The sequence below is a fragment of the Glutamicibacter sp. NPDC090743 genome (assembly GCF_044769125.1).
Taxonomy (GTDB): Bacteria; Actinomycetota; Actinomycetes; order Actinomycetales; family Micrococcaceae; genus Glutamicibacter.
In genome coordinates, this window is sequence record NZ_JBIVXE010000002.1 from 393,413 (window position 1) to 623,516 (window position 230,104).

209 protein-coding genes, 4 tRNA genes and 3 riboswitches (2 of these 216 cut by a window edge) are annotated in these 230,104 nt (G+C 61.4%); of the genes, 90 read left to right on the forward strand and 123 right to left on the reverse strand.

Annotation, left to right across the window (positions count from 1 at the left end; translation table 11 throughout):
• Positions 1–198 carry the 5' portion of a DUF1801 domain-containing protein gene (locus ACIQTS_RS05285; RefSeq protein WP_402471853.1) on the reverse strand. 144 nt of this gene lie to the left of the window's left edge, so 198 of the gene's 342 nt are visible here — the first part of the coding sequence; it begins with the start codon at positions 196–198; its stop codon lies off the left edge, out of view.
• Between the two features lie 253 nt (positions 199–451).
• Here ACIQTS_RS05285 and ACIQTS_RS05290 point away from each other — a divergent pair, with 253 nt between their 5' ends.
• Positions 452–952 (forward strand): hypothetical protein, encoded by a 501-nt coding sequence (locus ACIQTS_RS05290; protein WP_400289832.1) that lies wholly within the window; start codon positions 452–454, stop codon positions 950–952.
• Between the two features lie 151 nt (positions 953–1,103).
• On the forward strand, positions 1,104–2,663 hold the full coding sequence (locus ACIQTS_RS05295; protein WP_402471856.1) for a DUF222 domain-containing protein: 1,560 nt from the start codon (positions 1,104–1,106) through the stop codon (positions 2,661–2,663).
• A 258-nt stretch (positions 2,664–2,921) separates the two neighbouring features.
• On the opposite strand, the gene ACIQTS_RS05300 is transcribed toward ACIQTS_RS05295, so the two are convergent.
• The 6 genes from ACIQTS_RS05300 to benA form a co-directional block, all read right to left on the reverse strand.
• Positions 2,922–5,606, reverse strand: coding sequence for a LuxR C-terminal-related transcriptional regulator (locus tag ACIQTS_RS05300; protein ID WP_402472146.1), 2,685 nt, complete (start codon positions 5,604–5,606; stop codon positions 2,922–2,924).
• 48 nt (positions 5,607–5,654) lie between these two features.
• The gene (locus ACIQTS_RS05305; RefSeq protein WP_402471859.1) at positions 5,655–6,989 is read right to left on the reverse strand and encodes an MFS transporter; all 1,335 of its coding nucleotides are present in this window, start codon (positions 6,987–6,989) and stop codon (positions 5,655–5,657) included.
• 178 nt (positions 6,990–7,167) lie between these two features.
• Positions 7,168–7,974: a 1,6-dihydroxycyclohexa-2,4-diene-1-carboxylate dehydrogenase gene (locus ACIQTS_RS05310; protein ID WP_286134080.1), complete on the reverse strand. Its 807-nt coding sequence runs from the start codon at positions 7,972–7,974 to the stop codon at positions 7,168–7,170.
• Positions 7,971–9,506, reverse strand: coding sequence for a benzoate 1,2-dioxygenase electron transfer component BenC (benC, locus tag ACIQTS_RS05315; protein ID WP_332594569.1), 1,536 nt, complete (start codon positions 9,504–9,506; stop codon positions 7,971–7,973). Before benC ends, ACIQTS_RS05310 begins: the two co-directional genes overlap by 4 nt.
• Before the next feature lie 78 nt (positions 9,507–9,584).
• Positions 9,585–10,115 (reverse strand): benzoate 1,2-dioxygenase small subunit, encoded by a 531-nt coding sequence (benB, locus tag ACIQTS_RS05320; RefSeq protein WP_105656489.1) that lies wholly within the window; start codon positions 10,113–10,115, stop codon positions 9,585–9,587.
• A gap of 19 nt (positions 10,116–10,134) precedes the next feature.
• Entirely contained in the window at positions 10,135–11,493 is a 1,359-nt protein-coding gene (benA, locus tag ACIQTS_RS05325) for a benzoate 1,2-dioxygenase large subunit (RefSeq protein ID WP_400289825.1), read from the reverse strand.
• A 237-nt stretch (positions 11,494–11,730) separates the two neighbouring features.
• Here benA and ACIQTS_RS05330 point away from each other — a divergent pair, with 237 nt between their 5' ends.
• Positions 11,731–13,149 (forward strand): MFS transporter, encoded by a 1,419-nt coding sequence (locus ACIQTS_RS05330; protein WP_402471862.1) that lies wholly within the window; start codon positions 11,731–11,733, stop codon positions 13,147–13,149.
• The gene (locus ACIQTS_RS05335; RefSeq protein WP_402471864.1) at positions 13,118–13,543 is read left to right on the forward strand and encodes a DUF1801 domain-containing protein; all 426 of its coding nucleotides are present in this window, start codon (positions 13,118–13,120) and stop codon (positions 13,541–13,543) included. The genes ACIQTS_RS05330 and ACIQTS_RS05335 overlap by 32 nt, the downstream gene beginning before the upstream one ends.
• Positions 13,544–13,567: 24 nt before the next feature.
• On the opposite strand, the gene ACIQTS_RS05340 is transcribed toward ACIQTS_RS05335, so the two are convergent.
• Entirely contained in the window at positions 13,568–14,005 is a 438-nt protein-coding gene (locus ACIQTS_RS05340; protein WP_400289823.1) for a hypothetical protein, read from the reverse strand.
• An 88-nt stretch (positions 14,006–14,093) separates the two neighbouring features.
• The gene (locus ACIQTS_RS05345) at positions 14,094–15,203 is read right to left on the reverse strand and encodes a hypothetical protein (protein ID WP_402471866.1); all 1,110 of its coding nucleotides are present in this window, start codon (positions 15,201–15,203) and stop codon (positions 14,094–14,096) included.
• 403 nt (positions 15,204–15,606) lie between these two features.
• On the opposite strand from ACIQTS_RS05345, the gene ACIQTS_RS05350 reads away from it, so the two are divergent.
• From ACIQTS_RS05350 to ACIQTS_RS05365, 4 genes are all read left to right on the forward strand, one after another.
• Positions 15,607–16,383: an electron transfer flavoprotein subunit beta/FixA family protein gene (locus ACIQTS_RS05350; protein WP_402471869.1), complete on the forward strand. Its 777-nt coding sequence runs from the start codon at positions 15,607–15,609 to the stop codon at positions 16,381–16,383.
• A 14-nt stretch (positions 16,384–16,397) separates the two neighbouring features.
• The gene (locus tag ACIQTS_RS05355) at positions 16,398–17,378 is read left to right on the forward strand and encodes an electron transfer flavoprotein subunit alpha/FixB family protein (RefSeq protein WP_400289819.1); all 981 of its coding nucleotides are present in this window, start codon (positions 16,398–16,400) and stop codon (positions 17,376–17,378) included.
• 5 nt (positions 17,379–17,383) lie between these two features.
• Positions 17,384–19,201: a cytochrome b/b6 domain-containing protein gene (locus ACIQTS_RS05360; RefSeq protein ID WP_402471872.1), complete on the forward strand. Its 1,818-nt coding sequence runs from the start codon at positions 17,384–17,386 to the stop codon at positions 19,199–19,201.
• 102 nt (positions 19,202–19,303) lie between these two features.
• Positions 19,304–19,960: a class I SAM-dependent methyltransferase gene (locus ACIQTS_RS05365; RefSeq protein WP_402471874.1), complete on the forward strand. Its 657-nt coding sequence runs from the start codon at positions 19,304–19,306 to the stop codon at positions 19,958–19,960.
• A 65-nt stretch (positions 19,961–20,025) separates the two neighbouring features.
• Here ACIQTS_RS05365 and ACIQTS_RS05370 read toward each other — a convergent pair whose 3' ends face one another.
• From ACIQTS_RS05370 to ACIQTS_RS05390, 5 genes are read right to left on the reverse strand one after another with little or no spacing between them, the layout of a single operon-like run.
• Complete coding sequence (locus ACIQTS_RS05370) at positions 20,026–21,510, reverse strand: rhamnulokinase family protein (RefSeq protein WP_402471877.1); 1,485 nt, start codon at positions 21,508–21,510, stop codon at positions 20,026–20,028.
• Positions 21,507–23,558 carry a bifunctional aldolase/short-chain dehydrogenase gene (locus tag ACIQTS_RS05375; RefSeq protein ID WP_402472148.1) on the reverse strand — a complete coding sequence of 684 codons (2,052 nt, stop codon included), beginning with the start codon at positions 23,556–23,558 and terminating at the stop codon, positions 21,507–21,509. The genes ACIQTS_RS05370 and ACIQTS_RS05375 overlap by 4 nt, the downstream gene beginning before the upstream one ends.
• 47 nt (positions 23,559–23,605) lie before the next feature.
• Complete coding sequence (locus tag ACIQTS_RS05380; protein WP_402471879.1) at positions 23,606–24,913, reverse strand: MFS transporter; 1,308 nt, start codon at positions 24,911–24,913, stop codon at positions 23,606–23,608.
• Between the two features lie 2 nt (positions 24,914–24,915).
• Positions 24,916–26,088 carry an L-rhamnose isomerase gene (rhaI, locus tag ACIQTS_RS05385; RefSeq protein WP_402471881.1) on the reverse strand — a complete coding sequence of 391 codons (1,173 nt, stop codon included), beginning with the start codon at positions 26,086–26,088 and terminating at the stop codon, positions 24,916–24,918.
• A 33-nt stretch (positions 26,089–26,121) separates the two neighbouring features.
• Positions 26,122–26,469: an L-rhamnose mutarotase gene (locus ACIQTS_RS05390; protein ID WP_105656501.1), complete on the reverse strand. Its 348-nt coding sequence runs from the start codon at positions 26,467–26,469 to the stop codon at positions 26,122–26,124.
• A gap of 252 nt (positions 26,470–26,721) precedes the next feature.
• On the opposite strand from ACIQTS_RS05390, the gene ACIQTS_RS05395 reads away from it, so the two are divergent.
• Positions 26,722–27,744: a LacI family DNA-binding transcriptional regulator gene (locus ACIQTS_RS05395; protein WP_402471884.1), complete on the forward strand. Its 1,023-nt coding sequence runs from the start codon at positions 26,722–26,724 to the stop codon at positions 27,742–27,744.
• 98 nt (positions 27,745–27,842) lie between these two features.
• Complete coding sequence (locus tag ACIQTS_RS05400; RefSeq protein WP_166650735.1) at positions 27,843–27,995, forward strand: hypothetical protein; 153 nt, start codon at positions 27,843–27,845, stop codon at positions 27,993–27,995.
• 99 nt (positions 27,996–28,094) lie between these two features.
• Here ACIQTS_RS05400 and ACIQTS_RS05405 read toward each other — a convergent pair whose 3' ends face one another.
• Entirely contained in the window at positions 28,095–29,879 is a 1,785-nt protein-coding gene (locus ACIQTS_RS05405) for a plasmid pRiA4b ORF-3 family protein (RefSeq protein WP_402471887.1), read from the reverse strand.
• Between the two features lie 213 nt (positions 29,880–30,092).
• Here ACIQTS_RS05405 and ACIQTS_RS05410 point away from each other — a divergent pair, with 213 nt between their 5' ends.
• The gene (locus tag ACIQTS_RS05410; protein WP_402471890.1) at positions 30,093–30,791 is read left to right on the forward strand and encodes a maleylpyruvate isomerase family mycothiol-dependent enzyme; all 699 of its coding nucleotides are present in this window, start codon (positions 30,093–30,095) and stop codon (positions 30,789–30,791) included.
• A gap of 93 nt (positions 30,792–30,884) precedes the next feature.
• Entirely contained in the window at positions 30,885–31,940 is a 1,056-nt protein-coding gene (locus ACIQTS_RS05415) for a CobW family GTP-binding protein (protein ID WP_402471892.1), read from the forward strand.
• Between the two features lie 459 nt (positions 31,941–32,399).
• Here ACIQTS_RS05415 and ACIQTS_RS05420 read toward each other — a convergent pair whose 3' ends face one another.
• The 4 genes from ACIQTS_RS05420 to ACIQTS_RS05435 all read right to left on the reverse strand — a co-directional run bounded on the left by ACIQTS_RS05420 (position 32,400) and on the right by ACIQTS_RS05435 (position 37,593).
• The gene (locus ACIQTS_RS05420) at positions 32,400–33,236 is read right to left on the reverse strand and encodes a bifunctional allantoicase/(S)-ureidoglycine aminohydrolase (protein WP_105656506.1); all 837 of its coding nucleotides are present in this window, start codon (positions 33,234–33,236) and stop codon (positions 32,400–32,402) included.
• A 10-nt stretch (positions 33,237–33,246) separates the two neighbouring features.
• On the reverse strand, positions 33,247–34,500 hold the full coding sequence (locus tag ACIQTS_RS05425) for a DUF6986 family protein (RefSeq protein WP_402471894.1): 1,254 nt from the start codon (positions 34,498–34,500) through the stop codon (positions 33,247–33,249).
• Entirely contained in the window at positions 34,497–36,128 is a 1,632-nt protein-coding gene (gene aceB, locus ACIQTS_RS05430; RefSeq protein WP_400289798.1) for a malate synthase A, read from the reverse strand. Before aceB ends, ACIQTS_RS05425 begins: the two co-directional genes overlap by 4 nt.
• A gap of 79 nt (positions 36,129–36,207) precedes the next feature.
• Positions 36,208–37,593 (reverse strand): NAD-dependent malic enzyme, encoded by a 1,386-nt coding sequence (locus tag ACIQTS_RS05435; protein WP_388024780.1) that lies wholly within the window; start codon positions 37,591–37,593, stop codon positions 36,208–36,210.
• Between the two features lie 218 nt (positions 37,594–37,811).
• Between ACIQTS_RS05435 and ACIQTS_RS05440 the strand changes: the two genes are divergently transcribed.
• A complete protein-coding gene (locus tag ACIQTS_RS05440; protein WP_400289794.1) occupies positions 37,812–38,585 on the forward strand; it encodes an IclR family transcriptional regulator in 774 nt (257 codons plus the stop codon).
• Between the two features lie 127 nt (positions 38,586–38,712).
• On the opposite strand, the gene ACIQTS_RS05445 is transcribed toward ACIQTS_RS05440, so the two are convergent.
• On the reverse strand, positions 38,713–40,566 hold the full coding sequence (locus ACIQTS_RS05445; protein WP_133833865.1) for an ABC transporter ATP-binding protein: 1,854 nt from the start codon (positions 40,564–40,566) through the stop codon (positions 38,713–38,715).
• A 444-nt stretch (positions 40,567–41,010) separates the two neighbouring features.
• Between ACIQTS_RS05445 and ACIQTS_RS05450 the strand changes: the two genes are divergently transcribed.
• Positions 41,011–42,528, forward strand: a complete 1,518-nt coding sequence (locus tag ACIQTS_RS05450) for a cation:dicarboxylate symporter family transporter (protein ID WP_105656512.1) — start codon at positions 41,011–41,013, stop codon at positions 42,526–42,528.
• A gap of 136 nt (positions 42,529–42,664) precedes the next feature.
• Here ACIQTS_RS05450 and ACIQTS_RS05455 read toward each other — a convergent pair whose 3' ends face one another.
• Positions 42,665–43,435, reverse strand: coding sequence for an SDR family NAD(P)-dependent oxidoreductase (locus ACIQTS_RS05455; protein WP_402471899.1), 771 nt, complete (start codon positions 43,433–43,435; stop codon positions 42,665–42,667).
• Positions 43,436–43,524: 89 nt separating this feature from the next.
• On the opposite strand from ACIQTS_RS05455, the gene ACIQTS_RS05460 reads away from it, so the two are divergent.
• Positions 43,525–44,112 carry a TetR family transcriptional regulator gene (locus ACIQTS_RS05460; protein WP_402471901.1) on the forward strand — a complete coding sequence of 196 codons (588 nt, stop codon included), beginning with the start codon at positions 43,525–43,527 and terminating at the stop codon, positions 44,110–44,112.
• Between the two features lie 13 nt (positions 44,113–44,125).
• Here ACIQTS_RS05460 and ACIQTS_RS05465 read toward each other — a convergent pair whose 3' ends face one another.
• A complete protein-coding gene (locus ACIQTS_RS05465; RefSeq protein WP_181148784.1) occupies positions 44,126–44,722 on the reverse strand; it encodes a TetR family transcriptional regulator in 597 nt (198 codons plus the stop codon).
• A 193-nt stretch (positions 44,723–44,915) separates the two neighbouring features.
• Here ACIQTS_RS05465 and ACIQTS_RS05470 point away from each other — a divergent pair, with 193 nt between their 5' ends.
• Complete coding sequence (locus ACIQTS_RS05470; protein WP_402471903.1) at positions 44,916–45,944, forward strand: aldo/keto reductase; 1,029 nt, start codon at positions 44,916–44,918, stop codon at positions 45,942–45,944.
• 75 nt (positions 45,945–46,019) lie between these two features.
• Positions 46,020–46,814, forward strand: a complete 795-nt coding sequence (locus tag ACIQTS_RS05475; RefSeq protein WP_402471905.1) for a carbon-nitrogen hydrolase family protein — start codon at positions 46,020–46,022, stop codon at positions 46,812–46,814.
• A gap of 403 nt (positions 46,815–47,217) precedes the next feature.
• On the opposite strand, the gene ACIQTS_RS05480 is transcribed toward ACIQTS_RS05475, so the two are convergent.
• Both ACIQTS_RS05480 and ACIQTS_RS05485 read right to left on the reverse strand, forming a co-directional pair.
• Positions 47,218–48,579, reverse strand: a complete 1,362-nt coding sequence (locus ACIQTS_RS05480) for an APC family permease (RefSeq protein WP_365945704.1) — start codon at positions 48,577–48,579, stop codon at positions 47,218–47,220.
• Between the two features lie 345 nt (positions 48,580–48,924).
• Positions 48,925–49,590: a TetR family transcriptional regulator gene (locus ACIQTS_RS05485; protein WP_402471908.1), complete on the reverse strand. Its 666-nt coding sequence runs from the start codon at positions 49,588–49,590 to the stop codon at positions 48,925–48,927.
• A 110-nt stretch (positions 49,591–49,700) separates the two neighbouring features.
• Here ACIQTS_RS05485 and ACIQTS_RS05490 point away from each other — a divergent pair, with 110 nt between their 5' ends.
• Both ACIQTS_RS05490 and ACIQTS_RS05495 read left to right on the forward strand, forming a co-directional pair.
• A complete protein-coding gene (locus ACIQTS_RS05490) occupies positions 49,701–51,344 on the forward strand; it encodes an amidohydrolase (protein WP_402471910.1) in 1,644 nt (547 codons plus the stop codon).
• Between the two features lie 106 nt (positions 51,345–51,450).
• The gene (locus tag ACIQTS_RS05495) at positions 51,451–52,479 is read left to right on the forward strand and encodes a Gfo/Idh/MocA family protein (protein ID WP_402471913.1); all 1,029 of its coding nucleotides are present in this window, start codon (positions 51,451–51,453) and stop codon (positions 52,477–52,479) included.
• A gap of 33 nt (positions 52,480–52,512) precedes the next feature.
• Here ACIQTS_RS05495 and galE read toward each other — a convergent pair whose 3' ends face one another.
• From galE to ACIQTS_RS05550, 11 genes are all read right to left on the reverse strand, one after another.
• Entirely contained in the window at positions 52,513–53,475 is a 963-nt protein-coding gene (gene galE, locus ACIQTS_RS05500) for a UDP-glucose 4-epimerase GalE (protein ID WP_402471915.1), read from the reverse strand.
• Complete coding sequence (gene galK / locus ACIQTS_RS05505; protein ID WP_402471918.1) at positions 53,472–54,668, reverse strand: galactokinase; 1,197 nt, start codon at positions 54,666–54,668, stop codon at positions 53,472–53,474. The genes galE and galK overlap by 4 nt, the downstream gene beginning before the upstream one ends.
• Positions 54,665–55,774 (reverse strand): galactose-1-phosphate uridylyltransferase, encoded by a 1,110-nt coding sequence (galT, locus tag ACIQTS_RS05510; RefSeq protein ID WP_332594576.1) that lies wholly within the window; start codon positions 55,772–55,774, stop codon positions 54,665–54,667. Before galT ends, galK begins: the two co-directional genes overlap by 4 nt.
• 55 nt (positions 55,775–55,829) lie before the next feature.
• Positions 55,830–56,774: an aldose 1-epimerase family protein gene (locus ACIQTS_RS05515; protein ID WP_402471920.1), complete on the reverse strand. Its 945-nt coding sequence runs from the start codon at positions 56,772–56,774 to the stop codon at positions 55,830–55,832.
• Between the two features lie 94 nt (positions 56,775–56,868).
• Positions 56,869–58,050 (reverse strand): multiple monosaccharide ABC transporter permease, encoded by a 1,182-nt coding sequence (gene mmsB, locus ACIQTS_RS05520; protein WP_105656523.1) that lies wholly within the window; start codon positions 58,048–58,050, stop codon positions 56,869–56,871.
• Positions 58,047–59,585 carry a multiple monosaccharide ABC transporter ATP-binding protein gene (gene mmsA / locus ACIQTS_RS05525; RefSeq protein ID WP_105656524.1) on the reverse strand — a complete coding sequence of 513 codons (1,539 nt, stop codon included), beginning with the start codon at positions 59,583–59,585 and terminating at the stop codon, positions 58,047–58,049. Before mmsA ends, mmsB begins: the two co-directional genes overlap by 4 nt.
• Before the next feature lie 93 nt (positions 59,586–59,678).
• Entirely contained in the window at positions 59,679–60,848 is a 1,170-nt protein-coding gene (chvE, locus tag ACIQTS_RS05530) for a multiple monosaccharide ABC transporter substrate-binding protein (RefSeq protein WP_332502731.1), read from the reverse strand.
• A gap of 175 nt (positions 60,849–61,023) precedes the next feature.
• Positions 61,024–62,535 (reverse strand): L-arabinose isomerase, encoded by a 1,512-nt coding sequence (gene araA / locus ACIQTS_RS05535; RefSeq protein ID WP_402471924.1) that lies wholly within the window; start codon positions 62,533–62,535, stop codon positions 61,024–61,026.
• 7 nt (positions 62,536–62,542) lie between these two features.
• The gene (locus ACIQTS_RS05540) at positions 62,543–63,259 is read right to left on the reverse strand and encodes an L-ribulose-5-phosphate 4-epimerase (protein ID WP_402471926.1); all 717 of its coding nucleotides are present in this window, start codon (positions 63,257–63,259) and stop codon (positions 62,543–62,545) included.
• 35 nt (positions 63,260–63,294) lie between these two features.
• Positions 63,295–64,908 carry a xylulokinase gene (locus ACIQTS_RS05545; RefSeq protein ID WP_402471929.1) on the reverse strand — a complete coding sequence of 538 codons (1,614 nt, stop codon included), beginning with the start codon at positions 64,906–64,908 and terminating at the stop codon, positions 63,295–63,297.
• Positions 64,909–65,069: 161 nt separating this feature from the next.
• Positions 65,070–66,131, reverse strand: a complete 1,062-nt coding sequence (locus ACIQTS_RS05550; protein ID WP_402471931.1) for a substrate-binding domain-containing protein — start codon at positions 66,129–66,131, stop codon at positions 65,070–65,072.
• Positions 66,132–66,438: 307 nt separating this feature from the next.
• On the opposite strand from ACIQTS_RS05550, the gene ACIQTS_RS05555 reads away from it, so the two are divergent.
• Both ACIQTS_RS05555 and ACIQTS_RS05560 read left to right on the forward strand, forming a co-directional pair.
• On the forward strand, positions 66,439–67,323 hold the full coding sequence (locus ACIQTS_RS05555; protein ID WP_105662249.1) for a sugar phosphate isomerase/epimerase: 885 nt from the start codon (positions 66,439–66,441) through the stop codon (positions 67,321–67,323).
• 28 nt (positions 67,324–67,351) lie between these two features.
• Positions 67,352–68,353: a Gfo/Idh/MocA family oxidoreductase gene (locus ACIQTS_RS05560; protein ID WP_105656531.1), complete on the forward strand. Its 1,002-nt coding sequence runs from the start codon at positions 67,352–67,354 to the stop codon at positions 68,351–68,353.
• 69 nt (positions 68,354–68,422) lie between these two features.
• On the opposite strand, the gene ACIQTS_RS05565 is transcribed toward ACIQTS_RS05560, so the two are convergent.
• The 5 genes from ACIQTS_RS05565 to ACIQTS_RS05585 all read right to left on the reverse strand — a co-directional run bounded on the left by ACIQTS_RS05565 (position 68,423) and on the right by ACIQTS_RS05585 (position 73,908).
• Positions 68,423–69,316: an ATP-binding cassette domain-containing protein gene (locus ACIQTS_RS05565; RefSeq protein ID WP_105656532.1), complete on the reverse strand. Its 894-nt coding sequence runs from the start codon at positions 69,314–69,316 to the stop codon at positions 68,423–68,425.
• Positions 69,317–69,335: 19 nt separating this feature from the next.
• Entirely contained in the window at positions 69,336–70,400 is a 1,065-nt protein-coding gene (locus ACIQTS_RS05570; protein ID WP_402471935.1) for an ABC transporter permease, read from the reverse strand.
• 75 nt (positions 70,401–70,475) lie between these two features.
• On the reverse strand, positions 70,476–71,471 hold the full coding sequence (locus tag ACIQTS_RS05575; RefSeq protein WP_105662246.1) for a substrate-binding domain-containing protein: 996 nt from the start codon (positions 71,469–71,471) through the stop codon (positions 70,476–70,478).
• A 209-nt stretch (positions 71,472–71,680) separates the two neighbouring features.
• Positions 71,681–72,694, reverse strand: coding sequence for a LacI family DNA-binding transcriptional regulator (locus ACIQTS_RS05580; protein ID WP_402471938.1), 1,014 nt, complete (start codon positions 72,692–72,694; stop codon positions 71,681–71,683).
• Positions 72,695–72,699: 5 nt separating this feature from the next.
• A complete protein-coding gene (locus ACIQTS_RS05585) occupies positions 72,700–73,908 on the reverse strand; it encodes a Gfo/Idh/MocA family protein (protein ID WP_402471941.1) in 1,209 nt (402 codons plus the stop codon).
• Between the two features lie 359 nt (positions 73,909–74,267).
• On the opposite strand from ACIQTS_RS05585, the gene ACIQTS_RS05590 reads away from it, so the two are divergent.
• Both ACIQTS_RS05590 and iolB read left to right on the forward strand, forming a co-directional pair.
• Positions 74,268–75,008 (forward strand): GntR family transcriptional regulator, encoded by a 741-nt coding sequence (locus tag ACIQTS_RS05590; RefSeq protein WP_332486354.1) that lies wholly within the window; start codon positions 74,268–74,270, stop codon positions 75,006–75,008.
• A gap of 33 nt (positions 75,009–75,041) precedes the next feature.
• The gene (iolB, locus tag ACIQTS_RS05595) at positions 75,042–75,944 is read left to right on the forward strand and encodes a 5-deoxy-glucuronate isomerase (protein WP_402471944.1); all 903 of its coding nucleotides are present in this window, start codon (positions 75,042–75,044) and stop codon (positions 75,942–75,944) included.
• A gap of 92 nt (positions 75,945–76,036) precedes the next feature.
• Here iolB and ACIQTS_RS05600 read toward each other — a convergent pair whose 3' ends face one another.
• Both ACIQTS_RS05600 and ACIQTS_RS05605 read right to left on the reverse strand, forming a co-directional pair.
• Positions 76,037–76,831 (reverse strand): TIM barrel protein, encoded by a 795-nt coding sequence (locus ACIQTS_RS05600; RefSeq protein WP_402471946.1) that lies wholly within the window; start codon positions 76,829–76,831, stop codon positions 76,037–76,039.
• Positions 76,828–77,919 carry a Gfo/Idh/MocA family oxidoreductase gene (locus ACIQTS_RS05605; protein WP_402471949.1) on the reverse strand — a complete coding sequence of 364 codons (1,092 nt, stop codon included), beginning with the start codon at positions 77,917–77,919 and terminating at the stop codon, positions 76,828–76,830. The genes ACIQTS_RS05600 and ACIQTS_RS05605 overlap by 4 nt, the downstream gene beginning before the upstream one ends.
• Before the next feature lie 96 nt (positions 77,920–78,015).
• Here ACIQTS_RS05605 and ACIQTS_RS05610 point away from each other — a divergent pair, with 96 nt between their 5' ends.
• Complete coding sequence (locus ACIQTS_RS05610) at positions 78,016–79,005, forward strand: LacI family DNA-binding transcriptional regulator (RefSeq protein ID WP_402471952.1); 990 nt, start codon at positions 78,016–78,018, stop codon at positions 79,003–79,005.
• A gap of 64 nt (positions 79,006–79,069) precedes the next feature.
• Here ACIQTS_RS05610 and ACIQTS_RS05615 read toward each other — a convergent pair whose 3' ends face one another.
• The 8 genes from ACIQTS_RS05615 to iolC form a co-directional block, all read right to left on the reverse strand.
• Positions 79,070–80,560: a sugar porter family MFS transporter gene (locus ACIQTS_RS05615; RefSeq protein ID WP_402471954.1), complete on the reverse strand. Its 1,491-nt coding sequence runs from the start codon at positions 80,558–80,560 to the stop codon at positions 79,070–79,072.
• A gap of 414 nt (positions 80,561–80,974) precedes the next feature.
• A complete protein-coding gene (locus ACIQTS_RS05620; RefSeq protein ID WP_402471957.1) occupies positions 80,975–81,859 on the reverse strand; it encodes a sugar phosphate isomerase/epimerase family protein in 885 nt (294 codons plus the stop codon).
• A gap of 7 nt (positions 81,860–81,866) precedes the next feature.
• Positions 81,867–82,880 carry a Gfo/Idh/MocA family protein gene (locus ACIQTS_RS05625; protein ID WP_402471959.1) on the reverse strand — a complete coding sequence of 338 codons (1,014 nt, stop codon included), beginning with the start codon at positions 82,878–82,880 and terminating at the stop codon, positions 81,867–81,869.
• A gap of 40 nt (positions 82,881–82,920) precedes the next feature.
• Positions 82,921–83,841 (reverse strand): sugar phosphate isomerase/epimerase family protein, encoded by a 921-nt coding sequence (locus tag ACIQTS_RS05630; protein ID WP_402471961.1) that lies wholly within the window; start codon positions 83,839–83,841, stop codon positions 82,921–82,923.
• Positions 83,842–83,871: 30 nt separating this feature from the next.
• Entirely contained in the window at positions 83,872–85,386 is a 1,515-nt protein-coding gene (locus ACIQTS_RS05635) for a CoA-acylating methylmalonate-semialdehyde dehydrogenase (protein WP_402471964.1), read from the reverse strand.
• A gap of 44 nt (positions 85,387–85,430) precedes the next feature.
• Positions 85,431–87,362 carry a 3D-(3,5/4)-trihydroxycyclohexane-1,2-dione acylhydrolase (decyclizing) gene (gene iolD / locus ACIQTS_RS05640; RefSeq protein ID WP_402472150.1) on the reverse strand — a complete coding sequence of 644 codons (1,932 nt, stop codon included), beginning with the start codon at positions 87,360–87,362 and terminating at the stop codon, positions 85,431–85,433.
• Between the two features lie 30 nt (positions 87,363–87,392).
• Positions 87,393–88,322 (reverse strand): deoxyribose-phosphate aldolase, encoded by a 930-nt coding sequence (locus tag ACIQTS_RS05645; protein WP_402471966.1) that lies wholly within the window; start codon positions 88,320–88,322, stop codon positions 87,393–87,395.
• A 2-nt stretch (positions 88,323–88,324) separates the two neighbouring features.
• Positions 88,325–89,317: a 5-dehydro-2-deoxygluconokinase gene (gene iolC, locus ACIQTS_RS05650; RefSeq protein ID WP_332486336.1), complete on the reverse strand. Its 993-nt coding sequence runs from the start codon at positions 89,315–89,317 to the stop codon at positions 88,325–88,327.
• A 338-nt stretch (positions 89,318–89,655) separates the two neighbouring features.
• Here iolC and ACIQTS_RS05655 point away from each other — a divergent pair, with 338 nt between their 5' ends.
• The 3 genes from ACIQTS_RS05655 (at position 89,656) to ACIQTS_RS05665 (ending at position 92,967) form a co-directional block, all read left to right on the forward strand.
• A complete protein-coding gene (locus ACIQTS_RS05655) occupies positions 89,656–90,663 on the forward strand; it encodes a LacI family DNA-binding transcriptional regulator (protein WP_105662237.1) in 1,008 nt (335 codons plus the stop codon).
• 118 nt (positions 90,664–90,781) lie between these two features.
• Entirely contained in the window at positions 90,782–91,954 is a 1,173-nt protein-coding gene (locus tag ACIQTS_RS05660) for a Gfo/Idh/MocA family protein (RefSeq protein ID WP_400289770.1), read from the forward strand.
• Entirely contained in the window at positions 91,951–92,967 is a 1,017-nt protein-coding gene (locus ACIQTS_RS05665) for a sugar phosphate isomerase/epimerase family protein (protein WP_402471969.1), read from the forward strand. The genes ACIQTS_RS05660 and ACIQTS_RS05665 overlap by 4 nt, the downstream gene beginning before the upstream one ends.
• A gap of 88 nt (positions 92,968–93,055) precedes the next feature.
• Here ACIQTS_RS05665 and ACIQTS_RS05670 read toward each other — a convergent pair whose 3' ends face one another.
• The 7 genes from ACIQTS_RS05670 to uraD all read right to left on the reverse strand — a co-directional run bounded on the left by ACIQTS_RS05670 (position 93,056) and on the right by uraD (position 99,840).
• Positions 93,056–93,661, reverse strand: a complete 606-nt coding sequence (locus ACIQTS_RS05670; protein ID WP_402471971.1) for a malonic semialdehyde reductase — start codon at positions 93,659–93,661, stop codon at positions 93,056–93,058.
• Between the two features lie 185 nt (positions 93,662–93,846).
• A complete protein-coding gene (locus tag ACIQTS_RS05675) occupies positions 93,847–95,058 on the reverse strand; it encodes an MFS transporter (protein ID WP_400289765.1) in 1,212 nt (403 codons plus the stop codon).
• A 67-nt stretch (positions 95,059–95,125) separates the two neighbouring features.
• Positions 95,126–96,088 carry an ROK family protein gene (locus ACIQTS_RS05680; protein WP_402471973.1) on the reverse strand — a complete coding sequence of 321 codons (963 nt, stop codon included), beginning with the start codon at positions 96,086–96,088 and terminating at the stop codon, positions 95,126–95,128.
• A gap of 295 nt (positions 96,089–96,383) precedes the next feature.
• The gene (locus ACIQTS_RS05685; RefSeq protein ID WP_105656556.1) at positions 96,384–97,919 is read right to left on the reverse strand and encodes a nucleobase:cation symporter-2 family protein; all 1,536 of its coding nucleotides are present in this window, start codon (positions 97,917–97,919) and stop codon (positions 96,384–96,386) included.
• A 75-nt stretch (positions 97,920–97,994) separates the two neighbouring features.
• Positions 97,995–98,918 carry a factor-independent urate hydroxylase gene (gene pucL / locus ACIQTS_RS05690; protein ID WP_402471976.1) on the reverse strand — a complete coding sequence of 308 codons (924 nt, stop codon included), beginning with the start codon at positions 98,916–98,918 and terminating at the stop codon, positions 97,995–97,997.
• A gap of 4 nt (positions 98,919–98,922) precedes the next feature.
• Positions 98,923–99,279, reverse strand: a complete 357-nt coding sequence (uraH, locus tag ACIQTS_RS05695; protein ID WP_402471979.1) for a hydroxyisourate hydrolase — start codon at positions 99,277–99,279, stop codon at positions 98,923–98,925.
• Positions 99,280–99,345: 66 nt separating this feature from the next.
• Positions 99,346–99,840, reverse strand: a complete 495-nt coding sequence (uraD, locus tag ACIQTS_RS05700; protein WP_105656559.1) for a 2-oxo-4-hydroxy-4-carboxy-5-ureidoimidazoline decarboxylase — start codon at positions 99,838–99,840, stop codon at positions 99,346–99,348.
• A gap of 322 nt (positions 99,841–100,162) precedes the next feature.
• Between uraD and ACIQTS_RS05705 the strand changes: the two genes are divergently transcribed.
• Complete coding sequence (locus ACIQTS_RS05705) at positions 100,163–100,357, forward strand: hypothetical protein (protein ID WP_133833838.1); 195 nt, start codon at positions 100,163–100,165, stop codon at positions 100,355–100,357.
• A gap of 97 nt (positions 100,358–100,454) precedes the next feature.
• Here ACIQTS_RS05705 and ACIQTS_RS05710 read toward each other — a convergent pair whose 3' ends face one another.
• Complete coding sequence (locus tag ACIQTS_RS05710) at positions 100,455–101,108, reverse strand: TetR/AcrR family transcriptional regulator (RefSeq protein WP_166650753.1); 654 nt, start codon at positions 101,106–101,108, stop codon at positions 100,455–100,457.
• Between the two features lie 174 nt (positions 101,109–101,282).
• Here ACIQTS_RS05710 and ACIQTS_RS05715 point away from each other — a divergent pair, with 174 nt between their 5' ends.
• Positions 101,283–103,556, forward strand: coding sequence for an ABC transporter permease (locus ACIQTS_RS05715; protein ID WP_402471984.1), 2,274 nt, complete (start codon positions 101,283–101,285; stop codon positions 103,554–103,556).
• Positions 103,557–103,623: 67 nt separating this feature from the next.
• Here ACIQTS_RS05715 and ACIQTS_RS05720 read toward each other — a convergent pair whose 3' ends face one another.
• Positions 103,624–103,959, reverse strand: a complete 336-nt coding sequence (locus ACIQTS_RS05720) for a LuxR family transcriptional regulator (protein ID WP_400289755.1) — start codon at positions 103,957–103,959, stop codon at positions 103,624–103,626.
• 106 nt (positions 103,960–104,065) lie between these two features.
• Positions 104,066–105,082 (reverse strand): AEC family transporter, encoded by a 1,017-nt coding sequence (locus ACIQTS_RS05725; protein WP_400289753.1) that lies wholly within the window; start codon positions 105,080–105,082, stop codon positions 104,066–104,068.
• Positions 105,083–105,281: 199 nt separating this feature from the next.
• Between ACIQTS_RS05725 and ACIQTS_RS05730 the strand changes: the two genes are divergently transcribed.
• Positions 105,282–106,046: an SDR family oxidoreductase gene (locus ACIQTS_RS05730; protein WP_332731079.1), complete on the forward strand. Its 765-nt coding sequence runs from the start codon at positions 105,282–105,284 to the stop codon at positions 106,044–106,046.
• Between the two features lie 231 nt (positions 106,047–106,277).
• On the opposite strand, the gene ACIQTS_RS05735 is transcribed toward ACIQTS_RS05730, so the two are convergent.
• From ACIQTS_RS05735 to ACIQTS_RS05745, 3 genes are all read right to left on the reverse strand, one after another.
• Entirely contained in the window at positions 106,278–106,718 is a 441-nt protein-coding gene (locus tag ACIQTS_RS05735) for an SRPBCC domain-containing protein (RefSeq protein ID WP_166650752.1), read from the reverse strand.
• A 57-nt stretch (positions 106,719–106,775) separates the two neighbouring features.
• The gene (locus ACIQTS_RS05740; RefSeq protein WP_332594590.1) at positions 106,776–107,033 is read right to left on the reverse strand and encodes a hypothetical protein; all 258 of its coding nucleotides are present in this window, start codon (positions 107,031–107,033) and stop codon (positions 106,776–106,778) included.
• Between the two features lie 86 nt (positions 107,034–107,119).
• Positions 107,120–107,581, reverse strand: a complete 462-nt coding sequence (locus ACIQTS_RS05745; protein ID WP_105656568.1) for a MarR family winged helix-turn-helix transcriptional regulator — start codon at positions 107,579–107,581, stop codon at positions 107,120–107,122.
• Positions 107,582–107,750: 169 nt separating this feature from the next.
• Between ACIQTS_RS05745 and ACIQTS_RS05750 the strand changes: the two genes are divergently transcribed.
• Positions 107,751–108,752 (forward strand): pirin family protein, encoded by a 1,002-nt coding sequence (locus ACIQTS_RS05750; protein ID WP_105656569.1) that lies wholly within the window; start codon positions 107,751–107,753, stop codon positions 108,750–108,752.
• A 17-nt stretch (positions 108,753–108,769) separates the two neighbouring features.
• A complete protein-coding gene (locus tag ACIQTS_RS05755) occupies positions 108,770–109,102 on the forward strand; it encodes a GNAT family N-acetyltransferase (RefSeq protein ID WP_402471989.1) in 333 nt (110 codons plus the stop codon).
• Positions 109,103–109,112: 10 nt separating this feature from the next.
• Here the strand turns inward: ACIQTS_RS05755 and ACIQTS_RS05760 are convergent, their stop codons facing one another.
• The 5 genes from ACIQTS_RS05760 to ACIQTS_RS05780 form a co-directional block, all read right to left on the reverse strand.
• Complete coding sequence (locus tag ACIQTS_RS05760) at positions 109,113–109,301, reverse strand: hypothetical protein (RefSeq protein WP_105656632.1); 189 nt, start codon at positions 109,299–109,301, stop codon at positions 109,113–109,115.
• A 13-nt stretch (positions 109,302–109,314) separates the two neighbouring features.
• Positions 109,315–110,697 carry an MFS transporter gene (locus ACIQTS_RS05765; RefSeq protein ID WP_402471992.1) on the reverse strand — a complete coding sequence of 461 codons (1,383 nt, stop codon included), beginning with the start codon at positions 110,695–110,697 and terminating at the stop codon, positions 109,315–109,317.
• A gap of 23 nt (positions 110,698–110,720) precedes the next feature.
• Positions 110,721–111,458: a ZIP family metal transporter gene (locus ACIQTS_RS05770; RefSeq protein ID WP_402471995.1), complete on the reverse strand. Its 738-nt coding sequence runs from the start codon at positions 111,456–111,458 to the stop codon at positions 110,721–110,723.
• Positions 111,459–111,518: 60 nt separating this feature from the next.
• The gene (dnaB, locus tag ACIQTS_RS05775) at positions 111,519–112,874 is read right to left on the reverse strand and encodes a replicative DNA helicase (protein ID WP_105656572.1); all 1,356 of its coding nucleotides are present in this window, start codon (positions 112,872–112,874) and stop codon (positions 111,519–111,521) included.
• Positions 112,875–113,942: 1,068 nt separating this feature from the next.
• Positions 113,943–114,443 (reverse strand): flavin reductase family protein, encoded by a 501-nt coding sequence (locus ACIQTS_RS05780; protein ID WP_105656581.1) that lies wholly within the window; start codon positions 114,441–114,443, stop codon positions 113,943–113,945.
• Between the two features lie 94 nt (positions 114,444–114,537).
• A riboswitch (SAM riboswitch) is annotated at positions 114,538–114,654 on the reverse strand.
• Positions 114,655–115,030: 376 nt separating this feature from the next.
• On the opposite strand from ACIQTS_RS05780, the gene ACIQTS_RS05785 reads away from it, so the two are divergent.
• From ACIQTS_RS05785 to ACIQTS_RS05800, 4 genes are all read left to right on the forward strand, one after another.
• Positions 115,031–116,638 carry a long-chain-fatty-acid--CoA ligase gene (locus ACIQTS_RS05785; RefSeq protein WP_400289743.1) on the forward strand — a complete coding sequence of 536 codons (1,608 nt, stop codon included), beginning with the start codon at positions 115,031–115,033 and terminating at the stop codon, positions 116,636–116,638.
• Positions 116,639–116,653: 15 nt separating this feature from the next.
• Complete coding sequence (locus tag ACIQTS_RS05790) at positions 116,654–117,070, forward strand: PaaI family thioesterase (RefSeq protein ID WP_402471998.1); 417 nt, start codon at positions 116,654–116,656, stop codon at positions 117,068–117,070.
• An 876-nt stretch (positions 117,071–117,946) separates the two neighbouring features.
• Positions 117,947–118,537, forward strand: coding sequence for a dihydrofolate reductase family protein (locus tag ACIQTS_RS05795; RefSeq protein WP_402472000.1), 591 nt, complete (start codon positions 117,947–117,949; stop codon positions 118,535–118,537).
• 7 nt (positions 118,538–118,544) lie between these two features.
• A complete protein-coding gene (locus tag ACIQTS_RS05800) occupies positions 118,545–119,609 on the forward strand; it encodes a PQQ-dependent sugar dehydrogenase (RefSeq protein ID WP_402472003.1) in 1,065 nt (354 codons plus the stop codon).
• Here ACIQTS_RS05800 and ACIQTS_RS05805 read toward each other — a convergent pair.
• Together ACIQTS_RS05805 and ACIQTS_RS05810 are read right to left on the reverse strand one after the other, a co-directional pair.
• A complete protein-coding gene (locus tag ACIQTS_RS05805) occupies positions 119,606–121,123 on the reverse strand; it encodes an acetyl-CoA hydrolase/transferase family protein (RefSeq protein ID WP_402472005.1) in 1,518 nt (505 codons plus the stop codon). The two genes, ACIQTS_RS05800 and ACIQTS_RS05805, sit on opposite strands and share 4 nt — an antisense overlap.
• 203 nt (positions 121,124–121,326) lie before the next feature.
• Positions 121,327–121,632 carry a helix-turn-helix domain-containing protein gene (locus ACIQTS_RS05810; RefSeq protein ID WP_105656585.1) on the reverse strand — a complete coding sequence of 102 codons (306 nt, stop codon included), beginning with the start codon at positions 121,630–121,632 and terminating at the stop codon, positions 121,327–121,329.
• Positions 121,633–121,873: 241 nt separating this feature from the next.
• Here ACIQTS_RS05810 and ACIQTS_RS05815 point away from each other — a divergent pair, with 241 nt between their 5' ends.
• Positions 121,874–122,176, forward strand: a complete 303-nt coding sequence (locus tag ACIQTS_RS05815; protein WP_105656586.1) for a PadR family transcriptional regulator — start codon at positions 121,874–121,876, stop codon at positions 122,174–122,176.
• 9 nt (positions 122,177–122,185) lie between these two features.
• A complete protein-coding gene (locus ACIQTS_RS05820; protein WP_332726987.1) occupies positions 122,186–122,572 on the forward strand; it encodes a hypothetical protein in 387 nt (128 codons plus the stop codon).
• Between the two features lie 175 nt (positions 122,573–122,747).
• On the opposite strand, the gene rplI is transcribed toward ACIQTS_RS05820, so the two are convergent.
• The 8 genes from rplI to ACIQTS_RS05860 form a co-directional block, all read right to left on the reverse strand.
• Positions 122,748–123,206, reverse strand: coding sequence for a 50S ribosomal protein L9 (gene rplI, locus ACIQTS_RS05825; RefSeq protein WP_105656588.1), 459 nt, complete (start codon positions 123,204–123,206; stop codon positions 122,748–122,750).
• A 17-nt stretch (positions 123,207–123,223) separates the two neighbouring features.
• Positions 123,224–123,463 (reverse strand): 30S ribosomal protein S18, encoded by a 240-nt coding sequence (rpsR, locus tag ACIQTS_RS05830; protein WP_013350683.1) that lies wholly within the window; start codon positions 123,461–123,463, stop codon positions 123,224–123,226.
• 61 nt (positions 123,464–123,524) lie between these two features.
• Entirely contained in the window at positions 123,525–124,094 is a 570-nt protein-coding gene (locus ACIQTS_RS05835) for a single-stranded DNA-binding protein (protein ID WP_013350684.1), read from the reverse strand.
• Positions 124,095–124,149: 55 nt separating this feature from the next.
• Complete coding sequence (rpsF, locus tag ACIQTS_RS05840; protein ID WP_060703203.1) at positions 124,150–124,446, reverse strand: 30S ribosomal protein S6; 297 nt, start codon at positions 124,444–124,446, stop codon at positions 124,150–124,152.
• 170 nt (positions 124,447–124,616) lie between these two features.
• Positions 124,617–126,707 (reverse strand): acyltransferase family protein, encoded by a 2,091-nt coding sequence (locus tag ACIQTS_RS05845; RefSeq protein WP_402472010.1) that lies wholly within the window; start codon positions 126,705–126,707, stop codon positions 124,617–124,619.
• 116 nt (positions 126,708–126,823) lie between these two features.
• Positions 126,824–127,315, reverse strand: coding sequence for a helix-turn-helix domain-containing protein (locus tag ACIQTS_RS05850; RefSeq protein WP_105662213.1), 492 nt, complete (start codon positions 127,313–127,315; stop codon positions 126,824–126,826).
• Positions 127,316–127,455: 140 nt separating this feature from the next.
• Positions 127,456–128,007: an LURP-one-related/scramblase family protein gene (locus tag ACIQTS_RS05855; protein ID WP_402472013.1), complete on the reverse strand. Its 552-nt coding sequence runs from the start codon at positions 128,005–128,007 to the stop codon at positions 127,456–127,458.
• 94 nt (positions 128,008–128,101) lie between these two features.
• Entirely contained in the window at positions 128,102–129,382 is a 1,281-nt protein-coding gene (locus ACIQTS_RS05860) for a M18 family aminopeptidase (RefSeq protein WP_402472015.1), read from the reverse strand.
• 240 nt (positions 129,383–129,622) lie between these two features.
• Between ACIQTS_RS05860 and ACIQTS_RS05865 the strand changes: the two genes are divergently transcribed.
• Positions 129,623–130,009, forward strand: a complete 387-nt coding sequence (locus tag ACIQTS_RS05865) for a lipopolysaccharide assembly LapA domain-containing protein (RefSeq protein ID WP_133833776.1) — start codon at positions 129,623–129,625, stop codon at positions 130,007–130,009.
• 71 nt (positions 130,010–130,080) lie between these two features.
• Here ACIQTS_RS05865 and ACIQTS_RS05870 read toward each other — a convergent pair whose 3' ends face one another.
• The 7 genes from ACIQTS_RS05870 to ACIQTS_RS05900 form a co-directional block, all read right to left on the reverse strand.
• Complete coding sequence (locus ACIQTS_RS05870; RefSeq protein ID WP_105656594.1) at positions 130,081–130,824, reverse strand: response regulator transcription factor; 744 nt, start codon at positions 130,822–130,824, stop codon at positions 130,081–130,083.
• Positions 130,782–132,077, reverse strand: a complete 1,296-nt coding sequence (locus ACIQTS_RS05875; protein WP_105656595.1) for a sensor histidine kinase — start codon at positions 132,075–132,077, stop codon at positions 130,782–130,784. Before ACIQTS_RS05875 ends, ACIQTS_RS05870 begins: the two co-directional genes overlap by 43 nt.
• Positions 132,078–132,111: 34 nt before the next feature.
• Positions 132,112–132,954, reverse strand: a complete 843-nt coding sequence (locus ACIQTS_RS05880; protein WP_133833775.1) for an ABC transporter permease — start codon at positions 132,952–132,954, stop codon at positions 132,112–132,114.
• Between the two features lie 4 nt (positions 132,955–132,958).
• Complete coding sequence (locus ACIQTS_RS05885; protein WP_133833774.1) at positions 132,959–133,885, reverse strand: ABC transporter ATP-binding protein; 927 nt, start codon at positions 133,883–133,885, stop codon at positions 132,959–132,961.
• A 138-nt stretch (positions 133,886–134,023) separates the two neighbouring features.
• Positions 134,024–135,049, reverse strand: a complete 1,026-nt coding sequence (locus ACIQTS_RS05890; protein ID WP_359189206.1) for a YdcF family protein — start codon at positions 135,047–135,049, stop codon at positions 134,024–134,026.
• Positions 135,050–135,055: 6 nt separating this feature from the next.
• Positions 135,056–136,489 carry a phytoene desaturase family protein gene (locus ACIQTS_RS05895; RefSeq protein ID WP_400289724.1) on the reverse strand — a complete coding sequence of 478 codons (1,434 nt, stop codon included), beginning with the start codon at positions 136,487–136,489 and terminating at the stop codon, positions 135,056–135,058.
• Entirely contained in the window at positions 136,486–137,949 is a 1,464-nt protein-coding gene (locus tag ACIQTS_RS05900) for a glycosyltransferase family 87 protein (protein WP_133833771.1), read from the reverse strand. The genes ACIQTS_RS05895 and ACIQTS_RS05900 overlap by 4 nt, the downstream gene beginning before the upstream one ends.
• 240 nt (positions 137,950–138,189) lie before the next feature.
• Between ACIQTS_RS05900 and ACIQTS_RS05905 the strand changes: the two genes are divergently transcribed.
• The 7 genes from ACIQTS_RS05905 (at position 138,190) to ACIQTS_RS05935 (ending at position 146,349) form a co-directional block, all read left to right on the forward strand.
• Positions 138,190–139,374: a cytidylyltransferase domain-containing protein gene (locus ACIQTS_RS05905; RefSeq protein ID WP_400289722.1), complete on the forward strand. Its 1,185-nt coding sequence runs from the start codon at positions 138,190–138,192 to the stop codon at positions 139,372–139,374.
• A 12-nt stretch (positions 139,375–139,386) separates the two neighbouring features.
• A complete protein-coding gene (locus tag ACIQTS_RS05910; RefSeq protein WP_105656602.1) occupies positions 139,387–140,280 on the forward strand; it encodes an N-acetylneuraminate synthase family protein in 894 nt (297 codons plus the stop codon).
• An 87-nt stretch (positions 140,281–140,367) separates the two neighbouring features.
• Positions 140,368–141,363 carry a glycosyltransferase family 2 protein gene (locus tag ACIQTS_RS05915; protein WP_105656603.1) on the forward strand — a complete coding sequence of 332 codons (996 nt, stop codon included), beginning with the start codon at positions 140,368–140,370 and terminating at the stop codon, positions 141,361–141,363.
• Positions 141,360–142,703 (forward strand): polysialyltransferase family glycosyltransferase, encoded by a 1,344-nt coding sequence (locus ACIQTS_RS05920; RefSeq protein WP_105656604.1) that lies wholly within the window; start codon positions 141,360–141,362, stop codon positions 142,701–142,703. Before ACIQTS_RS05915 ends, ACIQTS_RS05920 begins: the two co-directional genes overlap by 4 nt.
• Positions 142,700–143,725 carry a hypothetical protein gene (locus ACIQTS_RS05925; RefSeq protein ID WP_105656605.1) on the forward strand — a complete coding sequence of 342 codons (1,026 nt, stop codon included), beginning with the start codon at positions 142,700–142,702 and terminating at the stop codon, positions 143,723–143,725. Before ACIQTS_RS05920 ends, ACIQTS_RS05925 begins: the two co-directional genes overlap by 4 nt.
• Positions 143,726–143,733: 8 nt before the next feature.
• The gene (locus tag ACIQTS_RS05930; protein ID WP_402472025.1) at positions 143,734–144,966 is read left to right on the forward strand and encodes a DUF6716 putative glycosyltransferase; all 1,233 of its coding nucleotides are present in this window, start codon (positions 143,734–143,736) and stop codon (positions 144,964–144,966) included.
• A gap of 297 nt (positions 144,967–145,263) precedes the next feature.
• The gene (locus tag ACIQTS_RS05935) at positions 145,264–146,349 is read left to right on the forward strand and encodes an inositol-3-phosphate synthase (protein ID WP_105656607.1); all 1,086 of its coding nucleotides are present in this window, start codon (positions 145,264–145,266) and stop codon (positions 146,347–146,349) included.
• A gap of 188 nt (positions 146,350–146,537) precedes the next feature.
• Here the strand turns inward: ACIQTS_RS05935 and ACIQTS_RS05940 are convergent, their stop codons facing one another.
• Entirely contained in the window at positions 146,538–146,660 is a 123-nt protein-coding gene (locus ACIQTS_RS05940) for a hypothetical protein (protein WP_255209577.1), read from the reverse strand.
• Positions 146,661–147,243: 583 nt separating this feature from the next.
• Positions 147,244–148,695 (reverse strand): CCA tRNA nucleotidyltransferase, encoded by a 1,452-nt coding sequence (locus tag ACIQTS_RS05945; protein WP_402472029.1) that lies wholly within the window; start codon positions 148,693–148,695, stop codon positions 147,244–147,246.
• A gap of 124 nt (positions 148,696–148,819) precedes the next feature.
• Here ACIQTS_RS05945 and ACIQTS_RS05950 point away from each other — a divergent pair, with 124 nt between their 5' ends.
• The 5 genes from ACIQTS_RS05950 to trxA all read left to right on the forward strand — a co-directional run bounded on the left by ACIQTS_RS05950 (position 148,820) and on the right by trxA (position 154,231).
• Positions 148,820–149,359, forward strand: coding sequence for an NUDIX domain-containing protein (locus tag ACIQTS_RS05950; protein ID WP_105656609.1), 540 nt, complete (start codon positions 148,820–148,822; stop codon positions 149,357–149,359).
• A 37-nt stretch (positions 149,360–149,396) separates the two neighbouring features.
• Positions 149,397–151,100 carry a murein biosynthesis integral membrane protein MurJ gene (gene murJ / locus ACIQTS_RS05955; RefSeq protein WP_402472032.1) on the forward strand — a complete coding sequence of 568 codons (1,704 nt, stop codon included), beginning with the start codon at positions 149,397–149,399 and terminating at the stop codon, positions 151,098–151,100.
• Positions 151,101–151,226: 126 nt separating this feature from the next.
• Positions 151,227–152,813 carry a hypothetical protein gene (locus ACIQTS_RS05960; protein ID WP_400289716.1) on the forward strand — a complete coding sequence of 529 codons (1,587 nt, stop codon included), beginning with the start codon at positions 151,227–151,229 and terminating at the stop codon, positions 152,811–152,813.
• 100 nt (positions 152,814–152,913) lie between these two features.
• Entirely contained in the window at positions 152,914–153,879 is a 966-nt protein-coding gene (trxB, locus tag ACIQTS_RS05965; RefSeq protein WP_400289714.1) for a thioredoxin-disulfide reductase, read from the forward strand.
• Between the two features lie 28 nt (positions 153,880–153,907).
• A complete protein-coding gene (trxA, locus tag ACIQTS_RS05970; protein ID WP_105656613.1) occupies positions 153,908–154,231 on the forward strand; it encodes a thioredoxin in 324 nt (107 codons plus the stop codon).
• Positions 154,232–154,343: 112 nt separating this feature from the next.
• Here trxA and ACIQTS_RS05975 read toward each other — a convergent pair whose 3' ends face one another.
• From ACIQTS_RS05975 to rpmH, 10 genes are all read right to left on the reverse strand, one after another.
• The gene (locus ACIQTS_RS05975) at positions 154,344–154,556 is read right to left on the reverse strand and encodes a hypothetical protein (protein ID WP_400289712.1); all 213 of its coding nucleotides are present in this window, start codon (positions 154,554–154,556) and stop codon (positions 154,344–154,346) included.
• A 3,445-nt stretch (positions 154,557–158,001) separates the two neighbouring features.
• Complete coding sequence (locus ACIQTS_RS05980) at positions 158,002–158,349, reverse strand: ATP-binding protein (RefSeq protein ID WP_402472036.1); 348 nt, start codon at positions 158,347–158,349, stop codon at positions 158,002–158,004.
• 2,206 nt (positions 158,350–160,555) lie between these two features.
• On the reverse strand, positions 160,556–161,749 hold the full coding sequence (locus tag ACIQTS_RS05985; RefSeq protein ID WP_400289706.1) for a ParB/RepB/Spo0J family partition protein: 1,194 nt from the start codon (positions 161,747–161,749) through the stop codon (positions 160,556–160,558).
• A 198-nt stretch (positions 161,750–161,947) separates the two neighbouring features.
• Positions 161,948–162,871 carry a ParA family protein gene (locus ACIQTS_RS05990; protein WP_105658699.1) on the reverse strand — a complete coding sequence of 308 codons (924 nt, stop codon included), beginning with the start codon at positions 162,869–162,871 and terminating at the stop codon, positions 161,948–161,950.
• A 177-nt stretch (positions 162,872–163,048) separates the two neighbouring features.
• On the reverse strand, positions 163,049–163,690 hold the full coding sequence (rsmG, locus tag ACIQTS_RS05995; protein ID WP_402472040.1) for a 16S rRNA (guanine(527)-N(7))-methyltransferase RsmG: 642 nt from the start codon (positions 163,688–163,690) through the stop codon (positions 163,049–163,051).
• A 46-nt stretch (positions 163,691–163,736) separates the two neighbouring features.
• Positions 163,737–164,264, reverse strand: a complete 528-nt coding sequence (locus ACIQTS_RS06000; protein ID WP_133833763.1) for a R3H domain-containing nucleic acid-binding protein — start codon at positions 164,262–164,264, stop codon at positions 163,737–163,739.
• A gap of 2 nt (positions 164,265–164,266) precedes the next feature.
• The gene (gene yidC, locus ACIQTS_RS06005; RefSeq protein ID WP_400289703.1) at positions 164,267–165,241 is read right to left on the reverse strand and encodes a membrane protein insertase YidC; all 975 of its coding nucleotides are present in this window, start codon (positions 165,239–165,241) and stop codon (positions 164,267–164,269) included.
• Positions 165,241–165,618: a membrane protein insertion efficiency factor YidD gene (yidD, locus tag ACIQTS_RS06010; protein ID WP_105662201.1), complete on the reverse strand. Its 378-nt coding sequence runs from the start codon at positions 165,616–165,618 to the stop codon at positions 165,241–165,243. The genes yidC and yidD overlap by 1 nt, the downstream gene beginning before the upstream one ends.
• Positions 165,618–165,971 carry a ribonuclease P protein component gene (rnpA, locus tag ACIQTS_RS06015; RefSeq protein WP_105658694.1) on the reverse strand — a complete coding sequence of 118 codons (354 nt, stop codon included), beginning with the start codon at positions 165,969–165,971 and terminating at the stop codon, positions 165,618–165,620. Before rnpA ends, yidD begins: the two co-directional genes overlap by 1 nt.
• A 64-nt stretch (positions 165,972–166,035) precedes the next feature.
• On the reverse strand, positions 166,036–166,173 hold the full coding sequence (gene rpmH / locus ACIQTS_RS06020; protein ID WP_075972541.1) for a 50S ribosomal protein L34: 138 nt from the start codon (positions 166,171–166,173) through the stop codon (positions 166,036–166,038).
• 516 nt (positions 166,174–166,689) lie between these two features.
• Here rpmH and dnaA point away from each other — a divergent pair.
• From dnaA to ACIQTS_RS06075, 11 genes are all read left to right on the forward strand, one after another.
• The gene (gene dnaA / locus ACIQTS_RS06025; protein ID WP_105658693.1) at positions 166,690–168,126 is read left to right on the forward strand and encodes a chromosomal replication initiator protein DnaA; all 1,437 of its coding nucleotides are present in this window, start codon (positions 166,690–166,692) and stop codon (positions 168,124–168,126) included.
• Positions 168,127–168,592: 466 nt separating this feature from the next.
• On the forward strand, positions 168,593–169,720 hold the full coding sequence (gene dnaN / locus ACIQTS_RS06030) for a DNA polymerase III subunit beta (RefSeq protein WP_105658692.1): 1,128 nt from the start codon (positions 168,593–168,595) through the stop codon (positions 169,718–169,720).
• Positions 169,721–169,778: 58 nt separating this feature from the next.
• A complete protein-coding gene (gene recF, locus ACIQTS_RS06035; RefSeq protein ID WP_400289700.1) occupies positions 169,779–170,942 on the forward strand; it encodes a DNA replication/repair protein RecF in 1,164 nt (387 codons plus the stop codon).
• Positions 170,935–171,492 carry a DUF721 domain-containing protein gene (locus ACIQTS_RS06040; protein WP_400289698.1) on the forward strand — a complete coding sequence of 186 codons (558 nt, stop codon included), beginning with the start codon at positions 170,935–170,937 and terminating at the stop codon, positions 171,490–171,492. Before recF ends, ACIQTS_RS06040 begins: the two co-directional genes overlap by 8 nt.
• A gap of 343 nt (positions 171,493–171,835) precedes the next feature.
• A complete protein-coding gene (gene gyrB / locus ACIQTS_RS06045) occupies positions 171,836–173,839 on the forward strand; it encodes a DNA topoisomerase (ATP-hydrolyzing) subunit B (RefSeq protein ID WP_400290080.1) in 2,004 nt (667 codons plus the stop codon).
• 58 nt (positions 173,840–173,897) lie between these two features.
• Entirely contained in the window at positions 173,898–176,525 is a 2,628-nt protein-coding gene (gene gyrA / locus ACIQTS_RS06050; RefSeq protein ID WP_400289696.1) for a DNA gyrase subunit A, read from the forward strand.
• Positions 176,522–177,130, forward strand: coding sequence for a DUF3566 domain-containing protein (locus ACIQTS_RS06055; protein ID WP_133833758.1), 609 nt, complete (start codon positions 176,522–176,524; stop codon positions 177,128–177,130). Before gyrA ends, ACIQTS_RS06055 begins: the two co-directional genes overlap by 4 nt.
• A 122-nt stretch (positions 177,131–177,252) precedes the next feature.
• A tRNA-Ile gene (locus ACIQTS_RS06060) sits at positions 177,253–177,326 on the forward strand.
• A 31-nt stretch (positions 177,327–177,357) separates the two neighbouring features.
• A complete protein-coding gene (locus ACIQTS_RS06065) occupies positions 177,358–177,477 on the forward strand; it encodes a DLW-39 family protein (RefSeq protein WP_219844366.1) in 120 nt (39 codons plus the stop codon).
• A 7-nt stretch (positions 177,478–177,484) separates the two neighbouring features.
• A tRNA-Ala gene (locus tag ACIQTS_RS06070) sits at positions 177,485–177,557 on the forward strand.
• Between the two features lie 95 nt (positions 177,558–177,652).
• Positions 177,653–177,725 (forward strand) — tRNA-Ala (locus tag ACIQTS_RS06075).
• Between the two features lie 67 nt (positions 177,726–177,792).
• Here ACIQTS_RS06075 and ACIQTS_RS06080 read toward each other — a convergent pair.
• Complete coding sequence (locus ACIQTS_RS06080; protein ID WP_286134352.1) at positions 177,793–178,935, reverse strand: glycosyltransferase family 1 protein; 1,143 nt, start codon at positions 178,933–178,935, stop codon at positions 177,793–177,795.
• Positions 178,936–179,044: 109 nt separating this feature from the next.
• On the opposite strand from ACIQTS_RS06080, the gene ACIQTS_RS06085 reads away from it, so the two are divergent.
• Entirely contained in the window at positions 179,045–180,016 is a 972-nt protein-coding gene (locus ACIQTS_RS06085) for a bile acid:sodium symporter family protein (protein ID WP_400289694.1), read from the forward strand.
• Positions 180,017–180,145: 129 nt separating this feature from the next.
• The gene (locus tag ACIQTS_RS06090; protein ID WP_105658702.1) at positions 180,146–181,012 is read left to right on the forward strand and encodes a DMT family transporter; all 867 of its coding nucleotides are present in this window, start codon (positions 180,146–180,148) and stop codon (positions 181,010–181,012) included.
• Positions 181,013–181,018: 6 nt separating this feature from the next.
• Here ACIQTS_RS06090 and ACIQTS_RS06095 read toward each other — a convergent pair whose 3' ends face one another.
• The gene (locus tag ACIQTS_RS06095) at positions 181,019–181,225 is read right to left on the reverse strand and encodes a hypothetical protein (protein ID WP_105658684.1); all 207 of its coding nucleotides are present in this window, start codon (positions 181,223–181,225) and stop codon (positions 181,019–181,021) included.
• Positions 181,226–181,396: 171 nt separating this feature from the next.
• Here ACIQTS_RS06095 and ACIQTS_RS06100 point away from each other — a divergent pair, with 171 nt between their 5' ends.
• Positions 181,397–181,942: a peptidylprolyl isomerase gene (locus ACIQTS_RS06100; RefSeq protein ID WP_105658683.1), complete on the forward strand. Its 546-nt coding sequence runs from the start codon at positions 181,397–181,399 to the stop codon at positions 181,940–181,942.
• 237 nt (positions 181,943–182,179) lie between these two features.
• On the forward strand, positions 182,180–182,899 hold the full coding sequence (locus tag ACIQTS_RS06105; RefSeq protein ID WP_332594768.1) for a rhomboid family intramembrane serine protease: 720 nt from the start codon (positions 182,180–182,182) through the stop codon (positions 182,897–182,899).
• A gap of 481 nt (positions 182,900–183,380) precedes the next feature.
• Here ACIQTS_RS06105 and ACIQTS_RS06110 read toward each other — a convergent pair whose 3' ends face one another.
• Positions 183,381–183,998 carry a LysE/ArgO family amino acid transporter gene (locus tag ACIQTS_RS06110; RefSeq protein ID WP_402472053.1) on the reverse strand — a complete coding sequence of 206 codons (618 nt, stop codon included), beginning with the start codon at positions 183,996–183,998 and terminating at the stop codon, positions 183,381–183,383.
• 76 nt (positions 183,999–184,074) lie between these two features.
• Between ACIQTS_RS06110 and ACIQTS_RS06115 the strand changes: the two genes are divergently transcribed.
• A complete protein-coding gene (locus ACIQTS_RS06115) occupies positions 184,075–184,953 on the forward strand; it encodes an ArgP/LysG family DNA-binding transcriptional regulator (RefSeq protein WP_402472055.1) in 879 nt (292 codons plus the stop codon).
• A gap of 5 nt (positions 184,954–184,958) precedes the next feature.
• Positions 184,959–185,024, forward strand: a riboswitch (guanidine-III (ykkC-III) riboswitch).
• An 11-nt stretch (positions 185,025–185,035) separates the two neighbouring features.
• Positions 185,036–185,353 (forward strand): multidrug efflux SMR transporter, encoded by a 318-nt coding sequence (locus ACIQTS_RS06120; RefSeq protein ID WP_105658679.1) that lies wholly within the window; start codon positions 185,036–185,038, stop codon positions 185,351–185,353.
• 60 nt (positions 185,354–185,413) lie between these two features.
• Here ACIQTS_RS06120 and ACIQTS_RS06125 read toward each other — a convergent pair whose 3' ends face one another.
• Positions 185,414–185,671: a cell division protein CrgA gene (locus tag ACIQTS_RS06125; protein ID WP_105658678.1), complete on the reverse strand. Its 258-nt coding sequence runs from the start codon at positions 185,669–185,671 to the stop codon at positions 185,414–185,416.
• Between the two features lie 221 nt (positions 185,672–185,892).
• Here ACIQTS_RS06125 and ACIQTS_RS06130 point away from each other — a divergent pair, with 221 nt between their 5' ends.
• Genes ACIQTS_RS06130 through ACIQTS_RS06140 form a run of 3 tightly spaced genes read left to right on the forward strand, consistent with a single transcriptional unit; the run spans position 185,893 to position 187,486 of the window.
• Positions 185,893–186,666, forward strand: coding sequence for a class E sortase (locus ACIQTS_RS06130; protein ID WP_402472058.1), 774 nt, complete (start codon positions 185,893–185,895; stop codon positions 186,664–186,666).
• Positions 186,667–186,674: 8 nt separating this feature from the next.
• Complete coding sequence (locus tag ACIQTS_RS06135) at positions 186,675–186,845, forward strand: hypothetical protein (RefSeq protein ID WP_013347422.1); 171 nt, start codon at positions 186,675–186,677, stop codon at positions 186,843–186,845.
• Positions 186,842–187,486 (forward strand): aminodeoxychorismate/anthranilate synthase component II, encoded by a 645-nt coding sequence (locus ACIQTS_RS06140; protein ID WP_105658676.1) that lies wholly within the window; start codon positions 186,842–186,844, stop codon positions 187,484–187,486. Before ACIQTS_RS06135 ends, ACIQTS_RS06140 begins: the two co-directional genes overlap by 4 nt.
• A 9-nt stretch (positions 187,487–187,495) precedes the next feature.
• On the opposite strand, the gene pknB is transcribed toward ACIQTS_RS06140, so the two are convergent.
• Genes pknB through ACIQTS_RS06175 form a run of 7 tightly spaced genes read right to left on the reverse strand, consistent with a single transcriptional unit; the run spans position 187,496 to position 196,754 of the window.
• Positions 187,496–189,415 (reverse strand): Stk1 family PASTA domain-containing Ser/Thr kinase, encoded by a 1,920-nt coding sequence (gene pknB, locus ACIQTS_RS06145; protein WP_402472063.1) that lies wholly within the window; start codon positions 189,413–189,415, stop codon positions 187,496–187,498.
• On the reverse strand, positions 189,412–191,217 hold the full coding sequence (locus tag ACIQTS_RS06150; RefSeq protein ID WP_402472065.1) for a protein kinase: 1,806 nt from the start codon (positions 191,215–191,217) through the stop codon (positions 189,412–189,414). The genes pknB and ACIQTS_RS06150 overlap by 4 nt, the downstream gene beginning before the upstream one ends.
• Positions 191,214–192,674 carry a penicillin-binding transpeptidase domain-containing protein gene (locus ACIQTS_RS06155; protein WP_402472067.1) on the reverse strand — a complete coding sequence of 487 codons (1,461 nt, stop codon included), beginning with the start codon at positions 192,672–192,674 and terminating at the stop codon, positions 191,214–191,216. Before ACIQTS_RS06155 ends, ACIQTS_RS06150 begins: the two co-directional genes overlap by 4 nt.
• On the reverse strand, positions 192,671–194,068 hold the full coding sequence (locus ACIQTS_RS06160; RefSeq protein WP_400289682.1) for an FtsW/RodA/SpoVE family cell cycle protein: 1,398 nt from the start codon (positions 194,066–194,068) through the stop codon (positions 192,671–192,673). The genes ACIQTS_RS06155 and ACIQTS_RS06160 overlap by 4 nt, the downstream gene beginning before the upstream one ends.
• The gene (locus ACIQTS_RS06165) at positions 194,065–195,459 is read right to left on the reverse strand and encodes a PP2C family protein-serine/threonine phosphatase (RefSeq protein ID WP_402472071.1); all 1,395 of its coding nucleotides are present in this window, start codon (positions 195,457–195,459) and stop codon (positions 194,065–194,067) included. The genes ACIQTS_RS06160 and ACIQTS_RS06165 overlap by 4 nt, the downstream gene beginning before the upstream one ends.
• A gap of 3 nt (positions 195,460–195,462) precedes the next feature.
• Entirely contained in the window at positions 195,463–195,942 is a 480-nt protein-coding gene (locus ACIQTS_RS06170) for an FHA domain-containing protein (RefSeq protein WP_105658670.1), read from the reverse strand.
• Positions 195,939–196,754, reverse strand: coding sequence for a DUF3662 and FHA domain-containing protein (locus ACIQTS_RS06175; protein WP_181148929.1), 816 nt, complete (start codon positions 196,752–196,754; stop codon positions 195,939–195,941). The genes ACIQTS_RS06170 and ACIQTS_RS06175 overlap by 4 nt, the downstream gene beginning before the upstream one ends.
• Before the next feature lie 283 nt (positions 196,755–197,037).
• On the opposite strand from ACIQTS_RS06175, the gene ACIQTS_RS06180 reads away from it, so the two are divergent.
• Positions 197,038–197,121 (forward strand) — tRNA-Leu (locus tag ACIQTS_RS06180).
• Between the two features lie 84 nt (positions 197,122–197,205).
• Here the strand turns inward: ACIQTS_RS06180 and ACIQTS_RS06185 are convergent.
• Positions 197,206–197,661 carry a DUF523 domain-containing protein gene (locus ACIQTS_RS06185; RefSeq protein WP_402472074.1) on the reverse strand — a complete coding sequence of 152 codons (456 nt, stop codon included), beginning with the start codon at positions 197,659–197,661 and terminating at the stop codon, positions 197,206–197,208.
• A gap of 78 nt (positions 197,662–197,739) precedes the next feature.
• On the opposite strand from ACIQTS_RS06185, the gene ACIQTS_RS06190 reads away from it, so the two are divergent.
• The gene (locus tag ACIQTS_RS06190; protein ID WP_105658667.1) at positions 197,740–198,276 is read left to right on the forward strand and encodes a YdeI/OmpD-associated family protein; all 537 of its coding nucleotides are present in this window, start codon (positions 197,740–197,742) and stop codon (positions 198,274–198,276) included.
• Here ACIQTS_RS06190 and ACIQTS_RS06195 read toward each other — a convergent pair.
• Both ACIQTS_RS06195 and ACIQTS_RS06200 read right to left on the reverse strand, forming a co-directional pair.
• Complete coding sequence (locus ACIQTS_RS06195; RefSeq protein ID WP_402472077.1) at positions 198,265–198,426, reverse strand: hypothetical protein; 162 nt, start codon at positions 198,424–198,426, stop codon at positions 198,265–198,267. The two genes, ACIQTS_RS06190 and ACIQTS_RS06195, sit on opposite strands and share 12 nt — an antisense overlap.
• 9 nt (positions 198,427–198,435) lie before the next feature.
• Positions 198,436–199,485, reverse strand: a complete 1,050-nt coding sequence (locus ACIQTS_RS06200; RefSeq protein ID WP_402472080.1) for a LacI family DNA-binding transcriptional regulator — start codon at positions 199,483–199,485, stop codon at positions 198,436–198,438.
• 150 nt (positions 199,486–199,635) lie between these two features.
• Here ACIQTS_RS06200 and ACIQTS_RS06205 point away from each other — a divergent pair, with 150 nt between their 5' ends.
• The 9 genes from ACIQTS_RS06205 (at position 199,636) to ACIQTS_RS06245 (ending at position 206,615) form a co-directional block, all read left to right on the forward strand.
• A complete protein-coding gene (locus ACIQTS_RS06205) occupies positions 199,636–200,607 on the forward strand; it encodes a nucleoside hydrolase (protein ID WP_402472082.1) in 972 nt (323 codons plus the stop codon).
• 87 nt (positions 200,608–200,694) lie between these two features.
• A complete protein-coding gene (locus ACIQTS_RS06210) occupies positions 200,695–201,393 on the forward strand; it encodes a dienelactone hydrolase family protein (protein WP_402472084.1) in 699 nt (232 codons plus the stop codon).
• Between the two features lie 54 nt (positions 201,394–201,447).
• On the forward strand, positions 201,448–201,879 hold the full coding sequence (locus tag ACIQTS_RS06215) for a universal stress protein (RefSeq protein ID WP_038992696.1): 432 nt from the start codon (positions 201,448–201,450) through the stop codon (positions 201,877–201,879).
• Positions 201,880–201,967: 88 nt separating this feature from the next.
• The gene (locus ACIQTS_RS06220; RefSeq protein ID WP_133833742.1) at positions 201,968–202,684 is read left to right on the forward strand and encodes a LysR family transcriptional regulator substrate-binding protein; all 717 of its coding nucleotides are present in this window, start codon (positions 201,968–201,970) and stop codon (positions 202,682–202,684) included.
• 42 nt (positions 202,685–202,726) lie between these two features.
• The gene (locus ACIQTS_RS06225) at positions 202,727–203,515 is read left to right on the forward strand and encodes an enoyl-CoA hydratase/isomerase family protein (RefSeq protein ID WP_105662190.1); all 789 of its coding nucleotides are present in this window, start codon (positions 202,727–202,729) and stop codon (positions 203,513–203,515) included.
• Between the two features lie 14 nt (positions 203,516–203,529).
• The gene (locus tag ACIQTS_RS06230; protein ID WP_332594766.1) at positions 203,530–204,195 is read left to right on the forward strand and encodes an alpha/beta hydrolase; all 666 of its coding nucleotides are present in this window, start codon (positions 203,530–203,532) and stop codon (positions 204,193–204,195) included.
• Positions 204,196–204,204: 9 nt separating this feature from the next.
• Positions 204,205–205,104, forward strand: a complete 900-nt coding sequence (locus ACIQTS_RS06235) for a PfkB family carbohydrate kinase (protein ID WP_133833739.1) — start codon at positions 204,205–204,207, stop codon at positions 205,102–205,104.
• Positions 205,105–205,899 carry an HAD family hydrolase gene (locus ACIQTS_RS06240; protein WP_402472088.1) on the forward strand — a complete coding sequence of 265 codons (795 nt, stop codon included), beginning with the start codon at positions 205,105–205,107 and terminating at the stop codon, positions 205,897–205,899.
• Positions 205,896–206,615, forward strand: coding sequence for a glycerophosphodiester phosphodiesterase family protein (locus ACIQTS_RS06245; protein WP_332594765.1), 720 nt, complete (start codon positions 205,896–205,898; stop codon positions 206,613–206,615). Before ACIQTS_RS06240 ends, ACIQTS_RS06245 begins: the two co-directional genes overlap by 4 nt.
• Before the next feature lie 9 nt (positions 206,616–206,624).
• On the opposite strand, the gene ACIQTS_RS06250 is transcribed toward ACIQTS_RS06245, so the two are convergent.
• On the reverse strand, positions 206,625–207,602 hold the full coding sequence (locus ACIQTS_RS06250) for a hypothetical protein (protein ID WP_332486985.1): 978 nt from the start codon (positions 207,600–207,602) through the stop codon (positions 206,625–206,627).
• 92 nt (positions 207,603–207,694) lie between these two features.
• Here ACIQTS_RS06250 and ACIQTS_RS06255 point away from each other — a divergent pair, with 92 nt between their 5' ends.
• Positions 207,695–210,877, forward strand: a complete 3,183-nt coding sequence (locus tag ACIQTS_RS06255; RefSeq protein WP_402472090.1) for an HAD-IA family hydrolase — start codon at positions 207,695–207,697, stop codon at positions 210,875–210,877.
• An 82-nt stretch (positions 210,878–210,959) separates the two neighbouring features.
• On the opposite strand, the gene ACIQTS_RS06260 is transcribed toward ACIQTS_RS06255, so the two are convergent.
• The 7 genes from ACIQTS_RS06260 to ACIQTS_RS06290 form a co-directional block, all read right to left on the reverse strand.
• Complete coding sequence (locus ACIQTS_RS06260) at positions 210,960–212,366, reverse strand: sugar porter family MFS transporter (protein WP_105662185.1); 1,407 nt, start codon at positions 212,364–212,366, stop codon at positions 210,960–210,962.
• 215 nt (positions 212,367–212,581) lie between these two features.
• The gene (locus ACIQTS_RS06265) at positions 212,582–213,865 is read right to left on the reverse strand and encodes a uracil-xanthine permease family protein (RefSeq protein ID WP_105658654.1); all 1,284 of its coding nucleotides are present in this window, start codon (positions 213,863–213,865) and stop codon (positions 212,582–212,584) included.
• A gap of 27 nt (positions 213,866–213,892) precedes the next feature.
• Positions 213,893–215,317, reverse strand: coding sequence for a bifunctional hydroxymethylpyrimidine kinase/phosphomethylpyrimidine kinase (gene thiD / locus ACIQTS_RS06270; RefSeq protein ID WP_105658653.1), 1,425 nt, complete (start codon positions 215,315–215,317; stop codon positions 213,893–213,895).
• Positions 215,314–215,955 carry a thiamine phosphate synthase gene (gene thiE / locus ACIQTS_RS06275; RefSeq protein WP_402472093.1) on the reverse strand — a complete coding sequence of 214 codons (642 nt, stop codon included), beginning with the start codon at positions 215,953–215,955 and terminating at the stop codon, positions 215,314–215,316. The genes thiD and thiE overlap by 4 nt, the downstream gene beginning before the upstream one ends.
• The gene (gene thiM, locus ACIQTS_RS06280; protein ID WP_402472096.1) at positions 215,948–216,742 is read right to left on the reverse strand and encodes a hydroxyethylthiazole kinase; all 795 of its coding nucleotides are present in this window, start codon (positions 216,740–216,742) and stop codon (positions 215,948–215,950) included. The genes thiE and thiM overlap by 8 nt, the downstream gene beginning before the upstream one ends.
• Positions 216,732–216,826: riboswitch (TPP riboswitch) on the reverse strand. Its footprint overlaps the gene before it by 11 nt.
• Positions 216,827–216,860: 34 nt before the next feature.
• Positions 216,861–217,229 (reverse strand): GntR family transcriptional regulator, encoded by a 369-nt coding sequence (locus ACIQTS_RS06285; RefSeq protein WP_193058079.1) that lies wholly within the window; start codon positions 217,227–217,229, stop codon positions 216,861–216,863.
• Positions 217,226–218,563, reverse strand: a complete 1,338-nt coding sequence (locus tag ACIQTS_RS06290) for a hypothetical protein (protein ID WP_402472099.1) — start codon at positions 218,561–218,563, stop codon at positions 217,226–217,228. The genes ACIQTS_RS06285 and ACIQTS_RS06290 overlap by 4 nt, the downstream gene beginning before the upstream one ends.
• Between ACIQTS_RS06290 and ACIQTS_RS06295 the strand changes: the two genes are divergently transcribed.
• The 3 genes from ACIQTS_RS06295 to ACIQTS_RS06305 all read left to right on the forward strand — a co-directional run bounded on the left by ACIQTS_RS06295 (position 218,550) and on the right by ACIQTS_RS06305 (position 221,806).
• Positions 218,550–218,780 carry a hypothetical protein gene (locus ACIQTS_RS06295; RefSeq protein ID WP_041648259.1) on the forward strand — a complete coding sequence of 77 codons (231 nt, stop codon included), beginning with the start codon at positions 218,550–218,552 and terminating at the stop codon, positions 218,778–218,780. The two genes, ACIQTS_RS06290 and ACIQTS_RS06295, sit on opposite strands and share 14 nt — an antisense overlap.
• Before the next feature lie 64 nt (positions 218,781–218,844).
• The gene (locus ACIQTS_RS06300; RefSeq protein ID WP_105658648.1) at positions 218,845–220,278 is read left to right on the forward strand and encodes an aldehyde dehydrogenase family protein; all 1,434 of its coding nucleotides are present in this window, start codon (positions 218,845–218,847) and stop codon (positions 220,276–220,278) included.
• A 79-nt stretch (positions 220,279–220,357) separates the two neighbouring features.
• The gene (locus ACIQTS_RS06305) at positions 220,358–221,806 is read left to right on the forward strand and encodes an amino acid permease (RefSeq protein WP_105658647.1); all 1,449 of its coding nucleotides are present in this window, start codon (positions 220,358–220,360) and stop codon (positions 221,804–221,806) included.
• Here the strand turns inward: ACIQTS_RS06305 and pgm are convergent.
• Complete coding sequence (gene pgm, locus ACIQTS_RS06310) at positions 221,803–223,401, reverse strand: phosphoglucomutase (alpha-D-glucose-1,6-bisphosphate-dependent) (protein ID WP_402472103.1); 1,599 nt, start codon at positions 223,399–223,401, stop codon at positions 221,803–221,805. The genes ACIQTS_RS06305 and pgm overlap by 4 nt on opposite strands.
• Positions 223,402–223,457: 56 nt before the next feature.
• Between pgm and ACIQTS_RS06315 the strand changes: the two genes are divergently transcribed.
• Entirely contained in the window at positions 223,458–223,796 is a 339-nt protein-coding gene (locus ACIQTS_RS06315) for a DUF4190 domain-containing protein (protein WP_105658645.1), read from the forward strand.
• Between the two features lie 63 nt (positions 223,797–223,859).
• Here ACIQTS_RS06315 and ACIQTS_RS06320 read toward each other — a convergent pair whose 3' ends face one another.
• On the reverse strand, positions 223,860–225,317 hold the full coding sequence (locus ACIQTS_RS06320) for a peptide MFS transporter (RefSeq protein WP_105658644.1): 1,458 nt from the start codon (positions 225,315–225,317) through the stop codon (positions 223,860–223,862).
• Positions 225,318–225,369: 52 nt separating this feature from the next.
• Positions 225,370–226,716: an amidase gene (locus ACIQTS_RS06325; protein WP_402472106.1), complete on the reverse strand. Its 1,347-nt coding sequence runs from the start codon at positions 226,714–226,716 to the stop codon at positions 225,370–225,372.
• A gap of 67 nt (positions 226,717–226,783) precedes the next feature.
• Here ACIQTS_RS06325 and ACIQTS_RS06330 point away from each other — a divergent pair, with 67 nt between their 5' ends.
• Both ACIQTS_RS06330 and pheA read left to right on the forward strand, forming a co-directional pair.
• On the forward strand, positions 226,784–227,110 hold the full coding sequence (locus tag ACIQTS_RS06330) for a rhodanese-like domain-containing protein (protein ID WP_105658642.1): 327 nt from the start codon (positions 226,784–226,786) through the stop codon (positions 227,108–227,110).
• Positions 227,107–228,030: a prephenate dehydratase gene (pheA, locus tag ACIQTS_RS06335; RefSeq protein ID WP_402472108.1), complete on the forward strand. Its 924-nt coding sequence runs from the start codon at positions 227,107–227,109 to the stop codon at positions 228,028–228,030. Before ACIQTS_RS06330 ends, pheA begins: the two co-directional genes overlap by 4 nt.
• A gap of 65 nt (positions 228,031–228,095) precedes the next feature.
• Here the strand turns inward: pheA and ACIQTS_RS06340 are convergent, their stop codons facing one another.
• Entirely contained in the window at positions 228,096–229,142 is a 1,047-nt protein-coding gene (locus tag ACIQTS_RS06340) for a diacylglycerol kinase family protein (protein ID WP_105658640.1), read from the reverse strand.
• A 38-nt stretch (positions 229,143–229,180) separates the two neighbouring features.
• Here ACIQTS_RS06340 and serS point away from each other — a divergent pair, with 38 nt between their 5' ends.
• A protein-coding gene (gene serS, locus ACIQTS_RS06345; RefSeq protein ID WP_105658639.1) for a serine--tRNA ligase crosses the window boundary here: on the forward strand, positions 229,181–230,104 show its 5' portion. It continues 354 nt past the right edge of the window; only the first 924 of its 1,278 coding nucleotides appear in the window; its start codon is at positions 229,181–229,183; its stop codon lies off the right edge, out of view.

A 230,104-nucleotide genomic window follows, 5' to 3' on the forward strand; every position in this document is an offset into this window, starting at 1 on the left:
GTCCTTGTCAGGCTTGATGTAGCAGACGTCTTTGCCATCCCGGACGTAAAACGGAAGTCCCCAGCGGACGATCGGCTCCAGCGATGGTGCGCTCTGCATGATTATGGCGTGAAGCCGTTCGGCAATCTCGCGATAGGGTGCTGGAGCTGTGCTGAGCTTGGCCAGAACTGCGGCGTCGCCTTTTTTGGTGAAGATCATCCCTAGTCTCCTTCTAACGGTTGGCGCTGCGTTGCGGCGCTGGGTGGTATCGCTCGCGCGATCGCTTTGGGCTCCCGATCGGCACATAATGCACCTTACCGACTAAGGGCATCTGCTTCACGGATTCTTGCACTGGAATACAGACAGCTGGCATCAGGACAGCTTGATCGTGCAAGGACGTAGCACGGACGTCCAGCTCATACGCTTATTGGTTATCCCACCGAGTTGACTAGCGCACTGTTAGGCTACTGACATGCGTAAACTTCTAGCTATCTCCGGGTTCGCCATGATCGTGGCTTACGCGGCTTACGGCTCACTGCTCATGAACAATTGGGCCGTGACCGCAGCAAGTGGGCTTCCCCTCGATGAAACCATTTCCGAGATGGCCTCAATGGACCAGAATTACGACTCGCTTGGAGGGTGGGTCTTCGCAGCCATTGGATCCGCTCTCGCCATCTCCTGGCTCGTTCCGGTAGTTTCCGCCGGACGCAAGCTGCCCGCCTGGGCGGCTATCGGCGCATGGAGCCTGATCATTGCCTTAGGCGCACCGGCTTATTTCTTCGCTTCTTTCGCCAATATGAACTCGGTGGGCGACACCTTTGCCGATTGGAACGCCGATGCCGCCGCGGATCTAGACGCACCCCTGTACATGGCCAGCGTCCTCGCCTTTGCCATACTCGCAGCCATGGCAGCCCGTGGCATCCGAACTGCCTTCACCCGTCCGCCGCGCCCCCTGCATCCAACTAGCAACTAGCAACTAGCACGGCACCCATTACTACCTTCCCTGGTCTAGCGATTTTCGCGCCGGAATCACGCTTAATCGCATTCGCATAAACTTTCTAGAACTTATCCACAATTGGTTTCGAACCAGAAGATACTGTCGATAATCTGCGCGAACGTTAACTATGACTATTCCCGCATATCTAGACGATCACGACGATGAACATCGCCTTCCACTGCGCCCGCCGGGCACCCGCATGGAGTCGCACAGAGCGTCAGCACTCGACGCCCATCGCGAGCACCAGTTGTTCTTCGGACCCATCAAGCAGGTTGCTGACGAACTATTCAATGCGGGCCCCGTGGATGGGCCCGGAGACGCATTGGAACGCCTGAAGAAACTCCAACGCCTGATGAGCAGCGTTGAAGCCGCTATCTGCGTTTTGCTGGCAGACGGAGTCGAGCAGGTCAGCGCGTCCTTCAATGACCTGATTGCCACCGAGCATGCCCACACCCCAGACGAAGAAGCCGAAGCCAGCAAGAGTGCCGAATACTATGGCATAGACCGTGGCAGCGAGCAGGTCATCAACTCCAATTTCGTAGCTGAGTCAGCTGTCGCATTGCGCGAATCCGTCCGTAAAGTCAGCAAACGGATGTTCCATGCCAAGGGCTTGCGTCACGCCTGCAAAGCCACCCTTGCCGCGCTCGCTGCAGGTGAGATTACCGTTAAGGCCGCCCACGACATCGTCAAATACTCGCAAGACCTTTCCCCGGAGCAGGTCGGCCGCATGGAGGAAAACTTGCTGCCTCTGGCAAGAACAGCCTGCGACGAAACCGTCTACCAGCGGGCCCGTCGCTTTCACGACCGGATGAATCCCAATTCGGCAGAGAACCGGCAGAAGAACGCATTCGCAGCCCGTAATCTCAAGGTGTGGAATGAGGAGAATGGCATGGCTACCTTGCAGCTGCATCACCGAGCTGATGTCATCCATTCGATTCGCAACTCGATAAAGCAGGCAGCCGCCCAGATCACTGATTCCAAGGATCTGCGCACGCAAACGCAGGTTGAAGCCGATGTGCTTGCGGACGTGTATCTGCATGGCTGGCCCGGAATGGAAGGCATGCCGCTGAAGCCACGGGTTGCCATCACGATCCCAGCCATTGAAATGCTCGTGAATCCCGCTCGCGCCCTCGCTGATTTGGAAGGTTACGGGCCGATCCCAATCGGCGTAGCGTTGGAAATCGCCGCGGATGCTCCGTCGTTCCAGCGCGTTCTGACCGACCCATGGACGGGAGCCGCAATTGATGTGGAGCCCAAGAAATATCGGCCTTCCCAGGGGTTGCGCGATTTGCTGCGTTACCGCGACCAGCATTGCGGTTTCCCTGGTTGCCGCCGCCTGCCCGATCGTTCGGAAATTGATCACATCGAAGCGTATGGACAGGGCGGCCACACTACCCGGCAGAACACCCATCTCTTGTGCAAGCAGCATCAGATGTACAAGCACGCGCTTGGCTGGAAGGTCTTCGCTTGCCCGGATGGCTCCAAGACGTGGGTATCTCCGCACGGGCTGCGGTCAATCACGGTTCCCGAGAGCGTGGACAACGTGGAGAAATTTGATCATGTCAACGATCGTTGTCCTCAACGTCCCCAGGAGGCTGCGGCCTGCGAGGTGCAATTGACCCCCGAAGTGCGACGAGTACTGGGGCTCGGCCAAGATGAGGGCCTGCCCGGAACCGGAACCAGTTAGTGCCAGTACCTGATTTGGATTTCGAGTGATAAATTTTTTCAGTCACTAGCACCACCACACCACCCATACTTCGTAGGAGCAACGGCTTTGAGTCCGGTTGCAATGCTGGCCGCGGCCTGAATCAAGAATCCCGGCCGCGTTCGCTTCAAGCGATTCGTGCTGAATGAAAAAAATCTACAGTCACAGCGCGCAGGTCAACTCGAACTCCGCATGGTTTTGCTGCCCTCGGGAATGAAAATTTTTCTCAGTCGGAAGGCACTATCCCTCAAGGTCGAAACGCGCCAGCGCAGCAAGCTCAGTACGGTTTGAGACCGCCAGCTTCGTGTAGATCTTGGTCAGGTGGTATTGCACTGTCTTGGTGCCTATATACAGCTCTTCAGCGACACGTCGATTGCTTGCACCTTCGCAAACCAGCTTGGCCACGGCTTGTTCCTGCGCCGTCAGCGTCGACCAGTCAGCACTCTCCCTGCGCAGCATCCCGGTTCCGCTTGCCTGGAGCTCACGAGTGCAGCGGTCGATGTACACGGATGCATCGAAGTGCGTGAAAATCGCCAGCGCACGGGTCAACGGCGCAACGCATTCGGCTCGCTTGCCGGCTCGGCGCAGGCATTGCCCGTAGTAGAAATCAATTTTTGCCCGGTGGTAGACCGACCCGATGCCTTCCAAACGGCGGATGGCATCTTCAAAGGCCAAACGGGCTGCGTCGATATCACCGCGGGCTGCCAGCAAGGTGCCTTGCACGCTCAGGAATCGAGCGGCTCCGCTCTGGTGGCCTGAAGCGAGAGCACTCTCCAGCAACGGCTGTACGAATTTCTCTGCTTCATCCAGGCGTTCGCAACGGATTAGCGCCATGGCGTATGTATCCTGCCAGGTCCAGAAACCTGCTTGGTCGATGCCCTGCGTACGGTCCAGCCGAAGCAATGGTTCCAGCGTCCGCACAACCTCTTCATGGTTTGCCTGCGCCCGGGCAATCTCGGCCCGCGCCATCCGGTAAGGCATCTCCATAATGGCATAGCTGCCGGTGCGTGCCCACGACTTGCGAAGGTGCAGATCCGCCTGCTCCCAATTGCCGCGCAATGCGTGAATCTGCACCGCCGTCAGCTGGATCAGCGGACGCAGGATCTGGATTTCAGAACGCTCCTGCAGGGACTGCGCGGATCGAACCGTCTCCAGCGCTTGGTCCCAGTCGCCCATGAGGAATTCAGCGCGCGCCGACCAGGCTTTGGCCCACAGCGAGATGCGCAGGGAACCATCGCTGAAGTCCGTGGAGCTGGCTGCGGAGAGCTCGTGCCGGGCTAGCTCCACGCGATCGGTCGCGAGGTAGACCCAGCCCAGTGACATTTCTGCGCGCTGGCGCTGTGCTCCTGCCGGAAGGGTGGCCAGCAGGTCCATCAAGACCTGCTCCCCCTCATCAGGCCGGCCCATCATCGCCAGGCCGAGCCCTTGGATGGCTGCATTCTCAATGGCCAGCGGGCTGCCCACCTGGGCAAGGCGCAGCGATTGCTCAGCCCAGTCAATGATCTTCTGCCCCTTCAAACGGCACAGCGAATCGAGGACTTGGCGTTGGGCGATCGCGGCCATCACATCGTTGTCCTGATGCTGGACCGCGTTCTGCCAGGCACTGGACAGCCAGCGCTGCGCGGTGTTGGCGCGGCCTTGCAGGATCGAGATGTATCCGGAAAGCACGTCCCGTTCCGGACTGCTTTCCAAACTCGAAAGCTGATGCGCGAAGGTTTGCGCCCGCGGCAGCTCGCCGGCGGCGACAATCGCATCCACTGCGTTGAGCAGCAGGGAGTCGCGGCGCATCGGTTCCGGGGACAAGTGCATGGCCCTGAAGTACGCGGTAGCGGCCGAAGACCACTCGCCCCGCTTGCCTTGGGACCGCGCGTAGTCTTGCAGTTCCATCGACAAGCTGCCATCGGGCAGGATGCTCGCATCGGCCCGATGGCCCAGCTTGGCCCCCTGGTCCTCGACGATGTCCGCGGCACAAGCATGCAACCGGATGCGGGTGCTCAGCGGGATCTGATGGTAGACAGCCATTTGGGTCAATGCGTTCTCGAACCCGAGCCGCACCTTCCCGCTATGGCCGTGGGTTTGCGCCAGCGAGGAGTCGAGAATCTGCTGGATCGGCAGCAGCGGATCATCCTCGCCCACCAGCTTGGCGATATTGTCGATCCGGGCCTGCGCGCCGAGCACCGCAGCCGCTTCCAGCAGCGCCCGCGCCCGCGGTTCCAACCCCTCCAATAGCTCGATGACGTGCAACGACAGGGCGCGAGGGGCAGGCGGCCAGCGGTCGAACTGCTCCCAGCTGTGCTCCGGATTCTCCTGGGCCAGCTCGATGACCACCTGCAGGTTGCCCTCGGTGTAGTCCACCAGCTGCTCGACGGCCATGGGCGGCAGGTCGATCCCCGTCCTGGCGCAGATGATCTCGCGCGCATGCGTTGGATCGGGCACTTGAAGCTGCAGGATCTGCAATTGGCTGTCGGCCAGGAATTCACGGGTTTCCGGTGAAAGCCTGGCCAGGTTCTGGTCGCGCATCACCAGCACGATGAGTACCGGTTCATTGCACAAGCGCCGCCATGCGTAGTGCAGCGCCTGGAAGCTGAGGTCATCGACCCATTGCGCATTTTCCAGCACCAGCACACGGGGTTGCGGCGCCTCCCTGCGCAGGTATTCCAGCAAGGCCTCGCCCAGCGCCCCGGCCGAGCCTGCGTGGCTGCGTTGCAGCAACGGGCCCAAGGCGGCTCCGGGCTGCGCGGTTTCCCAGCGCGAGGCGGTCACCAGCTGCACCGATTGGCTGGCCAACCGGGTTAGCAGCGCCTTGATGATGGTGCTCTTGCCGCTGCCGCGCGGACCCTTCAGCACGGCCAGGGTACTGCCAGTTTGCTGGACTTCGCGGGAAAGGCCGATGAGCGCATCCTGGCCCTGCTGGGCACTGAGCATGGCGTTCACCAGCCTTCCTGCGTCGCCGCGTTGCGTTTCGATGTGCTGCTACTTCCCTGCTCCCGCGGCAGCCAGCTCTTCTTGCGCGCTGCGCTGCGCGGCCGAACGGGTCCTCGGGACGCAGGTGGTGACCAGCGTTCCAACGATAGCAACTGCGGCGAAGACATAGAATGCGGTTCCCGGGGAAACTCCCGCCGAAAGCAGCAGTCCGCCCAGCAGCGGGCCGAAGATCCCGCCCAGCCTGCCGAATCCGGCGCACCAGGCCACCCCGGCCCCGCGGGCGGCACTGTGGTAGTAGTTCGACACAAATCCGTAGATCAGCACCTGCGTGCCGATGGTTCCCACACCTGCCACTGCCACCAGGGACAGCAGCAAGCCCAGCGGGAGCTTGAGGGTCAGCAGCACCATTGCCAGCGCGGCCAGGAAGAAGGTCAGCGCCACGACCTGCTTGGGGCCGACGCGGTCGGCGGCCACCGAAGCCAGCAGCCCGCCGAAGACCGCGGCGAGGTTCAGCACCAGCAAGAAGAGCAGCGAATGGGACTTGCCGTAGCCTGCCTGCTGCATGATTTCCGGCATCCAGGTGTTCAGCCCATAGGTCAGCAGCAGTCCGGCGAAGCTCATCATGCCCAGCAGTGCGGTAGGCAGCGCGTAGCGCCTGGTGGCCAGCGCGGCGAAGCCGACACGTTCGGCCTTCAGCTGCCCGGCATCGGCGTCGCTGGGAAGTTCCAGCAGCATTCCGGTGCGCGCAGCCACCTCACGGGCTTCGGCCACGCGGCCGCGGGAGAGCAGCCACTGCGGGGATTCGGGCAGCTTGAACCAGGCCATCGGCAGCAGGAACAGCAGCGGCAGCGCGCCGATGAGGAACAGCCCGCGCCAGCCGATCACGTCGCTGAGCACCATGGCCAGCAGCGAGGCGAGCACGCCTCCGGCCGGCACGCCCGAGTAGACGATCGCGTTGTAGTAGTTGCGGCGGTTCTTCGGGGCGAACTCGGCCACCACCGCGCCAGCGGTGGCCACGATCGCGCCCACGCCCATGCCGGTGAGGAAGCGCAGGATGCCGAACCACAGGGTGTAGGAGGCCAGCGCGGTCAGTCCCATGCCGACGGAGAACCAGATGATGCCGGTGATCATCGCCTTGCGCCGGCCGATGTAGTCGCCGATCGCGCCGGTGGACAGCGCACCGACCATCACGCCGAGCAGCGCGTAGCTGCCCAGCAATCCGGCGGCGGCTTCATCGAGCTGGCCGAGCTGGCTGGGGTCCGCCAGCAGCGTGGAGACGATGGTTCCGAAAACCACCAGGTCGTAGCCGTCGAAGATCAGGGCGATGGCGGCGATCACCACCACCCAGCGCACGGCGCCATTGGCGGCGTTGCTGGATGTCATTGGGCTGGTATTCACGTGTTTTTCCGTTCGTTTGCGGTGACCGGGGAACCTCGTTGTTCCCCGGAAAATACGTGCCCGGCGCTGGAAGCACGGCCGGGATGGTGCTGGATGGAACAAACGGCCCGTGATCACGAGCCGTTTGTTCCATGGTGGTGCGTTTGCGGTGCCGGGACTGCCGCTAGCCGAGGTCTCCTCCGGCCACCGCGAGGGTGGAACCGGTGATGTAGGAGGCCTCATCCGAGGCCAGGAACACGATGGGCGCCGACTGCTCGTCCAAGGTGCCGTAGCGCTTGAGCAAGGTGGAGTCCACGGTCTGGTCCACGATGGCCTGGTACCAGGCTTTTTCCTGCTCGCCGGTGGGCGCCGGCCCGCGCTTGACTACCCGCTCAGGGGCTTCGGTGCCGCCCGGCGCGGTGGCGACCACGCGGATGCCCAACTCGGCGCCCTCCATGGCCAGCGCCGAGGTGATGGCCTTGACCCCGCCCTTGGCCGCCGCGTACGGGACGCGGTTCATGCCGCGGGTGGCGACCGAGGAGACGTTCACGATGGTTCCGGATCGGGCCTGGACCATTTCCTCGAAGACCGCACGGCACATCCACAAGGTCGGGAACAGCGATCGCCGGATTTCCTTTTCGATCTCCTCGGGCGCGTAGTGCTCGTAGGGCTTGGCCCAAATGGTTCCTCCCACGTTGTTGACCAGCACGTCGATGCGTCCGAACTGGTCCTTCGCGGCGGTGACCGCAGCCAGCGCGCCCTCGTAGGTTTCCAGGTCGGCGGTCACGCTCAGCGCGGTGGCGCCGTCGGCGCGCAGGGCCCCGGCCACCTCGTGGATCAGCGCCGCGCGGTCCACGAGCACCATTTCCCCGCCCTCGGCGGCGATGCGCCGGGCCACGGACCAGCCGATGCCCTGGGCGGCGCCGGTGACCATGACGACCTTGCCGGCAAAGCGGCCCGGATGGAAGGACTCGGGCAGCCCGGCGCTCACTGGGCCGCTGCCTTGGAAGCGGCGGCCATGGTGGCCTTGGCGTGCTGGTTGTGCGCGGTGATCGCTGCGCGGGCAGCGGCGATGTCCTGCTTCTCGAAAGCGGCGACGATGCCCAGGTGGTCGGCGTCCACGGCCCCGTCGATCCAGTGCTCCTGGCGCAGCACGGCGGCCATCAGCGCCGGCACGTCCAGGCGGCGGTAGGCCTGCAGCAGGTGCTCGTTGCCCACGGCCTTGAACAGGAATTCGTGGAAGGCGTCATTGGTGACGGTGAATTCCTCGGCGTTGATGAACTTCTCGCCGTCCAGGGTCTTGCCGGCCAGTTCGGCCAGGACCTTGAATTCGCCCAGCTGGCCCTCGGCCAGCTTGCCCATGGTCAGCTCGACGACGGCCAGTTCCAAGGCCATGCGCGCATCGAACTGGGCCTCGAAGCTGGCGTGCTCCTCGCCGATTTCGTAGCCCTGGTCGGCGGCGGCTTGCGCGGCGGGGGCCTCGGCAGCCGGGGCGGCAGGCTCGGCGTCCGGAACGACGGCCAGCGCGAACTTCTCGTAGTAGAAATTCTGCGGCTTGAGGCCTTCGGCTTCCAGGTGGCGGCGCACGCCCTCCACCATCGGAGGCGGGCCGCAAAGGTAGATATCCACGTCGCCCTCGGCCAGGTGCTGCGGCTCGAAGTGGTTGGTGACGTAGCCCTTCTTCTGTGAAGCGCTGTCCGGGTCACCCACCACGGTGTCGAAGCTGAAGCCCGCGATGCGCTGGGTGTAGTCCTGCAGCACATCGAGTTCGACCAGGTCGATGTCGGTGTTCACGCCGTAGATCAGGTGCACCGGGTGCGGGTTGTCCATGCCGGCCAGCTTCTCCAGGATGGCCAGCAGCGGGGCCAGGCCGGTGCCGCCGGCGAGCAGCAGCGATTGGCGCTTGGGTTCGCGCAGGAAGAAGCTGCCCATCGGGCCGGTGAAGGTGATGCGGTCGCCCACCTGCGCGGTATCGCGCATGTAGGTGGACATCAGACCGCCGTCGGTGATGCGGATCAGGAAGGAGACGATGTCCACTTCCGGGCCCGAGCTGAAGGAGTAGGAACGGGTTTGCCCACCGGAGCCGGGGACCTCGATGTTCACGTACTGGCCCGGCAGGAAGGAGAGGTCTTCGCGCTTGTCCACCTCGAGGCTGAAGGCGTAGGTGGTTTCGGAGATGCGGCGGATCTCGCTCAGCGTGGACTCGAAGGAGGTGGCCGAGGTCTTGGCGACATCCGAGGTGGTCGGGATCTGCAGCACGAGGTCGGATTCGGGGACCATCTGGCAGGGCAAGCAGTATCCGGCCTCTGCCTCGTCGTCGGTCAAGGCTTCTTCGATGTAGTCGCCGCCGTCGTACTTGCCCGACTCGCAGAAGGCCTTGCAGGTGCCGCAGGCGCCGTCGCGGCAGTCCAGCGGGATGTTGATGCGGGCTTTGTAGGAGGCATCGGCGACGGTTTCGTTCGCGCCGACCTTGATGAAGCGGGTGATTCCGTCTTCAAAGGCGAGGGCTACCTGGTGGGACATGGCATGCTCATTTCACAGGATTCGGGGATGGGCGATTCGGCGGGGCCTGCACTGGCCCCGCCGCCCAATGGGTGTCGCTTAAATGTGGTAGATGTCCACGACGTGGTGGATGTAGTCGTTCTTCAGGACGACCTTCTTCGCGGTGATCACCGGCGCGGTGCCGGAGTAGTCGATCGTGTAGAACGAGGTGCCGAAGTAGGTGTCCACGTTCTGGTAGCGGTAGTACAGGGTGAACCAGTTGAAGCGGATGTCCACCTTGTCGCCGTCCACGGCAACGATCTCCACGTTGGTGATGTTGTGCCCGGTGCGCGGCTCGGGCAGCGAGGTGGCCGAGGAGCGGTCGGTCTTGATGCGGAAGACGCGGTCTTCCAGGCCGCCGCGGTTGGCGTAGTAGATCAGCGAGATCTCGCGCTGCGGGTCTTCGGTCAGCTGCTCGTCATCGGCCCAGGCCGGCATCCAGAAGGTGGCTTCCGGGTGGTAGCAGTCCAGCCAGCGGTCGAAGTCCCGGTCATCGAGGAAGCGGGCTTCCTGGTAGAGGAACTGCGCGATATCCGCGGTGGTGACTGCGCCGTTGGAAGTCGGCGCCTCGGTCAGTGCGATGGTGCTCATCTGTCTTGTCCCTTCGGCCTTAGTTCTGTGCTTCGCGTTCGTTATCCACGGCTTGGCGCATGGTCTGCAGCCAGTAGCCGTGCTGGATCGGGTACAGGCCCTCGTCCTCGGTGCGCGCTCCGGAGGAGATGGGCTTGAGGCCCACCTTGTCCGCGTTCTCATCCGGGCCGGTGATCTGGTGGACCTGGCCGCGCGAGAGGTCATTCCACTGCGCCGAGGTGGCCAGGTAGGTCTTCTGGCAGGAGCGGAATTCTTCCAGGTCATCCGGGGTGGCCATGCCCGAGGCGTTGAAGAAGTCCTCGTACTGGCGGATGCGGGCCGCGCGCGCGGTGTCCGATTCGCCCACCGGGGCGAAGCAGTAGATGGTCACCTCGGTCTTGTCCACGGAGATCGGCCGGAAGACGCGGATCTGCGAGCCGAACTGGTCCATCAGGTACACGTTCGGGTACAGGCACAGGTTGCGCGAAATGCCGATCATCCAGTCGGCCTTGGCTTCGCCGAACTTGGCGACCAGCTCGTCGCGCTTCTCGGCCAGCGGGCGGTTGGCCGGGTCCAGCCATTCGGTCCACAGCAGCAGGTGGCCGTGCTCGAAGGAGTAGTAACCGCCCTTCTGCTTGTCCCAGCCGCCGGCGTCCATGGTCTTGGTGTCGTTGGAGGATTCGCCGTTGGCGCGGCGGGCCTGGGTGGCGGCGTAGTTCCAGTGGGTGGCCGAGACGTGGTAGCCGTCGGCGCCGTTCTCCGCCTGCAGCTTCCAGTTGCCGTCATAGGTGTAGGTCGAGGCGCCGCGCAGCACTTCCAGGCCTTCTTCGGACTGGTCAACCATCATGTCGATGATCTTCGTGGCCTCGCCCAGGTGCTCTTCCAGCGGCAGGACATCGGCGTTCAGCGAGCCGAAGAGGAAACCGCGGTAGTTCTCGAAACGGGCGACCTTGGTCAAATCGTGGGAGCCGTCCTTGTTGAACTGCTCCGGGTAGCCAGCTCCCCGCGAATCCTTGACCTTGAGCAGCTTGCCGGAGTTGTTGAAGGTCCAGCCGTGGAACGGGCAGGTGAAGGTGGTGCGGTTATCGGTCTTGCGCCGGCAGAGCATGGCTCCGCGGTGGCTGCAGGCGTTGATCAGCGCATTGAGTTCGCCCTGCTTGTTGCGCGAGATGATGATGGGCTGGCGGCCGATGTTGGTGGTGTAGTAGTCGCCGATGTTCGGGATCTGGGACTCGTGGGCCAGGTACACCCAGTTGCCTTCCCAGATGTGCTTCATTTCCATCTCGAAAATCTCTTCGTCGGTGAAGATATTTCGGTTGGCGCGGAACTCTCCGGTTTCCGGGCTGTCAACCAGCGCGTTATCCAGCAGGCTGGATACCTCGTTCAGGGTCTCGGTCATGGCGTGGTGTGCTCCGTCCATTCAATGCTCGTTTAAAGGGGAAACCGCTGCAGCCGGTTTGCATGGATTCAACCTTGGCAGAAAGTGCGGGCGGTCACACTAGGGTTATGCCTAGGCTTGGGCTAGGCATCTGACCACTATGTTTTCGATCGTCTGAATTCACACCTGTTGCCTATCAATGCATCGGCGTATTCTTTTGCTACGACCACCAGCCACTTTTTCGAAGCAGGCTTGCCCATGCGCGATGAAGGACCCCCTGATCTCCCGCCGGCCCACGGCCAGAACCCCGAAGTTCCGCCGCAGGGCCAGCGCTCTTTCATGCACATACTGGTCAACACCGCCGTCGCGAACCTCACCACCAGCTACCTGTGGTTCGCGCTGACCTTCTGGGTGTACCTGGAGACCGAGAACGTCATGGCCACCGGCATCATCGGCGGCGCATTCATGCTGCTGATCTCCGTGTTCTCCATGGTTTTCGGGACGATCGTGGACAACCACCGCAAGAAATCGGTCTTCGTCTTCTCCGCGATGATCACCGCTGTGGCCTTTTCCCTGGCTGGGCTGATCTACCTCTGGCTGCCCACGAAGGACATCCTGGATATCGGCGGATGGCAGTTCTGGATCTTCTGCCTGGTCATCCTGTTCGGCGCGATCGTGGAGCAGATGCGGGGCATCGCGCTGTCCACGACGGTCACCTTGCTGATCCCGGTCGAGCGCCATGCCAATGCCAACGGGCTGGTGGGCACGGTGCAGGGCATCGCCTTCATCATCACCAGCGTGTTCTCCGGGCTGTCCATCGGACTGCTGGGGATGGGATGGACGCTGGCCATTGCCATCGTGATGGTCGTGGTCACGATGCTGCACCTTTTGGGCATCTCCATCCCGGAGGAGGAACCGGAAAAGGAGGAGGGGCGGACCAAGACCAGCGACCTGCGCCTGGGCTTCACTACAGTGATGGCCGTCCCTGGCCTATTCGCGCTGATCATCTTCTCGATGTTCAACAACTTCATCGGCGGCACCTACATGGCGCTGATGGATCCCTACGGGCTGACCATCATGCCGGTCGAAGCCTGGGGCATCACCTTCGGGCTGGCATCCACCGGCTTCATCATCGGCGGCTTGGCCATCGCCAAGTTCGGCCTGGGGGCCAACCCGATCCGCACCATGCTCCTGCTGGTTGCCGTCATGGGATTCCTCGGCGCGATCTTCACCATCCGCGAATGGACGTGGCTCTATGTGCTGGGCATCTGGCTCTACATGATGCTGATCCCGGCGGTGGAAGCCTCGGAGCAAACGGTGATCCAGAAGGTGGTCACCTTCCGCCGCCAGGGCCGGGTGTTCGGCTTCGCCCAGATGATGGAAGCCGCCGCGGCGCCGATTACCGCTTTCCTGATCGCGCCGATTGCCCAGTACCTGGTCATCCCCTTCATGCGCTCGCCAGCGGGCGACGACCGATTCGGCTGGCTGGTGGGGCAAGGCCAGGCCCGCGGCATCGCCTTGATATTCTTGGCCGGCGGGCTGATCATGATTGTGGTGGCGCTGCTGGCCATGGGCACCAGCCAGTACCGCAAGCTGTCGACAATTTTCCAGGCCGAATCACCTGGAGCACCCGAGGAGGCATCACTTGCCAACAAGTCAGAAGACCCTTCCAACTGAGGCCAGTGTGGAGGAATTCATTGAGGCGGCAACCCCGGCCAAGCGCCGGGTTGACGGCCACGAACTGGACGGAATCTTCCGCGAAGCTACCGGCGAGCAGCCGGTGATGTGGGGGCCGAGCATGGTGGGCTACGGAAGCTACACCTATATCTCCCCTGCCAATGCGCGCACCACGGGCATCTGGCCTAAGACCGGTTTCTCGCCGCGCAAGGCCCAGCTCTCGCTGTACGGGCTGAAGGACCTTCCCGAGGGCGCCCAGCTCTTGCCGCAGCTGGGCAAATACACCGAGGGAGCCGGTTGCGTGTACGTGAAGAAGCTGGAGGACATCGACCTGGAGGTGCTGCGGAAACTGATCTCCATCGCTGCCTCGCGGCAGGACGACCAAGCTCGATAGTCTCCAAGGGCTTCGCCCCGCCGCCTAGTTCGCCACGGCGGCCAGCCGGGCTTTCCTGAAACGCCTGAAAATTGCCCGCCCGCCTGCAACTGCTCCCAGCGCAATTGCCACCGCACCCGAGAATAGCGAGACGGCCATGGGAAGCTGCGGGCTGGCGGAATCCGGGAAAGCGTCAAAGAGCAGTAGCGTCCAGAAAAGGCCGGGAACCACCCCGGCGGCCAGGGCGCTGAAGCTGAACACCAGAGCGTGCAGCCAGTGCTCGGTTGCGCTTCCCAGCCATGCCATCACGCCGGCAACTGCCAGCCATGGAAGCAGCGGGAACGCCAAGGGCACCCACAGGTCGGGTTCGGACCACCATGGGGCATCCGCGATCAGCGGATCCACGATCAGCAGCAGCACCGCAAAGAGGATCCCGCTGGCTGCAGCCAGCCAGCTCATTGGCCAACTGATTTTCTTGCCCATTAGCGATTGCCTGCTTGCTACTAGCGAATATCTTCCTAGGTTGGATGATACCCGCAGACTGGTGCCTCTGCGGGTATCATCCCCTGCCTTATTCGGCTTCTTCGAAGAAGGCCTCGACCTCTGAGATGCCGGCGGAGATGACCGGAACCAGGCGCTCGTCGATGCTGTAGCGCTCGCCGTCCTTGGAAATCAGACCGTAGCCGACCAAGGAATCCATGGCGATGCGGGCTTCTGGAAGCACGGCATCGTAGATCTTCGGACCGCAGTTGCGGCGCAGGCCCTCCAAGTCCCCTTCGCGGCCGGTGGATGCGGTGACCAGCAGGTTACGCAGCACCAGGTAATGGGCTTCATCCCGCAAGGTGACATCGAAGGTCGGGTTCAGGTGCGCCTGGACGCAGCCGACAGCCATCTCGAAGAGCAGCTGCGCGCTGCCCGCTTCCTCGCCGGCAACCAGCAATTCGTAGGCGTCCGGATCCGTGCGCAACACCGATCCTTCCGACTCCACGACGGACATCCGGCCGGCGCTCCAGATGTAGTTGAAGGCTAGTGGCGCCGGGCCTTCCGGGTCGAAGGTTTCGGCGTCCAGGCCAACGGCAGTCAATACCTTGGCGCGCGGCGCTTCGGCTGCTGCACTGAAGTCCTCCATGTCCACGCCTTCGGCCACTGCCTGGGCATAGGCCTTGACCTGGCTGAACAGCTTGGTTTCGCGCAGCAATCCGCATAGCTCCGCGTCGCCCTCGGCAAAACCGTTGAGCGTATCTTCCAGCATCTCGCGCAGGGCTTCGAGGTTCTCCGCAGGACCCTGCCAGAGCATGCGCTGCTCGATGAAGCTGAAGTACTCCAGCCATGTGGTGAAGATCGGCTCCGGAGCCAAGGATTCCGGCAGGTTGCCCAGGTGCTCGGCCAAGGTCTCGCCGAAGACATCGATGTCCAGGTCGAACAGGTTCGAGCTGCGGGCGTTCTCGGCGTACTGGCCTGCGATCTGCCCGATGACGTCCAGCTGCATGCCCGCTGCCTGCGCCGCCTGCTCAGGCGAGAAGGCAGGAACCTGCTGCGCTACCCAAGTTGTGTAGTCATGGCGAAGCGCATTGATCTGCTGTTCAGCCTGGATCAGGAACACGCTGCGACCGCGTGCTGCCGCCTTGGCAGGATTTCCTGCGCCCGAGTTCTTCTTGCCTTGACGCTTTTTGCTGGCCATGAGCCGTCCTTTGGTTCCGAAATTGGTCTCTGGTTAAAGCCTACGGTGCCCGCCCGAAGCCGGGCGAATAGCGCGATGCGGCTCACCTGCATGGAAGCGTGCCCGGGTGACCCCGCCGGACCGTGGACCTTTGGTGTTCAAGGTGCTCACTTGCTGTTTTCTTGTCCACTTTCATTGACCAATGGCGCTGAATCCGACAAGATGAACAGCAAAGACAGACGTAGCCTGCGACACAATGCTTTCAGCTCTGCAGAAAATCTGCGCCGTGGCCTATTAATGAACTTGGATTTCCTAGTAGTTTCGGCGGGGGGCCGCTTCAGTGGTCCGCGAAGCCCCGGATCATTGGTGATTTCCAGCCATCGGATGTCCTGGCAGATGCTACTGCGATAAGAGGGAGAAAATAATGAAGATCGCGGTTTTGATCAAAGAAGTCCCAGATACCGGAGAGGACCGCCGGCTGGATCTGGAGACCGGCCTGGCCGACCGTGCCGCTTCAGAAGTGGTGCTCGATGAAATCGGCGAGCGGACCTTGGAAGTTGCGCTGAAGCATGCTGATGCGAACCCTGGAACTGAAATCACCGTGCTGACCATGGGCCCGGATTCAGCTCAGGCCACCCTGCGCAAGGGCTTGGCCATGGGCGCTGCCAGCGCCGTGCATATCAGCGACGAGGAGCTTCTCGGCGCCGATCTGGTCCTCACCGCGCAGGTCCTGGCGGCGGCTTTGCGCCGAGGCAGCTACGATCTGGTCCTCACCGGCAACATGTCCACCGACGGCTCCGCGGGCATGCTCCCGGTCATGCTGGCCGAGCTGCTTGATCTTCCGGCGGCGACCTCGTTGTCCTCGGTAGAAATTGCCGACGGCGCGATCAGCGGATTGCGCGAGCTGGATGGCGCTGCCGCCCAGATCAGCGCTCCATTGCCAGCGGTCGCTTCGATCACCGAGGCATTGCCAGATGCCCGCTTCCCGAATTTCAAGGGCATCATGGCCGCGAAGAAGAAACCGGTCGAGTCCCTGTCCCTGGCCGATTTGGGCGTCGAGTCCCTGCCTGCGGATACTGCGCGTTCCATCATGGTTTCGGTGGCTCAGCGCCCGCCCCGCACCGCCGGAACTGTCATTGCCGATGACGGCGATGCCGGTAACGCAGTGGCCGAATTCCTCGTCAAGAACAACCTGGTGTGAGCGGAAAGAAAACCATGACTTCCTTTGCTTCTGATTCAATTCTTGTTTTCCTCGAGACCACGGCCACTGGAACGCTGGCCAAGAACCACGCGGAACTGCTCGGCGCCGCCTCTGCCGTGGGCACCCCGGTAGCGCTTGTCGCCGCTCCGGCCGGATCCCTTGATTCACTGGCGGCGCAAGCCAGCGAGTCTGGCGCCGCGCAGGTACTCACCGCCGCCGTCGACTCTCCAGTGCTGACCGCGCCGATGGCTGACGCGCTGCAGCAGGCCTTCGGGCAAATCCAGCCACAAGCCGTGCTGCTGGGGCATACCCTGGCTTCGCGCGAAGTGGCCGCACGCTTCGCGGTGCGCCACCGCTTGGCGCTGAGCGTCGATGCGCTCGGTGTTTCGCGTGATGACCAGGGAATCATCGCAGCCCACTCGATCTACGGCGGCGCGTATTCGACCCACAGCGCCCCGACCTTCGGCGCGCCGGTGATCACCGTGCGCGTGGGCAGCATCGAAGAGCGTGCCCAGGCCCAACCGGCGAGCGCGATCCCGCTGGAAGTAGCCGCCAGCGGCAAGCCGGAGGTCGAGGTCAAGGAACTGAGAACGGCCGAAACGGCATCCACCCGTCCCGAGCTGCGTTCCGCGGCACGCGTGGTCTCCGGTGGCCGCGGGTTGGGCAGCGCGGAGCAGTTCGACCTGGTGCACCAGCTGGCCGATGCCTTGGGCGCTGCCGTGGGCGCGTCGCGTGCGGCGGTGGATGCCGGATACGTCGAGCATGCCGCCCAGGTGGGCCAGACCGGCGTGGCAGTTTCTCCCCAGCTGTACGTGGCACTGGGCATTTCCGGAGCCATCCAGCACAAGGCGGGCATGCAGACCGCCAAGACCATCGTCGCCATCAACAAGGATGCCGATGCGCCGATCTTCGAGATCGCCGACTTCGGCGTGGTGGGGGATGTCTTCAAGGTCGTGCCCCAGCTGATTTCCGCCTTGGAAGCACGCAAGGCCTGATCGCCATGAACGCACCAAATCAATCCATCCGCCAGGGGCTGCCGCGCGTCGCCGGCGGCGATCCCTGGCCGCCAGCCGAGCTGTTCGCTCCCGCTGCAGGCGCCGCGGTCCCGACTGAGACTATTGTGGTCGAGGCTGCTGCTGAACCCGTTCTCGAGCAGCCCGTTGGCCCGTCCGTTTCTGCGGAACCAACGCCTGGTCAAGCATCTGCTAGTTCCGCAGCCAGCGCACCGGCCGCGGAACCTGTTGCAGATCAGGGCGCGGTTGCCGGGCTTCTTCGCCAGGGCCTGCCACGGGTTGCCGGCGGCGGGCCGTGGCCGCCTGCGGGAACGCCGGTCGCCGCGAACGCTCCAGCCGCATCGCAGAACGCTTCCGCTGCACCAGCACCCGAGCCGGTTGCCGAGCTAGTTGGCGAACCGGTTGCCGAACCGGTAGCTGAATCAGCGCCGGCGGCCCCCGAACCAGTTGCCACCGCGGGTACCGCCCCGGCCGCAGCGGTTTCCAGTGCCGGGGCACCAGCAGTTCGCCGTGGCCTGCCGCGCACCGCCGGTGCAGAACCGTGGCCGCCAAGTTCATTCGTGGCAGCTCCCGTTGTTGCCGCAGCTCCAGCGGCTCCAGCGCCTGCGCTCCCGCCGGCACCGGTTGCGGAAGCTGCCCAGGCCCAGGCCGCACCGGCCATCCCGCCGAGGGCAGAGGCAGCACCCGCGGATCCGGTGGGCCAGGCATCCGGCGCCGCGCTGGTCTCGGAGCCTGCGGCCGCCGAGGTGCAGGCTGCTCCTGCCCGTACCCGCATGGGTGCGCAGGAACCTGCCGCGCCAGCAGCCGCGGCAAGTAACGCGTCGACCGCCGGGCGCGCGAGCAAGCCGGCACCCCAGGCAGCGGCGAAGAGCAAGAAAGAAGCGGCCAAGCATGGCCCGCTGACGACCAAGCAGTGGGTGCTGGCTGGAATCCTTGGCGCATTCTGCGCCTTGGGCATCGCCACTGCCGTGGTGCTCGTTGCCCGCGGCATTGCCGGCATCGATGCCGTGGAGTCATTCATGGAACGCTACCCGGGTGAGTACCACCTGCCGGACTCGGCACCTCTCGGGTTCCCTGGCTGGCTGGCATGGAACCACTTCTTCAACTTCTTCCTGATGGTCCTGATCATCCGTTCTGGCATGCTGGTCAGGCACCAGAAGAAGCCGCCTGCCTATTGGTCGTCGAAGCGCAGCCCGAAGGTGAGCATCAACCTCTGGCTGCATCAGTGTCTTGACCTGCTGTGGATCATCAATGGCCTGGTGTTCCTCTTGCTGCTGTTCGCCACAGGCCACTGGATGCGCATCGTCCCGACGTCGTGGGAGGTCTTCCCCAACGCGATTTCGGCGGCCTTGCAGTACCTGACGCTGGATTGGCCCACCGAAAACGGCTGGGTGAATTACAACTCGCTGCAGCAGCTGGCCTACTTCACCACCGTGTTCATCGCGGCCCCGGTGGCGGCGATCACCGGCTTCCGGCTCAGCGCCTTCTGGCCGAAGAACATGCCAGCACTGACCGCGAAGTACCCGATCGAGGTTGCCCGCGCGCTGCACTTCCCAACCATGCTGTACTTCGCTGTGTTCATCCTCGTGCACGTGATCCTGGTGTTCTCCACCGGGGCGCTGCGCAACCTGAACCACATGTACGCGGCCCAGGGTTCCACGGATCCAGCCGCGTACGCGGATAACTGGGCCGGACTGCTCTTCTTCGCGCTCTCGCTGCTCGTAATCGCCGGCGCCTGGCTGGCCTGCCGGCCAATGATCCTCGCATCCATAGCCCGGCTCTTCGGCAAGGTCAGTGCAAGGTAGGAGCAGCGATTCTTGCCTCTGGCGCAAAACTGATCGCGCATGGGGTCGATCGTCAGTAGGGTCGATAACAACGGCCTTACTGACGAATGGGGAACAACGAAAATGAGCCACCACCACGAACACCACACCAAAGAACATGATGATGTCGCCTTCTGGGAGAACCACTACGGCCAGTCCGAGCGGGTCTGGTCAGGCAAGGTCAACCAGGTCATCGAGAACCTTGTCGCCCCGCTGGCCCCCGGCACGTCGCTGGATATCGGTTGCGGGGAGGGAGGCGATGCGCTGTGGCTGGCCACCCACGGCTGGAAGGCTACCGGAGTCGACATCTCGCCCACCGCGGTGAAGCGCGCGCAGGAAGAAGCCGCCAAGCACGGCCTGGACGCGGGGCAGACCCGCTTCATCGCCTCGGATCTGGCTGCGTGGAATACCGGGGAAACCTTCGACCTGGTGACCTTGAGCTTCTTCCAGGCACCCTTTGAATTCCCTCGCACCGGCTTCCTGCGCAAGGCAGCGACCCTGGTCGCACCCGGCGGCCACCTGCTGGCCCTGTCCCATGCATCGATGCCGTCCTTCGCCAGCAAGCCCGATCACCAGATGCCAGTGTTCCCCAGCCCCGAAGAAGAACTGGAAGCTTTGGCTCTGGATCCGGCGCAGTGGGAGGTGCTGTGCGCCGAGGTCCGCGAACGCACCATCATCGGTCCCGATGGCAATCCGGCGACCCTGGAGGATGCCGTGGTATTCGTGCAGCGCAAGGTGTAAAAAGTTCGACCCTCCAGCCCCATCGGGCTGGAGGGTCGACGACGGCCTAGATATCCCACACGGATCTAGGCCAGCTTCAGGGCCTGCGACGGGGCGTAGGCGCCTAGCGGCACCGAGTCGCGCACCACGTCGCGCAGGTTCAATGCATCACCGCCCGCAGGCATAGCCGCCTGCAACTGCACGAGCACGTTGCCCAGGGCGGTGCATTCCACGGGTCCGGAAATGACCGGCACGCGCGCATGGTCTGCAGTGCGCTGGCACAGCAGCTGGCCTTGCGAGCCGCCCCCGACAATATGGATGTTCTCCAGCTCGAATCCTCCCAACCGCGCGGCTTCTGCAGCTTGGCGGGCGAAACTCTGAGCCAGCGACTCGACGACCACCCTGATCACTTCGGCAGGTGAGCACGGGCGCTGCCCGCCGGCGGCTTCCACCGCATCGCAGATGCGCTGGGCCATCTGGCCAGGAGCCAGGAACCGCTCGCTTTGAGGATCGATCAGCACCTGGGGAACAGGCAATTCCGCGGCCTCGGCAAGGAGCTGCTCCAAGCTGGTTTCTTCCCTTCCGGCGGCTTCCGCGTCGTCGTTCCATTGGCGGATCGACTCGCTGAGCAGAAAGGTTCCGGCGACGTTCTTCAGGAACCGGACACTGGAATCCAGCCCCAGCTCGTTGGTGAATCCCGCTTGATGCGCTTGCTCGGTGAGTACCGGGCGGTCCAGCTCCACACCAACCAATCCCCACGTTCCGCAAGAGATATAGGCGGATCGCCCGCTGGAGAGCGGGGTCGCGACCACTGCGCTGGCCGTGTCATGGGAAGCGACCGCTACTACCTGGACTTCGTGGCTGGCTCCGAATTCCGCAGCCAGCTCGGGCAGCAGTGCGCCCACCGGCTGGCCAGGGTGCACTAGCTGCGCGAGCTTTCCCGAAAGCCCCAGTTCAGCAACCAGATCCTCGTCCCATGTACCGGTGCTGTGGTTCAGCAACCCGGTAGTGGAAGCGTTCGTCCACTCGCTGCGCCGCTGCCCTGTGAGCATCCAGTTGAAATAGTCGGGAACCAGCAGCAGCTCCTCGGCGTCCGCCAACCGGTTTTCCAACTTCTCGGCTTGCAGCTGGTACACGGTGTTGAACGGAAGGAATTGCAGCCCATTGCGTGCAAACAACTCGCGCCGGCTGAATTTCTGTTCCAGCGCAGCAACCGCGCGCTCATTGCGCGGATCCCGGTAATGCCGCACTTCTCCCAGGCGCTTGCCGTCCTTGAGCAACGCATAGTCCACCGCCCAGGAGTCCACCCCGATGCTGGCGATATCCCCGCGCTGCGCGAAAGCCAGCGAGAGGCCGTGGCGAATTTGCGCCCAGAGCTCATCGATATCCCAGGCCAGCGCTTCTTGCCGCGCCCCTGGTTCCAGGCTCGACAGCGGAACCGGTCCGTTGGCGAAACGGTGGACGGCAGTGAGCTGGAGCTTTCCGTCCACCATCTGGCCGATCATGACACGTCCGCTGGTGGCGCCGAGGTCGATAGCTGCGACCGGCGCGCTCTCTGCTTGCTTGCTCATCGCAGGAAGGCTGCCGCCACTCCGGAATCCACCGGAATGTGCAATCCGGTGGTCCGGGTCAGTTCCGGCCCGGTCAGCACGAACACGGCATCGGCAATGTTCTCCGGGATGACCTCGCGCTTCAGGATCGTGCGGTTTGCGTAGAACTGCCCCAGGTCCTCCTCTGCCACGCCATAGGTCGCCGCACGCTGGGCACCCCAGCCGGAGGCGAAGATCCCGGAGCCGCGCACTACGCCATCGGGGTTGATGCCGTTAACGCGCACGCCATGCTCGCCCAATTCCACGGCCAGCAAGCGCACCTGATGCGCCTGGTCGGCCTTCGTGGCCGAGTAGGCAATATTGTTCGGACCTGCGAAGACCGAGTTCTTGGAGGAAATATAGATGATATCGCCGCCGAGCTTCTGCTCGATCAGCACCTTGGCCGCGGCCTTGGAAACCAGGAACGATCCCTTGGCCATCACATCATGCTGCAGGTCCCAGTCGGCCTCGGTGGTTTCCAGCAAGGGCTTCGAAAGCGAGAGGCCCGCGTTGTTCACCACCAGGTCCAATCCGCCAAATGCCAGCACCGCCTCATCGATAGCACGTTGCACGGCGTGCGCATCGGCCACGTTGGCGGCGACGCCAACGGCCACATCTGCGGTGCCCAGTTCGGCCGCGGCGGCCTGCGCCTTGTCCAGATCCAGGTCTGCGATGACCACGCAGGCTCCCTCGGCTGCCAGCCGCTGAGCCACGGCCTTGCCGATGCCCGACGCGGCACCGGTGACCAGGGCGATGCGCCCGGCATGGGATTTGGGCTTGGGCATGCGCTGCAGCTTGGCTTCCTCCAGCGCCCAGTATTCAATGCGGAACTTCTCGGCATCGGAAATCGGCGTATAGCTGGAGACCGCTTCGGCGCCGCGCATGACGTTGATGGCATTCAGGTAGAACTCGCCAGCGACCCGTGCGGTCTGCTTATTCGCCCCATAGGAGAACATGCCGACGCCCGGGACCAGCACGATCAGCGGGTCGGCCCCGCGCATCGCCGGGGAGTCCAGGTCCTTGTGGGCCTCGTAGTAGGCCTGGTAGTCAGCACGGTACTGCGCATGCAGTTCTTCCAGGCGAGCGATCTGCTCCGATACGCCTGCGGTAGCGGGAAGATCCAGCACCATCGGCTTGATCTTGGTGCGCAGGAAGTGGTCCGGGCAGCTGGTGCCCAGGGCCGCCAGCTGCGCCAGCTTCTGGCGCGAGAGGAAATCCAGGACTCGCTGGTCATCGCTGAAGTGCCCCACCATGGGCTTATCGGTGCTGGCCAGGCCGCGGATGCTCGGGGCCAATGCGGCGGCGCGGGTCCGGCGTCCCTCCTCGTCCAGCGGCTCGAATCCTGGAACCACAGGACCGAAGGGCTCCGGTGCACCGTGCTCGTCAAGGTAGGCAGCGGCGGTGTCGATGATCCACAGCGAGTTGGCCTCGGATTTCTGGGAGGTATCGCCCCAGGCGGTGATGCCATGGCCGCCGAGGATGCAGCCCACGGCCTGCGGATTGGCGTCCTTGATCGCGGCAATATCCAGTCCCAGCTGGAAGCCGGGGCGGCGCCACTCAACCCAAGCCACCTTGTCGCCGAAGATCCTTGCGGTCAGCTCCCGGCCGTCCTTGGCAGTGGCAATGGCAATGCCGGAGTCCGGGTGCAAGTGGTCGACGTGGTTTGCGTTGACCAGCCCATGCATTGCGGTATCAATGGATGGCGCGGCGCCTCCCTTGCCGTGCAGGCAGTAATCGAAGGCCGCGACCATCTCGTCTTCGCGCTCCACGCCCGGGTAGGCGTCCACCAGCGAGCGCATGCGGTCCAGGCGCAGGGTCGACAGCCCCTTTTCGGTCAACGTGCCGAGGTCCCCGCCCGATCCCTTGACCCAGAGCAGCTCAATTTGCTCACCGGTGACCGGGTCTTTCGCGGTGCCCTTGGCCGAGGTGTTTCCACCGGCGTAGTTGGTGTTCTTCTTGTCTGCACCCAACCGGTTGGATCGTTGAATCAGTTCCTGTGCGGTGGTGCGTGTCGCGATGGTGTTGCTCATGGTGTTCTTGTCTTCCGACTCGTTAGTGTGCATGGGGGCAGTGGTTCTCAGGCGTCGACTTTGGTGGCCCTGGTTTCATATCCATAGCGCTCCAGTTCGATCTCTTCCAGCGACTTGCCTCGCGTTTCCGGCGCCCAAATGGTGCCGATCAGCAACGCGACGACCAGCAGGCCGATGATCAGCAGGCCAAGCTTTTCCAAGCCCAGGTTGGTGAGCAGTACCGGGAACACCAACGAGAGCAGTCCGACAAGCACCCGGGCAAGCATGAACAGCACGCCCTGTGCACTGGCGCGGTAGCGCGTGGCGAAGAGCTCCGCGGTCCATAGCCCGTAGAAAGCCTGCGCGCCGATGCCCGCCGAGATGCCCCAGGCCACTGCGTAGAACAGCAGGGAGAAGGCACCTGGAGGAGCGAAGATCAGCATGGTCCAGGCCGCAACACCCAGCAGGGCGCCGCCGAAGTAGAGCCAACGCCGCGAGACCTGGTCTCCGTATTTCATGAATCCGAAATAGGTTGCGGCGGCGGTCAGCACCCAGACCAGGACTTGGAGCAGGTTCTGCTGGGTAGCGGATTCAACGCCAGCGGCAGCATAGACGCGAGGCTGGAAAATGCCGGCCTGCCCTGCCACGGTATTCCATAGCCCATAGACGCCGAGCAGGAAGAAGAGCGCGCTCCAGTTGCGGCGGTCGGCCAGCAGCCCGCGCATGCCGGAGAAGAACGAGGCTTTCACGCCAGCTGCCGTTTCCGCGGCGCGTTGCTCCTTCCACCTCCTGGACTCGGGCAATCCGCGGCGGACCCACCAAGTGACAGCGGCGATCAGGAAAAGATGGAAGAAGATTGCCCGGGAGCCGTTCACGCCCCAAGGCTCAACCAGGATCGCCAGCGCGAAGCCGATGGCTGGGCCAATCGACCACGCCAGCTGAGCGGTGCCCACGTGCGCAGCACGCGATTCCTGCGGAGCCTCCTCGGCAATGTAGGTCCAGGAAGCTGGAACGCCTGCGCCCACGGCAATGCCCATGAGGACCACGCCGATGATCAGCAGGCTCGTACCGGAGGAGAAGGTGATCATCAGGGCGCCGACCATGAACACGATCAGGTCGTAGGTATAGATGAACTTGCGGCCCAGACGGTCGCAGAGCGGTCCGCCGATCAGTGCACCCAGGGCCGCGCCGAACGCGTTGGCCGACACGGCAGCGATGACACCGACCAGCGCGTCGTCGAATCCGAACGCGCCCTGCCACAGGCTGAGGCTGGTGGCCAGCGCAATGATGGCTCCGGCTTCTATGTAATTGCTCATGGCTACGGCAATGGTGGCTTTCCACCCGGAGATGCCGCGCTTCTTTGCTGCGGTGCTCATGATCAGGCTCCCCATCCTGCTTGCACGCCACCAGCGCGCGATGCTTCGATTCGGCTCTGGTAATCGGAGGTGCGGAAGGCCTGCAGCGGATCGGCTGGCAGGCCGCGCGTTGCGCGCCATGCTTCCAGGTCGGCCCGCACGTCGGTGTAGAAGGCATCCATGAAGATCTCGTTGGCGGCCAGGACATCACCGGAAATCTGTGCTTCAGTCAGCGCTACGCGGTCGATCAGCAACGCCCGGGCCGTCATTTCCTGCACATTCTGGACGCTTCTGATCTGGCCCAGGATCTTGTTCTCCACGTTGTGGCACTGATCGAGCATGAAGGCCACAGGCGTGTCCTGGTCCAGTCCGCCACCGCGGATCACCTCGGCCATGATGCGGAACAGCTGATACGGGTCTGCCGAGCCAACGATCAAGTCGTCATCCGCGTAGAAGCGGGAATTGAAGTCGAAGGATCCGAGCTTGCCAAGCCGCAGCAGCTGCATCACGATGAACTCGATATTGGTGCCTGGCGCATGGTGCCCGGTGTCCAGGCAAACCATGGCCCGATCCCCCAAGGCCGCAACCTGGGCATAGGACGTTCCCCAGTCGGGCACGTCGGTGTGGTAGAAGGACGGTTCGAAGAACTTGTACTCCAGCACCAGGCGCTGGTCTCCGGAAAGCCGCGCATATATTTCGGCCAGCGAATCGCCTAGCCGGTCCTGGCGCCCGCGCATATCCGCTTGGCCTGGATAGTTCGAGCCCTCTGCCAGCCAGATTTTCAGGTCCTGGCTTCCGGTGGCATCCATTACGTCGATGCATTCGAGGTGGTGGTCGATTGCCTTGCGGCGGATCTTCGGATCCTCATGGGTCAAGGCGCCGAACTTGTAGTCGTCATCCTGGAAGGTATTCGAATTGATGGTTCCGAGGCTGACGCCCAGGCCTTCTGCATGCTCGCGCAGCACGGTGAAGTCCTCGACCTTGTCCCACGGAATGTGCAGGGCCACCGAGGGAGCCAGTCCGGTCAATCGGTTGACTTCAGCCGCATCGGCGATTTTTTCGAAGGGATCGCGCGGGGTCCCGGGGGTCGAATAGACCTTGAAGCGGGTGCCCGAGTTTCCATAGGCCCAGGAAGGGACTTCGATGGCAAGGCGGTCAAGGATTTGCAGGTGCTCAGGGCTCAGCTTCGAGCTCATGGAACTCTCCATTTCTAGTAATTCTGCGGGCTTCTACTGCTGGGATGCGGCAAGTGCGGCCAGCTGGTTTTCGAGATTGAAGACCTCGCGCAGGCGCGGCGCTTGCTGATCTGGCCGGCCGCCCAGGCTGAGGAAGAATCGGCTCATTTCCGCTTCCCACGCTGCGGTGCGCGGGTCGGAGTCCAAGGCGGCCTGGGCAGCGCTGTCGTCATCGGTTTCGTAATAGCCGATCAGCAACCCGTCCTCGCGCAGAAAGAGTGAGTAGTTGCGACGCCCGGCTTCTTCGATGGCTTGGAGCATCTGCGGCCACACTTCCCGGTGGCGCGACACATACTCGTCGATCAGGTCGGGATTGACCTGCAATTGAAAGCAAACTCGCATCGTACTACTCTTCCGGACCGCTGGAACTGGGTGGGCAAAACTGTGCGATCCGATTCGTTTTGCACAAAAATGAATCGTTTCAATCGCTTCGAAATTCGAGTGTAGAGCAGGTCACACTTGAATTGCAAGCGGTTGGTCGAGCGAATGCCGCATTCTTTTGAATCCTTTCAAAAAGCTGTCGGGATTCCAGTTCCCATCCGTGCGCCAGTTATACTCGCAGAAGAACAACTCACCGAAGAACAGGAAAGCTCTGTGGCCGTCAGCGTCAAGGAAGTTGCCGCCGAGGCGGGCGTTTCCGTAGGCACCGTCTCCAACGTGCTCAACCGGCCCCAGGTTGTTTCCGAACACACCGTTTCCAAGGTCACCGCAGCCATCGAGAAGCTCGGCTTTGTCCGCAACGATGCGGCCAGGCAACTGCGTGCCGGCCGCAGCCGGAGTTTCGGGCTCGTCGTCCTCGATGCACGCAACCCGTTCTTCATGGACGTCACCCAGGGCGCCCAGCATCGCGCCCTGGACAACGGCTACACCGTGCTGATGGGAGCCAGCGACAATTCCCTGAGCACCGAACAGCAACTGCTGGATCTCTTCGAAGAGCAACGCGTCGCCGGAGTACTCATCTCCCCCTTGCACAGCGACTTGAGCCGGCTCTGGCGGATCCGCGAAGCGGGCACGCCAGTGGTGCTGGTGGACCGCGGAAGTGGCGACCGCAGCTTTTCATCGGTCTCCGTGGACGATGTGGAAGGCGGAAGAATTGCCGTACGGCACCTGCTGGACATTGGCAGAAAGCGGATCACCTTCGTCGGCGGACCGCAGAGCATCGAACAGGTCCAGCACCGTTTAACGGGGGCCCAATCGGTATTGGCGCAAGCCCCGGATGCCGTGCTGGAGCACATGCCTACCAAGAACCTGACTGTGCTGGAAGGACGGGCAGCCGGAGAGCGTATTCTTGCCATGGATCCTGCACAGCGCCCCGACGGGATCTTTGCGGCCAACGACCTGCTCGCGTTCGGCATCCTGCAGGCCCTGGTGATGTCCGGGGAACTCAGCGTTCCCGAGGATATTGCTCTGGTGGGATACGACAATATCGACTTCGCCGAGTCGGCCGTCATCCCGATTACCACCGTGCGCCAGCCAGCAGAAGAAATCGGGCGAACCGCTGTTGACGTCTTGCTGCGCGAAGCAGAAGCGGGCGACCAAGCGGTCCGCGAGCAATTCGTTTTCACTCCCAAGCTCGTTATCCGTGCATCGACTGTGGCCCCGAGCCAAGCGCGCTGACGATTACCTTAGGGGTTCCTGAAAAGCGGGTTCTGCAGCTTCTGATGCCCGCCGGTTCTTGCTAGGTTGGCATTCCAAGCAACGAGAGGGATGGATTTATGAGCGAGAACAACCCTGAAGCCCGACTGCACAAGGCAGAGGCCGAAGAGCCCGATACCATTTCCGACCCTGCTTTGAATGATGAAGTTGGCCAGGACTGGACCGATGAAGGCGGAGCGACACCGCATGGAGCCGCGCTAGACGACGACTAGGCCAGAGGGCCAACCAGCCGAAAACCAAAAATGCCCGTGGGTTGCCAAGCTTGAAAGCTTGGCAACCCACCGGCATGTTCCCTGGCTTGAATCAGCCGCCTAGAACTCGAACTCCAGGTGGGCATTGACTTCGTCCTTGTTGAAATACGCCGGATCGATCTCGTATTCCTCTTCGTAACCGAAGTTCGAAAGCCAGTCTTGCACTTCCTCGTACTCCGGGTCCGTCGGATCATCGAGAATATCCAGCTTGGCTTCCCAGCCACCGATCCCGCCGCTGTCCTCCATCGGAGCCATGCGCCGGCCGCCGGTGCATCGCGGCAGCTGGCCGCCATCGGCATCCAGGATCTTCTCGACGTCGATGCGCACTTCCCAATTGTCCCCGAAGTCGTACAGGTAATCCAGGCGGTCTTTTTCCTTCTGCAGCAACGAGGAAACCAGGGTTTCCGCTTCGTTTTTCTGGTAGTCCATGTCGTCAATCTCTGGACCATATGAAGTGCCGCCGAAGCCACCCTCGTAGAAGCTGTGCAGATGCCCGTCGTACCAGTCGAAGCTCGCTTGGATGATGTCGTGCAGGTCGCCAAGGTTCAGGTCCACGGGCACCAGCACGCGACGCCAGATCGGCGGCTTGGCGTCCCTGAGGGTCAGCTTCAGCTGCAGCACCTTGCCGGTATACGGCGTTTCGCGCTTCAGGCGTTTCGGCTCGTCATCGTCCGGGCCGAACATCGCGTCGAGATCGGTGTCGTCGAATTCATCCTCATCGAGCAGGTCCTGTTCAACGTCGGTAATCGCCAGGCGGACGATGGTGGGCACCGAGTACGCTTCACCGTCTTCGATAAGGCCAAGTACGCGCAGTTCATGCATGCGCACATGCGCGGTTTCCCATACCTTTGGCGACCATTGATCATCTCGCGGGTCAGCCACGCGATGCGGGTTGCCTTCGATTCCCTCGACGATCCAGAACGCTGCCAGCCCCCAGGCTTCAAGGCTGGCTTCATCACCGTCTTCCGGCTTTTCCAGCAACGAGTCCAGGCAGGCCTGGATGAAGTAGAAGTTCGGCTCGAAGGAGTCGGCATCTTCATGCTGCATGATGTCTTCGTACGTCACGCCGCGCTCCGGCTTGCCCTGTTCGGGCAGCTTGATGGCGCTGACCGATTCCAGTGCCGAGAGCACGACCGCAACCATCAGGCCCCTGCGCGATTCATGGACTTCCGGAGGCAACTGGTCGGCGAGCGCTATTGCGGCCGTTTCCATGAATTCAGGCGCCGGCAAGCTGGCCCACAGATTCTTGCCCTCGGTGAGGGTCCAAGCCAAGAAGGCACGACCCAGCTTGCTGATCGGCATGGCGGCGATTTCAGCCAGGGCCGCTTGAGAGGCCTCGTCAGATGCCATGATCTCGTCAATTTCATCGTTTTCATCGATGCCGTCATCACCGGCGAATGGATCCTGGGCTTCCAGCGACTTCCGGAACCACTCCAGGCTTTCGGCCTCGCGCTCCCACAGACCGGCATCGCGCAAGAACTCGACGTAATCCACCCAGGCCATATAGATCATGGTTCCCAGCCCATTATCGGCGGCATCGGGATTCTCGGCCTCTTCGAATTCAATCATCGAGCTGAGCACTGCCAGCAGTTTGGGCGGATCAAAATCGGTGACCTTGTCCAGGCCCACGACTTCGGCGTAGATGCCCAGGGTTTCGCGCACTGCGGCAAGGACCATCAGGGCCAGTTCTGGGTCATCGCGGTTCTCGGAGAACCAGCGTACGAACTGCGGCGTGAGCGCGTCCAGGCCGCGCCCCACCTTCACCCGGTCCAGGGAGACCACGCCCTCTTGCAGGCGTGCCGGATGCCCCTGCTTGGGCTTCTGCTTCTTCTTTTTCTTCGCCATCGGACTGCTTTCCTGGTCGTTTGCTTCTCCCCCTAGGCTACGTGGCTGCTGGTTCCTGAAGAAGCATGCCTGGCACGTGTTCTGCTGGACAGCTTCCTGCCGTCGCAGCCAGGCACCGCCGGTGCCCACACGGCGCGGATATGAATCGAGTCGCTTTCGATATCTATGGCGTAACCCGTACTGCTGGAGCGCCCGCGTTGGTAGGGTGACTTCATGATCAATACTGCTCGTTTGCACTCGGACATGTCACGGCTCAACCGCGAAACCGCGATGATGTCGGCCACGATCGAAACCCTGTCCACCGAAGAAATGGCCGCTGCCTCGCTGTGCGAAGGCTGGAGCCGGGCGCAGGTCATTGCGCATTTGGCCTCCAACGGCCGGAGCCTGGTCAAGCTCATCGACTGGGCCACCAGCGGAGAACCGCAGGAGCTCTACGCCTCGCGCGAGGCCCGCGACGCGGAGATCGACGAGCTGGCGGCCCTGCCGCGCGAGGAACTGGTCAAGAAGTTCCAGGACGCCGCCGCATACTTCGCCGAGCAGTGCGAACGGCTCAGCGGCGAACTGGCCGTGGAAGAGGTGGACCTTCACGGCAAGATCATTCCGGCGACCTCCATCGTGGCCCTGCGCATCTCAGAGGTGGTCATCCACCACCATGATCTGGATACCGCGTGGACCATCGAGGAAGCCGATCCGGATTCCCAGGAGAACGCCGTCGAGGCCGCCGTGCGGACTATGCGCGTGAAGAACGCTCCGGGCATGACGCTGGTGACCGAAGAGGGCGACGAATGGGTCATCGGCGATGGCGCGCTGAAGGTGCGCTCGGACCGCGAAGGCTTGATCGAATGGCTGGCCCGCGGCCAGGCCCGGCATATCGAGGCCGATGGCCCGATTCCGGTTTTGCCTTCCTGGTAACCATCTTCTGGCAGGCGTGTCAGCACGCGGCAACGGTTGGCCCAGCAAGGAGAATGGATTCGGCCCGCTTGTCGAAGTGAAAAGGAGCCGGCATTGATCCCTGTCATCGTGCTCACCGGATATCTGGGTGCAGGCAAGACCAGCCTGCTCAACCGCTTGCTGACCCGCCCGGGTACCCGCGTCGGGGTCATCATCAACGACATCGGCAAGGTCAACGTGGATACCGGGCTGATCACCGGCCAGATCGATGCGGCCGAATCCATTGCCGGCGGCTGCGTTTGCTGCCTGTCCGATAGCAGCGGCCTGGACGAGCTGCTGGAGAAGCTGGGCCAGCCGAAGCTGCGCCTGGATGCCATCATCGTGGAGGCCAGCGGCGCGGCCGACCCGCTGAACGTGGATCGGCTGCTGCGTTTCGGCAAGGCCCACGGGGTACGCTTCGGCGGCATCATCGACGTGATCGACGCGGTGGAGCATGAGCACACCGTGGATACCGCGGCGATGGCCCCGGCCCGCTTCAGCGCCACCAGCATGGCGGTGGTCAACAAGCTGGACCGCATTGCCCCGGAACACCGCGACGCGGTCCTGGCCAGGATCAGCGGACGGATCCGCGAAATCAACCCGCACGTGGCCATCATCCCGGCGTCGCACGCCGCCATAGACCCCGAGCTGGTCTTCGACATCGCCCTGAACGAAGACCCGATCGACGAGTTGCCGTTGGCGGCTGCCTCCCGCCCGCACCACGACCACGAGCATGCTCCGCACGCCAACGCGGTGACGGTGCGCTGCCCCGAAGCGGCGGATCCGGGTGCCCTCTTGGACCTGCTGGAGCACCCGCCTGCTGCGGCCTACCGGCTCAAGGGGCATGTAAAACTGCGCACCGATCGCGGCACGCAGCGCTTCCTGGTCAATATGGTGGGCCGGCAGATCCATTTCGCGAAAGCAGCGGCCCACAGCGATCCGGCCGATGACGCGCTGGTCGCCGTGGGAATGAACTTGGACGAGGAAGCGGTTGGCGCGGCATTAGCGGCCGCCTTGGAACCAGCACGACTTGATCCTTCGCCGGGAAATCTCACCCGTTTGGAACGACGGTTGATTTTGAGCAGCGATGCAGCAGATGCTCCGGCCAAGGTTGACGCTGAAGAGTTCTAGCTGCTGCGGCACTGATGCCTGCGAGTTGGCAACGAGGGCATCCGCTGCCCCGTCTCGACCTGCAACATCGAGCCGCGTTCGCATCCAGTTCGCGCCCGGTGCATAGGGGCACGTCCCAAACAGGCCAAGCCTTCGGAAATAACTCAAGTGCTGCCCGCGACTCCAGTGATGAGTCCCAATTCCAACCCGTCCAACGTTGGACGATTCCGTGCTCCCCGCGATTGCCGGGATGACGCCCGGTATTGCCGATGGTTTCGATGAGCGGTTCCAAGTGATCCTTGGATCTTCACGAAACAGCCCCGGGTCGCCAAAACCGAAGGCCGCATCCCGCGCGACCCTGCCGTCAGCCCACCATGTCCGAGCAAAAGAAACATCACTGGAACATGAAATGGACACGGTGCGCCGATGGCCGGCGGGTCAGCGCGGGGTGCGGCCCCGGCAGTCTCTGGAAATGAACGCTTACAACGCGATCTGGCGGTTCTGGTCCTTGTAGAGCAGGTAGCGGAAGTTCTCCGGGCCGCCGGCGTAGCAAGCCTGCGGGCAGAAGGCGCGCAGCGACATGTAGTCCCCGGCCTCGACCTCGACCCAGTCGCCATTCATCCGGTACACGCCCTTGCCTTCCAGCACGTACAGGCCGTGTTCCATGACATGGGTTTCGGCGAACGGGATGGATGCGCCCGGTTCGAAGGTCACGATATTCACGCCGAAATCGAAGGCCACGTCGTTGGGGTCGAGCATGCGGGTGGTGCGCCATTTGCCGTCGGTGCCCGGCATCGGGCCAGGTTCGATATCGCGCTCATTGCCCACCACGGGAGCCGGTGCGGCGACGCCTTCAAGCACTTCGTAGCGCTTGCGCAGCCAGTGGAAGCTGGTGGTCTCGGTGCCGTCATTGCGGGCGGACCAGGTAGCGCCGGCTGGCAGGTAGGCGAAGCCGCCGTCCACCAGCACATGCTCGGTGCCCTCGATGAGAAGGGTCAGCTGCCCGGTGAGCACGAAGATGAATCCCTGCACCTGGGCCTGCGGCTCCGGCTTGGTGGCGCCGCCGCCCGGGGCAACTTCCACGATGGCTTGGGAGAAGGTGGTGGCCCCGCCGGCGACCGGGCGGTTGAGCACCCAGGCACGGGTGTTGGTCCACTCGGGGAAGACGCTGGTGACGATGTCGCGCAGCACGCCCTTGGGGATCACGGTATAGGCCTCGGTGACGATGGCCCGGTCGGTGAGCAGATCGCTCTGCGGCGGGTGGCCGCCGAAGTCCGAGTAGTACGACGAGGAGTTCTGGATGGCTGGAACAGTCATGGTGTTGTCCTTAGGCGTGGGAGCGGTTCAAGGCGATCGCCTCGAGTTCGGGCAGGGTGATCTGGGCTAGTTCGGTGACCTCGTCGGCGCTCACCGCACCGCAGGCCACCCCGCGGTGGATGTAGCGGGCCAGGGCCCGTGCGGTGGCCGGCTCGTCCATGATGGCCGAGTTGATCTGGTGGACGTAGTTGCGCAACCGGGTTCCGGCTGCCTGCAGTCCTTCGCGGAAGAAGGCGAAGGTGGCCAGGTAGCGGGTGACCAGCTGGTTCTCGTGCATGTCCCAGCCCTGGTAGATGCCGCGGGACAGGTGGCGGGAGACCAGGCGGGCGTGCAGTTCCCAGGCGGCCGCAATGTTCTCCGGGTCGCCGGCCGGGATGATGTTGGTGGAGCCGTCGGACAGTTCCACCCCGGTGCCGGCCACGGCCACCTGCATGACGTCCTTGGCGAAGTCCGCTACCGGGTGCTCCATGGACTGGTATCCGGCGGCCACGCCCAGCGACGCGGAGTAGTCGTAGGTGCCGTAGTGCAGCGAGGATACCCGGCCCTTGCCCGAGGCGATCAGCTGGGCCACCGGATGGGTTCCGTTGGCGGCCAGGATGACCTGCGGGGTTTCCACCTGCACTTCGAAGCGGATGCGTCCGGCTTCCAGCCCGTGGGCTTCTTCCAGCTTCTCGGCCAGGTAGACCATGGACTCGACCTGGGCCACGGTGGTCACCTTGGGCAGGGTCAGGCGCAAGCCCTCGGGCAGCGGACCGTTGGCCAGAAGCCGGGTGATGAACAAATCCAGGGTGCGGATCCCGCGTGCCCGGGTGGGTGCTTCAAAGCATTTGAAGCGGATGCCGATGCAGGCCGGGGCCTTGCCGGCGGCCACCGCGGCGGATACCGAGTCGGCCGCGGCAAGCACTGCGGCGTCCTCCTCGGCATCCGTGCGGTTGCCGTAGCCGTCCTCGAAATCGAGGCGCAGATCTTCGATGGGTTCGCTTGCCAGCTTCGCGCCAACCAGTTCCGCCAAGCGCTCTGGTTCGGCCAGCTTGAGCTTGGCCGCCAAGGCGGATAGGCCAATCAGCCCTCCGGCAGTGGCTACTGCATTGTGGCCCCAACGTTCTGGGAGGTCCGCGGTGTACTTGTCCCCGGGGACGTACACGGTATGGATCGGCTGGCGGGCTCCGGTATCCCCCGGGTAGGAGGTTTCCAGCAGCCGGTCGGTGGCGGCCAGCTTTGCTTCTACGCTGGCAAGCGTGGACTCATCGAAGGTGTTGCTCATGGCTTGGTCACGTATTCCTTTTCCAAGAGTTCGTAGGCTGGGGTGGTGAGGAAGTCCGCGAAATCCTCGTCCTTGCCGCTGGTCAGTTTCGCGATCAGTTCCGCTGCCGGCTGGTAGTAGGCGTTGAAGTGCTCTTCATTGTCGACCTCCGCGCGCAGGCGTTCAACCTCTTCGGCGAGAATGCCAGCAACCAGTTCGGCGGTGATGGTGTTGCCGGTGTCGGCGGCGACCACCTGGTTGCGGATCTGCTGCCAGATCTGCGAGCGCGAGATCTCCGCGGTGGCGGCGTCTTCCATCAGGTTGTGGATGGCGACCGCGCCGTTGCCCGAGAGCCACACGGCCACGTAGTTCACTGCCACGTAGAGGTTGGCGCGCACGCCGGCCTCGGTGACATCGCCAGGAGCGCTGGCCACGTCCAGCAGCTGGGCCGCGGTGACCTCGACTTCCGGGCGCTGGCGGTCGATCTGGTTCGGCTTCTCGCCGAGCTTCGCGTCGAAAATCTCCTTGCACAGCTCAACCAGGTCCGGGTGGGCGACCCAGGAGCCGTCGAATCCGTCGTTGGCCTCGCGGGACTTGTCCTCGCGGACCTTGTCGAAGGCGGCGGCGGTAACTTCTGGTTCGCGGCGGTTCGGGATGAACGCGGCCATGCCGCCCATGGCGAAGGCCCCGCGCTTGTGGCAGGTCTTGACCAGCAGCTCGGTGTAGGCGCGCATCATCGGCGCGGTCATCGATACGGCCGAGCGGTCGGGCATGATGAACGCTTCGCCGGCTTCGCGGAAGGTCTTGATGATGGAGAACAGGTAGTCCCAGCGGCCCGCGTTCAGGCCAGAGGCGTGCTCGCGCAATTCGTAGAGGAATTCCTCCATCTGGAAGGCGGCCGGGATGGTCTCGATGAGCATGGTGGCGCGCACGGTGCCGTGGGCGATGCCCAGCTCGGCCTGGGCGAAGGTGAAGACCTCGTTCCACAGGCGCGATTCCAGGTAGTGCTCCATCTTCGGCAGGTAGTAGAACGGGCCCTGTCCCGATTCGGCGAGCACCTTGGCATTGTGGAAGAAGTGCAGGCCGAAGTCGACCAGTGCACCGACCGCCGGCTTGCCGTCGATGAGCACATTGTTCTCCGGCAGGTGCCAGCCGCGGGGGCGGACCACCACGACCGCGCGCGGGGCGTCGGTGCGCAGCGCGTAGGACTTGCCGGTTTTCGCATCGGTGAAGGCCAAGGTGCCCCGGGCGGCGGCCGAGAGATTGGAGATCGCATCGATGACATTGAACCAGCTCGGAGTGGAAGCATCTTCCAGGTCGGCCAGCCAGACCTTGGCGCCGGAGTTCAGCGCGTTGATGGCCATCTTGGCCGGGGAGGCCGGGCCGGTGATCTCCACGCGGCGGTCGCGCAGCGCCTCTGGGGCTTCGGCGACCTTCCAGTCGCCAGTGCGCACGGATTCGGTCTGCGGATCGAAGTCGATGGACTTGGCATCGGAGAACTGCTGGCGGCGCACGCCGCGTGCGGCCAGCAGCTGATCGCGGGTGCCGGCGAACTTCTGGTGCAGCTTCTCGATGAAGGCCAGCGCTTCGCCCGAGAGGATCTGCTGGGCATCGGCGGCGTCGGGGATGCTGGTGATTTCAATACTCATGGGTTGTTCCTTAACCTCTTGTGCTCTGTTCCAATGAAGGGTGCGTTGACATGCACCCTAGGGTCTTGCTGCGCAGCGCCTACTTGGCGGCGGCTGCGTCCTGCACTGCCATGGCCACATCGGAGGCGACCTGTGGGTCGAACACCGACGGGATGATGAATCCGGGGTTCAGCTCTGATTCGCTGACCCGCGCGGCAATGGCGTCCGCGGCGGCCAGGAGCATGGCGTCGGTGATCTCGGTGACGCCTGCATCCAGCAGCCCGCGGAAGAAACCTGGGAATGCCAGGACGTTGTTGATCTGGTTGGGGAAGTCGCTGCGCCCGGTGGCGACCACCGCCGCGTGGCGGCCGGCCAGTTCCGGGTCCACCTCGGGATCCGGGTTGGCCATGGCGAAGACGATGGCGCGTTCGTTCATGGCGGCGATATCGGCTTCGTCCAGCACGTTCGGGGCCGAGACGCCGATGAAGACATCCGCGCCGGCGATGGCCTCCTTCAGGGTGCCGGTGAAGTTCTGCGGATTGGTGTTTTCCGCCAGCCAGGTGCGGTGCGCATCGGCGTAGGCTTCGTTGCGGGTGATCGCGCCACTGCGTCCGCAGGCGATGATGTTCTGTGCGCCGCGGGCCATGAGCAGCTGGATGATCGCGTTGCCGGCCGCGCCGACCCCGGAGACCACGATGCGCAGGTCCTCGATCTTCTTGTCCACGACCTTCACCGCGTTGAGCAGCGCGGCCAGGGTGACAATTGCGGTGCCGTGCTGGTCGTCGTGGAAGACCGGGATGTCCAGTTCTTCGCGCAGCCGGGCCTCGATTTCGAAGCAGCGCGGGGCGGCGATGTCTTCGAGGTTCACCCCGCCGTAGACCGGTGCCAGGGCCTTGACGATCATGATGATCTCCTCAGTGTCCTGGGTGTCCAGGCAGACCGGCCAGGCATCGACATCGGCGAACTGCTTGAACAGCGCCGCCTTGCCTTCCATGACCGGCAGGGCCGCAGCCGGGCCGATATTGCCCAGCCCCAGCACGGCCGAGCCGTCGGTGACCACGGCGATGGTGTTGCGCTTGACCGTCAGGTTGCGGGCATCGGCAGGGTTCTCGGCGATGGCCATGCAGACGCGGGCGACACCCGGGGTGTAGGCGCGGGAGAGGTCATCGCGGTTGCGCAGGGCGACCTTGGGGGTCACCGAGAGCTTGCCGCCAAGGTGCATCAGGAAGGTGCGGTCCGAGACGTTGCGCACGCTCACGCCATCGAGGCTATCCAGCGCCGCGCGCACGGTCTCGCCGTGGGCCACGTCGGTGGTGTTGCAGGAAACGTCCACCACCATGTGGGTGTGGTTGGACTCGGTGACATCCAGGGCCGTGATGTGCGCGCCAGCCGAACCGACCGCGCCGGCCAGCTCGCTGGTCGCGGTAATCGACGCAGGTGTCTGGACGCGAAGCGTGAGTGAATATCCCGGGCTTGGTGCTGCCATTTGATCCTCCTGTAAAAAGTTTCCGTATAGTGGATACTATTATCCTCAAAATGAAAATGCAAGAGTGTTTTGTGGCGCCCAGCACGATTTTTTGCCGAGTTAATATCGGATCGTGGAAGAAAAGCCTGATTCTGCGCTATTCTTGGGACTAGGATTTCGCATCGTAGAAGTAATGCGCAGCCCTCTTCCGAAAACCAGTGCCTTTATTAGGAGCAAAGATGACGCAGACTTCCAGCAAGTCCACCACCGGCGGAGTCCAGTCCGTCGAACGTGCTTTCGAGCTCCTGGAAGTCATCGCCCGTGCCGGCGGCGAAGCGGCGCTCAGCGAGCTTGCCGCCGATACTCCCCTGCCATTGCCGACCATCCACCGCCTGCTGCGCACCCTGGTCGGCGTAGGCTACGTGCGCCAGCTGCCCAACCGCCGCTATTCACTGGGCCCGCGGCTGATCCGGCTGGGCGAAGTAGCCAACCGCCAGCTGGGCGCCTTGGCCTCCCCTGCGCTGAAGGATCTGGTCGCGAAGCTGGGCGAATCGGCGAATATCGCGGTGCTCGACGGAGACATGGTCACCTACATCGCCCAGGTGCAGTCAGCCCACTCGATGCGCATGATCACCGAAGTCGGACGCCGCGCCATGCTGCACAATTCCGGGGTCGGCAAGGCCGTGCTCTCGGTGCTGGATGACGAGCGCGTGCAGCGTTTGGTCTCGCAGGCGGGCATGCCCCCGAAGACCGCGAACACCATCACCACCCTGGGCAAGCTGTTCACCGATGTCGAGGCCACCCGCGAACGCGGCTACGCCATCGACGAGGAAGAGCAGGAACTAGGGGTTCGCTGCATCGCCGTGCCAGTACCGGGCGCGCCAACGCCGATGGCCATCTCGGTTTCCGGGCCGGTGACCCGCGTTGACGAGGCCTTCATCGACAGCGCAGTGCCGGTATTGCTGGAGGCGGCCCGCGAGCTGGGACGCCAGCTGGTGGCCGCGGCGGACTAGCCGCGCTTGGCGATTCCGGCACGCAAGCAAAGATGCCCGCCTGGGCGGTCGATGGCACCGACCGCCCAGGCGGGCATCTCAGTTCGCGCTGGTGCCGGAACACCTATGGAGCCGGCGAACAGGCGTGCTACTGCGCGAACTGGGTTTCGTGCAGCTCGCTATAGCGCCCGCCGAAGGCCAGCAGCTCGCTGTGGGTTCCGCGCTCGACGATGCGCCCGCCCTCCACGACCAGGATCTGGTCCGCCGAGCGGATGGTCGACAGGCGGTGGGCAATGATCAGCGCCGTGCGGTCTGCCAGCGCCTCGCCCAGCGCCGCCTGCACCGCCGCTTCATTCGACGAGTCCAGGGCCGCCGTCGCCTCATCCAGGATGACTACCTGGGGTGCTGCCAGCAGCAGACGGGCAATGGTCATGCGCTGGCGTTCGCCACCGGAAAGCCGGTAGCCCCGCTCGCCCACCACGGTATCCAGGCCATCGGGCAAGGAAGCGATCACCGGCTTCAGCCGGGCGCGCTCCAGCGCCTCCCAGATCTGCTTTTCGGTCGCTTCGGGCCGGGCCAGCGTCAGGTTGGAGCGGATGCTCTCGTGGAAGAGGTGCCCGTCCTGGGTCACCATGGACACCGTCGAACGCAGCGAATCGAGCTCAAGCTGGCGGATATCCTCGCCGGCCAGTTCAACACTGCCCGAATCCACGTCGTACAGGCGCGCCAGGAGCGAGGCGATGGTGGACTTGCCCGCACCCGAGGAGCCCACCAGCGCGTAGGTTTGGCCCGCGGGGATCTCGAAGTCGATATCGTGCAGGACCTCTTCGCCGCCGCGGGTGTCCAGGATGGCGACTTCTTCCAGCGAAGCCAGCGAGACCTTGTCGGCGCTCGGGTAGGAGAAGCTCACGTGGTTGAATCTCACCGGCACCGCCCCGGCCTCAAGTCGGCGGGCGTTCGGGGCATCGGCAATCAGCGGCTCCAAGTCCAGCACCTCGAAGACGCGGTCGAAGCTGACCAGCGCGCTGGTGATTTCCACGCGCGCGTTGGCCAGTGCGGTCAGCGGCGTGTAGAGGCGGGTGAGCAGCATGCCCAGGACCACCACGTCGCCGGCGGCCAGATCACCGCGCACCGCGTACATGCCGCCCAGACCGTAGACCAGGGCGAGGGCCAGGGCCGCAACCAGGGTCAGCGCGGCGACGAAGTAGAACTGGCGCATGGCCATCTTGACGCCGATATCCCGCACCTTGCCGGCACGCAGCGCGAACTGCTCGGACTCGTCCTTGGGACGGCCGAAAAGCTTGATCAAGGTGGCGCCGGGGGCGGAGAAGCGCTCGGTCATCTGGTTGCCCATGGTCGCGTTCAGGTCCGCGGATTCACGGCGCAGCAGGGCCACGGACCTGCCGAAATGGCGGGCGGGCAAGAGGAAAATCGGCAGCAGCACCAGAGCGATCAGCGTGACCTGCCACGAGGTGGTGAACATGACCGCAGCGGTGAGCACCAGCGCCACGGTATTGGAGACCAGCCCGGAAAGGGTTCCGGCGAAGGCGGATTGCGCGCCGATGACATCGTTGTTCAAGCGGCTGACCAGCGCACCGGTCCTGGTGCGCGAGAAGAATGCCACCGGCATTTTCTGCACATGGTCGAAGACCGCGGTGCGCAGGTCATAGATGATGCCCTCGCCCAAGCGCGAGGAGAACCAGCGGACCACTACGGACACCACCGCATCCAGGATCGCGATCCCCGCCATGACCAGAGCCAAGTTGATGATCGTCCGCACCCCGGATTGCGCGACGACTTCGTCGACCACCCGTCCGGCGAGCACCGGGGTGATCACGGCCAGGACGGCGGCGAAGATGGAGAAGACGACGAAGACCAGCAGCCGGGACTTGTAGCTGGCTGCGAACTTCAGCACTCGCTTAGGCGTGGTTGGAGCGTAGGCCTTGCCCTTGTCTCCTGACAGCTTCCATAGCGAATGCCAGGCGGCGCTTTCCATGCTCATAAGTGAGTGCTCTCAATCCTGCTGGAAGTAATCGGTGGGTTCCACCTTTGTCCATGATCCCAGTAAGCCATCCGCGACTTCCAGGTAGGGTCAGCTTACGGCGGCCAGCCCGGGCGACACAGCCCGATTGCCCGACGCGCAATAACCGGGATCCCTGCATCAAGAACAGCGGTACCCCCGGGTTCATTCCTCGCCGGCCCCGCGCGGCACAGCACGAGCCCCCGATGGCGCGTGACACGCCCAACGCTGCCGCCATCGGCACAGCGGTACTCGGAGCTAGATAAATGCCTATCAAACACGGATTAATTCCATAATCCAGAAGGAATCCATTCCGCATAACGAAATTATCTTTTTTCATTGCGGAATATTGTGACGTGCCTTACAGTTGACACCATCCAAGCCACGGGCACATACCTCGGAGCGAGTCCATCCTCAGGAGCAGCCATGAAAATCAAATCCGCAGACGACTTCCGGGTCGCTGAGCCAACCCCCAAGAAACCTTTCTACACTTCCCTGTTCTTCCAGCTTGGCGTCGCAATCGTCGCCGGCGTCTTGATCGGCCACTTCCTGCCGAAGGTCGGATCCGAGTTGCGCCCGCTGGGCGACGGATTCATCATGCTGATCAAGATGATCATCGCCCCGCTGATCTTCCTGGTGATTGTCACCGGCATTGCGGCGGTGGGCGATGTCAAGGCAGTGGGACGCGTTGGCGTCAAGGCATTGGTCTACTTCACCTGCGCCACACTCTTCGCCCTGGTCTTCGGCCTGATCATTGCCAACCTCTTCCAGCCAGGCGCCGGGTTGAACATCGACCCGTCATCCCTCGACGCCGGGGCCATCGAAGAGAAATCCGGAGAGGCCAAGGGGGCCGCCGACTTCATCCTGGGAATCATCCCGGTCAGCGTCATCGGCGCCTTCGCGGATAATAACTTGCTGCAGGTGTTGTTCTTCTCGGTCTTCTTCGGCGCAGCCATCGTGGTGGTCGGCCAGGAACGCTGCGCACCACTGCTCGCGGTGTTCGAGAACGTCCTGGAGCTGATCTTCAAGGTCATGAGCTGGGTCATGCGGGTCGCACCCCTGGGTGCCTTCGGCGCCATGGGCTTCATCATCGGCCAATACGGCATCGAGACACTGGGCACCTATGCGAAATTGATTCTCGCCTGCTACGCCGCGGCCCTGCTGTTCATCGGCATCCTCTTCCTGATCGCCTGGGGATTTGCCCGGGTTCCGCTGTGGCAATTCATCAAGTACACCCGCGAGGAATTCCTGCTGGCCCTGGGCACCGCATCAACCGAGTCGGTGATGCCTCGCATCATGACCAAGCTGACCAACGCCGGATGCTCCCGCGCCACCACCGGCTTGGTGGTCCCGACCGGATATTCCTTCAACCTCGACGGTGCGGCCATCTACTTGTCCATCTCGCTGCTGTTCCTGGCCCAGGCGTTCGGCCACAATCTCAGCTTTGGCCAGCAGCTTGCCGCCCTGGGCATCCTGCTGCTGACTTCCAAGGGCATGGCCGGCGTCCCTGGATCCTCGTTCTTGGCCCTATCGGCGACGGCAGCCGCCCTGGGCATCTTCCCGGTGGCCGGCGTGGCCCTGTTGCTGGGCGCGGACCGCATCATGGATTCGATGCGCGTTGCCGTGAACCTGCTGGGCAACTGCGTGGCCACCTTCGTGGTCGCCAAATGGGAAGGGCAGTTCGACCGCGAGGCAATGAAGCGCGCCTTCGCCGGGGAAATCACCAATGAGGACTCGGCCCGCATGCTCGGACGCGATGAGGAATGGGAAGCCATGGAGGCCGAACGCGTAGCCAACGGCGGCCAGCCTTCACCGAAGTTCGGCGGTGGCCCCACCCCGGAGGCCCTGCTCAAGTTCGATATGAGCCCGGCAACCGAAGCCGAAGCAGCTGCGGCCACGCAAAAAAGCTACCCCGATGAGGAACGCGCAGAAGCGCGCAGCTGAGTCAGGCGGTTGCCGCACGGAAAACTGCGGGGACCTTGAGAGCTAATCGGCCGGGGTGCACTGGAGCTTTCCAGTGCACCCCGGCCGATGGCCGTTCCACCTGCTGGCAGGGAAACTCGTCTCCAGGCAGGCCTTGCTAGATGGCGCTCCAGCCGGTATCCGAAGCCAGGACCACGCCGTTGATGTTGGTGCTGTCCTCGCTGAGCAGGAAGGTGATCGAGGCGGCGAGCTGGCTTGCGGTAGCCATGCCCGGGATGATGCCCATCAGCGGAGGGATTACCTGCTGGGCGAATTCGGAGGCCATTGGAGCCTCGATATTGGTCTGCACTGCACCCGGTGCCACTGCGTTGAAACGCAGCCCCTTCTTGCCGTACATGACAGCCGAGTTCTTGGTCATGCCGATGACCGCGTGCTTCGAGGCGGTGTATGCGACGCCGGCGGCCGAGCCGCGCAGGCCAGCTTCCGAAGCCACATTGACCACGTTGCCCTGGCCGGCCTCGAGCATCAGCGGGACCACCGAACGGGTCAGCTTCAGAACGGAATTGACGTTCACATTCATGACCCGTTCCCAGGTCGAGTCCTCGATCTCGTGGATCGGCTCGAACTTGTCCATAATGCCGGCGACGTTGGCCAGCGCATCGATCCGCCCTTCGCCAGCTGCCACTACCTGGTCCACTACCACTTGGTCGGTGATGTCGCCGGCCACGACGGCAAAGTCCAGATCCGGGTTCTCGGCAACAAGCTCATCGAGCCGTTCGCGGCTGATGTCCGCGGCGATCACCTTGCCGCCTTCCTTGGCCACGCGCAGCGCGGTGGCCTTGCCGATGCCCGAACCGGCGCCAGTGACCACCACTGTCTTGCCGGCAAAACGTTCTGCGGTGACCTTTTCCTGCCATGCGTTTTCCATGCCCATAACCGTTCCTTCTGGTTGCCGATGAATTGGTAGTTTCATATTATGACACACTGTGTCTTAACTCAATGGGCCATAATTGGGATATGCCTGACACCCAAGATTCCGTTGCCACGCACCTGCCTGGGCGCCCGCAGTCCATTGATCCCGACTCCGTGGCCCGCACCGCCCTGGCGCTCTTTGCCAAGCATGGCTATGGCGAAGTTTCGATGGCGCAAATTGCCGAAGAAGCGGGAATCGGACGCAAGAGCCTCTATCGCTATTTCGCTTCCAAGGCTGATTTGGTGTGGGGCGGCCTGCTGGAAGCTTCGGCCATTTCAGACGGCGCCTTCGCCTCGGCGAAGCAGGAGGGCCACGACCTGGTGGGTGCCATGCACGCTGCTGCGGTGGCAGCTTTCGATTCGCTGCCGGATCCGGAGGTCACGCGAGGACGCTTGCGGCTTATCGCGGACCAGCCCGAGCTCCTGGCCCAGGCGTCGATGCGGATGGGCAAGGACAACGAGCGGGTGCTGCGGCATTTCTCGGAAGGCGGGGTCAGCGCGCAGGCGGCGCCCTATCTGGCGCTGGCATTCGGCACGGTGACTTTTGCAGCATGGATCAGCTGGGCGCAATCTGCTGACCCCAGCCCGGAACCGTACTTGGCCGAGGCGATCAAGGTGCTTCGCTTGCCGTAGCCTGTAGCGGTTGCTAGCGCTTCTCCGCCCAGTTGTCATCGATCATGGCGGCGAAGTCGAAGGCTTCGTCGAGGATCTCGCGAAGTGTACTGCCCGCCGTCCCAACCCAACGGGTCAGTGCATGGTCGTAAAGGGCCAGACCCAGCAACGCGGCGGTTTCAGCCAGCCGCTGGTTCGCGCAAAACGGCGACAGCGCCTGGGCCAGCGCTACCTGCTGCTCTCGCCGGGATTCCTGCCAGCTGGCCCGGAGCGCAGGGGTGCTCCTGACCAGCTCAATGCGGCCCTGCATCGCCACCGGATCCTGCTCAGCGAATACTACTGCCGATTCAAAGCTGCGGCGCAAAAGCTCCAGCAAGCTCTCGCCCGGATGCGAAGACATGGAGCTGGCCATGTCGGAGAAGTGCGCGGTCATGGAACGCAACGCAGTAACTACCGCGTCCTCTTTTGACGAGAAGTACCGGAAGAACGTGGCACGGGATATTCCGATTGCCTGGGCTGCCTGCTGGGCGGTGACGTTCTCCATGCCGCGTTCGGCGAACACGGCATAAACCTGTTCCGCCAACTCGACTTTCATCTTTTCGCGCACTCGATCGCGAACCACGCTTCCCATGGCAAGAATTTTACTCTGAGATTCAAGGGCAGAAGTGAGACACAGTCTCTTGATGCTGGTCATTGCCACTTTAGCTACGGTGTGTCGTTTCGCTCGCGGTTCACGGAACTCAATAAATCACGGAACATGATGACCGCTGAATCCTGCTTCGCTAGGCTCAAGAAGAGAGAAACTGACTACTCGAAGGACCACCATGGCACAGCAGATCGCAAACAGCATCGACCTCGGCCAGGGGTTGGAAGCCACCTCGCAGGGTTTTGGTTGCATGTCCCTGAGCGGGCCCTACGGATCGGCCGACGATGCCGAATCCCTGCGCACCTTGAACCATGTTCTTGATCGCGGCGTCACGTTCCTGGATACCGCAAACATCTACGGCGAAGGGCACAACGAAACCCTGCTCTCGCAGGTGCTCAAAACCCGTCGCGGCGAAGTCACCCTGGCAACCAAGGCGGGCATCGTGCGTCCGAAGAATCCGGGAGACCCACGCGCTAATGGCGACCCGGACTTCATCAAGAAATGCATGGATGCGAGCCTGCAGCGGCTGGGCGTAGACCACGTTGACCTGTACTACTACCACCGGGTGGATTCCCGGGTGCCAATCGAGGAGACTGTCGGAGCCTACAAGGAGCTAGTCGAAGCAGGGAAGGCCCGGCACATCGGCTTGTCCGAAGTGACTTCCGAGGAGCTGCGCCGAGCCCACAAGGTGCATCCAATTTCCGCGATCCAGATGGAGTACTCGATTTTCAGCCGGGACATCGAAAGATGGCTCTTGCCAGCCGCCAGTGAACTCGGCGTGGCCCTGGTGACCTACGCGTCGCTGGGTCGCGGGTACTTCACCGGGGAAGTTGATTCCCTGCAGCAGCTTGAAGCCAACGACATCCGCCATAACTTCCCGCGCTTCGAAGCGGCCCGCATGCAGCACAACCATCCATTGCGGCAAGTCATCGCGGAGGTGGCCCAGCGCGAAGGTGTTTCAACCGCCCAGGTGTCACTGGCGTGGGTTTATGAAAAAGCACGCGCATTCAATGTGGCCGTCTCCCCGATTCCGGGGACCCGCTTCAGCGCGCACTTCGAGGATAATCTGGGGGCGCTGGATGTCCGCTTGTCCCTGGAATCAATGTCGCAGCTGGATGCCTTGGCTGCCCAGGTGGACGGTGAGCGCCAAAAGGACGTGATGTCGGTGTCCAAGGGCCGTGAAGAGGTGCAGATGGCCCGGATGTAGCTTCGCTGATCGCTACTGCGTAGAGTCGTGAAGGTAGCGCATAGCCAGCAGCTGGCAGCAGGAAAGGACTATCCCATGAGAATCGCTTTGGCGCAGGTTCTGAGCACCGCTGATCCGCAGCGCAATCTGGTAACAGTGCGCGATCATGCGCGCCGGGCAAAGGAAGCCGGCGCCACGCTGGTGGTCTTCCCCGAGGCCATGCAGGTTTCCTTCGGCCACGATCTCGCCAAGTACGCGCAACCCCTGGATGGGCCCTGGGCTACACTGATCCGCCAGCAGGCACGGGATATAGGCATCACCATTGCCGTGGGCATGTTCACCCCTGGGGAAGGCGGCCGGGTACGCAACACCTTGCTGGTCGCCGGTGAAGGCGTAGATACCCACTATGACAAGATCCACCTCTACGATGCCTTCGGCTATGCCGAGTCGGACTCGGTGACGCCCGGAACTTCTCCGGTGCAGTTCGAGCACGAGGGAACGACGATCGGCTTGGCCACCTGCTACGACTTGCGGTTCCCGCGCTTGTTCACCCGCCATGCGAAGGCTGGTGCAGCGGTCAACATCGTCAGCGCTTCGTGGGGCCAGGGCGAGAGCAAGGCCGAGCAGTGGACCACCCTTGCGCAGGCCCGCGCCTTGGACGCGACGACGTTCGTGGTGGCAGTGGACCAGGCTGATCCTGAAAGCATTGGACGCAAGATCACCGGTACCGCGCCTTTGGGCGTCGGGCACTCGGTGGTGGTTGATCCGCTAGGACGCATTATTGCCCGGGCCGGTGCGGAACCCGAGCTGCTGGTAGTCGATCTGGATCTCAGCCAGGTCGAGGCCGCTCGCAAGCAGCTGCCGGTGCTGGCCAACGCGGTCGACCTGTAGCCAAACGGTTGGCTCAGCCGTTGAGGCTTGCCAGCCAGCCCATCGCTGGCGCCGGCGGCGAGGATGGGATCCCGGATAGCACTGCGCGCTTCCAGCAGGACCCTTGAGGGGATGTGCTCGCCCAATCCGAGTTTCCGCCCGTGCGCTTTTCGATGCCAGGGATATCCCGCTGGATCTAGTCGCGAATTCAGCGAAAGCGCGGCAGAAGCGTAGCGGTGTTGCGGTCGCCGGATGAATCGCCAGCACTACTCGCAGCCCGCCTGCCGGCCTGCCCATCGTGGCCCGAACGCCGCCCTTGGCGGTGACGAGGATGCACACTGATTCACCGAGGATGCCCTGGGGCCGCATACCGCTATCCCCCGGATGCTAATGAACGGTGAACGGGTTTTTCACAGCAGCGGTACTATTCGGCAAGATCCAGCATCGGTGCTTTGCGCTTGAATCCGCCAGTCACGTAGGCGAGATACACCAGGCCCAGCCCGATCCAGGCCAAACCGATCACCAGCGAGAGACCGCTGAGGCTTGTCCATAGCCAAATTGTCAGGGCCAGGCCAATCAACGGCAGCACCAAGTAGTTGATCGTAGCCCCCATTCCGCGCTGGCGGTGGGCTAAGAAGAAGTACTTGATTACGGCGAGGTTCACTGCAGAGAAGGCGACAAGGGCGCCGAAGCTGATCATCGCGGAGACGATTTCCAGGCTCGCGAACAGGGCGGTCAGCGAAATCAGTGAAACGATGATGATTACGAACGTCGGGGTCTTGAAACGGGGGTGCAGGTACCCGAAGACCCGTCGGGGAAGCACGCCGTCGCGTCCCATGCTGTAGAGGATTCGCGACACCGATGCCTGCGAGACAAGCGCCGATCCCATTGCGCCGCAGATGAATCCAGCGGTGAAGAAGATAGAGAGGAATTGGCCGCCCGCTGTGAAGACCACATCAATGGAGGCCGAATCCGCGTTCGCGAATTCATGGCTCGGGTAAACCAGATGCGAGACGTAGGCCAGGGCCACGAATAGGAAGCCGCAGATCAAAGTCGTCAGCAAGATGGCGCGCGGCAAATCGCGCTTCGGATTGCGGGCTTCCTCGGCGAATGTCGTGATCGAGTCGAAGCCGAGGAAGGAGAGGCAGAGGATCGCAGCGCCCGCGGCCAGTGGAGCGAATCCGCCCGCCTCCCCGGAACCGCGCAATGGGGCAAAGAGGTCAACGGTGGCCTGCCCGCGGAGGTAGGCAATGGAGAAGCCGACGAACAGGATGATGAACAGGAACTGGAAGCCGATAATCACGATGTTCGTTCTGGCCACAGAGACAATGCCGATGACATTAAGGACTGTCACCAGCACCATCCCAGCCAACATGAAGGCCCAGGGCGGAATCACCGGGAAGAACTCGTTGAGGTAGATCCCCAAGAGCAGATAGTTGATCATGGGCAGGAAGAGGTAATCAAGCAGGAGCGCCCAGCCGGCCATGAAACCGATATTCGACCCGAAAGAGCGCTGGGTGTAAACGTAGGCAGATCCGCCTACCGGGAAAGCCTGCGACATCAAGCCGTACGATCGTGCCGTGAAAAGCATCGCGACCAAGGTGATCGCGTAGGCTACCGGAAGCCGGCCACCGGTAATTTCGGTGACAATGCCGTAGGTGCTGAAGATGGTCAGCGGCACCATGTACACCATGCCGAAAAGCACCAGGTTAGGCAGTCCGAGCACCCTGTTCATCTGCGCGGGCGCTTCCGCTGCGCTTCGCACGCCTTGCTGTACCTGCTTCATCGCGGCTCCTTCTGTGCAATTGCCCCGTCGCCACTCCATGACGAGTCGGACGTTCCAGGGCGTCCGTACTCACTGCCCCAAATAATGAATATCGTTCACTTAATGTAGTGACATGGCTCACCGATAACAAGGGGGACCTACCCTCAAGGCGCTGTTTCCGGCAGGTAAACCGGGTCGAATATTGGCCGCGGAACCCACACGGGCAAGGCTGATCACCTGCATGACTTGGAGCTTGTTGATGAAGGCAAGCGGTGGGGGCCTCCCGCTTCAGGAGGGCCGGCGGATCAAAATAAATTTATATTATTAATTTCGGGGAAACATCCGTCTGCAGAAATCAGCACGTCGCTAGGACTGGGAGACTTCCCGCTCGACCGCGGAAATGATCGCCCGGAGCCCGAACTCAAATGATTGGTAGCTGACGCTGGTACGAGCCTGCCGCGCATAGGCCTCTCCCAATTCCATCACTTCGCCGTGGCTGCTGCGCACAGTTCCCCGGTCGTCTGCAGGCACGGTGGCAACATGAGCCCCCGGGGCGACGATATCCAAGGCAGCCCCGACAATCAGCGACTCGATCGCCACCATGACCATGAGAATGCGAGGCACGGCCACACCGGCCCGGCGCAGGATACGCCCCATTTCCTCATAGATGACACCGGATTCCGATTCCTCGGAAATGGGCGTGGCGACAATCAGTTCCACTGCCGCGGGAACGCGGAGCAGCGCTTCGCGAAAGAGCACTGCGAAATGGAACAGCGCTTCGGTCCACGGCAAATCGGCCAGCATGTTCCGCTCAATGGATCTCACCATGTCGCGGCGCATCAGGTTCACCAGGTGCTGGCGGTTGTCCACGTGGTTGTAGAGCGCAGGCGTGCGCACGCCCAGGGAGCGCGCCAGGCGCCCCATGGAGAACTCCACCGGACCGATTTCTTCGAGCAGGGCAAAGGCCGCATCGACAATGCCCTGCTGGGTCAGGATCGGCGTGGCCGGCCGGCCGGCGACTCTTTGCGACATGCGAACCATCCTCGTTGTGGGTTAATCCGCTTCCATCCAACCATGGACAGCTGACTCAGCTCCGTTTAGACTCAAAAATAATTAATGCCATTAATTTGAGGAGTCGAACGATGACCGGTCCGCAGACGGTGCTTTATGCTAGGACCATCTACACGCTGGCCCAAGAACACCCTGCCAGCGCTTTGGGGATCACCGATGGCCGCATCTCGCATGTGGGCACCAAGGAGCAGGCCCAAGGGTGGATCGCAGACGGAACCGCGGTCATCGACTACGGCGAAGCCGCGATTACCCCGGGGCTCGTCGATGCGCACATTCATCCGGTCTTCGGGCAGTCAGTGGCCCGAGGCGTCTTCCTCGGCGACGCCAGGACACTCGATGAGGCCAAACGGCTCATCGCAGGGCATGCGCAGGCCGGTGCGCCCGGCGATGTGGTACTCGGCCATGGCCTGAACGTGGCGATCTTCGGCACCGCGGAGCCCAGCGGGCAGTTCCTCGACGAAGCCGCCCCGGGGCGGCCCAGCTACGCCACCTGCTTCGATGCGCATTCAGCCGTGGCCTCTTCGGCCATGCTCCAGCTAGCAGACATCGACGGCAGTGAGAGTTTCGCCGACGGCTCCAGCGTCGTAGTGGACTCCGATGGCCGACCCACCGGCTTCCTCCGGGAATTCGAGGCCATGGCACTAGCCGAAAAGGTCCTGCCGGTGCTGGGCATCGACGACAAGGTGGAAGCAGTCTACCGGCTGCTGCGGGACATGGCGGCCAGCGGGCTGACCGGCGGGGAAATGCTGGATCTGGCCGATCCTGATTCATTGGAGATTTTCCGGCGCCTGGAGCTGCGCGGCGAATTGCCGATCAAGCTGCGCATCGCCCCGTGGATCATGGCCAGCGATCCGGCAGAAACCCTCGACCAGGTCATCGCGCTGCAGGGAGAACGCGGACGCCGCTGGCAGGTGCGCGGCGCCAAGCTGATGATCGACGGGACGGTGGACAACGGCACCGCCTGGCTCTACGAGCCGGACATCGAAGGCGAATCCACCGAATCCCTCTACCGGGATCCAAGCCGCTATGTGGCCAATCTGCGCGCCCTTGCGCAGGCCGGCGTGACAACCACGACCCATGCCATCGGCGACCAGGGCATCGGCTTCGTCATTTCCGCCATTGCATCGCTGCCCTACAATGGGCTGCGCCACCGGATCGAGCATCTGGAAGAACTCAACGACGAGGATTTCTCCCGGCTTAAGGCTTCCGGGGCCACCATCAGCATGCAGCCCACGCATTGCACACATTTCGTCCGCGCCGACGGATCGGATGCCTGGTCCCGGAGGCTTGGCCAGCATCGCGCCAGCTTCGCCTACCGCCTGCGTGATGTCAAGGATGCCGGCATGGTGCTCGCGCTGGGCTCCGACTGGCCCATCGCTCCTTTCGACCCGCGGCTGATCATGGCAGACGCGCAGACCCGCAGGCGCACCGAAGTGCCCGGCAGCGACAGCGTGCAGCCACGCCATCGCCTGTCGGCTCGCGAAGCCCTGGAAGGCTACACCGTGAACGTCTACGAAAGCACCGGGTCCACTGGCGGCCGCTTGGAAGCCGGGATGCCCGCGGACCTGACGATCTTCGCTGCAGATCCGCTGGCCGCAGCCCCCGAGGAGCTTTGCACCCTGGAGGTGCTTGGCACCTATGTCGATGGCAAGCTGGTGGATTTGGGAGCCGGTCTTGGGGCGGCCGACGCGGAGCCGGCGAGCGCGCGCCGGTAGTGGGCAAGCGCCTGCTGCCACGTTGCTGGGATAGCTCTTCCACTCGGACAAATGTCCACATAGGGTAGAAGTAGCCATCTGACTTTACCTGCCATCGGAGCCTTCAGTGCCACTCGCCTTACCCGAATCCACGCTGCCCCATCCCTCCTCGGCTCCTGCGCTGAATTGGGGCATCCTCGGGCCGGGGTGGATCGCTTCGCAGTTTGCCGCATCGCTGAACGATTTGACCGCCAGCCGGCTCGCAGCAGTCGGCTCGCGCACCTTGGCCCGATCCGAGCAGTTCGCACGCACCTACGGAGACACCGGGACCCGGGCCTTCGGCTCCTATGCCGAGGTGCTCGAGGACCCTGGGGTGGATGTCGTCTACATCGCCGTCCCGCACAGCGGCCACGCAGAACTTGCGCTCGAGGCGATCGCGGCGGGCAAGCATGTCCTGGTGGAGAAGCCAATGAGCCTGGACGCCGGGCAAACTTCCCGGATCATCGAGGCGGCCAAGGCTGCCGGAGTTTTCGCCATGGAAGCCATGTGGTCACGATTCCTGCCCATCGGCAATGTGGTTGCACAGGTCGTCAAGTCCGGCATCCTGGGGCAGATCATCACCGTCCAGGCTGATTTCGGCGCCAAGTTCGAGGTCGACTACGACTCGCGCATCTACGACCCGGCGCTCGGCGGCGGGGCCCTGCTGGATGTCGGCGTCTACCCTATTGCCTTTAGCGCCATGGTCTCCCCTGCCAAGCAGCTCCTGCACGCTTCGGGACGGATGGCCAAAACCGGGGTTGACGCTACCTTCACCGCGGTGCTTTCCAATGAAGACGGTTCCACGGCAACGGTCTTCAGCAGCATCGAAACCGATTCGCCGCAGGGCGCATGGATTGCCGGCACGCAGGGCACCTTGGAACTCCAGCGCCCGATTTGCTGCGGTTCCGGGCTGGTGCTGCGCAGTGCCGACGGCAAGATCGCCGACAGCCGCGAGTTCACGGAAACCTCGCCTACTGCCGGTTTGGGCTGGGAAGCGGCCCACGTGGCCCAGTGCATTGCCCAGGGCCTGGCCGAATCCCCGGTCATGCCGCTGGCTGAATCGCTGGCGATTGCGCAGACCATGGATCAGATCGCGGCCACGCTGCGCACCAGCTAGTTTCCCAGGCCGCTGCGCTTCAGCTTGGTGCGGTCAGCCGCGCTGGGCCGAGGCCTTCCAGGCGCTGTGGACCATCTGCTGCAGGCTATGGCGCATCTGCCAATCAAGGTCGCGGGCGGCCAGCTTCCCGTCGGCGACAATGCGCGCCGGGTCGCCCGGGCGGCGCGCTTCTTCCACCGCGGTGAAACCGATGCCGGTGGCCTTCGCTACCGCATCCATGATCTGGCGCACCGAGACGCCATCGCCGGAGCCCAAATTGTAGACCGGCTCCAATACCTCGCCGGCTTCCAGTTTCCTGGCCGCCTCCACGTGCGCCAGCGCCAGGTCGGCGACGTGCACGTAGTCGCGCACGCAGGTGCCGTCCTCGGTGTCGTAGTCGGTGCCGAAGATCTTCGGCGTCTTTCCGGCATTCAGCGCCTGGAACACCAGCGGGAACAGGTTGTGCGGGCTGGCATCGTAGAGTTCTTCGCTGCCCGAGCCGACCACGTTGAAGTAGCGCAGCGAGGTGTGCTTCAGCCCGGTAGCCACCGCCTGGTCGCGGATCAGCCATTCCCCCACGAGCTTGCTCTGTCCGTACGGGGATTCGGGGAAGGTGCCGGTGGATTCGGTCACCACATCTTCGTCCGGGGTGCCGTAGACGGCTGCCGAGGAGGAGAAGACCATGTTGTGCACGCGGGAGGCCGCCATGGCTTCGAGCAGGTGCGCGGTGCCGGTGACATTCTGCTCGAAGGCCAGCAGCGGGTGCTTCACCGATTCGCCGGCATACTTGTAGCCGGCCAGGTGGATGACCCCGGTGACCTCGTGGCGCTTCATGATTTCCACGAGCTTTTCGGTCTGCAGGATGTTCAGCTGGTAGAACGGCACCTGTTCGGGAACGAAGCCGTGCACCCCGCTGGACATCGAGTCCACGACGACCGGCTCAAGGCCTGCCGCGGACAGCGAACGCACCACGTGGGATCCGATATATCCGGCTCCGCCGGTCACTAGCCAACTCATGCCCGGCCTGCTCCTTCGTCTGCAATTACGGTGAAAATGGCCGGCTCGACATAGCCGGCCTGGTCAAAGGCTTCGCGGACGGCCTGGCTGACCGGTTCGATCTGCTCGCGCTTGATCAGGGCAATGGCGCTGCCGCCAAAACCGCCACCGGTCATCCGAGCTCCGATCGCTCCGGCCGCCATGGCCGCTTCCACGGCCGCGTCCAGTTCCTCGCTGGAAATCTCGTAGTCGTCGCGCATGGATTCGTGCGACTGGCAGAGCAGCTTGCCCACCGCGGGCAGGTCGCCTTCGCGTAGCGCCAGGACGGTATCCAGGACGCGGCGGTTCTCGGTCACGATGTGCTTGGCGCGGCGCTTGGCTACCGGGTCCCCGATGGCCTCCAGTTCTTCGACGCTGTGCACCTCGCGCAGCGATGCTACCTCCAGCACCGCGGCGGCCTGCTCGCAGCTGGTGCGGCGGGCGGCGTAGCCGCCATCCACGTGCGAATGCTCTACGCGGGTGTCCATGACCAGGACCACCGCGTCATGCTGCGCCAGCGGCAGCGGCACGGATTGGGATTCCATCGAACGGCAATCCAGGAACAGCGCATGCTGGGCATGGGACATCAGCGAGGCGCTCTGGTCCATGATCCCGGTCGGAGCACCCACGAATTCGTTCTCGGCACGCTGGGTCAGCTGGGCCATCTGCACCTTGGACAGGCCCAGGCCGTAGAGATCGTCCAGCGCCACGATGGTCGCCACTTCCAGGGCATGCGAAGAGGACAAGCCCGAGCCCACCGGGACATCGGAGTCCAGCATCAGCTCCAGCCCGCCAATCTGCACGCCATCGAGCTGGCTCAGCGCCCACAGCACGGCGGCCGGGTAGGCGGCCCAGCCGGGCACCGCGCGGGGCACCAGCTCATCGAGGGTAATGGAGGTGACCGGCGGTTCGCCGCCCGCCCCGTAGGTGGAGGCGAAATCCAGCACCTGGCTGCCCGGCTCCAGCTGCGACTTGCGGCGCACGGCCACCAGCGCGTTCTTGTCGATGGCGAAGGGCAGCACATAGCCCATGTTGTAGTCGGTGTGCTCGCCGATCAGGTTCACCCGTCCCGGGGCCCGCCAGATGCCTTCCGGGTGGTGGCCGTAGGCCTTGGTGAACTTCTCGCGCAGGGCGTTGACGCGCGCCGCGGTTTCCTTCGTTCCACTGCGGCTCATGGCATGACCTCGCGCAGCCGTGCCGCAGTCTGCTCGGCCGGGACGTCGTTGATGAAGGCGCCCATGGCAGCTTCCGATCCGGCCAGGAACTTCAATTTGTCAGCGGCCCGGCGCGGGCTGGTCAGCTGCAGGTGCAGCCGTGAGGCCTTGCGGGCCCCGGGCTCCAGCGGAGCCTGGTGCCAGGCGGCGATGTACGGGGTGGGCGTCGGGTACAGCGCGTCGAATCCGCGCAGCAGGTCCCGGTACATCACGGCCAGCTCGGCTTTTTCGTCCGCATTGAGCGCGGCGAAGTCCGGCACGTGGCGGTGCGGCACCAGGTGCGCTTCCAGCGGCCAGCGGGCCGCGTAGGGCACGAACACGGAGAAGTGCTCGCCCTCGGCGACCATGCGCGTGCCCTCCTTGCGCTCGAAGTCCAGGATGTCACCCATCAGGGTGCGCCCGGTTTTCTCCAGGTGCGCGATGCCCTGGCCGGCCATCTTGGCGGCGGTTGGCGCGAGGTACGGGTAGGCGTAGATCTGCCCATGCGGGTGGTGCAGGGTCACGCCGATATCCTGGCCGCGGTTCTCGAACACGAACACCTGCGCAATGCCCTCCATGGCGGACAGGGCGGCGGTGCGCTGCGCCCAGGCCTCGATGACGGTGCGCGCCCGGGTATCATCCAGCGATGCGAAGGAACCGGTGTGCTCGGGGGTGAACACCACGACCTCGCAGCGCCCGTAGGCCGGGGCCGGCTGCTGCACCGGTGCGGCCGCCGGAATCCGGCCCAGCGCCGGGCCCAGGGACGGGAAGCGGTTCTCGAAAACCACCACGTTGAAGTCCTCGGCAGGGATTTCGCTCTGCCGCCCGTGGACGCTGGGGCACAGCGGGCATTCTTCCTTGGGCGGGAGGTAGGTGCGCGACTGGCGGTGGGCCGCTACGGCCACCCAGTCCCCGGTCAGCCGGTCGTAGCGCAGTTCGCCAGGCTCCCCGCGCGGATCCAGCGGCCGGGTGTCGGCCACCGGTTCGGGCACGGCGGCATTGGCGTCGGCGAAGAAGATCGCCTCGCGGCCATCGGCCAGGTGATGGACCCGGTGGGTCGGTTCATGTGCTGCGGAGCCCTGCGGCATTGCAATCTCTCCAGTTGACTCGTGGTGGTTCCAAAGGTGGGTGGCGCCTGGGGTGCTAGCGCGGCTGGACCGGGCCGATCAGCCAGCTGGCTTCGTGGCTGGCGCCCGGTGCCAGGGCGATGACGTCCTGGCCGGAGTTGTAGCCGCCCGGCGGGCAGGTCATCGGCTCAATGGCCAGGCCGGTGCGGTCCAGGGCCGGATCATCGCGGTCGGCGGTGTGTATCTGGACCCACGGGCAGGCTTCGTCCCAGGTGATGTGCGATCCGACGCCCCCGGCGTCGGTGATCTCCGCGCGGAAAGAACCGTCCGCGCGGGCAGCCAGGCCAGTGTAGGCATGGTCGATGAAGAGCTCCCCGATGGGCTTCGGGGTGCGGAAATCCAGCTCGGTGCCGGCGGCCTGAACCGTGTCGCGCGGCAGCAGGCGCGAGCCTTCGGTCAGCTGCACCTTGCCAGCTGGCAGGGTGAAGGTCCATTCATCCGCCTTCTTGCCCGGGGCGACCAGGTAGGCGTGCGAACCCCAGCCGAAGGGCGCGGTGCCCGTCCCGAGGTTGGTGGCGGCAGCGACGGTGCGCAGCCCGCCGGCCTCCAGCCGGTAGCCGATCACCAGCTGCACCTCGTACGGATAGCCGGCGCTCGGGGCGATGACGGTGCGCAGCTGGGCGAAGTCGGCACGGTGCTCGATGATCTCGAAGCCGGTATCGATCACCAGGCCGTGCAGGGCATGGCCGCGCTCCGGCTCGGTGATCGGCAGCTGCAGCTCTTGGCCTTCCCAGCTGTAGGCCCCGTCGATCACCCGGTTGGGCCACGGGGCCAGGATGGCGCCCGCGAAAACCGGGCGCGGCCCGTGCGGGTCGAAAGCGCGCACCAGCGGGCGGGAGCCGTACTGGAGGGAAACCAGGGTGGCGCCCACCGTGGCCACTTGCGCGGTAAAGCCATGGGCTTGCAGCGTCAGCACCGTTCCATTGGCGGTGTCCTTCAGGGGCAGTGCGAGGCGGTCCATGTCTTCTTCCTTCTTGCTGGGCCATCAAAAACGTCGGGCACGCATGGGCCCTCCCGCAATCGCGTGCGGGAGGGCCCATGGCACCAACGGCAGGCTAGTTGCCAGCGCCCGCGCGGCGCTTGTTGTAGATGTCGAAGGCGACTGCCAGAAGCAGCACAACGCCCTTGACGATCTGCTGGGTGGAGGCGCCCACGCCCATCAGCTGCATGCCGTTGGAGAGCACCGCCATCACCAGGCCGCCGACGATCGCGCCGGTCACCCGGCCCACGCCGCCGGTGGTCGAAGCGCCGCCGATGAAGCAGGCCGCAATGGCGTCCAGCTCGAACATGTTGCCGGCACCCGGCTGGGCGCCGTTGGAACGCGAAGAGAAGACCACGCCGGCCACGCCCGAAAGCAGGCCCATGTTGATGAAGATCCACATGTTGATCTTCTTCACGTTCACGCCCGAAAGCTTCGCGGCGGACAGGTTGCCGCCGATGGCGTAGACGTGGCGGCCGAAAACGGTCTTGGTGGTCAGCACGTGGTAGCCCAGGATCAGGGCAGCCAGGATGATCAGCACGATCGGCATGCCGCGGCTGGTGGCGATCTGCCAGAAGAACCAGAGGATGATGATGCCCGAGATGATGTTCTTGGCCAGGAACATGGCCATGGATTCAACGCTCTGGCCGTACTTGGCGCGTCCAGCGCGGTTGCGCCACTGCGAAACGAACAGTCCGGCCACGGCGATCACGCCGATGATCACGGTGAACAGGTCGAATCCGTTGCCGCCCAGCAGCCCGTTGAGGAAGCCGCCGGCGATCTGGCCGTATTCGCCGGGGAACGGCGAGAGCGACACGTTGCTCAGCACTTCGTAGGTCAGGCCGCGGAAGAGCAGCATGCCGGCCAGGGTCACGATGAACGCGGGAATGCCCACGTACGCCACCCAGAAGCCCTGCCACAGGCCGCACAGGGCGCCCACGGCGATGCCGGCGAGCATGCCGACCCACCAGGGCAGATCCCCCTTGATGACAATGACCGCGGAGACCGCACCGGTCAGCGCCACGAGGGAGCCGACCGACAGGTCGATGTGCCCGGCGACGATCACCAGGATCATGCCCAGGGCGAGGATCAGCACGTAGGAGTACTGCAAGATGATGTTGGTGATGTTGATCGGGCTGAGCAGCAGCCCGTTGGTCAGGATGGTGAACAGCACCACGATGAGCACGAAGGCAATGTAAATGCCCGAGGTGCGCAGGTTCTTGGTGAAGATATCCTTCAGCTCGCTTGTGATGGTCATCGGGTGCTTTCCTTCTCGATGGTCATGAGTTCCATGAGGCGTTCCTGGGTGGCTTCGCTGCTGGGCAGCTGGCCGGTCATTCGGCCGTAGGCCAGGGTGTAGATGCGGTCGCAGATGCCCAAGAGCTCTGGCAGTTCGGAGGAGATCACCAGCACGGCCTTGCCGGCAGCCGCCAGCTCGTTGATGATGGTGTAGATCTCGTATTTGGCGCCGACGTCGATGCCGCGGGTGGGCTCGTCGAGGATCAGCAGCTCGGGTGCGGTGTGCAGCCATTTGCCCAGCACGACCTTCTGCTGGTTGCCGCCCGAGAGGTTCCCGACCTTCGCCATCACGTTCGGGGTCTTGATGCGCATGGACTTGCGATAGTGCTCGGCAATCTGGATCTCCTTGTTGCCGTCCACGAAGCCCTTGGAGGAGATCTTGTCCAGGCCGGCCGCGGTGGTGTTCACGCGGATGTCCTCGATCAGGTTCAGCCCGAACTTCTTGCGGTCCTCGGAAACGTAGGCGATGCCGGCCTTGATGGCCTTGCCCACGGTGGAGGTGTCCACCGGCTTGCCGTCCATCTTGACCGTGCCGGTGATGTTCCGGCCATAGCTGTGGCCGAAGATGCTCATCGCCAATTCGGTGCGCCCGGCGCCCATCAGTCCTGCAATGCCGACGATTTCGCCGGCGCGGACCTCCAGGTTGGCGCCTTCCACCACGGTGCGGTCCTGCTGGACCGGGTGCTGGACCGACCAGTCCTGGACCTCGAAGACCACGTCGCCGATCTGCGGTACGCGTTCCGGGTAGCGGGAGGACAGTTCGCGGCCCACCATGCCTCGGATGATGCGGTTCTGGTTGGACTCGGGATCGGCCATGTCCAGCGCCTCGATGGACTGGCCATCGCGGATGATCGTGGTGGTGTTGGCAATGTCCTCGATCTCGCCGAGCTTGTGCGAAATGATGATCGAGGTGATGCCCTGTTCGCGCAGTCCGCGCAGCAGGTTCAGCAGGTGCTCGGAGTCGTCGTCATTCAGCGCGGCGGTCGGTTCGTCAAGGATCAGCAGCTTGACGTTCTTGCTCAGCGCCTTGGCGATTTCCACCAGCTGCTGCTTGCCCACGCCCAGCTGGCCTACCGGGGTGACCGGCAGTTCGTCCAGGCCCACGCGGGCCAGCAGGTCCGCGGCGCGGTGGTTGGTCTCGTTCCAGTCGATGAAGCCTCCGCGCGCGGTTTCGTTGCCGAGGAAGATGTTCTCGGCCACCGACAGGTACGGCACCAGCGCCAGCTCCTGGTGGATGATCACGATGCCCTGGGCTTCGGAGTCCTTGATGTTCGAGGCCTTGAGCTCTTCGCCTTCGAAAATGATCTGGCCCTCGTAGCTGCCGTGCGGGTAGACCCCGGAGAGCACCTTCATGAGGGTGGATTTTCCGGCGCCGTTCTCTCCGCAGATAGCGTGGATTTCGCCCTTGCTAACCGAAAGGTTGACGCCGTCCAGCGCCTTGACTCCGGGAAAAGTCTTGGTGATGTCCTGCATGTGCAGGATCGTGGTGTCCATAGTGCAGACGTCCTTGGTGTGTGCTGTGAGCGGTGCATCCGGTGGGCGGGAGGGCGGCTTGCCCTCCCGCCCACCGGATTGCGGCCTGGGAGACTACTTGGTCTGGCCGGCCTTGACTTCCTCGGCCGTGTAGTACTCGGAGTCGACCAGCAGGGAGGTGATGTTGTCCTTGACGACGATGTCCGAATCCAGCAGGTAGGAAGGAACAACCTTCTTGCCGTTGTCGTAGGTTTCGGTGTCATTGGCTTCCGGCTCGCCGCCGCCTGCGTAGGACTTCACTGCCTCGACAGCCTGGGTAGCCAGCTTGCGGGTGTCCTTGAAGATGGTTGCGTACTGCACGCCATCGTCGATCAGCTTCACCGAAGCGATTTCTGCATCCTGGCCCGAGATGATCGGCAGGCCGGCCTCGATGGTCTTGCCGTAGCCGGCGTTGGACAGTGCGGTGATGATGCCGCGGGAGATGCCGTCGAATGGCGAGAGGATGCCGTCGATCTTGGTCTTGCCGCCCTGGTAGTGGGCGGTGATCAGGTCTTCCATGCGCGACTGGGCTTCTTCCTGGCTCCAGCGCAGGGTAGCTGCCTGCTCGATCTTGGTCTGCCCGGACTTGACCGTCAGGGTGCCGTCATCCAGGTAGGGCTTGAGGGTATCCATGGCGCCCTTCCAGAAGAAGTGCGCGTTGTTGTCGTCGATCGAACCGGCGAAGAGCTCGACGTTGAACTTGCCCTCCTTGCTGGTGCGCTTGCCTTCCTCATCGGCCAGGCCCATGCCGGTCAGCAGCGAGGTTGCCTGCTGGACGCCGACGTTGTAGTTGTCGAAGGTGACGTAGAAGTCGACGTTCTCGGTGCCGTTGATCAAGCGGTCGTAGGAGATGATCGGGATGTCCTGGTCCGCTGCGGCCTGCAGCTGGGTGGACAGCGCGGTGCCGTCGATGGAGGCGACTACCAGGATGTCGCTGCCCTTGGTGATCATCTGGTCGATCTGCTGCTGCTGGGTGGGGATGTCGTCATTCGCGAACTGCAGGTCGACTTCGAAGCCAGCGGCTTCCAGCTGGGACTTGACGGCTTCGCCGTCGGCAATCCAGCGCTCGGAAGTCTCGGTTGGCATTGCCACGCCCACCTGGATGTCCTCAGGTGCAGTCGACTCGCCTTCGCCGGCTCCTGCTCCGCCGCCAGCGCCACCGCCGCTGCACGCTGCCAATGCGCCGACCAGTGCCAGCGATCCCATGGTCGCCGCGGCCTTGCGGGTCCAATTATTCCATGCCATCTTTTCCTCCTTGAAAGGTTGCCATATCTGCGAGTGAGACTGGACTCACACTATGTTAGCGCTAACACAGTGATTTCAGCCACCCTCTATGTAAATAAATTAAGATTCCTTACTCATTGGTAATGCACGCCCCGCAACGGGGCGCGCATTACCTGGGCAGGTGTCCTTCGAACCGCTAGAAACCCTGCGCCAAGCGGTAGTAGCTCTGGTTCACGCGAATCTGCTGCGCGAAGTTCCGGCGGGTGGTTTCCTCATCGATAACCAGCAGCTCGGTGCCTGCGATTTCGGCGAAGATCTCGAAAGCCTCGATCCCCGCGGCCGTGGACATCACCGTGTGGTGCGCACCGCCGGCAGCCAGCCAGGACTCGGCGGAAATATTGAAGTCCGGCCGCGGGCTCCACACCGCGCGCGCCACCGGCAGGTTCGGCAGGTCCGCCGGCGGGGTGACCACATCCACCACATTGGCAGTCAGGCGGAAGCGCTCGCGCATATCGGCCATGGACACGACCACCGCACCTTCGGCAACGTCCGCATTGAAGACCATGCGCACCGGATCCTCGCGGCCGCCGATGCCCAGCGGGTGGATTTCAACCCGCGGCTTGGAGGTGGTCAGCGACGGGCAGACCTCGAGCATGTGGGCGCCGAGGATCAGCTCCTTGCCGGGAGTCAGGTCGTAGGTGTAGTCCTCCATCAGCGAGGCGCCGCCCGGCAGGCCCTCGCCCATGACCTTGGCGGCACGCACCAGTACCGCGGTCTTCCAGTCGCCTTCGGCGCCGAAGCCGTAGCCCTTGCCCATCAGGCGCTGCACAGCCAGGCCCGGCAGCTGCTTGAGCCCGCCCAGGTCCTCGAAGTTGGTCGTGAACGCCATGGCGCCGGCCTTGGACAGGAAGGCTTCCAGCGCAATTTCCTGGGATGCGGCATAACGCAGCGACTCGTGGCGGGCACCGCCGGCGCGCAGTTCGGGCACGACGTCGTATTCGCGCTCGTACTCGGCGACCAGCGCATCGATGTCGGCCTCGTCCACGGCCTGGACCGCTTCGACCAGGTCGTTGACGGCCCAGGTGTTCACCGAGACGCCGAAGCGGATCTCCGCCTCGGTCTTGTCCCCCTCGGTCACCGCGACGTTGCGCATGTTGTCGCCGAAGCGGACCAGGTTCAGGTTTTGCACGGCGTTGAAGCCGGCAGCGCCGCGGATCCAGGTGCCCACGCGGCGGGATACGGCCGGGTTGGAGACATGGCCGACCACGGTGGTGCGGGCCGCGCCCAGGCGGGTGGCCAGATAGGCGTACTCGCGGTCGCCGTGGGCGGCCTGGTTCAGGTTCATGAAGTCGAAGTCGATCGAATCCCAGGGCAGTTCGACATTGGCCTGGGTGTGGAGGTGCAGCAGCGGCTTCTGCAGGGCCTTCAAGCCGTTGATCCACATCTTGGCCGGGCTGAAGGTGTGCATCCAGGTGATGACGCCCAGCACCTTGTCATCCGAGTTTGCTTCCAGCATTGCGCGGCGGATCGATTCGGAGTCCTTCAGGACCGGCTTCCACACGATCCTTGCCGGAACGTCAGCGGACGCATCCAGCGCTTGCGCGACCTCGGTGGACTGCTGCGCCACCTGGCGCAGCGTCTCTTCGCCGTACAGGTCCTGGCTGCCGGTGAAGAACCAGATTTCTTGGGTGTTATATGCCTTGGCCATGATGTCCTTACTGTCCGTAGACGTTCTGGTAGCGCTCGTAGAGCGAGTCGATATGCTTCTGGTCGATCGCGACCGAGTTGCCCAGCTGGCGCGAGATGTGCACGGTTCGCGCCACTTCCTCGCACATCACCGCGGCTTTGACTGCGGCCTTGGCGTCCTTTCCGATAGTGAAAGGACCGTGGTTGCGCATCAGCACGGCCGGGCTGCGGGACTCGCTCAGCGTGGACACGATGCCGCGGCCAATCGAATCATCGCCAATGATGGCGAAGGGGCCTACCGGGATCGGGCCGCCGAATTCGTCGGCCATCATGGTCAGCACGCAGGGAATTTCCTCGCCGCGCGCCGCCCATGCGGTGGCGTAGGTGGAGTGGGTATGCACCACGCCGCCCACCTGCGGCATGTGCTCGTAGGTGTAGGCATGGGCCGCGGTGTCCGAGGACGGGGCGCGGGTGCCATCGAGCAGCTTGCCGTCCAAGGTGCAGACCACCATGGACTGCACGGTCAGCTCGTCGTAGGCGACGCCCGATGGCTTGATCACGAACAGGTCCGCGGAGCCGTCGGCGATTTCCGGGTGGCGCACGCGCTGCGACACGTTGCCGGCAGTCCAGACCACCAGCTCATAGCGCGGCAATTCGGCGTGCAGGTCGGCAACAATCTGGCGGACCGTGGCCACCTCGTCCTGCATTGACTGCGGGTAATCCGCCAGGATTCGTGGTTGATTCATCGGTTTCTCTTTTCGTCCGAAACTGTGTGCGATGCCTAGATGGCGGTAATGGCGGTGCGCTGAATGGCCAGGCCGGCTTCATAGGTTTCCAGGTAGGCCTCGAAGCCGGCACGGTCATCGGCCTGCGGCTCCGCGAGGCTCAAAGCGGCACCGGCGAAGACTTCGGAATCCAGGAATTCAGGCAGGGACTGCTGCAGGCCATCGAGGACTCGGCGCCGGTACGCTGCCAGGACGGCGATGCCCCATGCACCTCCGTGTCCGGCGCTGTCCCCGACAAGGACGGGAGTGTTGATCGCAGCGGCCAGCAGCCGTTGGGCCACCCCGGCGGTGCGGAAGATGCCGCCATGGGCAAACATCTGCTTGACCTCGACGCCTTCGGCGGCCAGCACGCGCAGTCCGAGGCTCAGCGTGGCGAACATGGCGTACACCTGAACGCGCACGAAGTTGGGCAGGTTCAGCGTGGAGTCCGGGGTGCGCAGGATGGCTGGGCGGCCTTCGGCAAGACCCGCTACCGGTTCGCCGGAAAGATTGTTGTAGGCCAGGAGCCCCGCACCATCGGCAGCACCCTGAAGGGCCGAACGCAGCAGGGTTTCGAAGACCGCGTTGTCGTCGGCGTCGCTGCCCAGCGCCCGGGCGAACTGCCCGAAGACCTGGGCCCAGGCGGCAAATTCGCTGGCGCCGTTATTGCAGTGGACCATGGCTACCGGATGCCCATCGGGCGTGGTGACCACGTCGATTTCGTGGTGCACTTCCTTCAGCGGCGCGTCGAGGACCACCATCGCGAAAATGGAGGTTCCGGCGGAGATGTTGCCGGTGCGCTGGGCTACCGAATTGGTGGCCACCATGCCGGTTCCGGCGTCTCCTTCCGGTGGGCACAGCGGGCTGCCAGGCTGGAGCTGGCCGGTGGGGTCCAGGAGCAAGGCCCCGGCTTCGCTTAGCGTGCCGGCATCTGCACCGGCGGGCAGTGCCGCTGGCAGCATTGAGGAAAGTCCTGCGGTCGCGCCATGCTGGGCAGCCACCGCGTCAAAGGCGGAAAGCATCCGTGCATCGTAGCTGCCGGTGGCTGAATCGATGGGGAACATTCCCGCGGCATCGCCCACGCCAAGCACAAAATTTCCGGTGAGAAGCTCATGCACGAATCCGGCCAGCGTGTTCAGGCGGGAAACTTTCGACACGTGCTCTTCGCCGTTGAGCAGCGCTTGGAAGTAGTGCGCTACGGACCAGCGCTGCGGGATATTGAAGTCCAGTTCCTCGCTGAGCATCGCGGCCGCTTCAGCCGTGGAGGTGTTGCGCCAGGTGCGGAAGGGAACCAGCAGTTCCCGGTCGGCGTCGAAGGCGAGGTAGCCATGCATCATCGCGGAGATTCCAACGGCTCCCAGCTGCGTTGGGCGTACTCCGTGGCGCTCTTGGGCATCTGCCAGCACCTGGGCCATGCAGTCCTGCAGGCCGGCGACGATGGCTTCGCGGGAGTAGGTCCAGTTCCTGTTTTCGTACTGGTTCTCCCAGGCGTGGCTGCCGCTGGCAAGCTGCTGGTGGCCGGGGCCGATCAGGCTGGCTTTGATATTCGTTGAACCGAACTCGATGCCCAGCACGGCTTCGCCGTTGCTGATGATCTCGCGGGCGGTTGGCCCGTTGAGCTGTGTTGCCATGAAATCTCCGTTCGCACAGCTCGGTGAGCAGCGCCATAGCCATCGTTTCCTGCTCCACTCGCGAAAAATGCGCCGGCAGAACAAAACCTCGATCCAATGTTAGCGCTAACAATTTGTGATCCGCAATACCGGATCCCGGACTCGGGGAATGAAGCGCTTGGCTAGCGGGAGTTGGGCGGTGCGGTACTCGCCCGGATGACCAGCGTTGGCGCAATCACTTTCGGGACCCTGTCAGCCGTGGCGCCTTCCAGCAATTCCATCAGCGCAGCATGGCCGACATCGTGGAAAGGCTGGCGAACCGTGGTCAGGGAAGGAATCAGGAAATTGGAGATTTGCAGGTCGTCGAAACCAATAACCGAAACGTCATTGGGCACTTCCAGCCCGGCTTCCCAGAAAGCACGCAGAACACCGGTGGCAAGGTAATCATTCGCTGCGAATACTGCCGTAACTTCTCCGGCGCGTATCGGGTCAACCAGACGCTGGCCTGCCTCATAGCCGCTCTGGGCCTGCCAGGATTCAGCTGGCACCTCAACAATCGGTGCCTTGGCTTCCAGCATTTTTTCCCGCCAGCCGATCTGCCGTTCGGTGGCGTCGAACCAGCCGGTCGGCCCGGACACGTGGACGATCTTGCGGTGCCCCAGGGCCAGAAGATGACCAGTGGCCAAGCGCGCGCCTTCACGCTGGTCGATGTACACGTAATGCGCCGGATCCGCGTCGGGAACCTCGGTGCGAGCGGCCACGACCACCACTGGAATCGTCAGGGCAGCATCATCCAGGGCATCGATCACCTTTTCGAAGGGCGCAACCATCACCACGCCATCAACGCCCTGGTCCACCAGGTGGCTGAGGGCTTCGCTCGCGCTGTGCGCGTCATAGCGATCCAGTGCGGTAACGGTCACGAAATATCCCTGCGCACGGGCAGCGGCCTCGATGGCCAGCACGGTGGATTGCGGTCCGAAGAATTCGCTGCCGATCGTCAGAATGCCGATAGTGCTCGAATGCGATGTGGCCAGTGCACGCGCGGCTCGGTTGCGGCGATAACCCAGCTGCCGGATGGCATCCAGCACCTGATCGCGGGTTCCCGCCCTGACGTTTGGATGATCGTTGAGCACGCGGGAAACCGTCTGATGGGACACCCCGGCCAGGGCCGCCACATCCGCCATCGACGGGGGCCGGTTTCCTGGGCGCCCTTCACCGGGCTGAGCAATGTTCACAACGGTCATTATTGCAAACACCTTCGAAACAGCCACTGTCGCGGGCGAATATCCAGTCAATCAGCGAGCCGGATTACTGTATTCCCTTGAAGGTATATAACGCACTTTCGCCTTGAACCATTGAGAAACCGGTGATGAACAGACGTATCCTGCACTCGCAGACCAGCCTAGCGGCGGCTCGGAAAAAACTCATGGAGAATATGCCCGGGCGTATTACTTTCCGGGGAGCAGTGGGCATATGATCTTGGAAGCACCTTTGTACTGACAACTGTACATTTCGTTTCCACGCATGCATTCCACACGCCAAGGAGGACCAATGGCAAAACTGTCCATGAATGTCACAACAAGTTTCTACGGGAATGTTGCCACCGACATTGCAACGGCACGGTCGGCCGGATTCGGCGGCATCGAGCTGCAAAGCCCGAAACTCTATCGCTATCTTGATGCCGGCTTTTCTGTGCACACGCTTCCAGAAATGCTCACGGGCCTTGAAGTGACAGGAATCGGCGCAGTCCTTGACCTTGAACGCCAAGGCACCGCACGGGATGACATGCTCCGGGAAGTCAGGCGGATGGCCGAAATCGCCACAGTGGTCGGCGCACCGATCCTGCAAATGTGCACCGGGCCAGTGGACTGGAATGTGGTCAAGGATTTCAAGTCCGGAAAACTCGCAGCATCTGATGATCGCTACCGCGGGACACTCGGCCTCTCGGAACCGGAGGCCATGGCCATTGCCGCCGATAATGTATCTGCTGCCGCCGGGATCGCCGCAGAGCACGGGCTGGAGATCTACTTGGAACCGCTGGCTTGGTCGAATATCAATCGGTGTCGACAAGCCCTGGAAATTATTGAGCGTTGCGGTCGCGAGAACGTCGGCATCGCCTTGGACACCTGGCATTTCTGGACCGTCGGGGACACCTTGGAAGAAGTGGCCGCGTTGCCCAAGGAACTGATCAAGGCGGCCCATATTTCCGACGGGTTGGATCTGGATCGGCGCCATGAGGTTCCGGCCCAGGACGTGCACCGCAATGTCGTCATCGGCGGTGGCGCCATCCCATTGCAGCAGTGGGTGGACGCGATCAAGTCCACCGGCTATGACGGCTGGTGGGTTTCCGAGATGTTCTCTGACCGCGCCAATGAGCACGACTTCCACAAGGTTGCCAGCACCATGCGCAATCTTCTGGACATCATGGTCTCCTGACTTCAACCAACTTCACGAGGTGCCTTCAATGCAAAGATTCGCCCTGATCGGCGCCGGCTTCATCGGCTCGGTGCATGCACACAACTTGGCCGCACACCCGGAGATCGACTTTAAACTGGTCTACGACATTGACCCTCAGCGAGCTGCTGCTCTGGCCTCGCGACATGGCGCCAAGGCAGCAGCAACGCTCGACCAGATTTTCGGCAATGACGGCTTGGACGCAGTGTTCATCGCGTCATCAACGGATTCCCACGCCCAGAACCTCCGCCTTGCAGCCGATGCGCGCCTGGCGGCTCTCGTCGAAAAGCCAATCGACCTCGACTTGGAAACGGCAAAGGCGACGGTAGCCTACGTTGAACGTTCAGGAATCAAGGCCATGGTCAATTTCAACCGGCGCTTCGATCGCGCTCACGCAGAGCTCAAGGAGCTCGTGCACTCCGGGCGAATCGGCGATCTGGCTTTGCTCCAGTTGACTTCGCGTGGCCCAGCATTGCCACCACTGGATTACCTGAAAAATTCTGGCGGCCAGTTCCGCGATCAGGCCGTGCACTTCTATGATTTGGCACGCTGGATATCAGGCCAGGATCCCCTGCAGGTGCACGCCTTCGGCTCGGCCCTGTCCGCCCCGGAGATTGCGGAATTTGGCGATGTGGACACTTCGATCAGTTCGCTGCAGTTCCCTAGTGGAGCGATGGCCCAAATAGATTGTGTGCGCCATACGAATTACGGCTATGACGAACGCATCGAAGCGCTGGGGTCTGAAGCCATGGCCGCATCTGAACGGCAACCCTCGGGGCACGTCAGCCTGTTCCAGGGGCAGCACGCGCAATCCCACGGGCTGCACGGCAACTGGTTCGACAGGGTCCAGCCAACCTATGCCGCCAGCTTGGGAGCCTTCGTTCAGGCACTGGACGAAGACCGGGAAGTACCTGTCACGTTGCGTGAGGGGCTCAAATCCCAGGCCATCGCCCAGGCCGCGGTGCGTTCCATCGCTACTGGCCATAGTGAAATGATTGACTACTCGCTCTAAGCACTGGGACAGCTAAGGCCTGGGCTTCTTCACCATCGCGAAGAAGCCCAGGCCTTAGCTGCGGTTGGGTCAGGCTGTTGCTTGAGAGTTCGCGCCCGCCTCTGCCTCTGCCAGCTCTTCATCATGTCCACCAAGCTGTTCAAGCTCATGAGCCAGTTCAGCGAGTTCAGCGCCACCGGCCATCTGGGCGGTCAGCTCTTCGACGGTGATTTCCGACTTCGAGTAGTACCCGATGGAGCGGCCGCGTTTCAGCAACAGGAACGAGTCCCCTACCGGATACGCGTGATGCGGGTTGTGCGTAATGAAGATGACACCCAACCCGCGGTCGCGCGCCTGGAGGATGTAGCGCAGCACCACGCCGGACTGCTTGACGCCCAAGGCGGCGGTGGGCTCATCGAGGATCAGGACCTTGGCTCCGAAATATACCGCGCGAGCGATGGCTACGCACTGGCGTTCACCGCCGGACAGCTGGCCGATCGGCTGCTCGACGTCACGCAGATCAATGCCCATGTCGGAGAGCTCCTGCTTGGTGATGTCCTTCATTTTCTGCACATCAAGCTTCTTGAACGGCCCAACCCCGGTGGTCAGTTCCGAGCCGAGGAAGAAGTTGCGCCAGATCGGCATCAAAGGAACGACCGCCAGGTCCTGGTACACCGCGGCGATGCCGGCATCCAGTGCGACGCGGGGACTCTTGAGCTTGATGGCCGAGCCATGCAAACTGAACTCTCCTTCATCGTGCTGGTGCAAGCCGGCGATGATCTTGATCAGCGTGGACTTGCCGGCGCCGTTATCCCCGAGAACGCAGGTGACCTTGCCCGGATCCACCACCATGTCGACACCGCGCAGGGCGATGATGCTTCCGTAGTGCTTGCCAACTCCCTTGAGGGTCAGCAGGTTGTCGCTGATCTTGGGCTCGAGCTTCTCGAGCAGGTCTTCGGTCTTCTTATTCTTGCGAGTCTTCATGATTTTTGTCCTTGGCTTCCTACTTGCTGGATTCCGCACGCTTTTTCACCACGATGTTGACCACCGTAGCCAAGAGCAGCATCAGGCCAAGGAAGAACTTGAACCAGTCCGGATTCCATTCCGCGTACACGATGCCCTTGTTCGCCATGCCGAAAATGAACGCCCCTATAGCGCCGCCAATGGCTGAACCGTAACCGCCGGTGAGCAGGCAGCCGCCGATGACCGCGGCAATGATGTAGAGGAATTCATTGCCGATGCCTTCGCCGGACTGCACCGAGTCAAAGGCGAAGAGGTTGTGCATGCCCAGCACCCAGCCGCAGAATCCAACGGCCATGAAGAGTCCGATCTTGGTGCGGACCACTGGAACGCCGACGGCGCGAGCGGCCTTCTCATCCCCGCCTACGGCGAAGATCCAGTTCCCGATCTTGGTTCGGAGCAAGATCCAGGAAGCGATGATCACCATGGTGATCCAGATGAACACGGTGATCTTGACGTCGATCCCGGCGATATTGACTGAAGAGGCAAAGACCGCCTTTGCGCTCTGGAATCCTTCAATATCCGCAATAGATGGAGAGGACACCGAGCCGCCAATGGCTCGCGTCAGGCCCAGATTCAGGCCGGTGAGCATCAAGAAACTGGCCAGCGTCACGATGAAGGATGGCAGCTTGGTCTTGATCAGGATGATTCCGTTGATGAAACCGATCAGCAGCGAGACGACCAGGGCCAAGGCAATGCCGACCCAGACGTTGAGACCGAAGTACCAGGAGATCATCGATGCACTGAGCGCCGAAGAAATGACGGCCACACCGGTGGATAGGTCGAACTCGCCACCGATCATCAGCAGTGACACGCCAACGGCCATGATGCCGATGGTCGAAGCCCCATAGAGGACGGTGGCCAAGGATGCGGGAGCCAGGAAGACCGGAGCGACGACGGCGAAGAATACGAAGAGGGCGATGGCGCCCACGAGAGCACCGATCTCCGGACGGCCCAGAAGGATAGACAATGCGCTTTTCTTGCCGACGCGCTCGTCCAGAGCCGGAGATTTTCTCTTTTGAGAGGGTGAAGCTGTTATAGATGACATGGGATTTCCTCCGTGTCCAGGCTGCGCGCCGGATCGCCGCTACCGGCAGATCAGGCGCGCGCCGAGGGGATGTGGCTAGCGGACGCCTTCTTGGGCGAAACTGGTAATTTGCTCAGCGACGGCTTTGTCTACAACAGCCGGGCCGGTCAACGTCGCCTGTCCACCGCCAATGGTGAAGCCGCCACGGTTGTTCTGCCACAGCGCATCAACTGCCATGTAGCCCTGCAACCAAGGCTGCTGGTCAACGGTGAACATCACATTGCCCTTGGTGATTTCTTCAACCAACTGCGAGTTCATGTCGAAGGAAGCTACCTCGACCTCGGACTTTGCCGTGGCTTTTGCCTTGAGCAGTGTCATCGTGATGGGTGCGCCTAGGCCGATGATCGCGTCGGCTTGCTTATCGGCTTGGAGCTTTGCGGTTGCCGTTGATTCAACCTGGGTCATGTCGGTGCCCTGCACGTAGAGTATTTCGGTGTCTGGGACGATTTTCTTCACGCCGGCGCAACGTGCTTCAAGCCCAACGTGCCCCTGTTCCTGGATGACGCATATCGGCTTCTTGATTCCCGCCTCCTTCAGCTTTTCGCCAGCGGCCTGGCCTGCAAGCTGCTCATTGGAACCGAAGTGGGCAAATGCTCCGAGATCCTTGAATCGGGCTTCACCGGCATTCAAGCTGACAATGGGGATCCCGGCATCGGCAGCCTTGCCTAGCGCTCCAGCCATGGCGTCGGGCTTGGCCAGGGTCACGGCGATGCCGTCGACGCCCTGGTCAATAGCCTGCTCGATCAGCTGGGACTGGCGTCCGCCATCAGGATCACTCAGATACTGGAGTTCTACGTTGTCCTTGGCCGAAGCTTCTTCGGCGCCCTTTCTAAGAATGTCCCAGAAGGTATCTCCTGGAGCCGCGTGGGTGATGACCGCGATTTTGATGCGGTCAGTAGCCGCCACCGCACCGCCACCGGCATTGCTTTCCGGTTCCGGTGCACGCCCGCCAGTGGACGAGCAAGCCGCCAGCCCCAATGCTGGAATGATGGCGAGCGTGATTGCGAGTTTGCGCCAAATTGGCTTTCCCATATTCGTTTCCCCTTCAGGAATCCCCGGCGCACCCCGATTGTCCCCTGGGGCGGGCCGCCTTAACAAGATGTTCCGTGACTTGAATCACAAGATGCCTAAAGTGTGCGTGACGAAAAGCGATCCGTCAAGACTTTGTTAAGACATAAGGATGTGAAGACGAGTAATTTGCCGACCTCGACAAGCACGGCGAAACGCCGCTTTCACAGGATTCAACGGTGCAGCTGCGACGAGGAGCGCACGATAAGCCGCGGTGGAATCATCAACTGACGTGCAAATTTTCCTTCCGGATTCCGCATCAATTGGAGCAGCAGCCGCACGCTGCTGCGACCGAGATCTTCCAAATCCGAGCCGATGCTGGTCAGCGAAATTCTTCCCAGCGACGATAGGGAAATATTGTCGTAGCCAGTCACCGCCGCAGACACGCCAGCCTCATCCAGAGCCTGCAGCGCCCCAATGGCGGAAAGATCATTGAAACAAGCCAGCGATTCAGGCCGTGCCCCCGAGGCCAGCAACCGCGCTACGGCTTCATGCCCGGCCTGAATCGTTGGCCCGGCTTCCACCACCTGTACATGCTGGCGCAAGCCATGGCGCAGCATCGCCCGATGATAGGCAGCTTCGCGCATCGCAGAAACCGGACCAGCGCCACCGGCTATATGGGTAATCCACGCATTTCCGCAATCGACCAAGTGGTCAATCACCATGCCGAAGCCCTGCTCATCATCAACCGAAACCGCGCCAGCGCTTGATTGGGCCTGGCGCCCCCCGCCAACAAATACCGCGGGAGTCTCACCCAAGGCGGCTTCGAAACTGACGGCGTCATCGGCTGATCCAACGACGAGAATTCCACTGACCCGCAAATCGCGCAAGGTCTGCAATTCCGCGGGCCCAACGCCCTGCCCGTCATGAATCGCGGCCGCACTGAACAGCACGTCAAGCCCTGCTGCTTGCAACTGTTCGCGAACCACTTCCGCGACGCTCAGAACCCAGGGATTATGCAGTTCCCCCAAGACGACGCCAATGGCATGCCGGTTCGCGGCCGAAAGCGAGCGCGCTGCCAGGTTGAGCTGATAGCCCAACTCGCGGATGGAGTCCTCGACCAGCGAACGCCGCATCGAACTGACCTTGCTAGGATCCGAGAGCACCAGGGAGACCAAGGATTTTGAGACCCCGGCATGCTTGGCGACGTCCCGGATCGTGGGGCGGCGGCGCGACGAGTCAGGCATGGCGGTCAGTATTGCACACTCGCAGCGCGCACCGGCTCATCCAGCGCCTGCCACGTGCCGCTTGCGGCAGATGCTTCGGCCGCTTCGACCACTGCGGCTGCCGCCACCGCATCGGCGATGGTGGAGTTCGTTTTCTCGCCACCGGCGACAGCCAGCAGGAACTTCTTGGCCTCGATGGTCTTGAGGTCGTCAAAGCCCATCGCGTTCCCTGGGCCTGGCTGGAACCGGGAGTATTCGCCATGCTTTGGCGAGCCGATCACCGTCGTGAATCCCTGTTCTTCGTTGTCTCGACCGAGCACGACTTCCAGTTCATTCATGCGTTCAAAATCCCACTTGACCGAACCTTCCGTGCCGTAGATTTCCAGCCGGTAACCGCACTGCGGTCCCACAGCCACCCGGGATGCCTCGATAGTTCCGATCGCGCGGTCCGCCACGCCTTCTGGGCTGAAACGCACCAACGCTGCGGCGTAATCCTCATTCTCGACTTCACCTTGCTCACCGCCTTCGATCAGGTCGAAGTGCGTGCCCTGGCCCATGGATAGTTTCGGCCGGGACGGGATCATGACATTGGTGGATGCGGAAATGCCCTGGATGGGGCCAACAACATGGCTGCATAGATCAGCTGCATGGCTGAACAGGTCAGCAAGCACCCCGCTGCCGGCCAGCTCCCGGTTGCAGCGCCACGACAGAGCGGCCCGGGGGTCTGCCGCATATCCGGCAAGGAAGCTGGCGCGGACATTCGTGATGGATCCCAGCCGGCCTTCTTGCACCAGCTGGCGGGCGCGTGCGATAGCTGGCGCATGCCGGTAGTTGAACCCGACCGAGGTGACCACGCCATTGCGGATGGCGGCTTGCTCGATAGCCTGCGTTTCGGCCAGGCTTCGGCCGGCGGGCTTTTCGATCCAGAAGTGCTTGCCGGCCTCTGCTGCGGCGATCGCCATGTCGGCGTGCAGGAAATTCGGAGCGCAAATCGAGACGACATCCACCTCGGGATCGGCTAGCACCTGGTGGTAGTCCAGTGTTCCGCGCTCGAAGCCCAGTGTTGAGATCGCGAAGTCGACTCGCGACTGCTCGGTGTCCGCGGCTATGACCAGTCTTGGCTTGATGCCCAGCTCTGGATAAGCATAGGGCACCGAACTGTAGGCGCGAGCGTGCAGCTTGCCCATCCAACCCACCGAGATCAGCCCCACGCCGATGCTGCGCTGTTCATTCATGATTTTCTCCTGCCTGCGGCGTTTAACGCCGTAATTCCCTGTGGCCGCCGCGGCTCGCCTCAAGTCTTGGACCGTTCCAAAAAACCATATGTGCCACTCGAATCCTCGGGCAATGGAATCTGCCGAATTTCTTATCAGGACAATTGGACAATCCAACCTGTTGTCCAATTCCCCATGTCGAACCTTATTTCGAACTCAAACCCCGCGGTTGGCAACGCCGCTGGGATCGCCAACTTGCGTGGAGAATGCTTTGGAATGAATGGATTTCCAGCCAAAGGATGCCCAAATCATGAACTTTCATATATAGTTTGTCCTGTCAAAGCGACATATCATGACAAAGTCGCCGGCAAGGAGCAACTGTGAGCACACCACTGAGCATCAAGATCGACCGATCTTCGCCCATTCCCCTTTACCACCAGGTAGCGCAAGGCATCGAAGGCGCGATCCGCGACGGTTCGCTGGCCTCGGGCACTCGACTGGAAAATGAAATCGAGCTGGCCCAGCGGCTGCGGCTTTCACGGCCCACCATTCGCAAGGCCATGGATGACCTAGTCCAGTCCGGCCTGCTGGTGCGCAAGCGCGGTGTGGGAACGCAGGTTGTATCCAGCCAGATCCGCCGGCATCTTGAGCTGTCCAGCCTGAATGACGACCTTGAGCGCGCCGGGAAGAAGCCTTCTACCACCCTGCTCAGCTTCGAGCACATTCCTGCTCCGCCGGAGATCCAGGATCTGCTTTCGCTGCCCAAGGACGTCTCTGTCTACCACTTCACTCGGCTGCGTTCTGCCGGAGGCAGCCCGCTGGCCCTCATGGAGAACTGGGTTCGCGACGACATTGTCGAGCTGGACGAAAAGTCCTTGCAGGCCCATGGCCTCTACGAGCTCCTGCGCGAAGCAGGGGTGAACTTCCGCCTAGCCCAGCAGCGCATCGGGGCCACGACTGCAGATGAAGCCCAGGCCAAGACCTTGGACGCAGCGGCCGGTTCGGCCCTGGTGACCATGCAGCGCACCGCGGTGGATGACACTGGGCGCAACGTGGAAACCGGCTCCCATGTTTATCGAGCAGACGCCTACAGTTTTGAAATGACCTTGGTGCAACGCTAGGCACCTGTCCCCTGCCGTCGAAAGGATCGACTGATGACCGATTGGATTTACCCTGCAGGTTCGGCCGCTAACGGAGAATGGAGCATCTCGCTCGGTGCCCATGACTCAGCCGTTTCCATAGACGGCTGGGCACACACCGGTCTCAAGGTAGCCGAGCTGGCCCCTGGCCAAACAGTTGAACTGGAGGCCTGCGGCGAAGAGCGGATCGTGGTCCCGCTCAGCGGCGAATCATTCACTGTCGCCGTGGCAGGAACCGAACACGTTCTCAGGGGTCGCGAATCAGTCTTTGCTGGACCTGCTGATGTCCTCTACACCGGCATCAACACGGCGTTGTCCATCAGCTCCGCCAAGGGGGGCCGGGTCGCCGTGGCACTAGCCCCGGCCAAGCAGTCCTACCCAACCCGGATGATCAGGGCAGAAGAGACCCCTGTGGAGCTGCGCGGCGCAGGAAACTGCTCCCGCCAGGTCCACAACTTCGGCACCCCGGCCGCCCTGGAAGCGGACCGATTCATCGTCTGCGAAGTCATCACTCCGGCGGGCAATTGGTCTTCCTATCCTCCGCATAAGCATGATCAGGAGAAGGAAGGCGAAACCAGCCTCGAGGAAATCTATTACTTCGAGACGCAGCTAGCCCAGGGCATGCCCGCCGAAGCGGCAAGCGATCCCATCGGCTACGCGCGCGTTTATGCCTCGGATGAACGCCCCATCGACGTTAATGCCGAAGTCCGCACCGGGGACGTTGTCCTGGTCCCCTACGGCTGGCATGGCCCGGCCATGGCCGGGCCGGGATACGACCTCTACTACCTGAACGTCATGGCCGGCCCGGGGCGGGTGCGCGATTGGCTGATCAGCGATGATCCCCACCACGGCTGGATCCGCCAGACTTGGGATTCGCAGAGCATGGATTCGCGCTTGCCTTTCGGCGCTGGCGCGTAGCTTCTCGGAACGCACGCCAAGTGGCGGCAGCAGGTTTTCCTGCTGCCGCCACTGGGCTTTAGACTCTCATTCCGATGCTCGGTGCATGATGGCTAGCGCGCCACGGGCTTGGACAGCGGTGAAAACGCCTGGGCAAAGGCCGCGATGGCTCCTTTGGAATCTGCGCTGGCGTAGGCCTCCATGCCGATCGGGCCAGAATAACCCAGCTCGGCCAGCACACGGGCGACGGCCAGATAGTTGATCTCCCCGGTGCCCGGCTCGCACCGTCCGGGTACGTCTGCGACCTGGATTTCCCCAATGTGCGGAAGCGCCGAGCGCACCAGTTCGATGAGGTTCCCCTCGCCAATTTGGGCGTGGTACAGGTCCAGCATCATCTTCACGTTCGGGTGCCCGACGGCCTTGACCAGGGACATCGTGTCCTTGGCGCGTCCCAGCGGGATTCCAGGGTGATCCAGGATCGTGTTCAGGTTCTCCAGCATGAAGGTGACCTGGTGCTCTTCGCCGATGCGGCCCAGTGCTTCCAGCGTTCGCGCTGCGGTGAGCCACATCGCTCCGGTAGCCCGGAATTGCGGGCTGGCCGCCTGCCCGTCAACGAGCTGGGCCGGATGCACAACTAGCCGGTGGATGCCCAGCTGCTGGGTTGCCGGGATCAATTCCTTGGCGGTGCGAACAACTTCTGCCGCGCTGTCCGGATCGCAGAGGCTGCCTGCGCTGTAGCCTGTCATGGAGCCGAAACGGGCGCCGGTGGCCGCCAATGCCGGCAGGTCCTTGCCCCGGATATCCCAGAGTTCTATTTCAAAGCCGGCCTCGTCCAGGCGCTTCACCCGCTCGATCAGCGGAAGGTCCAGGAAGACCATTTCGGCACAGACCGCCAGTTGCCCGTTCATGGGTTCACCGCAAGGCGGGTGGCGGATTCCAACTTGACCGGCAGCCCGGATTCTGCGGATTCCAAGGCCGCCAGTGCGATGCGCAGGGCTGCGCGGGCGTCGGCGCCGGTGGGGACCGCCAGGGCCGCATCAGCCGTATCCTCGCGCAAGCCCCGGATCTTGCGGGCGAAGACCGAGAGCTGCTCGCGGTAGGCCTGGGCGAATAGCTCGATGTTCAACCGTTCGGTTGGCGCATGCGCTCCCTGGCTGTCGAAGCTGGCCGCGGCCAGCTGCACCGGATTGCCTGCCTGCACCATGCCCTTTGAACCGAAGACTTCTCCGCGCACGTCATAGCCGTAGCTGGCCGAGAAGTTCGCCTCGGCCACGGCGATTGCCCCATTGGAGTAGCGCAGGCTCACCACGGCGGTATCCAGCAAACCGGAGCCCCGGTGCTCAGGGGCCACCAGCGCATCGGACATGACGTGGACTTCCACTGCTTCGGCTCCCGGGTTCAACCAGTTCAGGGTGTCAAAATCGTGGATCAGGGTTTCAGTGAAAATGACGTGGGAACGGATCTTTGCCGCGTTGGGCAGGCCGCCGGCCACTTCTGGATCCCGGGTCAGCGAGCGCAGCAGTTGCGGGGTGCCGATAACTCCGGAATGCACCTGTTCCGCCACAACGGCGAAGTCCCGGGAGAAGCGCCGGTTGAAACCGATCTGCAGCAGCACCCCGGAAGCCTCCACGGCGTCAAGCGCGGCATCCAAGTCCGACAACGCGTGCGCTGCCGGCTTTTCGCAGAAGATGTGCTTTCCTGCTGCGGCGGCTTGGGCGATCAAGCCGGCATGGAAGCTCGAAGGCGCCCCGATAACCACGGCATCCACGCTGTCGTCGGCCAGCACGTCGGCAATGTCCTCGGTGTAGTTCGGGCAACCCAGCTCAGCGGCCAGTTCAGCGGCCCGGCCCGGCGCCGGGTCCGCTATGACATGCAATTGCGCATCTGGCAGATGCTGCGCCACGGTGCGGGCGTGGAATGCGCCGATCCACCCGGTACCGATAACGGCCAGGCGCAGCGGCTTTACTGAAGTTTCTGGCAGGGTCTGGTAAGCCATGAGGTCTCTCCTAGAACGTTCTAGATTTAGTGTTCAGGAAAATCATGGCACACTGGATAGCAACTGTCTATAACGTTCTAGAAGAAAGTTCCGCCCATGCCGACACCCCCTGCAAAACGCCCCACACTGGCCGACGTCGCCCGCGCCTCAGGGGTCTCGGTAGCGCTGGCCTCGATTGTCATGCGCGGTGCCGAGGGTGCCAGCGAGGAGTCCCGGTCCCGAGTCAAGCAGGCGGCCGCGGAGTTGGGTTACCGCCCGGATTCGCGCGCGCGGTCTCTGCGCAGCAGCCGCAGCCGGACCATCGGGCTGGCCCTGGCGCTGGGAGAACCGTTGCATGCGGAGTTGGCCGATGCCCTGTACGAGCAGGCAGACCAGAACGGCTTCGAGATCATCCTGGGCGCTACCGGCAAGCACCGCGATGAACGCCGAGTGCTCAATACGCTGATCGATGCGGGAGTCGAAGCGGTGATCGGCCTGTTCCCGGAACTTCCGCCGGCTCAACTGGTCCACGCCTCCAAGCAGCTTCCCATAATCAGCCTGCTGCGCACGATTGACGGCATCCCCTCCGTCATTACCAACGAGGCTGCCGGCGTTGAACAAGCCGTCAGCCATGTGGCCCAGCTCGGCCACACCCGGCTGCTGCATCTGGATGGCGGATCTGCCATCGCGGCGCAACAGCGGCGCGATGCCTTTGCCGAATCCGCCGCCCGCGCCAACGCGCACGGCCAAGTGCTCCCAGCTGGCCCCGATGACGCCACCGCTTTCACGGTCCTGCGCGAATACCTGGCAGCAACTGCCCCAGCCGAACGCGCCACAGCGGTACTGGCCTTCAATGACCGTGCGGCACTCGGCGCCCGCCAAGCAATCGACCTTGCCGGCCTGCATGTTCCCGAACAGATCTGCCTAGTCGGCTATGACGACAGTGTATTCGCCAGGCTGGCGCACGCCGATCTGACCAGCGTTCGGCAAGACGTCGCGGCACTGGCCCAAGCCGCCATGCACGCGGCCCTGAACGCCCCGGGCGCTTCCAGCACCCATGCCCCGCAGCTGGTGGTGCGAGGCAGCACGGCAAGGCCCCGGGCATAGCAGCGAGCCCAGCCCCTTGCCATGTGGCGGGGCTGGGCTCGCCAGCTCAGGGATGCGCCGGGATTCAGGCGTTGACCGCAGGCTTGACGTGGTAGATCGCTCCGGTGGAAACGTCCTCTTCCAGCGCTTCCAGCGAGCGTCCACGGGTTTCAGGCACCTGCGTGGCTACGAAGAACAGTGCCAGCACACCGATGCCAGCGAAGATGAAGAAGGACCCGGTAATCCCGATCCCGGAGACCAGCGATGGGAAGAACAGTGCCAGCACGCCGTTGGTCGTCCAGCCGAAGAACACCGAGATGCCAATGCCCAGTCCGCGCATATGCAGCGGGAAGATTTCAGCCAGCCATACCCAGACGGCCACGTTCAGGAATGTCTGCATGGACATCACGAAGGCAACCACCAGGATCAGGATCACCACTGGCCGGATCGGGCTGCCAACTGGCAGCAGCATGCCCGCGATAGCCACCAGCAGGTGGCAGGTGGTGGTCAGCGACAGGCCAATCAGGAACGTCTTGCGGCGGTCCATGCGGTCCATGTTGCGCAGGGCGATAATTCCGCCAATGACAGCAACCACGCCAAAGGCGATATTCGCCAGTACTGCCTGCTGCTCTGACATCCCGGATTCTTCCAGCACGCGCGTGCCGTAGTACATGATCGAGTTGATGCCCGTGAGCTGCTGAGTCATTGAAACGCCGATGCCGATGCCGATGATGCGCATCAGCCATTTGTTCTTCAGCACCGCTTTGATGCCCACCGGCTTGTTAGCCAGCTTTTCCTCGTCGGCGACAATCTCGATCTCGTGGACTTCGGCCAGTGCGCGTTCAGGCGAGCGCACGGTCTTGAGCACCCGCAACGCCTCGGCATAGCGGCGCTTTTCCACGAGCCAGCGAGGGGATTCAGGCATGCGCAGCATGCCGAAGAACAACGCCAACGCCGGCAAGGCGCAAATCGCGAACATGATACGCCAGATGCCATCCACGGTCCCGCCCAGAACGGTTCCAATGATCGCGTTCATGACGAAGGCGGCCAGCTGGCCCGTGACGATGGCCAACTCATTGCGGCCGGTGATCGAGCCGCGAATTTCATACGGTGCCAGTTCGGCCAGGTATACCGGTACGACCGTAGATGCGCCGCCGACGGCCAATCCGAGCATGATGCGTCCGGCAATCAGCACGCTGTAGCCAAAGGGCGAGAACGTTCCCAGTTCCGGTCCAGCAGGCGAAAAGACAACCAGCAGGCTTCCCGCGAAGAAGAGGACTGCCAGCATGATGATGGTTTTCCGCCGGCCCCACACGTCAGCGATCTGCCCACCGACCAGTGCGCCAATTGCGGCGGCGAAGACCAGCGAGCTGATCACCACGCCAATCTGCAGGAGATTCAGGCCCAGCTCGGCGGCCATCGGGCCTTCAGCACCGTTGGCAACACCTGTGTCATAGCCGAAAAGCAGACCGCCGAAACAGGCAACGATGGAGATTAAACCGAGACGTTTTGCATGGGGGCCCGGACTAAGGGGCGGCAGACTCGACTCTGCAGAAGCACTCTGCGCACTGGACATGGGGACTCCTTTGGATTGCCCGGGTGGAAGCGTGGCTGGCCTGCGGCCATCCATCGGATCAACTGCGATCCGGCTTCCTCCACTCGGTGCCGCGGGGGCCATTGAGCATTATTCCGGCCCCGTCGATAATTGAAAGTGATGGGCTTCACAGCCCTTATGTAAGGACAATACGTCATCAGTGTTTTCTGGGCAAGCATTCTTGGACATTTTGTCCTGGTAGATACTGCTTTTTGGACTGCCGCAGCCTCCCGATCCGCCACTTCCCGGGACCATGCCCACAGATCATCACGGCATTTTGCGGCTCTTGCTGGATCCGCCTTCTGCGCAGGAGGCCCCCGGGCAGGATGACGAAAGCCGAACCCTTGCGGGTTCGGCTTTCGTCATGTTGCAGTTCGGCTCGGGATGCCGGTTTGGCTAAGCGTGCACGGCACGGGCAGCGTCAACGCGGCTGCGCATCTGCTCTAGCTGGTATTTGGCGACTGCCACGGCGTTCTCATTCTCAGCAAAAACGCTGGAGACCATCACGCTGTCCTGGCGGTCGGCAAATCCGTTGGCCACGAGGCCGGAGAAGAATTCGTCCCAGTTCACGTCGCCATCGCCAAGCTTCAGATGCTGGTGCACGCGCACCGCATTGCCCGGCGGGTTGGTGATGTAGCGCAACCCGTGCGAGGCATGATGGTTCATGGTGTCCGCCACGTGCACCACGCGCAGCCGCTCTCCCACTGCCTTCATGATATCCAGCGGCTTGTCCTTCATGTGGAAGGAATGCGAAGCAACGTAGACGAAGGACAGATTCGGCGAGTTCACCCCGCGGATCACCCGCCAAGCGGCCAGGCCTTCTTCGACAAAATCATCCGGATGCGGGTCAATGGCCACATTGATGCCCTCGCGCTCAATGATTGGCACGAGCTCTTCCATGGAGCGGTAGAACGCCGCCTCGGACTCCTCGGCGCGTTCCGGCCGCCCGGAGAATTCAGTGTTCATCTGGTTCACGCCGAGATCCACGGCAATCTGGATGGCGCGCTTCCAGTAGCGCACCGCGGCCTGGCGCAAATTCTCATCGGGCGAGGCCCAGCGCAGTACCGGCAGCACCGAAGCGATCTCCACCCCGGAAGCCCGGCAGCGGGACGCGAGCTGCGCGACCAGGTCATCGTCGGCCTTGGGGTGGGTGAAGAACGGAATCATATCCGCATGCGGTGTCAGCTGGATGCTGTCATAGCCCAGCTCCGCTGCCAGTTCCGGGAACTGGAGCAGCGAATGGGTGGAATGGAACGGGGTCGGGTCCAGTGCGTATTTCATGATGCCCTTAGCTGTAGAGATCCGGCTTGCTGTTCAGCTTGACTGCCACCTTTTCGCCGGTGCGCTGGGCTTCGACTCCCGCCTCGCAGCAGGCCGCGGTGGCGTAGCCGTCCCAGGCGCTGGGCCCGCCCAATTCGCCTCGCAGCGCGGCGTCCACCCATGACTGGATTTCGGTATCGTAGGCGGCGCCGAAACGCTCCTCGAAGCCCGGGGTGACCTTGCCGCCCCACTGCCCGGCGGTACGCACATACGGTCCAGCGTCATTGCCGATGGACACGATGCCCTCCTCGAAGGAAGCCTGGGTCGCCACCTCATAGCCGAACTTCGCGTTGACGTAGATCTCCACGTCGGCGAGCACTCCAGTCGAGGTTTCCAGCAGCACGTGCTGGGGGTCGTGCTGGCCGTTGGGAGCATTGCGGGTGGCTTTGCCCAAGCGCACCTGCACCGAGGTGATCTCGTCACCGGTGAAGTAGCGGATGGCGTCGAATTCGTGGACCACCGAGTCGTTGATCAGCATCTCATTGGTGAAGCCCTCCGGGGTGGAGGGGTTGCGGTGCTGGTGGTGCAGCACCAGCAATTCACCCAGGCTCTCGTCCTCGATCAGCTGGCGCAGGTGCCGGTACTCGGCGTCGAAGCGCCGCATGAAGCCCACTTGGATGCGCTTGCGGCCCAGCTTGGCCTCGGCCTCGACGATCTCCCAGGAGGAAGCGGCATCGGGGGTCAGCGGCTTTTCGCACAGCACCGGAATATCTGCCTCGAGCACCGCCAGCAATGCATCGTGGTGCAGGAAGCCGGGGGTCGCCAGCAGTACCGCGTTGACCTCGCCGTCGGCGAGCGCCGCGGACAGGTCGGCGTAGCCCTTGGCACCTGGGATCCCGTCGATGGCCGCAGCGACCCGGTCGGTGTCGATATCGACAACGGCCGCGACTTCGGCTCCGGAAATACGGTGGTGGATCCGCTGTATGTGGTCGGCGCCCATGCGCCCGGCTCCAACGACGGCGACGCGCAGGTTATCTGGCACGATATGTCCTTTCAAGAATTTTTGGCTAGGTGGGGATTGCTTAGACGCGGCTGCGCGAGCCGCAGCTGAGCAGGTAGTCGCGGGTGCGGGTGGCGATGGGCAGCGGCACCGAGAAGTCGGCCACCGGGTACATGTCCTGTTCGACAATTCCGAAAATCGGACGGCCCAGCTTCTCCACTTCCTTCAAGACCTCGTTGAGGTCAGGCAACCCGGAAGGCGGTTCGCACATCACCCCGGCCAAGTTGGCCGCGGCCCAGGTCATGTCCTGTGCGCGGACCGTGGCCAGGATGTCCGGGTTGATCTGCTTCAGGTGCAGGTACCCGATGCGCTCCGGGAAGCGGCGGATCAAATCCACGCTGGAAGCTCCACCGTATTCGGCATGTCCGGTATCCAGGCACAGGGTGGTGAATTGCGGGTCGGTGAGCTCAAGGAACTTCTCGATGTCGCCCTGGCCGCAGACATGGGAGTCGGCATGGGAATGGAACTGCTGCTTGAGGCCGAATTCCTCCTGCAGGATCCTTCCCAGCCGGTCATGGCCCTTGGCCAGCGAATCCCAGGCCGAACCGTCCAGGGTGCCCGATTCGATGGCCTGGCCGGTGACGTCGTCGCGCCACATGGCAGGGATCACCACAATATGCTCGCCTCCCATGGCGGCGGTCAGCTCGGCCACCTTGCGGGCTGGTTCCCAGGCTTCTTCCCAGGCGCTGGCGCTGCCGTCGATGCCGCGGTGGAAGGCGGTGAAGACGGTGCCGGCGCAGACGTTCAGGTCGCGGGCGGCCAGCTCGTCGGCCAGCTGCGCGGGGTCGGTGGGCAGGTACCCGTAGGGACCAAGTTCGATGGTCTTGTAGCCGGCTTCAGCCACTTCGTCGAGGAAGCGCTGCCAGGGTGTCTGCTGGGGATCATCGGCAAACCAGACTCCCCAGGAGTCGGGGGCAGTCCCAATGGTGATGTTCTGTGCCATGGTGCGTACCTTATCTTCTGTTCAAGGTGCCTAGTTGGAGGGGAAGTTGAAGGTGGCGACCGTGCCCTGAGCCGGCTCCGGCCAGCGCTGCGTGATGGCCTTGCCCCGGGTGTAGAAGCGCACGCCGTCGGGGCCGTAGATGTGGTGCTCGCCGAACAGCGAGTCCTTCCAGCCTCCGAAGGAGTGCCAGGCAACCGGCACCGGCAGCGGCACGTTGACCCCGACCATGCCTACCTGGATGCGGCGGGTGTAGGTGCGGGCGTGGGCACCGGAGGAAGTGAAGATGGCCGTGCCGTTGCCGTAGGGGTTCGCGTTGACCACTTCGATGGCTTCTTCCAGGCTGTCTACGCGCAGCACCACCAGCACCGGGCCGAAGATCTCCTCGGTGTAGGCGCTCATCTCGCGGCTGACCTTGTCGATGATGGTCGGGCCGACAAAGAACCCGTTCTCGTGGTCCTTGACCACCAGGTCGCGGCCGTCGATGACCAGCGCGGCGCCAGCTTCCTGCGCCTCGCCAACGATCTTCTGCAGGCGGGACTTCGAGGCCGGGGTGATCACCGGTCCCATATCCGCCGTCTCATCGAAGCCGTTCGAGACGTTGACGTTGCGGGCATGCTCGGCGAGCTTGTCCACCAGGCCATCGGCGGCATCGCCCACGGCGACGGCCACGGAGATGGCCATGCAGCGCTGGCCCGCGGAGCCGAAAGCGGCTGCGTTGATGTGGTCGGCGGCCAAGTCCATATCGGCATCGGGCATGATCACCGCGTGGTTCTTCGCTCCGCCCAGGGCCTGCACGCGCTTGCCGTGCTTGGTGGCGGTTTCGTGCACGTACTTGGCGATCGGAGTGGAACCGACAAAGGAGATGCCATCCACATCCGGGTGGGTGAGCAGCCCGTCCACGGTTTCCTTGCCGCCGTGCAGCACCTGGAAAACGCCGTCGGGCAGGCCGGCTTCCTTGAACAGCTCGGCGATCAGCAAGGCGGCCGAAGGGTCGCGCTCAGAAGGCTTGAGGATGAAGGCGTTGCCGGTGGCAATGGCCACCGGTGCCATCCACAGCGGCACCATCACCGGAAAGTTGAACGGGGTGATGCCGGCGACCACGCCCAGCGGCTGGCGGAAGGAGAACACGTCGATGCCGGTGGAGACCTGGTCAGAGTATTCGCCCTTCAGCGACTGGGAGATGCCGCAGGCATACTCCACCACTTCGATGCCGCGGCTGATCTCGCCGGCGGCGTCGGAGAGGACCTTGCCGTGCTCGGAGGTGACGATGCGGGCCAGCTCGCCGGTGTGCTCGGTGAGCAGCTGCTGGAAGCGGAAGAGGATCTTGCTGCGCTTGGCGATCGATACTTCGCCCCAGGTTTCGGAGGCGGCCTTGGCCACGGCCACAGCCTGCTGCAGGTCCTCGCCGCTGGCCAGGTGCAGCTGGCCGGTGATTTCTCCGGTTGCCGGGTTGTAGACCGGCTGGGTGGCGGTGCCGGTGCCGGCGCTGGGCTTGCCGTTGATGTAGTGCAGGATTTCGGTGACTTCGGTAGCGGTAGCAGTCATGGGTTCACGTCTTTCGGTATTCGAGTTGGTCTGGTGCGGTGCGCCTAGCCCAGCAGGGGCTTCTGGCGGGATTTGTGCTCGGCGTAGGTCTTGCGGGCCTGGGTGGTGGAGTCCAGCTCGGCGACCTCGCTGACCGGCACATCCCACCAGGACTCGCTGGAGGGAGCATCGGCGTAGAGGTCGGATTCGATGTGGATCAGGATCGGCCCCGAACCCTCGGGCGCGGCCTTGGCCTGGGCGATGGCCGCCGAGAGCTCATCGATGGCTTGGGGCCCGGGCTCGATCCGGATGACCTTCACGCCCAGCGACTCGGCGTTGGCAGCCAGGTCCACTGGCAAGGTCGCACCATCATCGAAGCTGTGGCGCTGGGCATCGAGCGTGCGGTACTTGGTGCCAAAACGCTGGGAGCCCAGTGATTCGGACAGGGCTCCGATGGAGGCGTAGCCATGGTTCTGTATCAGCACGGTGATCAGCTTCAGGCCTTCGGCCACGGCGGTGACCAGCTCAGTGTGCATCATCAGGTAGGAGCCGTCACCCACCATCACCACGACGTCGCGGGACTCTTCGGAGCCTCGCGCGGTTTCAGCAAGGGCGGCGCGCTTGATGCCCAGCCCGCCGGCGATCTCGTATCCCATGCAGGAGAAGCCGTATTCCACGTGGTAGCCGAACGGGTCGGAGACCCGCCACATCTTGTGCAGGTCCCCAGGCAGCGAGCCGGCGGCGCAGACCACCACATCGCGCGGATCCATGGCCTGGTTCACCGCTCCGATGATGGCGTTCTGGCTGACCAGCGGGCTCAGCCGCTCGGCGAAGGCCGCATCAACGGTCGCGTCCCAGCGCTGCTTCTCGGTGGCGGCCTGGACTTCCAGGGCCCCCTCGACCCGGTACCCGGTCAGCGCCTCGCGCAGCGCGATCAGCGCTTTGCGGGCATCGGCGACCACCGGCAGCACGGTGCCGTGCTTGTAGGCGTCCAGCGCGGCGACGTTGATGTTCACGAACTTCACGTCCGGGTTCTGGAATGCGGTGCGGCTGGCGGTGGTGAAGTCCTCATAGCGGGTGCCGATGCCGATGACCAGATCCGCCTGCTCGGCCAGCGCATTGGCCGCGGTGGTGCCGGTGGAGCCAATGGCGCCCAGGGAGTACTTGGAATCCCACGGCAGCACGCCCACCCCGGCCTGGGTATTGCCCACGGGAATGCCGGTGGCTTCGCAGAAGGCGGCCAGCTCCTCGGTGGCGTAGGCATACAGCACGCCGCCGCCTGCGACGATCAATGGGCGCTTGGCTTTGCGGATCATCGCCGCGGCGGCCGCGATGTCCTCGGATTCCGGTGCCGGGCGGCGGATCTTCCACTCGCGCTCGGCAAAGAGCTCTTCCGGGAAGTCGAAGGCCTCGGCCTGCACGTCCTGCGGCAAGGAGATGGTCACCGCTCCGGTTTCGGCGGGGTCGGTGAGCACCCGCAACCCGTGGTGCAAGGCACTGGCCAGCTGCTCGGGTCGCGTGACCCGGTCGAAGTACTTGGACAGCGGGCGGAAGGCGTCGTTGACGGTGATGTCGTAGCCGTGCGGCATTTCCAGCTGCTGGAGCACCGGGTCCGCGGCGCGGGTGGCGAAGGTGTCCGAAGGCAGCAGCAGCACCGGCAGGCGGTTGGCGGTGGCCAGCGCCGCACCGGTGAGCAAGTTGGAGGACCCGGGGCCGATGGAGGTGGAGACCGCGTAGGTGGCGCGCCGGCGGGTGTGCCGCGCGTAGGCGACGGCCTGGTGCGACTGGGCCTGCTCATTGCGGCCCTGGTAGTACGGCATGAGGCTCGGGTCCTTGGCCTGCCACTGCTTCAGCGCCTGGCCCACCCCGGCAACATTCCCGTGGCCGAAAATCCCGAACATGCCCGGAATCAGCCGTTCGCGGTAGTGCGTGCCGCCGATGGAATCCACCGTGTACTGGCGGCCCAGGAATTCCACGACCGCCTGGGCAACGGTCATTGTGCGTGTAGTCATCGAGCTTCGTCCTTCTCAGCTGCGTACGGTTGCGGTGGTGTCCAGTAGCGATGCGGCGGTTGCCACGGCGGCGGCCACATCCCCGTCCTCGGGATACAGCAGGGTCCGGCCTACGGTCAGCCCCTGCACCGAAGGCAGGGCCAGCGCCGCCTGCCACGAGGCGAAGACCTCGTCGGGACTGCCCGATGGATCCCCGCCGAGCAGGACCGTGGGCAGGGTGGTCGCGGCCATGACCCGTTCCATCTCCTGGACCACGGGAATCTTCAGCCAGGTGTAGGCGCTGGTTTCGCCCAGTCCCGAGGCGATGCCCATGGACTTGATCACTGCCTCCGGGCGCAGGTCGTTGACTACCTTGCCCTCGGCCCGCTTGGAGATGAACGGCTCGACCATCGCCACCAGCTGGTGCCGGGCCAGATCCGACACGGCGTCGGCGGTAGCGGCCAGGGTTTTCACGGTGTCCCGATCCTCGTAGCTGATCCGGGTGAGCATCTTGCCGCCGTCGGCGCCCAGGGCAGCCAGGGCGGCCGCGCTGTGCCCGGTAAAGCGGTCGTCGATCTCGTTGACCAAGCCGGTGAGCCCGCCGCGGTTCATCGATCCGAAGACCAGCTTGCCTTCCAGCGCGCCCAGCAGCAGCAGGTCATCGAGGATATCGGGCGAGGCCAGCACCCCGTCGCAGGCGGGGTTCTGCAAGGCAATCTGCAGTCGGTCCAGCAGCTGGCGGCGGTCGGCCATGGCCGTGGCGCGCTTGCCCACGGACAGGGCGCCGCGGGCCGGGTGGTCGGCGGCGATGATGAAGTTCTGCCGTCCCAGCACCGGGCCGGCGTGCTTCCGGCGCAGCGAAGCGGCGCGCTGCACCGAGGCCGGGTCTTCCAGCCGCTGGCGGGTGATGGATTCGTAGCGGCGCGGGTCTTCCCGGTCCACTGGCAGCTCTGATGCCTGTTTCATATCTAGACCAGGTCTTTCTGGGAGTCGGGTACGGTGCGGCCGCGCTCGGCCAGCAGGGCATTGACTTCTTCCGGGTCCGGCATGGCGTCGGAGCAGGCAACCTTCGAGGCCACAATGGCTCCGGCGGCATTGGCGTAGTCAAGCACCTGTTCCAGCGGCCAGCCGGAGAGCAGTCCGTGGCAGAAGGCGCCGCCGAAGGAATCTCCGGCACCCAGTCCGTTAGCGGTCTGCACCGGGACCGGCGCGGAAACCACGCGCTCGGTGCGGGTTTTGGCCATGACCCCTTCGGGGCCGAGCTTGACCACGGCAATCTGCACACCGGCCTCCAGCAGGCGGTCGGCCTGCTCATCCGGGGTGCCTTCGCCGACGGCTACCGAGCATTCGGTGTCGTTGCCGATGGCCACGGTGGCCGATGGCAGGGCACGCGATACCTGTTCGCGAGCCTGTTCCACGGTGTCCCAGAACATCGGGCGGTAGTCCAAATCCAGAATGGTGAACTGACCCTGGGCCAGGGAATCTGCTGGGCGGGCGGCATAGGCCGCCAATTGCGCGGTGCGCGAAGGTTCGCGGCTCAAGCCGGTGACGGTGCTCCAGAAGATCCTGGAGTCCTTGACGGCTTGGAGGTCGATGTCGCTGCTGTCGATGTTCCAGTCCGGCGCCATCGGGAAGCGTCCGTAGAAGTACAGCGGGAAGTCGTCCGGCGGCATGATGGCGCAGAAGGTGACCGGCGTCTGCAACGTGGCGTCGCGGGCTACCTGGGTGCGGTCCACGCCGAAGCGGTCCAATTCGCGTTCCAGGAATGTGCCGAAGTCGTCGTCGCCGATTTTGGTGATCACACCGGCTGCTCGGCCGTGCCGGGCGGCCGCCACGGCGACGTTGGTGGCGGAGCCGCCGAGGTACTTGCTGAATGTGTTCACATCCGCGAGGGAAACGCCGATGTCATTCGGATACACGTCGACGCTGATGCGTCCGAGGGTGAGTACGTCGTAAGTCACGCAGATCGACGTCCTTTCGAGTCAGAAGTTCAGGGATCGGCCAACTGCCGAAGATGTGAACGGTGCCACAAGAAATACTTTGCACCATGAATTCGGCACTGTCAAAGGTTTGTACTGACATATTTACAACATGAGTAACATGGTGTGGACAAATCCGCGGAATTCCGGGGTATTCCATCTGTTTCGGACGTTGAAAATAAAAAAATTTCCACATGCCATGTCTTGGCTTCATGGCGTGGCCCGCGAAGTTCGACGCGTCGAAACCGTCCCGCACGGCCGTGCGCTCGAGCAAAACGCTAGGCTCTTAACGAGAACAACCGACACCCCCAGGAGGAACTGTGGCCGCAGCACGCCGTCGAGCGACCATCTACGACGTTGCCCAGGCCGCAGGTGTTTCCAAGTCGCTGGTGTCCCTGGTGCTGCGCGGCTCCCCCAGCGTCTCGGAAGCACGTCGCGCGGCAGTACTGGCCGCCATCAAGGAACTGGATTACCGCCCCAGCCAGGCCGCCACGGCACTTGCCGGCGGCACGAGCCAGACAGTCGGCGTAGTCATCGACGACTACACCAACGTCTGGTTCGTGGAACTTCTTCGCGGGCTCCAAGAAGGACTGGCCAGCGCAGGATTGCGCATCGCAGTTTCCGACCGGGCACTCAACACCCACGTCGAGTCGGACCCGCTCGATGGATTCCTCAGCACCCGGGTAGAGGCTTTGGTACTGGCCACCGAACCGACTCCTGCCATGCGCTTTTCAGCGCAGGTTCCGGTCATTGTGGCCGGCAATCGCGCCACCCAGGTTCGCGGCGCGGACATTTCTTCCAGTGACGACAGGCTCGGGGCACGCCAAGCCATCGAGTACCTGGTTTCGCTGGGCCACCGGAATATTGGCCACATCGCCGGTGGCGGCGGAGCCTCGATGCTGCGCCTGGCCGGGTACCAGGAGGCAATGAAGGCCGCGGGACTCGAAGAGCGCATCGTTTCGGTCAGCGAACTGACCACCGAAGACACCGGCTACCAGTGCGCACGGCAGCTTTTGGGCGAAGCCCCGGAAACAACGGCCATCTTGGCCGGCAACGACTCAATGGCCATGGGAGCCATGGCAGCCGCCCGGGAAGCCGGCCTGTCGACACCTGGGGATTTGTCAATCATCGGCTACGACAACTCGCCGCTCTCCGGCACCCACCTGCTGCGCCTGACAACCGTGGATAGCCGCAACCACGAGCTTGGATTGCACGTGGCCCAGCAGGTGCTCTCCCGGCTCGCCAATCCCGAACGCGAAGCCCAGCGCGTGCTGATGGAGCCGTCGCTCATCGAGCGCGGCACCTGCGCGGCACCACGCCGGCCCTGATTCCCTCCGGTTCCAAACCTTCTCCTGCAGACCCCTTGACCGCGATCTGAAATAGGTTCTAGACTCTTTTGGAGCGCTCCAAAATATTCCATGAACAGCTTTCATCCAGGAGAATTCCATGACAAAAACCATCGGCATTGCCGTCATTGGCGCCGGCATGGCCGGGCTGTCCCACATCGCTGGGTACCGCACAGCACCCACCCTCTACAGCTCCGACTTGCCGCCGCTTCGCTACGTTGCCGTGGCTGATGTGAACACCGAGCTCGCGGCCAAGGTCGCCAAGCGCTACGGCTACGAAAAGGCGCTCGGCTCCTGGCAAGAGGTGGCCGCAGATCCAGATATCGACGTGGTCTCGGTAGTTATTGCCAACCGTTTCCACCGTGAAGCCGTCGAGGGCCTGCTGGCTGCCGGCAAGCACGTTTTGTGCGAAAAGCCGCTGGCTGACACCCTTCAAGAAGCTGAAGCGATGGCCACCGCGGCCCGCAACGCCGACTCCGTGGCCCGCGTTGGCTTCACCTTCCGCCGCACCCCGGGCATCGCCACGATCCAGAACCTGATCGCCGATGGCACCCTGGGCAAGGTGCTGCATTTCTCCGGACGCTACTGGACCGACTACGGCCACAACCCGCAGGCCCCGATGAGCTGGCGCTTCAAGGGCCAGCCAGGCTCGGGCGCACTGGCCGATGTGGGAAGCCACCTGGCCTACGTTGCCGAATTCCTGGCCGGCGAGATTCTTTCGGTCAGCGGCGGCCAGCTGAGCACCAGCATCACCGAACGCTTCCTGCCAGCCGGCGCCGTCACCGGCCACGATCTCGTGGAACTGAGCGACACGTCCGAGCCGGTAGAAAACGACGACTACGCGGCGTTCAACGTACAGTTAGCCGGGGCCGCAGGCAGCCTGGAAGTTTCCCGCGTGGCAGCCGGCCACCCCAATACGCTGACCTTCGAGGTCTTTTGCGAGAAGGGCGCCGCACGCTTCAGCCAGCTGCGTCCAGCGGAAATCGAAATCATGCTCACCGAGGGGCCTTCGGCAACCAATGGCTACCGCACGGTGAATCTCGGCTCGGAACACGCCTACCTCAGTGGCGGACTGCCCATGGATGCGCCAGGTGTCGGCTTCGGCCAGAATGATGCCTTCGGTTACCAGGCGCGCGCCTTCCTCGACGAGGTCTGCGGCCTGGGCAATGCACTTCCCATCAACGCAACATTCGACGAGGGCGTGCACAATATGCAGGTCCTCCAGGCGGTCGTGCAGTCCGCTGCCAATGACGGAAAGAAGGTTTCACTGTGAAACTCGGAGTCTACAACGCAATCCTCCACAACCGCCCGCTGGCCGAAGCCCTGGAGGTCATTGCCGCCCAGGGACTGACCGGCATCGAGTTGAATACCGGTGGCTTCTTGCCCCCAGTGCACGTGCCGAACATCGATGAAATCCTGGAATCGGACATCGCTCGCGATGCTTTCCTCGCCCAATTCGAAGGCACCGGCGTGGAAATCTATGGGCTGAACTGCAACGGCAACCCGTTGCACCCCAATCGCGAAATCGGCCAGAAGCACGCCGAGGACATTCGCCGCTCCATCAAGCTGGCCGCGCGCCTAGGCCAGACCCGCGTGGTCACCATGTCCGGTCTGCCCGCTGGAGACCCCAATGCTTCGACCCCGAATTGGGTAGTCAATGCCTGGAATTCGGCAGCTCTGGACCAGCTGGACTATCAATTCGGGATTGCCGCGGAATTCTGGAAAGAAATCGATGAGCTGGCTGTCGAACACGGAGTCAAGGTCGCTCTGGAGCTGCACCCGCAGAACCTGGTCTTCAACCCTGCAAGCTTTCGAGAGCTGTTGAAGCGGGCCGGTACCAGCAACATCGGAGTTGAACTGGATGCTTCGCACCTCTTCTGGCAGCAGATGGATCCGGTGGCCGTTGTCCGCGACCTGGGCCCATGGGTCTTCCACGCAGCAGCCAAGGATGTGCGCGTCAATCCGAATGCGGCCATCCAGGGCGTATTGGATAACAGCTTCCGCAAACTGGGCGAAGACGAACCACGCACCAACCTCGGCGGGGATGAATGGGCGAACGAGTGGCCGAAGAATTCAGCCTGGGACTTCGTGGCTTTGGGCAAGGGACATGGCGCCGCATTCTGGACCGAGTTCTTGCGCGCATTGCACGAGGTGGATCCGGAAATGATGGTGAACATCGAACACGAGGACACCGAGCTAGGTGCCGTTGAGGGCCTGGAAGTCGCCGCCAAGGTACTCATTGAGGCCGACGCAGCCCTGCAAGCTTCATTGGCCGCAACCTCCTAGGATCCTCCCGCTGGCGTGCAGAAGCCCGGAATTCACCGTGTGAATTCCGGGCTTCTGGCGCATGCCGTTTTCGAAGTACTCGATGCACCTAGACGGTGCGGACAACTGCTTCGTAGTCGAAGCGTGCTTTTGGCGAGCCGATCTCGCTCTCGGCTGGCTGGCCGATATTCACGACCAGGAAGCTCTTCTGCTCGCCTTCCGGGAAGAACGATGCGTCGATGGCGGAGAAGTCCGCGCCGGTCATTGGACCTACCGCGAAGCCCAAGCTGCGCGCGGCGAGCATGAAGTAGCCTGCCTGCAGGTGTGCGTTGTTGTTGCCGGTGGATGCGGTGAAGTCCGCATCAGCATCGTACATGGCCTTGGGCGCGTTGTAGCCGGGCAGGAAGTTGTCCCACTGTTCGTGCCATGCCGTGTCATAGCTGAGGATCGCTACCAGCGGAGCTGCTGCGGTCTTGGCTTTATTGCCGTTGGAGAGCGCGTCGACCAGGGTGGCGCGGGCTTCGTCCGACCGCACGTAGGTGACGCGCAGCGGCTGGGAATTGAACGCGGTTGGACCGAACTTGGCCAGTTCGTAGATTTCCTGGGCCTGCTCCTCGGTAACCTCTCCGGTGAACGCGTTAGCGGTGCGTGCCTCGCCAAAAATGGCGTTGAGCGTTGCTGTGTCGGCCTGGATTTCCTGGGATGCAACTGTCATTGATTGCCTTTCAGATCTGTCCGAGGCCACTGGTTCGGGCCATTGCCGGATACGGTTTTCCTCTATCAATGCCCAACGAGGATCGACTGCACCTCATTCCGGCAAACCACGTGTTCTCTGCCACACGCAGACCGGGGCCCACTGGAGCTCGGCTGTGTTGCCAGCAATGCCCGCCGCACGCAGGCCTAGGGTCCGGCAGGGATTCGCGAGTTTGCAGAATCGTCCCAGCGGCGATGAAGCCTGGCGCACCCGATTGCGCACAGTGCGATGATTGCGCCGAAGCAGGTCACTGCCATCGATTCGCCGCTAATCTGCCCTACCCAGCCCAGCCCCAGCGCCCCAAGTGCGGTCAGGGCGTAGCCCAGTACCCAGAAGGCGGAGCTGGCGCTGCCTCGATGCCGCAGCTCGATGCGCCGCAGTACGATGCCCAGTCCCACCGGGAACAGCGCACCATGGCTCAGTCCAGCAACCACTAGGCCAACCAGGTACACCGTGACCGCCAGGCCCCCGCCCAACCTCGGGGCAATAGCTATCAGCACCGCGCCCACCGCCAGCCCGGCATAGCCCAGCTGCACTTTTTCGCTGACCAGCTTCCCGCCCGCTTTCTGTCCCACGGCAGTGGCGGCGAAAATCAGCGAACCGATGAGCCCCAGCAGGCGCAGGTCGGTAATCCCAAAGGCACGGACCACCAGGATGGACGTCATGGCTGTACAGCCGCCCATGACCGCAAAACCCAGGGTCATCAGTCCGCCCACGCAGAAGTCCCGTCGTGCCAAACGCGGCACCAGCGGAAGGCTGAGTTTCCACCCGCCCCGGCGGTGCGCAACACTGTCGGGGATCATGGTCAGCAGCACGATGCACAGGCCCGAAAGCACCGCGTGCACGCTGAAAGCGATCATGGGGGTAGCCGGGAAGAAGAAAGTCAGAAATGCCGCCAAGGCCGGCCCGCTGCCTAGTCCCGCCATATTCGCCAGGCTGGAAATGGCGGCACCGCGTCCGGAGCTGGAGACCAGATCCGCCAAATAGGCTGTGGCCGTTCCGGTGACCAAGCCGGCGCACACCCCGGACAGGGCCCGGGCAATGAACAGCATGGGAGCGTCGGTGGCCACGGCATAAAGCATCCCGCTGGCGGCCGAGGAGAGCAACCCGAGAATCATGACGGGCTTGCGGCCAATGGCGTCAGAGAGGGAACCGAAGATGCACAGCACCGTGAGCACCACAAGGGCGTATATCGCAAAAAGCTGGGTCGAGGCGGCGGTGCTCAGGCCGTGTTCATCCTGGAGCATTGGATACAGCGCGGTTGGCATGGTGGTACCGCACATGGCGACCGCGTAGGTTCCCAAAACGACTGCTAGCGGCCAGCCACGGGTCTGCGGCGGCTTCTCTGGCAGGACCATGCCGGAACCTCGCTCTCGTGTTGAATAACAACCTGAGCCTAGATAAGACCTAATGTCCTGTCAATGTTTATTGCTGTTGATTGAACCTCGCCAAATCAGCAGCCCCGATCAGGCCTGCCACCGGACCCAATTCGGCTTGGCTGATCTTCGCAAAGGGACGGTAGCCCCTGCCGGAGAGGGTGCGGCGGTAGGTCTCTTCCGCGGTGGCCACCAGTTGCTTTGACGCCGCGCCCAAGCCGCCGCCGATAACGATGGTCCCCGGATCCAGAACCGAGACCAGATTCGAAATGCCCAACCCGAGCCATTCGCCCATATCCGCAATGAGGTCGGCGCACGCCGGGTCGCCCTCTGCGGCAAGTCGAGTTACCTCCGCCCCGGTAACGGCCTCCGGATCATCGCCCACGGCCTCGCGCAGGCGGAAGGCCACCGGTGATTTGCTGCGCACAAGTTCGGCTCCTTCCCGGCCCAGGGCATTGCCAGAGGCGTACTGCTCCCAGCAACCGCGGTTTCCGCAGGCGCACCGATGGCCGCCGGGAACGATCACCTGGTGCCCGAATTCGCCAGCAATCCCGGACTTGCCACGGTGGATTTGCCCTCCGAGGATGACCGCCCCGCCGATCCCCGTTCCGAGGGTCAGGCATACCATGTCGCTTTCGCCCCGGCCCGCGCCAAAACGATGCTCGGCCCAGCCGGCCGCATCAGCGTCGTTGACCAGGGTCACTTCATGTCCTACCAGCTGCATCAGACGGTCGCGCACCGGTTCATTGCGCCAAGACAGGTGGGGGCTGAACAGCACGTTCTGCCCCTTGCGGTCCATCCATCCCGCGGCTCCAATGCCCACCGGAAGACCTTCGTTGCCCTTCGAGAGCTCGCGGATCATCTCAGCCAGGGCACGTTCGGTCCCAGCCACGTCATGGTCAGGTGTCTCGCGGCGGATTTGCCCGAAGGCGTTCCCCTCTTGATCCACAAGGGCTGCAAGGATTTTGGTGCCACCGATGTCAACGCCGATGGAAAGATTTGCTGAACTCACAGTCATCTAGCTTAGACCCTCGCAAAACGCCGATGCTCCCGCTGCCGCGCAGGAGCCCGGTACTGGTCCGGTGCCTGCACGGAACATCCAACGAAGTCCAGCACTTGGGCCAGCCCTGCGCCAGGTGCCCGGAAAACTCGTCCGGCGGTGCTCCCTGGCTGTTCGCGCTGTGAAGTGCAACTGCTCGAGCTCGCGCAAAATGCCCGCAAACCGGAGTTTGCGAGCATTTCGCGCTAGCTGCTACTTCTCGTCATCGAGCAATTCCTCGGCGTCGGGTTCGGATGGGGCCGATTCCTCAGTGCCCTGATGTCTCGGCAGGCCTGGGTACAGGCATCTGGATGGCTCCGGTCTGGATCTGCTCGAATTCATCGGGCGTGACCACCGGAATTTCGTAGCCTTCCTTGTCGATGAGCTTGCCGCCCACGTAGTGGTCGCCATCGAGCAATCCGCAGATCTCCTCGGTCTTGACCATGCGCGGCGGAGCCGCCGAGAAGACCGATGCATCCTTTGTATTCCCGAACTTGAGTTCGTTGAACAGCAGGTTCAGCAGCACGGCCATCACGGCCGCCGAGGAAATCCCGGAATGGAAGATCGTCTCGAACCACGTGGGGAATCCAGCGTAGAAGTCCGGCTTCACAATCGGGATGCAGCCAAAGGCAATCGATGCCGCGACGATCACCAGGTTCATGCCGTCGTACTTCACCTTGGACAGGGTCCGGATCCCGGAAGCGGCGACGGTGCCGAAGAGCACGATGCCTGCGCCGCCGAGCACCGGAGTCGGGATGGCAGCGACCACTCGTCCGAGGATCGGCAGCAGGCCGAGCACGACGAGGATGCCGCCACCGGCCGCGACAACGAAGCGGCTGGTGATTCCCGTGATGGCCACCAGGCCGACATTCTGCGCAAAGGCCGACTGGGTGAAGGTATTGAAAATCGGCGCCACTGCGGAAGAGGCCATGTCGGCACGCAGGCCGTCGGCAATGCGCTTGGAATCCACCTTCGATCCGGCGATCTCGCCCACAGCGAGGATGTCTGCGGTGGTTTCGGTGAGGATCACCAGCACCACGATGGTCATCGAGATGATGCCGCCGATTTCGAAGACCGGCATGCCGAAGGCCAGTGGCTGCGGGAAGGCGAAGATCGCGCCGTGCCCGACCTGCGAGAAATCGGCCATGCCCAGCAGCGCTGCGGCGACGGTGCCCAGCACGATGGCCAGCAGGATCGACATGCGGGAAATCGCCGCATTGCCGACCTTGGACAGCAGCAGGACCACCAGCAGTGTTCCGGCGGCCAGGCCGATGTTGGCCAGCGACCCGTAGTCATCGGCCTTGGCGTCCCCGCCCATGGCCCAGTTGGCCGCGACCGGGGTCAGCGAGATGCCGATCATCGTAATGACCACGCCGGTGACCACCGGCGGGAAGTACCTGACAATGCGGGCGAAGAACGGCGCTATGAGGAAGCCGATCAGCGCTGCGACGAGCACGGCCCCGAAGACCGCCTGGATTCCGCCTCCCCCGTTGACGATGGCCACCATGGTAGCCACGGATGCGAAGGACGTGCCCTGGACCAGCGGCAGCTGCGCCCCGAAGAACGGGATGCCCACGGTTTGCAGGATGGTGGCCAGCCCGCCGACAAACAGGCAGCAGGCGACCAGCAGGCCCACCTCGTCCGGAGCCAAGCCGGCAGCGTTTCCGATGATCAGCGGCGGGGCGATAATGCCGCCGTACATCGTCAGGACATGCTGCAGGCCATAGGCAAAGGACTTCCCCAGAGGGAGCTTCGCGTCCTCGGGACGATTGCCTTTGATAGATTCATCTTGTGTAGCGCTCAAGGCTGACCTCCTACGTCAGTCGCTGCCAAAGGTGTGCCGGCGTGCCAGCGCCGGCCCACCTTCAACGCCGTTCAGTTAGATAAATGCCGGAATATTGGCCCAGATGGGGTGATTCGCGTCGGTGCCTTCGCGGGTGATCGTCGCTTCGATCAGGCCGTATGGGCGATCCGCGGCGAAGAAGACCTCATTGGGGTTGTCTTGGCCGAAGACTTCCAGGTCAACCAGGAAGTGGTGCTTGTTCGGCAGGGACATCTTGATTTCGGCGATTTCCGGATGCGCTTCGAGCACTGCCTGCCCCATCTGGAACATGGTCTGCTGCAACGCGTACGAGTGGGTGTCGGCGAAGCGGGTCAGCAGCAGGTGGCGCACCGAGGTGTAGACCGCGTCGAAGTCGATGCCCTGGGCGATGGCCTGGCCGGTGTAGCGCCAGCGCGCAGTCACGTCGGTGGCCAGGATGCGGTCGGTGGTTTCCTTCAGGGTCGTGTACTTGTCCACCGGGAAACCGTGGAACTCGCTGCCCGTGGACTTCAGGACGGTGAGGTCCTCCAGGCCGGCAACGATGGACTTCTTGCCTTCGGCGTCGATTTCCAGCACGGCGGTGCGCACTTCGGACTTATTCTGCGAGAAGGCGTGGTCATGGTCGTTGATGCGGTCCCAGAAGAACTGCTGGGCTGCCCAGCGGCCGCCGGTGATCCACTCGAATTCGCCAGTGAAGTGGTTTCCCAGCTGCACCAGGAACTCCTCGATGGCGCCCACGCCGTTGCGGGCCAGGCCATAGACGGTGTTCTTCTGGGTGTCGGTGGCGACGACGCGGCCGTTGTCGCCGTCCTGGTGCGCGGCGGTGAAGTCGCCGTGCAGCTGGCTGGTGACGTTCAGGTCCTGGATCTGGTGGCGAACGGTGTCGCGGGTGATCTTGACCAGGCGGACTTCGGCCTTGCCGTACTGGTTGGAGCCCAGCACGATCTTGGTATCTGCTGGGGCGGTGATTTCGGTAGTCATTGTTCTAACTCCCTCGGTACGTGGAATATGCAAACGGGCTGATAAGAAGAGGTACGTGGTAGTGCTCGTCGACGTCGTTGACGAAGAAATCGATGCTTACCGTGGGGAAGAAGCTTTCCGTTCCCTGCTTCCCGAAGTAGCCGCCGGTTTCAAAGGAAATCCGGTAGCGGCCGGCTTCAACCTGTATCGGTCCGAGGTTCTTGATGCGGCCATCGGCATCCGTGGAACCCGAGCCGATTTCTTGCCAGCCGGATGCCGTCTTGGCTTCCAGCGTGGCCTTGACACCGGAGGCAGGCCTCCCGGTCCCGGTGTCGAGTATGTGGGTGGTGATGTGGCTGCGTTCGCCGTTTCCATCTGCCATGTTCATCTCCTGGCTGTCGGAGGGATTGGTATCGATAAATGCGCAGGGTTCACCCCGGGCATGGGCTTAGTTGTCCACCGAGTTCTCCAGCCGCAGCAGCGCAATCTGGCGCAGCTGCTCTGCTACTTCAAGCAGTTCAGCCTGTTCTGCGTTGGCCAGCCGGCGTTCGCATTCGGCAAGGATTTCTTCGGTGCTGCGGCCGGCGGCGCGGATGAGGAATACCCTGTTGAAGCGCTGCTCATAGGCCCGGTTGGCTGCTGCCAGGCGGCCGGCGACATCGTCATCAAGGTCCAGGCCTGCCTGTTCGCCGCGGGAGAGGTCCGCTTCCTTGCTGCTTCCCTGCGCCTGTTCGCCGATGCGCGGATGGTGGGCCAGGGCGGCGGCAATTTCCTCGCGGCTGAAGGGAGCGACGTCCTGGAGCGCAAAGCTGGAAAGCGCATCGAAGCTGCTGAAAGGACGGGCGGAAACAAGGGCATCGATCCAGCGGTCGACATCGACGCAGGGGCGCAGGAAATCAGCGGCCTCGGCTGCGGGCAATTGGTTGAATACGTCTAAACGCATCGGGTGATCAGCTCTTTTCAAACGGTCGTTCTTTCCACGGACCTTGGCTGAACACCCTTACCACCGAAGGAGACTTCGGCTTCGACTCGATGCTGGTTTCGTGGAACCTTGTGTGACCACTGTAATCCACCTCACAGCGTCGCAGTCAAGCGAAAGCTGGAAAAACTTTAACAAGTGTGACTTTTTGCCGGTTTCCATATTGTGGATAGATAATTTTGCGCCCAGCTATTGCAAACGCTCCGACATAGCCTACATAATGGTTTCACAACACAGAAGATAATTTCCATATTATGGAAATGTGAAATCGCGAAGGAGGGTCGCAATGACCGCTATCAACCCAAGCAAGATCAACTGCACACCGGAGGACCAGCGCCTCATTGCCACCACCGACGCCTTGCGCACCGGACTGTTCCAGCCCATCGAGAACCTGGATCCGGATATTGCCCGCCAGCCGCGGATCACCCGTGAGGCCCCCTCGCTGTGGAGCCGCCTGTTCGGCCAGCACCCGGGACGCTAGGCGTCCCCTGAAGACCACGCAGAGGCCAACCCCTGAGGCGTCGGGACCTGGCCTCTGCGTTTTTTAATTCCGGCTGCAGCGCCTCGCGCCAGCCCGGCTAGTCCTCGCCGAATCCCATGAAGTCGGCCGCAGCGGTGCTTGGCGCCGCCAGCATGCCGACCATGGAATCGACCAGGAAGTAGCCCAGCGACTCCCAGTTGCCCCGCTGCTTGCCTTCATTGACCGTGCGCTCGTACTGCGCGCACAGCCCCAGGAACATCGGACCGAGAATCAGCGCACGCGACCTGACCACGACCTCCGGAATGCCCTCGAATTCCTTGCGAGCACGTCCTGGGCCCGCCACGCTCAGCACCTCGTCGCGCAGGCTGTCGCCCACAATCGCCGGCAGGCCTGGATGCAGCCGTGCCTGGTAGAGGAATTGCGCCCGCCAGGAGGGCCGCGGCAGCGCGTCAAAGGAATAGATCCAGGGAAGGGTCCGCACGGTGACCACCTCGCGCAGGCTCGCCTCCGGTCCGCCAGCAAGGGATGGCAGGCGGTTGCGGCAGCTGCGCATGTCGCCCAGCGCCCGCTGGAGCATGGCCTGCAACAGGTCCTCGCGGCTCCCGAAATGGTATTTGATCGCCGAATGGTTGGCAGTACCGGCATGCTCGGTAATTTTCCGATTCGATACGGCATCTATGCCGTGGCTCGCGAAGAGCTCTTCTGCCGCATCGAGCAAGACCTCCCGCGCCTTATCGCCGTGTCGGCTCACCGTTCCCGCCTTTCCTCGCATCATCTCGTCCCGGCGCCCAAGGAAGTGAACCTCGGCACAGTTGCAGACAATTTTACGCCATGTGGCGCAAATTAGTTGTTAGTATTCAACTAAAGACCTTGGCGGGTTGCCTCGCACCCCGCTGCAGACCGAGAATCCAAGGAGCATGCGCAGTTGAGCAACGACGCCGCAGTCACTGAAAACCCGCCGCCCTCCCGCAGGGCCAAGCGCGAGAAGCAGCCTCTTTCCGAGCAGGAAGCGGCCGCCAAACGCGCCAAGGCCGAAACGATCGGCAGGACTGTCGCAGTCTTCATCATGCCATTGATGATCGTGGGCATGATGATCTGGGGCTACCTGGGGGCCATGCACCACCAGTCGGCCACGAACATGCCGGTGGCCATTTCGGCCACCAGCAGCGCAGCGGCCGGTGACTTTGCCCGGGCGCTGGAGGACAGCAATGCTGAGGCCGTGGACCTGCGCATCGTGGACTCGGCCCGCGAAGCCCGCGAGCTGGTCTACGACCGCGAAGTCACCGCTGCGGTGGACCTCGATGGCGATACGGCCACGCTGTACACCGCCAGCGGCGCCGGCATGTCAGCCACCTCGGCCATCACGGCCGTGCTCACGCCGGTCATCATGGAGCAGTCGCTGGAACTGGCTTCCCAGGATCTGGTGCCGCTTCCGGAGAACGACTCCATGGGCATGGGCGCCATGCTGCTGGCCACCGCGATGATCACTGCCGGCTACATGCCCTGGTCGATGGCCTTCTCGAACTCCCCGGAACTGCTCAAGCGCCGCCGCGCGCTGCCGCTGCTGGGCGGATGGTCGCTCCTGCTCTCCGGGCTGGGCATCCTCGTCGGCGGCCCGATCCTGGGCGTCATTCCTGCCGCGAGCATCCTGCCCGCGTGGTCGACCCTGGCCTTGGGCGTCTTCGCCGTGGGCGCCGGGCAGCTGCTGCTGACCCGCATATTCGGCGCCATGGCCGTCATCCCCGGAATGTTCCTGTTCATGGTGCTGGGCCAGCCGGCCTCCAATATGGGCATGTCGGTCTACACCCTGCCGAAGATCTTCCCGTTCCTGCACCAGTTCCTGCCGATGCCTGCCCTGGGCGAAGCCATGCGCTCGGTGCTGTACTTCAACGGCGACGGAGCGGCCCGGCATATCCTGATTCTCGCCGGCGGTGCCGTCGCCGCGCTGCTGCTGGTCGCCCTGCTCGATGCCCTGCGCATCGCCAAGGACAAGAGCGATATCCCCACCCAGATCAATGTCGCTTCCCTGCATGGCGGCCCGCGCCCCAAGAACAAGGCGTGGCGCTACATCACCTTGGCCGCGCTGCCTTTCGGCATGATCGCCATCATGCTCAGCTCGATGCTCGGCGCCATGCAGACCCCGGTGCCACGCGACATGCCGGTAGCCGTCGTGGGCTCCTCCGTGGAGCAGGCCCAGCAGACCGTGGATTCGCTGAACGAATCCATGGAGGGCATGTTCGAGTTAACCGCCATGGACAATGCCGCTGACGCCCGGTACCTGGTCGAGTCCCTGGAGCTGACAGGGGCCTTCGTGCTGCCTTCGGAGCAGAGCCCGGAAGCTGCCGTCTATACCGCCCAGGCTTCCGGCAACGCCGCATCGCAGCTGCTGGTCCAGGTGTTCACGCAGATCGGCCAAGGGCAGCAGATGGAAGTGGACCACCAGGAGCTGGCCCCGCTTCCGGAACACGACAATATGGGCACCGTGGCCATGTACCTGGGCATGGGCTGGGTGATGGCAGGCTTCATGGTCATCATGGTCGGCGCCACCGCGGCACCGCACATGGCCCCGCTGCAGAAACTGGTCCCGCTGGTGGCCGTGTACTCGGCCTTCATGTCCGCCGTGCTCTGCCTGATCGCCGGCCCGTTCACCGGGGCAGTGGAGGGCCACTTCGGGCAGCTGTTCAGCGTCGGCATGCTCGCGATTTTCGCGGTGGCCATGCTCACCACGGTATTCAACCGCCTGCTGGGCATGGTCTGCCTGGTCCCGACCATGCTGATCGTGATGTTCCTGGGCGTCCCAGCCTCCAATGGCGGGCTGTCCATCTACATGGAACCGCGCATCTTCACCATCCTGCACGACATCCTGCCGATGCCGGCTGCCGTTGAAGCCATCCGCGCGATCGTCTACTTCGACGGTGTCGGACTCGGCTCCCACCTGGTGGTCCTGGCTATTTGGGCCTTGGCCAGCCTGGCCGTGACCATGGTCATCGACCAGCTCAAGCCGGTGCAGACCTCCAGCCACCCGGTTTCCGCCGAGGAGCTCGCCGCGCTGCAAGGCCGGGCGCTTGAAGCCAAGGCGAGCGAAGCCGCGGCATCCGCCGACGCCATCGACGCTGAAGCCGGGGACTTGGCAGACGCCGAAGCCGCGGCCGGCGAAAGCGGCACTGGAGACCGGGAGAAGGACGCGGTCAGCGTCTAATCAGTCCTTCTCCCCTGCAGATGCGGGCCGGTTCATGGATGTGAACTGGCCCGCATTTTGCTGTCCCCTAGCGATCGATCTTGGCTACGGTGAGCAGCACGCTGGAATCCTGCGTGGCGCTGATTTTCAGCCTCCCCTCGGGAAGCACAATGAGATCCTGGCTGCGCCCCTCCCACTGGTTGCCCAGGGATGAAACGGTGACCCTGCCCTGGAGGACCAGCAGTGTCGCTTCGCCGGGATTCACATGTTCTTGCAGCTCAGTGCCGGCCGTGAGCCCAATGACGGTTTGGCGCAGGGTGTGCTCATGTCCGCCGAAAACCGTGCTGGCAGCTCGGCCATTGGTTGCATCCGCGGCTTCCCTCAGCTGGGTTCGGGCGATGGCGGCCAGCGAAAACTTCTTCATCAAATCCCTGCATCTCATCTCTCGGGCTGGATACTCCGGGCCGATTAGCCTGTGCTGCTACAAGACTGTCCCCGCACCGGGGCAAAGGTCAAGGAAAGCGCGGGGACTACTTCAGTACCAATTGAGCCAGCACCGGCAAGGCAATGACCGACAGGACGCAGGTGATCACGATGGCCACCGCGGTCGGCTCGCCATCCCCGGTGTCGCTCTGGGCCATGATGTAGGCGGTTGCGCTGACCGGCATGGCCGCCATGAGCACCGCGGCATTGAACCAGATGCGATCCAGATCCGGGGCGAAAACAAGCAGCATTGCCACCGTCAGCGATGGCATCGCCACGAGTTTGCCCAGCACCATGGCCGCGATGGAGGTTCTCGCCCAGCTGCCGCCAGCCGCAGAGCCATCCGGAGCAACCGGTGCATGCTTCCTGGCACGCGAACGGTCAATGGTCCGCTTCAGCGACATGCCGATGACGAAGAGCGCACCCGGGGCGGCCGCGGCGGATATCAGGTCAACGGTGTCGTCCACAGGCCGTGGTACGGGCACATCGAGGATTGCTACCGTGCCGCCAAGGACCATGGCCCAGGTGACCGGGCTGTAAACCAGGGCATTGCGGATGGTCCGGGCGATGCGCGCGGCGCTTGCCGGGTGCTGGCCTCCTTTGCCGTTGGGCAAGAGAATTTGGGCGAGGATGGGGAATCCGACCATGAAGATGATGTTGTGGACCAGTTGCCCCATGCCCGCGGCGAACCCGGCTTCGGCGCCCATGACGCCGAGGATAATCGGGATTCCCAAGTACGACACGTTGCCGAAGCTGGTGGTCAGCATGCCGGCGAGCGCCCGCGCCCGGTTTGCGCGCAGCAGATAGCGGAAAGCCAGCCAGCTGAGCAGGGCGAAAAGCAGCGCGGAGACGATACTGATCCACAGGAATGCAAGCGGCACGCCTTCGCTGATATCCGCCCGTGCAACCACCTTGTAGAGCAACGCAGGCAAGGCGACATAGAAGACGAACACATTCAGTGCCGGTTCCACGCTGGCCGGGAATTTGGGTGCATGGCTGGCGCCGTAGCCGATGAGCATGACGAAGAACAGCGGCAGCACGCCATAGAGCACGTCGAGGAACACAAGCCTCCTTAGGGGATGTACGGCCGGGGTTGCGGGGACCGAGCACTTCAAGGTTAGTTGCTTGCCAGGCTGATCCGGGAAATGCGCTCGGGGGCGCTTCGCAACATGCAGGCGAAAACTGGGGTTTGGCGGCGCAAATTCCTAGGATGAGACCACGCGCCTCGTCCCATCACTGTTGAGCTTTCCGCAAGGAGAATTGATGTCCCACGCATCTGGAGTCCCGCATGCCCCGCGCACGATTGCCATCACCGGCGCAGGATCAGGCATTGGCCGCGCCACCGCACGCCTGCTGTTGGCGCAGGGATGGAATGTGGTGCTCGCCGGGCGCACCGCGGCTAACCTGCATGAGACGGCGCAAGGCCACGATTCCGCCTTGGTGGTTCCCACGGATGTTAGTGATCCGCAGGCTGTGGAACACCTGTTTGCCGAAGCGGCGCAACGTTTCGGCACGGTCAATGCGCTGTTCAATAATGCCGGGATTTTCGGTCCCTCGGCAGCCATCGATGAGCTGAGTCCGGCCCAGTGGGATGAGGTTTGCCGGATCAACCTCACCGGGGCCATCAACGCGGCCCGCACGGCCTTTGCCCATTTCAAGGCCAACGACGGCGGACGCATCATCAACAATGGATCGATTTCAGCGCAGGTTCCGCGCGTGAACTCCGTTGCCTATACCGTCACCAAGCACGGCATCGCCGGCTTGACCAAATGCCTTGAACTTGATGGACGGGAGCACCGGATCAGGGCCACGCAGCTCGATATCGGCAACACCGCCAGTGACCTGCTCGATGATTTCGGTGCCACCCAGGGTGCCTTGCAACCGGGCGGCCAGCGGCTCGTCGAGCCGACATTCCCGCTGGCCCAAGCCGCTGAGGCCGTTGCGTACATCGCCGGGGTTCCGCTCGGTACCTCCATCAACCAATTCACCATCACGGCTGGCGGAATGCCCTACATCGGGCGAGGCTAGGCCGCAGGCAACCGGAGGAAGGAATCGGCGTGCAAGTCGATGCTCCGGTTGCGTGCGCACACGCTGCGCGCCATCGGGTCATCATGGGGCATGAACCTGCCAGAACTGCGCCAGCGGCGGCAAGGAAACGCCTTTCAGCCACATGCCAGGCTTTGCCTCCGCCGGCAAGAGCGCGAAACTGGCAAGCGTTCGCAGCTGCTTTGCTGGTTCTTCCCCTGCCGTACTAAAGGCCTAGAAGAATTCCGCCAGCAGCGCTTCGAGCTTCGCAAAAGCGGAATTCCATGCCTTGGTGCTGGATTCGATAACCTCATAAGGCAATGGGGTTTGGGTCAGCGTCAGCATCGTCTGCCCGGCGAACTCCTTGAATTCGATACGGGTTTCAATCACGAGGTCCAAGGTCATTTCGTGCGGGCCGTCGGCACTGACCAGGCATTCGTATTCGTCAAAAGACGTCAGGACCGCCTTGAGCGGCACCTTGGCATCCGGGTTATCAGCCTGCACCATGTTCAGTTCATGCCGGCCGCCGACCTTGGCTTCGAATACGACGGAATCTTCCTCGACAAGCCAGCCATCGGGACCCCACCACTGGGCGATGATTTCCGGCTCGACGAAGGCAGCCCAAACGGCGTTCTTCGGTGCGGAAAATTGCCGGGCGACTACGAGTTCAGTCATCGATTCCATAAGGTCAATATTATCGCGGCCCGCCATCAGGTTCACCTGCGGGCGCCGCTATCCCTGCGGACGGCGAGGCTCCATGCGGCTCGCGGTGTACACCGTTTGCTCATCCGGCGAGGTTCCGGCAGCTTCATGGGCGCGCATGACCTTCATTGCGCGGTCCCATTTGATGCGTTCGCGAGGGCTGGCGAGGACACGGCGCTCGGCCGGACCGAAGATGGACAATCCCAAGTACTTCAGACGCCAGAATATGCGGTAGCCGACGCTTAGTCCGGTGGTATCGGAAATGATCGGCAGGGGTGATTCATCCATGATCGTCGTCCTCTTCGGTCATTGGGTTTGCGAGTACTGGCACTTCAATCATACGTCATTAGTTGGTGCACCAACTAAATGGGGTTCTAGCTTTTCGGAGCGTTCGAACCTGCAGCAATAATGCGGTCCAGGATGCCACGCAGCTCCAGCACATCCTTGTCGGTCAGGGCAAGCCGGGCCATCATTTCGCGAGGCACCTCCACCGCTTCAGCACGCAGCGCGGCGCCCTTCTCCGTGGGCTGAATGATGACGGCCCGCTCATCGTCCGGGTTCTTCGTCTTTGCCACCAAACCGGCAGTTTCGAGGCGCTTGACCAACGGTGAAAGCGTTCCCGGATCCAGGTGCAGATGCCCGCTAAGGGCACGGGCGCTGATCGGCCCCAAGTCCCAAAGGGCCAGCATCACCAGGTACTGGGGATGCGTCAGCCCCAGCGGATCCAGCACGGGCTTGTATGCCGAGATCACCGAGCGCGAGGCTACGGCCAGGCCGAAGCACACCTGCTTTTCCAGCTTGAGGAGATCTTCGTCGCGAAGAATAGCACTGTCCACGTTGTCGCAAGCTCCTTGAAAGATGCCTAATACCACTGCATTGATCGTACCGCGGTCGAGAATACCGTGCCCGGGCCGAAAGCTGCCCCGGGTCGCAGCGCCAATTCCAGTTGCGTTCGAATCGGTGGCGCAAGTAGTCAAAGCGGGCCACAGTGAATAGCCTTGGCATATGAGCAATCTTGAGCACCGGCCTGAGGAGATCGGCTGCAGTGCAGTGCGTTCCCAGGCAGAGGTTGAAATCCTGGAACCACGCGAAGTGCCCTTGGGCGGTCCGCGGGCAATGACGGTCTTCCGGACACTGCCGCAAAAGCAGCGCAGCCTGATCGGCGCTTGGTGCTTCCTGGACCATTACGGTCCTGACGATGTCGCAGTCACCGGCGGGATGAACGTGCCTCGTCACCCGCACACCGGACTGCAGACTGTCTCTTGGCTCTTCACCGGAGAGATCAACCATATGGATTCGGCCGGGTTCAAGGCGACCGTGCGACCCGGCGAGGTCAATCTGATGACCGCCGGGCACGGAATCAGCCATTCGGAGATCCTCACCGAAGACACCACCATCCTTCACGGCGCCCAGCTATGGACCGCGCTGCCGGATCATGCACGGGATATGGAACATACTTTTGAGAACTACCGCCCGGAAGCGCTCACCGCTCCCGGCTGGTCGCTGTCGGTCTTCCTTGGCACCTACGGGGTGTCGGGCAAGTCGTCCACCTCCCCGGTGAAGACGCACACCGAGCTCGGTGGCGCCGAACTGCGCCTTGAACCGAACACCGAGATCGAAGTGGTTGTCCCCGGGCACCATGAGCACGGGATCCTCCTGGACTCCGGCAATCTTGAAGTCAACGGCCATGAACTCGCTCCACGCGATCTCGGGTTCGTGCGTGCGGGATGCACGACCCTGCGCCTGAAGTCCGGGGACCAACCGGTTCTGGCGCTGCTCATCGGCGGAGAGCCGCTGAAGGAAGACATCCTGATGTGGTGGAACTTCGTAGGCCGCACCCATGAGGAAGTCCTCGCGTTCCGCGCGCAATGGCAAGCCGAGATCGGGGCCGAGCCCGGGGATGCCTCCGAGGATCGCTTCGGGCCTTTCCCGCCTAATACTCCGGCAGCCTTGCCGGCTCCAGCACTTCCCACCGTTCGCCTGCGCCCGCGCGTGAACCCCGCCTAACCAGTAAGGAACTCCCAATGAGCGACATCAAACCAGTATTCCTGCCCGAGCGCCAGCGCTTCGCCCTCGACGATGACGGCAAGATCATCGGAGCGGCGCACTACCGCGATTTTGATGGGGCCCAAGGCGTCGAGCGGATCTTCTTCCACACCACCGTGGATGAGGAATACGGCGGACAGGGCCTAGCCAGCGTCATGGTGAAATTCGCGCTGGAGAACACCATCGCCAGCGGTGCCAGGATCGTTCCGGTCTGCCCGTACGTGAAGGCCTACGTTGCCAAGCACACCGAGTATGCGCAGCATATCGTGGAACCGGACAAGGACCACCTGGGCGTCCTGCCGCGCGGCTAAACCGGAGACCTCAGGGGTTCATCTTGAGGCCGCGTGCGGCCAGCTCGTCGCGGAGAATGCGGATGGCTTTCGGGCCGACGCCGTGCAGCGCGAGCAGCGCCGCGGTGCCGGCCTGCCCCGCCTGCTCGAGACTGGTGATGCCGGCCTGCTCGAAAGCCCTGGCGGCGGGGTTGCTCGTCTTGGGAAGCTCTGTGTCCATGATCCCAGCGTAGTCAGGCTGCTGGCTGCGCAACAGGTTTGGTGCGCGGCGAGATCGCGATCAGGACCAGAATCAGCAAGAGGCTGAAGCTGAAGACCGAGATGAACTCCATCCCGGTGGCGGCCATCGCGAAGATGACGCCACCGACGGCGGTGGTTCCGGCGTTGCCCAGGGAGTCGGCCACGGTCATTGCCGATGAGTTGAATCCCTGTTCATCCTTGGCAGACAGGGCCAGCATGTTCACGTTTTGCCGCGGGAAGATCATCCCCATGCCGAAGCCGCCCACGGCCCATCCGCAGACCAGCACGAGGACCGGCGGATGGAAGATCGCGGTGGCCAATGCGGTTGAAATCGCTACGCTGCCGGCGATCGCACCCACGGTGATGCAGGTGGAGGATTCCACCTTATCCCCCAGCTTTCCTTGCAGCCATGAACCCACCGACCAGCACAATGCCGAGGCCGTCAGGATCAGGCCCGCCCGGTCGGGACCCAGCTGGTAATCCTCGCGCAGCAGGTACGGCAGATAGACTTCCACGCCGAAGAAGGCCCCGGCCACGAAGATGCGGGTCATGATGGTGGACGGCAGCCCCTTGGCCAAGCTGAACGTGCCCTTGGGCAGCAACGGGCGAATTGCTGCAAGGGCTACCGCCAATGCCAAGACCAGTCCCAGAAGGGACCAGCTGCCCTGCGCATTGCCGAGCAAGTTCATGCAGATGACAGCCAGTCCAGTCAGGCCGGCCAGCATCAGCCGCTTCTTGGAAATCGGCCCCAGGTCCGGATTGCGCTGGGAGCTCAGCGACTTCAACGCCGGCACGATCCCGCAGAAGGCGAGAACCACCAGCACCGCCACGCCGGAGAACACCCAGCGCCAACCGAGGTGCACGGCCATCAAGCCGGCCAGCCAGGGGCCGATCATCGCCGGGACCACCCAGGCGGTAGCGAACAGGGCGAAGATCTTGGAATGCAGATGCGCGGGATACGCGCGGGCAATGAGCACGTAGATGGCGACGGTGATCGCGCCACCGCCAATTCCCTGCAAGATGCGCCCGGCAATCAGGACCTGCATGTTCTCGGCTGAACCGCAGATCAGCAGCCCAATGCAGAAAACGGCCACGGCGATGGACAGCGGGTGCTTGGGCCCCCACCGGTCGGTGACTTCTCCGGCGGCAACCATCCCCAGCATCCCGCTGGCGATTGGCGCGGCAAAGGCCAGGGCGAAGTGGCGTTCGCCCTCCAGCAGCTCGCTGACCAGTGGCATTACCGTGGTCACGGCCATGGATTCGAAAGCGACCAGGAAGACGAGCACGAACATGCCAAGGGTGGTGGGAAGATACTGCGGAGCATAGATCGTGGACTCGGCGCGCTCGGCTGATTGGCTGCTGCGGTTCAGGGGCATGCATCCATGATCTCAGGTTTCCCCTAGCCGCCGATCACGTGCAGGCTGAAGGCCGCCAGGAAGCCCGAGGTCACCAGCAACCCTGTGTAGTCGTGCTCTACCTTGTACGCTTCCGGAATCATGGTGTCGGCGATCATCGTCAAGATGCCTCCGGCAGCGACCGCGGTGGCGAAGGCCAGCACTTCACCGGGCATGGATTCCAGCAGCAGCGCTCCGAGGAAGGCAGCGATGCCGCAGGAAATGGCTATCGATCCCCAGAGCAAAACGATCGAGGACCCCTTGCGCCCGGACGCTTTCATCTGTGCGGTACTCGCCAATCCCTCGGGGACATTGGAGATGAATATGGCGATGAGCATCGCCGGATTAATGCTCGCGGTGGCGACCACGGAAAGTCCAAGCGCCACGGACTCGGGAATGCCGTCGATGAGTGCACCGACCGCGAGCGCGGTTCCGGATGCCTCCTGCTCTCCTGCGCGCTGCGCCTGCCGCTTTGAGGTTCTCCAGGCCAGCAGCCGGTTCGCGCCGAAATACAAGGCAGCGCCCACGATCACGCCGCCCAGCGTCGCAACGAGGCCGCCGGTTTCATAGGCTTCGAGCACCAGCTCGAAGGCCAGTGCGCTGACCAGGACCCCGGCACCGAAGGCCATGATGGCGCTGACCCAGACCTTGGGGATCTTCAGCCACCAGGCCGCGCCAGATCCCAGCAGCAGGGCCGAGCCGGCCACAGTGCCCCACAGCAAAGCCTGCATCGAAGCGAACATGGCACCCACTATAGCCAGCAATTCGCTGGCTTAGTAGGTGCCATTGAGTTCTGACTGGGACTAACCCTCGGTGGACATGTTGTTGAAGCGCGAGTAGTGGCCTTGGAAGGCCACGGTGATGGTCTTGGTCGGACCGGCACGGTGCTTCGCGATAATCACGTCAGCTTCGCCCGGCCGGTTTTCCTTGTCGTAGACGTCATCACGGTGCAGCAAAATCACCATGTCGGCGTCCTGCTCAATCGAGCCCGATTCGCGCAGGTCCGAAACCATTGGCTTCTTGTCGGTACGCTGCTCGGAACCACGGTTCAGCTGCGACAGCGCAATCAACGGAACGTCGAGTTCCTTGGCGAGCAGCTTGAGGTTACGCGAGAACTCGGAAACTTCCTGCTGGCGCGATTCCACACGCTTGCCCGAGCTCATCAGCTGCAGGTAGTCCAGGATGATCATGCGCAGCTCGTTGCGCTGCTTGAGGCGACGGCACTTGGCACGGATTTCCATCATGGACATGTTCGGCGAATCATCAATGAACAACGGGGCTTCGTTCAGCCGGCCCATGGTCGTGGCGATCTTGGTCCACTGCGCGTCTTCCACCGAGCCCTTGCGCAGATCCTGGAGCTGGATGGATGCTTCGGCCGAGAGCAGGCGCATCGCAATTTCATTGCGGCCCATTTCCAAGGAGAAGAACACGGTGGCCATATTGTGCTTGATGGCAGCAGAACGGGCGAAGTCCAGCGCGAAGGTTGACTTGCCCACCGCAGGACGGGCGGCGATGATGATCATCTGGCCGCCCTTCAGGCCCTGGGTCAGCTCGTCGAATTCATAGAATCCGGTGGGCACACCGGTAATGCCATCGCCCGCGTTGGCCGCGTTCTCGATTTCATCAACGGTGTCTTCGATGATGTCCGAAAGGCGCACGTAGTCTTCACTGCTGCGGTTCTCGGCCACCTTGTAGACCTCTGCCTGGGCTTCGTTGACGATTGCGTCAACTTCACCATCTGGCGAGTAGCCCATTTGGACAATACGCGTTCCAGCGTCAACCAATCGGCGCAGCACGGCGCGTTCGCGCACAATTTCTGCGTAGTACCCGGCGTTGGCTGCAGTTGGAACCTGCTGGATGAGATTGTGAAGGTAGGCGGCGCCACCAATGCGCGAGATTTCGCCGCGCTTGGTCAGCAAGTCGGCTACGGTGACCGCATCGGCTGGTTCGCCACGACCGTAGAGGTCGACAATCGCCTCGTAAATCGATTCGTGGGAGGGACGGTAGAAGTCGGTGCCGCGAATGGATTCAACGACGTCAGCAATGGCGTCCTTGGAGAGCATCATGCCACCGAGGACCGACATCTCGGCCTCGATATCCTGTGGCGGCTTGCGCCCTGCGTCGGAATCTCGTCCTTCGTAAACCGGCTCAGCACTCATTGCAGACACTTCCATCCCCTATTGACCCGCTGGGAAAAATTATCCTTGCCTCATGGCAACGCTTCATCGTGTCAGTCGATACGGACATTTGGATGTCAGGCGCCTGTGGATATTTCTCTCCCGAACCCAACACTAGGGCTGTTATTAACAGGCGTAAACCTCATTATCCACAGAATATGTGGATAACACTCCTCTACCTGTGGAGTTCCCTGTTCACAGTCTGGGGAGAACTCTGTGGATTACCCCACTCTACGTATCATTAATATCTGTTGACTTGGTTGTTTGTATTCGCACACCTGTGGACAGAAACTTAATTCATTGAAGCTCACGCCAACCGACCCAAGGTTATCAACACCCTTAATCGCCTAGTTCCCGGGGTTTTTCACCCTTTGTACACATTTGCCCACGTCTTGTCCACAGTTTTGTGGATAACCTTGTGGATACTGGTGAATTTACAAAACCCTAAGTCACCGTGGATTAAATTCGCCAGCAAGGCCGGATCTTCCAGTAGTCCACAATCGGCTAGGGTTTCTGCGTTCGGGGGCGGTGGATAACTTAATGTGTGCAACGACTCTGCGGGCGAACCTGGATCAGCGACTGGGCTGCCGGCGCACTCTCGCCACTTCGCGTCCGCGACGCGCGCCAGTGAAGACGCCATAAAGCGCCGGTTTCATTTGTGATGCGCAGCCTTTGCATGGCTCGGAAACCCCATCCGAGGGTTGCCGGCAATTCGCTGCCACTCTGGTCCAGCGTGCAGCGAGGATCCATGAGCTACCTGCGCGGTTCTGTTCGACAGCCCAGGCGGGTGGCGGATATGGCGAGTTCAAGGTTTCTCGCGACAGATACTTTGATGACGAGGTTATCGCCAAATGCCTGGGGCAGCTGGCCCAAGATGGCAGGCCATGAGATTGCCAGCCATCTTGCCACGTCTTCAGGGTGGCGAGAGAGAACGGGCATTGCCGGTGTCGAGGGCTGCGGGGAACGGCTCAACCCGCCCAACCGGAATTCAAAAAGCTCCGGCCAGATCGATGATTTGATCTCGCCGGAGCTTTGGAAGATGCGAAGCGCTTATACGAGCTCAGGAATCGGCAGCGAATGGAACCGCGAATCATGGAAGATCTGTGGCGAGTGCTCGGAGGTGCGGTGCCCGTGGACTTCCATCAGGACTACCCAGTGATCCCCCGCTTCGACCTCGTTGTAGATCGAAGTCTCCAGCCACAACGTGGAGTCGTTGACGAAGAGCGCGCCCTGATCCGAGGAATAGGTATCGATTCCGCGGAACCGGTCGCCATTTTTCGACGCAATCTGAGCGCAGACACCATCATTGCGTTCGCTCAGCACTGAGACGCCAATGCGGCCAGCTTCGCGCAGCTTTGGCCAAGTGTTCGAGGACTTCTGCACGGCGAACATCACCAGTGCAGGTTCGAGGGAAACTCCCACGGTAAACGATGAAGCGACAATTCCGGTCTTCACGCCATCCAGTTCTGCACAGAGGGCGGCTACCCCTGATGGATGCTGAGCGAAAACCTTGCGCAGGGTCAACGGGTCAAGTTCAAGATTCAATGACATGGCTCGATTCCTTTGGGTCTTGCCCACCGCGCAGTAGCCTGCAAGCATTGGCTTCTCGTTACTCGAAGCCGCTTGGGCTGAAGTTCCGCGCCGTGTGCGGTACTTGTTCCAGCACATTTTGTGTGGAACCGAATCCTCACCTGGAGCACCCCACTACCGTTGAGAGGGTTGCCGATCAGCAAGCCAGGGCTTATAGCTGATGCTCTTGATTCTGTTTAAAACGATATGGCTCATGACGAACAGCCGTCAAACATTTCACTTCGCAAATCGCAATATTCGACGCAATATTCGATCCAAGGCCCCGCCAGAAGTCCTTGGGCAGTCTTTTATTCGCCATACGCCGCGCTTCTTGAACGCCTCGGCCCCATGATCGCAGCAGGCTTCCGCCGCTCTTGATTCGGCAGAACACTAACGCCTCCCCTGGGCTCGGTGCCCTGGCGCGAATTCCCTACCGCCCACCGTAATGAAACTTGGTTTCCCGGCATGACGCTGAGGTTCATGCCACTATTGGTCATGGAGTGCATTGAGTCACACTCCTGCTTATTGTTCTCCGTAACCATCGATGACGATTGAGGAATAGCCACACCATGGTAGAGATTCAGGCAAACCATTCAGAATTGACCCCACTGCGTTTCTTGGAACGCACAGCCGAGGCCTATCCGAAGAAGACCGCCGTCATCCATGGAACTCGCAGCTTCTCCTATGAAGATTTCGAAGCACGGGTGCACCGCTTTGCCCAGGCGCTGAAGGCTCGCATTGAGCCGGGCGACCGCGTGGCCGTGCTGGCACCGAATACTCCCGAAATGCTCATGGCGCATTACGCCGTACCGCTGTCAGGCGCAGTCCTCGTTGCCCTGAACACCCGACTTTCGGCCCACGAGCTGCAATACATCATTGATCATTCTGCTGCCAAGCTGATGCTTGCCGACACAGAGCTGTTGGAGAACACGAAGACCCTGCGCCGCGAGAACCCAACGCTGGAGGCGCTCATCGAGATCACCGATGACCAGTACGCCGGAGAACGTCCGGACGTGCCCGTGGACGCCACCTTGGACGAGCTAATCGCACAAGCCTCGGATGAAAGACTTCCCTACGCCATCGCCGATGAGCGGGCTCCGATCACTCTCAATTACACGTCGGGCACCACCGGCAAGCCGAAGGGTGTGCTCTACTCGCACCGCGGCAGCTACCTGAACTCGTTGGGCGAAGCGCACCACCAGGGCTTCACCGCCAAGACCCGCTACTTGTGGACCCTGCCGATGTTCCACTGCAACGGCTGGTGCACTCCATGGGCCGTCACCGCGGCGGGAGGAACCCACCTGTGCCTGCGCGGCGTGCGCGAAGATTCCGTTTGGGATGCCATCGAGAATCTTGGAACCACCCACTTGTGCGGCGCTCCGACCGTCTGCTCCATCATCGCCGACTCCACCCGCGCCCACCAGCTCGATGCGCCACTGCGCATCACCACCGCAGGAGCTCCCCCGTCCCCGGCAATCATCTCCAAGCTGCAGAAGCTGGGCATCGAGGTAGTCCATGTATATGGCCTCACCGAGGTATACGGACCGTACACGGTGTGCGAGTACCAGGATGAGTGGGATGCCCTCGATGGCCCGGACCGGGCCGCGAAGCTCGCCCGCCAAGGCGTTGGCATGATTACCGCCGAGTCCGCACGCATTGTTGACGAGAACATGAACGATGTCCCGGCGGATGGACAGACCATGGGCGAAATCGTGCTGCGCGGCAATAACGTCATGATCGGCTACTATCGCGATGAAGCGGCCACTACCCAAGCTTTCCATGGCGGCTGGTTCCACACCGGCGATCTGGGTGTCATGCACCCGGATGGCTACATCCAGGTGCGCGACCGGGCCAAGGACATCATCATTTCCGGCGGCGAGAACATCTCCACCATCGAGGTGGAGCAGGCGCTGGCCTCGCACCCCGAGGTGCTGGACCTGGCCGTCATCGGCATAGCGGACGAGAAATGGGGCGAGCGTCCGGTGGCATATGTCATCCGCGCCAGCGGATCCTCCCTGGACGCGCAAACGCTGATTGAATTCGCCCGCGAAAAGCTGGCCGGTTTCAAGGTGCCGCGCACCATCGTCTTCCCGCAGGATCTGCCGCGCACCTCCACTGGTAAGGTGCAGAAGAATGTCCTGCGCGCCCAGGCGCTAGAAGCCAGCACACCGAACTAGCCCGAGGATCACCAATTGGATAACTCAGCACCACGGATTCCCAACAAGTCCAGCCGTTTCAGCGAAAGCATCGGACTGGAATTCGATGAAATCACAGCCACTGAAGTACGCGGCCACGCGCAGTTGGACGAGAACCACCACACCCCCTGGGGCGTAGTCCATGGCGGCGTGTACACCTCGATCATCGAGAGCGCAGGATCGGTGGGCGCCAGCTACGCGGTGGCCGAACGCGGGCAATTCGCAGTCGGCGTGCACAACGCCACCGACTTCCTGCGCCCTTCCACCGGAGCACGGGTCCAGGTGATCGCCACCGCGCTATTCCAAGGGCGCACCCAGCAGCTCTGGGAGGTCATCATCACCGATGAATCCACCGGCAAGCAGCTATCCCGCGGCCAGTTGCGCACCCAGAATGTGGATTTGCCTGAGAAATAAGACCCTCATGCCGGATGGGATTCGACTACGTGGCTTGCACGGCAACTCGACATGGGCAGGTCTACTTCGACATGAAGAAGGCCCGTGCCGACGGCACGGATTCTCATGCTCTGGAAATGGGCAAGTTGTTAAATCAATTCAGCTCAGCGCAAGCCAAGACTCCATGTGCCAAACCAGCTACTAGTGCGCTGGGTTTGCAAATAGTGAAGGCAGCGGCAGGGATACCCTTGGGCTGTTGGCGGTCCAGTTCAGTGAGCTTCTACTTCACATAATGTTTCTGCAATCCACTGAAGTAGTCCTCTCAAGCAAAGAAAGAAGTTGCGCAAATGAACGTCTCCTCCAAGAAACTCATCGGCAAATGTCCCCTATGGACTTGGGTGATGATGGGACTGGCGCTTGCATCGGCCCTGGCCCTAGTTGATTGGAACGGCTCAGGGGAGGCAAAGCCGTTGTGAATGTTTTTCCTACCTAGCGCATTTGGCTTAGCTGGTGGCATTATCGCCACAGCGAAGAAAAGCTATGGATGGGGGCTCATATCCGTAGCTCTTGGCGTACTGGCCGTGCAACTATTAGCGCTCGGAGTCACCCTCGTTCAAGGACCATAGAGGTCTCCTCGGTATTTTCGGATTCCAAGTATCTTGGTATGTGTCAAGACAACTCGGAGCAGGGACCCTAGATGCACTCTAAGCGAACTTGCGAGTCCTGCGAGAGGCACCATACCGAGCACGTGAAACACCGCATCCTCAGAAGGACGAAGCGGCCAGTTGCATATCCAGAATATGGATTTGCCTGAGAATCCGGCCTAGCTGGTTTTCACACCGCGAGCACGGGCGTACGGTAGGTGGCATCTAACGCTCAAGCTCCAGGAGATTCGCCATGAGTGCGACCTATACCTTCGATGTGTTCAGCAGCCTCGATGGCTTCGGCAGCGCCGCCGGCGATTGGGGCGGCTACTGGGGAAAACAGGGGCCAGAGCTGTTAGCCCACCGCCTCGCGCTCTACACTCCGGCTTGCCGCATGGTTTTCGGAGCCAACACCTTCCGTCTCTTCAGCCGCTTCTGGGCAGAAATCGAGGCGAATCCCGAGGTTGAAGACGCGTGGGGTGTGGCCCTGCACGACAAGCCCGCCACCGTCATCTCCACCACCCTGGAAGAGCCGCTGTCCTGGCCAAACACCACGCTGGAGCGAGCTGATGCACTGGAAGTCGTCGCACAGCTCAAGGAAACTTCAGATGTGCCGCTGCGCTCCCACGGCTGCTTAGCGATGAACCATTCCCTGCTGGCGGCAGGTCTTGTGGACTTCATCCAGGTGACCATCTTCCCGGTACTGACCGGGCATAGCGGTTCTGCCCCGGTACTTGGCGGGGTCGATGACTACGATCTGGAACTTGTCGAGTCCAAGCTGCTGGACGGACGGATCCAGGAACTGACTTATCGCCCGACGCGCCATCAACCAGCGCATGGATAGCAGCTCGATGAAGCGCATTCTGGGTACCTGCCTAGTGCTCGGCGCAGTGTTCCTCGCCGGATGCTCCGCGACAACGCCGCCTCCAATCACGGCTACCGAATCGCAAGCTGTTCCAGCACCACTGGCCACCGGACTCGAAGCCCCCTGGTCCATGGTCTACGCGCAGGGCAGGTTGCTGGTCAGCGAACGTGATTCCGGGCGGATCGTGGAGGTTTTGGAGTCCGGAGAACTGCGCGAATTAGCCCGGCTCGATGATCTGGTGGCGACCGGAGAAGGCGGACTGCTGGGCCTGGCCTTCCTCGCACCGGACCGGCTCTATGCGTATTCCACCGCGGAATCCGGCAACCGCATCCAGCGGTTCACGTTGCAAGGCAGCGCCGGGAATCTTTCACTGTCGGCCCCGCGCACCTTGATTGACGGGTTGCCCTCGGCCAGCATCCACAACGGCGGGCGGCTGGCCATCGGCTCGGAAGGGATGCTCTATGCCTCCGTGGGCGATGCGGGCAATCCCCAGCAAGCCCAGGACCTGCAGCAGCTGGGCGGAAAGATCCTGCGCATGGCACCTGACGGCAGCGTCCCGGACGACAACCCGTTCGAGAATTCCCTCGTCTACAGCTATGGGCACCGCAATGTGCAGGGCCTGGCGTGGAGTGCTGATGGCACCATGTACGCCAGCGAGTTCGGACAGAACACCTTCGACGAGCTGAACATCATCGAAGCCGGGGGAAACTACGGCTGGCCCGAAGCCGAGGGAAAAAGCGGCGGAAATCCGTCGTACGCCGATCCGATTGCGCAGTGGTCCCCGTCCGAGGCCAGCCCCAGCGGCATCGCGATCCTCGATGGCACCCTCTACCTGGCGAATCTGCGCGGAGAAGTGCTGCGCGCGGTGGAACTGGACGAGCCGGCCACCGAGCATGAACTGCTCGATGGCCGGCTCGGCCGGCTACGCGACGTGCTAGTGGATCCTGACGGCGCACTGCTGGTGCTGACCAACAATACCGACGGGCGCGGCCAGCCAGGGGCGGGCGATGACCGCATCCTGCGCATCGATCCCCGCCTGGCCGGCGACTAGCTGGCCGGGCGCATGTCTCCGGTCTCCTGGAAGCGCTGGTGCCAGGACAGGGCCTCGCCTAGCAGATGCGGGGTGTGCTTGCCGTAGCTGTCCTTGCACGCACGGTCGAAGTAGTCCTGCAGCATCGGGCGGTACTCCGGGTGGGCGCAGTTATCGATGACCAGCTGCGCACGCTGCTTTGGCGAGTGGCCGCGCAGGTCGGCCAGGCCCTGTTCGGTAATCAGGATCATGGTGTCGTGCTCGGTGTGGTCCACATGCGAAGCAAAAGGAACGATGCCCGAGATCTTGCCGCCCTTGGCGGTCGATGGGGACATGAACACCGACAGGTAGCCGTTGCGGGCGAAGTCGCCCGAGCCGCCGATGCCGTTCATCACGTGCGATCCCAGCACGTTGGTGGAATTCACGTTGCCGTAGATGTCGGCTTCGATCATGCCGTTCAGCGCAATGCAGCCCAGCCGGCGGATGATCTCCGGATGGTTCGAGATTTCCTGGGCGCGCAGCAGGATGCGCTCGCGGTAGTGGTCGACGTTGCGGTTGAATTCCTCGATGCCCTCCGAAGACAGCGAGAAGCTGGTGGCGGAGGCGAACTCGATGGTCCCGTCCTTGATCAGCTCCAGCATTCCGTCCTGGATGACCTCGGTATAGGCGGTCAGGCCCTTGTAGCCGCCACGGGCCAGGCCAGCGAGCACTGCGTTGGCGATATTGCCCACGCCCGACTGCAGCGGGAGCAGCTTCTCGGACAGGCGTCCGGCACGGATCTCGGAATCCAGGAAGGTCAGCAGGTGATCGGCGATCTTCTCGCTGGTCTCGTCCACCGGGGCGAAGGGGCTCAGGCGGTCTGGCGCGTCGGTTTCCACGACGGCGACGATCTTGTTGACGTCGACGTCCATGTACTGCTGGCCGATGCGGTCACGCACGGTTCTCAGGCCGATCGGCTTGCGGTGCGGAGGCAGTGCGGTGCCGTAGTAGACATCGTGCATGCCCTCCATGGCCGCAGACTGCTGGGAATTGACCTCGATGATGATCTTGTCGGCCATCTCCAGCCAGGTCTTGTTGTTGCCCACCGAGCTGGAAGGGATCAAGTCGCCCTCGGCGGTGACGCCGACAACTTCGACGATGGCCAAGTCGATCTTTCCGTAGAAGCCGAACCAGGCGTGCTGGGCGACATGGGACAGGTGGATGTCCATGTATTCCATGTTGCCCTCGTTGATGCGGCGGCGCAGCTCGGGGTCGGACATGTACGGCAGGCGCAGGTTCATGCCTTCGGCCTTGGCCAGCACGCCATCAAGCTCAGGGGCGGTGGAAGCGCCGGTAAGCACGTTGATCTTGAAGTCCTTGCCCGCAGCGTGCTGGCGCTCCATCTGCGCTGCCAGTGCCCCGGGCACGGCCTTCGGGTATCCTGCACCGGTAAAGCCGCTCATGGCGACAGTCATGCCTGGCTTAATGAACTCTGCAGCTTGCTCGGCGCTCATCAAGCGATCAGCAAAGGCCCGGTGGTGAATACGTTCGTGCAAAATAACCCCTTCAGAACTTCCTTGTGACACAGGTCTATAACCCGCGTCTCACCGGAATACTTTAGCTGGTCGGCACAGTGATTCAGGCCTCGCTGTGCGCTCCTGAGCGATGGGTGGCATATTTATCGATGAGGTGCGCTCTATTTGCGCTGACCGGTCCGTCAGGAATGGCAGCTTGGCAGCGACCGCCGGGAGCTCGATCGCTAGCCAAGTTCGGCGTGCGTGCCCTCGCGGATCGCTTTCACTTGCAGGCGGGCGCCCATGGCTTCTGCGTAGCGGCGCAGGGTGGCCAGCTGGACTCGATCAAGGTCCCCGGTCTCCATGCGGGCGATGCGGTCCACGCTCAGCTTCAGCACGGTGGCAAGTTCTACTTGGCTCAGTTCTGCCTCTTCGCGCAGCGCACGCAACGACAGGCGCCGGGACTCGCTTTGCACACGGCGCTGATGCTCTGCCACAGCTTCGCGTTGCGCCTCGGTCAATACTTCAGGATCCGCATACGCAAAACCCATTTGTTCCACCGCTTCTCTCGATCGTGCTGGCTTTGGACGTACTCATCTTCGAGGCTATTGCTGCAAATTGGCCAAGCCAATGATTATGACGCATTGGACGCAAGACGATCTGGTGAAATGTTAGCCACTTCTAAGTGACCATGACCAGTTCCGGCTCGGAATTGAATCGCCGGATGCTGCTAAGCCAAGATCATCCGAACGAAGAATAGAAATGCACCTATGTAGGATTCATACTTAAGTCATGTCACAGAGCAGAGTACTTCCACAGGTGAAGCGTTCCATGCTTCCGGTCGTTCTTCTAAGCTTCCTGGCAGAAAAACCCGAACACGGATACTCCATGCTGGCTAAGCTCGAAGAGCTCGGAGTGCCTGGCATCAAGAGCGGGACTTTATACCCACTGCTTCGAACCATGGAAGAGTCCGGGGACATCGTCTCCGACTGGCAAATCACCGCTCGCGGACCCGCACGCAAAATCTTCGAAATCACCAAGCAGGGTCATCAGACCTTGAAATCAGTCAAAAACTGGTTAGAACAGTTCAACTAGGAGCCTTCCATGGAAAGTAACCTCAAAACCTACATCGACGAACTGCGCTACAGCCTTTCACTACGAAACGTGGATACGGCCACCATCCGCGATATAGCCAGAGAGGTCGAGTCCGAAGCCACCAGCTACGAAGACGCGACAGCCAACTTTGGATCTCCTGCAGAATATGCGGAGTCCTTTCCCGCAACAGCATCTCCAAAGAGCCACTCTGCCTTCATTCTCGTAGGCGTGGCCTTAGGTTTTCTTTGGCCTTTGCTGGCGATATTCCTACGGGATCGCGAAACAATGGTTTTCTCCGGATGGGCGATCACCTGGTTACCTGCATTCGGATTTATCGTGGCAGGAATCATCACAGATTTCTCTCGTTCGCTGATGCGATCTCGCGCCAGCCGGTAAGCGCCGAAAGCGTGAACGAACTCAAGATTCTGAATTGGCTTTGAGCCTATTCGAAGGCGGGACTTGCTATTCGTTGACCCGGGGGCCCAAAGAAATCCGGGTTAACGCCAAGAGGTGGCGTGCTCTCCTTGCGGAGTGCACGCCACCTCTTGAACAGAAGCTGAGTCTAGAAGACTTACTTCTTGGCAGCAGCTACAACCTGCAGGCGCAGGTTTGCAAGAACGTCAGCGTGAACGCGAACGGTTGCGGTGTAGTTGCCAGTCGACTTGATCTGGTCGTTGACCTCGATGTTGCGCTTGTCGATCTTACCCAGACCGGCAGCCTCTACGGCAGCAGCAATTTCGGTGGTCTTAACGGTGCCGAACAGGCGACCGTTCGAGCCAGCCTTCATGGTGATCTTCACCGGCTGGGACTTCAGCTTAGCTGCAAGTGCCTGAGCATCCTCAAGGTTTGCAACGGCGCGAGCAGCACGTGCAGCCTTGATCGACTCCACCTGCTTCTCACCGCCCTGGGTCCAGACGATTGCGAAGCCGCGTGGCAGCAGGTAGTTACGGGCGTAGCCGTTCTTTACCTCGACAATATCGCCAGCAGCACCGAGACCGGATACTTCGTGAGTCAGAATGATCTTTGCCATTTTGCTATCCCTCTTCCTTAGCCGCGGCCAGCGCCGGAGTAAGGCAACAGGGCTACTTCACGTGCGTTCTTGATTGCCTGTGCGATCTTGCGCTGTTCCTGAACGGAAACGCCGGTTACACGACGAGCGCGGATCTTACCGCGGTCGGAGATGAACTTGCGCAGCAGTGCGGTGTCCTTGTAGTCGATGACAGTGATGTCAGCGGCCTTCAATGGGTTGGACTTTGGTTTGGGCTTACGGATTTCAGCCTTAGCCATCGTGGAGCTCCTTAGCTTTGGAGCCCGCAGAGTGATCTGCGGGATGGTGAATAAATATTGTTTAGAAAGGCGGTTCGTCTGCGCCCGGGTTGCCCCAGCCGCCACCGTTGTTTCCGCCGGTGCTCCATGGGTCTGCGGCTGGAGCATTCCATCCGCCACCCTGCTGAGGCTGCTGCTGACGCGGCGCCTGAGCTGGTGCACTTTGCTGCGGTGCGTTGGAGAAGCCTCCACCACCGTTGCCGAAGCCACCGTTGCCACCGCCGGAGCGCTGGGTACGGGTGACCTTGGCGGACGCGAAACGGAGCGATGGGCCGATTTCATCGACTTCAAGCTCCATGACGGTGCGACGTTCGCCTTCCTTGGTGTCGTAAGAACGTGAACGCAACCGGCCCTGGGCGATGACACGCATGCCCTTGGTCAGCGTTTCAGCAACGTTCTCTGCAGCTTCGCGCCACACCGATGCGCGCAAGAACAGGGCTTCCCCGTCCTTCCACTCATTGGACTGGCGGTCAAAGGTGCGAGGAGTCGAAGCGATCGTAAAGTTCGCTACGGCTGAACCGGACGGCGTAAAACGCAGCTCCGGATCGGCAGTCAGGTTTCCGATAACGGTAATAACAGTCTCGCCTGCCATTGACTCTCCTTAAAAAGATTGAACGTTAATTCCTACGACGGAAGGTTGCGCGTAATTAAACGCGTGCCTCTTCCGGACGGGTGACCTTGTGGCGCAGGATCAGTTCGTTGATCTTGAGCTGGCGCTCAAGCTCAGCCGAAGCTGCTGGCTCTGCGGTGTAGTTCACCACTACGTAAGTGGCTTCTGCCTTCTTCTTGATCTCGTAGGACATCTTGCGACGACCCCAGACATCAACCTTTTCGATAGTGCCACCGTTGGAGCGGACAACCTCGAGGTACTTCTCGATGGTTGGCTCTACGGTGCGGTCATCGACCTCTGGATCAATGAGGACCATAAGTTCATAAGCACGCATGTGAACCCACCTCCTTTGGGCTAAACGGTCGCGGTATTTCCGCAACAGGAGGTTCTTGCGTTATCTGTGCACCAGACGCCCAACTTTCGGGCATGCAGTGGCACAGACCTTCCAATCCTACCCGAGAGACCCGAACTTGCATAAGCCTTGGTGTCCTAAATCATGCTGGGCTACTCGGAATCCAAGGCAGCCTCGATCCTTTCGCCAAAGATCGGGGCCAAGGTACGCATGTAGGTATCGCTGATGTGGTGCTTGTCCCGGTAGACCAAGACATTCCCCACCACTGCCGGGCAGGTTCCATCCATGCAGAAGTAATCGCTGAAGTCGAGCACTTCGACGCGCGGCTCCAGTTCGGCGGCCTGCTTAGTGGCATCGCCCATTTCGTAGGCTCCCTTTTCCGGGAAGGCGCACTTATCCGGGTCCTGCACGTTTTCTTCCACGCAGTCTCGCGCATAGGAATCCTGCGGCGGCCGCGGGGTGTCCACAATGGCATAGACCGGCAGGCCCGCGTCTTCAAGGGCCGACCACGTCGAAGCCAGCCCCTGTGCCGCGTCAGTGGTAAAGGTGGCTCCTCCCCAATTCGAGGTGATCACCGCGTTGATGTCATCGCGCGCAGCCAGAGCTTCCATGGTCTGGTCGATGGCTTCTTCGCAGTTGATGCTGCCATCCCGATCCGCCTTGCGCTGGGCCTCGGAGAACGGGCAGGAATTCTTCAGATAGGTCACCACTTTCCAGCCCTTGCTTTGGGCGTATAGGCTGACGGCCTCGAACCAATGGGCTGCATGGGAATCACCTACCAGGGCTACGGTGTAGCTGGCGTCCTCGCTGCCAAATTCGCATTCCTTGATCTGCGTGGACTTCGGTTCCTGGACGCAATCTCCCAGTTCGGGCTGGTCCTCGGCAGCCGTCGCAGGAAGCGGGACGACCTGGCGATGGCCGGCAAGGTACGCAGGTGCGCCCTGGCCCACGGAGGCCGCGCCAAAACCAGCTGGCGGGTTTTGCATCATCGCGCCCAGCTCACGCTGCTCCTGGCCCACAAGATGCTGCTGCATGGCACCTGGCAATAGCGCGATGGACGCGGCCAGCCCGACCATCGCCGCCCCTGCAATCAAGGAGCGGGCAGGAGAACCGGCTATGGGGCGGAAGTGGCGCATGGGAGTTTCGACCCACTTCAAGCTGGCCCAAGCCAAGAGCAGGGACCCGGCCAGCAAGGCCAGCGACTGCAATGGGTCCGGGTTGCCCCCGGCCAGTTCGATGAAGAATACGATCAGCGGCCAGTGCCACAGATATAACGAATATGAGGCGAGGCCGACCCATTGAACGGGAGCCCAGTTCACCAGCGGGTGCAGGGAACCAGGTCCTCGCGTACTGCCTGCGGCAATCACCACGGCGCAGCCAAGAACCGGGAGGGCCGCCGCAATCCCCGGAAAGACTGTTGTGGCGTTGTAGCTGAATGCCGCGAAGCAGATCGCCGCCAAAGCCACGAGTACGGCAAGGTTTCTGAACTGCCAGCTGGTTGCCCACGGTGGAAGCTTCAAGGCGCCGTTGGCGTGCGCCTGGACTGCCAAGGCCAGCAGTCCACCGACGGCCAGTTCCCAAATGCGGGTGGTGGTGATGAAGTACCCGGCGCTATTGCCTGAGTAACCGGCATAGGCCGAGTATCCCAGCGACAAAAGTGCGGTGGCTGAGAAAATGATCCAGAGCATGCGGCGCCGCGGGGCAAATCCATCGCCACTGCTAGCGTCCGCATTCGGTTTGGCCAGCAGGCACACGGCCAAAACCAGCAACGGCCAGAAAAGGTAGAACTGCTCCTCCACGCCCAGGGACCAGAAGTGCTGCAACGGCCCGGGTGCTTGATCCGAAGCGAGGTAGTCGACGGAGTCGGCGGCGAGAACCCAGTTCTGCACCGAGAAGGCAGAGGCGATGGCCTGGGTGCCCAGGGCACCCCACTGGGTTTTGGGAAAGATCAGCAGGCTTGCCACGACAACTACCAGGATCACCAGCATGGCAGCCGGGAGGATTCTTCGCGCTCGGCCGGCAAAGAAGGCTGGGAGGCTGACCCGGCCGGTGCGTTCGGCTTCACGCAGCAGGTGCGAGGTAATCAGGAAGCCCGAGATGACGAAGAAGATGTCAACCCCGATATAACCGCCTGGAACTGCGGATGGCTCAAGATGATAGGCAACGACCAGCAGAACCGCCAAGGCGCGGAGCGCTTGGATCTCCGGGCGGAAATTCTTGACCTGCAGGGAATTCGAACTCATAGTCATTGATCAGACCAGCAGGGGGTAAACAGCAGGTTATCAATGGGCAACAGGCGGTCTAACGACCCGTGGGAACCTCATGGGCGGTCCCTGGGTTTGCGCTTCGCAGCGTGGACCTAGCCCAGCAGTTTCCGATTTGCCGTGGACAGCGGGTATTTGGCGTCGAGTTTGGCATCCAGGCTTAGACGGAAAGCAGCCTCAAGCAGCAGCTGCCCGACGCCCCAGTACACCGGGATCAGCAACCAGATGTACCACCCAAAGTTGCCGGTGGTAGCCAAGATGACCGTGCCGAAGGTGACCAGGATGCCCAGCCCGCGGAACACGGCCAGGATCCCCTTGGTTGCCGAATCCCGACGATCTTGATCTGCTTGGGCCCGCGCTTCAAGCCCATCCACGGCCTCGGAGAACTTCGGAGTCTGGACGCTTTTGAACAGGTCTCCAACCGGCACCTCCAAGGCCTTGGCGACCAGTGAGATAGTCTCCAAGCTCGCATCATTTCCGGCTTCGAGCCGTTGGACCGTTCTGACAGTGATGCCGCTTTCGGCGGCTAGACGTTCTTGCGTCCAGCCCCTGGCGCGGCGAAGCTCTGCAATCCGTGATTCATTCATGCCACTTACGCTAGCCAATGGCGCCCCGAAAGCACCACGACATCGACGTGACAGTTACCCGACTGCAACGCGACAGCATTCCTGAACCTACGCTGGCCTGCTATGAAGAAGTATTCCTGGCCGCGACTATCTCAGCTCCATTATGATTTGCGCTGTTGCTTCTCACGGATCAAATCCAGTGCCAGCACCGAGCCGATCACTGCCTGGCGTTGCTGTGCGTTGAGGTTTTCCGCCAAGCGCAGGGCGTAGGTCGACTTGCCCAGCAATGCGTTGCCCATCCCGGACCATTCCCGGGTCACGGTTCCCAGAACTCCGCCGGGACCGGTGATCCGGAAGTCGAAGTCCCAGATGCTACCCAGTAACTCGAGCTCTTCGCCCAGCATCGAGATGGAGACCCTGGTTTTGAAGAAAGTGATCCTCTTGACCAGGCTGGCCAGCGGGGCAGCGTTGCCATCAAGGATTTCAAAACGATCGCGGCCCATGGTAATCGTGTCCTTGACCATGACAACCGGATTGCCTGGTCCGTCAAAGACGGTCAGTTCGCGAGCCCCGACGAACATGCGGCCCAGCGCGCTTCCGCCGGTATCCACGTGGGCAATCTGCATCCCGGACGAATCAAGGATCGCGAAGTCGTTCTTCGAGATGCTCTTCGTCTGCTGGAAGATCAACGTGTTCTGGTTGAGGATCGTCATGGTGCCGATTATGCCACCAGTAAACCGTATCGGGCGAAGATCCCCCGGGGAGGCGAAAAGCCAGCCCGCAGGCCGGCTTTTCAGGTTGGACTTGCTAGGCTCCGAAGAACTCGCGAGAGACCTTGGACAGATACCAAGGGTCGTCAACGCCGCACATCTCGCGGGCCGAGTGCATGGACAGCAGCGCGACTCCCACATCCAGGGTGCGAATCCCCAGTCGGGTCGCGGTCAATGGTCCAATGGTGGATCCGCACGGTACGCGGTTATTGGACACGAACTCCTGGTAGGGAACTCCCGCCGACTCGCACCAGTTGGCGAATGCGGCAGCACCCACCGCATCGGTGGCATAACGCTGGTTCGCATTGATCTTCAGCAGCGGGCCGGCATTCAGCTGCGGACGGTTGGCTGGGTCGTGGCGCTCTGGGTAGTTCGGGTGAACCGCGTGGCCAGCATCGGCAGACAGGCATACAGAATTCGACAGGGCGCGAGCGGTGTCTTCAACTGAGGCATCCATGGATGCCTGGATGCGGTTGATCAGCTCTTCCAGGAATGGGCCGCAAGCGCCCGAGCGCGAGGAGGAACCCAGTTCTTCGTGGTCGAAGGCAGCAAGCATGGCAATGCGGTTGCCTGCTGGCTTGCGGGAATGGCCCGTCAGCGCAATCAGGCCTGCGTGCACCGAAGTGAGGTTATCCAGCCGGGCGCTGGCGAAGAAGTTCTTGCCCTCGCCAAAGACCTCGCCGCGCTGCGCGGGCGCGGTCAGGATGTCGTAGCCGGCTACCTGGGCCGGGTCGACACCTGCAGACTTCGCCAGGATCGCCAGGATGTCGGCATCCGCCAGATCGCCGGCGCCAAAGATTGGATTGCTGTGGGTCTGCTTGTCCAGGGTCAGGCCCTCATTGACCTGGCGGTCCAGATGGATCGCCAGTTGCGGGATGCGCAGGATTGGTTCGGTCTTCGCCAGGTGCTCGGAACCGTCCTTGAGCACCAATCGGCCGGCGAGCACCAGTTCGCGGTCCAGCCAGGAGTTCAGCAGCGGTCCGCCGTAGACTTCGACCCCTGCCTGCCACCAGCCGTTGGAACCGGTGGTTGGCTTCGGCTTGAGCTTGAAGCCCGGCGAGTCGGTGTGGGCGCCGAGGATATGGAATCCGCTGGTCGCAGTGGCAGCTTCTGGCTGCACCCAAGCGATGATCGCACCGTCGCGGACCACGTAGTAGGAACCCGGGACCAGGTTCCAAGCCTGCTTTTCGTCCAGACCGGTGAATCCAACAGCGTCCAAGCGCTGCGCGGCCGAGGCCGCGGCGTGGTAGCTCGATGGCGAGGTTGCGACGTATTCGGCCAGATCTGCAATGTGGGCCATTGCTGCGGCTTGTGCCATGGCTGGTTACTCACTTCTTTCTGTCAAGAGATGTTTGTCAGACGGTTCTTCAGGTTTTGGTTCCCGCCTGAAAAGTCGAGTTGCCTCCCAGCTTAGTAGCCTGAACCACATTTGCTGATGTCCTGCTGGGCCTGCCTCCGCCCTGGCAACCTGGCAGACACCCCTATCCGGGTCTTGACTTGGCACCTCGCTCTCGACGAAGCTGAAAGCAGTCCCGGAGACAAGGAAAGCGAGTTCATCATGGCTACGGCTGATCGAACACCAGAGCAAGAGAACATTCCAGCAGAATCACGCGAGGTCGAAGTGGAGACCACCGTACCGATGGATTCCAAGGTCCAACGGGCCAAACCTGCCGGTGCAGATAAGCTCCCAGCGACCAAGTTGGGTCGTATCTGGACCGCTACGATCTTCGGCTTGCTCGTGCTGATCCTGCTGATCATCTTCATTGCCCAGAACCAGGAGCAGGTGACCCTGAACTACTTCGCGTATCAGGGACAGGTCAACCTCGGGCTGGCATTGTTCTTTGCCGCTATTGGTGGCGCCCTAGTGGTCGCGATCGCCGGGGTGGCCCGCGTGATACAGCTGCGCTCTACGGCGAAGAAGCAGCGCAAGGCCAATAAGCGCTAGAAAGCTCCATGGCCGCCGGGCGGAACCCCATGGGGTTTCAACCGGCGGCCATTTTGCTGCCTCAGCGAAGCCTAGTAGTCCAGGCCTTGGGATGGAATGACCAGCCCGGTCTCATAGGCGTACACCACCGCTTGAACACGGTCGCGCAGATGCAATTTGGTCAGGATGCGCCGCACGTGGGTTTTCACCGTCGCTTCGGAAAGGAAGAAACGGTGTGCAATCTCGGCGTTGGATAGTCCCTCGGAAAGCGCACGCAGCACTTCCTGCTCACGCGGGGTGAGATCATCGAGCAGCGGGTCATGCGGAGTTTCGGCCGGCTGGTTCCGATTCCCGGCGCCAGCGTTGCGCACATAGGTTTCCAGCAGGCGGGCAGTCACCCGGGGTGCCACCACAGCGTCGCCGGAAGCTACCAGGCGCACCGCTTGGACCAGTTCTTCCGGGGCCACGTCCTTGAGCAGGAACGCACTGGCTCCTGCCTGCAGCCCTGAGAAGGCGTACTCGTCCAGGTCAAAGGTCGTCAGGATGATGATCTTGGTTTCCGGATGGTCCTTGGCGATGCGTTCGGTCGCTTCCAGGCCGTCCATCTTGGGCATGCGCACATCCATCAGGACCACATCGGGTTTCAGTGCGGCCGTCTGGGCAAGGGCATCGAGTCCATCGACAGCTTCGCCGGCGATGACGATGTCGTCTTCACCTTCGAGGATGAGGCGGAATCCCATGCGTAAGAGGGGCTGGTCATCGACCAGCAGTACCTTGATTTTGTCTTCCACGCTTATTCCTTCACTGCCTTCTGGTTTTCGTTCTGCAAGCTGCATTCGGGTAGCTTGAGGACTGCTTTCACAATCCATCCGCCACTGGCTACCGGTCCGGCATCAACCGTTCCGCCAAAAAGCGCGGCTCGTTCGCGCATGCCGCGCAGCCCGCGTCCGCTGCCGATACTCGGAACTCTCGTTGCATCTCCGTTGTCCATGATTTCCATGCGCAGTTCTTCGCGGCGCCGTTCCAGGCGAACCTGCACATCACTTACGTTACGGGCATAGCGCAAGGAATTAGTCAGGGACTCTTGAATGATACGGAAGACGGTCAGCTGGAAGGTGGTGTCCTCCGGCAACGGATCGCCCGTATGGGTAAATGAGACCGGCAGACCTGCGGTACGGAATCCTTCGAGCAATTGCTCCACGTTCCCGCCGGTAGGCTGCGGGGCCAGCTCTCCGGATTCTTCTTGGCGAAGCACGCCCAGCATGCGGCGCATATCCGCCAGGGCGGCGCGACCGGTTCCAGAGAGCTCATTGAGCACTTCGTCGGCACGGACCTGATCGCGCTTGGCCACCACTCGTGCCCCCTCTGACAGGGCAATCATCACCGAAAGCGAATGGGCGACAACGTCGTGCATTTCGCGGGCGATGCGGTTGCGCTCTTGCACCTGGGCCAGTCCGGAGACCTGCGAGGCCCAGTGATTCAGTTCAGCTTCGTGGATGCGCGCGTTGCGCACATTCATGCCCACCGCGGCTGCGGCAATGTAGAAACCGATGACGAAGCTGCCCGAGACGGCGATGATGACGCGCGTGAAGATGGTTTCGTCGATTCCATCTTGCGGGTCGAATTCCATTCCGGCCATGTCGGGGAAGCCCATCAGCACCATCAGGACCGTCTGGAAGCTGCCGGCCAAGATGGCCAGCGGGATGGTGCGTTTGGCCGAATAGCTGGTGGCGACCGTGTACAGGGCGATAATCATGCCTACCCCGCCCAGTCCACCTTGCGGACCAGCAATCACCAGGGCCAGGCATTCGAAAATGAACACCAGGATGATCACCGTCATCGGCGCCCGGCGCCGGTACAACAAGGCAGCGCTGACGGCGAGGGTGACGACCAGCAGACCGGTGGCGTTGGCTTCTGGCATCGCTGCCATGACCAGGACACCGGGCAGTGTGAGCAGCAGATAGATGACTACCGCACCGATGACCACCAAACGTGGGTGGGTACGCAAATAACGGCGTATCCGGCCCATGCGCTTGGCGGCCAGTTCATCGAAGGAAACCACAGTTTCCTGCAGCGTCGGTTGGCTCATGTTTCCAGTCTAGTTTTCTCGATCAATCCCTGCGCTACTTGATGTCCCGCTTGGTCAGCAGGATTGCACCCAATACCAGTGGAAGCACCACCCAACCCGCCACGCCCAGCAGTTGCTGCCAGGTCTCCAAATCGGTGACAACACTTGCGGGCGTCGCCAACCCCATGCCCAACTGGTCAGGGGTGAACTTCGCGATATTCTGCGCCCAGTCGGTCAAGGCGGTCAGGATGGAAAGGATGATCGGCAGCACGAAGAACAGGGCAGCGAGGCTGGTGATGCCGCCGGCCGAGTTGCGCAGCAGCATCCCCAACGCCAAACCGATCAACGCCGCCATGGTCACCGCCAGCGTTCCGTACCAGAGCACCCGTTGGAAGGCATCGCTGCTGAATTCCAAGTTCATCTGGTAGTTCTCGGCAATCGGCTTGCTGATCGCGAAGGCCAAGAGCGAGCTGACGATCTGGACGACGGCAGTGAGCAGGATGATCAAGATGCCCTTGGCGGCCAGGACTCGCAGTCGCCGCGGGCTGGCCAGGAACGTGCTTACCGCTGAGCCGGTGGTGAATTCACCGCTGAAGAGCAGGACACCAAGCACGCCAAGGATCAGCTGGCTGAAGACCAGGCCCGAGCCGATGAGCTCAGCGGCGAATCCCGGGGCCGATAGGCCTTCCATGCCCGGCATCTGATCCGTGTCGCCCATGCTGGCACTGAGCGAACCAATGCCCCACGTGGCCACGGCTGCAATGCCCACATAGAACACGATGGCCAAGAGAACCAGGATGCGGGTGGAGTTCAGGGAGAAGAAACGGATGGACTCACTGCGCAGCACGCCGAAGAGGGTGACCTTGCCATGCGGTGCGGTTGCTAGATGGTTAGACATGTCCTTACTTCCCGCCGCCAGTCTCGGCAACTGTGTTCGAGTGGTATTCGACGGCATCGCGGGTCAATTCCATGTAGGCGTCTTCCAAGGTGCGTTGCAGCGGACGCAATTCGCTGAGCACCACCCCGTATTCCAAGGCACGGCGGCCAATGGATTCTGAATCGGGGCCGGTAACTTCCAGGCCATGCTCATCAATCCGGCGTAGCTGAATACCTTCACCATTCAACGCATTCATCAAGATCTCAATGTCGGCTGAACGCACAATGGTCTGGTCAAGACCGTTGTCGATGAATTCAGTGATCGGCGCATCGGCCATGATGCGGCCACGGCCAATCACGATCAGGTGATCCGCCGTCTGGGCCATTTCACTCATCAGGTGGGACGAGATGAAAACGGTTTTGCCATCGGCCGCCTGCTGGCGGGCCAGGTTGCGGACCCAAGCCACGCCTTCGGGATCCAGGCCGTTGACCGGCTCATCGAGGATCAGCACCTGCGGATCTCCAAGCAGGGCCGTGGCAATGCCCAGCCGCTGCCCCATGCCCAGCGAAAAGCCGCCGACCTTCTTGCGCTGCACGCTAGACAAGCCAGTCAGATCCAGCACTTCGTGCACTCGGGACTTCGGGATCCCCGCGGTAGCCGCCATGGCACGCAAATGCGCCAGCGGAGTCAGGGATTTGTGCACCGACTTAGCTTCCAGCAGGGTGCCGACTTCGGTCAGCGGGTGACGTGATTTCTTGAAATCGTGCCCGTTGACCAGCACTTCACCGCTGGTAGGTTTGGCCAGTCCCACGATCATGCGCATGGTGGTGGACTTGCCGGCACCATTCGGACCGAGGAACCCAGTCACCATGCCTTCTTGGACCGTGAACGACGCATTATCGACCACGGTTTTTCCACCGTATTTCTTCGTCAACTGCTCTGCCTGGATCATATTTCCAGCCTAGGGAATTCGAGCCCAGCTCTCACCGCCCCCAGTGCTGATTTATGGCTCAACCAAAAGGGTGATGGCAGGGAAGCGAAAACTGGGCCCATGCACCAGATGGTGCATGGGCCCAGGGTGCCAAGGAAGTTAGAAGGTCGTCGTGAGCACGAACATCATCCCTGCGACGGCTAATGCGAAGGGAAGGGCCAGCAAGATCATCAGCTTCTTTTGATCCCGCACGATCGCAACGCATTCCCTGAGGAAGGCACTCGGACGGTAGTAGGCCGCCGTTTTCCCGCCGAAGGCACGGGCATCCAGGCCGAGCTTGCGTGACGCCATCGCTGCACGCAGCGCATGATAGTCGCTGGTGACCAACCACAGCTGGCCATCCGGACGCTGGGCACGGACCAAGGCGTCGGAGAACTCCAGGTTCTCAAAGGTGTCCCTGGCCCGGTCTTCAACCAGAATCTGTTCATCGGCAATGCCCTGCTCACGCAGGTAGCGGGCCATGCTTACGCCCTCTGGTTCTTCCTCATCATGGCCCTGTCCCCCGGTCGGAACCATGAAGGGGCGAGGAGATGGCTGCAGTTGATGCAGGTCTATGCCCTTGTCCAAGCGGCCACGCAGCAACGGGGTGACCTTGCCATTGATTGTGCGGGCGCCAAGGACCACCACGGCGGCGGCTTCGCCCTTGGATGGGTATCTGGCGTGCACCCATGCGTACAGCAGCAGCATGGCGAACAAGCTCGCCGTGAAGACGGAGGCCATGAACAGGACGAAAGCCAGCGAATAGGTCCACCAGGATTCGATGCGAATCAGCAGCACCGCAATGACTGGCAGGACAAAGACGGATAGCCCGGCTGCCAACGACAGCAGATTCGCAGGTTTGGCTCCTTCGCGCCGGCACATCAGGATCCCGTTGTAGATCAGCGCGGCACCGAAGACAATGACCATCAGGGGGGTCAGCACCAGCACTATGGAGAAGAGGAACCCAAACCCGGGGATCACACTGGTCAATAGGTCGACGACCGCCGAAATGGTGAAGAACACCAGCGGCAAGAGAAGTGCAGCCAGACCCAAGCGGCGTGGGTCCTTGCGGTATTGCCGGATAAACAACCACCAGAGTGCTGCCAGGAAAACCCAGCCAACGAGCTGCGCGAGCACAGATTCCATTGCCTCTCAGTTCACCGATTTCCAATTTGCGATTCCGTATTCCCGCTTGAGCATCGATTGCGCTCCGAGGAATCCGCCCATGCCGTGCACCGACGGCCCCGGAGGCGCAGCCGAGGATACCAAGTACAGTCCTTTGGACTGCAGGTACCACGGGTCGGTCGAGATCCGAGGCCGCTTGATGCTGCCCAGCAGGTCCATGGTTCCCCCGGAAAGATCGCCACCGACCAGTGCCGAGTTCTGCACTTCCAAGTCCTGGGCGGTGACAATATGGGATTCAATGATTGTCTCGCTGAAACCAGGAGCTGCCTGTTCAATCATTTCCTTCAGTTCCCGGCTCATGTCTACCGGAGAATCCAGTGGCACGTGGCAGTAGGCCCAGATGACGTGCTGGCCCTGCGGTGCCCGCGAATCATCAAATTGCGAGGGCTGGGCAACAATCATGAACGGCTTCGCCGCTCCCCCGCGCACTGCGGCGCGTTCGGCCTTCCCGACCTGCGCCGCGGTGCCGCCCAGGTGCACGGTGCCGGCCTTGCCCAGAGTCTCATCGCGCCATGGAACCGGTGCCGAAAGGACGTAGTGCACCAGGCAGCTTCCCGGCGAGCGCCGGATACTGCTCAACGCGTGCGAGAGCCGTTCAGGCAGGTGTCCTGTTGAAAGCTTGGCCGCGTTTTCGGCGGAGGTATCGAAGAGGATGCTCTGCGCAGAAAGCTCATCAACATGGTTGACGCGGGTGCCGGTAAGAATTTTTGCTCCATGAGCCATCGCTTCTTCGGCCAAGGCGTCGCTGATGGCTTGGGAACCTCCACGCGGGATGGCCCATCCCTTGCCGTGCGCTGTTGCTGCAAGGAACAGTCCTGCCCCGGCATTGGCCGGTCCGCGAGAGCCTCCCGCAACGTGGGCGGAACAGCCTGCGTAGAGCGCGGCGGCGCGTTCAAACTTTCCAGAAAAGAGTTCCTTGACGGCCATGCCCGCCACCGTGCTCACGGCAAAGGTCGCCAACGCTGCGGGGTTCGAGGGAACCCTCAACAGAGGATTGAGCAGTGTCTGGCTGACCCCGTCAATCTGCTTGACCAGCGGTCCCAGGAGCCGGGTGTACATCTCGCCGTCCGCGCCTCCAAGTTCCTGCCCGGTGCGTTCCAGGTCCTTGAACGCGTAGGCGGTCCGGCGATCCAGCACATGGGCGAAGGACAGCTCGGGGACGATGAACTCCACCTTGTCGTGGACGCCCAGTTCATGCATGGCTTGGGATTGCATGGCCATCGGATGCACTGCGCTGCCCAAATCGAATTTCGCTGCAGAACCATTCAGCGGCTGCGTTCTGGCGGCCCCGCCGATGGTGTCGTTGGCTTCATATACCGTGACGCTTAATCCAGCACGGGCAGCAACTGCTGCGGCTGCTAGCCCATTGGGTCCCGCACCGACAACGGCAACATCGCTCATGATTTATTTCCCGCCACTTCATTCGTTTTCTTGGATTGAGGCAGCAGTCCGCGCAGGGTCCAGCGGTCCTCCAGTCCGGCGAATGGGCCGGCCAAAGGATCATCCTGGCCCACGGCACGAATCGGGTCGTGGCGTGGATCAAGAATTGAACGTGCCACCAAGAACATCAGGTATCCCAGCATCACCATATGCGCCAGCACCAGCACCGCATAACCGGTCTCAGGGAAGGCCTTCTGCGCTTCTTCCGCAGAGAGGGAATCAAGGTAGAACCAAACAGCGTAGAAGTGCGCGATTTCCACGAGCATCCAGACAACGAATTCGCGCCAGCGCGGCAAGGCGAGGGCGAACAGCGGAATCAGCCAGACGATGAACTGTGGTGAATACACCTTATTGACCATGACAAAGGAAGCAATGATCAAGAAGGCCATGGAGGCCAGGCGCGGGGTGCGTTTAGCAGTCAAGCCCAGCACTGCGACGCCCACGCAGCACAGGAAGAAGAGGACCAGGCCGTAACGGGAAATCTGTTCGGCTTCAAAGAGCGGGACCCCTCCCCTGTTATCGGCGATGACATTCCATGCGTGCCAGAAGCTGGAGAAGCCTGCCCCGCGTTCAGAAGAGAAGTTGAAGAAGTGCATGAACGAGTCGGGGAACGCCAGCGCATAGGGAAGGTTCACCAGTGCCCATGTCGCCGCGGCGGTTCCGCCAGTCACCCAGAAGGTCTTGAGCCTGCCGGTGCGAATGGCCAATACCAGCACCGCGCCGAGGATGAAGAACGGATAGATCTTCATCGCGGCACCTAAGCCGATCAGCACCCCGGCAAGGACGGTGTGCTTTCGTGCGAATGCCAGCATGCCCAGGGCCAGCAAGGCCACAGCCCACATGTCCCAGTTGATGCTGCCGGCCAGGATGATGCCCGGGGCAATAGCCACCATTGCGGCATCCCACGGGCGGCGCCCGGTCATCCGCAGGGTGGCGATCACGGTGACCATCCACAGGATCGCAACGAGCAGCAGGTTGATGTCGAAGTACAGCAGCGAACGGTTTTCGATCCCCGTGGGGATGATCGAGGCAACGGCCGAGGCCACCGTGCTCATCAGTACCGGGTACTCGAACTGGGCGGTCGCGCTGAATGGCGCCCAGGGGTTCTCGGCGAAGCCGCGGGCGGAGAACAGCGGAACCCAGTCGCTGTAGCACGCATAGGCGTACGGGTTGTTGCCAGTCCACCCGTTGACCCGGCAGGGGTTCTTGGCAAGGAGCATCAGCAAGGCGCCCACGGTGGTCATCAGGATAATGACTCGTTCCACGCTGAAGAATCCTGGATCGACTCGGCCTGGATCGCTGTGTCGTCCCAGGCGGCCACCGATCATTGCGGTGAACTGTCGAAGGAACCCGTCAGCGCGTGATGGCACGGTAATCCGCAGGGGGCCACGCGTGGGCTGTGACTGGTTTGGCTCGTGCATACCCTCCAGCCTAAATGTTCTGTGCCTAAGCTCCGCCTTGCACACTCATGTTTCATTAGTCGCTTTGATCTTATATGCGGTTCCGAGGGCTCGAAATCCCTCTTCCGGATTCGCCTACTGGTACGTAAAACGCTTGCTGACCTCGCATTCAGCAAACAAACAGGTGATTACACCGGCACTTCACCGTGCGTTAACCCAGATGCCCCCTCTTAGTTAACTTGTGCCCATAGCGTCTTACTCGTGAGCAAAACCAACCAGCCAAATGCCATGGCGATCATCCCCGCCAGGGGAGGATCCAAGGGCATCCGGCTTAAGAACCTGCGTGAGATCGGCGGCAAATCGCTGCTGGGCCGCGCAATCGAATCAGCCAGATCCGCGGCGGCAGTCAGCGACGTCGTGGTCAGTACCGACCATGAGCAGATCAAGGCCGAAGCGCTTCGCTACGGGGCGCGAGTCATCGATCGACCGGCAGATATCGCCGGCGACACGGCCAGCAGCGAGTCAGTTCTGCTCCACGCGCTAGCGAATGCGGAATCTCAGCCAGAGATCACCGTGTTCATCCAGTGCACCAGCCCGTTCATCGATCCGGAGGATCTGGACGCAGCCATTGCGGCGGTTTCTTCGAAACGCGCCGACGTCAGCTTCGCAGCTGTAGCGGACCACGGTTTCCATTGGGGCCTGGATCCGCAGGGCGAAGCGGTCGCCGTAGGCCACGACAAGCTGCACCGTCCGCGTCGCCAGGATCGCGAACCGCGCTTCCGCGAAACCGGGGCCTTCTACGTGATGGATACCCGGGGATTCCGCGAGGCAGGGCACCGTTTCTTCGGAAAGGTCCGGGTTCACGAAGTTCCGGCAGAGCACGGCATCGACATCGATACCGAGGCAGACCTGCTGCTCGCTGGGCTGGCCGTTCCGGCCACCCAGGAACCGATCGAAGTCGACGCGGTCATCACGGATTTCGACGGGGTGCATACCCCGGACACCGCGTATGTCGATGAGCACGGAACCGAAACCGTGCGCGTCTCCCGCTCCGATGGAATGGGAGTGGCCCGGTTGCGGGCTGCCGGAGTGAAGTTCCTTATTCTCTCCAAGGAAATCAACCCAGTTGTCGCCGCCCGCGCCGCCAAGCTGAACGTCGAAGTGGCCCACGGAATCGACAACAAGGCCGAATACCTGGCCCGCTGGCTGGCTGACGAATCCATCAATCCGGCTCGTGTTGCCTACGTGGGCAACGACATCAACGATCTGGGCGCGATGGCATTGGTCGGCTGGCCGATCACCGTGGCCGATGCCCAGGAAGATGTGCACCGGGCAGCACGGTACAAACTGACCCGCAAGGGCGGGCACGGAGCGGTACGGGAACTAGCCGAACTGGTTCTCGCCGCACGCACCGCTACCAAGAGTTCTCCAAGTTTCACCCACTGAAAGGCAATACCCATGACTTCCATGACTACTGACATCAAGCCTGTTGCTATCGGCGACGTCCAGGTTGGCGCAGGCCAGCAGGTCTACGTCATCGGCGAGATCGGCATCAACCACAACGGCGACATCGAGATCGCCAAGCAGCTGATCGATATCTCTGCTGAAGCCGGTGCCAACGCAGTGAAGTTCCAGAAGCGCACCCCGGACATCTCCACCCCGATGGACATGCGCGACAAGATCCGCTCCACCCCATGGGGCGACATGACCTACCTGGACTACCGCTACCGCGTCGAGTTCGACCAGGCGCAGTACAAGGAACTCATCTCCTACGCAGCCTCCAAGGGCCTGCACGCCTTCGCCTCGCCATGGGATGTTCCATCGGTCGAATTCATGGAAGAGCAGGGTGCAGTCACCCACAAGGTCGCCTCCGCATCGGTCACCGACATCGAGCTGCTCAAGGCCCTGGCACAGACCGGCAAGCCGATCATCCTGTCCACCGGCATGTCCACCATCGAGCAGATCGACAAGGCCGTCGAGACCCTGGGTACCTCGAACCTGGTCATGATGCACGCTACCTCCACCTACCCGCTGCCTCCTGAAGAGGCCAACCTGCGCATGATCGAGACCCTGCGCGACCGCTACCAGGTCCCAGTGGGCTACTCGGGCCACGAGCGCGGCCTGCAGATCTCGCTGGCTGCTGTTGCCCTGGGCGCAGTGACCGTCGAGCGCCACATCACCCTGGACCGCACCATGTGGGGTTCGGACCAGGCCTCGTCGCTGGAGCCAAAGGGCTTCGAGTCGCTGATCCGCGACATCCGCATCCTGGAGCAGGCCATGGGTGACGGCGTGAAGAAGGTCTTCCCAGGCGAGCTGGCACCGCTCTCGCGCCTGCGCCGCGTCGACGCCTAAGCACGCCAACGTATCCGGCGGTTGGACTCACCGACGGGTCCAACCGCCGTTTATTTTTGTCTGCATGAGGAAGGCCTTGAAGCACAGATGAGTTTGATCCCCGGGCGCATTTCCGTGGTTATCCCCGCCTATAACCAAGAAGCATATATTTGCGATGCCTTGTCATCGCTGGTCCGGCAGAAGCTGGGACGCTGGGAGCTGGAAGTGCTCGTGGTTGATGACGCTTCCGATGACCAGACTGCTGCCCTGGTTCGCAGCTACCAAGACCAATTGCCTGGCCTGAACCTGATCTCGCTGCCTGAGAATGCCGGAGTTTCTGCCGCCCGCAATGCCGGGTTGGAACAGGTCACCGGCGAATACTTCACCTTCCTCGACCCCGACGACTGGTACTCCCCCGAGCATTTGGAAGCCCTGGCGGAATCCTTGACCGAACTGCACGTGGACTTCGTGCGTTGCGATCATGTGCGTGTCACCGGCACCAATCGCGTCATCCACCGCGCCCCGCAGGCGTTGCGCGGCATGCCGCTGAACCCGGCCGATGACATTGAACCTATCGATTCGCCGTCCATGGTGGACTACGCCTTCGTGTGGGCGGGCATGTACCGCACCGACCTGATGCGCGCCCGCGAACTGATGTACTTCGACGCGCAGTTGCACAGCGCCGAAGACCGCCTCTGGCTATGGAAGCTGCATCTGAACACCGAGCGCTATTCCGTCGTTTCCTCCCCCGGGGTGTTCTACCGCCGCGGCCTGCCCGGCTCGCTGACCCAGGTCTTCGATCACCGTCAGCTCGGCTTCATTCCGGCCTACTCGCAGATCCTCACCGAGGTGCGCTTGCACCCGGACGCGGATCGCCACCTGCCCAAGGCAATGCGGCAGTTCTTCGCCATCGTGTGCCACCACGAGAAGCGCGCGAAGAACTACCCGCCGGAAGTCCGCTTGGAGATGAAGCAGAAACTGCGCCAGGTATTCACCACTATTGATGCGCCGATGGCCCGCCAGGTTGCCCTCGAGATGGACGTTGCCCGTCGCCGCCATATTCTCTCCTTCCTCCAGCCAGGTCAGATCGGGGCCGCCAAGTGATCGCACTGATTGAAGCCAGCAGCTATTTCCAGCTTGCTTCTCTGGCCGCGATGGCCGATGCAGGACTGCTCCCCGAGGCAGATGAACGAATTCTCGTCTTGGCTAACGGCTCGCAGGTTCCGGAACTGACTACTGCGTTGGATGAAGTCCCGGGCTTCGAGAAGCTTGCCGCCCGCTTTGACCGCGTGGTGGATTTCGCTGCGCTGACCTCCCCGCGTCGCCCGGCACAGTTCAACCCGCGTGAGGACGAGCTGCATATTTTCGAACGCCTCCTGCGCAGCGCTTGGGATCTGGGCAATGAACCCTTGACCTTGGTTCTGGAATCCATCCAGGTCAATCCGGCGCGTGCGCTGGCGCGTATTTTCTTTGATGCCCAGCTGTGGATCCACTCCGACGGCTTGATGTCCTATGGCCCAACCCGTAATCGATTGCCAATGCCGCTTCGCCAGCGCGTCATGGGCACCATCCATGTGGACTTGGTTCCAGGACTGCAGCCTCACCTGCTCGCAGAGCTCGAGCCGCGGCGCGAGGTCTTGGCCACCGGCGGCCTGGCTGCAATCTTCGGCGAACTGGCCCAGGGGGCAGAATTCGATCTGCCAACCGGCAGTGCGCTGATCCTCGGCCAGTACCTGGGTTCCTTGGGCCTGATGGATGCCGAGGAAGAATTCGAGCTGCATCTGGAGATGCTCAACGAGGTGGCCCGCCGGGAAATTTCCACCGTCCTGTTCAAGGCGCACCCATCGGCCAGCGCCACCTCAGCGGCACGCTTGTCTGCAGCCGCCAGGGACATGGGGCTGGATTTCCGGTTGGTCGGCACCGATCATCTGGCGGAAACCGTCATCGCGGCGGTACGTCCAGCCGTGGTGATCTCCTGCTTCTCCACGGGCTTGGCCACCGCCAAGTACATCCTGGATACCGAGGTCTACGCAGTGGGCACCGGCAGACTGCTCCAGGCGCTGGCTCCCTACGAGAATTCCAACCGCATCCCGTTGTCCATCATCCATGCCTTGTTCGTCCAGGACGTGCCGGTTCCGGCGCACGGTGGCGGCAGCGACCGCCTCACCGAACTGCTGGCTGCCGTGGCCTACTGCATGCAGGCCGCGCAACTGCCTCACCTGCGCGAGCAGGCCGAGTCCTTCTTGTCCGCGCACTACCCGGAGTTCTCGGCTCATTTCAAGCGCCGGCGCATCACCAGGCTCGAGCTGCCTCCACGCTGGGCGCACATCAGCTCGCGCCGCTCGCTGCCTTCCAAAGTCCGCGGGGCCTCGCGCCGTGTGCTGCGCAATGGTTCCAAGCAGCTGGACACGCTTTCCAAATCCCTGAGCCGACTGGCAAAATGACCCTCACCATGATGAAACTGACTCAACATGACACCCACGAGGTGCCACGCCCGCGTTTCGGCACCGCGCACGTTTGGGTGGAGTCGCCACTGCAGCTGCTTTCGGCGGTAGAAACGCATGCCGCAGGGCTGCTGGGCACGGACATCCGGATCATCCCCCGTCAGGGAATGCCCCTGGAAGCCACGACGCAGGCAATGCTGAATCATGCCCCTGCAGGGGTTCATTTTGAACCGGCCGCTCGTAAGCCTCCGCAGCCCAAGGGCGCTGCCGATCGGTATGTCACCGGCGACGCCTACTCGGGCAAGATCCAGCGCACGCTGCTGGCAGGCGTACGGGCCAAGGAAATCGTGATCATCGATGACGGCATGGCTACGCTGGCCCTGATCAAGCAGCTCATTTCCGATGAGCCCACCCCGTTGGTGCGCGCCCGGACCAGGAATTCCGCAGCACGCGTGGCCATGGGGTTGGCGACCTGGCATCGCTTGCGCCAGCTGGCCCGTGAAGATCGCCTGCTGATCGTTTCAGCGCTGTATGTCGACCCGGCATCCCGTCAGAAGATGGCTGATCTGGGGATCAAATTCGCGCAGCACAAGTTTGAATGGCTCGCTACCCAGCCGGTAGCCGAGCAGTTCACCGAACCTACCTTGCTGATCGGTTCGGCGATGGTGGCTGATGAGCTGATTTTTGAGCAGCCGTATCTGCGCTGGATTGAGCAGATCGCTTCCGAAGGCCCGGTTGCGTACTTCCCGCATCGCCGTGAAACTCCCGAATTGCTGGAGAAGATCTCGAGGATTGATCAGGTGGTGCTCAAGGAGCACACCGTTCCCATTGAAATGCGTTTGCGTGTCCTGCGACCAGGCCAGGAGATCCGAGCCTTGCCTTCCACGGTGATTCCATCCCTGCGCCTGTTGCTGGGTCCTGATGCCCGCTGCCTCTATCCGCAAGCCGTGATTGACAGCTGGTGGACCCCTGGCACCCCATCCGAGTTGCGCGAGCACCTATCCAGTTCATTGAAGGTGTGAATCAGCCGATGAAGCCATCAATACTTGCCATTGCCGACTCGGATTCCTATCTGAAGCTGGCAACGAGCTTCCTGAACCGCCTAGGTCCCTCATGGGATCGCAAGGTGTATTTGGCGCGGACCCCGGTGATGCCGACCGCCGACCAGATCGCAGCCGCCTTTGATGGCACGGATCTGGATCCGGATATCCTGCAGGTGATTTCCGTATCCCAATTAGAAGCCGACACCGTAGATGAAGACATTGTTTTCGCTTCGGCCACCGGGCCGGTAGTTGCCGAGATCTACTCTCGCATGCTTCGCACCGAGCCGACTGATGGCCGGTGCACCGCACTAATTTCCGCCCTGCCTGGCGTGGCATTCCCCGCCACGCAGAAGGGGTGGAACTATCGTCGAGCCGGCGATGCGTTCATTTGCCATTCGCATGCCGAAGCCCGTGATTTCTCATTCATGATCGAAGGCCAGATAGGGCACCAGCCGACCATCATGGTCAGCAAGCTCCCGTTCTTGCACTCGGCAGGATTCCCGCCAGCGCAAAAGCAGGTGGTCGAACGCTTGGTGTTCGCGCCGCAAGCTAAGGTACCTGCCCAAGAGAGCGAACGCGAGTCGATCCTGCTGGCTCTCGAGCAGGCCAGCAAGATGAATCCCGAACTTGAGGTGATCGTCAAGCTCCGCGCCAAGGCCGGTGAGCCCCAAACGCATCTCGAGGCGTTCCCGTACGATTCGCTGTTCGAAAAGTTGCAGTCCGACCGGCGGATCGGGACCGAGTCGCGCCTTCGCTTCGATACCGGATCGATGAGTGAAGCATTGGCCGAAGGCAGCGCCTTGGTGACAGTGTCTTCGACTGCTGCCTTGGAATCAATTGATCGCGGGTTGCCAACGCTGGTCCTTTCCGACTTCGGCGTCAGCGCGCAGATGATCAACACGGTCTTTGTTGCCTCCGGCATCATCGGCACCTTGGATGACGTCGCCGGCTTGAGCTTCGGTGAACCTACCAAAGCCTGGTTGCGGGAAAACTACTTCCACAGGGTGGACCACAGTTTCGTTCAGTCCCTCGAAATTCTCGCGCAGCGAGCTCGTGCTGGAAAGCTGCACACCGATCCGGAAATGCTGGCGCATATTCGCCGCCAGCCTTTGCGCCACCGCCTCAGAACCACGTTGCCTGCACCGCTAGTCAGGGTTTTGGTGAAGTTGCGGCACTACTTCGGGCCAGCGCGCAGAAACGGCGCCAACTCCTGGTCATGACCAACTAAGAATTAGCTCATGAAATGAATTCATGGACTGAATCCATCGTCACCGTCAGGAGTATCCAGCTCTTTGGTGCTTTACATGTTATTGGTGCATCTGCGCTGAGGCAGTGGAATAATCACCTCGGATTCGCTAGCCCAGAGAGGCCGCCGCGATAGTTATTCGGTGATACCGGGCACGATTGGGAATGTTTGCGCTCCATTAAGACTTAAGATCATTATGGGTCAATTTGCGCAATGCGCTTTTGCGCGCCCTATTGCCCAAAGGTTTTATACATTTCAATAAGGAGTTCATGTGTCGGCGAACCCGATTCGCGTTGCCATCGTAGGCGTAGGCAACTGCGCCACTTCCCTTATCCAAGGTGTTGAGTACTACCGAAACGCCGATGCTGATTCCACGGTTCCAGGTCTCATGCATGTGCAGTTCGGCCAGTACCACGTGGGCGACGTTCAGTTCGTTGCCGCCTTCGATGTCGACGCCAAGAAAGTCGGGCTCGACCTCTCGGAAGCCATCTTGGCCAGCGAGAACAACACCATCAAGATTGCCGACGTTCCAACCACCGGAGTGACCGTTCAGCGCGGCCACACCTTGGATGGCCTGGGCAAGTACTACCGCGAGACCATCGAAGAGTCTGCAGCCGAGCCAGTTGACATCGTCCAATCCCTGAAGGACAACGAAGTCGATGTCCTGGTTTGCTACCTGCCAGTTGGTTCCGAGCAGGCCGCCAAGTTCTACGCACAGTGCGCCATCGACGCAGGCGTTGCATTCGTCAATGCCCTGCCAGTATTCATCGCCGGCACCCCAGAGTGGGCGCAGAAGTTCACTGACGCCGGTGTGCCAATCGTTGGCGACGACATCAAGAGCCAGATCGGCGCAACCATCACCCACCGCGTGATGGCCAAGTTGTTCGAAGACCGCGGCGTTGTCCTGGACCGCACCTACCAGCTGAACGTTGGCGGCAACATGGACTTCAAGAACATGCTCGAGCGCGATCGCCTGGAGTCCAAGAAGATCTCCAAGACCCAGGCAGTCACCTCGAACACCTCCGCCGCCCTGGGCGAAGACGACGTGCACATCGGCCCAAGCGACTACGTTGCATGGCTTGATGACCGCAAGTGGGCTTTCGTCCGCCTCGAGGGCCGCAACTTCGGCGATGCTCCGGTCAACCTGGAATACAAGCTGGAAGTTTGGGACTCGCCAAACTCGGCCGGCGTGATCATCGATGCCGTACGCGCAGCGAAGATCGCCCTGGACCGCGGCATCGGCGGTCCGATCCTGTCGGCTTCGAGCTACTTCATGAAGTCGCCACCAGAGCAGTACGACGATGAGACTGCACGCAACAAGGTGGAAGCCTTCATTCGCGGCGACATCGAGCGCTAGCCCTCCGCGTTAGCGGAAAGGCAATGGCCAGGACCGTTCGGTCCTGGCCATTGCTGTATTCGAAAGTGCTCTGGATGCGGAGAAGCCCGCCGGCTGGCAGGCCGGCGGGCCTCTTGGCGATGCCTTGCGAGTTCATCATGGGTACCTCGGATTCTTGTCAGCTGGCAACGGTAATGGCGTTGCCGGCCTTAGCGAATTCGAAGGTACATTTCTGGTGGCACGTGGTTCTTCAGCTCACGCTGACGCATGCGGCGGTTGAACTCGGTGCTATCAAGGTTGGTGAACTTGCGCTTGTCTTGACGCTTTTTCATTTGCTGTCCCTCCCTTCGGTCAAAGTAGAAGGGGAGGGAAGATCTTGGCGCGTGGTCGAAATGGCGCGAGCTTTCAGGCTTTCTGGTCCTGCGAAGATTAATTCCGAGGTGCGAACTGCCCGTTGAGCGGATGAGGAGAACAGTGGACTAGGCATGAAAAAAGTTCCTAAGGGTGAGAGTCGATTACTGACCTGCAACCTCAGGAACTTATGCGGGATTTACCGTGAGTTAGGAATCCGCTTGTCCGGAGGTTGGGGAAATGAGCTTGCACAGACGAGACATGGGAGAGCCGCCAATAAATCGCGCTCCGCGATGAGTCTCTGTGTACCAATTGGTATTAATCATTTCGCCACCTCCTAAAATCTGCTCTCGGCCGGCCATGGATGCCATGGGGCCTCTTTGAAAAGTTTTCTCGATCCGCAAGTCTCATTGAGACTTCCCAATCACAGTATTCAGCATACATGGATTAACCCCGATGCGCTACAAATTTGCGCAGAAACTTTAAGCACTTTCCCGGGGACGGCAAAAGCACCCGAATCCATGCGGATTTCAGGTGCTTTTCCCTTGGTGCTCAGGTCAGAGGTTACCCCTCGGTAGCCGATTCCTGGGCTTCAGGCTGTTCTTTCCACCAGGCGCGCAAGCGCTCAGTGGCGATTTCCGCGCCGAGCGGACCTTCGTCCAAACGCAGTTCCAAGAGGAACTTGTATGCGCGGCCAACGACCTTGCTCGGCTTGATTCCCAACAGGTGCATGATCTGCTCGCCGTCGAGATCCGGGCGGATTGACTGGAGCTCTTCTTGCTCGGCAATCTGCGCGATGCGCGCCTCGAGGTCGTCGTAGGCAAAAGCCAGGCGGTCGGCCTTCTTGCGATTGCGGGTGGTGACATCCGAACGGGTCAGGCGGTGCAGATGCTCGAGCAGGTCTCCAGCATCGGTGACGTAACGGCGCACCGCCGAGTCGGTCCAGCCGGCCTCGCCGTAGCCATAGAAGCGCATGTGCAACTCGACCAGTCGGGCTACGGACTTGGTGGTGTCCTTGTCGAATCGCAGGGCGCGCATACGCGCCTTGACGAGCTTCGAACCCACCATGTCATGGTGGCGGAAGGATACCGCGCCGCTTGGTTCAAATTTGCGGGTCGCCGGCTTTCCGATATCGTGCATCAGCGCCGCGAAGCGCAACACGAAGTTCGGGCCGGGAACAGGTCCCTCTTCGTCGGTTTCCAACGCCATGGCTTGTTCCAGCACGGTCAGCGAATGCTGGTAGACATCCTTGTGCCGGTGGTGCTCGTCAATTTCCAGACGCAGTGCCGAGACTTCGGGCAGCACCTTATCGGCCAGGCCAGTTTCAACCAGAAGGTCGATTCCCGCGCGCGGGTCTGCACCGTTGATCAGCTTGACCAGTTCATCGCGAACCCGCTCGGAGGAAATGATGTCGATCCGATCGGTCATTCCGCTCATGGCTTCGCGCACCTCTGGACTGACTTCGATCTTCAGCTGCGAAGCAAAACGGGCAGCACGCATCATGCGCAGCGGATCGTCAGAGAAGGAGATATCAGGTGCACCAGGGGTGCGGATGGACCCGTCTTCCAGCGAGCTTACGCCCTCGAAAGGATCCACCAGCTCGAGCTGCGGCAAGCGCAGAGCCATCGAGTTCATGGTGAAGTCCCGACGGAAGAGATCGTCGTGCAGGTTATCACCGAAGGCAACGATCGGCTTGCGCGACTCCTTGTCATAGGCATCAGCGCGGTAGGTCGTGACCTCTAGCGTGTGTTCGCCCTTCTTGAAGGCAATAGTTCCAAACTCGCGTCCCACATCCCAAACGTTATCGGCCCAGCCGGAAATCACCTTGATGGTTTCTTCCGGGCGAGCGCTGGTGGTGAAATCGAGGTCCGGGGATACGCGTCCCAAGTACAGATCCCGAACCGGCCCACCTACCAGCGACAATTCATGGCCCGCCCGAACAAAACGGTCGGCCAAGTCGAAAATAACCGAGGGCAGGATTTGACGCAGTGCGTCAGGCGAGGGAAGTGCATGCATAGTTACTTAAGCGTGCCAGAAATCCCGGAAGAATGCTTGAAATTCCGACGGATTTGCCTGCGAGATAACTTACTTGTCCACGTCGATCAGGCGGCGAACGGTACTTTCTCGATAGAGTGGTTCCATGAACCGACCGATCCCGTCTGCCCCAAAGCGCACCCCATTGACTGCGTCAATGGCTCGCGCGCAGGCAACTGGCGGTCACACGAGCCTGCCGACCGTGGAAGAAGTCTCTTCCGGCGGCATCGTGATCGACTTCAACGACCCCACCTTCCCAGTGGCCATCATTGCCCGGTACAACCGTGGCGGACGGCTGGAATGGTGCCTGCCCAAGGGACACCCGGAGGGCGTGGAAACCAATGAGGAAGCGGCTATCCGCGAAATCGAGGAAGAGACCGGCATTGCCGGACGCATCCTCGCCCCGCTGGGTTCGGTCGACTACTGGTTCACCGTGACGAATTACCGTGTGCACAAGACCGTGCACCATTTCCTGCTGGAAGCTACCGGCGGGCATCTGACGATCGAGAATGATCCCGATCATGAAGCCGTCGATGTTGCCTGGGTCCCCATCGGTTCCCTGGGCAAGCGCCTGTCCTTCCCTAATGAGCGCCGGATCGCTGATCTGGCACGCGAGGTCCTTACAAAGCATGTCTCAGGTTCCTAATCCATCTGCGGGCTCCGATCAGCTACACACCGGAGCCATGGACGTAGTCGCCGGACCTCCCCCGCAGCAGGCAGCTCAGCCTGTTGGCTCGCGCTCCAGGATCTATGCCCTGATGGCCTCCGGCACGATGGTCTCCCGCTTGCTGGGCTTCGTGCGCACGGCCTTGCTGGCGATGGCCATTGGTTCGGTCACCTCGGTGGCTGACATCTTTGAAAAAGCCAATATCATCCCGACTATCATCTACATGCTGCTGGCCGGCGGCATTTTCAACGTCGTGCTGATCCCGCAGCTGATCAAGGCCTCCAAGGCGAAGGACCGCGGCGCCGCGTACACGTCGAAATTGGTGACGCTGACCGTCGTGGGCATGGGTATCCTGACTCTGATCCTCACGCTCTGCGCCAGGCCATTGATCACAGTGCTCACCAATAACTGGACCGAGCCGATGATCGCGTTGGGAACGGTCTTTGCCTACTGGTCGCTGCCGCAGATCTTCTTCTATGGGCTCTACGCAGTACTGGGCCAGGTGCTGAACGCGAATGGCCGCTTTGCCGCATTCATGTGGGCTCCTGCGGTCAACAACATCATCCAGCTGATCGTCATTGGCGCTTTCATCCTGACTTTCGGCGCCTACTCTTCGGGCGACCCGATGCAGGATTGGAGCGGCGTCAAGACCATGTGGCTGGCTGGCGGTGCCACCTTGGGTATCGTATTGCAGTCGGTGGCGCTGTTCTGGCCACTGAAGAAGACCGGGCTGAAACTGACACTGGACTTCCAATGGCGCGGCATGGGACTGCGCCACGTGGGCAAGCTGGCGATCTGGACCCTGGCGGCCATGGTGATCGGCAATCTCTCCTCGCTGGTGTACTCCAAGATCGTGTCCGGAGCTACCGCGGCTCGAGCGCAGCTGCCTCCCGAACAGGCCGCCTCGGTAGCCGGCGAGTACGCCTTGAACACCTCGCAGTTGATCACCGTGCTGCCGCACTCCCTGTTCGCGCTGACCGTCGCCACCGTGCTGTTCAACGACTTCGCCCGGGCATTTACCGAGAACCGCCGCAAGGATGTTGGCAAGCTGCTCAATCAGGGCATGCGCTCCACCGCAATCCCTATCGTGTTCTGCACGCTGGTCTTCATCGTGCTGGCCGGACCGCTAGGCAGGCTCTTTGCCGGCAACTCCGAGAATGCTGCGCAGGCCGCGGGCGCTCTCGGGCAGCTGCTGGTGCTCACCGCGCTTGGGCTGCCGTTCAAGTCCTTGCAGTTCTTCATGCTGCGTGTCTTCTACGCAGAGGAAGATACCCGCACCCCGATGCTGATCCAGTCGGCCACCGCCGGGCTCGGATTGATCTTGGCGTTCGCCGCTGCAGCCGTGGTCGATCCGCTGCATATCGCCGCCGCCATTGCCTTCATCTACGGCTTGACCAACGTGCTGACCTGCATCGGCACCCACTATCTGATCAAGCGCCGCTACGGCAACTACGGTGTTTCCTCTGTCATCGACACCTACATTCGAGTCGGTTGGATGGCTACGCTCTCCTCCATCATTGGATGCATCGCGCTCTGGCTGCTGGGTGGATTCAACTTCGGATTCGCCTACGACTCCGTATTCAGCGCCCTGGTTTCGGTGGCTATTGTCGCGCTGGTGATGGGCATCGTCTTCATTGGCTTGCTGTACAAAACCAAGGTCCCGGAGCTCCAGTCGTTCCTGGGTCCGATCCTTCGCAGAATCCCGGGACTCAATCGCTGATGGTCCGCTGAAACTTGCTAGTGATTCTGGGCAAATAGGCACCAAATAGCTTGATCTGACCGGTAACATGGCAGGTGGTGGTCCGTGGACCGCCACCGAACCAAAATCAACCCCTTGGAGATGCACGTGTCGCAGCCAATCGATGTCGGCTCTGTCCTCAGCGGTCGCTACCAAGTAACCGAGAGTGTCCTTTCATCAGCTGAAGGAGACTTGGTACTCGGTGGCGTAGACCAGGTACTGAACCGCTCGGTCAGCATCATGGTGGCTTCCGTGGAGAATTCATCGCAGCTGGCAACGAGCGCACGTGAAATCGCCATGGGCGAGCGCGCTTCGAACGTTCAGGTGCTGGATCTGGGCATCACCGATGCCAACCAGACCTACCTCGTCGCCAACACCGCGCGTTCCTCGGACCTGCTGGACCTGGTTTTGGAAACCGACGACGCTCCATATGTTGAGCCGTTCTTCACCGACACCCTGGGCACCGAGATCTTCGGCGAGTCCCGCCAGGCCGTCCCAGAGACCTATGAGGACGACAACGAGTACTACGACCAGCTGCAGTACGAAGACGAACCAGAGCAGCAGGGCAAGATCGGTTCCGCCTTGGCTGGTGGCTTCGCAGGACTGAAGAACCGGTTCGGCAAGAAGAACCAGGAACAGCCTGAAGAAGAACAGTTCGACCAGACTGCGCCTAATGAGCAGGTTCCCGCCACCATGGCTACCCCGGTCGCGCCAGCTGAAAAGCCAGCGGCCGAAGACAAGCCGAAGGTCTCCCGCCTGGAAGACGAAGACGAGCCTAATGTCACCGCAACCGCGGCCCTGGCTGCCGCTGCGCAGTCCAAGGGCAAGACGCCGGCCAAGCCTACCCAGAAGCCTGCCGAGGAAGACGAGAAGCCGGCAAAGAAGAAGGCTGCAGCAGCTGGAGCCGTAGCCGGCGCGGGCGCCGCTGCGGGTGCCGCCGCTGCCGCTGCTCCGAAAGCCTCGACCTTCCCCGCAGCTGCCAAGAATGCTCCTGCCCAGGACCCCCAGGTCGGCGAAGTGGAAGAGGAAGAAGGCGGTTCCAAGGGAACTCGCCTGCTGGTTGGCGCCGTCTTGCTCATCGTGCTGATTGTTGCAGTCGTGTTCGCTTTCAACTTCCTTGGTGGGGACAAGAACACCACCGCCGATGGCGAGCAGCCAACTGCCGTGGAGTCCCCGGAAAAGCCATCCGAGACCGAGAAGGAAAAGGACTCAACTGAGGACGCCTTGCCTGCTCCGAAGATCGACGACGTATCCCGCCTGGTTCCCGGCAATCAGCAGCTGAACTCCGAAACCGATGGCAAGCTGGGCCAGATGATCGACGGCAACGCCTCGAGCACCTACTCAACGTACTCGTACACCACCGCTGATTTTGGCGGCTTCGCTTCCAACATGGTCTTCATCCTGGAACTGGACGAGAAGTCCAAGATCTCCGAGGTCAATCTCGAGGGCCTGAACGGCACCGGCGGCAACTACGAAATCCTCGTCGGCGAATCCGAAGACCTGGGCGATGCCAAGTCGGTAGCCAAGGGTTCATTCTCCGGTCCTTCGGTATCGGTAACTGCCAAGGACGACGACAAGGACTACATGGAAGGAACCCACGTGTTCCTGGACATCACCGACCTGCCTCGCAAGGCATCCGGCGGCAATGATTCACGTCCATTCGGTCTCCAGATCGGTGAATTCTCCGCCAAGTAATAGAAGCGGAATTTTTTACGAAAGCAATGCGTTGAGGTGGATAGTGAGGTTAGACCTTGCTATCCACCTCGCATTATTAGAACGAAAGGGTTCTACCCCCGTGACTTCAGCACAGAACGACGAAATCCGCGACGTCATCATTGTCGGCTCCGGTCCGGCCGGTTACACCGCCGCGGTTTACACCGCCCGTGCGAATCTGAACCCACTAGTCATCGCCGGCTCAGTCACTGCCGGCGGCGAACTGATGAACACCACCGACGTGGAGAACTTCCCAGGCTTCCCCGAGGGCATCATGGGCCCAGATCTGATGGACAACATGCAGAAGCAAGCCGAACGCTTCGGCGCCGAGATCCTCTTCGACGACGTCACCGAAATGAACCTCGAAGGCGAAATCAAGACGCTGTCCCTGGCTGACGGCACCATCTACCGTGCTCGTGCTGTCATCGTCTCCACCGGCTCCGCCTACCGCGAGCTGGGCCTGCAGGATGAAAAGCGCCTCTCTGGCCATGGCGTCTCCTGGTGCGCCACTTGCGACGGGTTCTTCTTCCGCGACCAGACCATCGCCGTGATCGGCGGTGGCGACTCCGCCATGGAAGAAGCACTGTTCCTGACCAAGTTCGCCTCCAAGGTCATCGTCGTGCACCGCCGCAACGAGCTACGCGCTTCGAAGATCATGGCTGACCGCGCCCTGGCCCACGAGAAGATCGAATTCATCTGGGACTCCGAAGTCATCGGCATCAACGGTGCCGATAAGGTCGACGGCTTGGTCGTGAAGAACCGCACCAGCGGTGAAGAATCCACCGTGGACGTCACCGGTATCTTCGTGGCCATCGGCAACGACCCACGCGTGGATCTGGTCAAGGACCAGCTGCAGCTGACTTCCGAGGGCACCATCGCCGTTGAAGGCCGCACATCCAAGACCTCGCTGCCAGGTGTCTTCGCCGCCGGAGACGTCATCGATTCCACCTACCGCCAGGCCATTACCGCGGCCGGCTCGGGCTGCGCCGCGGCCCAGGACGTGGAGCACTACCTGGCCAACGTTTCCGAAACCCTCGCTACCGCCTAATAGTTTTCTCAGAAAGGGGTTGTCTCTCATGAGCAACGCAAAAGCAGTAACTGAAGCAACCTTCCAGGCCGATGTCCTGGATGCCGACAAGCCAGTGATCGTCGATTTCTGGGCTGAATGGTGCGGCCCTTGCCGCCAGCTCGGTCCAATCCTGGATCAGATCGCAGAAGAGCACGCTGCGAAGGTCGACGTCGTGAAGGTCAACGTCGATGAGAACCAGGCAATTGCCGCGAAGTACGGCATCACCAGCATCCCAGCCGTATACGTCTTCAAGGGCGGCGAGCATGTCGCTACTTCCATCGGTGCCAAGCCGAAGGCTGTCATCGAAAAGGACTTCGCAGAATACCTGTAAGCCAAGAACATGATTGAAGTGGGGATCAACCGCAAGGTTGGTCCCCACTTCTTATTCAACCGTGGCGCCGCGAGAAGTTCACTTGCTTTCGTTTTCTGGCCGTTTCCGAGCCTTACCCCAGCTCAGGTTGAGCCGGTTCTTCATCTGAAGGCTCTTTTGACATGCTGTTGCGAATATCCAAGGCAAAATATTTGTTTTTATTATTCTGGCTCTGTTCTATGACGCTTTGCACCGTTCTTTGGCACCCGTCAGCCAAGATGCGCATTTCATGCTCAGCAATGGACCCGGCAAGTTCGGGTTCGCATTTGATCGTTTCTCTGGCCACCTAGACAGGTTCCCGAATTCTGAATCTTGATGTCCTATGCAAAATTCAGCGATCCGCAATCTCCGTATTTCTAGCCCTTCAACTTCGGCCCACAATTCCAGACTGCACTGTGAAGGGCCGCGGAAACGCATCCGGATACGCCGCACATGCTAGCTGATTGGATGTGCTTTCTGAGAGACAGCCAAAACCAATTCCTCATGGGACTATCCGCTTCCGGTCGAAATTGCGTCAAATTCTGTCCATGGGTAATCCAGGCCATGCCGACTGCCGCATCCCCGTGTCGCCGCGACACTCAGTTTTCATGGGCGTCTTTAGCTGGAACAGCATCTCTTGGTCTTGATTATTGGGGAGGGTTCAACGCGCAGTGAGAACTGCCAGGGCTAACGGAGTTCCAGGGAATTAGCGGAGCACTCCCCTTCCGCGTATCCACTGGTTGCTCACTGAGCCTACTGTTTCGCCGTCAATCGTCAGAATCCATGACGCTATCTCTTCCAAAGTCCGAACGGTTCAGCAACGAGTTCCTGAGGACGTTCTCCGGCTAAACTGGCACGCAGTAAGCAGAACAGAATCTTTCGGCTTGTGAGTTGTTGTCGTAAGTCAGTTGCTGCGGCCCAAACCATGTTTCGTGCCGATACGTCATCACCCACTGCGCAACTGTCACATGGGCCGCTGGGTAATGATGAGGTGCGACCTGTCGAAGATTGAATGAATCTGAGGTCGATTGCCGTGGAGCGAACGAGCCACATCATCGCTGAATAGCTGTTCATACCCATCGGGGCGAAGCTTGCCGGTAGAACCTGCATCGGGGACAAAGGCCTTAGACTCATGCTCGTTGCCCTACTGTCGACTCGCGAAGAGAAGGCCTGAATCTCCAATCTGCTAGTGATCGGAGGAGTTTCTCTCTGATCAGGTCATTGCGATTCTGCACTAGGTCCTAGTGCAATCAACTAACTCTGAACAGCGCGCTACCTATCTTTCGGGAAGTCGGTTTCCCCGAAGGCCCGTACTAACCCCACATATAAGTTCTTTCATTCACACGCTTCCCTCCTTCAGGTTCTCTTGCCTTTCAATTAATGGAGGTCTTCGCCCAGTTCTCCAACCCTGAGAAATTTAGGTTGATCACTACTACGGGCTTCGGCACCTGGGGCTTCGCACTCCACGGCATCATGCCTACCTATTGCGCGGCTGGTGCATGGACAGCTTGGTCCGAATGCCCGCGCTAGTTACCTTGTGGCTTTTTTCTAGTGAATAGTTCCTTCGAACCGGGATAAAAGCAGGAGCGGGTTGAGCCGGGTTTGCGAAGACTCTAGTGAACCTATTTCACCGCTAATCCTCCTACTCTCTTGGATTGAAGGTTGTGATCCTTTTGAATTTCCCTTCGCTCACCTTGCTCATGAGCGGGATCTGGAGCACTGCCGGGCCGCTCATGCCCGACAGGGCTCCCGGAGACCCATACATCCGCCTAGGACGCGCTTCTGCGGCCTCATAAGTCACTCCTAAGGCTTTTTGGCCATCTGTTGCCTCGACCCCTCCCTAGGGCCTTGGCTTCATTTCCTCCTGTCAGCTGCTGGCGTTGAAGTGGTTGGACGATCGTATCCAGGCTTCACCTTCCGCGCGTATGGGACCAAGGGTCAAGTTATCCCTCGGCATCTCGCGACGCTCTTACTTTCCTGCACGCCGTGCGTGCCCGCCTGGTTTTTGGCGCTGGAACGAACTTCCTCATGTCCGCGCCGCAAGCCGCAGACTGATCACTGTCCTTTCACGTAGGCACCGGCCAGACAGGTCCTCTCCGGCGCTCGTACAGGCCTACGCATGTATTCAGCAAGCTTCTTATGCCTCATCTCAGCAAAGGCTGTCAGCCTGCGGGTAGTGGGTATAGCATCATTAGCTATTCATTTCGGGGGCGGGGTGCCCAGGTCGTGCGTGGCCGCTCCATTCTGTGCAACGTCAAACCTGCATGTGCTTTCAGGTCGTTCTGGTTGTTTCACGTGAAACACCAAGCGCATCGTTGAATTCAGGACAATCAAAGGGCGGTCTAGTTACTGTTTCACGTGAAACACGTTTCGCTTCGCAGACGTCAGCAGGTTCGAAGGACGGTCTGGATTATGTTTCACGTGAAACGTTGCTTCAAGGCAGCTGCTTTCAGTGTCCATGTTGCGGTTCCGCTCCCCACCAGTCGCAGTCGCCGATTCAAGAAATTCGAGAGACGGTGACACGATTTCATGACAGCTCGAACTCGGATTTCTAGAGATCTGGATGTCGGTTCGGCAAGGGTGCGCACCAATGTTAATCCCACACCTGCGTCAGGAATCTTAATGGAGTCGTTGATTCTCATCAGCGTGCCCTGGCTCAGGGTGCGCGTAATGGCTTCGGGAAAAGCTAGTACCACTCCCCCATCGCACGGCATGGCGCATTCGACATAAGAAGTTCCGGTCATGCCCGCAACGCCAACTGAAGATCGCCTTCTTATCGTCAAACGGAATCGGACCTGTACCGTCCAATTCTCCCTACGCCAGCTCGGCATTGGTCAGCAAACCGGACGGTTCTTCGCCCGATATGGATGGTTAGGCGAAGACAGCCTCTCCTCAGGGTGAACCAAGCAATCAGTATTCGCCGAGGCATCAACCTCGGCACCATTGGCCTCACCCCAGCGGACAATCGGCGGATTGGACCTGGTTAGCACCGACTTCTGTTAATAACGATCAGCTGCATCAACGGCCGCAGCACCGAATGGAACGTAATCCACCTTGACGATGATCAACAGTTTGTATTGCATAAGACGCAGCAACCCATGAGTCGATTTCCCTCCGTGATGCGCCGCCACCAACCTTTACGCGCAGCCAGAGCTGTTCATCGAAGAGCATTGGATACCACTGCCGGCAGGCTTTGACACCCAGCGCAATACGCGAGTTAATATTCACCGCCCATGGCGGTCCTCTACAGGTCACGAGCATAGCTGTCGGGATGATCGCCGTCCTGGCCCGGCAGGCTTCACGAGTCCATCCCTCATCATGTGCTGGATCAACATGCTACTTGCACGTCCGACAGATTGATGGCATTTTCATGGCTCTCGCCAACTGCTCAATCGTTTCTTCCGAAGTACGCATTACTGGTCATCATGAAAGTCGTGGATGTCCAGGCAAGGGATTCTATTGCCGGCCGATACCTAGCGTGACGCGACCACGCGGCCGTGGTCGTGGCCAAATAACGGTTGTGCGTCGGATCTTGCTCAACGCACAACGCAGTAATCTGCACATGTGCCGGATCGGTAATCATCTGGTGATTGTGAATATTCGGTGGTTTGAGAGCCACCCAATATTGCGTTTCTGGGCCAGTCGTTATTGTGGTTCAGATCCACCCAATAGTCTCCCTTAGAGCCACCTGCCGGATCATCAGTCCGGCAGGCAGTCCTGAACGAGGATTCCATCGAATCAACGCCCCGTGGCTAATGCTCCGGCCGAGAGTACACCTCACACATGTTGAGCCCACCGGTCTCAACCCAAATCGTATCGTGCACGACATGATCCATGATCGCGTCGGCCAACGCACCAGCGTCCAGCCGGGCACGCCAATCCGATTGCTTGTACTGCGTACAGAAAATGGTGGATGCAGCGTCATACCGCCACCCTATGAGCTCGAAGATGATTCTCAGCAACCCGCCGGCTGGAGGATCCAAAAGCCACTCATCCATCAGCAAGACGCAACCACCGGCGCGCGCGGACAGAATACTGGGTGGCTCAGAACCGCAATACTGGCGGCTCTCGAAAAGTCCAATATTCAGCTTGTCCAGCACCGCGGAGGATCAGCCACCAACAACTGGCCGCAGACCCTCTATCCATGGTCACCGTGGAATCAACAATCCGGCCAATATCTGAAGGATGCACCAAATAATTATTGCGGCCCAGACTCATGCTATAGGTCCTTCTCCATCGTGCCCGATGGCTGAGCCCGGTACTGATGGCATCGAAGGCGAGATGATCATTGTGCCTAGAGCCTACGGCGACCGGTCGATGCTCCGGACCTGGATCGGGCTGAACGGTGTACATTGGCTTTCGGTAGACACCCGTCGAGCTGTTTGCTGAGATTCTGAAGGAAAGAGGATTCAAGCAACTGGTTGCATTCGGTTTACTCTTTGAACTCAGAATCTCTCGGTGGAGCCAGAATGGTCCTGCTAGCCAGCGGCTCGGCAAGCATGGAACTGGCTTCCGTGTCTTTCCTTTTGCTTCCGAATCGCGGATTCACGGTCCCAGATTCTGCTCTTGAGGACCGCGTCATCATCGTCGTTCTAGCTCCACATCCCAACGCTCAGATCCGGGCATTGCCAACTAGGAATCATCAGCGCTTTGAACACCCTCAAATGCGACAGCCTCATCATCAGCTCCGGCAGCATCAGAGCCTGGTCGGATCCGACAGGTGTCCGTAGCTTGGGGAACCACAGATCCACTTGCGCGGCTTGCCCTGATTCGTGGACCAACCGGTCCGCAGGGCCCACGTTCGTGTATTCCGGACATATCAGTGCGACCCGGTTCTTCAACGTGGAGATGGAATTCGTTCATTCGATTCGTTCGTCGATGGCCGTCGCCGGCATGCGCGGATACTCGCAGACCAGCCTGCGGGTTTCTGGTTCGAAAGCGTCAGCGATGGAACCACGCTTCGTCTACAGGTCATTTGCAGACTCGGTGACTGCCAATGCTGAGCATACGGTGTTACGTGGGATGCCAAGTCGCCGCGAGATCGCCGTTATTGGCACGCTTTCTGCTCAATGCAGTCGACGGATCTCTGCGTACTGTTCCACATTGATCCTTCCCTCAGAGTGTCTGTTGAATGGATCAGGTGGGGTGAATATTCAAAAGTCGTTCAATGGTTAGCATTCAGTTAGCGTTGGCACCCCTCCGAACTTGCCCCCGGTTGGTCCTGCCATAAGTCCATAGCGGCCTTCCTTGGCCCTTCACGGCCTTCGTGCGAGCCTTCCTCTCCCCTACCCGACTCCCGGCTCTCGTGGCGTCGCTACACGCCCACCTTGCTGCTCAGAGAGTCATCACGGTATGCCTGACTATCTGATCTTGCTGTTCCAGAATATGCTGTATGCAGTCCTTGCTCAACGCCGTTGCATATCTGCCCTAAGCAAGAACGATGAAACGTACCCTTGGAATCGCCCGATACGGCTTCTCGGTCCAATGTTTTCGGAGTTGTGCTCAGTTGCCGACAGCATCCTGGCTCCCTTGCACATCAGTCCTCGAACAATCTAAGAAGCATGGCTGACACATGCCACTGCGCATTAGATGGAGTAGAGCCAGGCAGGGATAGACCGCGAAAACCATCAGTGTCTCTACTGATCGCACCTTGTGTTCTCCTTCGCACTGGAAGGTAGCCGGAATACTGTGCACCAAATGCGGCACCTATCGCCCCGGATGTCCTACCAAGCAGAATACTGGCTGCCCAAATCCGTATCCGCGGGGGTAGTTCCCGCAGCCAGGCGGGTCGAATCATGCGTTCTATCCTCTTCCCGTTCTCCGTTGAATTCATTAAGTGGAGGCATTTCGGTGACCTAAACTGAATGGCTCGCTGATCCTCAGGAGCAGGCATCGGAGAATGGTTACGAAGCGAGGTGAAGGGCTCGGCTCAGCGATGCGGTGCCAATCCCGAACCTGGTACGGTGTGTCCTGCTTTCTCTACATTTCTGGACAGTGTCGTGGCTACTTCGTGCTCATGCCATCGGCGTGTACGTTCCCTCTTTGATAAGCCAACGGCGGATGCCAACAATCAGTTTTATGCTTGCTGTGGTTCATGATCCATTTGATGCGAAAGCTATGCGGGCACACCTAAGTATCCGTTTATGAACAGCAGCGGTTTCCTACCCACCAACGATTCATCTCCATGTGCCGCCCTCATACTTGGTTGGCAGTAACCTCGCATGGAGTATTTGTTCCACGTGAAACACAGGCTCTAGATACAAGAAAGGCGCATGTTTCACGTGAAACATGCGCCAGTTCATGAAATTACGAGTTCATAGTCGGATCAATAACCTGCATGATGCGGTTCAGATCATCCACCGAAGCGAACTCGATGCTGACTTTGCCCTTGCGGCTGCCAAGCTGAATCTTGACGTTAGTGTCCAAGCGGTCCGCGAGCGAAGTTGCCAGGAAGTCCAGGCGTTCATTGCGCTGGGTCTCTCGCGCCTTCTTTGCTGGCTTTCGTGGCTTGTCGTCACTCAGTGCCACTGCTTCTTCGGTCGCGCGCACGGACAAGCCCTCATTGATGATTCGCTGAGCCAGCTGCTCGATGACTTCGTTGTTCGACAGTCCTAGCAACGCGCGCGCATGACCGGCAGAAAGAACGCCAGCCGCAACACGACGCTGAACGAGTGGAGGTAGTTTCATCAAGCGAATCGTATTGGAAATCTGCGAACGGGATCGTCCGATTCGTTCTGAAAGCACTTCCTGGGTGCAATTGAACTCTTCTAGAAGCTGCTGATAAGCAGCGGCCTCTTCCAGTGGATTCAGTTGTGAGCGATGCAGGTTCTCGAGCAAGGCGTCGCGCAACAGATCGGTGTCATGCGTGTCGCGGATAATGGCCGGGATAGTCGCTAGGCCAGCCGCCTGTGTCGCGCGCCAACGGCGTTCACCCATGACCAGCTCATACGGAGCGTCATCTTTCTCGCGGGAAGGGCGGACCACGATAGGTTGAAGCAATCCAATTTCGCGGATCGAATGGATGAGTTCATCCATGTGCTCCTGATCGAAGTTGGTACGCGGCTGCTTGCGATTTGGGTGAATCAGCTGGACGTCGAGTTCAGCGAACTGTGCGCCAGGAACTTCGACAAGATCGGGAGAGTCTGATTTTACAGGTTGCGGCTCGGTCTTCTTAGGTGCTGGTCTCTCAGCTGATGCGTCTTCCTGAGGTGCAGAGGTATTCTTTCCCCCAAGAGTTGTATTCAAGCCAGGCATAGTTGCGCGAGCGCGCTTTGCCGGCTTTGCGGGAGTGGTTGGCGCCTTAGGTGCCGAAGACTTGCGTCCCGGTTCGAAGAACATATCGACAGGACGTGTAGCGCGCGTCTTCGACGCTTCCGCGGCCGGTTCTACAGGAGCTGTTTCACGTGAAACATTCTGGTTTTCTTCAGGAGCCGCCGTCGCCGGTGAGCTGGAAATAAGGGCACCCAGTCCCCTGCCCAATCCCCGCTTCTTATCTGCCATGTTCTTCGCACGCCCTTTCATCCGAAATTTCAGCCCGAGACTAGTCTACTGTTTTTTGGCTTTGAACCGGGGATGCGCACAGTGCGTCAGCTGTGGCTCTCACCGTACGAATCTCGCATCCGCATCAGATAGATCTGGAAAAACAAACGAAAATCTAAGGGGATGATCTTTTTCAGCGTGAAACGTATTTATAAGGTCTTAAGCGCCTCGTTCAGCCATCTCTACGGCTGCTTCGGAGTACGACAATGCACCAGTCGAATTTGGATCATAAGTAATGACGGTCTGCTGGTAGCTCGGCGCTTCAGAGATTCGTACCGAACGAGGGATGACGGCCTTGAGCACCTGCTCTGGGAAGTGCTCACGGACTTCGTTGGCGACCTGCGCGGCCAAATTCGTGCGACCGTCGTACATGGTCAGCAGTATCGTCGAAACCGTCAGCTTGGAGTTCAAATGCTTCTGGATCATTTCAATGTTCTTCAGTAACTGGCTCAGGCCCTCGAGCGCATAGTACTCGCACTGGATAGGGATGAGAACTTCACGAGCGGCAACGAAGGCGTTAACGGTCAGCAGGCCTAGGCTTGGTGGGCAGTCGATGAAGACGTAGTCCAAGCGAGGCAGCCCCTTGCGCTGGCGGGTACGCGCGTAGTCATCCAGGGCGCGCTGCAGGCGCTGTTCGCGGGCTACTAATGAAACCAACTCGATTTCAGCGCCTGCCAGGTGAATGGTTGCAGGAGCGACCTGCAGGGTTGGCAAGTCTGGGCATGTGGCTACTACGTCAGCCAACGGAAGATCATTGATTAACACGTCATAAATGCTGTCTACTTCAGCGTGGTGTTCAATGCCCAGCGCGGTAGAAGCGTTGCCCTGCGGGTCGATATCAATGACCAGGACGTTTAGCCCGCCCTTGGCCAGGGCGGCGGCAAGGTTGACCGTGGTCGTCGTCTTGCCTACGCCACCCTTCTGGTTGGAAATGGTGAAATAGCGGGTCTTCTCAGGCATTGGCACCTTGCGGGCCTCCAAAGCTTCGCGACGACGATGTTCACTAGCTATCTGAGTAGCCAAAGGCGAGGACGAGTCGTTGAAATCAAACGCGCTATCCGATGAATCCTTAGTCTTAGACAAAGGTAAAACTCCTCCTCGTGAATTGATGCACCTAATGCTCATGGCGTGCACCGATAATGTTTCACGTGAAACATTCAAAACAAGTCATGCAGATTGCGAAATGGCTTCATCCTCGAAAACTATGAGGATGAAAGCCATTTCGCTTCTATAACTATTTAACAGACTATCGCGTCAACCTTAGCCAACCTTGATGCGAACCACCGTGGTTGGCTCTGCAAGGATGCTTTCGCCCACAGTGAGCACTTCGGTTTCCCTGCCGCCAAGCTTGCGGATCGCCTTGGTAGCCTTAGCGATCTCTTCGACAGCGGAGCGGCCCTTGATGGCGATGAGCTCGCCCTGTCCGTGTAGCAATGGAATAGTCAGTCCAGCCAAGTTGGTCAGAGCAGATACGGCACGGGCCGTGACATAGCGTGCGTTGACGACGTCGACCATCTGCTCTGCACGGCCACGCATCACGGTGACGTTGTCCAGACCCAGATCATCGATAACCTCGGAGAGCCAGATGCAGCGGCGCTCCAGAGGCTCAATAAGCGTCAATTTGAGGTCCGCGCGGGCGATTGCCAAGCAGAGCCCTGGAAGGCCAGCACCGGAGCCTACGTCGGCTACCTCAGCGTCCTTCTCCATGGCCTCTTCGATCACGGCGCAGTTGAGCACGTGACGGGACCACAGACGGGGTACTTCCCGTGGGCCAAGAAGCCCGCGCTCAATGCCCGAGGTCGCCAGATGCTCCACATAGCGCTTGGCAAGATCCAGGCGGTCACCGAAGATCTTCTCGGCAGCCAGGGTCTCTTCTGCAGTAAGGCTGAGGTCCTCAGTCATGGTCGTTGGTCCTTAGGTCGATCAGCACGCTCTCGCGTGATGGTTCTTAGCTGTCCAGTACCGAAATAACGATATGGCGTCGGGTCGATTCACCCTCGGATTCCGAGTGCAGTCCTGCATCGGCGATCACGTCGTGCACGAGCTTGCGCTCGTAGGCGCTCATTGGATCCAAGTGGGTCTTCTCGCCGGTTTCGCGTACCGACGCAATAGCATCTTCAGCGATCTTGCGGAGCAGTTCTGCGCGCTCTGCGCGGTAGCCGGCAATATCCAGGATCAAGCGCGAACGTTCACCGGTAGCAGTGAGCACTGCCAGCCGGGTGAGTTCCTGGAGGGCATCGAGGACTTCTCCATCCTTGCCTACGAGGCTCTCCAACGAGGCGTCTGCGTCCTCGGCAAGGATCGAGATGTAGGTGCGGCCACCGCGGATCTCGATGTCGATATCGCCGTCCAGATCTGCAATGTCCAGAAGCTCTTCGAGGTAGTCGGCGGCGACGTCGCCCTCGTCCAGAACTTCCTGGTCGTCTTCGATCTGGTTTTCCAGTTCTGGTGCGTCGATGTTCTCAGTTGCAGTCATGGCTACTTCTTCTTTCGACGGTTCTTGCGCTGCGGCTGTTCACGCTGGCCCTTGGCCTGTTGCTCCGCCGCGGCGGCGGCAGCGGCGTCAGCGTCTTCCTTCTTCACGCCTACTGGAGGCAGGCCCTTGGCGGCGCGGCGAACGTTAAGTTCGCGCTCTGCTTCCGAACCAGGGGTCGGGTTGTTGCGGATAACCCAGAACTGCTGGCCCAGGGTCCACAGGTTCGAAGCGGTCCAGTAAATCAGCACACCGATTGGGAAGTTGATACCACCGATACCGAAGACCAGGGGCAGGATGTACAGCATCATCTTCTGCTGCTGCATGAACGGGCCCTCGAGGGCCTCCTTGCTCATGTTCTTGGTCATCAGCTGTCGCTGGGTGAAGAACTGCGATGCGGTCATTGCAAGGATCATGACCACCGCAACGATGATCACTGCCCAGTTGATGGCACCGGAATTGATGGTGCCCAAGAAGGTCTCGGACAGCGGAGCGCCCAGGATCGAGGAATTGTCGAAGCTGCGGATGTGCTCAGCGGACAGAGCGCCGATCGAACGTCCATCATCGCTGGCGCGGGAGGCTTCGTTCAGAACGCGGAACAGCGCGAAGAAGAACGGCATCTGCACGAGCAGGGGCAAGCAGGAAGACAGCGGGTTGGTCTTATGCTTCTTGAACAGCGCCTGCTGCTCCTGAACCATAGCCTGGCGCGACATCTGGTCGGTCTTGCCCTTGTACTTGGCCTGCAGCTTGCGCAGATCAGGCTGCAGTGCCTGCATCGCGCGCTGGGACTTGATCTGCTTGACGAACACTGGGATCAGCAAAGTACGGATCAGCAGCACGAGGAAGATGATCGACAAGGTCCAGGTAACACCCGAATCCCCGTTCATTCCAATCGCGGTGAACAGTTCGTGGAATGCCCACAGAACCCACGAGACTACGTACGTAAACGGAGTCAGTATCGTGTCTAGGAAGTTGTTCATCAGTGGTCGAGCTCCTTGCGGCCGCTTTCCGCGGCGTCTTCATCGTCGGGAATCACAGGATGATTCAGAACTATGATCCTCGGCAGTTTGCCTTCTGGCCAAATCCTCGGTCCCTCAGGAACGTGGTCGACGCCTCCGTGGGACCACGGATTGCATCGGAGAATCCGCCAAGTGGTCAATCCGGCGCCTTTGACAACGCCGTGCTGAGTCACTGCTTCGAGCCCATAGGCAGAACAGCTAGGAAAGTATCGGCATACATCGCCATATAGTGGCGAGATGAGTTTTCGGTAAGTCTTGAGCAGCCCGATAACGATGTTGCGTGGGATATCGATGATGAACCACAGCAAACCGGTACGCGGAGCTAAGTCCTTACGCATCAGCGCGCCTCAATCTTGCGCAAAACAGCGGAGAAGGCTGAATTGACCTGGGAGTTGAGTTCTTCCCAAGAGAGTTCGGCGGCGCCAGGAAGTGCACGGAAGACGAAATCGACGTCGCCGTCCACGCGCCGCAGCTCGTGGGCGATTTCCCGCATTCGTCGTTTGGTGAGGTTCCTTTTAACGGCAATACCTACAGCCTTGGAAACAATGAATCCAAACCTGTCACCAAGGAACTCTTCGGTTTCTCGGTGCCGTGCATATAGCACGACGTTCCGGCGTCCGCTTCGGACGCCGGAACGTACAGTGGCTGTAAGGTCTTGCGCTAGGCGCAGTCGCTGATTCTTAGGCAACATCGGCTTCGGGTTGCTCTTTAGCTGAGCTCGTTGAAGTCATGCTGCCAAGAGCTGTTTCGCAAATTTATGCGGACAGCTCGGTGCGACCCTTGCCGCGACGTGCCGAAAGGATGGCACGACCTGCACGGGTACGCATACGAAGGCGGAAGCCATGCTTCTTCGAACGACGACGGTTGTTAGGCTGAAAAGTCCGCTTGCTCACGGTGACACTCCAAAACGTTTTAGATGATGCGTACTACCCGTTACTAGCTAGCTGGATAACAACAGGATGACGCTCGTGCTTTTTATAAAATGCGCTTTTTTCGCGGGCTCTTCCAAAAATGAGCAAGTCGCAAAAAGATGCGCATAGGACTGAATAACAATAGAAAACTATGCGCGCAAGGTCAAATTGGCGCAAGAGTTCTGCCCATGCTCCCTGCTTCGAGAGTCGGCCTGTGAATAATCTACCCCAGACTTGTGGATTAAGGCTGTGCATAACGAAAGAAAATTCACAGTTTTCCGCAAAACAGCTAGTCATCTCGCAGCGAAAAACGCTTGATTTCAAGGGAAAACCCGTTTTCCACAGTAATAACACCCGGTTTTTCCACGGAGCTGTGCATAACTGTGTGGATGATGGATAGAATCAATGCAGACGTGGTCCAGAAAACGACGTTTTAGAAGCCTGGAAACAGGATTCTTGTGACCAAGATTGCATTTAAACGGAAGCGGGGCGCCCTTAGTGAGCAGCGACGAAACCAATAGCATTGGTAGCTCTTGGCGCCAAGTCATCCGGAAGATCGAGGATGATGATCGCGTCAAGGCGCGTTACCGTGCCTTCGTATCGCTGGCTAAACCTCAGGGACTAATCGGTACGACGCTCTTAGTTGCGGTACCCAATGACCTCACCCGCGATATTCTGCAGACTCAGCTGCGCGAGCCGCTGGATGAAGCACTGCGAGAAGTCTTCCAGGACGAGATCCGTTGCGCCGTCAGCGTTGATCTCTCGCTCTCGGATGAGCTCGAAGAAGATGAGCCTGAAGCCAAAGCCGCCGCGCCGTCAGCTCCAGCAGTCGTTGAGACTCCTGGTCCGCGCCCCCAGCCAGCACCGCAGCCAACTCCCCCATCGAATTCGCAGGAGTTCGGCCGGCTGAACCCGAAGTACATTTTCGACACCTTCGTGATCGGCTCATCGAACCGCTTTGCCCACGCCGCAGCCGTTGCTGTTGCCGAAGCGCCGGCCAAGGCCTACAACCCGCTGTTCATCTATGGTGATTCAGGTCTGGGCAAGACTCACTTGCTGCATGCCATTGGCCACTACGCACGCCATCTCTACAAGGGCATCCGCGTGCGCTACGTTAACTCCGAAGAGTTCACCAATGATTTCATCAACTCGATCCGCGACGACGAGGGCGCAAGTTTCAAGCAGACTTACCGCAATGTCGACATTCTGCTCATTGACGACATTCAGTTCTTGGCCAACAAGGACGCTACCCAGGAAGAGTTCTTCCATACCTTCAATGCGCTGCACAACCACAACAAGCAGGTTGTCATCACCTCTGATCTGCCTCCCAAGCAGCTGCAGGGATTCGAAGACCGCATGCGTTCGCGCTTCGAGTGGGGCCTGCTGACCGATATTCAGCCACCAGAGCTGGAGACGCGTATTGCGATTTTGCGTAAGAAGGCCGACGCCGAAAATCTTTCAGCTCCAAGTGATGTCATGGAGTACATTGCTTCGCGTATTTCCACGAATATCCGGGAACTCGAAGGTGCTTTGATCCGTGTCACCGCTTTCGCGTCGCTGAATAACCAGCCCGTGGACCTTGCATTGGCCGAAACCGTGCTCAAGGACTTGATCAGCGAAGACGGGGCCCAGGAAATCACGCCGTCGACCATCATCAAGCAGACCGCAGAGTACTTCGGACTGAGTATTGATGAGCTGAACAGCAAATCGCGAACTCGTACTTTGGTCACCGCGCGCCAGATCGCCATGTACTTGCTGCGTGAGCTTACCGACATGTCGTTGCCGAAGATTGGTGCAGAACTTGGCGGCCGCGACCACACCACCGTGATTCACGCAGATCGTAAGATCCGTGAGCTCATGGCCGAGCGTCGAGCGATCTTTAATCAGGTCACCGAGCTAACCAACCGGATTAAGCAGAGCCAGCGGGAGCACTAGCGGCGAGAAATCACAGGTGTGGATAAGACTGTGGATGATTTGGTGAAGACCTGCGGATAAGTGCGCAAACCATGTGGACGTTAAAAATCGTGGAACTGAGTATCAACAGGATGGTGGAACTGAGTCTCACGTTCAACCACAGATTGTTCACATGCACAATCGTGGGCGGGTCTGGGGTTACAGGCCTTATCCACAGTATCCACAAGGGTTATTAACACTTCTCCTTTAAACCCTTAATCATCCAAATAACGAGTCCACTCCACACCCTCGAGCCAAATCCTGTGCAGAACAATTTTTTTGTTGCATCGTCCACACTTCGTTCATTGAGCAGACGTTGCGCTATCAGGGCGTGGCAAGATTAGATGGATAAAACGTGCAATTACCTGCTCTATGCTTAAGAACTTGGCGAGGGAACAACCTTCTTGGCCTGACTTAAGACTTATGGGTTCCGAAAGGCGGATTTTTCGTGAAGTTCAGCGTTGAAAAGGATGTATTGGCAGACGCCGTATCCTGGACTGCCCGGTCCCTGGCACAGCGACCACCATCACCTGTTTTGGCTGGCATTCTCATCACCACCCATGAAGGCCTGGTTCGGCTCGAGGGATTCGACTATGAGATTTCCTCGCATATTGAGATTCCCGCGGACATTTCTGAGCAGGGTTCGATCTTGGTTTCCGGCAAGCTCTTGGCTGAGATCACCCGATCGCTGCCTAACTCGACGGTCACCTTGGAGACCGAAGGCTCGAAGATCTCGCTGACCTGTGGCCGTTCACGATTCCACCTGGCCACCATGCCAGTTGATGAATACCCAACCCTGCCTGAACTTCCAGCTATCGCCGGCACTATCGATGGCCAAGCATTCTCCGAAGCTGTATCGCAGGTTATCGTTGCGGCGTCCAAGGACGACACCTTGCCAGTTCTCACCGGCATCAAGGTTGAAATTGAAAACGACCTGATCACGTTCTTGGCCACGGACCGCTACCGTCTGGCTCTGCGTGAACTCAATTGGACTCCTAACCAGGCGGAAATCTCGACCTCCTTCCTGATCAAGGCCAAGACCCTCAACGAAGTTGCCAAGACTCTCTCGAGCTCTGGCGAGCTGAAGCTTGCAATGAGCGAGAACGGCGAAATGGTTGGCTTCGAAAGCTCCAACCGCCGGACCACTTCGTTGCTGATCAATGGCGAATACCCGAAGATCCGCTCGCTGTTCCCAAGCGACACCCCAATCCATGCCACCGTTCGCACCAGCGAGCTGATGGAAGCTGTTCGTCGTGTATCGGTGGTTGCCGAACGCAATACCCCAGTTCGCATGGCTTTTACCGATGGCCAGCTGACCTTGGATGCCGGCACCGGCGAAGACGCGCAGGCTGAAGAAGCTATTGTTGCGTCTCTTCGCGGCGAAGACATCGTCGTGGCCTTCAACCCGACCTTCTTGTCCGAAGGCCTGAACTCCTTCAATACCGATTTCGTGCGCTTCTCCTTCACCAGTGCGCCCAAGCCGGCCATGCTGACCGGCCAGAAGAAGCTGGATGAGGATGACCAGGACCAGTATCGCTACCTCGTGATGCCGGTTCGGTTGCCCAACTCGAACTAAGCCAATTTCGTGGTGGATGGCTTTAACCATCCACCACCTTCTTTCTGTCAGGACCTCGGTGTATATCTCGCAGCTTTCACTCACGGGCTTCCGCTCGTATGCGCAGGCCGACGTGCACCTGGCCCCTGGGATCAACGTTCTGATCGGCCCCAACGGCGTCGGCAAAACCAATATCGTTGAGTCCGTTGGCTATTTGGCCAATCTCTCTTCGCATCGCGTGAGCAATGACGCCCCGTTGCTGCATTTCGGTTCTGAGCGCGCGCTGATTCGCGGCACCGTGCATCGTGGCCCGCAAACCACGGTGATCGAGGTCGAAATCACCAGTGGGAAGGTCAATCGTGCCCGCATCAACCGGGCCAACCCGGTTCGCGCTCGGGAGATCCTGGGCATGGTGCGCACCGTGCTCTTCGCCCCGGAGGACATGGCACTGATCAAGGGCGACCCGTCCAACCGCCGCAAGTTCTTGGACGAGCTCCTGGTAGCCCTGCGCCCGGTAGACGCCGGTACCAAGAACGACTACGACCGCATCGTGAAGCAACGCAATGCCCTGCTCAAATCCATCCGCGGCAAGTCCAAGCTGAGCACCTCGCAGGAAAACACCCTCAAGGCCTGGGATCTGCAGTTGGCCTTGACGGGCGCTCGATTGATCCGCGGACGCCTTGACGTCCTGGCCTTGATTCGCCCGTACATGCAGGCCGCCTACGCGGATTTGGCCGATGGCGCGAAGGAAGCGCGCGCCGTCTACCGGTCCTCGCTCGAGGGCGAACTCGATGAAAACAGCCTGCCGGCAGAGGATCTTGAGTCCTTGGACCAAGAAGAAATCCAGGAACTGCTGCTGAACGCCATTGAAGTTAATCGCGGTCGGGAAGTCGACCGCGGAATTTCGCTCTTTGGACCGCACCGGGACGATCTGACCCTGATCCTGGGACCGACCCCTGCCAAGGGCTATGCCTCGCACGGGGAAACCTGGTCCTTTGCCCTGGCCCTGCGCCTTGCCGCCTACCGTGTTTTCGGCGATGACGATCCCCGCCCAGGTTCTGGACCCATCCTGATCCTTGATGATGTCTTTGCCGAGCTGGACACCACCCGTCGTGATCGTTTGGCGCATATCGTTGCCGGAGCCGAGCAGGTTCTGGTGACCGCCGCCGTTGTCGAAGATGTTCCAGAAGCACTGAAGGGACATTACTTCCAGGTCTCCCCTGGCCAGGTTGTCGATGCATGAGCCATCAGAACGGGATGAACACCGCTTCGATCCAGAGATCGATGCGGCCAAAGCACTGCTCAACCGCATGCGAAAGCTCGCCGAAGAACGTGGCGAGAAGCGCATAGATGCGGCGCGCATGGACAAAGTGCGCAAGCGAAAAGCCGCCCGCCGCGGATTCGCCGCGGAAAAGCCGGAATCCGCCGAGGGCGCGATCCGCGATCCGCGCGCCATCGGCGAAGTAGTCTCCCGCTTGTCCAAGTCCCGCGGCTGGAACACCCAGGTCGCGGTCGGATCGGTACTCGGCCGCTGGCCCGACATCATTGGCGTGGAGAACGCGAAGCACTGCAAGCCGGAATCCTTTGAAGACACTGTGGTGGTGATGCGCTGCGATACAACAGCGAGAGCTGCGCAAATGCGCCTGCTCAGCCACGATATTCTGAAGAAATTCGATGCCGAGTTGGGTCCCGGGATCGTCACCGTGCTCAAGGTGCTCGGGCCTAATGCTCCCTCCTGGCGCCATGGCATGCGTTCGGTGGCCGGCCGGGGTCCACGCGACACATACGGGTAGAAATTGCTGGCACGGCATATGGCGCACTCACGGACCCGGAGGGTGGATCCCCCCACACTTGATCGCCACAACTGCCTCAGAACGTCAATTAGCAGCTTTTGGTGGGCGATTTAGGCCTCAAAGTCACCGTTTATTTTGGTCTACGCGGTAGAATTAGAGGTAGTGAAATGACTCCGCTGCGGGCTTGCCCGGTGGCGGTGTCCCTCCAGACCATGATTGCCTGACGCGCTGAATCCATCGCAGCGGGCAATCGCGCGCCAAATCCGAGGAGTTCGTAGCACCCGTGTCTACCGAAAATGCTTCACCGCAGGAACCGGCTGAAAGCCAAGCCCCCGCGGAATCGATGACTTCCAAAGTCGAACACACTTACGGCGCCCAGGATATTACCGTCCTCGAAGGACTCGAAGCGGTACGCAAACGTCCGGGCATGTACATCGGTTCCACCGGCCCTCGAGGCCTGCACCACTTGGTCTACGAAGTCGTCGACAACTCCGTCGATGAGGCGCTGGCTGGCTACTGCGACACCATCAACGTCACGCTGCAGGCAGATGGCGGCGTGCGCTGTGAAGATAACGGCCGCGGTATCCCAGTAGACATCCACCCAACCGAGGGCAAGCCAACCGTAGAGGTTGTCATGACCATCCTGCACGCAGGCGGCAAGTTCGGCGGCGGCGGCTACGCGGTCTCCGGCGGCCTGCACGGTGTGGGCATCTCCGTGGTGAACGCCCTGTCCGAGAAGGTCGACACCATCGTTCGCCGCCAGGGCCATGCGTGGCGCATCGGCTTCGGCAACGGCGGCCACACCGTCCAGGAGCTGACCAAGGGCGAAGAAACCGAGCTGACAGGCACCAGCCAGACCTTCTACCCGGATCCGGAAATCTTCGAGACCACCGAATTCGATTTCGAGACGCTTCGCGCCCGTTTCCAGCAGATGGCCTTCCTGAACAAGGGCCTGCGCATCACCCTCACCGATGAGCGCGTGCAGGACAACGAAGAGCCCGAGGCCGAGGTCGAGGAGGAAATCGAGAACCAGGTAGTCAAGCCGCGCACCGTGGACTACCTGTACAAGGACGGCCTGCTGGACTACGTCAAGCACCTGAACGCCGCCAAGAAGATCGAACTGGTCCACGACGAGGTCATCGCCTTCGAATCCGAAGATGCTGCCCGCGGCATCAGCCTGGAAATCGCGATGCAGTGGACCAGCGCCTACGCCGAATCCGTGCACACCTACGCGAACACCATCAACACCCATGAAGGCGGCACCCACGAAGAGGGCTTCCGCGCGGCCCTGACCGGCCTGCTCAACCGCTACGCACGCGATAACAAGATCCTGCGCGAAAAGGACGACAACCTCACCGGCGAGGACGCCCGCGAAGGGTTGACCGCCGTGATTTCGGTCAAGCTCTCCGAGCCCCAGTTCGAGGGCCAGACCAAGACCAAGCTGGGCAACTCGATGGCCCGAGGCTTCGTCCAGGGCGTGGTCAACGAGGAACTGGGCGACTGGTTCGAGCGCAACCCGAACGTGGCCCGCGACATCATCCGCAAGGCCCAACTGGCTTCGCAGGCCCGCATGGCCGCCCGCAAGGCCCGCGACAACGCCCGCCGCAAGTCGCCGATGGAATCCTTCGGCATGCCGGGCAAGCTCTCGGACTGCTCCTCGAAGAACCCTGCCGAGTGCGAAGTGTTCATCGTGGAGGGCGACTCCGCAGGAGGCTCCGCCAAGCGCGGACGCGACCCGCACACCCAGGCCATCCTGCCGCTGCGCGGCAAGATCCTGAACGTGGAGCGTGCCCGCCTGGACCGCGCGCTGGGCAATGCCGAAGTGCAGGCGATGATCACCGCCTTCGGCACCGGCATCGGCGAAGAGTTCGACATGGCCAAGCTGCGCTACCACAAGATCGTGCTGATGGCCGATGCCGACGTGGACGGCCAGCACATCACCACGCTGCTGCTGACCTTGATCTTCCGCTTCATGCGCCCGCTGATCGAGCACGGTTACGTCTACCTGGCAGCCCCGCCGCTGTACCGCATCAAGTGGTCCAATGCGCCGCATGACTACGTGTTCTCCGATAAGGAACGCGATGATGCGCTGCTCGCCGGCCAGGCATCGAACAAGCGCCTGCCCAAGGACAACGGCATCCAGCGCTACAAGGGCCTGGGCGAGATGGACTACTCGGAACTGTGGGACACCACCATGGATCCGGAACACCGTACGCTGCGCCAGGTCACCATGGACGACGCCGCAGCCGCGGACGAGGTGTTCTCCGTGCTGATGGGCGAGGACGTCGAGTCCCGCCGTAACTTCATCCAGCAGAACGCCAAGGACGTGCGCTTCCTGGATATCTAGCCGGCCGCCGCCACCACAGATATCCACCGAAGACTTTTTTGACTTGTAAGGGAAGAAATTGAGCGACGAGCAAACCCCTGAGAACGCACCAATGGACGGCGAGATCATCGAGCCGGTCCCAGAAGGCGGTCGCATCGACCAGATCGACCTGCAGACCGAAATGCAGCGTTCGTACCTCGACTACGCCATGGCCGTCATTGTCGGCCGTGCGCTGCCGGATGTGCGCGATGGCCTGAAGCCTGTGCACCGCCGCGTGCTGTACGCAATGTACGACGGCGGCTACCGCCCTGAGCGCTCGTACAACAAGTGCGCCCGCGTGGTCGGCGAAGTCATGGGCCAGTACCACCCGCACGGCGACACCGCGATCTACGATGCGCTGGTCCGCCTGATCCAGGACTGGGTCATGCGCTACCCGCTGGCCCTGGGCCAGGGCAACTTCGGCTCCCCAGGCAACGACGGCGCCGCCGCCCAGCGTTACACCGAAACCAAGATGGCCCCGCTGGCCATGGAAATGGTCCGCGACATCAACGAGAACACCGTTGATTTCCAGGACAACTACGACGGCAAGAACCAGGAACCAACGGTTCTTCCGGCGCGTTTCCCCAACCTTTTGGTCAACGGCTCCTCCGGCATCGCCGTGGGCATGGCAACCAACATCCCGCCGCACAACCTGCGCGAAGTCGCCGAGGGCGTGCAGTGGTACCTGAAGAACCCGGAAGTTTCGCGCGAGGAGCTGCTCGCCGAGCTGATGCTGCGCGTGAAGGGCCCGGACTTCCCATCCGGCGCCATGATCCTGGGCACCAAGGGCATCGCCGATGCCTACCGCACCGGCCGCGGCTCGATCACCATGCGCGCAGTGGTCAACGTGGAGGAAATCCAGGGACGCACCTGCCTGGTGGTCACCGAACTGCCGTACATGGCCAACCCGGATAACCTCGCGGTGAAGATCGCCGAACTGGTCCGCGACGGCAAGATCGCCGGCATCGCCGACATGCGCGACGAGACCTCGGGCCGCACCGGCCAGCGCCTGGTCATCGTGCTCAAGCGCGATGCCGTGGCCAAGGTAGTGCTGAACAACCTGTACAAGCACACCGAGCTGCAGTCCAACTTCTCGGCCAACATGCTCGCGATCGTCGACGGGGTGCCGCGCACCCTGCCGCTGGATGGATTCATCCGCCACTGGGTCACCCACCAGATCGAAGTGATCGTCCGCCGTACCGAATACCGCCTGAAGAAGGCCGAGGAAGAAGCCCACATCCTGCGCGGCCTGCTCAAGGCCCTGGATGCCCTGGACGAGGTCATCGCCCTGATTCGCCGCTCGGCTACCACCGAGGCGGCGCGCGACGGGCTGATGGAACTGCTGGACATCGACGAGGCGCAGTCCCGCGCCATCCTCGACATGCAGCTGCGCCGCCTGGCCGCCCTCGAGCGCCAGAAGATCCAGGATCGCCATGCCGAGCTCGAGCGCATGATCGCCGAATTCCAGGCGATCATCGCCGATCCGGCACGCCAGCGCCAGATAGTCTCCGAAGAACTGGCCGAGATCGTCGACAAGCATGGCGACGACCGCCGTACCAAGGTGCTGATGGGCTACGACGGCGACATGAGCGTCGAAGACCTGATTCCCGAAGAGGAAATGGTCGTCACCATCACCCGCGGCGGCTACGTCAAGCGCACCCGCATCGACAACTACCGTTCGCAGGCACGTGGCGGCAAGGGCATCAAGGGCGCGAACCTGCGCGGGGACGACGTGGTGGAGCACTTCTTCGTCACCTCGACCCACAACTGGCTGCTGTTCTTCACCAACCACGGCCGGGTTTACCGCACCAAGTGCTACGAGCTGGCCGAGGCCGGCCGCGATGCCAAGGGCCAGCACGTAGCCAACGTGATGGCCTTCCAGCCGGATGAGCACATTGCCCAGGTGCTGGACCTGCGCACCTACCAGGATGCGGCCTACCTGATGCTGGCTACCCGCAACGGCTTGGTGAAGAAGACCCGCCTGGAGGATTACGACACCAACCGCACCGCCGGCGTGATCGCGATCAACCTGCGCGAGGACGATGAACTGGTCTCCGCGCAGCTGGTCAGTGAATCCGATGACGTGATGCTCGTCTCACGCAAGGGCCAGTCGGTCCGCTTCACCGCCACCGATACCGCGCTGCGCCCCATGGGCCGTGCAACCTCGGGCGTGACCGGAATGAAGTTCCGCGAAGACGATGAGCTGCTGGCAGCCGATGTGGTCCGCGAAGGCTCCTATGTCTTCACCGTGACCAACGAGGGCTACGCCAAGCGCACCACCGTGGAGGAATACCGTGTGCAATCCCGCGGTGGTTTGGGCATTAAGGTGGCCAAGCTCAACGAGGAACGCGGTGAGCTGGTTGGCGCGCTGATCGTCGACGAGACCGATGAGGTCTTGGTGGTGATGGGCTCGGGCAAGGTGGTCCGCTCGGCCGTTTCACAGGTTCCTTCGAAGGGCCGCGACACGATGGGCGTCATCTTCGCCAAGCCGGACAAGAAGGACCGGATCCTTGCGGTTGCCAAGAACTCTGAGACCGAGCTCGAAGAGAACTTGGAGGAAGATGCCGTAACGTTGGACGCAGAAAACACGATCGATGAGTCATCGGCTGTGCCAGAAAACGAATCCGGCGCGGAAAACGATGACGACACTAACGGAGGTAACGCATGAGCACGCCCTCGACGCCACGCCCCAGCGGCGGTGCCCCGAAGAGCGCAGCGCCGCGACCTACCCAGGTAAAGCGTCCGGCTCCGACCGGTACTGGCGCCCGTCCGGCTAGCGCCGGCGCACGACCAGCAACAGGCCAAGCGCGTCCAGCGGGCCAGCGCCCGACAGGAGCGCCGCAGCGCCCAACCAGCCAGCAGCGTCCGGCCAATGGCCAGGATCGCCTGGTTCGTCCAGCGCCCAAGGCAAAGGTCCGCAAGGCCCGCCTGCTGGTTTCCAAGGTGGAGCCCTTCTCGGTTCTGAAGCTGGCCTTCCTGCTCTCGGTAGCTTTCGGTGTGATCACCGTGGTTGCCGCCGTGGGCATCTGGGCTGTCTTGGATCTGACCGGAACCTTTGATGCGTTCAACCAGCTGATGCGCGAGGCCATTGGCGCCGACGGCAACTTCGACCTGCGCGACACCATGTCGCTGGGCCAGGTGGCTTCCTACGCGACGATCATCGCAGTGGTGAACGTAGTGGTAATTTCCGTGGTCTCCATGCTTGGCGCGGTGCTGTACAACATTGCTGCTTCACTGGTCGGCGGAGCCGGAGTGACCCTCACCGACGACTAGGAACACCCCAAGTCGAGCCCGGGATTCATGCTGTGATGCATGACACCCGGGCTCGATTTGTATCTTTGGGAGAACACCGGTAAAGTTTTATTTCGTTCCGAAGGGAACAAAAACAAAAGCAAGGGCGTATAGCTCAGGCGGTTAGAGCGCTTCGCTGATAACGAAGAGGTCCCAAGTTCAAGTCTTGGTACGCCCACGGAAACCTTGCTGGAGAGAAAGAGGGAGTAATGAAAAAGTTCCTGGTTCTCGCATCGATCGCGGCTGCTGCAGTAGTCTTGGTCAAGAAAGCGAAGGCTTCGTCGGAAACGAAGGAAACCTGGCATCAGGTAGCCGATAAAGTTTCCTAAAGCTTTTGGGGCCTTAGCTCAGTTGGTAGAGCGTCTGCTTTGCAAGCAGAATGTCAGGAGTTCGATTCTCCTAGGCTCCACAAAAGAAAGTGGCGGAAAGTGAAAACTTTCCGCTAATTCTTTTTGATTGATTCGGATGAATTGATCTTGGAGTGGAAACTTCAAAATTGAATACGGGGCCTTAGCTCAGTTGGTAGAGCGTCTGCTTTGCAAGCAGAATGTCAGGAGTTCGATTCTCCTAGGCTCCACATTTGCCAAAAGGCGGAAAGTGAAAACTTTCCGCCTTTTGCGTATCCAGAAGAAAATTCTATTTCGCTAGTGCCGGATCCGGGCCATCCGGACATGCTCATAGTGTCCAATAAGCTGCTCGCCAATGCTGTGCCAGGACCGATCCTGGACACTGCTAAGCGCAGCGCTGGCAAAAGCCAGCCGTTTCGCATCGTCATAGGCCAAGTCGCTGACCCGACTGCGCAGCTCACTAAGGTTTCCTGGCTGATAGAGCCAGCCCGTGCGCGAGGAATCCACCAGATCCAGCGGTCCCCCACGGCCTACGGCCACGACAGGCACACCACAGGCCATGGCTTCCTGAATGGTCTGGCAAAAGGTCTCTGAGGCGCCAGGATGCACAAAGATGTCCATCGAAGCCATGACCTCGGCCAAGCGTTCCCCGGAAAGGAAACCGGTGAAGTGGGCGTTGGGCAAAAGGCTGCGCAGTTCGTCCTCGAGTGGGCCGGAACCGACGATCACCAGCCGAGTATTCTCAAGACTCGCCAGGGCCTGCAGGTCCGCGACCTGCTTCTCTGCTGCCAGCCGGCCGACGTAGCCAATGACTACCTCGTCATTCGGGGCAACCGCCTGCCTGAACTGCTCGCTTCGCCGTCTTGGCGTGAACTGCGCTGTATCTACTCCCCTGCCTGAAATGGCAAGCCGCGGAACGCCCAGAGATTCGAGCTGGTGGTAGGAAAACGTGCTTGGAACCAGAGTGAGGTCCGCACCCGTGTGGATCGCTCTGACGTGCTCCCAGAGCCTCTGCGTCAGCCACGGCATTTTGTAGCGTGCCGCGTAGCTGGGAACCTCGGTCTGATACAGCGCCACGGTGGGCAATTCGAGTTCCTGTGCAGCGCGCAGAGCCTGCCATCCAAGGATGAACGGGCTAGCCAGATGAACTACGTCGACGCGCTCTCGAGCCAGCATCTTGCGCAGGCGCGCCACACTGGTGGCAGCTACCCGAACCTCGGGATAGCTTGCCAAAGGCATCGACGGAACTGTGAGGATCTTGAAGCCCTGATAGAGCTTTGGCACGCCATGGCCTGACAGCTCCCCTGCCAGCGAGCCTGCAGGGGTAATGACCACGGCCTCCTGGCCAGTCTGCCTGAGGTGATCCAGCGTCTTGAGGATTGAGTTGGTGACCCCATTGAAATGGGGAAGGAACGATTCAGCGACGATTGCTACCTTCACATCTTCAGCATGCTTTTCGTCAATTACACGCAAGTGAATATGACAAGGGCAGTGGATTAACTTCAGTTGTCTCGTTGTGGCCGCAACTCTTTAGTGGCAAAATACCTAGGTGCCCTATGAACAGTCCAGCCCTTCCGCCGCGGCGGCAAATGCCAACAAGAACGAAAAAGACTCCCGCATCGCGGTACTGCTCTTCCCTGTGCTGATTTTGCTGGGCGGACTGTGCGGAATGCTTGTTCCCCAAGCGTTCGTGGGGTTTTCCGGATGGATAAATCCCCTGCTGATGGTGATCATGTTCTGCATGGGGCTGACGCTGACCTTGCCAGACTTCGCCCTGGTGTTCAAGAACCCGTTGCCGGTGCTCGGCGGTGTCACAGCGCAGTTCATCCTGATGCCATCCATGGGCTGGCTGGTCGCCACGCTGCTGCAGCTTGACCCGGCCTTGGCCGCCGGCCTGATCCTGGTTGGCTGCGCACCAGGAGGCACGGCATCGAATGTGGTTTCCTACCTGGCTCGAGGCAATGTCGCCCTGTCCGTTGCCATGACTTCCGTGTCGACCTTGCTCGCACCGCTGCTGACCCCGGCGCTGGCCTTGTGGCTGGCTGGCCAGTACATGCCAGTCGATGCTGGATCCATGGCCGTCAGCGTCATCAAGATCGTACTGATCCCTGTGGTCCTAGGCATCGTCCTGCGCATGCTGTTCAACCAGTTCGTGGCGAAGATCGGTGGTGTGCTGCCATGGCTGTCGGTACTAGCCATCACCTTCGTGGTGACGGTCATCGTCGCGGGCAGTGCACAGACGATTTTGACTGCTGGCCTGCTGGTCCTGGTTGCGGTCATTTTGCATAATGCCCTGGGCCTGGCTTTGGGGTATGCCATGGGTGTCCTGTTGCGCGTTCCCGAAGCTTCCCGGCGAACAATCGCCATCGAAGTCGGCATGCAGAATTCAGGCCTCGCCGGTGGGCTAGCGAAGCAATACTTCTCGCCTGAAGCCGCTCTGCCAGGTGCCGTATTCTCTGTTTGGCATAACTTGTCCGGCGCATTGATCGCAGCTTATTGGCGGAGAAAAGACGCTAAATAGCTCGAGAGTGCGGGCACGGATAAAAGTATTCCATCATAAGAATATCTTGATCTGTCCAAGTATTCGCCGGATCCGGCACGTTCCAAGTTCGAATGAAGCCCATGCGCTGGGAAACTGTAATCTTGGTTGGTGACCATCTTGCTTGCCTTGGTCGGAATTCTCGGGATTTCGGCATCTGGCCCCATTATTGCCGCCTTCCCTGGTGTCCCGGTTCTCTCCATGGCCTTTTGGCGCAATGGAGCTGCGGCGGCCGCGCTCAGCGCACCGGCACTGCGAAAGAACTCCAAAGCTTATCTGCAGATGACCGGGCGAGAATGGTTCTTCACCGGGGTAGCAGGTGTAGCTCTCGCACTGCATTTCGTGTGCTTCATGTATTCGATGCGACTAACCAGCGTGGCTGCTGGAACGGCACTGGTGTGCATCCAAGGTGTCTGGATCGCGATTTACCAGGTTCTTCGCGGAACCAAATATCGAACGCAGGTTTTCCTTGGCATGGGCATTGCGCTGCTTGGTGCAATCATCATCACGGGATTCGACATGGGGCTGGGACGTGATGCCATCATTGGCGACCTCTTGGCACTAGCCGGTGGCGTCTTGGCCGCTGTGTACACGCTGGCCGGATCCGTGGCTCGCAGGACCTTGGGAACTACAACGTATGCCTCGAGCTGCTATGCCATTACCGCCGCAGTGCTGCTAATCCTTTGTTTCCTGACTGGAACGCCGATTTGGGGTTTCGACGCCCGAGGATGGATGGCGATCATTCTGCTGACGCTTTGCGCGCAGATCTTTGGCCATACCGCCATGAATCATTTGCTCAGCGTGCTCGGTCCGCTCACGGTCTCGACGCTGATTCTGCTCGAGATTCCTGGCGCGGCAATCCTAGCGGCAATGTTCTTGGGGCAGGTAGTTCCTATCGCTACCTATGCCGGGTTGGCCGTGATACTTGTTGGGCTTGCCCTCGTGATTCGAGGGCAAGCCCAACCAAAAGCAGCCTAGACGGCTTTATTTGTCATCTTCGAGGATTTCGCGGATTTCTTCCACGCTGGCTTCACGCGATTCAACAGGCTCGTGTGGTTGTGCAGGAAGTGGTTCGTTTTCCCATGGATCCTCAATTGGTTTCGAGGCCTTCCACACGGCTACCAGCACTGCGACAAGTCCCGCAATCAAGCCAACGGCTAGTACTTTTCCTGCTTTGCTCTTCTTGCTCATGCATTGCTCCCGATCCGAAAAAATTCACGCTATCCGACAGTTCAAGACTAGGCAGTTCTATGCCCAGTGGCCAGCAGTATCGGACAAGCAACCTAAGAATGGTCCAAATTTTCTCTCAACGCGTACGTCAGTATTTAGCGGGTCGAGCATAGATCGTGGAAGAATGAAGGCATGACCGCAAACGCAACTCATAAAGCCACGATTCACACTACTTTGGGCGATATCGTTGTCGATCTCTTCGGCAACCACGCACCAAAGACCGTAAAGAACTTCGTTGGCCTCTCGACCGGTGAGCAGGAGTGGGTACACCCAGAATCCGGTGACAAGAAGACCAACACCCCGCTGTACAGCGGAACCATCTTCCACCGCATCATTTCTGATTTCATGATTCAGGGTGGCGACCCACTGGGCCAGGGCTTCGGCGGCCCAGGCTACCAGTTCGATGATGAGATCCACCCAGAACTGAACTTCAACGAGCCTTACAAGCTGGCCATGGCCAACGCGGGCATCCGCATGGGCCGCGGAACCAACGGTTCGCAGTTCTTCATCACCACCGTTCCTACCACCTGGCTGCAGGGCAAGCACACCATCTTCGGTGAAGTCCTTGACGCTGACTCGCGCAAGATCGTTGACGCGCTGAACGCCGTTGCTACCGATGGCCGTGACAAGCCACTGGAAGACGTCGTTATCAACTCGGTCGACATCGAGACCCTGTAACAACACAGGCGCACCAACCCGAGGCTCCGACGATTCCCTAGCGGCATTGTCGGGGCCTCGAGTATTTAATCCTTCTCCCACAACTCAAGGCAGGTACTGATGTCCTTTGGACAGGTTTTCCCAGAGGGCCAAGCAACTCCGACGTGCTATCGACACCCGCAGACGGTGTCCTATGTTTCATGCCACCGGTGCGGACGTCCGGTCTGCCCGCAGTGCCAGGTCTCTGCACCTGTAGGTGTGCAATGCGTAGACTGCGTCGCGCAAGCCAATAAGAACCTGCCGCGGCAGAAGACCCAATTCGGTGGCCGGGCTCGATCCGGTGCTCCTGTTATCACCTACACTTTCATCGGCCTGAACGTGCTGGTGTATCTGCTGCAGTGGATCATCCCTGGATTCACCAATCAGCTTGTACTTGCGCCGGCTCTGGCCGCCTATGAGCCATGGCGCCTGATCACCAGCGCCTTTGCCCACTCCACGAGCTCCTTCTTGCACCTTGCCATGAACATGTACGGCGTCTACATCTTCGGCACCATGCTCGAACCAAGGATGGGACGGCTGCGCTTCACCTGGCTATACCTGCTCAGCGCTTTTGGCGGTTCACTGGGCGTTCTCCTGCTGAGCAACCCGATCAGCGCCACGCTCGGCGCTTCGGGCGCACTGGCAGGCTTGTTCCTCGCAACTTTCGTAGTGTTCCGTTCCAATAAGCAGGCACTTCGCTCCATGGGAATTATCCTGGCGCTGAATGTCGTTCTCGGCTTCGTTATTCCCAGTATTTCGTGGCAGGGGCATCTGGGCGGAGCGATATTGGGTATCCTCGCAGCCTGCTGCATTGTGCTGATCCCGCGAAGTAATCCACAGCGTGCGCGTACCCAGATACTTTTACTCACGGCCTTGTCGATTGCGTTGCTGGCAGCCCTTTACCTCTCCACGGAAGCAGTGAAGTGGCCCTTGGGATAGTTCGAAAAGAGGCAATACAGTTATCCACACTGCTTATCCACACTGTTAATAACTTACAAGCGTGTAACTCTCGAGGCCTAGTGGTTATTAACAGCCCCTAGGCCCCGTGATATCAGGGATATTCGCCTTCGAGTACCCAATACTCACAACCTTGTCCCCAGTTGTGGATAACTTTTTAACAACCCCTGTAGATAGTGCATATACGAATCCACCGACTGTTAATAACTTCGGGTTCGAAAGTTTAAACGAATCATGAGAATCACGGTTCAATAAGCGGAATCACGTCTTATCCACAGCCAGAATCCACAGTGTTAATAACTTACAAGCGTGTCATTTCAGTTTCCAATATCTCCGTCGACCTGTACTTTATCCGAAAAATCATGAACTCCACCCAAGTTCTCCCCAGCTGTGGATAACTTTGTGAACAACTGTTTGTAAAAGTTGTTCACAGTCACTGTGGATAAGAGTGTTTGCCTGTGGATTACTTGGTGAGAACTGGCAGGATCAGCATGCTGGCAAAGATGAGCATGACGGTTCCGATAAGTACATCAAGTACCTGCCACGCCTTGGGGTTGGCAAAGAGCGGGGCAAGGAAGCGTGCGGCGTAGGCAAGTGCGAAGAACCAAGTGAAGCTGGCAATGATCGCACCAGTGGCGAAATAGGGTGCGCCTGCGGCTTGGGAAGTAGCAATTGAACCAAGAAGCAGTACCGTGTCGATATAGACATGTGGATTCAGCCAGGTGAGGGCCAACGTCGTTCCGATGATCGAGACGGCTGTTGTTGCACCGGGGAGCCCTGAGACTTTCAGCGCCTCGGGCTTCAGTGCTCGGCGGAAAGCGAAAATCGCGTAGCTTGCCAGGAAGATGAAACCGCCTATTCGCGCAATCACCAATATCCAGGGCGCTCGGTCGACAAGCGCTCCCATGCCGCTGGCTCCGGCGGCAATCAGGATCGCATCTGATAATGAGCACACCAAAGCGGTGATGAAAACATGCTCTTTCCTGATTCCCTGGCGCAGCACAAACGCATTTTGCGCACCGATGGCGACGATGAGGGACAGGCCAGTGGTAAAGCCGAAGAACAAGGATCCAGAGAGCATGTAGAAACTGTAAGAGATTAGCTGATCTGCGTCGAACTTAAGTTTCTGATTCTAGATTAGAGTTCCTAATGTGAACATGGATGTAGAACACCTCGAAACCCTGCTTGCGGTAGTTGATGCGGGAAGCTTCGATGATGCCTCGATTGATCTGGGAGTGACCGCTTCGGCCGTCAGCCAGCGCATCAAGGCCTTGGAGAACCGCCTGGGCGCAGTCCTGCTCGTCCGCAGTCGCCCGGTTAGGCCTACCGAGCATGGACTTAAAGTTCTGCGCTATGCGCGACAGATGACGCTGCTCAGTGCAGAGTTCTCCAAAGAGATAGCCTCCAAAAATCCGATCCCGATCGCCATTGGAGTCAACGCGGATTCGCTCTCCACTTGGTTCGGTCCGGTATTCTACGAGCTCGCGAAGTTCGAAGACCTCTCCTGTGAAATAGTGCGTACCGATGAAAACAGGGGACTGGAGCTACTTCGAACCGGTCGCGTCAGCGCCGTGGTCACCAATGCGGAGGAGAATATCCAGGGTTGCATCAGTGACAAACTGGGTGCACTGCGCTATCGCGCAGCCGCGCCAGCTTCGGTGGTCCAACGCCATGTACCAACTGGGGCCGTGGAAGAGCTCGTTCGCACTCCGATGGTGGTCTTCGATCGTGAGGATCCCTTGCAGCATGAGATGCTCCAGCGGGTTGCCGGGGCTAAAGCGCGGCCGGAAGGCCAGGTCCACCATGTTCCAGATTCCATGCAGTTCGTTGCGGCCATAGAAGCGGGGATGGGGTGGGGGATGGTTCCAGAAACGCAGCTGCAGAAAGCCAGCGGGCTGCAGGTACTCAACGAGCAATGGTTTATCGATGTGCCACTGTATTTTCAGCGCTGGGCTGTGGACTCGCAGATCCTCGCGAGGATAGGTGGCATTTTGGTCACAGCCGCGAGACAGCAAGGCCTGCATTTGCTAGCCTGAGGTGGTCACCAGCAATCATTGCTTGGACCCGGACGAGGGAGCCGTACCCGGAGGGCGACAAGACGGCCAGAAAGTATCTGGCATGCATTGGGTAATTTTGATCGTTTCCGGACTATTCGAAGCGGTATGGGCCATCGCTCTTGGCATGAGCGAGGGGTTCTCCAAACTCGTTCCGACCATCGTCTTCTTCGCGGCGCTGGTTGTGTCCATGGGTGGACTGGCCTACGCCATGAAGGAAATTCCCGTCGGCACTGCATATGCCATCTGGGTAGGCATCGGAGCCTCGCTTGCCGTCATTTACTCGATGGCCACCGGGCAGGAAGCCTTCAGCGTACTGAAGATGGTCTTCATTCTCGGATTGGTTGGTTGCATCATCGGCTTGAAAGCCGTCAGCCACTAATATCAAAAGCCGCCATTAAACAACTTCGCCGGCCCCCTCAGCAGGGGGCCGGCGATACGGCTATTTCCAGCCCGTTGTCATGAAAAAGCCGACCATCGCAATACCGAAGCCGACAACGATGTTCCAACCGCCGATATTCGGAATCGGGTACAGGGTCTGCGAAACGTAATAAACGATGATCCACAGCAAGCCCAGAAGCATCAGTCCGAACATGACTGGCTTGTACCAGCCTGGCATCGGCTTATCGATGGCATGGGCGCTCTGGCGCGTCTCCTGCGGCTGTGAATTCTTCTTGCGTCGTGGCTTTGACTCCGGCACTCGAATGCTCCCTCGGCTTCATCTGCTTAATGTAGTAAATGTGGGTGACCTTCAGGTCTTCCCGGTAGGCTTGGGTGCAAGAATGCTGAGAACTGCTTAGTGCATTCCTACGTAGCTTCCATACTAGCCGTTACCCGCTGGAACTCTGGGTTTTGGCCAGTATCGACCCATCTTAGTTGACCTATTTCGCGCATTTCTTTCCCTTAAGGAGCCAGACCGCCGTGAACCGATCAGCCACTGCGCAGGGACGTCGCATGCAGCACCGACGACTGTCGGTAGGAAACCGTATTGCCGGATTCTTTGGCGAACTGCTGATCACCCTTGGCATCTTGCTGATGCTCTACGTGGTGTGGGAACTGTGGTGGACGAATATCGATTCGGCCCAGGCCCAGAAGGAAGTCACCGCAAACCTCGTGCAAGAACTCGGCGAGGTCGTGGTGCCGGAAGGCAACGAGAAGGAAGAGGAGAAGGACTACGGTCCGGCTCCGGTCACGGAAGTGGCTCCCGGAGAAACTTTCGGGATCATGTATTTCCCGCGCTTTGGCGCTAGCGGATCGCACCACCCGGTGACCTACGGCGTGGAAGACCACGTGATCGATAATCTCGGCATTGGCTATTACCCGACCACGCAGCAACCGGGGGAGCTGGGCAACTTCGCCGTCGCGGCCCACCGCCAGACGCATGGCCAGGTCTTCTGGGATATTGACAAGCTGCAAGACGGCGACAAAATCTATCTGCAGACTGCACAGGGGTATTACACCTACACCTGGTATGCCACCGAGATTGTGGCTCCATCCAATGGCGATGTCCTGTTGCCTACCCCGCACCGGTGGGGAGTGGAACCAACGAAGTCCATCTTGACCATGACCACCTGCCATCCGAAGTACTCGACCCAGCAACGCATGATCGCGTATTCGGAACTCACCGATTGGCGTCCACTGGATGCAGGTCCGCCGAAGGAAATCCGTGACATGGTCATCGACGCAACGAGCTAGGAGAAGAGATGTACGCCTGGATATTTAGAAATCTGCCCGGCCCTTTGTGGCTTCGTATTTTTGAAGCATTGATTCTCATTGCCGCGATCGTGCTATTACTGATGATGTACGTTTTCCCATGGCTGAACCAGTACATCAGCCCATTCACCGATTCAACGATTGGCCAGAGCACCCCGTGAGCAGCACCAGGATCCTCGTGATCGATAACTACGACAGCTTTGTGTACACCCTCGTGGGTTACCTGCAGGAGCTGGGCGCGGAAACCACCGTATACCGCAACGACGATTTGAGCGTTGGGGAAGCAACCAAGTTGGCTGCGGAATACGACGGTGTGCTGATCTCCCCGGGCCCGGGCGAGCCTGCAGGAGCGGGTGTCAGCATCGATCTGATCAAGTGGTGCGGGCAGCAGCGCAAGCCAATGCTCGGTGTCTGCCTTGGGCATCAGGCGCTCGCTGAAGCTTATGGCGGCACGGTCACGCACGCCGAAGAACTAATGCACGGCAAGACCTCGCTGGTGAGCCACGAAAACCACCCGGTCTTCAACCAGGTAGCCAACCCCTTCACCGCAACGCGCTACCACTCCCTGGCAGCCGTACGCGAGAGCATCCCTGCTGAGCTTGAAATCATCGCTGCTACCGCCGGGGGAGTCATCATGGGGCTGGCGCACCGGGAAGCACCACTATGGGGCCTGCAGTACCACCCAGAGTCGGTGCTGACCGAGCAGGGATACCAGATGCTGGGCAATTGGCTGGAATTCGTAGGACTTCAGGGGGCAGCCAAGAAGGCCACGACCCTGAGCCCGCTCTTCAGCGGAGAGTAGCCTAGCAGCCTATCGGTCGCGCCCGTTTTCCCGTGGCGGGTTAGTCCGATCTGGCGGGCCGTTCCCATTGGAAGGAGCCGGAGCGTCACTGGTCGGCGAAGCACTGTCGGACGGATCATCGGATTCTTCTGAATCTGGAGATTCGGTCTCGCTGGGCGATGGTTCTTCACTTGGTTCTGGTGCCGGCGGAGCCTTGGCCACAGAAATCTTCACCAGGCTTCCCTGAGCCACGTCCTCGGAGGCCTCGGGGGACTGCTTGAACAGGGTTCCCTCAGGGTAGTCGTCGGTTGCCACCTCATCGAACTGAACTTCCAACCCGATGTCGTCCGCAGAGAGCTTCTCTTCAGCTTCCTCACGGCTCATCTCGGTAACGACCGGAACGGTCACCATGCCGGTAGAAAGGATCAGGTCGACTTCGCTGCCGGCCTTCACCTTGGAGCCCAGCTCCGGGCTGGTGCCAATTACCCAGTCGGTTGGAATGGTTGCAGAGTTCTCCCGGCTGACTTCACCCACTTCGAGGCCAGCTTCACGCAGGGCATCGCGGGCAGCCGTCTCGGACTGGTTCGCCAGATCCTTGGGAATCGTGCGCTGTTCCGAACCATCGGAAATGAATAGCGCAACCGTGGATTCCTTGGAAACCATGGACCCTTCTGCCGGGTCGGTTCGGGTCGCCTTGCCCTGCTCTACTTCATCACTGAATTCCCGCTCTACACGCACCTGGAAGGTGGAATCGCGCAGCAATTCACGTGCGTCGTCTTCGGACATCTCCAGGACCTTGGGCACAGCAACTGGGGCACGCTTTTCAGCCTCGGCCTGGATCGAGCGGATCACCAGGAAACTGGCGATACCCACAGCAATCAGGGCAATGATGGTCAGCAGGATGATCAGGCCGCGGTTGGACTTGTGCCGTGCAGGGGCCTCGGGAGCCTCATCTTCGACGAAGACCGGGTGCTGGCTGGTGCCTGGCGCTGACTGCGCGATGAATCCGGTTTCAGTCTCGCCGTGCATGCCGTATATCGGCAAGGTGTAGGTTGATGGTGCCGGTTCGTCATCATGGAATTCAATGCCGTTCAGTGCATCTTCCAACGCAGCCGCGAAAGCGCCTGCGCTCTGGAAACGGTCATCGCGTTCCTTGGACAGAACCTTGGAAACGATCGGGTCGAAGATCGGGTCAACGTCGTGCTTGACCTCGCTGGGCGCTGACGGAATCTCGCCAACGTGCTGGTACGCGACCGAAACCGGCGAATCACCGGTGAACGGGGGGCGCTGGGTCATCAGCTCGTAGAACAGGCAGCCAACAGAGTAGATATCCGAACGGAAATCGACCTGTTCGCCGCGTGCCTGCTCAGGAGAGAAGTACTGGGCGGTTCCCACCACAGCGGCGGTCTGCGTCATTGTCGCCGATGTGTCCAAGGCACGGGCTATGCCGAAGTCCATCAGCTTCACGTGGCCGGCATCGGTCACCATCACGTTGGCCGGCTTGATGTCGCGGTGGACGACATTGTTATTGTGCGAATGATCCAGGGCATTGCATACGCCGCGGGTGACGTGCACAGCGAAGGAAGCGTCGACATCGCCCGAAGCGATCACCTGCTTCAGGGTCCGGCCGGTCACGTATTCCATGACCATGAAGGGCAAGCGCTCACGGCTATGATCGGTAGCAGGCAGCTCGCCGGTGTCGTAGACGGCAACGATATTCGGATGGCTCAGGCCCGCGACGGCCTTGGCTTCACGGCGGAATCGATTGACCACCATGGGGTTGCTTGCGGTATCCGGGCGCAGCACCTTGACCGCGACCTTGCGCGAAAGCACATGGTCGGCGGCAAGATAGACATCCGCCATGCCGCCGCGGCCTACCAGCGATTCGATCTCGTAGCGATCGTTGATCAATCGTGGCAAGCCGGGGGGCAAGGCTTCGACTTCACTCATGGCGCTTCGCTTTGGTCCGGCTCTGCAGCTTCTGGGGATTCAGATGCCGACGGGGTAGCGGACTCGGATGCTTCGGGCTCTGGGCCCATGGAAATATCCAGGGTCACCGTGGTGCCCGGCTCTACTTCGCTGCCGGCTGGAACGTCCTGCGCAAGCACCGTGCCAGCGACCGAAGAGTCATGGCGTTCCTCGCCCTTGGCCACGGCCAGCCCAGCGTCCTGGATGCGCTTCTGCGCGGCTTCGTAGCCCATGCCGGTTACCGAAGGCACGCCAACGGTTTCAGGAGCCATGGCGTAGGTAATCGAAATGGTTTCGCCCTTTTCGACGCTGCCGGTCGGGTTCAGCGAAATGACTTCGCGTGGCTCGTACTCATTGGTTTCCTGCGGGGTCGCGTCAACGACCAGGCCCTTGCCCTCAAGCTCTGCCGTCACGGTGTCGATATCCTGGCCCACCAGCGAGGCCGGAACCTCTACGTAGGTCACGGTTTCACTCGGGGTCGGGGAAGAGGACTCGGAGGTCTCCGATGCTTCGGTGGTTTCCTCCGAAGGATCGGTGGATTCCTCGGTCGGAGAAGGGGATTGGGAAACATCGGTGCTCTGCGTGACCGAAGCCGTCGGCTGATTGTCCTTGTCGCTGCTCATGGCAGGGATCAGCCACGCCAGCAAGGCAATCACGGCGGCCAGCGCGATGATCACGATCAGCGGGATCAGCCAAGGGCTGCGTTTGGCCCCGGCCTCGCCAGCCGGATCCTGGGTATCCACGTCCTCGTCATCGAATCCGCCGGCTGCGGCACTGGACCCGGATAAACCGCTGGTAGCGCCGGCAGGTTCCACCACGGTTGGCATCGCATTGGTCATTGTCGGCGCGGAATCAGCACGCGGCACCACCTGGGTGGCGTCGTTACCTATGTTGACCACTTGGGTTGCGTCGGTGGCGATACCGGTGGCAAGCATGCCGGGAACGGCCAAGGTCGCGGTATTGGTATCACCGGAGCGCAGTGCATCGGCGGCCTTCGCCAGCGCCGTTGCGTCCTTCGGGCGATCCGACGGGTTCTTGGCCAGCATCGACATGATCAGCTGGCGTACCGGTGCCGGGATGGTGTCCGGCAGCGCCGGGGGAGCATCGTTGACCTGTGCCAGGGCGATGGCGATCTGCGATTCGCCGGTGAACGGGCGGCGTCCTGCCAGGCACTCGTAGCCGATCACGCCCAAGGCGTAGATGTCAGAGCTGCCGGTGGCGATCTGCCCGGTGGCCTGTTCCGGGGCCAAGTACTGGGCGGTTCCCATTACCTGTCCGGTGGCGGTCAGCGGAACCTGGTCAGCAAGCCGGGCAATGCCGAAGTCGGTGATCTTCACGACGCCCGAAGGCATCACCAGGATGTTACCCGGCTTCACATCGCGGTGCACCAGGCCGTGCTCGTGGGCTGCTGCCAGCGCGCGGGCGGTCTGCGCGATCAGCGAGAGCGTACGGTCCACGTCGAGCTTGCGCTCGCGCTCGATAATGGTGGACAGCGGCGGGCCGGGAACCAGTTCCATCACCAGATAGGCGGAGCCCTGTTCCTCGCCGTAGTCGAAGACGCCAGCGATGCCAGGGTGGTTCAGCAGCGCGGTGTGGCGTGCTTCCACGCGGAAACGCGTCAGGAAGCTCTCATTATCGGTGTATTCCTCTTTGAGGATCTTGATCGCTACCAGACGTCCTAGGACCTGGTCTCGTGCCTTCCAAACTTCGCCCATGCCACCGATCGCAATGCGGTCGGTCAGCTTGTAACGACCGCCCAAGGTGGTGCCGGTTACTGGCCTCACTTGTTGAACACCGCCTCTAACATCGTCTTCATAAGTGCACCTGCCGTGTTGTGGCCGGTGTTGTAATCTACGTCTTGAATATTGACCGTGATGGCAACCTGCGGATCATCGGCCGGTGCGAAACCGGTCATCCAGGAGTTCACCATGCGGACTCCGTTCTCTGACGGTCGCTGCGAGGTGCCGGTCTTGGCTCGGAAATCCACGCCGGGAACGCGGGCATTCATGGCCGTACCGCTCACAACCGGGCCTTCCATCAGCTCGGTGAGCTGTCCGGCAACTTCCGGGGTGGTGGCCGTGGAGAACTTCTCCGGCTTCGGGTCCTCGATAACTCGAAGATCCGGCGCGATGACCTTGCCGATCAAATTCGGCTTCATGATCACGCCGTCATTGGCGATGGCCATGGCGGCCATGTTCATCTGCAGCGGAGTAGCCTTGTTTTCCCATTCGCCGATTGCCATCTGCGCCATCTGCGCTTCATTGGCCTCAGCAGAAGGGAACTCGCTTGGGACAACATTCTGCGGGATGCTCAGCTGCTGCCCGTAGCCGAAGCGCTCGGCAACCTCGGTGAAGGCATCCTTGCCGACGGTCTGGCTGATCTCGATGAACGGGGTGTTGCAGCTCTGGGCAAAGATGAACTCTAGTCTTGCCCGGGTATCCCGCGCGCAGATGCCCTCACTGAAGTTGTTCAGCGGTTTGTTCGTATGCGGATAATTCACCGACACCGGATTGTCGATGGGGGTTTCCATATCGAACTTGCCCGATTCCAGGGCCGCAACGGTGCTGAGGATCTTGAACGAGGAACCTGGGGTCACCGGATTGCTGATGGCCGGGTTCCGGTAGGGGCTCAAGCCGTCGATGTTGCTGATGTCCTTCAGGTTCTGGGCCGCCTGGGAGGTCGAGTGCACCGCCAGCTGGTTGGTGTTGTAGCTTGGCTTGGAAGCCATCGCCAGGATGTCGCCAGTCTTCGGATTGGTCACGATGATCGTGGCCTTCAAATCGTCAGGAATCGCTTCGAAGGCAGTCTTCTGCAACTGCCCGTCAATGGTCAGCTCAACCGAGGCGCCTTCGGAACGGGTACCGGTGAACATGGCCGACAAGCGGTCGAAGAGCAGATCCGAGCTCGTGCCGGTCAGCCAGTCGTTCAGCTGCGATTCGAGCTGGGTGGTGCCATTCGCTAGCGAATAGTAGCCAGTCAGATGGGCGTAGGTTTTCGCGTCGTGGTAAACACGCTGGAATTCGAACTGGCCATCATCTGTCGGAACGGATTCGGCGATTGGCTTGCCGTCGACCAGGATCGCGCCGCGGGGCAGATCGAACTCGCGGTAGAGTTCGCGCTTGTTCAGCGCATTCTCGGAGAGCGGCTTGGCGTCGAAGAACTGGATGTAGCTCAGTCCACCCAGGCAGATGACGAACAGGACGGTTAGCGCAACCCAAACGCGCTTGATTGCATGATTCACTTTTTCGTCACCGCCTTGGTGCTGGAGGTAAGGGTCGTGCTGGCACTTGCAAATTCATCGGTTGGTCCTACGCCGCCAGTCTTCGGGCGGCGCGAGTTGTGGGAGATCAGGAGCAGCAACGCGATGATGATCCAGTTCGCCAGCAGCGATGAGCCGCCGGCGGCCATGAATGGCGTTGCCAGGCCGGTCAGCGGGATCAGCCGGGTGACGCCTCCGATGATCACGATGCATTGCAGGCCCAGGGTGAAGGACAGGCCTGCAGCTAGTAGCTTGCCGAAGGTATCGGCCGAGCCCAAGGCGGCCCGCAAGCCGCGGGAGATCAGCAGCATGTAGAGCAGGATGATCGCGGCCACGCCGATCAGGCCAATTTCTTCGCCGAAGGAGGCAATGATCATGTCGGAGTTGGCCAGCGGAACACGGTAGGGGGAACCAGCGCCCAGGCCGGTGCCGAACAAGCCGCCGTCAGCCATGCCGAATAAGCCTTCGACGATCTGCATGCTGCCACCCTTGGCCTGGTAGATCGCAGGGTCAAAGGCGTTGAGCCAAACGTCCAGGCGGCGGGTTACGTGGCCCATGGTCAGGCCCGCGACGATGCCGCCGGCAACAACCATCAAGGCGCCAATGAGCACCCAGGAAATACGCGCGGTTGCCACATAGATCATCACGATGAACAGGCCGAAGAAGAGGATCGCGGAACCGAGATCGCGCTGCACCACGAGCACGCCGATGGAAAGCAGCCAAGCGATAACCATCGGAGCCATATCCCGCAGGCGGGGCAGCTGCAGCGGTCCGAACTTGCGGCCAGCCATCAGGATCAAGTCGCGGTTCGACGAGAGATAGCCAGCGAAGAAGATCGACAAGGTGATCTTCGCGAGTTCGCCTGGCTGCAGCGAGAACATGCCCATGCGGATCCAAATGCGGGCACCGTTGATCGTGACACCCAGTCCGGGAACCAGCGGAAGCAAGAGCAATACGACCGATAGCAGCAGTGCGATATAGGTAAACCGACGCAGCAGGCGGTGGTCCTTGATAGCCCAGAGAACTACCGAAGCAATGACGATGGCAATGGCGGTCCAGAGCAGCTGGCGCGCCGACTGGGACGTTCCTTTAGCCAGGTCAATGCGGTGAATCATAGCTAGGCCGAGGGAGTTCAACGCGATCGTAATCGGAAGTATTACCGGATCGGCATATTTGGCGAAGATGCGCAGCAGCACATGAACCGTCAGGGATAGTGCCGCCAGGATGCCCATCTGCACGTAGAAGTCGGTGTTGTCGACATCCTCGGTGGAGCTGCCCACCAGATAGAACGCGGCACCGCCCACACAGAGGGCTAGCAGCACCAGCAGCAGCTCGAGATTGCGCCGTGGCACCGGTGCGGTTTGCACTTCGGTCATTGCATTATCTCCTGGCAGTAGGCGGGCAGTTCGAGCTGGTTGGCGGAATCCGCGGATCCGGGAACGGTGACCGGGCAGTTCTGCTTCGCGGTGACCAGGAGTTCCTGGATGATCATCTGGGCATGCTGCTGGTTCTCTGCCGAGATGGTCGATTCAACGCGGTGGCGTGAATACTCCGGCAGGGCTTCGAGCGGCACCTTGCTGACTGTATCGACCTCGGAGAGCGAAATCGGTCCAAGCTCCTGGGGAACGCCCTTGTAGATTGCGACCTTTCCATCGACAGTGCCCACGAAGTACTGGGTCTGGGTCCACATGTATCCCCAGACGCCCAGGGCAATGACGAAGAAGGCCGTCAAGGTCAGCAGGATCGGCATCATCCAACGGCGCTGCTGCACCGGCGCGTCCAGTGGATCCAGCACCTCGCCGGCCGCCGGGGAACGGTGGGTCAGCAAGGCAGCTGCACGGCGTTCGCCGGTGTGCTGGGTCACCACCGGGATCTGGCCGGTTTGCGTCGCAAGCTGGGCGGCGCCCACCAGCAGGTGGGGACGCTGGGAAATCTCATGGCGGAGCAACGAAGCGCTGGCTTCGACATCGCCTTCGGCGGCAATGGTGAGCTGGCCGGTATCCGGTGCGGGTTCTGGTTCGGCAGGCGCTTCGCCCTCGACGACAGCGTTTTCGACAACCTCGAACATCACCACGGTGACGTTATCCGGCGCACCATTCTTCAAGGTGATGGCAACCAGGTCATTGACCGCTTCATCCATGTCGGCGGTAGTGCGGATGATCTGCTCGATTACCGGAACCGGCACCGCGTCGGTGAGTCCGTCAGAGCACAGCATCCAGCGTTCGCCGGGTTCTGCCTCGAACTGGTCGACATCGAGTTCCGGGGAGGCATCCGAGTCGCCCAGCACGCGCAAGAGCACGTTCTTATGCGGGTGGACCTCGGCCTCGGCCGGCTTGATGCGGCCTTCGTCGACCAGCCGCTGCACGAATGTGTGGTCCTTGCTGATCTGCTCGAAGACCCCGTGCTTCAAGCGGTAGGCGCGGGAGTCGCCGATGTGTGCCATGTGCAGGTTACTTCCCGACAGCAGCAGGGAAGTGACGGTGGTGCCCATCCCCGAAAGCTTCGGGTTGGCGCCGACGAGTTCATTCAGCACCAAATTGGCGGCCTGGATCTCATCCGGCAGGGCATTTTGCGGATCTGCGGTGCCATCGTGGTCCAGATGCACCAAATCAAGCACGGTGGAGGCTGACGCCACGTCACCGCCGACGTGTCCGCCCATGCCATCGGCAAGCACCGCGAGGTACGCACCGGCGTAGGCGGAGTCGTCATTCTTCTTGCGAACCCGCCCCACGTCGGATTTCGCAGCAAATTTTAGTTTGAGGGCCATAGGCTAGGGCTTCAATTCCAGGACAGTCTTTCCGATGCGGATTCGCTGGCCGGGCTCCACTGCCTGGGCGCGTGAGAGCTGGTTGTCACCCACGAAGGTGCCGTTGGTTGAGCCGAGATCTTCAATGAACCAGCGCGATCCCTGCGGGAACAGGCGGGCATGGCGTCCTGAAGCGTAGTCATCATCGAGAACGACGGTGGCATCCTGAGCTCGCCCGAACATGATCGGTTGGCCGCGGAGGGGAATGCTGCTGCCGGCCAGTGGGCCCTCAACAACTTCCAATGACGTGGCGGCCTTGCGCGCAGGCACTTCTGGTTCCGCCAGCTCAGGATTCTTCTTCAGTTCCCGAGCGCTGGGCTTGCCGGTGCGGGCCCGCGATCCGATGGCCAAGTCGCGGCGCATCGATCCGACAACGCTTAATACGAGCAGCCAGATGAGGACCAAAAAGCCCAATCGGAACAAGCTTAGAACCAGGTCGTTCACGCGCGGCCTCCGTTGTTCGAGGTAATCAGCCGAAAGACGATTTTTGTCTGTCCGATAGTAATGATCGAACCGTCAAATATACGGGTTTCTTCCGAAATCTTCTTGCCGTCCACGTAGGTTCCATTGGTTGAACCCAGATCGGTGACGACGAAACTGGTTTTGCCACGGGTTTCGACGCGCACATGCTGGCGGGAAACGCCGGAATCATCCACGGGAATATCGGTGCTGGCCGAACGGCCCAGCACGATGGAGTGGTGATGCAGGGCGTAGCGCTGTCCAGCGACCTCAAGAATTGCCTGCTTCTGCATGGGTTTCTTGGGGATCTCTGCAATCGGACGGACCGATGGACGTGGCTGTGCGGTTGTCGGCGGGGTGGCGGATGGTGCTGCGGGCGCTGCTGCTCGCTCTTTTACCGGAGCCGAGGCTGCTGGGCGCGAGCTGGACTCCTTGACCGAGCTGGCAATCTCCATTTCTCCGGGCTTGAAATCGTCCTTGGAAACAAAATGGATCGTGATATCGCCGTGGACCGAGTAGTCCTGGGCTGCCGCATGCTCGGCGGTGACCTTTGCCATTTCGTTGACGACGCCCCGCCCCCAACCCTGCGCGGTGTTGTAGTCCTTGGTGCTCAGCGAGACAACGAAGTCATTGGCTGCAAGGCTGCGGCCCTCGCTGATTGGCATGATTCCGCGGTCCATGTCATTGCGTAGCGCGGTAGTCAGTTCGACTGGCTTGAGATCTGCGGTGCTGGTGCCACGAAAGAAGCTAGTGACGACCTTCTCTAAGCCGCGTTCGACATTGTCGAGAAAGCCCATTATTCGTGCTCCTTCCTTAGGGTCCATGGCTGGTTATTGCGAGCCTGCATTCACGCCGTCCAAGCTGTGAACACAGAACTTCATATTCGATCTTACTGTTTTCAGCTGTGCAAATGCCGAAAAATCCTTGAGCGGCTCAAGTGCGTCAATATCAACGATAAATGCCCCAAAAAGGTTTCCCATGTGTCCCTAACCACAAATGAGGGTTTCGATTAGGTGAACGGAAAATGAGTGTGTAAGCTATTTCTTGTTGCAAAGAACGATGGCAACGAAAACAGAATATGCGCGAGTGGCGGAATTGGTAGACGCGCTGGCTTCAGGTGCCAGTGATCGCAAGGTCGTGGGGGTTCAAGTCCCCCCTCGCGCACAAATGGAAAATAACCCTTGATCTTCGGATCGAGGGTTATTTTTTGTTTAAAAGAGCAACTGAATCGTTATCTTGCAGGGTGTGTCAGTTTGCCGGTGGCGCGCTGACGTTGACGCCCCGGCGCTTGAGCAGGGCGGCCAGTACGCCATCGCCGGCAACGAGTTTTCCGGTGTGCGAGCCATCGTAGATGGTGCCGCAGCCGCACGAGGGGCTGCGATCCTGCAGGATCGCCTCGGTGATTCTCTGGTGCTGGACTAGATCCAAAACCGTCTGGGCACCAGCTATGAACTGCCCGCTGATGTCCTCGCCGTTGATGTCGATCACGCAGGCCCGGCCTTCCAGCACATCGTGGCCATCGCCACCGACAATCTCCGCTGGCGGACGCGGAGTAGGGAGCTCACCCAATTCCTCAGCGCAGGCCGCAACGGCTTCTCCTCGTGCCACGGCCTCGACGATGGCAGGGTTTGCCTTCGCCTTGCCGTTGTAGCGGCAAGGGATGCCGGCCAGGCAGGAACTAACGAGCAGCGGAGGTTGGGTCATAACAGCAGTCTAGCCACGTGGAAGCGCAATGCCGCCGTGCCATAGACTGCCCTTGGACAACGGAGAAGGGGAATTCCCATGGCGGTATCCAATGAGATATTCGAACTGAATGGAACTGCAGATCTGGTCAACGATCGGAAGATAATCAGGCTCGACCAGGAATCCAGCGACAAGTTGCCAAGCCGCGGACAGGTTGCGGTGGAACTTCTCCAGGCGCATGAAGGCCACGTGGTCGTAATAGATCCCGACGGGCGCCGAGGCCACTGGTTGGCCCTCGATGGACAGGGCGCGCCCCAGCTGTTGGCCGAGGCGGGGGATCAAGTGGAATTGACCGCCCGGGTCGCTAGAACCTGGCCGGAAACAGGGATTCCGCAAGACCTGGCCAGTGCCCTGGGCGAGGCTGGGGATCTGGATGAGATGTGGGCAGGGCTCACTGCCATGGCCCGCTGGGAATGGGTACGCTGGATCGGTGCGACCAAGAACCCTTCCACGCGCGAACGCCGAGTGGAGGCCAGTATTTCCAAGCTGCGTGATGGCAAGCGCCGGCCGTGCTGCTTTGATTTGTCCTCATGCACCGATCCCGAAGTTTCGAAGAGCGGAAAGCTAATCCAGTAGCACCCAGCTGCGCGCGGCGGATTCGATGCCGGTGCCCGGTGGGGTTGCCGGGCTGGTAATGAGGCCCAGCACTCCGCTGGACATGACGATCAGCCCCAAGGCAATCAGCAGGGCGATGGCGGCAGTGACCTTGGCAGGCCATTTATGCATGTTCACCGGTTAGTCTCCTTTGTTGCCCAGCGTCGATCCGCGGACAATCAACGAACTGGGCAGCATTGTCTGCAGTGGGTCAGGGGTCTTTCCATCGAGCAGCGCGCGCAGCTTCAATGCGGCCTGGCATCCGCCTTCCTGGGCGTTGAGCTGCACGGAAGTGATGGAAGGGCTGGACGTTGCCGAGTAGGGAAGGTCGTCGAATCCGGCCACCGCAAGCTGCTGCGGAATGCGGATACCAAGCAGGCGCGAAGCATGCAGCACGCCGAAAGCGTGGTTATCGGTTGCGCAGCCCAGTGCGGTCACGCCCGATTCATGCCACTTGGGCCAATGCTGGCCAAAGGCTGCTGAAGCCTCAGTGACGTCGATCATCGAGCTGGCAACAGAAGATGGCAGCACTTCGATGCCGTACTCCCTTGCCGCCGCCAGGAAGGCCTCGCGGCGCACTGCCAGGGTCTCGGTGCCGGTGCTGGCATCCAGGTAGGCGGCCTTGGTGTGTCCCTGTGCAGCGAAATGGGCTACGACTTCCCGCGCTCCCTGGGCGACGTCCATATTCACGGCAGGAATCGATGGATCGATGCCCGGGGCATCCAGGGCCACCAGCGGGAGGTTGCTCGAAATTTCCTCGAGGAAATCCTGGCTTGGGGCATGGACCAGCAGCCCGGCCGGACGGAGGCCCATGATCTTCCTCGTTTCGCTGGCGCTGGGGGAGACGCCGGCATCCGTGACCGAGAGCAGGAGCTGGTAGTCGCTAGCCAATACCGAGCGCACGCCAGCGATCACCTTGGCAAAGAAGGGGTTGGAGATATCCGGGGCCACCAGGACCACCAGCGAACTGACGCCCTTGGCCAGCGAGCTGCCGATGCTGTCGACGAAGTAGCCCAGTTCGCGAATTGATTCACGCACGCGCTGCTCATTCGCGGTCGAGACCCGGCCCGCCGACTTCCCGTTGGCAACAAGAGAGACCGTTGCGGTGGAAACGCCGGCGTGTTCGGCTACCATCGCTGCGGTCACGCGGCGTGGAGCGCGCGAGTTGCCGGACTTCTCACCATTCTTCATGGCTCCATCGTAGTCGGAGTTGTGACACGCGACAGCTTTGCGTTAAGCGCTTGACGATAGCATGGGGACGCGAAAGAATTATCAAAGGATGCCTATCCGCCCCCACGACTTAGCTACCGGCCACCAGCTGGCAGAGCGAAGGAAGAAGCCATGACCCAGGACAGCAATGCCCCGCGCAAGATCATTTTGGACTGCGACCCGGGTCATGATGACGCCGTGGCAATGATTCTTGCCCATGGCAATCCCAAGATCGACCTGCTAGCCGTGACCACCGTGGCCGGCAACCAGACCCTGGATAAGGTCACTGCCAACGCGCTGGCCGTGGGTACCATCGCCGGCATTACCGGCATTCCCTTCGCGGCCGGCTGCGCCCGTCCGCTGGTGCGCGAAGTGGAAACCGCGGGAGACGTCCACGGGGTTTCCGGGATGGACGGGCCGGCCCAGCCGGAGCCGGGCATCGAACTCGATGGGCGCCACGCCGTGGACGTCATCATCGACCTGGTGATGAGCCATGAACCCGGTGAAATCACCTTGGTGCCCACCGGCGCATTGACCAATATCGCCTTGGCGGCCCGGAAGGAACCGCGCATCGTTGAACGCGTGCGCGAAGTGGTGCTGATGGGCGGCGGCTACCACACCGGCAACTGGTCGGCGGTGGCAGAATTCAATATCAAGATCGATCCTGAAGCTGCGCACATCGTCTTCAACGAGGCCTGGCCGGTGGTGATGGTCGGATTGGACCTGACCCACCAGGCGTTGGCCACCTCCGAGGTGGTTGAACGCATCGAGAAGATCGGCACCGGCCCATCGACCTTCGTGCGCGAGCTGATGGACTTCTTCGCCCGGGCCTATCGAGACCACCAGGGCTTCGATGCACCGCCGGTGCATGACCCATGCGCCGTGGCCTACGTGATCGACCCGGATATCGTGCGCACTGTCAAGGCCCCGGTCAGCGTTGAGCTGCGTGGCGAGCTGACCTTGGGGATGACGGTCACGGACTTCCGCGCGCCGGCTTCCGCCGACTGCAATACTTCCGTGGCGGTGGACCTGGATCACGAAGGCTTCTGGAATCTGGTGGTCGATGCGCTGGAACGTATCGGCGAGGTCACGCTCGGAAAATAGAACAACTTTGGCGCAATGTGGGGCAGGTCAATGCCAATGGCGTCCAGACCTGCATAAACTGGAGTCACACGCAGAGCAGGAGGCACCATGGCGGACAAAACCCCGCACCAGAACGTGACTTTCCCTTCTTCAGGCGCGCAAGCGCATGGCTATCTCGCCTTGCCGGGGTCCGGCAAGGGCCCTGGGGTCATCGTGATCCAGGAATGGTGGGGTCTGACCGACCATATCCGCGACGTTGCCGACCGGCTGGCCGCGCAGGGCTTCGTGGCTCTGGCTCCGGACCTCTATGGAGGCTGGATCACCCACGACGGTGAAGAAGCCGGGCAGATGATGTCCCAGCTCCCGGAAGCCGCCGGGGCCCAGCTATTGAGCGGTGCCGTGGACTACCTGCTGGCCAATGAGCACGTCACCAGCGAGAAGCTGGGCGTCATCGGCTTCTGCATGGGTGGCGGTTTCGTGCTGCAGATGGCTGCCCAGCAAGGCGGGAAAATTGCCGCGGCCGTGCCTTTCTATGGCGTCGGCCAGGGTGTGCCCAACGATTTTTCCGGAGTCCGCGCGGCCATCCAGGGCCACTACGCGAACCTGGACCAGATGTACTCGCCGGCTCAGGCGAAGGCTCAGGAAGAGCAGATTCGCCAGGAATCAGGCGCGGAAGTCCAGTACTTCTACTACGACGCCGATCACGCATTCCACAACGACGAGAACCCTGCCGGCAACTACGATCCCGAACAGGCTGCCATCGCATGGCAGCGCGCCGTGGACTTTTTGCAGGCTAAAGTGGCCTGAAGGCCATAAAGTGTTACCCATCACTTAATGCATCACTCATATAAGGAGAACAATATGTCTGAAACCATCATCGTAGGCGTAGACGGTTCCGAAACCGCACAGCGCGCAGCCCGCCGCGCTGCAGAACTCGCCGTCAAGCTCGACGCTGACCTGGTGGTCATCACCGCTCACGCTTCGGATAACACCGAGGTCGTTTCCATCGGTTCCGATACCTGGATCCTGGATGACGCAGAGCAGGCCCGCAAGCTCGCCCAGCGCGTAGCCAACGACGTGAAGAACGCTGTGCCAGGCGTCAAGATCACCGCTGCTGCCGGCCACGGCAAGCCAGGTGACGTGCTGATCTCCGACGCCGAGGACCGCAAGGCTTCCATGATCGTTGTCGGCAACGTGGGCATGAAGGGCCTGGGCCGCGTGCTCGGTTCGGTAGCTTCCTCGGTGGCCCACTCGGCACCATGCGACGTTCTGGTCGTCAAGACCGACAAGTAGGCCTCCCCGGCTTGCGCGGACGCAGGCGGGCACCGGTTCACCGGTGCCCGCCTGCGCCATTTAACCCGGCAGAGCGTAGGCTTAACCCGTGCAGAAACTTCGAATCGCCTACGCAACCGGCGTCACCCCCGGCAAATGGATGGACCGCTTCCAGGAACGCTATCCTGCCATCGAGTTGAAAGCTTGGCGCCTGGATGAGGGGGAAATCCTGGATCTGCTGGCCAATGGCGAGGCTGACGCAGTATTCGTGCGCTATCGCGGCGACTCGCCCAAGGACGCAACGCGCCACGTCATCCCGCTTTACGAGGAACTCGAAGTGGTCTGCGCGGGCAAAGACCACGACGTGGAGTACTTCGAAGAATCCGTTCCGCTGGAGACCGTAGAGTCCTTCCCTCAACTCGACTTGGCCGACTACCCGGAATCCGTGGGCGGCATTCCGGTAGCGATGGAAGTTGTCGCATCCGGAGCCCAGGTGCTGCGCACCACGCAGTCCATTGCCCGGCTCTTCGCCCGCAAGGACGTGGTGGTGCGCTTCATTGAAGACGGTTCGCCAACCCAGGTGGGCATCGCCTGGCCTACCGCCACCGAAGACACCGCCTTGCTCGAAGAATTCATCGGCATTGTGCGCGGACGTACCGCCAGCTCATCGCGCCAGACTTCGGTGCGCAACCAGGAGCAGAAGGCCAAGCGCGTCAATGAGCAGAAGAAGGCCAAGGCGAAAGCCCAAGCCAAGGCAAAACAGCAGGCCAAGAGCTCATCCAAGAAGCCACAGGGTGCCAAGGCAAAGCCACGCAAGCACCGCTGACAATCCAATACGTGACGCGCGTTACGTGAGAGAGTTAGGGGTATGAAGCAATTCGATACCCTCAGCCTGAGCACCCAGGGCTCGGCCCTCATCCTGACCGTCAACCAGCCGAAGTCGCTGAACGCGTTGGCAAAAGAGGTCGTCAACGACCTTGAAGCCTTCCTGGACTGGTTCGAGGCCACCGGCTATGAATACCGCGGCGTGATCCTCACCGGTGCCGGCGAGAAGTCCTTTGTCGCCGGCGCCAATATCGTCCAGCTGCGCGAAATGGACCCGGCGGCGGCGCTGGCCTACGGGCGCCAGATGCACGCGGTCACCGAACGCCTGGAGAAGCTGCAGGTTCCAGTGATCGCCGCAGTCAACGGCTTCGCCCTGGGCGGCGGCTGCGAACTCGCCCTGGCTTGCGATTTCATCTACGCTTCCGAGACGGCCAGCTTTGGGCAGCCGGAGGTCAACCTCGGGCTGGTGCCCGGCTTTGGCGGCATGGTGCGCCTGCCGCGACGTGTCGGCAACGCGATGGCCCGTGAATTGGTTTTCACCGGCCGCCGCATCAAGTCCGAGGAAGCATTGCGCATTGGCCTGGCCAACCGCGTTGTCCCGGCCGGGGAACTGATTGACCAGGCCGTGGCCACCATCGAGGAGATCGCGAAGGTGGCACCGACGGCCGTTGGCAATGCCAAGGCCGCGATGGTGGACATGGACGCGCTGAACACCCATGACGCCCTGCTGGTTGAAGCGCAGTCCTTCCAGCAGGCCTTCGGAACCGCCGACTCGGTGGAAGGCCGTGCCGCCTTCGTCGAAAAGCGCGCCGCGGTTTTCCCGGGCAACTAGCCGGGGCGCCGACCATGCACTACGGGGCGCACCCGGACCAGCAGGTCCAGTTCTACGAGCCGGAACGCACCACCGCTCGCGGAGCGGTGATGATCATCCACGGCGGATACTGGCGTGAAAAGTACACCGCTAGCCTTGGCGTGCCCCTGGCAGAGGATCTCGCTGCCCGCGGGATCCCTGCCTACAACCTCGAATACCGGCGCGGGCCGGGCAGCGCGGCGAAAATGCTGGCCGATGCCCGGCTCGCGCTGGGCCTGGTCAAGGAAGAAGGGCCGATCACGCTGATCGGCCATTCAGCCGGAGCGCAATTGGCCTGCGTGCTGGCCGCCCATGATGCACGGGTCTCCCAGGTGATCAGCCAGGCCGGGGTCCTGGACCTTGAAACGGCGCAGCGCCTGAAGCTCAGCGGCAGCGCAGTGGACGAGATGCTCTCAGGCGCGTCATTGGGCGCCTGCAATCCGGTGGAATTATGGCCAATGCATGCCCGTGTCGTAATCTTTCATGGACGGGACGATGGCGATGTTCCGGTAAGAATTGCCCGTATCGCAGCCCAGAAAGCGGCTGCGCTCGGACAGGAGCACAGCTTCTCGCTGTTCGCGGGAGACCATTACACCTGGATCGATCCGCACAGCAGCCAATGGGCTGCCTGCGTGCGTGCCCTGTCCCCACTGCACTACTGAAGGAGCAGCATGAACCCGACCGTGATCGGCGAGGCCCTCGTTGACGTCCTGGCCTCCGGCATTGCCCCAGCCCAGGAGTTCGTTGGCGGCAGCCCGTTGAACGTCGCGGTTGCGCTCTCCCGCCTGGGGTACCCGGGAACCTTGATTTCCCGCTGGGGCGCCGATGACAAGGGCCGCAAGATCGAGGATTACCTCAAGGACAACAACGTGGCATACCTGGGCGGAGCCGATGACCAGGCCACCGTCATTGCCCATGGCATCCTCGACCCGGCCGGCGGCGCGGCCTTCGCGTTCAACGCCTACTGGCAGATGCCGACCATCGGGCCGGAGCTGGCCCAGGATGCCGAGCTGGTGCACACCGGCTCCATCGCCACCTTGTTCAGCCCCGGAGAACTGCTGCCGCTGCTTTCGGCCGCGCGCACCCATGCCACCATCAGCTACGACCCGAACCTGCGCCCGTCGCTGGTCACCAACCATTCGCAGACCGTGGCCGAAGTCGAGCGATTCGTCGGCCAGGCCGACGTGGTGCGGGTCTCCGGCATCGACCTGAAGTGGCTGTACCCGATGCGCTCGGTCCAGGACTCGGCCCGTGCCTGGCTGGACATGGGGCCGGCGATCGTGGTGTCCACCGCAGGCTCGCGCGGGTCCTGGGGCGTCGTTCGCGCCGGCGACGCCGAATTCACTGCGCCGTCGGTGGAAGTCACCGATACCGTGGGTGCCGGCGATACCTTCACCGCCGCGCTGCTGTGCTGGCTGGCCGAACATGGACTGATTGGCGCGGCCAACCGCGAAAAGCTGAACCAGCTGCAGATTGCGGAGCTTTCGCGAGCCCTGGAATTCGCGGCCCTGGCCGCCGCGGTGACCGTGCAGCGTGCCGGGGCGAACCCGCCACGCCGCCAGGAGCTGTAGATGATCAAGCTGATCGCCTCGGACCTCGACGGCACCATTGTCGCCAAGGACGGCACCATCTCCGAACGCACCCAACGTGCCTTCATCCAAGCCCGCGACGCTGGCATCCAGATAGTCTTCGTCACCGGACGCCCCTTCCGCTGGCTGAGCCCGATCATTGAAGCCTTCGACGGGATGGGCACGGTCATCTGCTCCAATGGCGCGGTGCTCTACGACCTGGAACAGGACGAAGTGATCTGGTCGCGCACGCTCAGCGCGGCCACCGCGCGGCGGGCGAGCGAAATCATCCTGGAGCTGGAACCGCGCGCGTCCTTCGCTGCCGAGACCACCAAGGGGCTGCACCTGGGTGAAGGCTTTGCCGACCGCCACCACAACTTCGGGGTGCAGGCAGTCCTGGATCTGGCTAGCGAGTCAATTGATTCCGAGGGCATCGTAAAATTCCTTGCCCGCTCCCAGCACCTGCCGATAGACAAGTTCTATTCCTCGGTTGAGCCGCAGCTGGCAGAACTGGTATCGGTGACCCACTCCGCCTTCGACGTTTCCCTATTGGAAATGGCGCATGTGGATATCCACAAGGCCACCACGCTGCATGAATACTGCCAACGCCTGGGAATCGCCGCAGCTGAAGTGATGGCCTTCGGCGACATGCCCAACGACATCGAAATGCTCGAATACGCCGGCCACGGCTACGCGATGTCCTCCGGACACCCCATGGCGCTGGCCTCCGCCCGCTTCCGGGCACCCTCGCTGGCCGATGACGGGGTAGCCCAGGTCATTGAAGGCCTGCTGAAATGACCTACGCTTTTTCGCACCGCGGCGTACGCACGGGCAACGAGGAAAACACGCTGGCAGCCTTCCAGCGCGCCGCAGACCTGGGCATCACCCATCTGGAATCGGATGTGCACGCCTCAGCCGACGGCACGGTCTACTTGTTCCATGACCAGAGCCTGGACCGGGTGACCGACGCGAGCGGGAATTTCAACGACTTCACCGACGAGCAGCTGGCAATGGTGCGGGCCGGAGGGGAACCGCTGTGCACGCTTGATGCACTGCTCGATGCGTTCCCGCACGCCACACTGAACCTGGACGTCAAGGACGAGCACGTGATCGGCCCGCTGGCCGAGCTCATCGAGCGCAGGAAAGCCCATCGGCAAATTGCCCTAGCGTCCTTCTCCACGGCACGCAGCGCCGCGGTCGGCCACCTGCTTTCCGCTCCGATACGGCGCTCGCCGGGTCAACGGGAAATTGTCGCCATCTGGCTGTGCGCCCACCTGCTGGGCTGGGTTCCCAAGCGGCTGCTGGCAGGCTTCTGGGCGGTCCAGGTGCCGCTGAACCAGGGCATGCTGCCGGTAGCGACCCGTCGATTCATCAAGGCGGTCCACCGAGCCGGCGCCCAGGTGCATGTCTGGGTCATCAACGACGAGCCGACCATGCGGCTGCTGATGGAGCGCAAGGCCGACGCCATCATGAGCGATGACGCGGCCTTGCTGGCCAGGGTTCTGGGCTCTTGAACTGCGGCCCTAGGAGATATCCAGGGTTCCCAAAACGGTCTCGGCGTGCTCCTGCAGTTGCTCGTCGCTGGCATCCAGGAGCAGGCGCAACCAGGTCTCGTGCTGCGACAGCGGCGCAACCAGGCAGGCTGGATTAATCAGGTCGTACAGCTCATCTGCTGAGCCGTAGGCAGAGAACTGGTCCAGGTACGCGAAAAGCACCTTCATCACGCGCTCATCACCGGTATCGCAATCCCACGCTTCGCACATGGCGGCCAGCGGCGTGTTCAGGGATGAGAAGGGGTGAGCCCAGTGCGCGGAGGACAGATTCAGGATGCGGCCGTGGTCTCCGGCTTCGGCAGGAACCACCACCTGCGACAGATCGAAGTTGCCGTGCTCGATGCTCAACGGCACCGCACCGGCATGAAGGGCAGCGGTGGCCCTCCTCAACTCATCGAGATGAGAAACCATCTTGTCCGCCATGGATCCCTCCAGGTACAGCGGGTGTGCCGGGTCCAGGGACACATGCATCATCAGCGCCTGCTCGTACTGCTCGGGCAGGAACTGCGGGTCCACCACGGTGACCCCGGAATCAAAGAATTCTTCCTCGTGGCCCATCAGCGCGACCTGGAAGGAACCGAGCGAGGCCATGGCCAGCTCCCAGTTCTCCACCGAATCGCCCAGATCCGCCAGGGTGTGCCCGAAATCCGGGCTGAGCATGTAGCCGGCGATCCGGTCGATAGCCAGTGGCATCACCACGCGATCGGGCAGCAGCTGGCCGGCAGCGACCGTGGTCGCTGGTTCCGAAGCCAGCCCCGGAGCGTTGGCGCTGAAGATCAGATCTGCGGCACCGGTCTGAACCGCCGCCTGGATCTGGTGCAAATCTGCGGGCCAAAAATCCGGTCCTGCGGTGCGCTGAATGCCATATGCCTCGCACGCAGCATCGATCCACTCGGCGGTTGCCTCACGCCAGTCTTCGCTATTCCATACATCTATCCACTGAGCCACATTCTTATCGTAGTATGTCGAAGCAAGCGCGTTCAGTTGCTACGGTAAGGACTACGGCCAGTAATTCGCTCCTCTTTCGAAGGATTTCGATTGTGAACGCTTTTCGTCCTGAGTACCGACATCGTGATTACAAGGCCGTCCTCTTTGATCTGGATGGCGTGATCACTCCTACCGCGTTGCTGCATCGCAAGGCGTGGGAAGAACTTTTCACCACCTTTTTCGACAAGCACCCGGGCGTGGCCCCATACACTTCCGAGGACTATTTCAACCTGCTTGACGGCCGTCCGCGTTATGACGCGGTGGCGGCTACCCTCGAATCCCGCGGCATCAGCTTGCCCCGCGGGGCTGAAAGCGATCTGCCGGGGGAAGGCAGCATCTGCGCGCTGGGCAATATGAAGAACGAAAAGTTCACCCAAGTGCTGCAGCGCGACGGGATCGACCCCTATGCCGGCTCCGTGGCCTACCTGCAACAGGTGCTGGATGCCGGGCTGGACGTCGCGGTGGTGTCCTCCTCGCGCAATGCCCGCGTGGTATTGGCTGCCGCAGGACTGGCCGAGCATTTCCCATTGGTGATGGGCGGCCAGGAAGCTGCCGCGCGCCGGCTGGCGGGCAAACCGGCCCCGGACACGTTCCTGGCTGCCGCCGCCGATCTGGGTTGGCGTCCGGAAGAATGCGCCGTCATCGAGGATGCCACCAGCGGGGTGAGGGCAGCGCGTGCCGGAGGCTTCGGAGTCATCGGCGTGGCCCGCGAAGGCAATGAGGCCGCCTTGCTGGATGCAGGGGCCCATTTTGTGGTTCATGACCTTTCCGAACTGGTCTCCGAGCAAGCAGCCAAGGCCTGGGAAGAGGACTCCTGGTCGCTGTGGCGCGGGAACCAGCGTGACAGCGATGGCGCCGAAGACACCGTTTTCTCCTTGGGCAACGGTTTTCTGGGTGCACGGGCTGCGCAACTGGGTCTGGGGGACCAAGGAGGCGGCACATTCATCAACGGGCTGCATGAGACCTGGGAAATCCGCCATGCCGAGAGCGCCTTCGGGCTGGCCGAAACCGGGCAGACCATGATCAGCGCCCCGGATTTCCGGACCATGCGCGTGTTCATCAATGACGAAGCCCTGGAAGTCGGCCGCACGGAGATGCTGCGTGATGAGCTGCGCCTGGATTTCCTTGACGGGACGCTGACCGCGCACACCCTGTGGCGAACTGCCGAGGGGCACCGGGTAGCCGTCACTGCCCGCTCAATGATTTCCTTCACGGATCGCCACGTGGCGCTGCAGGACGTGCATGTGCGCCTGCTCGATGCTCCGGCGCAGGTGCTGATCCAGTCTTCGGTCATCGGGTACCGCTCCAGCCGGAAGGTGGCTTCCCCGGAGGAAACCGATGCCGGGGTTCCTGCCGATCCGCGCAAGAGCGAGGAAGCCAGGGCCAACCCGCTGCATCCGGCGGGCACCCACCGCGATGGCGCCCGGCTGGGCATCTCGTACCAGGTCTTCGGATCCGGGATGTCGGTAGCAGCAATGGTGGAGCACGAGGTGGCCACCACTGGCGGAGCGCAGGCGGAGCTGTCCGTGGTCCGCAAGGTGGACGATGACCGCGCGGATGAAGTGATCAGCACCAGGCTGGAAGCCGGGCAAGGCGTGCGCGTCTCCAAGTACGCGGTCTACCACTCCTCGCGGCGCCATCCTGCCCAGGAGATGCTCTTGCGTTCTGAGCGGGCCTTGGAGCACCTGGTGCCGTTGGGGATTGACGAGCACTTCCGCACCCAGCGCCGTTTCATGGCCGACTACTGGGACCGCAGCGATGTGGTGGTGGAGAGCGATGAGCCCGAGCTGCAGCGCAAGATCCGCTGGAACCTGTTCCAGCTCGCCCAAGCTGCCGGACGTGCCGACGGCCTGGGCATCAGCGCCAAGGGCGTGAGCGGCAACGGCTATTCCGGGCACTATTTCTGGGATACCGAAATCTATGTGATGCCGTTCTTGACCTATACGAACCAGCAGTGGGCGCGCAACACGCTGCGCGCCCGGGTCTCGATGATTCCTGCAGCGACCCGGCGGGCGCTGATCATGAACGAGGAAGGCCTGCTCTTCCCATGGCGCACGATTAACGGCGAGGAAGCCAGCGCCTATTATCCGGCTGGCACTGCGCAGTACCATATCAATGCCGACGTGGTGTATTCGCTCAACCGGTACCTCGGGGTCATGGAGGATGACGAGTTCCTGCTGGCCGGCGGTGCCGAAATCCTCGTGGGAACTGCGCGCATGTGGGCCTCGCTGGGGTTCTGGCGTGGCGACCAGGGCAATGAGCGCTTCCATATCCATGGGGTCACCGGGCCCGATGAGTACACCGCGGTAGTCAACGACAACCTCTACACCAATGTCATGGCGCGCTTCAATTTGCGCCGCAGCGCCCAGCTGCTGGCCGAAATGGCCCAAGAGCATCCGCGCGAGTTCGCGCAACTGGCCAGCAGGCACTCATTGGAAAACGAGGAGATCGCCCTGTGGCTCAAGGCCGCTGATTGCATGCACATCCCGTATTCCGAAACGGTCGGAATCCACCCCCAGGACGAGCATTTCTTGAACCGCGAAGTCTGGGACCTGGCCAATACCGGTGCGGATAAGCGGCCGTTGCTGCTGCACTACCATCCGCTGGTGATCTACCGCTTCCAGGTCATCAAGCAAGCCGACGCGGTGCTGGCTTTGTGGCTGCGTTCCAGCGATTTCACCGCCGAGCAGAAACTTGCGGATTTCAACTACTATGACCCGCTGACTACGGGCGACTCGACACTGTCGGCGACAGTGCAGTCGATTCTCGCCGCCGAGGTGGGCTACCGCGATCTTGCCTGGGAGTATTTCGAGCACGCGCTGAACGTGGATCTGGAAAACCTGCATGGCAATACCGCTGACGGCGTGCATGTGGCATCGACCGGTGGCGTCTGGTCGGCGCTGATCTACGGCTTCGCGGGGCTGCGCGACGATGACGACCAGCTGCGCTTTGATCCGCGGCTCCCGGAGAAATGGCGGGCCCTGCGCTTCAACCTCGGGTGGCGGGGCATGAGGATTTCCGTGGGCTTGCGGGCTGAAGCCATTGATTTCACCCTGCACGGAGCCTTCTCCCGTCCGATCTGGGTGCGCGGCCGGCAGGTCGATCTGCAGCCGGGGCAGACAGTCAGCGTGGCGCTCGCCGGCCAGGGCCCGACGCTGGAAGGGCGGCCAAGCTTGGAGCATGTGCTCTCGCTGCAAAGCGACGTCGGCGTGGATGTGCCCAACAAGGCCTGGTAAGCATCCGGGCACGCAAAAGGAGGCAGGAACCATCTTGGTTCCTGCCTCCTTTGCGCAATCCGCAATGCCCTGCGGGTGGTGCCTAGAGGGTCATCTCCTCGAGTTGGCGCCCCTTGGTTTCCTTGACCAGGAAGATCACGAAGATCAGGGAAAGCAGCGCGAAGAATGCGTAGATGCCGTAGGCCAATGCCAAGCCTGCCTCGGCGAGGGCCGGGAAGGTGGTGGAAACGGCGAAGTTGGCGATCCACTGCGCCGAGGCTGCCACTCCGAGTGCCATGGCGCGGATCGAGTTCGGGAAGATCTCGCCGAGCAATACCCATACGGCCGGACCCCAGGTGGCGCCGAAGCCGACCACGAACAGGTTGGCCGAGACCAGGGCGACGATGCCCCAGCTGCCCGGCAGCGACACGGCGCCGTCGATGGTGACCGACTGCGCGAACGCTACCGCCATCATGCCCAGCGACACGGTCATGATGGCCGAGCCGATGGTGAGCAGCAGCTTGCGTCCCAGCACGTCGATCAGCAGCACCGCCACGATCGTTGCCAGCACGTTGGTCGCCGAGGTGATCAGCGAAATCGTGAAGGAATCCGATTCGGCAAAGCCGACGGACTTCCACAGCGTCGTGGAGTAGTAGAAGATCACGTTGATGCCGACGAACTGCTGGAAGACCGAGAGCAGGATGCCGACCCACACCAGCGGGTGGAAGCCGAAGCGGCCCAGCAGGTCCTTGAAGACCTGGCGGCGCTCGATGTGCACGGTGGAGCGGATCTCTTCGATCTTCTTTTCGGTATCCGTGCCGGCGTTCATGCCCATATCGCGGGTCAGCACGGTAGCTGCTTCAACGAAGCGGCCGCGCTCGACCAGGTAGCGGGGAGATTCGGGCAGGCGCAGCGAGAGCAGGCCGTAGAGCACTGCTGGAACCAGCAGCGACAGGTACATCCAGCGCCAGGCCGTCAGGCCGAACAAGCCGACGGCATCCGCCGAGCCCATGACGAAGACCAGCAGCGCGCTGACCAGGAAGGCCACGAAGATGCCCAGCACGATGGCCATCTGCTGCATGGTGCCCAGGCGTCCGCGATGCGCGGCCGGGGAGACCTCGGCAATGTAGGCAGGGGCGATCACCGAGGCGAAGCCCACGCCGATGCCGCCGACAATGCGCCAGATGATCAGGTCGGTTACGCCGAAGCACAGGCCGCAGCCGATGGCTGATGCTGCCAGGAGGATGGAGGCGAAGAGCATGGTGCGCACGCGTCCCACGCGTTCGGAGACCACACCGGCTATCCAGGCTCCCAGTGCTGCGCCGAGCAGGGCGCAGGAAACGGTGAATCCGATGGTTACCGCGTTGAGCCCGAATTCGTGCTCGACAGCGTCCACGGTGCCGTTAACGATTGATGAGTCATATCCGAAAACGAACCCACCCAATGCCGCCCCGAGGGCGATGAAGATGAGTCGCGCGGAGAGTTTTCCGTCTGATGTAGTCGCAGTCACAATGAGCCATGCTATCGGATTCGAGAGCCGCAGAATCCCGATTTTCCGATTTTTTATGGGAGATCGATCACAAATTGGAAGGAGTCCTTACTTCAAGACCGGGGGAGGCCCAGTGCGCGTCGCCGCTTCATGACTGGCCAGCTTCCGAATTCTTGGCAAAAAAGCAGGCCGGCATTGTGAGTTCTCGCGATGCCGGCCTGCGGGGAATTTATTTGCTAGCTATCCGCAGGCTTCTGCGAGTCCGCCAAATCGTTGCCGCGCATCTTGGCGACGATACTCATCAGGTGGAAGACCACCAAGGTGGCGATCGAGCCCAGGGCGATGCCGCCCAGCTGGAGCTGGCCGAAGGCGATTTCCTTGGTCACTGCAATGGCGATGATCAGGCCGGTGCCGGCGGTCATCAAGTTGATCGGGTTGCCGAAATCGACCTTCGCCTCGATCCACAGGCGCGCGCCGACGATGCCGATCATGCCGTAGAGCACGATGCCCAAGCCGCCAATCACGCCTTCTGGAATGGTGCCGATCAATGCGCCGAACTTCGGCAGGAAGGCCAGGGCCACGGCCACAATCGCAGCGATCCAATAGGCCGCGGTCGAGTACACGCGCGAAGCGGCCATCACGCCGATGTTCTCGGCATAGGTGGTCGTGGCCGAACCGCCGCCGAAACCGGCGAGCACGCTGGCAGCGCCATCGGCCATCAGCGCACGGCCGTTGAACTTCGACAGGTCGCGATTGGTCATCACGCCCACGGTGCGCACATGGCCGATGTTCTCGGCGATCAGCACGAACACCGCAGGCAGGAACATCAGCGCAGTGTCGAAGTGGAAGGTCGGGGTGTGGAATTCTGGCAGTCCGATCCACTCCGCGGCAGCAACCGCCTTGAAGCTCACCTGCCCCTGGGCCAGTGCAACAAGGTAGCCGCAAAGAAGTCCCATGAGGATCGACAGCCGGCCCAGCAGGCCCTTGAACGCAACGGTCGCGACCACGGTAAAGATCACCGTGAGGAAAGTGGTCAGCGGGAACTCGGTCATGGGAACCAGCGTTGCGCTGGCCAAATTCAGGCCGATGAGCGCCACAATGGTGCCCATGACCACCGGCGGCATCAGGGCGTGGATCCAGCCGGTGCCGGTCTTCTGCACGATCAGCCCGACAACGAACAGCAAGGCCCCGGTCATCACGATGCCGCCCAGCGCGCCGGACATGCTGTGCGACTGGGTGGTCGAGAGCACCGGAGCAATCATCGCAAAGGACGAGCCGAGGTAGCTGGGCACCTTGTTCCTGGTCATCAGCAAGAAGATGACGGTGGCCAGGCCGGTGAACAGCAAGGTCGTGGTGACCGGGAAGCCGGTGATGGTTGGCACCAGGATGCTGGCGCCGAACATCGCCAGGATGTGCTGGGCTCCGATGGAAACGGTCTGCGGCCAATGCAGCCGCTCATCCGGGGCAACTACCTCACCTGGGGTGATGGTCCTGCCGTTGCCGTGAATGCTCCAACTCATGATTCCTCTTCCCGGGCCCTGCGGGTTTTAGGCCGTAGAGAAGTCTACTCGGTTCTCGTGCGCCTGCGCGAAGAAAGAGCGCTCATGTTCCGCCGAGCGGATGAAAGCGGCCTCCATGCGGGCCCGCAGCTGCGGATCTGCCTGCTCGAACGCCTGGCGGACCATTTCGATGGCCTGCTCGGTGGCGGAATCGAATTCCTCGGATGCATAGGTTTCCAGCCATTGCCGATAAGGATGCTCGGCATGGTTGGCTGCCGACAACCGCTTGCCGATGTCCTGGTACAGCCAGTAGCAAGGCAGGATCGCGGCAATCAGCTCCCCGTAGCTCTCCTGGCTGGCGGCCAGGTGGTTGGTGTAGTTCAGCGTGGTGGCGCTGGGCGTATCAGCGAACTCGTCCAGGTAGCTGCCGTGCAGCTGCAGCTCGCCATCGAGGATGCCGTTGGCGCCACGCGACCAGAAACGCTGGGCACCGAGATCCGGCGCCATCGAGCTGGCCAGCGAAAGCACTTTGGCATAGCGCAGCAGATACAGCGCATCCTGGGCGATGTAGTAGTGGAAGTCATCCCGGTCCAAGGTGCCCTCGGATAGCCGGGTGATGAAATCCAGCTGGTCGATTTCCTCGCGGATCGGCTGGATCTTCTGCCACCAGTCGCCCATGGGATCTGCCGTGCCGAAGAAGTCGATGAAGTGGTTGACCGGGCCGTGGCCGCTGCCCACCTGCAATTGGTCGGCCGCTGCGATGGCCTTGGAGAGGTAGGACTTGGACTGCTCCAACGCGGCGATCCAATCTCCAGTGGCAGCGAAGCGGGTAGCCAGAGTGCTGGAAAGGGTGCAGCCGGTGCCGTGGGTGTTCCTGGTGGCATGGCGCGGGCCGTGCAGCTCCAGTTGCACCCCGCCCGCCGACACCAGGGCATCGGGGCAATCCGCCCCGGCCAGGTGCCCGCCCTTGGCCAGCACCAGCGTGTCGTGCTTGGCAGCCAGCCGCTGGGCCTGGCGCAGGGCTTCGTCCCAGAAAGGGGCCACAGGCTCGCGCAGCAAGCTGGCCAGCTCCAGCAGGTTCGGGGTAATCACCGTGGCGCGATCCAGCAGCGAATCAAGGGCGGATTCGTCGTCGAGCAGGCGATCCCCGCTGGTCGCCACCATGACCGGGTCCAGCACGACGGGGGCGTCAACAGTTTCCAGCCAGCGGGTGACTGCGCGGATCACCTCGGCGTTGGCCAGCATCCCGATCTTGATCGCATCGATGCGGATATCTGTGCTCACGGCTTCGAGCTGCGCGAGGACGAAATCGCCACTGATCGCCTGAACTCCGGATACCCCATGGGTGTTTTGCACAGTCAAAGCGGTGATCACGCACATTCCGTAGCCGCCGTTGGCGGCAATGGCCTTCAGATCCGCTTGGATTCCGGCGCCGCCGGAAGGATCGGAGCCTGCGATGGATAGGATGTTCATTTCGAGGCCTCCCAGGCTGCGACCAGCTGCGCGCTGGCAAGTTGCGGATCTTCGGCGTTGCAGATGGCGCGGACCACGGCCAGGCCTGCGCCGCCGCCGGCGCGGATCGCGGCGGCATCGTCTTGGGTAATTGCGCCGATCGCTACGCAGGGCAGCTTGGCCAAGGCAGCGGCTCGCGCAAAGCCGTCCAGCCCCAGGGGAACAGGATGGTCTTTTTTCGTCGGAGTGGCGCGGATGGCTCCTACACCGAGGTAGTCGATCACCGAGGCGTCCTTGTTCGCCTGGGCCAATTGCTCATCGCTGGAAGTACTCAAGCCGATGATGCCCTCGCCAATGATCTGGCGAGCCAGCTGTACCGGCACATCTTTTTGCCCGATATGGATGCCGTTCACTGCTGCGCCAGCAGCCCGTGCCGCGAGGTAGACGTCAATGCGGTCATTGATCAGCAACTGGGCTTTGCCCTCGGTGAGCTTGGCAGCCGCGCAGGCCAGCTCGAAGAATTCCCGGGCGCTTTCATCCTTGGCGCGCAGCTGGATCCACCCGATCCCTCCGGCGACGGCGCCCTCGATAACTTCCAGGGTGCTGCGTGGGGTGCAGCTGGCAGTGTTGGCTACTAGATAAGCGCCGTAATTATGCATGGTTCAATTCCTCGTACTTCAAAGTTTTCAGTTCCCCGGGATCGGCAGCCGACAGCGCATCAAGGAAGGCAACTGCGAAGCTGCCCGGACCGGAGCTGCCAGCCAGGGCCTTTTCCGCGGCCAGGCCATAGAAACCGTGGGCTGCGATGGTGGCCTCGAACGGGTCATCGTGGACCGCAACCATTCCGGCGCAGACCGCGCCCAAGGCGCAGCCGCCACCTGTCATCCGGGTCAAGCCAATTCCGTTGGTTTGCACCAAGACGGTACGCGTGGCGTCGATGATGGCGTCAGCCTGGCCGGAAATGGCCACTACGCAGTCGTTTTCCGTGGCCAGTTCGCGTCCCGCCGCCAAGGCGGCAGAAACCTCATCCAAGGCATCGACACCGCGCGAAGCAGATTGCCGGCCGGCCAGGGCCAGGATTTCCGAGGCGTTGCCGCGAATCAGGGTCGGGCGTTGCCGGACAATGCGCCGGGCAAACTCCGTGCGCACCGGAAGCGCTCCCACTGCCACTGGATCCAGGACCCAGGGGGTGCCTGCAGCGCTCGCCGACTGCACAGCTTCTTCCATGGCGGTCAGCTGTTCAGTGCTTGGAGTTCCCAAATTCACCAATACGGCTGAAGCTGCCTGTGCGAATGGGCCGGCCTCTCCGGGCAGATCCGTCATGGCCGGGGAAGCCCCGGATGCCAGCAGGACATTGGCGGTGAAATTGGATACGACGGTATTGGTCAGGCAAAAAACCAAAGGTGATTGTTGCCGGTATTTTTGGGCAACTGCATGCAAAGCCATGCGACATCCCTCCGCTAGCGTGAACTAGATCAGGTTCTACGGGTCTTATCTCAGTCGGTTGATCCGACACCCCGTGTCACTGCCATAGAGCGTACGCACAACCGGTTCCGAGGACAAGTTACTTACGCTCGCGCCGCGCCACCAAGGCCTTGAGCGTGGCCGCATCCACCTTCTGCGCGGCCGCCAACGCCCAGAGGTGATCCACGGCGGCCAGGAGATCTTCACTGGTATCCACCGGCTGCGGCCGCTCGTTGACCACTGTGCCGGCACGGCGCCGGGAGGTGATCAGCTCTTCGGCTTCCAGCTCCTTGTAGGCGCGCGCCACTGTACCGACAGCGACGCCGAGGTCCGTGGCCAGCGCACGCACAGTAGGCAGCTTGCTCCCCGAGGGCAGATCTCCCAAGGAGATCAGTGAAGCAATCTGCGAGCGGATCTGCTCATAGGGCGGGGTAGCTGCTTGGAGGTCAACACTGATCTGCGTGCTCATGAAGTAGCTGCCGGCTGATGTTCCCGCACGAAGGCGCTACCGGGGCGCTCTAGGAAAATGACTGCTGGGACAACGAAGATGAGCAATGCAAAGAGTCCCAGCCCGGCCGGGAATCCGTAGCCAATGAGCAGCATGGCTACCACTGCACTGGTGTTAACACGCATTGAACGCAGTTCCAGGACCTTGCGGTACCAGATTTCTTCGGCCGACGAGACAGCCCAGGGAATAATCGCCCGGCGGGAGAACCAGACGAATCCAAGATGGGTTGCCAGCAACAGCAGGATCAAGCCTGCAACCATTGTCTTGCCTGGAGGTGCGAAGCCCCACAAATAGTCCAGTGGCGGATCGAGAAGAAAATAGGTGCTGGTGGCAAACAGCAAGCCAGCGGCGATGTAGGACCACAAGGGCAAGGGTGCGTGGTACTTGGGTGCTGCAGACGCCTGCCGGGCCACCGTGCTGACGTAGCTGAGATAAAGCGCATTGAGAACGGCATAGCTCAAAGCCGCACCGGCAAAGATCATTAAGATCCACGTAGTTCGCTCATTGGTAGGCATCTGGAGCTCGTCATCCAGTGGCAAGAATGACCAGCCGATTGCAACGCTGAGCAAGGTGAGTGCTGCAGTTACGTATTGCAAGGTGAATAGTTGATCACGCAAACGCGAGAAGGCGGTCCGTTCCCTGGTGGTGGATTGAGCTGAGAATGTAGAGCGCGGTCCCCAGAAGAGCAACGTGAGGGCTACCGCAAGGGCGCCATAGCTAACGAACTCGTACTGTCCATCCGGCGAATTAGCCTGCGAGTAATTGACCACCGACACGGTGAAGGCCAGCAAGACGATGCCGATATTGCGCATCAAGCGGTTGAGCCAGACCGTGCGCAACGCTTGGTTGTCTTCGACCGAGATGCCGGCCAAGGCAGGTTTTTTCAGGATAACTACGGTAATCACAGCCGCGGCCACGATGATCCCTGCCAGGGCCACGATGAATACCGGGAGCATCTGCGTGCCCGGCAACCGCCCATCATACGGACCCTCCGACGTGTATGAATAGATGCCGTCAAAATCAAAGGTCGTGAATTCCGAGGCCGGAACGCCAACGAGCCCTTCGACTTTGGACGCCGGCCACAGGGAGCCGACCGCGATCAGCAGCAAAAGCCCAACGAAAGCCCCTAGGGCCTTGGGAAACGGAGTTGTCAGGCTGCGGGCCTCTAATGAAGCGGTGCGCACTGGCTGGAGTTCCTTGGGCCAAGTGAACAAGCCGATGAGGTAAACCAGAAGAACCCAGATCCCCGGAGTGAGTGCTTCAGCGAGAGCCGAACCTGAATTGGGCTCGGTCATTGAAACGCGCCAGGTCTCAGACAAATCCCATGAGGTTGAAGCAAAGAATGCGATCAATGCGCACCAGAACGAGTGGGATCGGGCCCGGTCGATAGCTGGTGTTCCACGCCTGTGCGCCACCGAACGCAACCAAACGCAGATGATTGCGGCAACGAAAGCGATGGATATGGCGCTCGCCGAGAACTGGTTCATGGAAATCAATGTATCAACTATTTGATACATATTGAATCCTCTGGCGAATTAAACGATGAAAAATAGTCCCAGTGACGTACGCTCAAATCATGGGTCTGTTTACTTCCACTCCGTTGCCCGAACCGGTCGGTGATTCCGCACCTCCGGTGGACGAGCATCCATCGCGCATAGCAACAGTTCTGAGTCATTTGCGGCGTTCTGCGGACACGCGGATCACGCATCCGCGACGCTTCCGCCTGCAGCAGCTCAAGGCACTGGAGAAGATGCTGGAAGAGCATCTGGAAGACTTCGTCCAGGCCTTGGCCGAGGACTTGGGCAAGAGTGCCACCGAAGCCAAATTCTCCGAAATTGACGTGGTGCGCGCGGAAATAGATTTCGCCCAGCGCCACCTCGTTGAGTGGATGGATTCCACCAGTGTCAAGGTTCCGCTGGCCTTGCAGCCAGCCATGGCCAAGGTCGAGCCGCGCCCGCTGGGGGTCGTGCTGATTATCGGAGCCTGGAACTATCCGGTTCAGCTGGTGCTCGCACCGCTGGTCGCGGCCATTGCTGCCGGCAACGCTGCGGTCATCAAGCCATCCGAGCTGGCTCCTGCGACCTCAGGCGCCTTGGCTAAGTTCCTCCCGGTCTACCTCGACGAACGGGTTTACGCGGTAGTTGAAGGCGGCGTGGATACCTCCACCGAGTTGCTTGCCGCCCGCTGGGACCACATTTTCTACACCGGCGGCGAACGCGTGGCCAAGATCGTGGCTGCCGCGGCCGCGAAGCATCTGACGCCTACCACCTTGGAATTGGGCGGAAAATCGCCGGCCGTGGTGGAGAACGATTCGTTGGCTTCCGCGAAGCGCTTGGCTTACGCCAAGTTCATGAATGCCGGCCAGACCTGCGTGGCGCCGGATTACGTATTGAGCGTGGGCGACTCGTCTGAGCTCATCAGGCGCCTGGGCCAGGCCATCACCAGCTTCTACGGCAAGGAACCGCTGACCCATCCGGACTTTGGCCGCATCGTCAGCCGCAAGCACTTTGAGCGGCTGCTGTCGATGTTCGAGCAAGGCGAGGTGGTTTTCGGCGGCGAGTACGACGAGGATACCCTGCGCATCGCGCCGAGCATCATGCGCAATGTGGACCTCGAGGGAAGTTTGATGACCGAAGAGATTTTCGGTCCGATCCTGCCGGTGATCGAAGTGGAAACCTTCGAGGAAGCCCTCGAATTCATTGCCCGGCGGCCGTCGCCGCTGGCCGCTTACCTGATGAGCGAAAGCCCGCGCCTGCAGTCGATTTTCTCTGATCGGGTGCGAGCCGGCTCCATTGTGCATAATGCTCCGTTGGCCCAGATGATCGTTCCAACCCTGCCTTTCGGCGGTGTGGGACCGAGCGGAATGGGGGCCTACCACGGCAAGCACGGGTTCGAACGGCTTTCGCAGATGCGCTCGGAATTCAACAAAACAACCGTCGTTGATACCCTGAGCGCAATATATCCTCCATATTCATGGGCCAAGCGAAAGATTATTGATCGCTTACTGTAGCGCGGTTCATAGCTTTATGGTTTGTCAGGGTGCTTGGATTGATAGGTTGGAAATTTTCAAGCATCAGGAGATGTAACGCATGACTGAGCCCGCACCGTCCCAGGACGGTCTGAAGCGTGGCCTCAAAGCTCGCCATATGCAGATGATTGCCATTGGCGGCTCGATTGGTACCGGACTATTCGTCGCGTCCGGCGGCACCATTGCCCAAGCTGGCCCCGGTGGCTCGCTGGTGGCCTACGCGCTGATCGGCATGATGGTGCTGCTCTTGATGCAGTCGTTGGGAGAAATGAGCGCCCGGCTTCCGGTCGCCGGCTCCTTCCAGACTTACGCAACGGTCTTCGTGAACCGCCACTTCGGCTTCGCGATCGGCTGGAACTACTGGTTCAACTGGGCCATTACCGTGGCTGCCGAACTGGTGGCAGCTGGCATCATCATGTCCTACTGGTTCCCTGATGCCCCGGGATGGATCTGGGCGGCCATCTTCCTGGTGCTGCTCACCGGATTGAATGCGCTGTCCGCCAAGGCCTTTGGCGAGGGCGAATACTGGTTGGCCGCGATCAAGGTCATCACCGTGGTGGTCTTCTTGATCTGCGGTGTCGCGATGATCTTCGGCATCCTGGGCGACTCCACCCCTGGCTTCAGCAATTGGACCGATGGCGAAGCGCCATTTGTTGGCGGCTGGCTGTCCATCGTCTCGGTCTTCATGATCGCCGGTTTCTCCTTCCAGGGAACCGAACTGATCGGCGTGGCCGCCGGTGAAGCCGAGAACCCCCAGCGCGACATCCCACGCGCCATCAAGGCGATCTTCTGGCGCATCATGCTCTTCTACATCGGCGCGATCTTCGTCATTGGCATGCTGATCCCGTATATGGATCCATCCCTGCTCTCTTCCGAGGCATCGGATATCACCACCTCGCCATTCACCCTGGTCTTCGAACGTGCGGGCGTAGCCTTCGCCGCGGCACTGATGAATGCGGTGATCCTGTCGGCTATCCTCTCCGCAGGCAACTCCGGCCTATATGCCTCTGCGCGCATGCTTTATTCGATGGCGTTGGACGGCAAGGCTCCAAAGATCTTCGCCCGCTTGAACAAGCGCGGCGTTCCCATGCCGGCAATGCTGCTAACCGCCTCGGTAGGCCTTTTCGGCTTCCTGACCGCGATTGTCGGCCAGGGTTCGGCATATACCTGGTTGCTGAACGTTTCGGGTCTCTCCGGCTTCATTGCCTGGGTGGGTATCGCAGTGTGCCACTACAAATTCCGCAAGGCATATATTGCCAGCGGGCAGGATCTCGCGAACCTGCCGTACAAGGCGCCACTGTTCCCGTTGGGACCGATCCTGGCTTTCGTGATCCTGATCGTGGTGATCGTCGGCCAGAACTACCAGGCGATCGTGGATGGAAACTTGCTGCAGATGGCTTCGAGCTACATTGGCCTGCCGATCTTCCTGCTGCTCTGGCTGGGCCACTGGCTGGCTACCCGCAAGCAGCCAGCCGTGGCCATCGATCCATGGACCGCAAAGCTGCACTAGCCAGCTAGCGCAGCATCAACAATCACCCGAGCTTCAGCCAGCACCTGCTGCAGATGCTCGGGTGATTTTGTTGATTCTGCATAGATCTTGTAGATGTCTTCCGTGCCCGATGGGCGCGCGGCAAACCATGCGTGCTCGCTGGAAACCTTCAAGCCGCCAATGGGGAAGCCGGCCGCTTGCGTGGCCTTGGCGGTAATCGGATCCGATGCCAGTTCGGTAGCGGTGACCATCGATGGGTCCAGCTTGCCCAGTACGGCCTTCTGCTCGCGGTTTGCGGGCGCGTCAAAGCGGTCGTAGAAGCTGGGGCCGTGGCGCTCTACCAGTTCGGCATGCAGCTGGCTGGGGCTCTTGCCGGTTACTGCGCGGATCTCGCTGGCCAGCAGGGCCAGCATCAGGCCGTCCTTGTCGGTGCTGAACGCCTTGCCGGAGAAATCCAAGAAGCTCGCCCCGGCCGATTCCTCGCCGCAAAAAGCGACCCTGCCGGAAGCCAGCGGTTCAACGAAGTACTTGAAGCCCACCGGTACCTCGCGCAGGGTCCGGCTGTGGGAAGCCACCACCTTGTCGATGAGCACCGAGGAGACCAGGGTCTTGCCGATCTGGGCATCACCTGGCCACTGCGGACGGTGGGTGAGCAGGTAGTCGATGGCCACGGCCAGGAAGTGGTTCGGATTCATCAGGCCGGCATCCGGGGTGACAATGCCGTGGCGGTCAGCATCGGCATCGTTGCCGGTCGCGATGTCGTACTTCTCGCGATTGGCCACGAGGGAGGCCATTGCATGGGCGGAGGAGCAATCCATGCGGATCTTCCCGTCCTTGTCCAAGGTCATGAAGCCGAAGCGCGGATCCACGGACTCGTTGACCACTTCGAGGTTCAGGCCGTATCGGCGGCCGATTTCGCTCCAGTAGTGCACCGAAGCCCCGCCCAGCGGATCTGCGCCAATGGAAATGCCGGACTCGGCGATGGCCTTGAAGTCGATGACTTCAGCCAAATTGGCGATGTACAGTTCGCGGAAGTCGAAAGGCCGGGCATTCGGCTCGCCGCGCTTGACCGCTCCGCTGGCCAGCAATTCGTTGGCCCGTGCAGCGATGGGTCCGGTGATTCCGGATTCTGCCGGTCCGCCATGCGGCGGGTTGTACTTGATGCCGCCGTCGGTTGGCGGGTTGTGCGATGGGGTGATGATCAGGCCATCGGCCTGTTCGCCGCCGCTAGCGTTATGTACCAGGATTGCGTGGCTGACCGCTGGAGTGGGAGTCAGTCCGTCATCGGCGAGCACGGTGACGCCGTTGCCTGCCAAGACTTCAAGGGCGGTGCGGTATGCGGGCGCGGAGAGTGCGTGGCTGTCCTTGCCCACGTACATCGGGCCGGTGATCCCCGCACCGTTGCGGTAGTCGACCACGGCCTGGGTGATCGCAGCGATATGCATTTCATTGAAGGTGGTGTTCAGGGAGCTTCCGCGATGTCCCGAGGTGCCGAAAATGACGGCCTGGTCGGGGTTGCCGCTGGAAGGAACCAGGGTGCTGTAGGCATCGAGTACCTCCTGCAAATTGATCAGGTCTGATTCTTGGGCTGGCTGGCCAGCTCGGAGGTGTGCCACAGATTGCCTTTCAGATTGATGCGCTTATCGCAGTTTCGTAGAAGAATGGTAGGCAAATGAGCTACTACCAGTATCCGCAGAACCCCTACCAACGACCGCCTGAATCCGCCGGCCTCTCGGTGGCTTCCCTGGTGCTTGGCATCTTGTCGTTGCTAGGCTTCACTGTCATTATCCTTGTTCCGCTGGCCGGAGTCATTACCGGGCACCTGGCCTACCGGCGTGAACCCAGCTCCCGGGGCTTGAGCCTGGCCGGGCTAATTACCTCATGGATTGGATTGGCACTAGCCATAGTCATTTATGCGGTAGCCATCTGGTTCTTCTGGGCATTGTCAACCGGGTTCGGCTACGACTCGTATTACGACAACGTGACCTTCTCACAAGGGCTTCTTCGATAACCCCCGGGCATGAAAAAAGCGGTTGGTTCAAATGAACCAACCGCTTTTCGCATGCTCGAACGCTTAGAGGATCGGGCCCATCAGCTTCTTCAAGGCCGGGGTAGCTGCCATCATGGCAATACCCAGGACAACAGCGGTGCCGCCCATGGCGATGAAGTACGGGATCTCGTTGCCCTCGGTGTAGTAGCCGGCCAGCACACCCGACAGGGTGGTGCCCAGCGAAACCGACAGGAAGAACAAGGCGATCATCTGGGTGCCGAAGGCGGCCGGAGCCAGCTTGGTGGCAATTGCCTGGCCCACTGGCGAGAGCAGCAGCTCGGCAAAGGTGCACAGCAGCAGGATGCCGACCAGCGCCAGCAGCGGGGTCTTCACGAAGGATTCCAGCGGGATGAACAGCAAGAAGGCCGCACCCACAACCACCAGTGCCAGGCCGAACTTCATTGAAGTGCGTGGCTGGCGCTTGCCCAGTTTGGTCCACAATGCGGCGAAGATACCGGCGAAGATGATGATGAAGACCGGGTTGATCGAGGTAACCCAGCTCGGTGGCATTTCCCAGCTGCCCAGGTGGCGGTCCAGGCGCTGATCCGAGTAAGCGGCAATGAAGGTGAACTGCTGCTGGAACAGGGCCCAGAAGGCAGCCGAACCGATGTAGAACGGAATGAATGCCCAGACTTGCTTGCGCTCGGTGGCGTCAACCTTCTTGCTGCGCAGGATCAACGCGAAGTAGATGATCGAAGCGGCGATCACCACGTAGGCGATGGTGCTTGCCAAATTCTCCGGAGTCACGATCTTGGATGCGAAAGCGGCAATGATCAAAACGATCACGGCAGCGAAGATGACCACATAGCGGTTGCGCTCAGAGGCAGGCAGCGGGTTGCTTGGGATGCGGCCGGAGTCCGGCAGCTTCTTGCGTCCAAGGGCATAGATCCCCAGGCCGATAGCCATGCCGACCGCGGCAGCGGCGAAGCCGATGTGGAAGCCGTACTGGACCTGCAGCCAACCGGTGAGCAGTGGGCCAAGCAGCCCGCCGATGTTCACGCCCATGTAGAACAGGGAGAAGCCGGCATCGATGCGCGGATCTTCCTTGGAGTACAGGGAGCCCACCAGGGCTACAGCGTTGGCCTTCAGGCCGCCGGAACCGACGGCAACGAAGATCAGGCCGATAACCAGTCCGGCATAGCCGGGCAGGAGCGCCAGGCCAATATGGCCGATCATGATCGCGATAGCCGAGAAGAACAGGACGCGTTCCGAGCCGAACAGGCGGTCGGAGAGCCACGCGCCCAGGATGGTGGACAGGTAGACAGCGCCGCCGTAGGCGCCGACCAGCGACAGAGCCAGACCCTGGTCCATGCCCAGGCCGCCGTCGGTGACCGAGTAGTACATGTAGTAAGCCAGCAAGCCCTGCATGCCGTAGAAGGAGAATCGTTCCCACATTTCCACGCTGAAGAGGCTTGCGAGCGCACCGGGGTGACCGAAGAAGGTCTTTCCGGAAGCTTTGGTGCTCGTTGTTGCAGTAGACATACGTAATATTTTTCGCCTTTGCCCACCCGAGTACCTACTTATATGGGAAAGGTCACACCTGCATCTGGACGGCCAGCGCGAGCAGCAGTCCTTCGTCCGAGCGCGGGGAAATCAGCTGAATACTCATTGGTAACCCCTCGTTGGAGTGGCCTACCGGAACGGTGATGGCCGCTACTGAGGCGACGTTCACCATGGAGGTGTAGGGGGTGTACCGGCACTGCAACATATAATCCACATCGGCTGTGGATTGTGTATAGTGCCCGATCTTCGGCGGGATCGAGGCCATGGCAGGGGTGGCCACGACATCGTAGGCGGACCATTGGCGCACGAAGTCGGCCGCAATCTGCTTCAACCTCGAACCTGCCTGCAGGCTCTGTTCCAGCGAGCGGTCGGCGGCACGTCGGCGGAAATCCCTTGCCAAGTCGCCGAGCAGCGAATCATCCGCGACCGGAACGTCTTTCAGGCCATTGGTCCACACCGCCGCGAAGGTTTCCGGATAGTCCGTGGCGTAGTGCAGGTTGGCCGGCTGGACGCGATGCCGTTCTCCAAGGCGTTCAAGGCCCTGGGCAAATGAAGCCCGGGCTTCTTGCGCCAGGGTAATTTCATAGACCGGTTCAAACGGGGAATGGGTGCTGTACCCAATCTTCAGTCCGTCCAGGCGCTGGGGGTAGCTTCCCTGCAGCAACGGCAGATAGTGGTCCTTGCCGCGCATGGCGTCAAGCAGCAAAGCCGCATCCAAGGCATCATGGGTCAACGGTCCGCTAACCGCTAGCTTCGGTGCGCCCATGGAATCGGTGTAGCCATCAAGGATGTCGCTGGGAACGCGGCCCAAAGAAGGCTTCAGGCCTACCAGTCCGCAGGCGGCCGCGGGGATGCGAACCGAACCGCCGCCATCAGAGCCCGGACCCAGCGGAATCATGCCGGCGGAAATCGCCGCGGCCTGCCCGCCAGAGGAACCGCCCGACGAGCGCGTGGGATCAAAGGGATTGCGTGATGGGGGCGCCACGAGGTTCTCTGAATAGCTGCTCAGCCCGAATTCCGGAACCTGCGTCTTGCCCAGGACCACCACGCCCTCGGCGCGCAGCCTGGCCACCAAGGAGTGATCACGTTCAGCGACCATCGCAGGCATCGCCGCAGTGCCATAGGTGGTAGGCATCCCGGCCACGTCATTGAGGTCCTTGAACGCGGTGGGGAGCCCATGCAAGCGGCCAATGTCGCCACGGGCATGCGCCTGGTCCGCCGCTGCCGCGGCCTCCATCGCATTTTCTGCCACGTGGACGAAAGCACCTAGGTCCGCCTGCTCTTCGATGCGCTTGAGGTAGTGCTCGGTGACCTCGCGGCTTGAACGCTCGCCGCGGGCCAGCTCGTCTCGCAATTTCAGGGCGCTTGAGGGAAACATGTCGGCTTTCGACGCAGGAAATGACTAGTCTTATAAGCAAACACCCTATGTGAGAGGAATGCTAGCCGTGAGCGATTTTGAGACTGTTTCGGTCAATGATGTCCCGAAGGATGCCTTCATCCTTGACGTGCGCGAAGACTTCGAGTGGGAAGCCGGCCGCGCTGCCGGAGCAACCCATATTCCCCTTGGCTCCTTGCCAGAGAAGATTTCCGAGCTTGACCCGGATGTAGACACCTACGTCATCTGCCGTACCGGTGGCCGTTCGGCCCAGGCCGCATCGTGGCTCACCGTGATGGGCTACACCGCCTTCAACGTCGCCGGCGGTTCCGATGCGTGGATCGAAGCGGGCTTGCCAATGGAAGCGGATAACGGCCAGGAGCCAACCGTACGATGAACTATGCCTATCTGGGACCTGCTGGCACTTTCACCGAGTCGGCCCTGCTGCAGGTTCCCGGGGCTGCCGAGGCGCAGCGGATCGCGGCCTCCAACGTCAACGTGGCGCTGACCATGGTGCGCGAGGGGACCGCGGACGCGGCGATGGTCCCGATCGAGAACTCGGTAGAAGGCGGCGTTTCGGCCACCTTGGACGCCATTGCGCAGGGCGAAGCCCTGCAGATTGTTTCCGAAATCCTGGTTCCGATCACTTTCGTGCTGGCGGTACGCCCCGGCATCGACTCGCTGGAGCAGATCAGGCAGATCTCCACCCACGGGCATGCCTGGGCGCAGTGCCGCTTATGGGCCGAAGCGAATATTCCCGGGGCCGCATTCACCCCGGCTTCTTCCACGGCAGCCGGCGCCCTGGCTCTCGAAGAGGACGAACCGCCGCATGATGCGGCGATCTGCTCTCCGCTGGTAGCCCAGGAGCGCGGCCTGAAGGTGCTGGCCAGCGGGGTCGAGGACAATATCGGCGCGGTGACCCGCTTCATCCTCGTGACTCGTCCGGGAAGGATTCCGCAGCCTACCGGCGTGGACAAGTCAACGCTGATCCTGCCGCTGCCCGAGGACCGTCCCGGTGCGCTGATGGAAATTCTCGAGCAATTCACCGCCCGTGGCGTGAACCTCTCGCGCATCGAATCGCGTCCTACAGGCAAGAGCCTGGGCGAGTACTTCTTCTCCGTCGATATCGAAGGCCACGTGGCCGAGGAACGCGTTGCCGCCGCCTTGTCGGGGCTGCACCGGCTGTCCCCGCACCTGCGCTTCCTCGGTTCCTACCCAGCCGCCCAAGGCCTGGAGCCGGCCGTGGATACCCATAATTCAGATGCGGCATTCAGTGAAGCCCGTTCCTGGGTGCAGTCGCTGCGCGACCGGCTTTAAGCAGGCAGCGCGAAGGCCCGGCCTAGCTCCCCGCAAGGGGAAATCGGCCGGGCCTTCGGCATGCGCTACGGGGTGCGCAGGCGCAGGGCGCTCGGGTTCACGGACACCTGCAGTTCGTTGACCTGGCCGGTGGGGTCCCCGTCGATCTGGGTATTCATCGGCTCATCGCAACGCAGCGACACGCCAGAGGTCTGGTAGAAGCTCATCACCGGAATCTTGTTCTTGGCGCGGAATGCGGTCTTGAGCAGGATCCAGGTCCAGCCGGCGGCCGAGCGGGGAGAAAGGATCACTGCGTCGAGCACGCCGTCGTCGATCTTGGCGTCGGGCACGAAATCCAGGCCCTGCAGCTTTCCGCAGTTGGCGAAGAGCACCGAACGGACCTTGCGGGTCTGCCAGCTCTCGTCGCCCGAGAGCTTGAAGCTGACCTTCTTGCGCTGGCCCGGCAACTGGCGCAGGCCGGCTTCCGAGTAGGCCAGCCAGCCGACCTTGGATTTCAGCTCTTCGTTGGTGTCGTCAAACAGGTCGGCGTCGGTGCCCACGCCGGCGATGACCAGGAAAGCATGATCCGCCTCCTTGCCGTCCAGCAGCTGCAGCTTCATGTGCCCGACGTCGATCCGGCGAACCATCCCGCGCACTGCCACCAGCGCCGCGGTGTGCAGGTCATCGAGCGGAATATCTACGTTGCGGGCCAGCAGGTTGCCAGTGCCCAGCGGCAGGATTCCCAGGGATGCGCCGGTGCCTTCGAGCACTTCCGCGACGGCGCGGATGGTTCCGTCGCCACCTGCGGCAATAATTGTGTCGCATTGCGCATCGAGTGCTTCACGGGCTGCATCCTGGCCGGCGTTGTCCTTGGTCGTTTCAAGGACCAGCGGTGCTTCCAGCCCCGCTTCAGCGCAGACGCGGACCACGGCTTCCCTTGCTTCGTCAGCACCTGACTTGGAAGGATTGATGACCAGGGCCACCTTGGTAGCCGCTGCCTGTTCAGCCGCTTCGGGCTGCTTGATCAGCGGTTTGCTGTAGTTCGAAAGCTTGCGCACCGAATACCAACTGGTCGCCGCGGCGGCAGCTGCAGCAGCCACGGCAGAGAAAACGATCACACGATTTGTCTGCATAATGCTCTCATCGTACTCATGATTGCTACCCTTAACATGTGATCGACCTGAAAATGCTCACCGAAAATCCGGATTTGTACCGTGCCTCGCAACGCGCGCGCGGTGCCGACGAGTCGTTAATTGACCAGCTGCTGGCAGCTGACACGGCACGTCGTGAAACCATCGCCACCTACGAGCGCCTGCGTGCCGAGCAGAATGCGTTCTCCAAGAAGGTCGGCAAGGCCAAGGGCGACGAGCGCGCCGCCCTGCTTGCCGAGGTCAAGGAGCTCGCTGCCGCGGTGAAGTCCGCCCAGGCCGAGTCCGACGCGGCCTCCGCCAAGTGCACCGCACTGCAGCGTTCCATCCCCAACCTGATCATCGACGGCATCCCGGCCGGCGGCGAGGATGACTTCACCGTCGTCAAGCACGTGGGCACCGCCCGCGACTTCAAGGCCGAGGGCTTCGAGCCGCTGGACCACCTGCAGATCGCCGAGAAGCTGGACGCCATCGACATGGAACGCGGCGCCAAGGTTTCCGGCTCGCGCTTCTACTTCCTCAAGGGCATCGGCGCCCGGCTGGAAATCGCGATGATGAATATGGCCCTGGATGTGGCCATGGCGCACGACTTCATCCCGATGATCACCCCTACCCTGGTCCGCCCCGAAACCATGCAGGGCACCGGCTTCGATGTCGAGCACGACGACGAGATCTACAAGCTCGAGCGCGACAACATGTACCTGGTCGGCACCTCGGAGGTGGCCCTGGCCGGCTACCACGCGGACGAGATCATGGATCTGGCCGACGGCCCGATCCGCTACGCCGGCTGGTCCTCCTGCTACCGCCGCGAGGCTGGTTCGGCCGGCAAGGACACCCGCGGCATCATCCGCGTGCACCAGTTCAACAAGCTGGAGATGTTCGTCTACGCCAGCGTCGAGGACGCCGAAGCAGAGCACCAGAAGCTGCTTGCCATGGAAGAGGACATG

Bases quoted from the DNA above. Each gene is read 5' to 3' on its own strand.
- rnpA (WP_105658694.1), bottom strand. From the start codon at position 165,971: ATGTTGCCTAAGAATCAGCGACTGCGCCTAGCGCAAGACCTTACAGCC.
- ACIQTS_RS05400 (WP_166650735.1), top strand. From the start codon at position 27,843: ATGAGCGAGAACAACCCTGAAGCCCGACTGCACAAGGCAGAGGCCGAA.
- ACIQTS_RS05615 (WP_402471954.1), bottom strand. From the start codon at position 80,560: ATGTCCAGTGCGCAGAGTGCTTCTGCAGAGTCGAGTCTGCCGCCCCTT.
- ACIQTS_RS06190 (WP_105658667.1), top strand. From the start codon at position 197,740: ATGGCGGTATCCAATGAGATATTCGAACTGAATGGAACTGCAGATCTG.
- ACIQTS_RS05750 (WP_105656569.1), top strand. From the start codon at position 107,751: ATGAGCAATCTTGAGCACCGGCCTGAGGAGATCGGCTGCAGTGCAGTG.
- benC (WP_332594569.1), bottom strand. From the start codon at position 9,506: ATGTCCCACCAGGTAGCCCTCGCCTTTGAAGACGGAATCACCCGCTTC.
- ACIQTS_RS06245 (WP_332594765.1), top strand. From the start codon at position 205,896: ATGACCTACGCTTTTTCGCACCGCGGCGTACGCACGGGCAACGAGGAA.
- ACIQTS_RS05865 (WP_133833776.1), top strand. From the start codon at position 129,623: ATGGCTACGGCTGATCGAACACCAGAGCAAGAGAACATTCCAGCAGAA.
- ACIQTS_RS05435 (WP_388024780.1), bottom strand. From the start codon at position 37,593: ATGGCAGCACCAAGCCCGGGATATTCACTCACGCTTCGCGTCCAGACA.
- ACIQTS_RS06230 (WP_332594766.1), top strand. From the start codon at position 203,530: ATGCACTACGGGGCGCACCCGGACCAGCAGGTCCAGTTCTACGAGCCG.
- ACIQTS_RS05940 (WP_255209577.1), bottom strand. From the start codon at position 146,660: ATGAAAAAGCGTCAAGACAAGCGCAAGTTCACCAACCTTGATAGCACC.
- ACIQTS_RS05410 (WP_402471890.1), top strand. From the start codon at position 30,093: ATGATCAATACTGCTCGTTTGCACTCGGACATGTCACGGCTCAACCGC.
- dnaB (WP_105656572.1), bottom strand. From the start codon at position 112,874: ATGAGTGCTGAGCCGGTTTACGAAGGACGAGATTCCGACGCAGGGCGC.
- ACIQTS_RS05575 (WP_105662246.1), bottom strand. From the start codon at position 71,471: ATGGGAAAGCCAATTTGGCGCAAACTCGCAATCACGCTCGCCATCATT.
- aceB (WP_400289798.1), bottom strand. From the start codon at position 36,128: ATGAGTATTGAAATCACCAGCATCCCCGACGCCGCCGATGCCCAGCAG.
- iolB (WP_402471944.1), top strand. From the start codon at position 75,042: ATGACCGATTGGATTTACCCTGCAGGTTCGGCCGCTAACGGAGAATGG.
- ACIQTS_RS05780 (WP_105656581.1), bottom strand. From the start codon at position 114,443: ATGTCATTGAATCTTGAACTTGACCCGTTGACCCTGCGCAAGGTTTTC.
- pknB (WP_402472063.1), bottom strand. From the start codon at position 189,415: ATGAGTGAAGTCGAAGCCTTGCCCCCCGGCTTGCCACGATTGATCAAC.
- ACIQTS_RS06340 (WP_105658640.1), bottom strand. From the start codon at position 229,142: ATGCAGACAAATCGTGTGATCGTTTTCTCTGCCGTGGCTGCTGCAGCT.
- ACIQTS_RS06160 (WP_400289682.1), bottom strand. From the start codon at position 194,068: ATGACCGAAGTGCAAACCGCACCGGTGCCACGGCGCAATCTCGAGCTG.
- ACIQTS_RS06225 (WP_105662190.1), top strand. From the start codon at position 202,727: ATGAAGCAATTCGATACCCTCAGCCTGAGCACCCAGGGCTCGGCCCTC.
- ACIQTS_RS06040 (WP_400289698.1), top strand. From the start codon at position 170,935: ATGCATGAGCCATCAGAACGGGATGAACACCGCTTCGATCCAGAGATC.
- ACIQTS_RS05485 (WP_402471908.1), bottom strand. From the start codon at position 49,590: ATGTCGCAAAGAGTCGCCGGCCGGCCGGCCACGCCGATCCTGACCCAG.
- ACIQTS_RS05350 (WP_402471869.1), top strand. From the start codon at position 15,607: ATGAAGATCGCGGTTTTGATCAAAGAAGTCCCAGATACCGGAGAGGAC.
- ACIQTS_RS05570 (WP_402471935.1), bottom strand. From the start codon at position 70,400: ATGTCATCTATAACAGCTTCACCCTCTCAAAAGAGAAAATCTCCGGCT.
- ACIQTS_RS05770 (WP_402471995.1), bottom strand. From the start codon at position 111,458: ATGTTCGCTTCGATGCAGGCTTTGCTGTGGGGCACTGTGGCCGGCTCG.
- ACIQTS_RS05600 (WP_402471946.1), bottom strand. From the start codon at position 76,831: ATGAACGGGCAACTGGCGGTCTGTGCCGAAATGGTCTTCCTGGACCTT.
- gyrB (WP_400290080.1), top strand. From the start codon at position 171,836: ATGACTTCCAAAGTCGAACACACTTACGGCGCCCAGGATATTACCGTC.
- rhaI (WP_402471881.1), bottom strand. From the start codon at position 26,088: ATGAGCTCGAAGCTGAGCCCTGAGCACCTGCAAATCCTTGACCGCCTT.
- ACIQTS_RS06115 (WP_402472055.1), top strand. From the start codon at position 184,075: ATGGATGTAGAACACCTCGAAACCCTGCTTGCGGTAGTTGATGCGGGA.
- ACIQTS_RS05620 (WP_402471957.1), bottom strand. From the start codon at position 81,859: ATGAAATACGCACTGGACCCGACCCCGTTCCATTCCACCCATTCGCTG.
- ACIQTS_RS05910 (WP_105656602.1), top strand. From the start codon at position 139,387: ATGACTTCCATGACTACTGACATCAAGCCTGTTGCTATCGGCGACGTC.
- ACIQTS_RS05870 (WP_105656594.1), bottom strand. From the start codon at position 130,824: ATGCAGCTTGCAGAACGAAAACCAGAAGGCAGTGAAGGAATAAGCGTG.
- ACIQTS_RS06320 (WP_105658644.1), bottom strand. From the start codon at position 225,317: ATGTCTACTGCAACAACGAGCACCAAAGCTTCCGGAAAGACCTTCTTC.
- ACIQTS_RS05365 (WP_402471874.1), top strand. From the start codon at position 19,304: ATGAGCCACCACCACGAACACCACACCAAAGAACATGATGATGTCGCC.
- ACIQTS_RS05755 (WP_402471989.1), top strand. From the start codon at position 108,770: ATGAGCGACATCAAACCAGTATTCCTGCCCGAGCGCCAGCGCTTCGCC.
- chvE (WP_332502731.1), bottom strand. From the start codon at position 60,848: ATGGCATGGAATAATTGGACCCGCAAGGCCGCGGCGACCATGGGATCG.
- ACIQTS_RS05925 (WP_105656605.1), top strand. From the start codon at position 142,700: ATGACCCTCACCATGATGAAACTGACTCAACATGACACCCACGAGGTG.
- galK (WP_402471918.1), bottom strand. From the start codon at position 54,668: ATGAGCCGCAGTGGAACGAAGGAAACCGCGGCGCGCGTCAACGCCCTG.
- murJ (WP_402472032.1), top strand. From the start codon at position 149,397: ATGGACGTAGTCGCCGGACCTCCCCCGCAGCAGGCAGCTCAGCCTGTT.
- ACIQTS_RS06300 (WP_105658648.1), top strand. From the start codon at position 218,845: ATGGGTCTGTTTACTTCCACTCCGTTGCCCGAACCGGTCGGTGATTCC.
- ACIQTS_RS05945 (WP_402472029.1), bottom strand. From the start codon at position 148,695: ATGCATGCACTTCCCTCGCCTGACGCACTGCGTCAAATCCTGCCCTCG.
- ACIQTS_RS06185 (WP_402472074.1), bottom strand. From the start codon at position 197,661: ATGACCCAACCTCCGCTGCTCGTTAGTTCCTGCCTGGCCGGCATCCCT.
- ACIQTS_RS05855 (WP_402472013.1), bottom strand. From the start codon at position 128,007: ATGACGATCCTCAACCAGAACACGTTGATCTTCCAGCAGACGAAGAGC.
- ACIQTS_RS05890 (WP_359189206.1), bottom strand. From the start codon at position 135,049: ATGGAATCTGTGCTCGCGCAGCTCGTTGGCTGGGTTTTCCTGGCAGCA.
- ACIQTS_RS05875 (WP_105656595.1), bottom strand. From the start codon at position 132,077: ATGAGCCAACCGACGCTGCAGGAAACTGTGGTTTCCTTCGATGAACTG.
- ACIQTS_RS05705 (WP_133833838.1), top strand. From the start codon at position 100,163: ATGACCGCTATCAACCCAAGCAAGATCAACTGCACACCGGAGGACCAG.
- ACIQTS_RS05565 (WP_105656532.1), bottom strand. From the start codon at position 69,316: ATGAAGACTCGCAAGAATAAGAAGACCGAAGACCTGCTCGAGAAGCTC.
- mmsB (WP_105656523.1), bottom strand. From the start codon at position 58,050: ATGACCATCACAAGCGAGCTGAAGGATATCTTCACCAAGAACCTGCGC.
- uraD (WP_105656559.1), bottom strand. From the start codon at position 99,840: ATGCGTTTAGACGTATTCAACCAATTGCCCGCAGCCGAGGCCGCTGAT.
- ACIQTS_RS05295 (WP_402471856.1), top strand. From the start codon at position 1,104: ATGACTATTCCCGCATATCTAGACGATCACGACGATGAACATCGCCTT.
- benB (WP_105656489.1), bottom strand. From the start codon at position 10,115: ATGAGCACCATCGCACTGACCGAGGCGCCGACTTCCAACGGCGCAGTC.
- ACIQTS_RS05425 (WP_402471894.1), bottom strand. From the start codon at position 34,500: ATGAGCAACACCTTCGATGAGTCCACGCTTGCCAGCGTAGAAGCAAAG.
- galE (WP_402471915.1), bottom strand. From the start codon at position 53,475: ATGAGTTGGCTAGTGACCGGCGGAGCCGGATATATCGGATCCCACGTG.
- ACIQTS_RS05735 (WP_166650752.1), bottom strand. From the start codon at position 106,718: ATGACTGAACTCGTAGTCGCCCGGCAATTTTCCGCACCGAAGAACGCC.
- ACIQTS_RS05480 (WP_365945704.1), bottom strand. From the start codon at position 48,579: ATGAAGCAGGTACAGCAAGGCGTGCGAAGCGCAGCGGAAGCGCCCGCG.
- ACIQTS_RS05370 (WP_402471877.1), bottom strand. From the start codon at position 21,510: ATGAGCAAGCAAGCAGAGAGCGCGCCGGTCGCAGCTATCGACCTCGGC.
- ACIQTS_RS05580 (WP_402471938.1), bottom strand. From the start codon at position 72,694: ATGCCTGACTCGTCGCGCCGCCGCCCCACGATCCGGGACGTCGCCAAG.
- ACIQTS_RS05660 (WP_400289770.1), top strand. From the start codon at position 90,782: ATGACAAAAACCATCGGCATTGCCGTCATTGGCGCCGGCATGGCCGGG.
- ACIQTS_RS06210 (WP_402472084.1), top strand. From the start codon at position 200,695: ATGGCGGACAAAACCCCGCACCAGAACGTGACTTTCCCTTCTTCAGGC.
- ACIQTS_RS05460 (WP_402471901.1), top strand. From the start codon at position 43,525: ATGCCTGACACCCAAGATTCCGTTGCCACGCACCTGCCTGGGCGCCCG.
- pheA (WP_402472108.1), top strand. From the start codon at position 227,107: ATGAACTATGCCTATCTGGGACCTGCTGGCACTTTCACCGAGTCGGCC.
- ACIQTS_RS05740 (WP_332594590.1), bottom strand. From the start codon at position 107,033: ATGGATGAATCACCCCTGCCGATCATTTCCGATACCACCGGACTAAGC.
- ACIQTS_RS05670 (WP_402471971.1), bottom strand. From the start codon at position 93,661: ATGACAGTTGCATCCCAGGAAATCCAGGCCGACACAGCAACGCTCAAC.
- ACIQTS_RS05290 (WP_400289832.1), top strand. From the start codon at position 452: ATGCGTAAACTTCTAGCTATCTCCGGGTTCGCCATGATCGTGGCTTAC.
- ACIQTS_RS05675 (WP_400289765.1), bottom strand. From the start codon at position 95,058: ATGGTCCTGCCAGAGAAGCCGCCGCAGACCCGTGGCTGGCCGCTAGCA.
- ACIQTS_RS06100 (WP_105658683.1), top strand. From the start codon at position 181,397: ATGACCGCAAACGCAACTCATAAAGCCACGATTCACACTACTTTGGGC.
- yidC (WP_400289703.1), bottom strand. From the start codon at position 165,241: ATGAACAACTTCCTAGACACGATACTGACTCCGTTTACGTACGTAGTC.
- mmsA (WP_105656524.1), bottom strand. From the start codon at position 59,585: ATGGACACCACGATCCTGCACATGCAGGACATCACCAAGACTTTTCCC.
- ACIQTS_RS05880 (WP_133833775.1), bottom strand. From the start codon at position 132,954: ATGTCTAACCATCTAGCAACCGCACCGCATGGCAAGGTCACCCTCTTC.
- thiD (WP_105658653.1), bottom strand. From the start codon at position 215,317: ATGAACATCCTATCCATCGCAGGCTCCGATCCTTCCGGCGGCGCCGGA.
- ACIQTS_RS05465 (WP_181148784.1), bottom strand. From the start codon at position 44,722: ATGGGAAGCGTGGTTCGCGATCGAGTGCGCGAAAAGATGAAAGTCGAG.
- ACIQTS_RS05550 (WP_402471931.1), bottom strand. From the start codon at position 66,131: ATGACCGTTGTGAACATTGCTCAGCCCGGTGAAGGGCGCCCAGGAAAC.
- ACIQTS_RS06065 (WP_219844366.1), top strand. From the start codon at position 177,358: ATGAAAAAGTTCCTGGTTCTCGCATCGATCGCGGCTGCTGCAGTAGTC.
- ACIQTS_RS05305 (WP_402471859.1), bottom strand. From the start codon at position 6,989: ATGACATCCAGCAACGCCGCCAATGGCGCCGTGCGCTGGGTGGTGGTG.
- ACIQTS_RS05585 (WP_402471941.1), bottom strand. From the start codon at position 73,908: ATGAATGAACAGCGCAGCATCGGCGTGGGGCTGATCTCGGTGGGTTGG.
- ACIQTS_RS05930 (WP_402472025.1), top strand. From the start codon at position 143,734: ATGAAGCCATCAATACTTGCCATTGCCGACTCGGATTCCTATCTGAAG.
- ACIQTS_RS05730 (WP_332731079.1), top strand. From the start codon at position 105,282: ATGTCCCACGCATCTGGAGTCCCGCATGCCCCGCGCACGATTGCCATC.
- ACIQTS_RS06120 (WP_105658679.1), top strand. From the start codon at position 185,036: ATGCATTGGGTAATTTTGATCGTTTCCGGACTATTCGAAGCGGTATGG.
- ACIQTS_RS05785 (WP_400289743.1), top strand. From the start codon at position 115,031: ATGGTAGAGATTCAGGCAAACCATTCAGAATTGACCCCACTGCGTTTC.
- ACIQTS_RS05360 (WP_402471872.1), top strand. From the start codon at position 17,384: ATGAACGCACCAAATCAATCCATCCGCCAGGGGCTGCCGCGCGTCGCC.
- ACIQTS_RS05810 (WP_105656585.1), bottom strand. From the start codon at position 121,632: ATGGGTTTTGCGTATGCGGATCCTGAAGTATTGACCGAGGCGCAACGC.
- ACIQTS_RS05765 (WP_402471992.1), bottom strand. From the start codon at position 110,697: ATGCCCCTGAACCGCAGCAGCCAATCAGCCGAGCGCGCCGAGTCCACG.
- thiM (WP_402472096.1), bottom strand. From the start codon at position 216,742: ATGGCTTTGCATGCAGTTGCCCAAAAATACCGGCAACAATCACCTTTG.
- ACIQTS_RS06285 (WP_193058079.1), bottom strand. From the start codon at position 217,229: ATGAGCACGCAGATCAGTGTTGACCTCCAAGCAGCTACCCCGCCCTAT.
- ACIQTS_RS05375 (WP_402472148.1), bottom strand. From the start codon at position 23,558: ATGAGCAACACCATCGCGACACGCACCACCGCACAGGAACTGATTCAA.
- ACIQTS_RS05475 (WP_402471905.1), top strand. From the start codon at position 46,020: ATGAGAATCGCTTTGGCGCAGGTTCTGAGCACCGCTGATCCGCAGCGC.
- galT (WP_332594576.1), bottom strand. From the start codon at position 55,774: ATGCCGCAGGGCTCCGCAGCACATGAACCGACCCACCGGGTCCATCAC.
- rsmG (WP_402472040.1), bottom strand. From the start codon at position 163,690: ATGACTGAGGACCTCAGCCTTACTGCAGAAGAGACCCTGGCTGCCGAG.
- iolD (WP_402472150.1), bottom strand. From the start codon at position 87,362: ATGACCGTTGCCCAGGCGGTCGTGGAATTCCTGGGCCGCCAGTACACG.
- yidD (WP_105662201.1), bottom strand. From the start codon at position 165,618: ATGCGTAAGGACTTAGCTCCGCGTACCGGTTTGCTGTGGTTCATCATC.
- thiE (WP_402472093.1), bottom strand. From the start codon at position 215,955: ATGCATAATTACGGCGCTTATCTAGTAGCCAACACTGCCAGCTGCACC.
- ACIQTS_RS05885 (WP_133833774.1), bottom strand. From the start codon at position 133,885: ATGATCCAGGCAGAGCAGTTGACGAAGAAATACGGTGGAAAAACCGTG.
- ACIQTS_RS06055 (WP_133833758.1), top strand. From the start codon at position 176,522: ATGAGCACGCCCTCGACGCCACGCCCCAGCGGCGGTGCCCCGAAGAGC.
- ACIQTS_RS05545 (WP_402471929.1), bottom strand. From the start codon at position 64,908: ATGGCAACACAGCTCAACGGGCCAACCGCCCGCGAGATCATCAGCAAC.
- ACIQTS_RS05445 (WP_133833865.1), bottom strand. From the start codon at position 40,566: ATGAGCATGGAAAGCGCCGCCTGGCATTCGCTATGGAAGCTGTCAGGA.
- trxA (WP_105656613.1), top strand. From the start codon at position 153,908: ATGAGCAACGCAAAAGCAGTAACTGAAGCAACCTTCCAGGCCGATGTC.
- ACIQTS_RS05390 (WP_105656501.1), bottom strand. From the start codon at position 26,469: ATGCGAGTTTGCTTTCAATTGCAGGTCAATCCCGACCTGATCGACGAG.
- rpsR (WP_013350683.1), bottom strand. From the start codon at position 123,463: ATGGCTAAGGCTGAAATCCGTAAGCCCAAACCAAAGTCCAACCCATTG.
- ACIQTS_RS05720 (WP_400289755.1), bottom strand. From the start codon at position 103,959: ATGAAGAAGTTTTCGCTGGCCGCCATCGCCCGAACCCAGCTGAGGGAA.
- ACIQTS_RS05820 (WP_332726987.1), top strand. From the start codon at position 122,186: ATGGAAAGTAACCTCAAAACCTACATCGACGAACTGCGCTACAGCCTT.
- ACIQTS_RS05555 (WP_105662249.1), top strand. From the start codon at position 66,439: ATGGCAAAACTGTCCATGAATGTCACAACAAGTTTCTACGGGAATGTT.
- ACIQTS_RS05540 (WP_402471926.1), bottom strand. From the start codon at position 63,259: ATGAATCAACCACGAATCCTGGCGGATTACCCGCAGTCAATGCAGGAC.
- benA (WP_400289825.1), bottom strand. From the start codon at position 11,493: ATGACCGAGACCCTGAACGAGGTATCCAGCCTGCTGGATAACGCGCTG.
- ACIQTS_RS05450 (WP_105656512.1), top strand. From the start codon at position 41,011: ATGAAAATCAAATCCGCAGACGACTTCCGGGTCGCTGAGCCAACCCCC.
- ACIQTS_RS06205 (WP_402472082.1), top strand. From the start codon at position 199,636: ATGACCCAGGACAGCAATGCCCCGCGCAAGATCATTTTGGACTGCGAC.
- ACIQTS_RS05380 (WP_402471879.1), bottom strand. From the start codon at position 24,913: ATGAGCACCGCAGCAAAGAAGCGCGGCATCTCCGGGTGGAAAGCCACC.
- araA (WP_402471924.1), bottom strand. From the start codon at position 62,535: ATGGCCAAGGCATATAACACCCAAGAAATCTGGTTCTTCACCGGCAGC.
- ACIQTS_RS05605 (WP_402471949.1), bottom strand. From the start codon at position 77,919: ATGGCTTACCAGACCCTGCCAGAAACTTCAGTAAAGCCGCTGCGCCTG.
- ACIQTS_RS05610 (WP_402471952.1), top strand. From the start codon at position 78,016: ATGCCGACACCCCCTGCAAAACGCCCCACACTGGCCGACGTCGCCCGC.
- rpsF (WP_060703203.1), bottom strand. From the start codon at position 124,446: ATGCGTGCTTATGAACTTATGGTCCTCATTGATCCAGAGGTCGATGAC.
- ACIQTS_RS06200 (WP_402472080.1), bottom strand. From the start codon at position 199,485: ATGAAGAATGGTGAGAAGTCCGGCAACTCGCGCGCTCCACGCCGCGTG.
- ACIQTS_RS05950 (WP_105656609.1), top strand. From the start codon at position 148,820: ATGAACCGACCGATCCCGTCTGCCCCAAAGCGCACCCCATTGACTGCG.
- uraH (WP_402471979.1), bottom strand. From the start codon at position 99,279: ATGGCAGATGGAAACGGCGAACGCAGCCACATCACCACCCACATACTC.
- ACIQTS_RS05985 (WP_400289706.1), bottom strand. From the start codon at position 161,749: ATGGCAGATAAGAAGCGGGGATTGGGCAGGGGACTGGGTGCCCTTATT.
- ACIQTS_RS06290 (WP_402472099.1), bottom strand. From the start codon at position 218,563: ATGACCGAGCCCAATTCAGGTTCGGCTCTCGCTGAAGCACTCACTCCG.
- ACIQTS_RS05835 (WP_013350684.1), bottom strand. From the start codon at position 124,094: ATGGCAGGCGAGACTGTTATTACCGTTATCGGAAACCTGACTGCCGAT.
- ACIQTS_RS05345 (WP_402471866.1), bottom strand. From the start codon at position 15,203: ATGGCCAGCAAAAAGCGTCAAGGCAAGAAGAACTCGGGCGCAGGAAAT.
- ACIQTS_RS05330 (WP_402471862.1), top strand. From the start codon at position 11,731: ATGCGCGATGAAGGACCCCCTGATCTCCCGCCGGCCCACGGCCAGAAC.
- ACIQTS_RS05405 (WP_402471887.1), bottom strand. From the start codon at position 29,879: ATGGCGAAGAAAAAGAAGAAGCAGAAGCCCAAGCAGGGGCATCCGGCA.
- ACIQTS_RS06315 (WP_105658645.1), top strand. From the start codon at position 223,458: ATGAGCTACTACCAGTATCCGCAGAACCCCTACCAACGACCGCCTGAA.
- ACIQTS_RS05795 (WP_402472000.1), top strand. From the start codon at position 117,947: ATGAGTGCGACCTATACCTTCGATGTGTTCAGCAGCCTCGATGGCTTC.
- ACIQTS_RS06135 (WP_013347422.1), top strand. From the start codon at position 186,675: ATGTACGCCTGGATATTTAGAAATCTGCCCGGCCCTTTGTGGCTTCGT.
- ACIQTS_RS06000 (WP_133833763.1), bottom strand. From the start codon at position 164,264: ATGACTGCAACTGAGAACATCGACGCACCAGAACTGGAAAACCAGATC.
- ACIQTS_RS05440 (WP_400289794.1), top strand. From the start codon at position 37,812: ATGACGCAGACTTCCAGCAAGTCCACCACCGGCGGAGTCCAGTCCGTC.
- ACIQTS_RS05850 (WP_105662213.1), bottom strand. From the start codon at position 127,315: ATGAATGAATCACGGATTGCAGAGCTTCGCCGCGCCAGGGGCTGGACG.
- ACIQTS_RS05340 (WP_400289823.1), bottom strand. From the start codon at position 14,005: ATGGGCAAGAAAATCAGTTGGCCAATGAGCTGGCTGGCTGCAGCCAGC.
- ACIQTS_RS05630 (WP_402471961.1), bottom strand. From the start codon at position 83,841: ATGGCACAGAACATCACCATTGGGACTGCCCCCGACTCCTGGGGAGTC.
- ACIQTS_RS05635 (WP_402471964.1), bottom strand. From the start codon at position 85,386: ATGACTGCTACCGCTACCGAAGTCACCGAAATCCTGCACTACATCAAC.
- rplI (WP_105656588.1), bottom strand. From the start codon at position 123,206: ATGGCAAAGATCATTCTGACTCACGAAGTATCCGGTCTCGGTGCTGCT.
- ACIQTS_RS05355 (WP_400289819.1), top strand. From the start codon at position 16,398: ATGACTTCCTTTGCTTCTGATTCAATTCTTGTTTTCCTCGAGACCACG.
- ACIQTS_RS05515 (WP_402471920.1), bottom strand. From the start codon at position 56,774: ATGGACCGCCTCGCACTGCCCCTGAAGGACACCGCCAATGGAACGGTG.
- ACIQTS_RS06095 (WP_105658684.1), bottom strand. From the start codon at position 181,225: ATGAGCAAGAAGAGCAAAGCAGGAAAAGTACTAGCCGTTGGCTTGATT.
- ACIQTS_RS05560 (WP_105656531.1), top strand. From the start codon at position 67,352: ATGCAAAGATTCGCCCTGATCGGCGCCGGCTTCATCGGCTCGGTGCAT.
- ACIQTS_RS06165 (WP_402472071.1), bottom strand. From the start codon at position 195,459: ATGGCCCTCAAACTAAAATTTGCTGCGAAATCCGACGTGGGGCGGGTT.
- ACIQTS_RS06175 (WP_181148929.1), bottom strand. From the start codon at position 196,754: ATGGGCTTTCTCGACAATGTCGAACGCGGCTTAGAGAAGGTCGTCACT.
- ACIQTS_RS06195 (WP_402472077.1), bottom strand. From the start codon at position 198,426: ATGCATAAATGGCCTGCCAAGGTCACTGCCGCCATCGCCCTGCTGATT.
- ACIQTS_RS05915 (WP_105656603.1), top strand. From the start codon at position 140,368: ATGAGTTTGATCCCCGGGCGCATTTCCGTGGTTATCCCCGCCTATAAC.
- ACIQTS_RS06235 (WP_133833739.1), top strand. From the start codon at position 204,205: ATGAACCCGACCGTGATCGGCGAGGCCCTCGTTGACGTCCTGGCCTCC.
- ACIQTS_RS05300 (WP_402472146.1), bottom strand. From the start codon at position 5,606: ATGCTCAGTGCCCAGCAGGGCCAGGATGCGCTCATCGGCCTTTCCCGC.
- ACIQTS_RS06110 (WP_402472053.1), bottom strand. From the start codon at position 183,998: ATGCTCTCTGGATCCTTGTTCTTCGGCTTTACCACTGGCCTGTCCCTC.
- ACIQTS_RS05800 (WP_402472003.1), top strand. From the start codon at position 118,545: ATGAAGCGCATTCTGGGTACCTGCCTAGTGCTCGGCGCAGTGTTCCTC.
- ACIQTS_RS06325 (WP_402472106.1), bottom strand. From the start codon at position 226,716: ATGTTTCCCTCAAGCGCCCTGAAATTGCGAGACGAGCTGGCCCGCGGC.
- ACIQTS_RS05455 (WP_402471899.1), bottom strand. From the start codon at position 43,435: ATGGAAAACGCATGGCAGGAAAAGGTCACCGCAGAACGTTTTGCCGGC.
- ACIQTS_RS05470 (WP_402471903.1), top strand. From the start codon at position 44,916: ATGGCACAGCAGATCGCAAACAGCATCGACCTCGGCCAGGGGTTGGAA.
- ACIQTS_RS05420 (WP_105656506.1), bottom strand. From the start codon at position 33,236: ATGACTGTTCCAGCCATCCAGAACTCCTCGTCGTACTACTCGGACTTC.
- ACIQTS_RS06265 (WP_105658654.1), bottom strand. From the start codon at position 213,865: ATGAGTTGGAGCATTCACGGCAACGGCAGGACCATCACCCCAGGTGAG.
- ACIQTS_RS05860 (WP_402472015.1), bottom strand. From the start codon at position 129,382: ATGGCACAAGCCGCAGCAATGGCCCACATTGCAGATCTGGCCGAATAC.
- ACIQTS_RS05900 (WP_133833771.1), bottom strand. From the start codon at position 137,949: ATGCACGAGCCAAACCAGTCACAGCCCACGCGTGGCCCCCTGCGGATT.
- ACIQTS_RS05845 (WP_402472010.1), bottom strand. From the start codon at position 126,707: ATGAGTTCGAATTCCCTGCAGGTCAAGAATTTCCGCCCGGAGATCCAA.
- ACIQTS_RS05815 (WP_105656586.1), top strand. From the start codon at position 121,874: ATGTCACAGAGCAGAGTACTTCCACAGGTGAAGCGTTCCATGCTTCCG.
- ACIQTS_RS05895 (WP_400289724.1), bottom strand. From the start codon at position 136,489: ATGAGCGATGTTGCCGTTGTCGGTGCGGGACCCAATGGGCTAGCAGCC.
- ACIQTS_RS05760 (WP_105656632.1), bottom strand. From the start codon at position 109,301: ATGGACACAGAGCTTCCCAAGACGAGCAACCCCGCCGCCAGGGCTTTC.
- ACIQTS_RS06305 (WP_105658647.1), top strand. From the start codon at position 220,358: ATGACTGAGCCCGCACCGTCCCAGGACGGTCTGAAGCGTGGCCTCAAA.
- ACIQTS_RS05490 (WP_402471910.1), top strand. From the start codon at position 49,701: ATGACCGGTCCGCAGACGGTGCTTTATGCTAGGACCATCTACACGCTG.
- pucL (WP_402471976.1), bottom strand. From the start codon at position 98,918: ATGACTACCGAAATCACCGCCCCAGCAGATACCAAGATCGTGCTGGGC.
- ACIQTS_RS06215 (WP_038992696.1), top strand. From the start codon at position 201,448: ATGTCTGAAACCATCATCGTAGGCGTAGACGGTTCCGAAACCGCACAG.
- ACIQTS_RS06240 (WP_402472088.1), top strand. From the start codon at position 205,105: ATGATCAAGCTGATCGCCTCGGACCTCGACGGCACCATTGTCGCCAAG.
- ACIQTS_RS05645 (WP_402471966.1), bottom strand. From the start codon at position 88,322: ATGAAACAGGCATCAGAGCTGCCAGTGGACCGGGAAGACCCGCGCCGC.